General features: G+C 41.6%; 192 protein-coding genes, 26 tRNA genes and 1 riboswitch (2 of these 219 only partly in view). Of the genes, 120 read left to right on the top strand and 98 right to left on the bottom strand.

Going from position 1 to position 230686, the window contains the following annotated elements; translation table 11 throughout:
* Both IT970_RS10235 and IT970_RS10230 read left to right on the top strand, forming a co-directional pair.
* Positions 1–494 carry the final stretch of an aspartate-semialdehyde dehydrogenase gene (locus tag IT970_RS10235; RefSeq protein ID WP_075593707.1) on the top strand. Its footprint begins 523 nt before the window's first position, so 494 of the gene's 1017 nt are visible here — the last part of the coding sequence; its start codon lies off the left edge, out of view; the stop codon is at positions 492–494.
* A gap of 320 nt (positions 495–814) precedes the next feature.
* A complete protein-coding gene (locus IT970_RS10230) occupies positions 815–4975 on the top strand; it encodes a FimV/HubP family polar landmark protein (RefSeq protein WP_196857298.1) in 4161 nt (1386 codons plus the stop codon).
* A gap of 60 nt (positions 4976–5035) precedes the next feature.
* Here the strand turns inward: IT970_RS10230 and IT970_RS10225 are convergent, their stop codons facing one another.
* Positions 5036–6673 (bottom strand): M28 family metallopeptidase, encoded by a 1638-nt coding sequence (locus IT970_RS10225; protein ID WP_074989690.1) that lies wholly within the window; start codon positions 6671–6673, stop codon positions 5036–5038.
* Positions 6674–6799: 126 nt separating this feature from the next.
* Positions 6800–7879 carry an MBL fold metallo-hydrolase gene (locus tag IT970_RS10220; protein ID WP_074989708.1) on the bottom strand — a complete coding sequence of 360 codons (1080 nt, stop codon included), beginning with the start codon at positions 7877–7879 and terminating at the stop codon, positions 6800–6802.
* Between the two features lie 114 nt (positions 7880–7993).
* Between IT970_RS10220 and IT970_RS10215 the strand changes: the two genes are divergently transcribed.
* Both IT970_RS10215 and IT970_RS10210 read left to right on the top strand, forming a co-directional pair.
* Positions 7994–8587 carry a TetR/AcrR family transcriptional regulator gene (locus tag IT970_RS10215; RefSeq protein ID WP_074989689.1) on the top strand — a complete coding sequence of 198 codons (594 nt, stop codon included), beginning with the start codon at positions 7994–7996 and terminating at the stop codon, positions 8585–8587.
* Positions 8588–8595: 8 nt separating this feature from the next.
* On the top strand, positions 8596–9102 hold the full coding sequence (locus IT970_RS10210) for a YdcF family protein (RefSeq protein WP_065978082.1): 507 nt from the start codon (positions 8596–8598) through the stop codon (positions 9100–9102).
* Positions 9103–9141: 39 nt separating this feature from the next.
* Here IT970_RS10210 and lipA read toward each other — a convergent pair whose 3' ends face one another.
* The 13 genes from lipA to leuS all read right to left on the bottom strand — a co-directional run bounded on the left by lipA (position 9142) and on the right by leuS (position 21856).
* Positions 9142–10107, bottom strand: a complete 966-nt coding sequence (lipA, locus tag IT970_RS10205; protein WP_036967331.1) for a lipoyl synthase — start codon at positions 10105–10107, stop codon at positions 9142–9144.
* Entirely contained in the window at positions 10104–10757 is a 654-nt protein-coding gene (gene lipB / locus IT970_RS10200; RefSeq protein WP_036967333.1) for a lipoyl(octanoyl) transferase LipB, read from the bottom strand. Before lipB ends, lipA begins: the two co-directional genes overlap by 4 nt.
* A 19-nt stretch (positions 10758–10776) precedes the next feature.
* The gene (ybeD, locus tag IT970_RS10195; RefSeq protein WP_036967336.1) at positions 10777–11055 is read right to left on the bottom strand and encodes a DUF493 family protein YbeD; all 279 of its coding nucleotides are present in this window, start codon (positions 11053–11055) and stop codon (positions 10777–10779) included.
* Positions 11056–11236: 181 nt separating this feature from the next.
* Positions 11237–12397, bottom strand: a complete 1161-nt coding sequence (locus IT970_RS10190; protein WP_036967339.1) for a serine hydrolase — start codon at positions 12395–12397, stop codon at positions 11237–11239.
* A gap of 54 nt (positions 12398–12451) precedes the next feature.
* Positions 12452–13222 carry a septal ring lytic transglycosylase RlpA family protein gene (locus IT970_RS10185; RefSeq protein WP_036967342.1) on the bottom strand — a complete coding sequence of 257 codons (771 nt, stop codon included), beginning with the start codon at positions 13220–13222 and terminating at the stop codon, positions 12452–12454.
* Positions 13222–14328, bottom strand: a complete 1107-nt coding sequence (rodA, locus tag IT970_RS10180) for a rod shape-determining protein RodA (RefSeq protein ID WP_036967346.1) — start codon at positions 14326–14328, stop codon at positions 13222–13224. Before rodA ends, IT970_RS10185 begins: the two co-directional genes overlap by 1 nt.
* Positions 14325–16205: a penicillin-binding protein 2 gene (gene mrdA / locus IT970_RS10175; RefSeq protein WP_036967349.1), complete on the bottom strand. Its 1881-nt coding sequence runs from the start codon at positions 16203–16205 to the stop codon at positions 14325–14327. Before mrdA ends, rodA begins: the two co-directional genes overlap by 4 nt.
* Before the next feature lie 8 nt (positions 16206–16213).
* A complete protein-coding gene (gene rlmH / locus IT970_RS10170; RefSeq protein WP_036967350.1) occupies positions 16214–16684 on the bottom strand; it encodes a 23S rRNA (pseudouridine(1915)-N(3))-methyltransferase RlmH in 471 nt (156 codons plus the stop codon).
* A 28-nt stretch (positions 16685–16712) separates the two neighbouring features.
* Entirely contained in the window at positions 16713–17030 is a 318-nt protein-coding gene (gene rsfS / locus IT970_RS10165; protein WP_036967352.1) for a ribosome silencing factor, read from the bottom strand.
* Between the two features lie 56 nt (positions 17031–17086).
* Positions 17087–17722 (bottom strand): nicotinate-nucleotide adenylyltransferase, encoded by a 636-nt coding sequence (gene nadD / locus IT970_RS10160; protein WP_196857297.1) that lies wholly within the window; start codon positions 17720–17722, stop codon positions 17087–17089.
* Between the two features lie 12 nt (positions 17723–17734).
* On the bottom strand, positions 17735–18775 hold the full coding sequence (holA, locus tag IT970_RS10155) for a DNA polymerase III subunit delta (RefSeq protein WP_065978079.1): 1041 nt from the start codon (positions 18773–18775) through the stop codon (positions 17735–17737).
* Positions 18775–19266: an LPS-assembly lipoprotein LptE gene (locus IT970_RS10150; protein ID WP_065978078.1), complete on the bottom strand. Its 492-nt coding sequence runs from the start codon at positions 19264–19266 to the stop codon at positions 18775–18777. Before IT970_RS10150 ends, holA begins: the two co-directional genes overlap by 1 nt.
* A gap of 1 nt (position 19267) precedes the next feature.
* Entirely contained in the window at positions 19268–21856 is a 2589-nt protein-coding gene (gene leuS, locus IT970_RS10145; RefSeq protein WP_075593703.1) for a leucine--tRNA ligase, read from the bottom strand.
* A 176-nt stretch (positions 21857–22032) separates the two neighbouring features.
* Between leuS and IT970_RS10140 the strand changes: the two genes are divergently transcribed.
* The 3 genes from IT970_RS10140 to IT970_RS10130 all read left to right on the top strand — a co-directional run bounded on the left by IT970_RS10140 (position 22033) and on the right by IT970_RS10130 (position 25436).
* Entirely contained in the window at positions 22033–22491 is a 459-nt protein-coding gene (locus IT970_RS10140) for a zinc ribbon-containing protein (RefSeq protein WP_074989684.1), read from the top strand.
* 69 nt (positions 22492–22560) lie between these two features.
* Entirely contained in the window at positions 22561–24963 is a 2403-nt protein-coding gene (locus IT970_RS10135) for a Lon protease family protein (protein ID WP_065978076.1), read from the top strand.
* Entirely contained in the window at positions 24960–25436 is a 477-nt protein-coding gene (locus IT970_RS10130) for an FKBP-type peptidyl-prolyl cis-trans isomerase (RefSeq protein ID WP_196857296.1), read from the top strand. The genes IT970_RS10135 and IT970_RS10130 overlap by 4 nt, the downstream gene beginning before the upstream one ends.
* Before the next feature lie 136 nt (positions 25437–25572).
* Here the strand turns inward: IT970_RS10130 and lnt are convergent, their stop codons facing one another.
* Genes lnt through miaB form a run of 5 tightly spaced genes read right to left on the bottom strand, consistent with a single transcriptional unit; the run spans position 25573 to position 31014 of the window.
* Entirely contained in the window at positions 25573–27126 is a 1554-nt protein-coding gene (gene lnt, locus IT970_RS10125) for an apolipoprotein N-acyltransferase (RefSeq protein ID WP_196857295.1), read from the bottom strand.
* Positions 27107–27991 carry a CNNM family magnesium/cobalt transport protein CorC gene (gene corC, locus IT970_RS10120; RefSeq protein ID WP_036967376.1) on the bottom strand — a complete coding sequence of 295 codons (885 nt, stop codon included), beginning with the start codon at positions 27989–27991 and terminating at the stop codon, positions 27107–27109. The genes lnt and corC overlap by 20 nt, the downstream gene beginning before the upstream one ends.
* 22 nt (positions 27992–28013) lie before the next feature.
* Complete coding sequence (ybeY, locus tag IT970_RS10115; protein WP_036967379.1) at positions 28014–28469, bottom strand: rRNA maturation RNase YbeY; 456 nt, start codon at positions 28467–28469, stop codon at positions 28014–28016.
* Positions 28466–29518, bottom strand: coding sequence for a PhoH family protein (locus tag IT970_RS10110; protein WP_074989681.1), 1053 nt, complete (start codon positions 29516–29518; stop codon positions 28466–28468). The genes ybeY and IT970_RS10110 overlap by 4 nt, the downstream gene beginning before the upstream one ends.
* 50 nt (positions 29519–29568) lie before the next feature.
* Positions 29569–31014, bottom strand: a complete 1446-nt coding sequence (miaB, locus tag IT970_RS10105; protein ID WP_036967384.1) for a tRNA (N6-isopentenyl adenosine(37)-C2)-methylthiotransferase MiaB — start codon at positions 31012–31014, stop codon at positions 29569–29571.
* A gap of 258 nt (positions 31015–31272) precedes the next feature.
* Here miaB and IT970_RS10100 point away from each other — a divergent pair, with 258 nt between their 5' ends.
* Positions 31273–32442: an FAD-dependent oxidoreductase gene (locus tag IT970_RS10100; protein ID WP_196857294.1), complete on the top strand. Its 1170-nt coding sequence runs from the start codon at positions 31273–31275 to the stop codon at positions 32440–32442.
* Between the two features lie 288 nt (positions 32443–32730).
* Here the strand turns inward: IT970_RS10100 and IT970_RS10095 are convergent.
* The 16 genes from IT970_RS10095 to lolB all read right to left on the bottom strand — a co-directional run bounded on the left by IT970_RS10095 (position 32731) and on the right by lolB (position 39361).
* A tRNA-Gln gene (locus IT970_RS10095) sits at positions 32731–32805 on the bottom strand.
* 38 nt (positions 32806–32843) lie between these two features.
* A tRNA-Leu gene (locus IT970_RS10090) sits at positions 32844–32928 on the bottom strand.
* 65 nt (positions 32929–32993) lie between these two features.
* Positions 32994–33068: transfer RNA gene (locus IT970_RS10085), tRNA-Gln, on the bottom strand.
* Positions 33069–33108: 40 nt separating this feature from the next.
* Positions 33109–33193: transfer RNA gene (locus IT970_RS10080), tRNA-Leu, on the bottom strand.
* 65 nt (positions 33194–33258) lie between these two features.
* Positions 33259–33333 (bottom strand) — tRNA-Gln (locus IT970_RS10075).
* A 40-nt stretch (positions 33334–33373) separates the two neighbouring features.
* Positions 33374–33458 (bottom strand) — tRNA-Leu (locus IT970_RS10070).
* A gap of 86 nt (positions 33459–33544) precedes the next feature.
* Positions 33545–33621 (bottom strand) — tRNA-Met (locus IT970_RS10065).
* Positions 33622–33625: 4 nt separating this feature from the next.
* A tRNA-Gln gene (locus tag IT970_RS10060) sits at positions 33626–33700 on the bottom strand.
* Positions 33701–33735: 35 nt separating this feature from the next.
* Positions 33736–33820 (bottom strand) — tRNA-Leu (locus tag IT970_RS10055).
* A gap of 59 nt (positions 33821–33879) precedes the next feature.
* Positions 33880–33956, bottom strand: a tRNA-Met gene (locus tag IT970_RS10050).
* Positions 33957–34409: 453 nt separating this feature from the next.
* The gene (gene ychF / locus IT970_RS10045; protein WP_036967393.1) at positions 34410–35501 is read right to left on the bottom strand and encodes a redox-regulated ATPase YchF; all 1092 of its coding nucleotides are present in this window, start codon (positions 35499–35501) and stop codon (positions 34410–34412) included.
* Between the two features lie 34 nt (positions 35502–35535).
* Positions 35536–36120 (bottom strand): aminoacyl-tRNA hydrolase, encoded by a 585-nt coding sequence (pth, locus tag IT970_RS10040; RefSeq protein ID WP_036967395.1) that lies wholly within the window; start codon positions 36118–36120, stop codon positions 35536–35538.
* Between the two features lie 19 nt (positions 36121–36139).
* Positions 36140–36748: a 50S ribosomal protein L25/general stress protein Ctc gene (locus IT970_RS10035; RefSeq protein ID WP_036967397.1), complete on the bottom strand. Its 609-nt coding sequence runs from the start codon at positions 36746–36748 to the stop codon at positions 36140–36142.
* Positions 36749–36898: 150 nt separating this feature from the next.
* A complete protein-coding gene (locus IT970_RS10030; RefSeq protein ID WP_036967404.1) occupies positions 36899–37846 on the bottom strand; it encodes a ribose-phosphate pyrophosphokinase in 948 nt (315 codons plus the stop codon).
* A gap of 85 nt (positions 37847–37931) precedes the next feature.
* Entirely contained in the window at positions 37932–38798 is an 867-nt protein-coding gene (ispE, locus tag IT970_RS10025; RefSeq protein WP_036967407.1) for a 4-(cytidine 5'-diphospho)-2-C-methyl-D-erythritol kinase, read from the bottom strand.
* Between the two features lie 2 nt (positions 38799–38800).
* On the bottom strand, positions 38801–39361 hold the full coding sequence (gene lolB, locus IT970_RS10020; protein WP_231387273.1) for a lipoprotein insertase outer membrane protein LolB: 561 nt from the start codon (positions 39359–39361) through the stop codon (positions 38801–38803).
* Between the two features lie 110 nt (positions 39362–39471).
* Between lolB and hemA the strand changes: the two genes are divergently transcribed.
* The 14 genes from hemA (at position 39472) to IT970_RS09950 (ending at position 54943) form a co-directional block, all read left to right on the top strand.
* Complete coding sequence (hemA, locus tag IT970_RS10015) at positions 39472–40728, top strand: glutamyl-tRNA reductase (protein ID WP_196857292.1); 1257 nt, start codon at positions 39472–39474, stop codon at positions 40726–40728.
* Positions 40729–40735: 7 nt separating this feature from the next.
* Positions 40736–41821, top strand: a complete 1086-nt coding sequence (gene prfA, locus IT970_RS10010; protein WP_182395087.1) for a peptide chain release factor 1 — start codon at positions 40736–40738, stop codon at positions 41819–41821.
* 2 nt (positions 41822–41823) lie between these two features.
* Positions 41824–42666, top strand: a complete 843-nt coding sequence (gene prmC / locus IT970_RS10005; protein ID WP_196857291.1) for a peptide chain release factor N(5)-glutamine methyltransferase — start codon at positions 41824–41826, stop codon at positions 42664–42666.
* A gap of 45 nt (positions 42667–42711) precedes the next feature.
* Positions 42712–44250, top strand: coding sequence for a DUF3369 domain-containing protein (locus tag IT970_RS10000; protein ID WP_180310936.1), 1539 nt, complete (start codon positions 42712–42714; stop codon positions 44248–44250).
* A 21-nt stretch (positions 44251–44271) separates the two neighbouring features.
* Entirely contained in the window at positions 44272–44646 is a 375-nt protein-coding gene (locus IT970_RS09995; RefSeq protein ID WP_074989267.1) for a SirB2 family protein, read from the top strand.
* A gap of 128 nt (positions 44647–44774) precedes the next feature.
* Positions 44775–45602, top strand: coding sequence for a tetratricopeptide repeat protein (locus IT970_RS09990; RefSeq protein WP_196857290.1), 828 nt, complete (start codon positions 44775–44777; stop codon positions 45600–45602).
* A 15-nt stretch (positions 45603–45617) separates the two neighbouring features.
* Positions 45618–46871 (top strand): DUF819 family protein, encoded by a 1254-nt coding sequence (locus tag IT970_RS09985; RefSeq protein WP_036967429.1) that lies wholly within the window; start codon positions 45618–45620, stop codon positions 46869–46871.
* A gap of 10 nt (positions 46872–46881) precedes the next feature.
* Positions 46882–47736, top strand: a complete 855-nt coding sequence (gene kdsA / locus IT970_RS09980) for a 3-deoxy-8-phosphooctulonate synthase (protein WP_036967432.1) — start codon at positions 46882–46884, stop codon at positions 47734–47736.
* A 113-nt stretch (positions 47737–47849) separates the two neighbouring features.
* On the top strand, positions 47850–48746 hold the full coding sequence (locus IT970_RS09975) for a transcriptional regulator GcvA (protein WP_036967434.1): 897 nt from the start codon (positions 47850–47852) through the stop codon (positions 48744–48746).
* Position 48747: 1 nt separating this feature from the next.
* Positions 48748–49392, top strand: coding sequence for an alpha/beta family hydrolase (locus tag IT970_RS09970; protein WP_196857289.1), 645 nt, complete (start codon positions 48748–48750; stop codon positions 49390–49392).
* Positions 49389–49757, top strand: coding sequence for a DUF423 domain-containing protein (locus tag IT970_RS09965; protein ID WP_065979333.1), 369 nt, complete (start codon positions 49389–49391; stop codon positions 49755–49757). The genes IT970_RS09970 and IT970_RS09965 overlap by 4 nt, the downstream gene beginning before the upstream one ends.
* A 9-nt stretch (positions 49758–49766) precedes the next feature.
* Complete coding sequence (gene rlmM, locus IT970_RS09960) at positions 49767–50852, top strand: 23S rRNA (cytidine(2498)-2'-O)-methyltransferase RlmM (RefSeq protein WP_196857288.1); 1086 nt, start codon at positions 49767–49769, stop codon at positions 50850–50852.
* Between the two features lie 15 nt (positions 50853–50867).
* On the top strand, positions 50868–54446 hold the full coding sequence (locus IT970_RS09955; RefSeq protein WP_196857287.1) for a PKD domain-containing protein: 3579 nt from the start codon (positions 50868–50870) through the stop codon (positions 54444–54446).
* Positions 54443–54943, top strand: coding sequence for a hypothetical protein (locus IT970_RS09950; protein ID WP_036967447.1), 501 nt, complete (start codon positions 54443–54445; stop codon positions 54941–54943). The genes IT970_RS09955 and IT970_RS09950 overlap by 4 nt, the downstream gene beginning before the upstream one ends.
* Positions 54944–54973: 30 nt before the next feature.
* Here the strand turns inward: IT970_RS09950 and cysZ are convergent, their stop codons facing one another.
* Positions 54974–55684: a sulfate transporter CysZ gene (cysZ, locus tag IT970_RS09945; RefSeq protein WP_174403856.1), complete on the bottom strand. Its 711-nt coding sequence runs from the start codon at positions 55682–55684 to the stop codon at positions 54974–54976.
* 254 nt (positions 55685–55938) lie between these two features.
* Here cysZ and IT970_RS09940 point away from each other — a divergent pair, with 254 nt between their 5' ends.
* From IT970_RS09940 to speB, 4 genes are all read left to right on the top strand, one after another.
* Positions 55939–56400, top strand: coding sequence for a GNAT family N-acetyltransferase (locus IT970_RS09940; RefSeq protein ID WP_036967450.1), 462 nt, complete (start codon positions 55939–55941; stop codon positions 56398–56400).
* Between the two features lie 71 nt (positions 56401–56471).
* Positions 56472–56933: a hypothetical protein gene (locus IT970_RS09935; RefSeq protein WP_075593693.1), complete on the top strand. Its 462-nt coding sequence runs from the start codon at positions 56472–56474 to the stop codon at positions 56931–56933.
* A gap of 195 nt (positions 56934–57128) precedes the next feature.
* Positions 57129–59042 (top strand): biosynthetic arginine decarboxylase, encoded by a 1914-nt coding sequence (gene speA / locus IT970_RS09930; RefSeq protein WP_065979330.1) that lies wholly within the window; start codon positions 57129–57131, stop codon positions 59040–59042.
* A 3-nt stretch (positions 59043–59045) separates the two neighbouring features.
* Positions 59046–59969, top strand: coding sequence for an agmatinase (speB, locus tag IT970_RS09925; RefSeq protein ID WP_036967455.1), 924 nt, complete (start codon positions 59046–59048; stop codon positions 59967–59969).
* Positions 59970–60026: 57 nt separating this feature from the next.
* Here speB and IT970_RS09920 read toward each other — a convergent pair whose 3' ends face one another.
* Both IT970_RS09920 and gloB read right to left on the bottom strand, forming a co-directional pair.
* Positions 60027–61610 (bottom strand): LysM peptidoglycan-binding domain-containing protein, encoded by a 1584-nt coding sequence (locus tag IT970_RS09920; RefSeq protein WP_196857286.1) that lies wholly within the window; start codon positions 61608–61610, stop codon positions 60027–60029.
* Positions 61611–61754: 144 nt separating this feature from the next.
* Entirely contained in the window at positions 61755–62528 is a 774-nt protein-coding gene (gene gloB / locus IT970_RS09915) for a hydroxyacylglutathione hydrolase (protein WP_074989270.1), read from the bottom strand.
* Positions 62529–62581: 53 nt separating this feature from the next.
* Between gloB and IT970_RS09910 the strand changes: the two genes are divergently transcribed.
* Positions 62582–63340, top strand: a complete 759-nt coding sequence (locus IT970_RS09910; RefSeq protein WP_036967464.1) for a class I SAM-dependent methyltransferase — start codon at positions 62582–62584, stop codon at positions 63338–63340.
* On the opposite strand, the gene IT970_RS09905 is transcribed toward IT970_RS09910, so the two are convergent.
* Entirely contained in the window at positions 63311–64174 is an 864-nt protein-coding gene (locus IT970_RS09905) for an MBL fold metallo-hydrolase (protein WP_118844426.1), read from the bottom strand. The genes IT970_RS09910 and IT970_RS09905 overlap by 30 nt on opposite strands.
* 74 nt (positions 64175–64248) lie before the next feature.
* Positions 64249–64719: a ribonuclease HI gene (gene rnhA / locus IT970_RS09900; protein ID WP_118844425.1), complete on the bottom strand. Its 471-nt coding sequence runs from the start codon at positions 64717–64719 to the stop codon at positions 64249–64251.
* 68 nt (positions 64720–64787) lie between these two features.
* On the opposite strand from rnhA, the gene dnaQ reads away from it, so the two are divergent.
* From dnaQ to IT970_RS09850, 10 genes are all read left to right on the top strand, one after another.
* Positions 64788–65498: a DNA polymerase III subunit epsilon gene (gene dnaQ, locus IT970_RS09895; RefSeq protein WP_036967470.1), complete on the top strand. Its 711-nt coding sequence runs from the start codon at positions 64788–64790 to the stop codon at positions 65496–65498.
* Between the two features lie 9 nt (positions 65499–65507).
* Entirely contained in the window at positions 65508–66881 is a 1374-nt protein-coding gene (locus IT970_RS09890) for a TIGR03503 family protein (protein ID WP_196857285.1), read from the top strand.
* Between the two features lie 98 nt (positions 66882–66979).
* Positions 66980–67056: transfer RNA gene (locus IT970_RS09885), tRNA-Asp, on the top strand.
* 27 nt (positions 67057–67083) lie between these two features.
* Positions 67084–67160, top strand: a tRNA-Asp gene (locus IT970_RS09880).
* Between the two features lie 40 nt (positions 67161–67200).
* A tRNA-Asp gene (locus IT970_RS09875) sits at positions 67201–67277 on the top strand.
* A 31-nt stretch (positions 67278–67308) separates the two neighbouring features.
* Positions 67309–67385, top strand: a tRNA-Asp gene (locus tag IT970_RS09870).
* Positions 67386–67422: 37 nt separating this feature from the next.
* Positions 67423–67499: transfer RNA gene (locus IT970_RS09865), tRNA-Asp, on the top strand.
* Positions 67500–67530: 31 nt separating this feature from the next.
* Positions 67531–67607 (top strand) — tRNA-Asp (locus IT970_RS09860).
* A gap of 50 nt (positions 67608–67657) precedes the next feature.
* Positions 67658–67734: transfer RNA gene (locus IT970_RS09855), tRNA-Asp, on the top strand.
* Between the two features lie 269 nt (positions 67735–68003).
* Positions 68004–68726: a helix-turn-helix domain-containing protein gene (locus IT970_RS09850; protein WP_196857284.1), complete on the top strand. Its 723-nt coding sequence runs from the start codon at positions 68004–68006 to the stop codon at positions 68724–68726.
* Positions 68727–68749: 23 nt separating this feature from the next.
* Here the strand turns inward: IT970_RS09850 and IT970_RS09845 are convergent, their stop codons facing one another.
* Entirely contained in the window at positions 68750–69214 is a 465-nt protein-coding gene (locus IT970_RS09845) for a sel1 repeat family protein (RefSeq protein WP_036967474.1), read from the bottom strand.
* A 121-nt stretch (positions 69215–69335) separates the two neighbouring features.
* Between IT970_RS09845 and IT970_RS09840 the strand changes: the two genes are divergently transcribed.
* The gene (locus tag IT970_RS09840; protein ID WP_065978728.1) at positions 69336–70628 is read left to right on the top strand and encodes an NCS2 family permease; all 1293 of its coding nucleotides are present in this window, start codon (positions 69336–69338) and stop codon (positions 70626–70628) included.
* Positions 70629–70654: 26 nt separating this feature from the next.
* Here the strand turns inward: IT970_RS09840 and IT970_RS09835 are convergent, their stop codons facing one another.
* On the bottom strand, positions 70655–71413 hold the full coding sequence (locus IT970_RS09835; RefSeq protein ID WP_196857283.1) for a hypothetical protein: 759 nt from the start codon (positions 71411–71413) through the stop codon (positions 70655–70657).
* A 306-nt stretch (positions 71414–71719) separates the two neighbouring features.
* Between IT970_RS09835 and cysB the strand changes: the two genes are divergently transcribed.
* On the top strand, positions 71720–72697 hold the full coding sequence (gene cysB / locus IT970_RS09830; RefSeq protein ID WP_036967477.1) for an HTH-type transcriptional regulator CysB: 978 nt from the start codon (positions 71720–71722) through the stop codon (positions 72695–72697).
* Between the two features lie 80 nt (positions 72698–72777).
* On the opposite strand, the gene IT970_RS09825 is transcribed toward cysB, so the two are convergent.
* The 3 genes from IT970_RS09825 to pabB form a co-directional block, all read right to left on the bottom strand.
* Positions 72778–74154 carry an L-serine ammonia-lyase gene (locus IT970_RS09825; protein ID WP_036967478.1) on the bottom strand — a complete coding sequence of 459 codons (1377 nt, stop codon included), beginning with the start codon at positions 74152–74154 and terminating at the stop codon, positions 72778–72780.
* Between the two features lie 103 nt (positions 74155–74257).
* On the bottom strand, positions 74258–74836 hold the full coding sequence (locus IT970_RS09820) for an NUDIX hydrolase (protein ID WP_074989271.1): 579 nt from the start codon (positions 74834–74836) through the stop codon (positions 74258–74260).
* Between the two features lie 5 nt (positions 74837–74841).
* Complete coding sequence (gene pabB, locus IT970_RS09815) at positions 74842–76188, bottom strand: aminodeoxychorismate synthase component I (RefSeq protein ID WP_182395071.1); 1347 nt, start codon at positions 76186–76188, stop codon at positions 74842–74844.
* Between the two features lie 181 nt (positions 76189–76369).
* On the opposite strand from pabB, the gene IT970_RS09810 reads away from it, so the two are divergent.
* The 7 genes from IT970_RS09810 (at position 76370) to IT970_RS09780 (ending at position 89523) form a co-directional block, all read left to right on the top strand.
* Complete coding sequence (locus IT970_RS09810; RefSeq protein WP_036967485.1) at positions 76370–77896, top strand: fumarate hydratase; 1527 nt, start codon at positions 76370–76372, stop codon at positions 77894–77896.
* Between the two features lie 401 nt (positions 77897–78297).
* Positions 78298–79338, top strand: coding sequence for a Leu/Phe/Val dehydrogenase (locus IT970_RS09805; RefSeq protein ID WP_036969160.1), 1041 nt, complete (start codon positions 78298–78300; stop codon positions 79336–79338).
* 264 nt (positions 79339–79602) lie between these two features.
* Entirely contained in the window at positions 79603–80259 is a 657-nt protein-coding gene (locus tag IT970_RS09800) for a CatA-like O-acetyltransferase (RefSeq protein ID WP_036967488.1), read from the top strand.
* A gap of 125 nt (positions 80260–80384) precedes the next feature.
* A complete protein-coding gene (locus IT970_RS09795) occupies positions 80385–83288 on the top strand; it encodes a ligand-binding sensor domain-containing protein (RefSeq protein WP_196857282.1) in 2904 nt (967 codons plus the stop codon).
* Positions 83289–83377: 89 nt separating this feature from the next.
* A complete protein-coding gene (locus tag IT970_RS09790; protein ID WP_075593149.1) occupies positions 83378–85312 on the top strand; it encodes a hypothetical protein in 1935 nt (644 codons plus the stop codon).
* 96 nt (positions 85313–85408) lie between these two features.
* The gene (locus tag IT970_RS09785; protein ID WP_075593148.1) at positions 85409–86233 is read left to right on the top strand and encodes a M90 family metallopeptidase; all 825 of its coding nucleotides are present in this window, start codon (positions 85409–85411) and stop codon (positions 86231–86233) included.
* A 104-nt stretch (positions 86234–86337) separates the two neighbouring features.
* Positions 86338–89523, top strand: coding sequence for an amidohydrolase family protein (locus IT970_RS09780; RefSeq protein ID WP_196857281.1), 3186 nt, complete (start codon positions 86338–86340; stop codon positions 89521–89523).
* Between the two features lie 46 nt (positions 89524–89569).
* Here the strand turns inward: IT970_RS09780 and IT970_RS09775 are convergent, their stop codons facing one another.
* Positions 89570–90112, bottom strand: a complete 543-nt coding sequence (locus IT970_RS09775) for a TetR/AcrR family transcriptional regulator (RefSeq protein WP_036967499.1) — start codon at positions 90110–90112, stop codon at positions 89570–89572.
* A gap of 96 nt (positions 90113–90208) precedes the next feature.
* On the opposite strand from IT970_RS09775, the gene IT970_RS09770 reads away from it, so the two are divergent.
* The gene (locus IT970_RS09770; protein WP_196857280.1) at positions 90209–90685 is read left to right on the top strand and encodes an HPP family protein; all 477 of its coding nucleotides are present in this window, start codon (positions 90209–90211) and stop codon (positions 90683–90685) included.
* 28 nt (positions 90686–90713) lie between these two features.
* Here the strand turns inward: IT970_RS09770 and IT970_RS09765 are convergent, their stop codons facing one another.
* Entirely contained in the window at positions 90714–91091 is a 378-nt protein-coding gene (locus tag IT970_RS09765; RefSeq protein WP_196857279.1) for a hypothetical protein, read from the bottom strand.
* Positions 91092–91241: 150 nt separating this feature from the next.
* Here IT970_RS09765 and IT970_RS09760 point away from each other — a divergent pair, with 150 nt between their 5' ends.
* Entirely contained in the window at positions 91242–91994 is a 753-nt protein-coding gene (locus IT970_RS09760; RefSeq protein WP_036967510.1) for a Nif3-like dinuclear metal center hexameric protein, read from the top strand.
* Positions 91995–92012: 18 nt separating this feature from the next.
* On the opposite strand, the gene IT970_RS09755 is transcribed toward IT970_RS09760, so the two are convergent.
* From IT970_RS09755 to IT970_RS09745, 3 genes are all read right to left on the bottom strand, one after another.
* A complete protein-coding gene (locus IT970_RS09755) occupies positions 92013–92777 on the bottom strand; it encodes a YdcF family protein (protein ID WP_196857278.1) in 765 nt (254 codons plus the stop codon).
* 52 nt (positions 92778–92829) lie between these two features.
* Positions 92830–93717, bottom strand: coding sequence for a LysR substrate-binding domain-containing protein (locus IT970_RS09750; RefSeq protein ID WP_036967517.1), 888 nt, complete (start codon positions 93715–93717; stop codon positions 92830–92832).
* Positions 93718–94515: 798 nt separating this feature from the next.
* Positions 94516–96888: a bifunctional diguanylate cyclase/phosphodiesterase gene (locus IT970_RS09745; RefSeq protein WP_180310925.1), complete on the bottom strand. Its 2373-nt coding sequence runs from the start codon at positions 96886–96888 to the stop codon at positions 94516–94518.
* A 191-nt stretch (positions 96889–97079) separates the two neighbouring features.
* Here IT970_RS09745 and pyrC point away from each other — a divergent pair, with 191 nt between their 5' ends.
* The 10 genes from pyrC (at position 97080) to IT970_RS09695 (ending at position 106223) form a co-directional block, all read left to right on the top strand.
* The gene (gene pyrC / locus IT970_RS09740) at positions 97080–98126 is read left to right on the top strand and encodes a dihydroorotase (protein WP_075593165.1); all 1047 of its coding nucleotides are present in this window, start codon (positions 97080–97082) and stop codon (positions 98124–98126) included.
* A 329-nt stretch (positions 98127–98455) separates the two neighbouring features.
* A complete protein-coding gene (locus tag IT970_RS09735) occupies positions 98456–98665 on the top strand; it encodes a cold-shock protein (protein ID WP_036967526.1) in 210 nt (69 codons plus the stop codon).
* Positions 98666–99100: 435 nt separating this feature from the next.
* Entirely contained in the window at positions 99101–99715 is a 615-nt protein-coding gene (locus IT970_RS09730; protein ID WP_036967529.1) for a response regulator transcription factor, read from the top strand.
* 474 nt (positions 99716–100189) lie between these two features.
* Positions 100190–100960 carry a DUF3450 domain-containing protein gene (locus IT970_RS09725; protein WP_036967533.1) on the top strand — a complete coding sequence of 257 codons (771 nt, stop codon included), beginning with the start codon at positions 100190–100192 and terminating at the stop codon, positions 100958–100960.
* A 6-nt stretch (positions 100961–100966) separates the two neighbouring features.
* Positions 100967–102331: a MotA/TolQ/ExbB proton channel family protein gene (locus tag IT970_RS09720; RefSeq protein WP_036967535.1), complete on the top strand. Its 1365-nt coding sequence runs from the start codon at positions 100967–100969 to the stop codon at positions 102329–102331.
* Entirely contained in the window at positions 102331–102855 is a 525-nt protein-coding gene (locus IT970_RS09715; RefSeq protein WP_036967538.1) for a MotA/TolQ/ExbB proton channel family protein, read from the top strand. The genes IT970_RS09720 and IT970_RS09715 overlap by 1 nt, the downstream gene beginning before the upstream one ends.
* 14 nt (positions 102856–102869) lie before the next feature.
* On the top strand, positions 102870–103274 hold the full coding sequence (locus IT970_RS09710) for an ExbD/TolR family protein (protein WP_036967540.1): 405 nt from the start codon (positions 102870–102872) through the stop codon (positions 103272–103274).
* A complete protein-coding gene (locus tag IT970_RS09705) occupies positions 103274–103891 on the top strand; it encodes an energy transducer TonB (RefSeq protein ID WP_036967542.1) in 618 nt (205 codons plus the stop codon). Before IT970_RS09710 ends, IT970_RS09705 begins: the two co-directional genes overlap by 1 nt.
* 11 nt (positions 103892–103902) lie before the next feature.
* A complete protein-coding gene (locus IT970_RS09700) occupies positions 103903–105162 on the top strand; it encodes a tetratricopeptide repeat protein (protein WP_036967545.1) in 1260 nt (419 codons plus the stop codon).
* Positions 105163–105218: 56 nt separating this feature from the next.
* On the top strand, positions 105219–106223 hold the full coding sequence (locus tag IT970_RS09695) for a hypothetical protein (protein ID WP_118844417.1): 1005 nt from the start codon (positions 105219–105221) through the stop codon (positions 106221–106223).
* Between the two features lie 26 nt (positions 106224–106249).
* On the opposite strand, the gene IT970_RS09690 is transcribed toward IT970_RS09695, so the two are convergent.
* Both IT970_RS09690 and IT970_RS09685 read right to left on the bottom strand, forming a co-directional pair.
* A complete protein-coding gene (locus tag IT970_RS09690) occupies positions 106250–106585 on the bottom strand; it encodes a TraR/DksA family transcriptional regulator (RefSeq protein ID WP_036967551.1) in 336 nt (111 codons plus the stop codon).
* A 51-nt stretch (positions 106586–106636) separates the two neighbouring features.
* Positions 106637–107614, bottom strand: coding sequence for a tRNA-dihydrouridine synthase (locus IT970_RS09685; RefSeq protein ID WP_065978731.1), 978 nt, complete (start codon positions 107612–107614; stop codon positions 106637–106639).
* Between the two features lie 172 nt (positions 107615–107786).
* Here IT970_RS09685 and IT970_RS09680 point away from each other — a divergent pair, with 172 nt between their 5' ends.
* From IT970_RS09680 to adk, 10 genes are all read left to right on the top strand, one after another.
* Positions 107787–108374 (top strand): HvfA family oxazolone/thioamide-modified RiPP metallophore, encoded by a 588-nt coding sequence (locus tag IT970_RS09680; protein ID WP_118844416.1) that lies wholly within the window; start codon positions 107787–107789, stop codon positions 108372–108374.
* Between the two features lie 54 nt (positions 108375–108428).
* Complete coding sequence (locus IT970_RS09675; protein WP_196857277.1) at positions 108429–109292, top strand: HvfB family MNIO-type RiPP peptide maturase; 864 nt, start codon at positions 108429–108431, stop codon at positions 109290–109292.
* Positions 109285–110043 carry an HvfC family RiPP maturation protein gene (locus tag IT970_RS09670; RefSeq protein WP_259369851.1) on the top strand — a complete coding sequence of 253 codons (759 nt, stop codon included), beginning with the start codon at positions 109285–109287 and terminating at the stop codon, positions 110041–110043. The genes IT970_RS09675 and IT970_RS09670 overlap by 8 nt, the downstream gene beginning before the upstream one ends.
* A gap of 86 nt (positions 110044–110129) precedes the next feature.
* Positions 110130–110252: a hypothetical protein gene (locus IT970_RS16095; protein WP_256213662.1), complete on the top strand. Its 123-nt coding sequence runs from the start codon at positions 110130–110132 to the stop codon at positions 110250–110252.
* 139 nt (positions 110253–110391) lie between these two features.
* Positions 110392–110937 carry an adenine phosphoribosyltransferase gene (gene apt / locus IT970_RS09665; protein WP_036967559.1) on the top strand — a complete coding sequence of 182 codons (546 nt, stop codon included), beginning with the start codon at positions 110392–110394 and terminating at the stop codon, positions 110935–110937.
* Positions 110938–110940: 3 nt separating this feature from the next.
* Positions 110941–113328 (top strand): DNA polymerase III subunit gamma/tau, encoded by a 2388-nt coding sequence (gene dnaX, locus IT970_RS09660; RefSeq protein ID WP_075593167.1) that lies wholly within the window; start codon positions 110941–110943, stop codon positions 113326–113328.
* Between the two features lie 59 nt (positions 113329–113387).
* Entirely contained in the window at positions 113388–113714 is a 327-nt protein-coding gene (locus IT970_RS09655) for a YbaB/EbfC family nucleoid-associated protein (RefSeq protein WP_036967566.1), read from the top strand.
* Positions 113715–113724: 10 nt separating this feature from the next.
* On the top strand, positions 113725–114333 hold the full coding sequence (recR, locus tag IT970_RS09650) for a recombination mediator RecR (protein ID WP_036967569.1): 609 nt from the start codon (positions 113725–113727) through the stop codon (positions 114331–114333).
* Between the two features lie 159 nt (positions 114334–114492).
* Positions 114493–116406 carry a molecular chaperone HtpG gene (gene htpG, locus IT970_RS09645; RefSeq protein WP_036967589.1) on the top strand — a complete coding sequence of 638 codons (1914 nt, stop codon included), beginning with the start codon at positions 114493–114495 and terminating at the stop codon, positions 116404–116406.
* A 180-nt stretch (positions 116407–116586) separates the two neighbouring features.
* Positions 116587–117231, top strand: a complete 645-nt coding sequence (adk, locus tag IT970_RS09640; RefSeq protein ID WP_036967590.1) for an adenylate kinase — start codon at positions 116587–116589, stop codon at positions 117229–117231.
* Between the two features lie 64 nt (positions 117232–117295).
* Here adk and tpx read toward each other — a convergent pair whose 3' ends face one another.
* On the bottom strand, positions 117296–117877 hold the full coding sequence (gene tpx, locus IT970_RS09635; protein ID WP_065978729.1) for a thiol peroxidase: 582 nt from the start codon (positions 117875–117877) through the stop codon (positions 117296–117298).
* 207 nt (positions 117878–118084) lie between these two features.
* Here tpx and IT970_RS09630 point away from each other — a divergent pair, with 207 nt between their 5' ends.
* Together IT970_RS09630 and IT970_RS09625 are read left to right on the top strand one after the other, a co-directional pair.
* Positions 118085–119089, top strand: a complete 1005-nt coding sequence (locus IT970_RS09630) for a response regulator (RefSeq protein ID WP_036967595.1) — start codon at positions 118085–118087, stop codon at positions 119087–119089.
* Positions 119090–119092: 3 nt separating this feature from the next.
* Positions 119093–120058 (top strand): sensor domain-containing diguanylate cyclase, encoded by a 966-nt coding sequence (locus IT970_RS09625; protein WP_036967597.1) that lies wholly within the window; start codon positions 119093–119095, stop codon positions 120056–120058.
* A gap of 203 nt (positions 120059–120261) precedes the next feature.
* On the opposite strand, the gene IT970_RS09620 is transcribed toward IT970_RS09625, so the two are convergent.
* The 5 genes from IT970_RS09620 to IT970_RS09600 all read right to left on the bottom strand — a co-directional run bounded on the left by IT970_RS09620 (position 120262) and on the right by IT970_RS09600 (position 126740).
* Positions 120262–121143: a universal stress protein gene (locus IT970_RS09620; protein ID WP_118844414.1), complete on the bottom strand. Its 882-nt coding sequence runs from the start codon at positions 121141–121143 to the stop codon at positions 120262–120264.
* Positions 121144–121148: 5 nt separating this feature from the next.
* Positions 121149–122663, bottom strand: a complete 1515-nt coding sequence (locus tag IT970_RS09615; RefSeq protein WP_036967604.1) for a SpoVR family protein — start codon at positions 122661–122663, stop codon at positions 121149–121151.
* Between the two features lie 20 nt (positions 122664–122683).
* Positions 122684–123970, bottom strand: coding sequence for a YeaH/YhbH family protein (locus tag IT970_RS09610; RefSeq protein ID WP_036967607.1), 1287 nt, complete (start codon positions 123968–123970; stop codon positions 122684–122686).
* Between the two features lie 26 nt (positions 123971–123996).
* Entirely contained in the window at positions 123997–125919 is a 1923-nt protein-coding gene (locus IT970_RS09605; RefSeq protein WP_036967610.1) for a PrkA family serine protein kinase, read from the bottom strand.
* Between the two features lie 239 nt (positions 125920–126158).
* Entirely contained in the window at positions 126159–126740 is a 582-nt protein-coding gene (locus IT970_RS09600) for a superoxide dismutase (protein ID WP_036967613.1), read from the bottom strand.
* Positions 126741–127002: 262 nt separating this feature from the next.
* Here IT970_RS09600 and IT970_RS09595 point away from each other — a divergent pair, with 262 nt between their 5' ends.
* On the top strand, positions 127003–127341 hold the full coding sequence (locus IT970_RS09595) for a Grx4 family monothiol glutaredoxin (protein WP_036967616.1): 339 nt from the start codon (positions 127003–127005) through the stop codon (positions 127339–127341).
* A gap of 40 nt (positions 127342–127381) precedes the next feature.
* Here the strand turns inward: IT970_RS09595 and IT970_RS09590 are convergent, their stop codons facing one another.
* From IT970_RS09590 to IT970_RS09565, 6 genes are all read right to left on the bottom strand, one after another.
* Positions 127382–128665 carry a sensor histidine kinase gene (locus IT970_RS09590; RefSeq protein ID WP_118844413.1) on the bottom strand — a complete coding sequence of 428 codons (1284 nt, stop codon included), beginning with the start codon at positions 128663–128665 and terminating at the stop codon, positions 127382–127384.
* Positions 128665–129993 (bottom strand): sigma-54-dependent transcriptional regulator, encoded by a 1329-nt coding sequence (locus IT970_RS09585; RefSeq protein WP_036967620.1) that lies wholly within the window; start codon positions 129991–129993, stop codon positions 128665–128667. The genes IT970_RS09590 and IT970_RS09585 overlap by 1 nt, the downstream gene beginning before the upstream one ends.
* Positions 129994–130110: 117 nt before the next feature.
* Positions 130111–131316, bottom strand: coding sequence for an ABC transporter permease (locus IT970_RS09580; RefSeq protein ID WP_036967624.1), 1206 nt, complete (start codon positions 131314–131316; stop codon positions 130111–130113).
* Positions 131317–131327: 11 nt separating this feature from the next.
* Positions 131328–132641 carry an ABC transporter permease gene (locus IT970_RS09575; protein WP_118844412.1) on the bottom strand — a complete coding sequence of 438 codons (1314 nt, stop codon included), beginning with the start codon at positions 132639–132641 and terminating at the stop codon, positions 131328–131330.
* A 2-nt stretch (positions 132642–132643) separates the two neighbouring features.
* On the bottom strand, positions 132644–133351 hold the full coding sequence (locus tag IT970_RS09570) for an ABC transporter ATP-binding protein (RefSeq protein WP_036967628.1): 708 nt from the start codon (positions 133349–133351) through the stop codon (positions 132644–132646).
* A gap of 21 nt (positions 133352–133372) precedes the next feature.
* Positions 133373–134626 carry an efflux RND transporter periplasmic adaptor subunit gene (locus tag IT970_RS09565; RefSeq protein ID WP_118844411.1) on the bottom strand — a complete coding sequence of 418 codons (1254 nt, stop codon included), beginning with the start codon at positions 134624–134626 and terminating at the stop codon, positions 133373–133375.
* 697 nt (positions 134627–135323) lie between these two features.
* On the opposite strand from IT970_RS09565, the gene gltB reads away from it, so the two are divergent.
* The 3 genes from gltB (at position 135324) to IT970_RS09550 (ending at position 143540) form a co-directional block, all read left to right on the top strand.
* On the top strand, positions 135324–139781 hold the full coding sequence (gltB, locus tag IT970_RS09560; protein WP_036967633.1) for a glutamate synthase large subunit: 4458 nt from the start codon (positions 135324–135326) through the stop codon (positions 139779–139781).
* 9 nt (positions 139782–139790) lie between these two features.
* Positions 139791–141206 (top strand): FAD-dependent oxidoreductase, encoded by a 1416-nt coding sequence (locus IT970_RS09555; RefSeq protein ID WP_118844410.1) that lies wholly within the window; start codon positions 139791–139793, stop codon positions 141204–141206.
* A gap of 216 nt (positions 141207–141422) precedes the next feature.
* The gene (locus tag IT970_RS09550) at positions 141423–143540 is read left to right on the top strand and encodes a S8 family serine peptidase (RefSeq protein ID WP_196857276.1); all 2118 of its coding nucleotides are present in this window, start codon (positions 141423–141425) and stop codon (positions 143538–143540) included.
* A gap of 224 nt (positions 143541–143764) precedes the next feature.
* On the opposite strand, the gene IT970_RS09545 is transcribed toward IT970_RS09550, so the two are convergent.
* The 4 genes from IT970_RS09545 to nadK all read right to left on the bottom strand — a co-directional run bounded on the left by IT970_RS09545 (position 143765) and on the right by nadK (position 147527).
* On the bottom strand, positions 143765–144163 hold the full coding sequence (locus IT970_RS09545) for a hypothetical protein (protein WP_036967641.1): 399 nt from the start codon (positions 144161–144163) through the stop codon (positions 143765–143767).
* A 78-nt stretch (positions 144164–144241) separates the two neighbouring features.
* Entirely contained in the window at positions 144242–145915 is a 1674-nt protein-coding gene (gene recN / locus IT970_RS09540) for a DNA repair protein RecN (protein WP_065978704.1), read from the bottom strand.
* 68 nt (positions 145916–145983) lie between these two features.
* Positions 145984–146547, bottom strand: a complete 564-nt coding sequence (locus IT970_RS09535; RefSeq protein WP_036967646.1) for a hypothetical protein — start codon at positions 146545–146547, stop codon at positions 145984–145986.
* Positions 146548–146642: 95 nt separating this feature from the next.
* Entirely contained in the window at positions 146643–147527 is an 885-nt protein-coding gene (gene nadK / locus IT970_RS09530) for an NAD(+) kinase (RefSeq protein ID WP_036967648.1), read from the bottom strand.
* A gap of 121 nt (positions 147528–147648) precedes the next feature.
* On the opposite strand from nadK, the gene IT970_RS09525 reads away from it, so the two are divergent.
* Entirely contained in the window at positions 147649–148593 is a 945-nt protein-coding gene (locus IT970_RS09525; protein WP_036967651.1) for an HrcA family transcriptional regulator, read from the top strand.
* Positions 148594–148651: 58 nt separating this feature from the next.
* Positions 148652–149260, top strand: coding sequence for a nucleotide exchange factor GrpE (grpE, locus tag IT970_RS09520; RefSeq protein ID WP_036967654.1), 609 nt, complete (start codon positions 148652–148654; stop codon positions 149258–149260).
* Positions 149261–149284: 24 nt separating this feature from the next.
* On the opposite strand, the gene IT970_RS09515 is transcribed toward grpE, so the two are convergent.
* Positions 149285–150484 carry a multidrug effflux MFS transporter gene (locus IT970_RS09515; RefSeq protein WP_065978702.1) on the bottom strand — a complete coding sequence of 400 codons (1200 nt, stop codon included), beginning with the start codon at positions 150482–150484 and terminating at the stop codon, positions 149285–149287.
* A 195-nt stretch (positions 150485–150679) separates the two neighbouring features.
* Here IT970_RS09515 and IT970_RS09510 point away from each other — a divergent pair, with 195 nt between their 5' ends.
* Both IT970_RS09510 and IT970_RS09505 read left to right on the top strand, forming a co-directional pair.
* The gene (locus IT970_RS09510) at positions 150680–151477 is read left to right on the top strand and encodes a M48 family metallopeptidase (protein ID WP_065978701.1); all 798 of its coding nucleotides are present in this window, start codon (positions 150680–150682) and stop codon (positions 151475–151477) included.
* Positions 151478–151572: 95 nt separating this feature from the next.
* On the top strand, positions 151573–153480 hold the full coding sequence (locus tag IT970_RS09505) for a hypothetical protein (protein WP_196857275.1): 1908 nt from the start codon (positions 151573–151575) through the stop codon (positions 153478–153480).
* Between the two features lie 78 nt (positions 153481–153558).
* On the opposite strand, the gene IT970_RS09500 is transcribed toward IT970_RS09505, so the two are convergent.
* Both IT970_RS09500 and IT970_RS09495 read right to left on the bottom strand, forming a co-directional pair.
* A complete protein-coding gene (locus tag IT970_RS09500) occupies positions 153559–154341 on the bottom strand; it encodes a nucleoside-binding protein (RefSeq protein ID WP_065978699.1) in 783 nt (260 codons plus the stop codon).
* A gap of 126 nt (positions 154342–154467) precedes the next feature.
* Positions 154468–155781, bottom strand: coding sequence for a Na+/H+ antiporter NhaC family protein (locus tag IT970_RS09495; protein ID WP_036967666.1), 1314 nt, complete (start codon positions 155779–155781; stop codon positions 154468–154470).
* A 290-nt stretch (positions 155782–156071) separates the two neighbouring features.
* Here IT970_RS09495 and dapB point away from each other — a divergent pair, with 290 nt between their 5' ends.
* From dapB to IT970_RS09470, 5 genes are all read left to right on the top strand, one after another.
* Positions 156072–156869 (top strand): 4-hydroxy-tetrahydrodipicolinate reductase, encoded by a 798-nt coding sequence (gene dapB / locus IT970_RS09490; RefSeq protein WP_196857274.1) that lies wholly within the window; start codon positions 156072–156074, stop codon positions 156867–156869.
* 207 nt (positions 156870–157076) lie between these two features.
* Positions 157077–158213, top strand: a complete 1137-nt coding sequence (gene carA / locus IT970_RS09485) for a glutamine-hydrolyzing carbamoyl-phosphate synthase small subunit (RefSeq protein ID WP_196857273.1) — start codon at positions 157077–157079, stop codon at positions 158211–158213.
* A gap of 16 nt (positions 158214–158229) precedes the next feature.
* Complete coding sequence (carB, locus tag IT970_RS09480) at positions 158230–161448, top strand: carbamoyl-phosphate synthase large subunit (RefSeq protein ID WP_036967675.1); 3219 nt, start codon at positions 158230–158232, stop codon at positions 161446–161448.
* A gap of 51 nt (positions 161449–161499) precedes the next feature.
* Positions 161500–161976: a transcription elongation factor GreA gene (greA, locus tag IT970_RS09475; protein ID WP_036967677.1), complete on the top strand. Its 477-nt coding sequence runs from the start codon at positions 161500–161502 to the stop codon at positions 161974–161976.
* Between the two features lie 118 nt (positions 161977–162094).
* Complete coding sequence (locus IT970_RS09470; RefSeq protein ID WP_065978695.1) at positions 162095–163138, top strand: S66 family peptidase; 1044 nt, start codon at positions 162095–162097, stop codon at positions 163136–163138.
* 44 nt (positions 163139–163182) lie between these two features.
* Here IT970_RS09470 and IT970_RS09465 read toward each other — a convergent pair whose 3' ends face one another.
* Positions 163183–163839, bottom strand: a complete 657-nt coding sequence (locus tag IT970_RS09465) for a nitroreductase family protein (protein ID WP_074989299.1) — start codon at positions 163837–163839, stop codon at positions 163183–163185.
* Positions 163840–163942: 103 nt separating this feature from the next.
* Here IT970_RS09465 and IT970_RS09460 point away from each other — a divergent pair, with 103 nt between their 5' ends.
* On the top strand, positions 163943–164881 hold the full coding sequence (locus tag IT970_RS09460) for a LysR family transcriptional regulator (RefSeq protein ID WP_036967684.1): 939 nt from the start codon (positions 163943–163945) through the stop codon (positions 164879–164881).
* Between the two features lie 166 nt (positions 164882–165047).
* Here the strand turns inward: IT970_RS09460 and IT970_RS09455 are convergent, their stop codons facing one another.
* The 6 genes from IT970_RS09455 to IT970_RS09430 form a co-directional block, all read right to left on the bottom strand.
* Positions 165048–166490, bottom strand: coding sequence for a serine hydrolase domain-containing protein (locus tag IT970_RS09455; RefSeq protein ID WP_196857272.1), 1443 nt, complete (start codon positions 166488–166490; stop codon positions 165048–165050).
* A 28-nt stretch (positions 166491–166518) separates the two neighbouring features.
* Positions 166519–167487 (bottom strand): alpha/beta hydrolase, encoded by a 969-nt coding sequence (locus IT970_RS09450; protein ID WP_051501751.1) that lies wholly within the window; start codon positions 167485–167487, stop codon positions 166519–166521.
* A gap of 113 nt (positions 167488–167600) precedes the next feature.
* On the bottom strand, positions 167601–168464 hold the full coding sequence (locus tag IT970_RS09445; RefSeq protein WP_196857271.1) for a D-Ala-D-Ala carboxypeptidase family metallohydrolase: 864 nt from the start codon (positions 168462–168464) through the stop codon (positions 167601–167603).
* An 8-nt stretch (positions 168465–168472) separates the two neighbouring features.
* The gene (locus IT970_RS09440; RefSeq protein WP_036967694.1) at positions 168473–170092 is read right to left on the bottom strand and encodes a L,D-transpeptidase family protein; all 1620 of its coding nucleotides are present in this window, start codon (positions 170090–170092) and stop codon (positions 168473–168475) included.
* Positions 170093–170412: 320 nt separating this feature from the next.
* Positions 170413–173565, bottom strand: a complete 3153-nt coding sequence (locus tag IT970_RS09435) for an efflux RND transporter permease subunit (RefSeq protein WP_196857270.1) — start codon at positions 173563–173565, stop codon at positions 170413–170415.
* A 3-nt stretch (positions 173566–173568) separates the two neighbouring features.
* Entirely contained in the window at positions 173569–174741 is a 1173-nt protein-coding gene (locus tag IT970_RS09430) for an efflux RND transporter periplasmic adaptor subunit (RefSeq protein WP_196857269.1), read from the bottom strand.
* A gap of 162 nt (positions 174742–174903) precedes the next feature.
* On the opposite strand from IT970_RS09430, the gene IT970_RS09425 reads away from it, so the two are divergent.
* Both IT970_RS09425 and IT970_RS09420 read left to right on the top strand, forming a co-directional pair.
* Entirely contained in the window at positions 174904–175152 is a 249-nt protein-coding gene (locus IT970_RS09425; RefSeq protein WP_180311637.1) for a YkgJ family cysteine cluster protein, read from the top strand.
* Between the two features lie 107 nt (positions 175153–175259).
* The gene (locus tag IT970_RS09420) at positions 175260–175511 is read left to right on the top strand and encodes a hypothetical protein (protein ID WP_065978689.1); all 252 of its coding nucleotides are present in this window, start codon (positions 175260–175262) and stop codon (positions 175509–175511) included.
* Positions 175512–175562: 51 nt separating this feature from the next.
* Here IT970_RS09420 and IT970_RS09415 read toward each other — a convergent pair whose 3' ends face one another.
* The 5 genes from IT970_RS09415 to IT970_RS09395 form a co-directional block, all read right to left on the bottom strand.
* The gene (locus tag IT970_RS09415) at positions 175563–177401 is read right to left on the bottom strand and encodes a TonB-dependent receptor plug domain-containing protein (RefSeq protein WP_196857268.1); all 1839 of its coding nucleotides are present in this window, start codon (positions 177399–177401) and stop codon (positions 175563–175565) included.
* Positions 177402–177582: 181 nt separating this feature from the next.
* Positions 177583–178134, bottom strand: coding sequence for a DUF4136 domain-containing protein (locus IT970_RS09410; RefSeq protein WP_036967710.1), 552 nt, complete (start codon positions 178132–178134; stop codon positions 177583–177585).
* A gap of 164 nt (positions 178135–178298) precedes the next feature.
* Positions 178299–181085 carry an ATPase gene (locus tag IT970_RS09405; protein WP_196857267.1) on the bottom strand — a complete coding sequence of 929 codons (2787 nt, stop codon included), beginning with the start codon at positions 181083–181085 and terminating at the stop codon, positions 178299–178301.
* Positions 181085–181630, bottom strand: a complete 546-nt coding sequence (locus IT970_RS09400) for a condensin complex protein MksE (RefSeq protein ID WP_062564547.1) — start codon at positions 181628–181630, stop codon at positions 181085–181087. The genes IT970_RS09405 and IT970_RS09400 overlap by 1 nt, the downstream gene beginning before the upstream one ends.
* Positions 181631–181632: 2 nt before the next feature.
* Positions 181633–182907: a hypothetical protein gene (locus IT970_RS09395; protein WP_036967717.1), complete on the bottom strand. Its 1275-nt coding sequence runs from the start codon at positions 182905–182907 to the stop codon at positions 181633–181635.
* A gap of 148 nt (positions 182908–183055) precedes the next feature.
* Between IT970_RS09395 and nhaD the strand changes: the two genes are divergently transcribed.
* Both nhaD and lysC read left to right on the top strand, forming a co-directional pair.
* Positions 183056–184303 (top strand): sodium:proton antiporter NhaD, encoded by a 1248-nt coding sequence (gene nhaD / locus IT970_RS09390; RefSeq protein WP_074989311.1) that lies wholly within the window; start codon positions 183056–183058, stop codon positions 184301–184303.
* Positions 184304–184388: 85 nt separating this feature from the next.
* Positions 184389–184561, top strand: a riboswitch (Lysine riboswitch).
* Between the two features lie 81 nt (positions 184562–184642).
* Positions 184643–186022 (top strand): lysine-sensitive aspartokinase 3, encoded by a 1380-nt coding sequence (lysC, locus tag IT970_RS09385; protein WP_196857266.1) that lies wholly within the window; start codon positions 184643–184645, stop codon positions 186020–186022.
* Here the strand turns inward: lysC and IT970_RS09380 are convergent.
* Complete coding sequence (locus IT970_RS09380) at positions 185999–186739, bottom strand: 4'-phosphopantetheinyl transferase family protein (RefSeq protein WP_196857265.1); 741 nt, start codon at positions 186737–186739, stop codon at positions 185999–186001. The two genes, lysC and IT970_RS09380, sit on opposite strands and share 24 nt — an antisense overlap.
* Before the next feature lie 148 nt (positions 186740–186887).
* Here IT970_RS09380 and IT970_RS09375 point away from each other — a divergent pair, with 148 nt between their 5' ends.
* Positions 186888–188213: a sodium-dependent transporter gene (locus IT970_RS09375; protein WP_196857264.1), complete on the top strand. Its 1326-nt coding sequence runs from the start codon at positions 186888–186890 to the stop codon at positions 188211–188213.
* 168 nt (positions 188214–188381) lie between these two features.
* Here the strand turns inward: IT970_RS09375 and IT970_RS09370 are convergent, their stop codons facing one another.
* On the bottom strand, positions 188382–189365 hold the full coding sequence (locus IT970_RS09370; RefSeq protein ID WP_180311636.1) for a 2-hydroxyacid dehydrogenase: 984 nt from the start codon (positions 189363–189365) through the stop codon (positions 188382–188384).
* Positions 189331–189846 (bottom strand): glutathione peroxidase, encoded by a 516-nt coding sequence (locus IT970_RS09365; protein ID WP_065978532.1) that lies wholly within the window; start codon positions 189844–189846, stop codon positions 189331–189333. The genes IT970_RS09370 and IT970_RS09365 overlap by 35 nt, the downstream gene beginning before the upstream one ends.
* A gap of 119 nt (positions 189847–189965) precedes the next feature.
* On the opposite strand from IT970_RS09365, the gene IT970_RS09360 reads away from it, so the two are divergent.
* Complete coding sequence (locus IT970_RS09360; protein ID WP_036967732.1) at positions 189966–190847, top strand: NAD(P)-dependent oxidoreductase; 882 nt, start codon at positions 189966–189968, stop codon at positions 190845–190847.
* A gap of 65 nt (positions 190848–190912) precedes the next feature.
* Here IT970_RS09360 and IT970_RS09355 read toward each other — a convergent pair whose 3' ends face one another.
* Both IT970_RS09355 and sbcB read right to left on the bottom strand, forming a co-directional pair.
* Entirely contained in the window at positions 190913–191716 is an 804-nt protein-coding gene (locus IT970_RS09355) for a hypothetical protein (RefSeq protein WP_196857263.1), read from the bottom strand.
* Between the two features lie 104 nt (positions 191717–191820).
* The gene (gene sbcB / locus IT970_RS09350; RefSeq protein WP_196857262.1) at positions 191821–193266 is read right to left on the bottom strand and encodes an exodeoxyribonuclease I; all 1446 of its coding nucleotides are present in this window, start codon (positions 193264–193266) and stop codon (positions 191821–191823) included.
* A gap of 266 nt (positions 193267–193532) precedes the next feature.
* Here sbcB and IT970_RS09345 point away from each other — a divergent pair, with 266 nt between their 5' ends.
* From IT970_RS09345 to IT970_RS09335, 3 genes are all read left to right on the top strand, one after another.
* A complete protein-coding gene (locus IT970_RS09345; protein ID WP_036967738.1) occupies positions 193533–193712 on the top strand; it encodes a hypothetical protein in 180 nt (59 codons plus the stop codon).
* Positions 193713–193797: 85 nt separating this feature from the next.
* A complete protein-coding gene (locus IT970_RS09340; protein WP_196857261.1) occupies positions 193798–194370 on the top strand; it encodes a hypothetical protein in 573 nt (190 codons plus the stop codon).
* 122 nt (positions 194371–194492) lie between these two features.
* Positions 194493–194876, top strand: coding sequence for a hypothetical protein (locus tag IT970_RS09335; RefSeq protein WP_231387272.1), 384 nt, complete (start codon positions 194493–194495; stop codon positions 194874–194876).
* An 11-nt stretch (positions 194877–194887) separates the two neighbouring features.
* Here the strand turns inward: IT970_RS09335 and IT970_RS09330 are convergent, their stop codons facing one another.
* Positions 194888–195307 carry a hypothetical protein gene (locus IT970_RS09330; protein WP_065978526.1) on the bottom strand — a complete coding sequence of 140 codons (420 nt, stop codon included), beginning with the start codon at positions 195305–195307 and terminating at the stop codon, positions 194888–194890.
* Positions 195308–195392: 85 nt separating this feature from the next.
* Complete coding sequence (locus IT970_RS09325; protein ID WP_065978525.1) at positions 195393–196337, bottom strand: sodium-dependent bicarbonate transport family permease; 945 nt, start codon at positions 196335–196337, stop codon at positions 195393–195395.
* A gap of 107 nt (positions 196338–196444) precedes the next feature.
* Here IT970_RS09325 and IT970_RS09320 point away from each other — a divergent pair, with 107 nt between their 5' ends.
* Entirely contained in the window at positions 196445–197404 is a 960-nt protein-coding gene (locus IT970_RS09320) for a LysR family transcriptional regulator (RefSeq protein ID WP_036967747.1), read from the top strand.
* Between the two features lie 111 nt (positions 197405–197515).
* Here the strand turns inward: IT970_RS09320 and IT970_RS09315 are convergent, their stop codons facing one another.
* Both IT970_RS09315 and IT970_RS09310 read right to left on the bottom strand, forming a co-directional pair.
* Positions 197516–198409, bottom strand: a complete 894-nt coding sequence (locus IT970_RS09315) for a TIGR01777 family oxidoreductase (protein ID WP_036967749.1) — start codon at positions 198407–198409, stop codon at positions 197516–197518.
* Between the two features lie 87 nt (positions 198410–198496).
* Entirely contained in the window at positions 198497–199795 is a 1299-nt protein-coding gene (locus IT970_RS09310) for a diguanylate cyclase domain-containing protein (protein ID WP_196857259.1), read from the bottom strand.
* Positions 199796–200075: 280 nt separating this feature from the next.
* Here IT970_RS09310 and IT970_RS09305 point away from each other — a divergent pair, with 280 nt between their 5' ends.
* The 4 genes from IT970_RS09305 to IT970_RS09295 all read left to right on the top strand — a co-directional run bounded on the left by IT970_RS09305 (position 200076) and on the right by IT970_RS09295 (position 204341).
* The gene (locus IT970_RS09305) at positions 200076–201407 is read left to right on the top strand and encodes an ABC1 kinase family protein (protein ID WP_196857258.1); all 1332 of its coding nucleotides are present in this window, start codon (positions 200076–200078) and stop codon (positions 201405–201407) included.
* A 344-nt stretch (positions 201408–201751) separates the two neighbouring features.
* Positions 201752–201994, top strand: a complete 243-nt coding sequence (locus IT970_RS16135; RefSeq protein ID WP_442960259.1) for a phage integrase central domain-containing protein — start codon at positions 201752–201754, stop codon at positions 201992–201994.
* 107 nt (positions 201995–202101) lie between these two features.
* On the top strand, positions 202102–203142 hold the full coding sequence (locus IT970_RS09300; protein WP_196857257.1) for a nucleoid-associated protein: 1041 nt from the start codon (positions 202102–202104) through the stop codon (positions 203140–203142).
* On the top strand, positions 203142–204341 hold the full coding sequence (locus tag IT970_RS09295; RefSeq protein ID WP_196857256.1) for a hypothetical protein: 1200 nt from the start codon (positions 203142–203144) through the stop codon (positions 204339–204341). Before IT970_RS09300 ends, IT970_RS09295 begins: the two co-directional genes overlap by 1 nt.
* Before the next feature lie 227 nt (positions 204342–204568).
* On the opposite strand, the gene IT970_RS09290 is transcribed toward IT970_RS09295, so the two are convergent.
* The 3 genes from IT970_RS09290 to IT970_RS09280 form a co-directional block, all read right to left on the bottom strand.
* Entirely contained in the window at positions 204569–205159 is a 591-nt protein-coding gene (locus IT970_RS09290) for a hypothetical protein (protein ID WP_196857255.1), read from the bottom strand.
* A gap of 179 nt (positions 205160–205338) precedes the next feature.
* Positions 205339–205415, bottom strand: a tRNA-Pro gene (locus IT970_RS09285).
* A gap of 102 nt (positions 205416–205517) precedes the next feature.
* Positions 205518–206135, bottom strand: coding sequence for an arylesterase (locus IT970_RS09280; RefSeq protein ID WP_196857254.1), 618 nt, complete (start codon positions 206133–206135; stop codon positions 205518–205520).
* Here IT970_RS09280 and IT970_RS09275 point away from each other — a divergent pair, their 5' ends adjacent.
* The 21 genes from IT970_RS09275 to IT970_RS09175 all read left to right on the top strand — a co-directional run bounded on the left by IT970_RS09275 (position 206136) and on the right by IT970_RS09175 (position 219882).
* Complete coding sequence (locus IT970_RS09275) at positions 206136–206855, top strand: ABC transporter ATP-binding protein (protein ID WP_196857253.1); 720 nt, start codon at positions 206136–206138, stop codon at positions 206853–206855.
* Positions 206845–209346 carry an ABC transporter permease gene (locus IT970_RS09270; protein WP_196857252.1) on the top strand — a complete coding sequence of 834 codons (2502 nt, stop codon included), beginning with the start codon at positions 206845–206847 and terminating at the stop codon, positions 209344–209346. The genes IT970_RS09275 and IT970_RS09270 overlap by 11 nt, the downstream gene beginning before the upstream one ends.
* A 126-nt stretch (positions 209347–209472) precedes the next feature.
* Entirely contained in the window at positions 209473–209997 is a 525-nt protein-coding gene (gene ruvC / locus IT970_RS09265) for a crossover junction endodeoxyribonuclease RuvC (RefSeq protein WP_036967765.1), read from the top strand.
* A 1-nt stretch (position 209998) separates the two neighbouring features.
* The gene (gene ruvA, locus IT970_RS09260) at positions 209999–210619 is read left to right on the top strand and encodes a Holliday junction branch migration protein RuvA (RefSeq protein WP_036967766.1); all 621 of its coding nucleotides are present in this window, start codon (positions 209999–210001) and stop codon (positions 210617–210619) included.
* Between the two features lie 7 nt (positions 210620–210626).
* The gene (gene ruvB / locus IT970_RS09255) at positions 210627–211631 is read left to right on the top strand and encodes a Holliday junction branch migration DNA helicase RuvB (RefSeq protein ID WP_036967767.1); all 1005 of its coding nucleotides are present in this window, start codon (positions 210627–210629) and stop codon (positions 211629–211631) included.
* Between the two features lie 281 nt (positions 211632–211912).
* Entirely contained in the window at positions 211913–212155 is a 243-nt protein-coding gene (locus IT970_RS09250) for a hypothetical protein (protein WP_036967770.1), read from the top strand.
* A gap of 478 nt (positions 212156–212633) precedes the next feature.
* Positions 212634–213338 carry a protein TolQ gene (tolQ, locus tag IT970_RS09245; RefSeq protein ID WP_036967773.1) on the top strand — a complete coding sequence of 235 codons (705 nt, stop codon included), beginning with the start codon at positions 212634–212636 and terminating at the stop codon, positions 213336–213338.
* On the top strand, positions 213325–213759 hold the full coding sequence (gene tolR, locus IT970_RS09240) for a protein TolR (RefSeq protein ID WP_036967776.1): 435 nt from the start codon (positions 213325–213327) through the stop codon (positions 213757–213759). Before tolQ ends, tolR begins: the two co-directional genes overlap by 14 nt.
* A 2-nt stretch (positions 213760–213761) precedes the next feature.
* Positions 213762–214700 carry a cell envelope integrity protein TolA gene (gene tolA / locus IT970_RS09235; RefSeq protein WP_036967778.1) on the top strand — a complete coding sequence of 313 codons (939 nt, stop codon included), beginning with the start codon at positions 213762–213764 and terminating at the stop codon, positions 214698–214700.
* A gap of 9 nt (positions 214701–214709) precedes the next feature.
* On the top strand, positions 214710–216068 hold the full coding sequence (gene tolB / locus IT970_RS09230) for a Tol-Pal system beta propeller repeat protein TolB (protein WP_036967780.1): 1359 nt from the start codon (positions 214710–214712) through the stop codon (positions 216066–216068).
* Positions 216069–216102: 34 nt separating this feature from the next.
* Positions 216103–216645, top strand: coding sequence for a peptidoglycan-associated lipoprotein Pal (gene pal / locus IT970_RS09225; protein WP_036967784.1), 543 nt, complete (start codon positions 216103–216105; stop codon positions 216643–216645).
* 12 nt (positions 216646–216657) lie between these two features.
* Positions 216658–217416 carry a tol-pal system protein YbgF gene (ybgF, locus tag IT970_RS09220; protein ID WP_036967786.1) on the top strand — a complete coding sequence of 253 codons (759 nt, stop codon included), beginning with the start codon at positions 216658–216660 and terminating at the stop codon, positions 217414–217416.
* 168 nt (positions 217417–217584) lie between these two features.
* Positions 217585–217660, top strand: a tRNA-Lys gene (locus tag IT970_RS09215).
* 64 nt (positions 217661–217724) lie between these two features.
* Positions 217725–217800 (top strand) — tRNA-Lys (locus IT970_RS09210).
* Between the two features lie 61 nt (positions 217801–217861).
* Positions 217862–217937 (top strand) — tRNA-Lys (locus IT970_RS09205).
* A gap of 62 nt (positions 217938–217999) precedes the next feature.
* Positions 218000–218075: transfer RNA gene (locus IT970_RS09200), tRNA-Lys, on the top strand.
* Between the two features lie 64 nt (positions 218076–218139).
* Positions 218140–218215 (top strand) — tRNA-Lys (locus IT970_RS09195).
* A gap of 53 nt (positions 218216–218268) precedes the next feature.
* Positions 218269–218344, top strand: a tRNA-Lys gene (locus tag IT970_RS09190).
* A gap of 53 nt (positions 218345–218397) precedes the next feature.
* A tRNA-Lys gene (locus IT970_RS09185) sits at positions 218398–218473 on the top strand.
* Positions 218474–218603: 130 nt separating this feature from the next.
* Complete coding sequence (nadA, locus tag IT970_RS09180) at positions 218604–219644, top strand: quinolinate synthase NadA (protein ID WP_036967789.1); 1041 nt, start codon at positions 218604–218606, stop codon at positions 219642–219644.
* Positions 219645–219794: 150 nt separating this feature from the next.
* A tRNA-Ser gene (locus tag IT970_RS09175) sits at positions 219795–219882 on the top strand.
* Between the two features lie 94 nt (positions 219883–219976).
* Here IT970_RS09175 and IT970_RS09170 read toward each other — a convergent pair.
* Together IT970_RS09170 and IT970_RS09165 are read right to left on the bottom strand one after the other, a co-directional pair.
* Positions 219977–226144, bottom strand: a complete 6168-nt coding sequence (locus IT970_RS09170) for a pectate lyase family protein (protein ID WP_196857251.1) — start codon at positions 226142–226144, stop codon at positions 219977–219979.
* An 80-nt stretch (positions 226145–226224) separates the two neighbouring features.
* Positions 226225–229182 carry a TonB-dependent receptor gene (locus IT970_RS09165; protein WP_196857250.1) on the bottom strand — a complete coding sequence of 986 codons (2958 nt, stop codon included), beginning with the start codon at positions 229180–229182 and terminating at the stop codon, positions 226225–226227.
* Between the two features lie 174 nt (positions 229183–229356).
* On the opposite strand from IT970_RS09165, the gene IT970_RS09160 reads away from it, so the two are divergent.
* Positions 229357–230686, top strand: the 5' portion of a protein-coding gene (locus tag IT970_RS09160) for a pectate lyase family protein (protein ID WP_196857249.1). 83 nt of this gene lie beyond the right edge of the window; 1330 of the gene's 1413 nt are visible here — the first part of the coding sequence; it begins with the start codon at positions 229357–229359; the stop codon falls past the right edge of the window.

The raw sequence follows: 230686 nt of genomic DNA, 5'->3' as shown, positions 1-230686 counted from the left end.
AAACCGCTAACCTAATGAATGCGCGTCCAATGGATAATGCTGTTTTTTCTAAGCAGATTGCCTTTAATGTCATCCCACAAATCGATACTTTTGAAGACAACGGTTATACCCGTGAAGAAATGAAAATGGTGAACGAGACACAAAAAATCTTAGGTGACACGAGTGTCGTGGTAAACCCAACGTGTGTTCGTGTTCCGGTTTTCTTTGGTCACAGTGAAGCGATTAATATTGAGACACGTATGCCAGTTGATCTTGAGCATGTAAAACAGTTACTGAATGATGCACCCGGTGTAGAACTGATTGATGACTTGGGTGATTACCCAACAGCGGTATCTGATGCAAGTGGTAATGACACTGTGTATGTTGGTCGTTTACGTGCAGACATTTCTCATCCACACGGCTTAAACATGTGGGTAGTGAGTGACAACACGCGTAAAGGGGCTGCAACGAACAGTGTGCAAATCGCTGAAGAGCTAATTGCAAACTACCTTTAAATCTGATGATTTTGACTGAGTCATTCAGTAAAGAGAGCGGCTAATTGCCGCTTTTTTTATGTTTTCAGTGCCAAATTATTGCCGCATACGCTGTAAAAGCGTATAAACTTAACATAACAATAAAAAAGTCTCTCAGCCGCTAATATTTAAGCTATTTACTATCAACGTGTTGCAATAGATATTGCTCACCAACTGGTTTATAGTTTGCAGCTGGAATAGAGCTTGCAAGAAAGCATAATTAAGAATCAATTCTGCAAGAATTACTTGATGTTTAAGCAACCAACGTTGCTGCGTTAACATTTAAAACATAAAGGATCAGCATGCGCGGTTTAGCAACACTCTTCATATTAGCGTCTGCCTTGGTGGTAACACCGACTTACTCTGATGAAGGCTCCACTCTTAAAGGCCCTAAAGGCGTCGATTATGGTGCGCAGGGGCGATCAATTGGTCCGATAAAACCGACTGATACTCTGTGGCGTATTGCCGCTAAAATTCGACCTGATAACTCTGTAAGCATTTATCAGGTTATGCAAGCATTGTACGACAAAAACCCGTCATCGTTTTTAGATCAAAACCTGAATCACATGCGTGATGGCGCGTATCTTAAAATTCCGACTATTGCAGAAATGCGTGCTGTTAACCCGACCCTAGCGAAAGCCCGATCTGAGCAAGACGATGAGCTGTGGGAGAAAAAGAAAAATGGCACATTAACAGTCGCCGAAATAAACGAATCGCAAAAAAAGGTGACGCAAGCTCGTAAAGTCGATTTAGACGAAGCAAAGCAAGAGCTTAAACAAGAAATAAACACAATCAAAACTGAGCAAGGCACGCAGCTTGTTGAATTGCAAAAGCAATTTAAAACATCGGTCGATAATGTTGAAGAAATTCTTGCCGAAAATAATAAGTTAAAACAACAGCTAACAGGTATTTCGAAAGAGCTAGAAACGGTTCGTGACCAACTCGGACAAGACAGTGAAATTCAAAAGCAACTTAAAGAGTTAATTGCCAAACAGAATGAGATTATAGAGCAGCAAAAAGCAAAAAAGATTGAAGAGGACAGTGGGCTTAACGTGTCGTCAATTTTAAGCAACCCATTTGTTCTCGGTGCTTTAATGTTCATTCCTGCGTTACTTATTATTGCGGCTGTTGTGTTGTTTTTGAAAAAAAGAAATAACAACGCGCCAGAAGCCAGCGATGACGATGAGTTTCTACCACAAAGCCCAACTTACACTGAAAATGATGAGTTAGACCCTCTAGTCGATAATGATCCGCTTATTCCTGACCCCGTTGAAGATAACGATGATCTGAGTGTTCGCTTAGATGATGACTTAGACCAAGATATGCTGCCAGATGATGACATTATCTTTGATGACAGTATTGATGATAGTTTTGACGACGATGACAGTGTTTTAAATCAAGATGAACTCGAAGGGCTTTTAAGTGACGATATTGTGTTTAATGATGAGTCAGAAGGCAGTGAAGATGATGATTTAGACGCATTTTTACAGCAAGATTTTGATCAATCTGATGACGACAGCTTAGGCGATGAAATTGATTTAGAAGGTGAGCAATCACAAGTCGACTCTTCAGGCGATATTTTAAGTGCGGATGATATTGATGATCTATTCGCTAGCGACAACACCGATGATTCGCAAGACAGCAACAAAAACGATGATATGGCGGCATTAAGTGAAGAGCTTGCCGAAGACGATTTTGATATTGACAGCCTAATTGACGAGCAAAACAATACTACCAGCTCAGAGCAAAATGAAGATGTTAATTTAGATGACATTGACGACTTACTCGATGAAGCGGACGAGACCCCTGTAGGCACTATTGATGCTGAATTAATCGATGAAGATGACTTTGATATCGATAGCTTAATTGATGACGTGCAAACGGATGAACAGCCAGCACACTCATCGAACACACTGGAAGATGAATCGGTCGATGCTGACGATATTGATGCTTTATTAGATGAAGCGAGTGATGATGATGCGCTAGATGTTGATGACATTGACTCACTACTTGATGACGTTGCAATGGATGAAGCTGCAACCGAACAAGCACTCAGTGAAGAGCCTGAAGTTGAAGAGCAGCCTCAAGTTGACGAGCTAGTTGATGAAGATGCATTGGTTGGTGAAGATGAACTAGACGATGCACTCGATGTTGACGACATTGACTCATTACTTGATGACGTTGCAATGGATGAAGCCGCAATAGAACAAACTCTCAGTGAAGAGCCTAAAGAGGATGACCAGCCTCAAGTTGACGAGCTAGTTGATGAAAACGCGCTAGTTGACGAAGATGAACTAGACGATGCACTCGCTGTTGACGACATTGACTCACTCCTTGATGACGTTGCAATGGATGAAGCTGCAACAGATGAAGCCTCAACTGATGAAGTTACGACTGAACAAACACTCAGTGAAGAGCCTGAAGTTGATGACCAGCCTCAAGCTGACGAACAGGTTGATGAAGATGCGTTGGTTGATGAAAACGCGCTAGTTGACGAAGATGAACTAGACGATGCGCTAGATGTTGATGACATTGACTCACTCCTTGATGACGTTGCAATGGATGAAGCTGCAACAGATGAAGCCTCAGCTGATGAAGCTGCAACCGAACAAGCACTCAGTGAAGAGCCTGAAGAGGATGACCAGCCTCAAGTTGACGAGCTAGTTGATGAAGATGCGTTGGTTGATGAAAATGAGCCTGTTGACGAAGACGTGCTAGACGATGCACTTGATGTTGACGACATTGACTCACTACTTGATGACGTTGCAATGGATGAAGCTGCAATTGAAGACGCACAGAGTGAAGAGCCATTAGTTGATGAAGAACCTGAGTTCGATGAACAGGTTGATGAAAATGAGCTTGATGACGCGCTTGATATTGACGACATTGATTCATTACTTGATGAAGTCGAAACCGATCAAGATGAAGCCGATGAAGAGACAGGCGTCGATACACTTGATGATGAAGATGAGTTAGATGATTCGCTGATTACTGAAGACGATGATCTCGATGATATTGATGAACTCATTCAAGAAGCAAATGAGCTTAAGCAAGAGACAGAAGCGCAAATCTCTGACCTATCGAACGAAGAAGACAGCAACGCGCAGCATAACGAAAATCTACAAGACTCATTAGCTGATCTTGCTGATGCTGATCAAGCTATTGATGATATGAATGTGGAATCAGTGGCATCTGAATTAGTTGATAGCACAGAAGAAGTAGACATTGATGAAGCTCTGCATCAGGAATTTAATGAAGACAGTGATGAGCTGTTAGACGAAGATGACCGCTTAGATGAATATGATGATCCGGCATTAAAAAGTGTTGATGAACTGCTCAACGAAATCGGTGAAGACGAAGACTATGTTGCCCCACCAGATTGGTCTATTGATGAACCCGAGCAGGACTTTGAAGAGGTCGAAATTGATTTAGGTGACGACCCGCTTGCCGAGGACGAGTTAACCGATGAATTTGATTTAGACATTGAAGACGAACCTTTAACGCAAGATACGGTGACACCAAGCCAAGAACTGGAGGAATACCCAGAACTTGAGTTAGATGAAGCAGGTTTTGAGTTAGATGATAATGACACAGAGCTCAAAAACGAAGATACGATAAAGCCGAGCCAAGCAGAGCAAGATCTAGCTAACTCACTCGCAGGTGGCAATGAACTTGACCAGCTTGAAGATGATTTTGATGATGATCTTTTGCTCGATAATGAATTCACTGAAGCTGATGCATTTGAGCCTGAAAGCGACTCTGCTGAACTTGAAAATAAAGTAACAGTAGATGACCCGCTACCAGAGCTTGATGATTTACAAGAGTTTGAGTTAGAAGAGGCTGAACTAGAAAGTGTTGCAGATAATGCGCAAACACTGGCTGATATTGAATCTACGCTTGCGGATAGTGACGGTATCGGTGAGCTTTCAGATGATGAAATCGATGATGATTTTATGGCAGATCTGACGCAAACAGATTTTGATGCATTGCTTAATGAGCTCGCCGAACCGGATGAAACAGACATAACGGATGCCAGTGAGTTCGACGTTGATTTCAATGCACTGTTAAATGAAGACCTGCAAGTTGAAGCCGCAGACGAAAGTGACTTTTCAACTGATATTGAACCCTCAGATGAACAAGCCTCTAAGCAAACAGACGATGAGTTTGTTGATATAGATTCATTGCTTGAACAGAGTGATGATGAAGCGCTTGATTTTGAACCATATGACGATGTTGATATGGATGTGGGTCTTAGCGATTTTAATGACTTGCTTGCAGGTGATAACCCTACAGATGTTGATGCTGAAAGTGGGGGTTACTCTGCCAAGCTTGATTTAGCGCGAGCGTATATCGAAATAGATGATTTTGATTCTGCGTTAGAGGCAATTGAAGATGTGATTGCCAATGGCCCAGAAGAAGTGCAAGAAGAGGCGCTATCTTTAAAAGCTAAAATTAAGTCATAAAGTATCAAAGTAAATAAACCGAGCTTAGTCGCTCGGTTTTTTTGTATTTAATATAGGGTATTACCTATCTTGTAAACGACGAGCCTTGAAATCAGACTCGGCTTTCCATTTTGGCCAATCACCGTTATTAGCAAGCTTGGCTGCAATATCAACAATCAGTTCAATGTCTTGTTTCACACCGCCCATTGACCATTGCGGCGAATAGTCGTCAGCTTCTTTATGGTATTTATGAGCAATATAGTCGGGGTCTGTATCGCCTAAGCTCATAAATAACAAGCTTGGCACGCCTTGTTTAGCCAATGAAAAATGATCTGAGCGGAAGAACAAGCCATTCTGTGGTCTTGGATCCATCTTTACGTGACGTCCTTGTGACTGTGCTGCCTCAGCTAGGTAGTCTTCCATTTCAGACATGCCTTTGCCGTATTGTAAAATGTAGTCAACGCCATCAAGTACGTTCATACCATCGATATTAAGCAGTGCCACCATTTGTTTGGTGGGGGCAATTTCGCCGGTAGCGAATTGCTCTGAACCAATTAGCCCCGTTTCTTCTGCGGTGAAATTTGCGAAGATTATTGAGCGTTTGAATGGCTTTTTCTTATGCATTTCACTCAAAATGCGGGCAATTTCAATAGTGGCTGCGGTGCCTGAAGCGTTATCGACAGCACCATTATAAATCTTCAGCCCCTCTTCGGTTTGCTTCGTACCAAAATGATCCCAGTGAGCGCCAATAACGATGTATTCATCAGGTGTTTCACTGCCTTTAAGTGTTGCTACAACATTATGCGATTGTGCTTGGGAGATATCACTTTTCAATGTCAGCTCCGCTTTCACTTTTAAATCAAGCGGCTTAAAATCAGCTTTTAATGCGTTGGCTTTTTCGGTTTGATAATCAAAGCCTGCTTGAGCAAAAATTTCATTTGCGGCCTGCTCATCAATCCATCCCATGACAGGAATGTCTGATGCATTATTGTCTTGGTCGATAAGTGTGTATTTACTGCCTGTGTTCGAGCTTTCAACAACTCCCCAAGGGTAAGCGGCTGGTGCTGTTTCGTGCACGATAAATACGGCTTTTGCACCTTGGCGTGCACCTTCTTCGTATTTGTAAGTCCAACGACCATAATAGGTCATGGCATTGCCTGTAAATAGCGTGTCGTCTTGAGTCGCAAATCCTGGGTCATTGACAAGTACAATAACTGTTTTGTCTTTTACATCAATGTCAGCAAAGTCATCCCAGTTATACTCTGGGGCATTAATACCATAGCCAACAAACACCACGTCAGAGCCAGCAATGTTGATCTCTGGATTAATTTGTTGCGTGCGTGCGGTAAAATCACTGCCAGCATTAAAGCTTAACTCGCCAACCTTTAGCGTCATATTCTGATCAGGCGTGAGTTTTGCCATTGTCACTGGCTGTAAAAAATTGCCATTAAAACTGCCCGTTAAGCCTAGCTTTTTGTATTCGTCAGCTAAGTAGTTAATGGTCAGAGTTTCGCCTTCTGTGAGTGGACCACGGCCTAAAAACTCATCAGAGGCAAGCGTTTTAATGTGTGAACGTACTTTGTCAATGTTGACGGTTTCAAGCGTGGATGTGCTTAGTTTATCAGTGCTTGCTTCATCAGCGCTTGGGGTTGGTTGCTCAGAGCAACCGAATAAACCTACGGCAAGCGCTAAACTTGCGTATTTAAGGTAAGTTGTCATAGTTTTTCTGGTTGATTGTACAGAGTTTCACTATATGGGACGAGAAGAGGGCTGTCCAGAAAGACGCTACAAACAACTGATTATGCAGGATGAATAGATAATCATTCAATTTTCAGCCATGAAAAATTACCACCAGGTTTTGTTTATCGCAGGATCGTGAATACTGAATACCTCGCCAACTAGTGGGGTGCTTAGCGAGACATGATCTTGTACAGCCTTTTTAGTCACGCGGTTGAGTGGTTCATACCAGGCGTGAAATGCTAAATCGAATGTGCCATTATGCACTGGGACCATGATATTTCCGTGTAAATCTAAATGCGCTTGAACAGATTGCTCTGGTGTCATGTGAATATTCGACCACTCTTGGTCGTAAGCCCCAGTTTCAATAAAGGTAATATCAAATGGCCCATAGCGTTTGCCAATTTCTTTAAAGCCCGCGAAATAACCAGAGTCACCACTAAAATAAAAGCGTTTGTCTTTTACTTTTATAGCCCATGAGCCCCACAGTGTTTTGTTTCTATCCGTTAAGCCTCTGCCTGAAAAGTGCTGTGTGGGTGTAAAAACGATTTGGCTGTTTGTAGTCGTATGGTCTTGCCACCAATCAAAGCTAAGCACTTTTTGCTTTTTTACCCCCCATTTTATGAGATCATTTTCTACACCGAGCGGAACATAAAAAGAGTCGGTTTTGTCGGCCAGTTGCTTGATAGCTGCTTTATCTAAATGATCATAATGGTTGTGCGAGATAAAAACCTTCGCAATGTGAGGTAACTGTTTAATGCGTATTGGCGTAGGTTGAAAACGCTTTGGTCCCATAAACGAAAATGGCGAAGCTCGCTCGGAAAATACAGGATCAAACAGCCAAAATTCACCATACACTTTAGCTAAAATTGATGAGTGGCCCAGTTTCACAAAATGGACGCTGTCATTCGATAAAGACGCAAGCTGCTGTGTTGATAAAGCATACATAGGCAGTTCGTGTTTGGGTTCTGCATCAATTTTCTTTTCTGTCATGAAACGTATGAAGATTCCCAGCGTTTTTCTAAAACCAGGCTGCTCAACCTTTGCATTATTATAGAAGGTGCCATCTACTAATTGAGCTGAGTGACTGTCATCACTTACGCCTTCAGCGGCAATTTGATTATTCATAATTAACACGCCGACCATGAAGCATACTGTGGCGATTACGAGCCATCTTAGAAATTTCATATCGTTACCATAAGTAAACTGAGTGGTGTAGTTTTTCATTGTTTGCTTTAAAAGTAAACTATCTAGTGCATTTTTTATTTTTGCGTTACACTATTGATGTCATGGGGGAAGTACATGAAATTATCACAAAGAAAACGACTCGATATTTTGAATGCAGCTGAAACGTTGTTTTTTCAACAAGGTTTTGAACAGACGAGTATGGATCAGGTTGCAAGCTTAGCGGGCGCTTCTAAACGCACTGTTTATAATCATTTTGAAAATAAAGGTGTGCTGTTTCAGGCTATTCTGGTGTTTATGTTTGAAAAAGTGCGTCAAGAAAAAGCCGTTATTTTTGATAAGCAACACCCGATTGCAGAGCAGTTAACACAAATTGCTGTGCAAGAGGTGGCTTTGCTTACCTCGGAAGAGTTTTTAAAAATAGCGAAAGTGGCTTTTATGCAAATGCTACAACAGCCCGATTTAGCTAAGTCGCTCGCCAACAACAGTATGGGTTGCATGCAAGATTTAGTGGCTTTTTTAGAGGCGGCCAGTGACGCGCATGTGTTACATATTGACGATGCTGAATTTGCGGCTAAACAGTTTGTGTATCAATTAAAATCGCTGATCTTTTATCCTCTTTTGTATGGATTTGAGCGCCAAAATGGCGACACAGAAGAGAAAGTGATTAGCGAAACCGTGAAAATGTTTTTAGCGCGTTATCAACGATAGTATTTCTGATGAAAACGGCAATTGTAGTATTAGGCGCTCCAAATGAACCTGACGGCAGATTATCTGTTATTGCGAAAGCACGCTGTGATAAAGCCTACGCCGTTTTTCGCGATCATCAACATGCAAGTCTATTGTGTACAGGTGGCTTTGGCAGCTTTAATAAAAGTGCGTATCCGCATGGCGAATTAACCAAGCGGTATTTAGTTAAACAAGGTATTCCAGTATCTCGCTTTTTGGCGCATGCCCCAAGCCGTTTTACCTTTGAAGATGCGACACTTGCACAGCCTATTTTAGACCGTGCAGAGATTAAAAAAGTACTATTAGTCAGCTCTGAGTTTCATATTGAACGTGTTCATTATGTTTTTCGACACATTATGCCTTTGATGGAATTTGAGTGTGTGCCTGCAGTCACGCCTTTACCAGCTGAGGAGCTTGCTTTGTTACGTGCTCATGAACAGCAGGCAATGTTAAGAGAAGAGCAAAATATTTTAAGCTACAAAAAAGCCGCGCTATAAAATTTTATAGCGCGGCTTTTAAATGTTTAATAAGAAGTGTTATTTAACTTCTTTACCTGCTGCCTGTTGATCAGCATGGTAGCTTGAGCGAACAAACGGGCCACATGCAGCATGTGTGAAGCCAATTTCGTCAGCATAAGCTTTTAAGCCATCAAACTCGGCTGGTGGCACGTAGCGTTTAACCGGTAAGTGGTGCTTTGAAGGCTGTAAGTATTGGCCTACCGTGAGCATATCTACGTTATGTTCACGTAAATCGCGTAATACTTCTTCAATCTCACTGATTTCTTCGCCTAGACCGACCATTAGGCCAGACTTTGTTTTCACTTCTGGGTGCGCTTCTTTAAAGCGACGAAGTAGCTCTAATGACCATTTATAATCAGCCCCCGGACGCGCTAGTTTGTATAATCGTGGTGCCGTTTCTAAGTTGTGGTTGAACACATCTGGCGGCGTTTCAATTAAGATATCAAGCGCTCTGTCCATACGGCCACGAAAATCAGGTACTAGAATTTCAATGGTGATATTTGGGTTATGCTTACGAATTTCACGAATACAGTCAGCAAAGTGTTGTGCACCGCCATCACGTAGGTCATCACGGTCAACAGACGTAATAACAACATAGCTTAACTTCATATCTTTAATCGTTAGAGCTAGTTTTTCTGGTTCTGCTGCATCAGGCTTTAATGGACGCCCATGCGCAACATCACAAAACGGGCAGCGACGCGTACAAATTGCACCAAGAATCATAAAGGTTGCTGTACCGTGATTAAAGCATTCTGATAGGTTAGGGCACGATGCTTCTTCACACACAGAGTGTAAGCCGTGTTTACGCATGGCACTTTTAATACCATCAATACGCTCTGTTGATTTTGGTAAACGAATTTTAAGCCATTCTGGCTTACGTAACATTTCGTTTTTTTCTGTTGGTAAAACTTTCACTGGGATCAGCGCCATTTTCTCAGCATCACGCAGTTTTACGCCTGGTTCCATTTTGACTGGTTTATTCATTCGTTTTCAAACCCTTCAGTGTGCTTAACCACAGTAGCATTAAGCTTTTTAATCATGTGTTTAATAAGCCCTGAACCTGCTTGCTCTAGGTTCTGTGGGCCATTGAGATCGGTTGTCTGCACCATGTTCATACCAGCATAACCGCATGGATTGATACGTAAAAATGGGCTTAGGTCCATATTTACATTCAGTGCTAAACCATGGAAAGAGCAGCCGCGACGAACGCGTAAGCCTAACGATGCAACTTTACTGTCGTTAACATAAACGCCAGGTGCATCCGCCTTTGCATAGGCTTCAATATCATAATCTTTAAGTGTATCGATAATACACTCTTCCAACCAAGTGACGAGTTCACGAACGCCAATATTTAAACGGCGAAGGTTAAACAGCACGTACATCATTTGTTGACCCGGTCCGTGATAGGTCACTTGACCACCTCGGTCTACTTGAATCACTTCAATATCACCGGTGTTTAAAAGGTGCTCTGCCTTACCTGCCTGACCCTGTGTAAAAACAGGTTCGTGTTCCACAAGCCAAATTTCATCAGCTGTGTGCTCATCGCGGGTATCGGTAAATGATTGCATTTTTTGCCAAATTGGCATGTAACGCTGTCGCCCTAATTGGCGAACGATTAATTCTCTCTCGCTCACGACTTACTCCGTAATCAGTCTATAGCATATGACGTACGTCATCGATGTTGCTGATCACGTTATAGATTTCTTCGATGTGCTCTTTGCTTGTTACCGTAGCAACAAGTGTGACTGACTCATAATTCCCTTTACTGCTTGGTTTGATCTTAGGTGCGTAATCGCCCGGTGCAATGGGTTGCAGCTTTTCTAGGATCTGATCTGTCAGATTTACATTAGCTAAGCCCATGATTTTAAATGTGAATGGGCAAGGGAAATCTAAATACTCGTCAAACTTAGTATCTTTTACAGGTTGAACCACGACGGTGACTCCTCAAACAATGGTCTGCTTAATAGACGTTTTCTTTGCCATTTCTTGGCGTTAAGCAAACTGGATTACGACGCACTCGACCCAGCGCGACTGATATGGGGCGCATTCTATCATTTTTCAGGCAAAAAAAAACGCCTTGCAGTGCAAGGCGTTTATAATCTTTTTTACGGGTTTACATTATTTGTAAACGTAAGTAATCGTAAATTTTGCTAAAGAAGCTACCTTCTTCCACTTCTTCTAAGGTAACAAGTGGATATTGCGCAATTTCTTCACCTTCAAGCTGTAAGAAAAGTGTGCCTACTTTAGTGCCTTTCGCCAGTGGGGCTTCTAAGGTTTTATCCAGCTCAAAGTTCGCTTTTAAGTTTTTACGTTGACCGCGTGGGATAGTAATGGGTGTATCTTCTAAAATACCTAACGATACGTTTTCTTTATTACCCATCCAAATACGTTGCTCTGCAAAACTGTCACCTGCTTTATAGGGTGTGATTGTTTCGAAGAAACGGAAACCGTAGTTAAGTAGTTTTTTACTTTCTACCTTACGTGCACGCTCGCTTTCAGTTCCCATTACAACTGCAATTAAACGCATATCATCTTTGGTTGCTGAGGTAACTAAGCTATAACCCGCTTCTGAGGTATGGCCTGTTTTAATTCCGTCTACGTTTAAGCTCTCATCCCATAACAATGAGTTACGGTTGTATTGTTTAATGCCGTTATAAGTGAATGATTTTTTAGCATAAACTTCATATTCATCAGGTACGTCACGGATAAGTGCAGCGCCTAATGTTGCCATATCACGTGGCGTGGTAAAGTGCTCGTTGGTATCTAAACCATGGCTATTAACAAAGTGACTGTTGCTCATACCTAGTTTTTCAGCATGGGCATTCATTAAATCAGCGAATGCACTTTCGCTGCCTGCAATGTGCTCTGCCATTGCTACGCACGCATCATTTCCTGATTGGATTATGATACCGTGGTTAAGATCATCAACACTGATTTGTTTACCCACTTCGATAAACATTTTTGATGACTCTGGAAAGTTCTTTGCCCATGCTTTTTCGCTCACTGTTACCATATCGGTCGGTGAGATATTACCTGCTTTAATTTCTGTACCAATGACATAACTGGTCATCATTTTGGTCAGACTTGCTGGTGCTAGTTTTGTATCAGCTTCGCCTTCGGCAATTACTTTTCCTGTGGTGAAATCAACCAAAAAGTAACCTTTAGCATTAACTTGAGGTGGGGCGGGGATGATTTGGGCTGTTGCAGAAAATACGCTAGCAGTGCAAACAAGGCCACAAACGCCACTTAAGATTTTATATTTTATAGATTTCATCGTACTCATTAATGGTTGAAGTTAAACATGTCGCGTTAACCTATTCTAAAGGTCTTACTCACTGTAAAGCAAGAACGCGTTCTGAAATTGGTTTTGTTTTAATTTATCTAAAACGGATTGTGCTTCTGCAGCATCTTTAATTGGCCCTAGACGCAGACGATAGATCCCGTCTTTTTCAACAATGTTTGTTGGCACATGGTATTGCTGGCGAAGTTGAAACGCGAGCGCTTCGACATTAGAAAGAGTACTTCCCGCTGCAACCTGTATGTAACTTAAACGAGGGGCAGAATTTGCAAGTGTAATGGCTTCAACCTTAACACGGGCTGTACCTTGACGATAGTAGCCAAGCTTATATGCTGCAGAATAAGATAAATCGATCAGTCTATCGTCATGAAAAGGGCCGCGATCATTAACACGCACAATCACTGATTTGCCATTATCTAAATTCGTGACGCGAGCAAAACTTGGCAGCGGCAGTGTTTTGTGAGCTGCAGTCATGGCAAACATATCGTATATTTCGCCGTTCGAAGTGTGGTAGTTGTGAAATTTTCGACCATACCAAGAAGCGATGCCTTCTTCTGAGTAGCCCGTTTCATCTAGCATGGGCGTGTAGCGCTTTCCTCTCACCTCGTAGGGGCGGCTTGCACTGGCGCTTTTGATAACAGCAGTGACCACAGCATCTTGCATTTCAAGTTCTGTCGGTGTTCGCAGTGGCGCTGCATCATGCTGCATTGCATAGCGTCCTTGTTGTGACGACGGTGAGCTACATGCGCTGAGGACAACACAGATAAGCGCGATTAAAAGGGCATTTATTAAGTGGGTCATTATTTTAACAGCATCCTTTTATCGGTGGCGATAGACATAATAATGCCAAATCCAGCCATCAGGGTCACCATAGAAGTCCCCCCGTAACTAATTAAGGGTAAGGGGACACCAACGACAGGTAATAGGCCAGAAACCATTCCTATATTCACAAACACATAGACAAAGAAAGTCAGGGTTAAGGCTCCAGCGAGTAGTTTACCAAATGCGTCTTGTGCATTTACGGCAATGTACAAGCCACGACCAATAATAAATAAATACATGCACAGCAGTAAGCAAACACCAAATAGACCAAATTCTTCACTGAGTACCGAAAAGATAAAGTCAGTATGGCGTTCGGGTAAAAACTCAAGTTGCGATTGGGTCCCTTGCAACCAGCCTTTACCTTCAATTCCCCCGGAACCAATGGCTATTTTTGATTGAATAATGTGATAACCCGAGCCTAAAGGGTCACTTTCAGGGTCTAAAAAGGTGAGTACTCGCTGACGTTGATAGTCATGCATTCCGTAATGCCAAAATGGCCATGCAGCGAGTGCAACAACGGCTGAGAAAAAGCCAATTAAGCGCCAGCTTAAGCCTGATAAAAACAACACAAATATACCTGAACTGGCAATTAAGATTGACGTTCCTAGGTCTGGTTGTTCTTTAATTAAAATGGTCGGCACCATCACAATTACAAAACCAATGATTAAATGAATCGCGCGTGGTGGCAGGTGATTACGGCCAATGTACCAGGCAACCATCATTGGCACGGCTATCTTCATTAATTCGGAAGGCTGGAAACGCGTGATACCTAAATTAAGCCAACGTTGCGCTCCTTTGGAGCTGACACCAAAGAATAACACGCCAACGAGCATTAATAAGCCCAAGCAATACAGAGGAATGACCATGCTTTTTAAGGTATTCGGTGAAAACTGCGCCAGAATAAACATGCCCAGTACAGCACCAAACATACGTGTAGCATGGCGGATCATCATCGCAGAATCTTGACCACTGGCACTGTATACAATAGCAAGGCTTGCAACCATCATGAGCATGAGCGCAATCAGCAAAGGTACATCAAGATGAAGGCGCTGCCAAATCGAGCGTTTTTTATTTAATGGGATCATGGCGCATCACTTTGAGCAAGTTTTATAGGGTTAGCAGAAAAGTAGTAATCCATTAATTGGCGCGCAATTGGCGCACCAACAGTACTTCCCCCACCGGTATTTTCGACGACCACCGACACCACAATTTGTGGGTCATTATAAGGGGCAAAGCCAACATATATTGCGTTATCTCGTTGGCGTTCTTTGAGTGATTCTGCATCATATCGCTCGCCTTGAGCAATACTGACTACCTGCGCCGTTCCGGTTTTACCGGCTGGGTCATAAGTTGCACCTTTAAACGCTTTGTGTGCTGTACCGGTTACTTTATGCACTGTGTTGTGCATTGCATCGAGGGCTATTTGCCAATGATGTGGGTTTTTAAGTTGTACAGGGGGCTTTTCATCATTATTGATTTGCGTTACTTCGTTTTCTTTTTTGGCTACTTGCACAAGGTGAGGTGGATGATCAATGCCTTTATTCACCAAAATGTTAGTTGCATTGGCTATTTGCATCGGGGTCGCGGTCCAATAACCTTGTCCGATACCCACCGAGATTGTATCGCCTCGCCACCATGATTCTCTGAAACGGGCTTCTTTCCATTCTTTAGATGGCATAATTGCCGTTGTTTCTTCATGAATATCAATACCAGAGAGCTCGCCAAAGCCAAATTGAGTCATAAAGTCACTGATTTTAGTGATGCCTAGTCGGTAGGCAACATCGTAAAAGTAGGTATCACATGACTCCTCAATCGCTTTGTAAACATCGACATGACCATGGCCCCAACGTCTCCAGTCACGCCATTTGTGTTCAACATTCGGAATTTGGAAAAAGCCCGGATCCCACATCTGTGTTTGTTCTGTTACCAAACCTTCTTCGAGGGCTAAAATGGCCATATGGGGCTTAACCGTCGATGCTGGAGCATAGCGACCCTGCGTAGTACGGTTAATAAGTGGGCGGTCTGGATTTAATAATTCTTTGTAGTTTTTACTGCTAATGCCATGCACAAATAAGTTTGGGTCATAACTTGGGTTTGAATACATTGCCAGCACGCCCCCGTCTTTTGCATCAAGCACGACCACTGCGCCACGCATGTCTTTTAAGGCATGCTGGGCTATTTGTTGCAAGCCAATGTCCAAGGTTAACACTAAGTCGTGGCCCGGCTCTGGCGGAGTCAGACTGAGAGTACGGATAACGCGACCACGGTTGTTTACTTCAACGCGTTGTGAGCCAACAACACCGTGTAGTAACTCTTCATAGTATTTTTCGATACCAAGCTTACCAATGTCATGAGTGGCGCGGTAATTCGTTGCTTGGTCTTCGGCTTCAAGTTTAGTGAGTTCTTTTTTGTTTAGCTTGGCAACATAACCTAAGGCATGAGTGAGTGTATCGCCATACGGGTAATAGCGGGCTAAACGCGCTTCAATACTGAACCCTGGAAATTTATGTTGGTTTACTGAAAACGTGGCTACTTCGGTTTCGTTTAACCGTGCTTTAAGCACTTGGCTTTTAAAGCGGCGATTATGTTTTATATCGTCTAAAAAGTCGGCTTTTTGTTGTTCGCTTATCGTAATTAGTTGCTCAACAGCAGCCAATGCTTTGTCAAGATCATCAACTTCTTCAGGAATGACTTCAAGGTTGTAAACGGGCTTGTTCTCGGCAAGTAACACCCCATTTCTGTCGTAAATCAGGCCTCTATTAGGCGCAATTGGTATTACTTTTATGCGGTTGTCGTTTGAACGTGTTTGATAGTCTTGGTGATCAATAACCTGAATGTTATATAAATTTGATAACAAGACACCAATAAGCAGGGTAACAAACACAAAACCCACAAATGCTCGACGGGCAAATAAATTTGCTTCAGCCGAGTGGTCTCGAATGGTGGGTCTGTGTTTTCGCATGGGCTTTACTACTCGCGATGATAAGGGTGGTTGTTATTTAAGCTCCAGCCACGATAAAGGCTTTCAGCAACAATAATACGCACCAACGGATGCGGTAGCGTTAGGTTCGATAAAGACCATTTTTGCTCTGAGGCTGCGATACACTCAGGTGCAAGCCCTTCAGGACCGCCAATCAGTAGGCTGACATCTCGGCCATCAAGCTGCCATTTTTCCATACTTTTAGCGAGCTGATGCGTATCCATCGGCTTACCGGTTACTTCAAGTGTAACAATGCGGTTTCCTTTGGGGATAGCCGCCAATGTCTTTTCACCTTCAAGTTGTAAAATACGTTTGATATCCGCATTTTTACCACGCTTTCCTGCTGGGATTTCAATGAGTTCTAACGGCATATCACGCGGAAACCGGCGTTGATATTCCGTAAACCCTGTTTCTACCCATGCTGGCATTTTCGTGCCAACGGCAATCAATTGTATCTTCAAAATGCTTTACCTATGTCCTTGCTAAGGGTTAGCCCCAAAGTTTTTCTAGATCATAGAAGTCGCGAGTTTGGTCTTGCATTACATGCACAACCACATCACCCAGGTCTACCAGTACCCATTCACCTTCATTTTGGCCTTCGTAGCCGAGTGGCTCTTCACCAGCATGGCGTGCTTCTTTTGCGACATGATCAGCAATAGACTGAACGTGGCGTTTAGAATTACCTGAACACACCACCATGTAGTCAGTAATGTCAGATTTTCCACGAACATCAAGTTGTACCACGTCACGGGCTTTCATATCGTCGACTTTATCAAGGGCAAATGCGAGTAGTTGTTTAGAATCCAAAGTGTTTTCTCAAAAGTAAATAATCGTAATGTGTTATTTTATCACGCAGATAGTATTTATTCATCTGTTTGGTAAAGATGATGCTGCGCAATGTATTGACTGACGCTAGCGGGTAAAAGTTCCGCGGCCTGTTCATTTAAATATAATTGTTTTCGAATCTGACTCGATGCAGCATCAACTTGTAAGCCATTTAAAAAGAATAACTTGCCAGCAGGTGATTGTTTTAGTTGCGCGAGTTTGTCAGTCAACGCATCGGCTTTGTAAGCGGCCAGTTCACCCTCAACATGGCATATTTGGCCAGGGCGCTGATACACCACAATATGGCACAGTGTGACTATTTCTTGCCATTGATACCATTTATCTAAGTTATTAAACGAATCCATGCCGATTAAAAACAGAATAGGGGCGCTCGGGTGTTCGCTGCGAAGCTCTTTTAAGCTCAGTAATGAATACGATGCACCGCTGCGGTTAAGCTCTCTGTAGTCGATAGCAAATTGCGGGTTAGACGCTATCGCAAGCTTGAGCATATTAATCCGATGCTCGTCGCTTATCCCCGGTTTTGCTTTATGAGCGGGGATAGCGCAAGGCATAAAATAGAGGGCATTCAATTGGCACTGTTTAACACACTGTTCAGCCATATTTAAATGACCTAAGTGAATGGGATCAAACGTGCCACCGAAAATAGCAATCATCAGTTACGACTCTCAGTCAGAATGTGGATGACAAGGTAAGGGGATTGATAACGGCTGACAAAACACTAAACAAATATGAGTCAACGCTTGATAAGGGGCAATTAAGTTACCTTGTTTGTAAGCGGCATCAAATTGAGCGAGTTGTTTAATTATTTGCTCAAGTACTTTGCTGTTTAAACGATTCAGCGCGTGTTGGATTGTCGCTTGTTGATTCTTCCAAATATTAAACTGCTTGTATAAGTCAGTCATATTGGCGCCCGTTAGTCTGGCATGCTGCATAGCAAGTAGGTTGCTGGCTTCTTTATTAATAGCCCAAAAAATACTCATGGCTTCGGTATTATCCGCAGCGAGTTTGGTCATGACTTTGACTGCTTGCTCAGCGTGACCTTTGAGTAATGCATCGCTCAAATCGAAAATATCAAACTTTGATTGATTGAGCAGCCCTTGCATAACGGCTTGTTGGTCAACTAAGTCACTGCCATAAAGCAGTGAGAGCTTTTCAAGCTCTTGATGACACGCAAGTAGGTTGCCTTCAGTTGCTTCTATGAGGCTTTGCTTAGCATTGTTATGCAGGTTTAAATTTAAACGATAACATTGCTCATCTAACCAGCGGGTTAGGTGATTGCCTGTTAGCGGATAACAAGGCACAAAGATGCCTTGTTTATCGAGTGCTTTAAACCAAGCGCTACGCTGGATATCTTGGCTGGCTTTGGCGCCTTTTAACACTAAAATAGTGTCATCATTGACCAGCTCAGTAAGCTGTTTAAATATTTGACTGCCCGTGGTGCCCGGTTTTTGCTCGTTTAAATCAAATTCAATCAGGGTGCGTGCACTGAACAGTGACATACTTTGATATTGAGCAATAATCTCTTGCCAATCAAAGCCCTGCATCAATGTGAATTTGATGACTTCGTCAAAACCGTGCTGTTTAGCTGCTTGACGTATCTGTGATACGCATTCCGCTATTTGGTAGGGCTCCTCACCAAACACCATGTAGAAAGGGGCGAGGCCTTTTTTTAGTTGGCTGGTGAGTTGATTCGCATAACAACGCATTACAGTTGCGATAACTCTCTAACAATACGGCGGCTTGCTTGCTTTCTGATTTCACTCAGCAGCAGCTCAAGTTCTTTGGCTTTTGCAAGTGCGTTATCAGGATCGTCTTGGTAGTTACGATACAGCTCAAAACGTTGGTTAACCGCTTCTTGGCCCGGGCGTTTAAGGGTGTAACTGACACTATAAGCAAGCTCATATTCTGCGACCTGACCGTTATCAAATAACGACAATATTTGTCGCTCTAAGCGGTCTTTGTGAATAGTGAGTTCAGGCGTTGAACTGTCGCCGTGGTCAAATTCTACTTTACTGGCTATTAGCTCTTTTTCGACTAACTCGAACAGGGTTGATTTTTCGTCATCACCAACCAGCGAGATCACCTTTAAGTCATCCGGTAAGTTAGAGGCTTTCTTTAAATGAAAGCCACAGCTTGTTACCAGTAAACAGACTAGCACTAAAGCTAGTCTGTTTTTCAGTGCATGAAGCGCTGCCATCTTAGTTAGCAACCACATTCAGAAGCTTGCCTGGTACGTAAATTACTTTACGGATTGTCACGCCGTCTGTGAATTTAGTCACATTATCTTCGGCGAAGGCGAGGGCTTCAACTTGCTCTTTAGTGGCATCTGCTGGCACTGTTAACTTAGCACGAAGCTTGCCGTTAACTTGTACGATGATTAGCTTTTCATCTTCAACAAGTGCCGACTCATCCACGGTTGGCCAAGAAGCATCTAAGATGTCACCTTCTTTGCCAAGGTCTTGCCATAGTTGATGACACATGTGCGGCGTAATAGGTGCAAGCATGATAAGCAATGCTTCAAGCGCTTCGTTTGCTATCGCGACATCTTGTTTATCAGCAAGTGGCGCTTTTAATAACTTGTTTGAAAGTTCCATAATGGCAGCAATTGCTGTGTTGAACGTTTGACGGCGCTCAACATCATCGGTCACTTTTGCAATGGCTTTATGAAGCTCACGACGAAGTACTTTTTGATCGTTGCTTAAAGCTGCTTTATCAAGTGCTTGATAACCTACGGTTTCAACATCGACTGCGTATTTCCAAACACGTTTTAAGAAACGCATTGCGCCTTCTACACCTGAATCAGACCATTCAAGAGTTTGCTCTGGAGGTGCTGTGAACATCATGAATAAACGCACCGTATCGGCACCGTATTCGGCAATAACTTGTTGTGGGTCGATACCGTTGTTTTTCGATTTCGACATTTTACTCATGCCTGCAGAGAATACCGGCTCACCATCTACTTTATGCCATGCTTTTGTCACACGACCTTTTTCGTCAGTTTCAGTTTGTACGTCGGTTGGTGATATCCACACATCACCGCCTTTCTCATCTTTACGATAGAACGTTTCTGCTAATACCATGCCTTGGCACAGTAAACGCTCGAATGGCTCGTCAGAGTTAACTAAGCCAAAATCACGTAATAGTTTGTGGAAAAAGCGAGAGTAAAGTAAGTGTAAAATCGCATGCTCAATACCACCGATGTATTGGTTTACAGGTAACCAGTAGTTTGCAGCGCCAGGCTCAATCATTCCTTCGTCAAAACGAGGGCTACAGTAACGTGCGTAGTACCACGATGATTCCATAAAGGTATCGAATGTATCAGTTTCGTGAAATGCAGGTACGCCATTTACGGTTGTTTTAGCCCATTCAGGATCCGCTTTGATTGGCGATGTAACACCATTCATAACCACATCTTCAGGTAAGCGTACTGGTAACATGTCTTCAGTAGCGGCAATCTCTTGGCCATTTTCGTCGCTTAACATAGGGATTGGAGAACCCCAATAACGCTGACGGCTCACGCCCCAATCACGTAAACGGAAGTTTACTTTACGCTCACCAACGCCCAGTGCTTCTAACTTGTCTGCTACCGCATTAAATGCTGCATCAAACTCTAGACCATCAAACTCACCTGAGTTTACTAATACGCCTTTTTCTGTGAAAGCTTGATTTGCAAGGTCAACCGTATCTTCGCTGCCAGCTGCAGGTGCAATAACTTGCGTAATTTCTAGGCCGTAAGTACTTGCAAACTCGTAGTCACGTTGGTCATGTGCAGGCACCGCCATTACCGCACCTGAACCGTAGTCCATGAGTACAAAGTTAGCGACCCAAATAGGGACTTGCTTGCCTGTTAATGGATGGATTGCGTAAAAGCCTGTTGCAATGCCTTTTTTGTCCATGGTTGCCATGTCGGCTTCAGCGACTTTGGTGTTTTTACACTCATCAACAAACATCGCAACAGCATCGCTATTTTTAGCCGCTTCTTGTGCAATTGGGTGACCGGCTGCAACAGCAACGTAAGTCACACCCATAAAGGTATCTGGGCGTGTTGTGTAAACACGGAATGTGTCATCGTTGTCGGCACGTTTGAATTCAATTTCTAAGCCTTCAGAACGACCAATCCAATTGCGTTGCATGGTTTTAACTTGCTCAGGCCAGTGATCAAGTTTATCTAAATCATCTAAAAGCTCTTGAGCATAATCAGTGATTTTGATGAACCATTGTGGAATTTCTTTTTGCTCAACAATCGCACCTGAACGCCAGCCACGACCATCGATTACTTGCTCGTTGGCAAGCACTGTTTGGTCAACTGGATCCCAGTTTACTGTTGACATCTTTTTGTATACTAAGCCTTTTTCATACAGCTTAGTGAAGAACCATTGTTCCCATTTGTAGTACTCTGGGTGGCACGTCGCGATTTCGCGATCCCAGTCATAACCAAAGCCTAATTGCTTTAATTGGTTACGCATGTAGTCAATGTTTTCGTATGTCCATTTAGCCGGTGCCGTATTATTTTTAATTGCGGCATTTTCAGCTGGAAGACCAAACGCATCCCAACCCATAGGTTGCATTACGTTTTTACCTTGCAAGCGTTGGAAACGTGATACTACGTCACCAATAGTGTAGTTACGAACGTGACCCATATGCAGTCGGCCGCTTGGGTATGGGAACATTGATAAGCAGTAATACTTTTCTTTGCTCTCATCTTCAGTGACTTTAAATACTTGGTTTTCATCCCAGTAGGCTTGTACTTTTGACTCTATGTCTTGCGGGTTATATTGCTCTTGCATCTACGATTCCAGACTTCTTGCAAATTGATAAAAAATTGTCGCTAAGGATAACCCAAAATACAGGCTAATCACAGCGGCAAATAAGGGCTTTTCCGAAATTATCACTTTCAGGGCAGGTTAACCTATACTCAACTATAGTAAGTATTGATTTTTCATCACTTTTGAAGGAGTAAACGATGGCAGATTATAAAACATGGCTCAGCGATTTAAGTGCATGGCTTAAAGATGTAAAAGACCACGAGTTGAAGGAGGCAATGGAGAAGTTTGTTGAATCTGAGCAGGCACTTAAAGATCTAGGAAAAGAAAAACTTGAGCTGTATCGCGACTACCTTAAACGCGATATTGATCACATCAAAGAAAACGATAAACATTATGACTCCTTAGCGTGGCTTGAACTAAAAGAGTCGCTTTGGTACGAGTTATCGCACATCGAAGACAAAACCCAGTTAGAATGGCAGGCCCTAAATCAAGATTTTAAGCACAATGGTGTCTATCATCAGGGAGAATGGATAGCCATGGGCACATTAGTATGTAAAAATTGCCAACATAGTTACGATGTTTACCATGCTACTCAAATTACCCCTTGTACTGAATGCGGTGGTATTTACTTTAGCCGTAAGGCATTACAACCTTAATCTGTAACGCAAGCAAAAGCTGGGCGTTACCCATAATGCCCAGCTAATCCTGGGAAATAAGAAGTTAGAATGACAAAAAAACTAATCCCATTGCCAGTCTCTACCTTAGCGCCAGAAATTGCCGCCAGTCATGTTGCTACCTGCATGAATAATCCATACCCAGAGGCTTTAACGTTTATTGGCCAACAACGTGCTCAAAGTGCGCTCGATTTTTCATTAGGTATGGAGCTACCTGGTTACAATGTTTATGTTATGGGTGAGGCTGCACTGGGTCGTTTTACCTTAGTGAAAGACAAGTTAACAGCCCATTCAAAAGGCCGCCCAACGCCTAATGAGTGGCTGTATGTCAATAATTACGACGACCACCGCGAGCCTATCGCGCTGTTTATGCAAGCTGGGCAAAGCAAGCAGCTTGCAGATGATATTGATTCATTTATTGATGAAGTGCTTGATACATTCCCTGCTGCATTCGATAACCCAGGTTATCAGCGTAAGAAGAAATCAATAGACCGTGAATTCACCGATACTTACGATGCAGCTATAACCGCAGTAGAAATTGCCGCGCTTGAGCAAAGTGTAGCGCTTATCGAAGAAAATGGCGTGGTGGGTTTTGCACCATTGGTTAATGGTAAGCAATTAAGCGACAGTGAGTTTGCGGCACTCGAAGAGCCATTGCGTATTGAATTTTATGACGTGATTGAAAAGCTCGAAGATGCGTTAATCGAAGCGCTGATTGAGTTACCGCGTTGGAAACGTGAATCATCTGAAAAACTGCGTAATCTTAAAAAATCAACGGCTGAGTTAGCGACCAAGCCACTTATTAAAGCGCTTGAGCACAAATATGCAACGCATATTGGCGTGCTGCGTTATTTAAAAGACATACGTGAAGAAATCATTGATGCGGTGCTGGAGTGGCTCGACGATGATGACAACGACGAAAACAAAGAAGACTTTGACCGCAAGGGCATGCTAACCGACTTTTTCGCACCCAATATTTTAGTCGAATTTAAAGAAGGGGATGCAGCGCCTGTTGTTTACGAGCCTAACCCAACGTTTGGCAATATTTTTGGCAAAATTGAATACGCGACATCGCAGGGCTCGCTCATAACCAGTTATCGCTCAATTCAGCCGGGTGCACTGCACCGTGCTAATGGCGGCTACTTGATTATGGACGCTGAAAAAGTAATGGCGAATCCACAAGTGTGGGATGGCCTAAAACTGTCTTTAAAAACGCATCAAATTAAGAACGACTTACCGTATCAAGACAGTTCAGTGGGGAGCAGTTTTACTTTACGTCCGCAGCTTATTCCGCTGGATGTAAAAATTGTGCTGCTGGGTTCACGTGATTTGTATTACACCATTGGTGAGTACGATGAAGAGTTTGCTGAGCTGTTTCGTGTGCTTGCTGACTTTGATTATTACTTACCAAGCAGCGATAAGTTGCAGTACCAGTTTATTACCAAAGTGACTGAATACTGTGAGAAAACCTTAAATTGCACTGCAAACGAAGCGGCAATGGCACGTTTACTCAAGTTTAGTTATCGCCAAGCTGAGCATCAAAATAAGCTGTCTGCACGTTTTGCAGATGTCCTTGAGTTGGTAGCCGAAGCCAGTTTTTATGCCAAGCAAGATGGACATACACTGATTGATGCGCACCACATTGATGAAGCCATTCTTGGTAAACAGTACCGTACTGGGCAAATTTCAGAAACCATGCTTAGCGATATTAAAGAGGGGCAGATCCTCATTGCTACCGAAGGTCAGGCTGTGGGTAAAGTAAACGGCTTAACGGTGCTGCATATCGGTGATACATCGTTTGGTACGCCTGCACGTATTACTGCCACGGTTTATGCCGGTGCCGATGGGGTCATTGACGTTGAGCGTGAGGCCGAGCTGGGTAAAGCAATTCACTCAAAAGGGGTGATGCTACTAACCGGCTACTTAGGTAACAAATATGCGCAGCAATTTAGTTTAACGCTCAGTGCTAATATCGCGATTGAACAGAGTTACGGTTATATCGACGGTGATAGTGCGTCACTGGCCGAGCTCTGTGCGCTTATCTCGGCAATAACCAACTTACCTATTAGCCAGTCAATTGCGCTTACAGGCTCAATTAACCAACATGGTGACGTGCAATCTATTGGTGGTGTTAACGAGAAAATCGAAGGCTTCTTTAAACTCTGTAAAATGCGTGGCTTAACGGGCGAGCAAGGCGTGATCATTCCTAAGTCAAACCAAGTAAACCTGGTGCTTGATGATGAAGTGCTCGACGCCGTTGAAAAAGGCCGCTTTAATATTTATGCCGTTGAAACAGTAGACCAGGCGTTAAGTCTATTAATGGACAAAGACGCGGGTGAAATGACGGAGCAGGGCTATCAAGACGGCTCTATTAATGCCTTGGCATTAGCCCGACTTGCAAACATTGCCGATATTGTTAATGGCGATAATGATGATGAAAAGGAAGCGGAATGATTAACTTAATTCTTTTATTGGTCATAGGTGTATTTTGTTTTTTGATTTTTAAAAATAGCAAAAAAGCGAAATTACAAGCACTTGAAAATGAAACTTTGGCCGCTGATTTTTTAGCGACAAATGGTAAAGCTGATGATGTCCATGAAACAACATCTGGGCTGCAATACAAAATTGAGCACAGCGCGGGTAATGAAGCTAAGCCACATACTAGCAGTAAGGTGAAAGTGCATTACCATGGTACGCTCATGGATGGCAGTGTATTTGACAGTTCAGTCGTACGCAATTCGCCAATTAGCTTTGGTTTAAACCAAGTGATTGCCGGCTGGACTGAAGGCTTACAGCTAATGAGCGAAGGCGATAAGTTCACCTTTTATATCCCGCCACAGCTTGCCTATGGGCGTAAACGTGTTGGTAGCATTCCGGCAGGCTCGTTACTAATATTTGAGGTTGAACTTCTTAAGATTGAATCGTAAGCGCCAGCCAAACGACAAAAAAGAAAGGGCTTCATAAATGGAGCCCTTTTTTTGATTTAATTCCGCGGGATTAATGAGGCTATACCCATTAGGTATAGCCTCAAAATAGCACTCCAATTAAACGCAGTCGTATTCTTTACGCGTTTGCTTTGGTTTTTCTTATTAACACTATGACAGTTAGTAATAAAACAGCCAGCCATACCGGCCAATTACCTAAACGACTGTATAGCGTGTCACCTTGAATTAAGGTGATATTCGCTTCAAGCACATCGGCTTTAAACTGTGGCATGCTCAATTGCGATTTTGCGATAGGGTCGTACACAGCGCTAATACCGGTATTCGTTACGCGAATAAGCGGGCGCTGAAGCTCAAGAGCGCGCATACGGGCTATTTGCATATGCTGATGCGGGCCATGAGAATCTCCAAACCAGGCATCATTACTAACAGTAAACAAAATATCAGAATCACTTCTATAGTTTCCACGCACTAAATCGGCAAAGGCAATTTCGTAGCAAATAGCAGGCAAAATATTTAAACCATTGGCGCGCAAGTTATCTTGTACTTCATCACCACGGGTGAACGATGACATTGGTAAGTCAAATAGGGGAGCAATAGGGCGCAGTAAATCTTGAAATGGCACAAACTCACCAATGGGTAACAATTGATGCTTTTGATAGCGGTTATGCCCTAAATACTGATAGTGACCTTCATTGTCACTGGGCTCTTTTTTACCAAGTACAATGAGGGTGTTAAAAATATTGCGGGTGTCGTACTGGTAATCAACAATGCCAGTGATAAGTGCGGTGTTATTAAATGTTGCGGCACTATCAAGGCCAGATAAATATTGCGTCGCAAGGGCTTCTAGCTCAGGCACGGCGGCTTCAGGCCAAACGATCAAATCAGCATTCCAATGCAGGCGTGTCATGTCTTGGTATTTGCTCATGGTATTCCAAAACTCAGACGGCTCAAACCGTAAATGTTGCTTGATGTTACCTTGTACCAGCACGGTTTTAATCGTTTTATCTTGGTATTTAACTGGGCTGTTACCTGCAATAAAATATAAGCCAATGAGCACGGCGACAGAGACTATCAAAGGTTTAATGTCTTTACTTATTAAGCGATATAGCGCAAAGGCGATTAATACACATATCAGCGTGATACCAAACTCACCAATCACAGGGGCTAAAAAGTTTAGTGGGCTGTCTGTTTGTGTATAGCCAAAACTAAGCCATGGAAACCCAGTCAGTAGCGTGCCACGCAGATACTCAGTGACCGCAATACTTGCCAGTAATAAGCACACAAAACTATAAGGCCCTGAAGCCAGTCGAGTACTAAGCCAAGCAGCTAAAGCTGGATAAAGTGCAAGGTAGGCGCATAAAACAACCATTAAACCAAGAGAGGCAATTAATGGCATTCCACCAAAGGTGGCTATTGAAACATGCACCCAGCTGATACCGGCACCAAACCACCCTAAACCAAAGATGAAGCCATATTTTGCGCTGCGCTTTGCTGCGTTTTTACCGTTTGCAAGAGGGTTGATGCAATAAAGCAGTGCACCAAGAGAAAGAAAGGCAATGTGCCACAGATTAAAGGGGGCGTAACTTAAGGTTAAAAAGAGGCCCGCAATAAGTGCGAGCCAGGCTTTTTTATCTTTTGCAAGAACGCAGAGGTTAGTTAGCAGTTTCTTCACTGTCGTTATCATCAGCCTTAGGAATGGTGACTTGCAATTGTAAGATGCGACGATTGTCAGAATTGGTGACTTTAAATTGTAAGCCTTCAATGTCTATCGTCTCACCACGGCTTGGCATATGACCAAACGCATGTAAAACCGTACCACCAATTGTATCGGCGTCAGAGGTGCTGTAACCCGTTTTAAAATATTCGTTAAAGTCATCAACAGGTGTTAGAGCTTGAACTGCGTAAACATGTTTCGCAACTTGTCGAATATCTTGTTGTTCCTCTTCTTCATCGTGTTCGTCTTCTATTTCACCCACAATGATTTCGAGAATATCTTCGATGGTTACTAATCCTGACACACCCCCGTATTCATCAATAACGATGGCCATGTGATAACGTTGTTGACGAAACTCATTTAACAGCGTATCAACTCGTTTGCTTTCAGGAACCACCATAGCAGGACGTAAATAGTCACGTAGTGATGGCAATAGTTCATCTTTATTTAGAATTAAAGGCAATAAATCCTTTGCGAGTAATATACCTTCGATGTGATCTTTATCTTCACAAACCACGGGGAAACGAGAATGTGTAGAGTCAACCATCATCGGGAGTAGCTCTTCTAATGGTGCGTCAATTTCAAGCGTCACCATTTGAGAACGTGGTATCATGATGTCTCGAACTTTTAGTTCTGACACACCTAATACCCCTTCAATCATTTCTTTTGTTTCAGGGTCGATAAGGTCGCGTTCTTGCGCATCGGCAATTACTTCTACCAGCTCTTCTCTATTCTGGGGTTCCCCTTGTAACATCTGGGCTATGCGGCCCAGCCACGTTTTACCAGAAGAACCCTGGCTAGTTTGCGAGTTGTCGTCGCTCATTGCGTCTAATTGCTCCGTAAATTTAAATATCGTCTCGATATGGGTCAGCAATGTTCAGATCGGCAAGTAATTGCTTCTCTATGCTTTCCATTTCGAGTGCATCTTCGTCCTTTATATGGTCAAATCCAAGTAAATGCAAGCATCCATGGATCACCATATGGGCAAAATGGTCGTGAAAGGTTTTTTCTTGCTCAATTGACTCAGCTAAAACGATAGCTGGACATATGATTAAATCACCCACTAAAGGTAACTCAATACCAGGGGGAGCTTCAAATGGAAACGATAAGACATTAGTCGGTTTATCTTTACCACGGTAGTCATTATTGAGTTGTTGGCTTTGTGCCTCATCACTGATCACAATTGTCAGTTCAGCATCTTCACGGTAGTGACTGAGGGCTTTATCAGCCCACAGTTGAAATTGTTCAAAGCTTGGTAAGTTGTCAAACTCACACGCTATTTGTAAATCTAATTCGGTCACGAGTTTGCTTCTTGTTGGTTTGCTTGCGCTTCTTTTGCGCGTTGTTTTTCAGCCCGTTTTAAACGTTCAGCTTCATCGTTGCGCTCATAGGCTTCAACAATACGCGCCACAACAGGGTGGCGTACCACATCATGTGATTGGAAAAAGTTAAAGCTAATTTCATCGACACCGTTAAGTACCTCAATCGCATGGCGAAGGCCTGAGCGCGCACCACGCGGTAAATCTACTTGGGTGATATCGCCTGTAATAACGGCCTTAGAATTAAAACCAATACGGGTTAAGAACATTTTCATTTGCTCTGCGGTGGTATTTTGGCTTTCATCTAGGATGATAAATGCGTCATTCAATGTACGGCCACGCATGTACGCTAATGGTGCTACTTCGATAATATTTTTTTCGATCAGTTTTTCAACGCGCTCGAAGCCGAGCATTTCAAATAATGCATCATAAAGAGGGCGTAAATAAGGGTCGATTTTTTGGCTCAAGTCGCCAGGTAAGAAACCCAGTTTTTCACCTGCTTCAACGGCAGGGCGAGTAAGCAGAATACGGCGAATTTCTTGACGCTCAAGTGCATCAACAGCAGCAGCAACGGCAAGGTAGGTTTTACCTGTGCCTGCAGGGCCAATACCAAAGGTAATATCGTGATGCAGAATATTAGCCACATACACGCCTTGGTTATCGTTACGCGGTTTAATAACGCCACGGCGAGTTTTTATCACCATGTCTTTACCATAAACGCCCGGGTTGTCATCTTGATCAAGGGCGTTTGATTCGCTAATCGCTAAGTGCACAGCGTCGGGTTCAATTTCGCCAATTTCACCACGAACTGGTTGAGTATCAACATAAAGGTTTTTTAAGATTTCGACACTGGCTGCTGCACAGTGAAGTTTACCAGTGACTCTAAAAAAATTATCGCGATGGGCAATTTCAACACCTAGTCGGCGTTCAATTTGTTTGATGTTTTCGTCAAACGGACCACATAAAGATGAAAGGCGTTTGTTGTCGGCGGGTTCTAAATAAATCTCTAAAGTTTTTAATTGATTACTCAAAATTGCTTCCTATTGATGGGTGCTGGCAAGGGCCAGCACCAAAATTCACCCTAAGGGACGAAAGTTGCAACGCCAATTTCGTTAGGGGCTTGTGCAGCGTCTGCTTCGGCTGCTTTACTAAGAATAGACGATGGCGCAATATCACGGCGCAGGTTCATTTCTGATTCTGTACGAATTAATTCACCGCGTAAAGAGTTTGGCAACGCTTCAGTAATACGTACATCAACGAATTGACCGATCACTGAATGTGGGCCTTCAAAGTTAACCACACGGTTGTTTTCAGTACGGCCACGTAACTCCATAGGGTTCTTCTTAGAAGGACCTTCAACTAAGATTCGCTGTTCAGTGCCAAACATTTGGCGACTGATTTGCTGTGCCATTTGCGTAATACGGTTTTGTAAAAGGTATAAACGCTCTTTTTTCTCTTGCTCTGATACGTCGTCCGGTAAATCAGCTGCTGGTGTACCAGGGCGTGCACTGTAGATAAAGCTGAAGCTCATATCAAAACCAATATCATTGATAAGGTTCATTGTTGCTTCAAAGTCTGCTTTGCTTTCGCCAGGGAAACCAATGATAAAATCAGAAGACATACTTAAGTTAGGGCGAATTTTACGTAATTTACGAATCGTTGATTTGTACTCTAGAGCTGTATGACCACGTTTCATTAAATTAAGAATACGGTCAGAGCCACTTTGCACTGGTAAATGTAAGTGGTCGACAAGCTCTGGTACATCGGCATATGCATCGATGATGTCAGGAGTAAACTCTACTGGGTGCGAAGTGGTGTAACGAATGCGGTCAATACCATCAATCGCGGCAACATAACGCAGTAGGTCAGAGAAGTAACAAATTTCGCCATCATGCGTTTCACCGCGGTAAGCGTTTACGTTTTGACCTAGTAAGTTTACTTCACGTACGCCTTGCTCAGCGAGCTGGGCGACTTCGAGTAGTACGTCATCAAGTGGACGGCTTACTTCTTCACCGCGCGTGTATGGCACAACACAGAAAGTACAGTATTTAGAACAGCCTTCCATAATCGATACGAACGCACTTGGGCCTTCTGCTTTTGGCTCAGGTAAACGGTCGAACTTTTCGATTTCAGGGAATGATACGTCAACAACAGATGTACTGTCGCCACTTTGCACTTGCTTAATCATCTCTGGTAAACGGTGTAACGTTTGCGGGCCAAAAATTACATCGACAAACGGCGCACGTTGACGAATTGAGTCACCTTCTTGTGACGCTACACAGCCACCTACACCAATGATAAGGTCAGGTTTATCGTCTTTTAATAGCTTCCAACGGCCTAGCTGGTGGAATACTTTTTCTTGCGCCTTTTCACGAATTGAACAGGTGTTGAGTAAGATCACATCTGCATCTTCAGCTTCATCAGTTAACTGATAGCCGTTAGTCGCATCCAGTAGATCCGCCATTTTCTGAGAGTCGTACTCGTTCATCTGACAACCCCAGGTTTTAATATGCAGCTTTTTACTCATTGAAATATAGCCTCGTTTTCAATTCGGTAGTGACACAAAAATGTGTTAGAAACAGGATTAAGCGGCGTTAATGCCGACTTAAAGGACGCGTATTTTAGCTGGATACCCGCACAGATCCAAGTATAGTTTTTATCTTTGTGGTGTGAAATCAAACAAGTCACTGTTTTAAAATTCTTAACGCGTAAATGCACTGACACAGTTTAGTGAATTACGTTACAATTTATGCCGTATTCAAATAGCCAAATGAGCGACTATTAAATGAAGAAAAATAAGGTAATTGTTGTTGGTGGTGGCATGGTAGGTGCTGCCACAGCTGTTAAACTGGCACAGCAGGGCAGGGACGTCACTATTATTGAAAAGCACCTTATCGATGCTGATGACATTCTCAGTTCAGATAAGGTGGATATTCGCATTTCGGCTATTAATCGTTTTTCAGAAAACTTACTTGATGAGCTGGGGGCAATGCCGTTATTGCGCCAAAATCGTATCGCTCCATACCAACAGCTTGAGGCGTATCAGCAACAAGGTGAAAACTTATTGTTTGATTGCCATGATATTGGTGAAACACATCTGGGTCATTTAATCGAAAATAGCCTAATTCAAGCGAGTCTTTGGCAGCAATTTTCTCAATATGGCATCGAGGTCATTGAGCAGACAACACCGGTTACAGAGATAAGCCAAGAGAGTGATTCAATCACGCTTCATTACGGTGACACCCAATATACGGCTGATTTAGTGGTTGCTGCAGATGGCGGACAATCACAATTACGTAGCAAAGCTGGCTTAGGTGTAACAGGGTGGCAATATGGTCAACACTGTATGGGTGTGTTAATTAAACTGGATACGCCGCAACAAGTTAAAACGTGGCAACAATTTACACCAACGGGCCCAGTAGCGTTTTTGCCTATGCAAGCCCCGTATGCAAATTTAATTTGTTACCACAACGCGTCGGTTTTAAACCGTTGGAATAAACTCCCCACAGAACAACTAAAAGCCCAACTCATTGCGCATTTTCCTGAGTTGCCGGGTGAATTTGAGTTACTTGAGCATGCTGTTTTTCCATTGGCTCGTCAGCACGCAAATGATTATTCGCAAGGGCGTTTAGTATTAGTGGGCGACTCAGCACACACTATTAATCCCTTGGCAGGCCAAGGGGTTAATTTAGGTTTTCAAGATGTGGTTGCACTGGCTGAGGTTCTTGCTGGCCACGATGATGTTGGTCAGCATGCGGTATTAAAGCAGTATGAGAAGAAACGTCGTCGCGCTAATTTACTTATGATGAGTATGATGGATGCCTGTTACTTCGGATTCTCAAATGAACTACAGCCACTCAGTTGGGCACGTAGTAAGTTTTTAAAACTAGCGAACAATATTGGCCCGGCTAAGAACTGGGTATTAAAATATGCCATTAGTGGGACACTCAGTTAAACAAAATAATACACATAAACGATAAAGAAACGGGTTAATGAAAATTAGCCTGTTTTTTTGCGCTAAATAAAAATGAATTAAATTTTGGAGAAATTAGAAATTAGAAATTAGAAATTAGAAATTAGAAATTAGAAATTAGAAATTAGAAATTAGAAATTAGAAATTAGAAATTAGAAATTAGAAATTAGAAATTAGAAATTAGAAATTAGAAATTAGAAATTAGAAATTAGAAATTAGAAATTAGAAATTAGAAATTAGAAATTAGAAATTAGAAATTAGAAAGGAAGTTGGCTGGGATACCAGGATTTGAACCTGGGAATGGCAGGATCAAAACCTGCTGCCTTACCGCTTGGCGATATCCCAACGCTAAACTTGAAGAGTTTTAGTTCTACTTAAGAACATGGTGCGGAAGGAGAGACTTGAACTCTCACAACCGAAGTTACTGGAACCTAAATCCAGCGCGTCTACCAATTCCGCCACTCCCGCATCATTAAGTTGTATTTTTATACTCTATACAGAGTTTTTCTTATTCACTCTCTTGGTAGAGAAAGTGGCTGGGATACCAGGATTTGAACCTGGGAATGGCAGGATCAAAACCTGCTGCCTTACCGCTTGGCGATATCCCAACAAAGAAAAAGTTGATAGTTTTGGTTCTTATCAAGAACATGGTGCGGAAGGAGAGACTTGAACTCTCACAACCGAAGTTACTGGAACCTAAATCCAGCGCGTCTACCAATTCCGCCACTCCCGCATCATTAAGTTGCATTTTTATACTCTATACAGAGTTTTTCTTATTCACTCTCTTGGTAGAGAAAGTGGCTGGGATACCAGGATTTGAACCTGGGAATGGCAGGATCAAAACCTGCTGCCTTACCGCTTGGCGATATCCCAACAAAGAAAAAGTTGATAGTTTTGGTTCTTATCAAGAACATGGTGCGGAAGGAGAGACTTGAACTCTCACAACCGAAGTTACTGGAACCTAAATCCAGCGCGTCTACCAATTCCGCCACTCCCGCATTTTGTGTTTAAAAACACTGGTAGTTATTTTTAACTCTTCATTGAGTGCAGTTTAAACTCCTGCAGAGCCATTCTAAAAGAAGAATGGTGGCTAAGACGGGATTTGAACCTGTGACCCCATCATTATGAGTGATGTGCTCTAACCAACTGAGCTACTTAGCCATTGTGGCTGGGATACCAGGATTTGAACCTGGGAATGGCAGGATCAAAACCTGCTGCCTTACCGCTTGGCGATATCCCAACAAAAATTTGATAATTTTAGTTCTTATCAGAACATGGTGCGGAAGGAGAGACTTGAACTCTCACAACCGAAGTTACTGGAACCTAAATCCAGCGCGTCTACCAATTCCGCCACTCCCGCATTTTGTGTTTAAAAAACACTGGTAGTTATTTTTAACTCTTCATTGAGCAACAAAAGAATGGTGGCTAAGACGGGATTTGAACCTGTGACCCCATCATTATGAGTGATGTGCTCTAACCAACTGAGCTACTTAGCCATCTTTTTTGTTAGCACTTCATCGCTGAGTGCGGGGCGTATTATGCTGATATGACCTAAATCCGTCAACACCTTTTTTGCAAAAAAACGCTTAACAGGGTTTGTTTGCATTAAAATTAAGCTAAGCGGCTAAATTTTATTTAAATTGCTGTTTTTTTGACAGACAAAGACAACACTAAAAGTATATTACGTATTGTTGCTAATAAAAGCCCACTTTTAATCTGTTTGATTTTCATACAAAAATTAAGTGTGTAAATTTAAAAACTATTTTGTTGAGAGTTTTTATAACACATAAACGTATTTACAGTGATAGGAGTAGAATACTATACACAGAGCAAATAGATAAAATGGCTCTGTTTACAGCGCTAAAAATAGCCTGCGCGTCGTGGTGTCAATTCAGAAAACAAAAAAGGCTCGTGATAACGAGCCTTTTAAATAGAGTGTGCTACACAACTTATACGTTAAATAAGAAGTTCATAACATCACCGTCTTTCACGATGTACTCTTTACCTTCTTGACGCATTTTACCTGCTTCTTTCGCACCGCTTTCACCTTTGAACTCAATATAATCATCAAAAGCGATAGTTTGTGCACGGATAAAGCCACGTTCGAAATCAGTATGAATTTTACCTGCCGCTTGTGGTGCTGTTGCGCCGACAGGAATTGTCCATGCACGTACTTCTTTTACGCCTGCTGTGAAGTAGGTTTGTAATTTAAGTAATTCGTACCCGCCACGGATCACTAAGTTAAGGCCCGGCTCTTCAAGACCTAAGTCAGCCATAAACTCAAGCTTGTCTTCTTCTTCAAGCTCAGATAGCTCTGATTCGATAGCCGCACAGACAGGAATAACAACCGCATCTTCTGCAGCTGCGATTTCACGCACTTTGTCTAGGTATGGATTATTTTCAAAACCATCTTCTGCCACGTTTGCGATGTACATTGTTGGTTTAATTGTTAAGAAGTTTAAAGGCTTAATAGCTGCTTTTTCTTCTTTTGTTAGTTCTAAAGAACGTAACGTTAAACCTTCATCAAGGTGTGCTTTTACTTTTTCGAGAACAGCGTTTTGTTCTTTTGCATCTTTATCGCCACCTTTGGCTTTTTTCGCATTACGGAAACTTGCTTTATCAGCGCTGTCCATATCAGCCAGTACTAATTCGGTGTTAATGACATCAATATCGTCAGCAGGGTCGATAGTGCCGGCAACGTGAACGATGTTTTCGTCTTCAAAACAGCGCACTACATGACCGATTGCATCAGTTTCACGAATATTCGCAAGGAACTGGTTACCTAAACCTTCACCTTTTGAAGCGCCTTTTACAAGGCCTGCAATATCAACGAATTCCATCGTTGTTGGTAAAATGCGTTGCGGATTTACGATTTCGGCTAATGCATTTAAGCGTGCATCAGGCACCGGTACCACACCTGTGTTCGGCTCGATGGTACAGAAAGGGAAGTTAGCGGCTTCAATTCCCGCTTTAGTTAGTGCATTAAATAATGTTGATTTACCAACGTTTGGCAAGCCAACGATGCCACATTTAAAACCCATAGTAAGATACCTTGTGTAATTTCATTAAAACGGATTAAGGTTTAAATGAATGTAGTCTGTTTTGTGCTTTTAACACACCATCTTTTGCAAGAATTTCCATACAACGAACTGCCTCATCAATAGCGGCATCCATTTTTTCTTGATCTTCTTTAGCGGCTTTACCAAGTACCCAGCCTGTCACCATTTCTCGGTGACCCGGATGACCAATACCGATACGAAGGCGCATGAAATCTTTTTGGTTTGCCATTTTCGCAATAATATCTTTTAAACCATTGTGACCACCGTGGCCGCCACCTTTTTTTAGTTTAGCAATGCCGGGATCAAGATCCATTTCGTCGTGCGCTACGAGAATGTTCTCAACAGGGATTTTAAAGAAATTAGCGAGACTACTCACCGCCTTACCACTTAAATTCATGTAAGTAGTTGGGATCAGTAATTTAAATTCTTGGCCTTGAATGATCACTTTGCCAGTGAGGCCGTGATATTTAGGATCGTGTTTGAGTGTGCAGTTATAGCGTGCTGCGAGTTCTTCAATGAACCAAGCACCTGCATTATGGCGTGTATTTGCGTATTCGGGGCCTGGATTAGCCAGGCCCACAAGCATTTGAATAGAATTCAAGGTGTGTACACCTTAAAAATTATTCTGCAGCGTCTTCTGAAGCTTCTTCAGCAGGAGCAGCTTTGTTAGCTTTTACAGTAACAATTGACTGATCGTGGTCTGCACCTTTAGCTAGCTCAACAGATGAAACACCTGCAGGTAGTTTAAGGTCTGAAAGGTGGATTGAATCACCTGCAACTAAATCAGCAACGTTAACTTCAACGAACTCAGGAAGTGACTTAGGAAGACACGTGATTTCGATTTCAGTTAATTGGTGAACAACAGTGTTACCTGCTTTAGTTACTTTCTCTTCACCGATGAAGTGTACTGGCACTTTAGTGTGAAGTTTGTGAGAAGCATCTACACGTTGGAAGTCTAAGTGAGTGATCTTAGGCTTGAACGGGTGACGTTGAATATCTTTAAGGATAGCTTCAACTGACTCACCGCCAATGTTTAAAGTAAGGATGTGCGTGTAGAAACCTTCGTCTTCTTGCGCTTTAATCATATCTTTGTGTGCAAGAACGATTGATGCAGCTTCTTTGTCAGCACCGTAAAGGATTGCAGGAACTTTATCTTCACGGCGTAGGCGGCGGCTCGCACCAGTACCTGTTTCTGTACGTAATTCTGCATTGTATGTATAAGTTGACATAATGTCTCCAAAAATTAAAAGTCTTAGGGCCTTTGCGACCAAGGTCCCCAGCCAAAAGGCGCGCTATCATACCACCACTTTGAGGGAAAATAAATAACGACCACAAAAAAAGCACCTAGACGGTGCTTTTTGGCTATCACTGCGTGTTTATTAGTGTTCAAACATCGCTGAGATAGATTCTTCGTTGCTGATACGACGAATTGTTTCAGCAAGCATATCTGCAAGCGTAAGCACTTTGATTTTATCCAGTGCTTTAAGCTCATCAGACAGTGGAATTGAGTCAGTAACAATCACTTCGTCGATGACCGATTCACGGATGTTTTCAGCTGCGTTGCCAGAAAGTACAGGGTGAGTTGCGTATGCAAATACACGCTTAGCACCATGTTCTTTAAGTGCAGCTGCCGCTTTACACAGTGTCCCGCCTGTGTCGATCATGTCATCTACGATGATACAGTCGCGACCTTCAACGTCACCAATAATGTGCATTACTTGTGAAACGTTAGCTTGTGGACGACGCTTGTCGATGATAGCAAGGTCTGTATCGTTTAATAGCTTCGCGATTGCGCGAGCACGAACAACACCACCGATATCGGGTGAAACAACAACAACGTCATCGAAGTCGCGTTCTTTCATGTCTTCTAATAGCACTGGGCTACCGAATACATTATCAACCGGCACATCGAAGAAACCTTGAATTTGTTCAGCGTGTAAATCAACCGTTAGAACACGGTCAACACCTACACTTGATAGGAAATCTGCAACGACTTTAGCTGTGATTGGCACACGAGCAGAACGTACGCGACGATCTTGACGTGAGTAACCAAAGTATGGGATTACTGCAGTAATACGTCCAGCAGACGCACGACGTAGGGCATCAACCATAACGATAAGTTCCATTAGGTTATCGTTAGTAGGGTTACAGGTTGATTGAACGATGAAAACGTCAGAGCCACGAACATTTTCATTAATTTGAACACTGATCTCACCGTCACTAAAACGGCCAACAACAGCATCGCCTAATTCAATATACAAACGTTTTGCAACTTTTTGAGCTAGCTCAGGTGTTGCGTTACCAGCGAAGAGCTTCATGTCAGGCACGGTAGGGTTCCTCAGGCACTGAATTTTGGGACTAACAGGCTTTGGTAGGCACCAAAGCAGGTTAACTTTTACATTTACTTGTACGTTACTTCATTTCAAAGTGAGCATTTAATGCTGTATGAGCAGGAGAAAGTGTAGCACTAGTTGCTACAAAACCTGTCCACTTTTCTGGCAACTGAGCTAAAACTTGTTCTGCCTCGGCCTGAGTTGAAAACTCAGCAAAGCAGCAAGCGCCCGTGCCAGTCATCTTTGACGGAGCGTATTTTAGCAACCACTGGAGGGCTTTTTCAACCTCGGGGCAGAGCTTTTTGACCAAAGGCTCGCAATCATTGCGTAAATTTTCTGTTTGCCAATCAGCTTTTAGCTTGGCTGTGTCGCGTTTTAAATCAGGGTGAGTAAAGATTTCTGCCGTACTCACATGCTCGCCAGGATGCACAACACAGAACCAACCTGGGGTTAATTCAACATTATGTAATTGCTCGCCAATGCCATGCGCAATTGCGGTATGACCATTAATAAACACGGGCACATCAGCGCCAAGTGTGACTCCTAGCTGTGCTAATTCAGCCAATGACAGATTACAGTTCCATAATCTATTGAGTGCCAGTAAGGTGGTTGCCGCATCTGATGAGCCACCACCAACACCGCCGCCCATAGGCAAGCGTTTAACTAAATGAATGTTTACACCTTGCTGGCACTGACAATGTTGTTGCAATAAAAATGCGGCTTTATATATGAGGTTGTCGTGAGTAGGAATGCCTTGTGTGTCACCCGTGACGGTAATTTTACGGTCATCAGTGAGTGAAAACGTTAAATCGTCACCAAAATTTAAAAACGTGAACAGGGTTTCGAGTTCGTGATAGCCATCCTCACGACGACCATTAATATGTAAAAACAGATTTAGTTTTGCGGGTGCTATTAAGGTGAGCGGAGCGTGCGAAGTTTCTGTCATGATTAATTAAACTGCCAATCATTAAGTTGAATTTTAATACGAATTTGCGGGTTTTTAAGGCTCAGCTTTGTTGGAAGCCAATAGCCATCTTGTTTTATATAGTGAGAATAGGTGATTTGCCATTGCTGGCCGTTTTCAGCGTGCCAAATTAGACTTGTTAAGCGATTGAGTTCGTCAAATTGGGTGTGTTCGTTGTTAGCGGTCCCTTTGAGCCATGTCGCCGCGTTATCGAGCGGAATAGTGAAACCCGTCAGCCGGTAAAGTAATAAGGAGGCATCGCGGTCTGTGTAAACATCACCGTCGTATTCAATTTCAGCGCCATATGTATTTTGTTTTAACGACAAAATACGGGTACCGATAAAACTGGTTAAGATCATGTTGCTGTGTAACTCGTCGTGTTGCCAATTGACGTTAGCTGATTGACGTTGCTCTGAACTAATAAAGGCAATTTTTCCTTGTACTTGCCACTTGGCATGGTGATCAAGGCGGGTTTTCCAATCAGGGTAAACGTAGTCAATCGTTGATGTTTTTTGGGCGCAACCACTGATAAATAAAAAAAACATGAATAAAATCAAATATTGTTTAATCAAATGTCGTTCCTTACTTTCCATATTCCGCTGATTTTTGGTAAAATTAATGCCTTTACAGCTGGGCTTAGCAATATTTGGTACATATGACCATCGTAGCACTTGGTATAAATCACAAAACCGCATCCGTAGAATTACGCGAAAAAGTCGCGTTTTCGCCTGAGCAAATGTCTGAGGCGTTACAACAATTAAGTGGCCATGCGCATTTTAATGAAGCGGTTATTGTTTCGACCTGCAACCGAACCGAAATCTATTGTAGCCTTGCTGAGCGTAATTCCCAAACACTGTTGCACTGGTTAGCCAGTTTCCATGGTTTGGATGAACAAGAACTGAGCAGTAACACCTATTATCATGAGGGCGAGCAGGCTATTAATCATTTAATGCGTGTGTCGTGCGGCCTTGATTCCTTGGTATTGGGTGAGCCACAAATTTTGGGGCAAATAAAGCAAGCCTACCATAATGCAAAAACGCATGATGCCATTGGTGTGACATTTGACCGCTTGTTTCAAAAAACGTTCTCGGTAGCAAAGCAAGTTCGCACAGAGACAGACATTGGTGCCAGTGCGGTATCCGTGGCTTATGCTGCTGTTAATTTAGCCAAGCATATTTATGGTAAGTTAGATAAAACCAACGTATTGCTGATTGGGGCAGGTGAGACCATTGAACTGGTGGCTAAACATTTATACCAAAATGATCCGCAAAAAATCACGGTGGCAAACCGCACCATCGAGCGTGCAAAAAGTTTAGCTGTCGAAGTTGACGCTGATGTTATCGCTTTGGCGCAACTACCTGAGCGTCTCCACGGTGCCGATATTGTTATTAGTTCTACCGCGAGTACTTTGCCAATTATTGGTAAAGGGGTGGTTGAGCAGGCTTTAAAAAAACGTCGTCACAAGCCCATGCTGTTTATTGATATTGCTGTCCCTCGGGATATTGAGAGCCAAGTAGGCGAATTAGATGCGGCCTATTTGTATTCAGTAGATGACTTACAAGCGATAGTGAGCGAGAATATCGCCGCGCGCGAACAAGCGGCGCAGCAAGCGCAAATAATTATTGATGCGCGCACCAATGAATTTGTCATGTGGCTGCGCTCTCTCGATTCGGTCGATATTATTCGTCTGTATCGAAATGATGTACAAGATATTAAATCAGAACTTGTCGAAAAAGCACTTGGCCAGCTGCAAGCAGGCAAAGACGCAGAAAAAGTGATACTCGAGTTGGCAAACAAACTGACCAACCGCTTGATGCACGCACCTACCCGTGCTATTCAAGATGCGGCTAAAAATGGTGAAGCCGCTGAGTTAAGTCAATTAAAGAAAATGTTAGGTATTGATCAGGAATAGCCGTTAAATGAAAGAGTCTGTTTATAGAAAGTTAGAAACCTTAGTCGAGCGTTATGAGGAAGTGCAAGCGCTGCTAAGCGACCCCTCTGTGATCAGCGATCAAAATCGCTTTCGTGCCTTATCTAAAGAATATTCAGAATTAGAAGAAATTGTTAAAGCGTTTTTAGCGTACCAGCAAGCACAAGATGATGTCGCTGCAGCAGAAGAAATGCTAAAAGACTCTGATCCTGAGATGCGCGAAATGGCGCAAGAAGAATATAAAGAAGCAAAAGCACAAATTATTGCATTAGAAGATGAAATTCAGATCTTAATGCTACCAAAAGATCCGAAAGACAATAACAACGTCTTTTTAGAAGTGCGCGCAGGCACGGGGGGCGATGAAGCCGCTATTTTTGCGGGCGATTTATTCCGCATGTACAGCCGCTACGCAGAAACTAAAAAGTGGAAAGTCGAAATAGTGAGCACCAACGAAGGTGAGCACGGTGGCTATAAAGAAGTCATCGCACATATTTCGGGTGAAGGCGTGTACGGCCAGCTTAAGTTTGAATCAGGGGCGCACCGTGTTCAACGTGTACCAGAAACTGAGTCGCAAGGCCGTGTTCATACCTCGGCGTGTACCGTTGCGGTTATGGCAGAAGTGCCTGAGGCAGACGCTATCGAAATTAACCCTGCAGATATTAAAGTCGATACATTCCGTGCGTCGGGTGCCGGTGGTCAGCACGTAAATAAAACTGACTCAGCAATTCGTATTACCCACCTTCCAACGGGTGTGGTCGTTGAATGTCAGGATGAGCGTTCACAACATAAAAACCGTGCGAAAGCGATGTCGGTACTTGGTGCACGTTTACAACAAGCTGAAGATGAAAAACGCCAAGCGGCTGAAGCATCAGAGCGTCGTAATCTAGTGGGCAGTGGTGACCGTTCAGAGCGTATTCGTACTTATAATTACCCGCAAGGTCGTATTACTGATCACCGTATTAATTTAACACTGTATCGTTTAAATGAAGTTGTTGCAGGTGATTTAGGCTGTGTTATCGAGCCCCTAATGCAAGAACACCAAGCTGATTTACTTGCTGCGATGGGCGATGAATAATCGTGCCACAAAGCATAGAACAAGCACTGATTGCTGCGACGGCGTTATTAACGCCTAGCAGCGACAGCGCGAAACTAGACGCGCAAGCCCTTCTACTTTCTATTCTCGACAAACCCCGTAGTTACTTATTTAGTTGGCCTGAAAAACACCTAACGGAACAGCAAGAAGCTGAGTTTAATCGTGCATGCCAGCGTCGCTTGCAAGGTGAACCTGTCGCGCATATCACCGGCATTAGAGAATTCTGGAGTTTGCCACTAAAGGTGAATGCTACTACTTTGATACCTCGTCCTGATACGGAAACGCTGGTTGAGTATGCGCTGGGGCTTGAATTACCCCATGCTGCAAACGTGCTCGATTTAGGAACCGGGACGGGGGCAATTGCACTTGCACTCGCCAGTGAAATGCCTAATTGGCAAGTATTAGGGGTTGATAGAGTACCCGAAGCCGTTGCGCTTGCTAACGAGAATCAACAACGACTTAATATTAACAACGCCACTTTTGCTTTAAGTAATTGGTTTAGCGCTGTAAACCATAAAAAGTTTGATCTGATTGTTAGTAACCCACCGTACATTGAATACGATGATGAACATTTGAGCCAAGGTGACGTGCGTTTTGAGCCCTTGTCAGCCTTGGTGGCTGATGATGATGGCATGGCTGATATTAAGCAAATAATTACAATGGCACGTGACTATTTAGCAACAAATGGCTATCTTTTAATTGAACATGGCTACCAACAAAGTGTTAAAGTTCAAGAATTTTTTGCACAAATGTCGTATAGCCATATACTTACAGTTAAAGATCTTGGCGGTAATGACCGTGTAACGTTAGCACAATGGCCTAAATAAAATAACAGAACAATGTGCGCATATAGCCTTTGAGGGTCCCAAACAATGGATGATTTTTTGTTTTCGGATGAAGCACTTGATGATGTATCAGAAGTGGTTCAGGGTAGTTGGAAAGTCATCGTCGTTGATGACGAACCAGAAGTACATGCCGTAACAAAGCTTGCGCTCAGTGACTTTGAATTCCAAGACAAACGTCTTGAATTTATTAGTGCTTACTCAGGTGAAGAGGCAAAGCAATTAATAGAGCAGCACCCAGATGCAGCCATCGTGTTACTCGATGTAGTAATGGAAACCGATGATGCTGGCCTGCGGGTTGCAAAATATATTCGTGAAACTGCAAAGAACAATCATATTCGTATTATTCTTCGTACGGGCCAACCCGGTCAGGCACCGGAAAGACAAGTAATCGTTAATTATGATATTAACGATTACAAATCTAAGACAGAGCTGACAGCACAAAAGCTCTTTACAGTGGTGATGTCGAGTTTGCGTTCGTATCGCGATATCTTATCTATAGAGCAATCACGCCAAGGCCTTGAAAAAATTATAAAAGCATCGCGTGATATTTTTTCTACTCATTCATTAGAGCACTTTATTGAAGGGGTGATGCAACAACTCACCTCATTGCTCGGTACAGTAGAGCAAGCCGTGTATGCTACGAGTCTGGTGGCAAGTAACCCGCTCGATAACCAGAAAAAGCTCGTTGTATTCTCAGGCAAAGGTGAGTTTGAACGCAGCGAAGGCAAAGCGATTGAAGAGGTGCTCAATGAAGAGCAGCTACAAGCTTGTCAGGAAGCGCTAAGAGAAAAAACCATCGTTTACCGTGAAAACTACCTATTTGCGTATTGCAGCAGTGAATACAATCATAATTCTATGCTGTTTATTTCGGGTATTCCAAAGCACTTATCCGATACACAGCGCCACCTCATCGAGATATTTTCACAAAACGTGCAACTTGCTTATGAAAACGTTCAGCTTCAGGCTGAAATAGAAGCAACTCAACAAGAACTGGTGTTTAGATTAAGTGAAGCGCTTGAACAACGCTCTACCGAAACAGGAAACCATGTAAAACGTGTGTCGCACATTTGCTACGAATTGGCTGTGGGCTATGGATTACCAAAGCGCGAAGCTGAATTAATTCGACATGCAGCTCCTCTTCATGATGTTGGAAAGGTTGGGATACCCGACGCTATTCTCAATAAACCAGGGCCACTCAGCGATGAAGAGTGGGCAATCATGAAACAGCATGCAGAAAAGGGGCACCGAATATTAAAAGACTCGTCACGTGATATTGTTAACACAGGGGCTGTTATTGCGTTATCTCACCATGAGCGTTGGGATGGCACAGGCTATCCTGCAGGCTTAAAAGGGGACGATATCCCGATTGCTGGGCGCATTGTTGCACTGGCCGACGTGTTTGATGCACTACGACACAAGCGTTGTTACAAAGAGCCTTGGTCTCTTGAAGATGTTGTAAAAGAGATAAACGCTCAGCAAGGAAAACAGTTTGATCCAAAGTTAATAGATGTGTTTAATCAACGCATTAAAGAAATAGAAGACGTACTTGTACGCTACCCAGATTAATGACAATTAGAATTGAGGCATATGGATTATTTAGCAGTTAAACACACTCACATGTTACTCGCTGTGTTGAGTATCATTTTATTTTACGTTCGCTCTTTTTCGCGATTAAAAACAGCCACATTAGCAAAGAATAAAATCGTTTTTATTGGCAGTCATAGTATCGACACGTTGTTGTTGGTTTCTGCTGTTGCATTGATTGTAATGGCTGGGTTTAACCCGCTAGAGCAGTCGTGGTTGCTTGAAAAAATTATTTTAGTGATTGCCTATATCGCTTTAGGAATTGTTGCAGCCAGACAAAGCTCACAATCGGCACGTGTCATTTTACTTGTTGTGACAACCTTCATTTTACTTGCGATTGGTTATCTCGCCTCTGCAAAGAACGCTTTTATCCTGTAAACATTGAAACGCGGTATATCGACTGTTAACTGTTATACCGCTGCTCGCTTTCTCTTTTCAAGATTGGCAACTGACGCTAAAAGTAGGTAAACTAGCCTCTCGTTTTCGAAAGAGATGTTGCAGTATAAATGACCACCCCTTGGTTTGAAGATCACAATGAATCCTATCAAGATGAGGCCTTTGACGCATTTTCTTCAAACGTGCTTTATCGTTGTATCGATGCTGAATTAACGTGGGACACACAGGTAGATTTAACTGCTTGTTATGACACATTAAATGAGTTTGAAGATACCGTATCAGCACTTTGTACTGAATTTAAAGAGTCACACGAGCGTCTAGATAAACTTCTTGATACCTTTTATCAGCAATGGTTGTTCAGTGCCTCAAGCCTAAAAGTGCCTGAGTACACGTTAAACAGCTTTAGCTACACCATTACGATGCGTAGTGGTACACAAACCACACTGGCGATATTACTTTGTCACTTATTACAGCACGCTGAATTTGATGCCACAGTGACTTTAAGTCAAGGTGAAGTTCATATTCATGTCGCAATAAGCGAAGAAGAGGGCTATTTAATTGAGCCAAGTACGGGTCAGCAAAGTTGGTATATTACCCCCGAAAATGCCTGTGAAGAGAATGGTGATGAACAAGAACCACTTGAGCTAATTTTTGAAGAAGAGCTTTATAAGCTGTATTTAGCACAGCAAAAGTGGTCGTTTATCAGCGAGAGCAAGTTTGGTCATGCCCTTCATTGCGTTGACATGTTAATGGAACTACTCGGTGATGACCCCTATGAACGCCGTGACCGAGGGTACCTGCTTAATCAATTAGATTGCCCTAAAATGGCCCGTGACGATTTGCAGTATTTTATTAATGAATGCCCAGACGATCCGGCCATAGAGATCATTCAGCATCAAATTGCTGAAATCGAAGATAACAATAATACACACCACTAAATTAAAGGAACATTTATGACTGACGCCCACAGTGCGCTTATTACCAATGACGCAGTCGTACTTGGTTTGCTTGCCGTTATTTTGGGGTTTATCTTTAAAACCTCACACAGTAATAATGCGGCATGCCGAAAATTTTATAAATATGTACCCGCACTCCTGCTGTGCTACTTTTTACCCTCGTTATTAAATACTTTTGGGATTGTTGATGGTCACTCGTCGAATGTTTATTTTGTAGCATCTCGCTACTTATTACCGGCTTGTTTAATTCTGTTAACCATTAGCATTGATTTAAAAGCCATTTTAAACCTTGGTCCGAAAGCGTTAATCATGTTCTTAACCGGTACCATGGGGATTGTGATTGGGGGTCCGTTAGCGATTTTAGTGATGAGCGCGGTCTATCCTGAAGCCGTTGGTGGTCATGGCCCCGATGCGGTTTGGCGCGGTATGACAACTATCGCAGGTAGCTGGATAGGCGGGGGCGCTAATCAGGCCTCAATGAAAGAAATGTTTGAAGTTGGTGGGGATATTTTCTCGGCAATGGTAACGGTTGATGTCATTGTGGCTAACTTATGGATGGCTGTACTGTTACTGATGGCTGCTAATCACAAAGCAATTGATGCCAAAACGGGGGCAGACACCCGTGCAATTGAAGAGCTTAAAGAGCGTGTTGAAGCCTATCATGCTGAACATGCACGTATGCCAACACTTAATGATTACATGACCATTATTGCGATTGCCTTTGGTATAACGGGCTTGGCGCATTTTTGTGCGGACTTTTTAGGGCCGTATTTTGGCGCTAACTTCCCATGGGCACAAGAATATAGTTTAAACAGTAAGTTCTTTTGGCTAATTGTAATTTCGACGACAATCGGGATTAGTTTATCGTTTACTAAAGTACGTCATATCGAAGCATTTGGTGCATCAAAAGTGGCTTCAAGCTTCTTATATATTTTGGTGGCATCAATTGGTCTTCACATGAATATTACGGCTATTTTTGATTCGCCAATGTACTTTGTTTTGGGTGTGATCTGGATGTTGACACACGCAAGCTTAATGCTGATTGTAGCGAAATTAATTAAAGCGCCTTTATTTTATATGGCTGTTGGGTCTCAAGCGAATGTAGGCGGGGCAGCATCAGCGCCCGTAGTTGCCTCAGCGTTTCATCCATCACTTGCCCCTGTTGGTGTTTTACTGGCAGTTTTAGGCTATGGTGTCGGAACCTATATGGCATATATTTGTGGATTAATGCTGCAAGCTGTTGCACCTTAAGGAATAAAAAATGAACAACCAGTTAATTAAAATCAACGAGATTGAATTAGCGAACGACAAACCCTTTGTGTTGTTTGGTGGTATGAACGTGCTTGAGTCTCGCGACCTAGCAATGCGCATTGCTGAGCACTACGTCGAAGTAACCTCGAAGCTAAATATCCCGTATGTTTTTAAAGCGTCATTTGATAAAGCAAATCGCTCATCAATTAACTCTTATCGTGGCCCGGGGATGGAAGAAGGGTTAAGAATCTTCGAAGAAATTAAAACAACGTTTAACGTGCCACTCATCACCGACGTGCATGAGCCACATCAAGCTGCGCCAGTGGCAGAGGTAGTTGATGTTATTCAATTACCTGCTTTCTTAGCACGCCAAACTGATTTAGTTGTCGCGATGGCGAAAACAGGCGCAATTATTAACGTGAAAAAACCACAGTTTTTAGCACCGCACGAAATGCGTCATATCATTAAGAAATTTAATGAAGCAGGCAACAATAATGTGGCGCTGTGTGAACGTGGTACAAGTTTTGGTTACAATAACCTTGTTGTTGATATGCTTGGTATGGATGACATGAAGCCAATGGCTCCGGTTATTTTTGATGCAACGCATGCGTTACAACGCCCGGGTGGCCGTGCTGATTCGGCTGATGGTCGTCGTGCGCAAGCGGCAGAGCTTGCTCGCAGTGGTATGGCATTAGGTATTGCGGGTCTGTTTATTGAGGCGCATCCTAACCCTAACGAAGCAAAATGTGATGGCCCTTGCGCCCTTGCATTAAGTAAGCTTGAAGGGTATTTAACACAAATGAAAGCGGTTGATGATTTAATTAAAAGCTTTGCACCGTTAGACACCAGCGCAAGCGATTTATAGAATACTCAGTATTAATGAGTATTTAATGACGAAAAAGGCGACCAAGGTCGCCTTTTTTTATTTGTATCGCTATAATCGACGCATAAGAAAAACTAATTCTAAGCTTGGTGTTTATGTCTCGTCGTGTCCCTCCCTTAAATGCACTAAAAGCGTTCGAAGCTGCAGCGCGTCACTTGAGTTTTACCAAAGCAGCTGAAGAGCTGTATGTGACACAAGCCGCGGTCAGCCACCAAATTAAAACGCTGGAAGAGCATTTAGGCCTTAAATTATTTCTTCGTAAAAATCGTTCGCTATTATTAACGGAAGAAGGGCAAGGGTACTTTCTCGATATTAAAGAGATATTTACTCAGCTGATTGATGCCACTGAAAAGTTACTAGCACGCGGGGCAAAAGGGTCTTTAACGGTTAGTTTAACGCCCAGTTTTGCTATTCAATGGTTGGTGCCAAGGCTTAGTTTATTTAATGAGTTACACCCTGAAATCGATGTGCGAATAAAAGCACAAGACCAAGACGAAAATTCATTGTCTGATGATGTAGACATTGCCATTTACTATGGTCGTGGTCATTGGAGTGGCGTACAAACTTACAAGTTACACACAGAATACCTTGTGCCGTTATGCAGTCCCATGCTGCTAACAGGGCCTAAGCCTTTAAATCAGCCGAGTGATTTGGCTAACCATACTCTGTTGCATGACACAACGCGTAAAAATTGGAAAACGTGGATGAAAACAGCCGGAGTGCGTAATGTCCAAGTAAACCAAGGTCCTATTTTTAGTCACTCATCAATGGTGCTCCAAGCGGCAGTGCATGGTCAAGGCGTGGCAATTGGGAATAGTGTCTTAGCAAAACCCGATATTGATGCCGGGCGTTTAGTGATTCCGTTTAATCACTCATTAGAAAGTAAAAATGCCTATTATTTAGTGATACGCGAATCGCAAACAGAACTGGGAAAAATAGTTTCTTTCAAAGACTGGATGCTGAGCTTAGTTGAACAAGAACAAGAGTATTAACATGTTACAGTGGTTTAAAAGTGCAACGGGTGATGCTCGTGCACAGTTTATATTTGCTCATGGCGCAGGGGCGGGAAGTGACTCAGCGTTCATGCAAAATATGGCAACGTTAATTAGCCAGCATCAGATTGATGTGGCGTTATTTGACTTTCAGTATATGCAAATCGCAAAACAGACCAATAAACGCAGGCCCCCAGATCGTGCCCCTAAGCTGCTGGCTTATTTTGCTGAAGTGTTAGCGCATCGTCAGCCAGATTTACCTGTATTTATTGGCGGAAAGTCGATGGGCGGTAGAATGGCTTCTATGCTTTGCACACAAGAGGACGCTATAGAGATTGCTGGTGTTGTTGCGTTTGGCTACCCGTTTCACCCTCCCGGAAAACCCGACAAGCTTCGTATCGATCACTTCATCGATATGCCATGCCCCTTTTTAGTACTTCAAGGTGAACGCGATACTTTTGGTAATCAGCAAGAATTAGCCGAGCTTGAAATGAATAATCCGCCAGAAATTAGCTGGCTAAAAGACGGTGATCATTCATTAAAACCGCGTAAGAAAAGTGGTTTAACTGAAGACGATAACTTACAACACGCTGCGAACCTTGCGGCCCAATTTATACTTAAGTTGATTGATGGAGATTCACAATGATCAAATTTTATTTAATCGCGGGGAGTCTGTTTTGCATGCTGTCGGTTGTGCTAGGCGCGTTTGCTGCGCATGGTTTAAAAAGCCGCGTATCCGACTATGCATTAGGTATTTTTAAAACAGCTGCAGAATATCAAATGGTGCACGGTTTGGGCTTAATCGCCATCGCGATTTTAATTAAGTGGGGAATGAACTTAAGTTGGGCTGGTGGCTTTTTTATCGCCGGTATTTTGTTATTTAGTGGCAGCCTATATTTACTCGCATTAACAGGTGCGAAATGGCTTGGTCCAATCACACCCCTAGGCGGTGTGTGCTTTATTATTGGTTGGACTATTTTATTAGTTCAAGCCGCACGGTATAAATTTTAAGGGTTATCTATGTCGAGTGTTGTTATTTATTGTCGCAGTGGTTTTGAAAGCGACGCTGCCGCTGAAATCACTTTTCAGGCTGCGGAACAAGGGTTTGCGGGCTATGTAAAAACGAAGCCGAACACTGGAATTGTCGTCTATGAATGTTTTGATCCGAGCCATGGCGATGAAATCATAAAAAAAATAGATTTCAAAAACATGGTCTTTGCCCGCCAATGGTTTACCGGTACTTTAGTCGATAACATGCCGCTTGAAGACAGGGTCAGTGCGATTGTGAATGCAACCGTTGATTTTCCATCCTGTGGGGACTTACGAGTTGAAACCCCAGATACCAATGAAGGTAAAGAGTTGTCTAAATTTTGTAAAAAGATTTCGACACCGCTAAAAAAAGCCCTCGAAAAACGCGCGACGGTTACGCGTGAACTTGCTGATAAAAAGCCTGTGCTGCATGTACTCTTTTTAAGTAATGACACTGCGTATGTAGGGTATTCGTATACTTTTAATAACTCGCCATTTTTTATGGGTATCCCACGCCTGCGTATGCCAAATGACGCACCAAGCCGTTCAACTCTTAAACTTGATGAAGCGTTTAATGTGTTTATTCCGCCTCATGAAGCCGAAGACCGTTTGCAGCCAGGAATGCGAGGCGTTGATTTAGGGGCGTGTCCGGGTGGTTGGACATACCAATTGGTTCGTCGTGGTATGTTTGTTAGTGCCATAGATAACGGCCCAATGAACGATGTTCTAATGGAAACTGGACAAGTAAAACATTTCCGTGTTGATGGCTTTAAATACCGTCCTGAAAAGCGAAATATTCATTGGTTAGTATGTGATATGGTGGAAAAGCCAGCAAAAGTTACTAATCTTATGATTGATTGGGCCGTGAATGCATACGCAAAAGAGCTTATTTTTAATCTTAAACTGCCAATGAAAAAACGCTTCGACAGTGTTTATGAATGTTTAAAGATGATTAAGGAAGAGCTTGAAAAATACGGTGTTAGTTATGAGCTTCAGGCAAAACATTTATACCATGACCGTGAAGAGGTTACGGTTCATTTAAATGTCACAAAGGTGCCGCAAAGCCTATACAGTTAAATAGAGGATAGCAAAATGGGGAATAGAATAGTAACGGTTTGGTTGTGTATTTTATTCCCTATTTTCTTAACCGCGTGTGGGGGCGGAGGCGGCAGCGATGAGCCTGCATCTGCCAGCAACCAAGCGCCACAAGTCACGGTGTCGGGCAACAGCCAAGTCAATGAACTTTCTACACTGACGGTTGCGGCATCAGCAAGTGATTCAGATGGCTCTATTAGCCGCTTTACATGGCAGCAAACAAGCGGTCCTACAGTCAGTATAACCAGCAGTAATGAGCAACTCGCTGTTGCTATTCCCGCCGTAAACGAAAATACCCCCATCAGTTTTTCAGTCACCGTGACTGATAATCAAGGTGCGACAGCCAGCGCCTCGTATACAGCGACCATTGTTAATGTTAACCAAGCACCGAGTATCGTTGTACAGGGCCCACAAACCTCTCCCTCTAGCAATATAATAACACTCAGTGCAAATGCCACCGATGTTGACGGAGAAGTCCTGAGTTATAACTGGCGTCAAACAGCTGGGCCAAGTGTGGTATTTAGTAATGGCAGTAGTGAAATCAGTTTTACGACCCCTTCAGTGAGCAGTAATACAGAATTGGCATTTACTGTGCGCGTGACAGATAACTTTGGTGAGCAAACAAGCACAGATTTTAGTGTTGTGGTCAGTGCCAATATTGCTCCTTCAGTATCAATTTCTGGGCAGCAAACAATCCGAGAAGGGGTGGAGGGCACATTAAGTGCGGTTGCCGTTGATAGCGATGGCAGCATTACAAATTACAGTTGGAGCCAAGTATCAGGCCCTACAACTTCATTTACTGCCAGTGGGAGCGAATTGATGTTTACAGCCCCTGAAGTCGATGCAGATAGCCGTGTGCGTTTTCAAGTCACGGTTACAGATAACGACGGGGCTACACGCTTGGCCGAATATGATGTCGTGATTGAAAATTTTGTAAATTTAGCCCCTGTGATTACGGCTGACCCTATTGCCAATATTACCGAGCTCACTGAGGCGTCAATCAGTGTTATTGTGACCGACACTGATGGCACAGTCAGTGAAATTGCGTGGCAGCAACAAAGTGGACCCACACTAAACTTTGTTCAAAATGGCCAAGCAATTAGTTTTACTGCCCCCGAAGTGTCTGTGAATAGTGAGGTCGTATTGTTAGTCACGGCAACCGATGACATGGGGGCGATATCATCGTTAACGCTGACGTTTACGATTGTACATGTTAACAAAGCGCCCACTATTGACGCTATTGCCTTTACTACGGAGTTTAATCAACCGAGGGATTTCACGGTTAACGTAAGTGACGCTGACGATGATGAGTTATCGGTTACTTTTGCCAGTGACATTGGGGGAGCAACCATCACTACGCTCAATGCGACACGTTTTAATTACCAATATCAGCCAGCAGAAAATAGTATTGCTCAAGCCCCCTTCAAAGTGACCGTATCAGATGGTGTTGACAGTAACGAGGCGACAGTCAGCGTTACAATCACAGACACAACAGCAGCCACTGTCGTGAATGTGAGCCCACAGGATAACAGTCAGGCAGTGAGTGCAAACGCGCGTATCTCATTTTCGTTATCTGACGTGATGAAGACCACAAGCTTATCGTTTAATGAAAATGAAGGGGTGTGTACTGGCTCAGTGCAATTATCAGCAGATAACTTTAACAGTTGTTTAGCGCTTAGCTCACTGGTCTTATCAGGCCCAGAAGCGAATACCAGTGAATACTTTAACGGTGCTGAATTTACGGCTGCTTTGAGTGAGTCAACACAATATCAATTAAGGCTGACCAGTGACTTAGTTAATTTTGCCGATACGCCCGTGTCTGCGCAGATTATTACAACATTTACGACGGGCAGCGAAGATTTAAAAATCACCGAGGTGGTGGCGATTCGATTTACGAACGACACCCCATGGTTTGAACTTTACAATGGCACTAACAGTGATGTGAATTTGGTTGATTACAGCGTCAGGGTTAAGAGTCGTGATAGCGCGGATAATAGCGTTGCGGCTTCTACGATTTTTACTCTACCTAATCAAATTCTTGCTGCCGGTGAGTATGTGATTATTCACAGCCGCTTTGGGGATTCATTATTTTATGATGCTGCTGATCAGAATAAATACATTGCCTTTATTGGAGACATTGGTTCCACCGTTCGCCCTTATTGGTTTTTGAATGGGTTTATTGAATTACTGACGAGCGATCAAGCTCAAACTATTGACTTTGTTCGCTTTGGAAATGATACAACGGAACCGACATCGGTGGGTCAATGGCAAACGGGAGCGGCACCCACAATCTTGAACTTTACGGGCTCAAGTATCAAGCGTGACCAGAGCAGCACAGATACGAATAGTGCCACCGACTGGACATACAGCACCTTTACCACTCCTGGGGGGGTCAATGATATCACGTGTTCGTTAGATGAAGACGAAGACGGTATTCCTGATTGCTCAGAGCAACCAGGCTCAACATTTGCTGGATTACCACTTTATGATTGGGGAGCCAGAGCAAATCAAAAAGATATCTTTATTGAAGTAGATTACATGGACAGCAGTGATGCAGGCATTACACCTCACAGGACGGCGCTTGAAAAAGTGGCATCGTCATTCGCTGCAGAAAACATCGTGGTGCATTTTGATGTGGGTGATTTGTTTCACCAAGCTGAGGGGGTATCACCTGCTGATCATGATTTAGGTGGCGGTGACCGTGTTATCTTTAGGCAATATACACCGTACAGCTTTAACCAAGGCGTTGAGAGTTTATTTCATTATAAAATGGCTAATTTCGATATGCGTCGTAAACCGATTTTTCATTACATGTTAATGGCGAATAGCCGCAATGTTGATGGCAGTGCAGGGTCATCTGGCGTTGCCGAAATTAACGGTAACGATTTAATGATAAGCCTTGGTAACTGGGGCTTGTCGTTGGACAATCAAATCTCAACCAATTTAGCCTATAACTACCAGGCTGCGACAATCATGCATGAACTGGGTCATAATTTAGGGCTTGATCATGGCGGTAATAATGCCGTGAACTATAAGCCGAACCATCTAAGTATTATGAATTATCTTTATCAATTACGCGGTTTAGCGACAATAGGAAATAATGAAGGTGACCGTTATTATTCAAGTCGTTATAGAAACAACCCAAATTGTGGTGTGCAAACAGCCGACCTTATCAATGGCCCACAAGGGTCGCCTGATAACTTTGTGATGTCGTTTTCTCATGGTTTGGGAAATGCACTCGACGAAGCAAATATTAATGAAGCAAATGGCTTGGGCTACCCAGGTTCCACTGCGATAGACTATAACTGTAATTTAGATCTTACTGAAACCTTAAGCCAAGACACCAATGGTGATAGTAACATTGCAACGTTGAGTGATGTCGATGAGTGGAGTCTTATTGAGCTGCGCTTTTATACCTTTTTCTCGGGTAACCGTTTAGGAATTAATACTGTTCAAAATGATCAATCAGAAGTGTCTCAAGTGCCTGTTCAACACATCATTGAAGAGCAAGCTCCTTCACGTTATTTATTAGAAGAGATCAAAGCAGTAAGAACATCACAAGGTGAAAACCCATGAAGTCCTTCGTTTATATAAGTGTGATGTTCGCGCTCTGTGGCTGCAAGCCTGCTGCAGATTCTGCATGGCAAATGTCATCAAGACTTAGCTTTGATGGTTACCCGATTAATTGGCAAGCAGAATCAATAAAAGGGTGTGAACAATGTGAGTTTAAAAAAGAGCGTCTGTTGGAGCCCGATGGTGTCAGTGATGTTATTACTGTTTTTCAGCAAGGGCAGTGGCGTGCAGAACACCGACAATCTCATCAAGCTCGTATTGTCTTTGAAAATGGCGCGCATTTTTTACTTGTTAAAACACGGGAAGATGGCTTATTAGAATTAGAAAACAAGCACGCTGAACTTAAAATAATTACCAAGCTTGCACAACCGTTCACAGTCAATATCGGCGAAAATACGTATGATGCGGTTATTAGTAAATTTGAAGAACCGCGTTCTGATTTAGGTCTTTCAGACCCTTTACCGGTGAAACTCGATTACACGGTACTAAAAAGCCAATAGAGTCACTATTGGCTTAATGGCTTTTAAGATTTAACGGCGGTATTTACTGCGGTAATTATCAACCCATAAACGGGTGCCTCCGCAGACTGCAACAGGCATCACAATTAAATTAACAAAGGGGATTGCTGTAAGCACCATAACGGCAAGGCCAAAACCATAAGAGAGAGTTTGTTTTTCTTTTAAATCATCTTTCATATCATTAAAGCTGACTTTGTGATTGTCAAATGCGTAATCCTCATATTGAACGGCATACATCCAACACGTAAACAACACCCATAAGAGCTGACCAATAACAGGTAGAATCCATAGCAAGATAAAAAAGCCAATTGCTCTTGGTAAGTAATAGCAGAGTTTTGTCCATTCACGCCCAAGCATGCGTGGCACATCTTTCATGGTATCAAGTAGCCCATCATCATTGACTTTTTGACCCGTCAAAAATAGCTCGACTTTTTCACTCAGCAAGCCATTAAAGGGGGCAGCAATAAAATTGGTGATGACGGTGAACAACATACTGTAGCTAAATAAAATCACTAATACGGCAATAGGCCACATTAACCATTCAAGCCAGCTAAGCCACTCTGGTAACAGCGAGTTTAAATAGGCAAAGCCATCGGTAAGCCAGCCGTATAAAAAGAACAGTGAGCTGCCAAAAAGTACGATGTTGATTAATAAAGGAATAAGTACAAAACGTTTTAACCCTTTTTGGCTAATTAATTTAAAGCCAGAAAAGAAGTATTCCATACCTTGAGTAAACTGCACGCGATAACCTCTCATTATTACTTCGTGTTTGCAGTATATGATTTTCACTGTATTTGAACAGCCTTTTTCCGTAACAAAGTGTTTTTTCAGTTACATAGCAAGGAACTACACGGTAGTATGGTAGTCATACGTACCGATAAGAACGAATAATGAAAACAGCACTAGAGGATCAGACGATGATCCGATATTATTGTTAACAGAATTAACAAAAATGACATATTCAAGATGGGAGTTTTATGCAGTTAGTCGATTTAAATCCACATGATCCTGAAGTAGTACACGTGTTTTCTGATATAGACCGACTTATAAACTCTTTATATCCAGTTGCAACCGCACAATCATTAAGCGTCGAAGAATTAGCAGAACCTAACGTGTATGCAATTGGCTTAAAAAACGAGGATGGTATTGTTGCCTGCGGTGCTATTGTGATGCAAGAAGGGAATCCGCCTTATGGCGAAATTCGCCGTTTGTATGTAAAACCAAGCTATCGAGGTAAAGGGTTATCACGTCGTATTATGCAAATTTTACTGCATCATGCGGGAGAGCAACAAATTCCCCTTATTCGCTTGGAAACAGGCCCTAAGCAAACAGAATCAATTAGTTTGTATGAGAACTTGGGGTTTCATCGTTGTGGGCCGTTTGGTAATTACACTGAAAACCCACAAAGTTTATTTATGGAATTAGGGCTTAATCAATAACGAGTTAACCTAATCACATTATTTATGGGGTTATTGTTATAGTTAAATTATGTGCGCGTCTGTTTGGCTTTTTGTCGCTTATTGTACTCAGTGCATGTGGCGATACTAAACAGTCAGACACGGTGCGTGTATCCCCCGAGCAACGTAATAAACACAGCCCTTCTGACCTTGTTGTTGGCAGTAATACCTTTTATTTCAATTCATGCCATTCGGTAACTGGTGTTTTTAATGACAAGGGTGAAATTACCTCGCGAATTATATTGAAAATACCGCCTCGCTTTTTGAGTACTTGCTCCAGTTCAACTGAAAACCCGCGCCAATTAGAGTTTGATGGCACCTACCTGATTGTTAAACTCTGTCGTGTTGCCTTTGGTGCCGGAGGATGTGGGGTTGAAAAATACAGAAGTAAAGACTTTGAACATTGGCAAGAGTATATCGGTATCACGTGGCGTAATGGTGAGCAATATGAAGCGTGGCGACAGTTAGGGTCTTCCTCTGCAAAGGCTGACGAAATTATTCACGTTAAGCGCTGAGAACGCCACGCACTAAACACGTTATTAAATACGCTGATTCTTCAGCCAATGTAATCTACAACTTAATCAGTTTCTCACATCAAAAATCACTCGTTACGAGTAAAAATACTTGTTGGACTTAAGTCACTATTTTTCTTTTAATGCGCGGCAATACCCTTGCCGATTTTGGCACCATTAAATAAAAGAGAAAGATAGATGAAAGAGACAACATCACTAGAACAAGCTCGCACGAGCTACAATGTTCGTCATTGGAGCCAAGGATTCTTTGGTATAAATGATCAAGGTGATGTGTATGTTGCGCCAAAGGCCCATGCCCCAGAGCAAACCATTGCACTTATCGATATAGCACAGCAACTACAAGACAAAGGTTTAAGTTTGCCGGCGCTTGTGCGTTTTCCTCAAATTTTACATCACCGTGTACACAGCCTGTGTCAGGCATTCAATACGGCGATTGAAAACTATGGTTATCCGAGAGATTACCTGCTTGTTTACCCAATTAAAGTGAATCAACAACGCGAAGTGGTTGAGGAAATTGTGGCAAGCCAAGCCGATGTTGAGAAAAAACAATTAGGTTTAGAAGCGGGCAGTAAACCCGAACTACTGACCGTTTTAGCGATGGCAGAAAAAACCAGTGCAGTGATTGTATGTAATGGCTACAAAGATCAAGAGTATATTCGTCTGGCACTTATCGGCGAAAAGCTGGGTCATAAGGTTTACATCGTACTGGAAAAGCTATCTGAATTAGACATGGTGCTCAGCCAAGCAAAAGAGCTAAACGTGAAGCCTCGTATTGGTATTCGTGTTCGTTTAGCGTCACAAGGTAAAGGCAAGTGGCAAGCGAGTGGCGGCGAAAAATCAAAGTTTGGTTTATCGGCATCGCAAGTACTGAGCGTGGTAAATCGCTTAAAAGCGTCTGAACAATTAGATTTAATTCAGCTTGTGCATTTTCACTTAGGGTCGCAAATGGCCAATATTCGTGACGTACGTTTAGGCGTGAGCGAAGCGGCACGCTTTTACTGTGAGTTGCGCAAGTTAGGTGCGCAAATAGAGTGCTTAGATGTGGGTGGTGGCTTAGCAGTTGATTACGATGGCACACGCAGTCAATCACATAACTCGATGAACTACAGTCTTAGCGAATATGCGAATAACATTGTTTACACCATTGGTGATACCTGTAAGCAGTATGAGCAACCAATGCCGCGTATTATTTCTGAATCTGGCCGTGCGCTGACTGCGCATCATGCGGTATTGATTTCGAATGTGATTGGTACTGAAAGCTACGAGCCTGAAGATATTCTTGCGCCTGCGGCCGATGCACCTCTTTTATTAAACAATATGTGGACATCGTGGCAACAGCTAAGTGGTGATAACGACGACCGTGCGTTGATTGAAATCTACCATGATAGTCAAAGTGATTTAGCCGAAGCGCATAATCAGTTTGCACTGGGTTTACTTGATTTAACAGAGCGTGCATGGGCGGAACAAGTTAACCTTCGTGTCTGTTATGAACTTAACAAACACATGGATAATAAAAACCGCTTTCATCGTCCAATTATCGATGAATTGAACGCGCGTTTAGCAGACAAGTTTTTTGTGAACTTTTCATTGTTTCAATCTCTACCCGATGCATGGGGTATTGACCAAGTGTTCCCTGTTTTGCCATTGAGTGGTTTAACAGAAGCACCACAAAAACGTGCTGTACTACTTGATATTACGTGCGATTCAGATGGTGCCATGGAGCACTATGTGGATGGCCAAGGCATTGAAAGTACGCTACCTGTGCCTGCATATAGCGAAGAAAAACCATATTTAATGGGCTTTTTCTTAGTGGGTGCTTATCAAGAAATTTTAGGCGATATGCACAATTTATTTGGTGACACACACAGCGCAATTGTGAAAATGGATGAGCAAGGTCAGGCTGAGATCACTGAAATTAACGAAGGTGATTCGGTGGCTGACATGATGCGTTATGTGCATTTAGATGTAGAGAGCTTCCAGCAGTCTTATGCTCAGCTGGTGGCTACAAAACTGCCAGAAACTGAACAGCAAAGCGTGTTAGACGAGCTGCAAGCTGGCTTAAACGGTTACACTTATTTAGAAGAGTTATAAGCAATGTCGACATTGTTTGACCATACAGATCATTCGTTATATTCAAACGGCATGACGTTTTTACGCCAGCCAATGGTGCAAAACATCACTGCAATTGATGCGGATGTCGTGGTATTAGGTTTACCTTTTGACTTAGCAACATCGGGGCGTCCAGGTGCACGACTAGGTCCAGACGCTATACGCCGCGCCTCTGTACACCTTGCATGGGAAGAAACCAAATACCCTTGGACATTCCCATTGTTTGAGCGCTTAAAGTTAGCGGATGCAGGGGATTTTACCTACCCCGTAGGCGACCCTGAGTATTTCACTGCGCAGCTTGAATTAGCGGCTGAGCAAATTTTACGTCAAGGTAAAACGTTACTAGGTTTAGGTGGCGACCATTTTGTGACGTTGCCATTGCTGCGCGCACATGCCAAACAGCATGGTAAAATGGCTTTGGTGCATTTTGATGCGCACACAGACACTTACAGTAATGGTTCACGCTATGACCACGGTACTATGTTTTATCATGCGCCGATGGAAGGGCTGATTGACGTTGACCACAGCATTCAAATTGGTATTCGCACTGATTTTGATCAGAGCAAACATGAATTTGCGGTCATTGATGCTATGGCAGCAAATGACCTGTCGGCAGATGTGATTGCAGAGCAAATTAAAGCGCGAGTAGGGGACTTACCTGTTTACCTGACTTTTGATATTGATTGCCTTGACCCCGCATTTGCACCGGGGACTGGTACACCAGTATGTGGCGGTTTAACCAGTGATAAAGTGTTAAAAATATTAAGAGCGCTTAAAGGCATTAATATGGTGGGTATGGACGTGGTTGAGGTTTCACCCTCGTATGATCAAAGTGAGCTTACAGCCATTGCGGCGGCCACGATTGCTAATGAATTACTGCATTTGTGGGCCTTAAAACACAAATACTAAATGTGAGATGCAAAGAGCGCCCTTAGGCGCTCTTTTTTATTGGCAGTAAGTTTAAACTTAGGCGCTGCGAACATCGACCCTTAATTTTAACCTTTGGCCTGGTTGAATGTATTTTTGCCCAGCCAACGAGTTCCACTTTATAATATCATCCACAGAGACATTAAACTTAGCAGCGATACGTGCTAATGAATCGCCACGGCGAACTTTATAGGTAATGGTGCGCTCGGTCGTTTTAGTCGCTGCAAGCTGTGTTTTTTCATCTTTATACACCGTTAGTGTTTGACCAACACGTAACACTGCATTTTTCTTAAGATTATTCCACTTAGCAAGTTCAGCAATTGTGACATCGTTTTCGCGGCTTATGTCCCACAACGTGTCACCACTGGCTACTTTATGGCTCAGTTTTTTTCGCGTTGCTTTATTTGCAGCCATGCGAACAGAGTCTGGCAGGTGTTGGCTGTTAATTTCGCCATCACTTAAAGGCACTAATAATTGTTGCCCAACACGTATTGTGTTTGATGACAATTTATTGAGTGTTTTAATCGCTCCCGCACTGGTTGAAAACTTTTTCGCAATAACCGATAAGCTATCGCCGCGCGCCACAACATACTGTTGCCAGCGTAAACGATCTTTTTGCTCTGTTTTTGCCAATTTCTCAGAGAAGGTGTCTATTTTATCTGATGGTAATAATAAGAAATGCGGCCCATTCGGATCGGTTGCCCAGCGGTTAAAACCGGGGTTCAAACGGTATAACTCCGTTAAGCTAATACCTGCCATATCTGCAGCGAGGGCTAAATCAATTTGACTTCCTACGTTAACGACATCGATAACTTGTGCATTAATAATCGGTTGCCACTTAATACCAAATTCATCGCTACGTTTAACAAGATCAGAAAGTGCGAGCAGCTTTGGTACGTAAGAGGTGGTTTCTTTGGGTAAATCTAACGACCAGAAATCGGTCGGTAAATGCTTCTTACGGTTCTTTTTAATCGCTCTTAGTAAACGACCTTCACCTGAATTATAGGCTGCAATTGCATTTAACCAGTCACCTTCTAAGGTCTTGTGCAAATAGGATAAGTAATCTAAAGCAGCCCGCGTTGATTGCACGATGTCGCGACGACCGTCATACCACCAGTTTTGTTTTAAATCGAAACGCTCGCCTGTTTGTGGCATAAATTGCCATATGCCTGATGCACTGCGATGTGAATAACCAAAGGGATCAAATGCACTCTCAACAATTGGCAGCAGTGCAATTTCGATAGGCATTTCACGTTTTTCGACTTCTTCAACAATAAAGTAAAGATAAGGCTCGGCACGTTTGGCGATACGATCTAGGTATGCTTGATGGCGTGCATAATAGTTACGCTCGGCGACAACAGGGCGATTTTGCGGTACATCAATAGACAGCTGGTAGCGAATACGCTCCCATACATCATCAAATACTGGGGGGGGCTCATCAGTATCAGCTAATTGCTGATACTGTGCGTTGAGCATCAATGCATCATTGATGTCACTGGGGCTTGCACCTGCAAGCTGTTGCTCAACACGGTTGTCATTATCTGACCCAGCAGTGTCAGTTGCTGTTAATTGACAGCCACTCAAAACCAGCGCAAGCGTTAAAACTAAAGGAGACTTATACATATATACCCATACATCAGGTAAAAAAACTCGGCGAATATTACCTGCTCAGAGAACATATTGCCACTTTATGACCAATTTATGTCAGCTTATTTTTACAACGTACTGATCTAAAAATACAAAATTGTAACCAAGATAATACACGTTTTAAAAATTATCTTTCCACGCCCTGAGACTAGCAAAACGTTGCCAAGGTTCATTTAAGTTAAAATTAACTTTTAGCGTGTCGGGTAACTGGTCAGTTATGTGGGGCAAATGACTGCGTAAAAATGGATTTAGCTGTTTTTCAGTGGCGATGGTGGTGGGCAGACTGATGTCATCATTCGCTCTTAATGCGTCTATTTTATCACTGTACGTCAATAATGCTTCATTTGTTGGCTCAACCGCCTTAGCGAACGCTAAGTTGGCTTGCGTATATTCGTGGGTACAGTAGATTTTACAGTCATTAGGCAGCGATTTAAGTTTACATAACGAATGCCACATTTGTTCTGCACTGCCTTCAAATAAGCGGCCACAACCAGCACTAAAGAGTGTATCGCCCGTAAAGCTCAATTCATCATTAACATAACAAATGTGATCCAAAGTGTGGCCAGGTGTAGCAAGCACTGTAAATGTGCGATCATAAACCGTGACTTTGTCTGCTTCTGAAAGCGGATGATTAATTCCTTTAAACGGACTGTGTCTTGGCCCGTAAACGGGAATGTCACGGTTGGTTTTGAGCAATGGCTCAACACCATCAGTGTGATCATAATGGTGGTGTGTAATTAAGATACCTGCCAAGGTGAGGTTATGCTCATCAAGATACCGATTGACAGGGTCTGCTTGGCCTGGATCAACGACCCAAGCGCTTTGTTGGTCATTATTTACAATGCACCAGATATAATTATCAGAAAAGGCTTTAATTGCTTTAACTTGCACCATGTTTAATTGCTCTATAAAGTGACAGTTAAGATACAGTATAACGAGCTCAGAAAATGAAACCAGCCCTTAGTTTTCAAGAAGGTCCTAAGCCGTACTCGTGGCAGCAGTTCCCTCATGGGGACTATTTGCGTGCTGAAATTGAAAGAAAGTTAACACCTTGGTTGCCACGCATGTTTGGTTACCACATGCTTAAATTAGGTAATTTAAGTGGCGAGCTTGCTACGAGTGAGAGCCCCATTAAGCATCAGGTTTGTGTTGCTGAGCCGGGCTTATTTACCGGTGTTATTGCCGATGTTGATGAACTGCCTTTTTATGAGCACAGTGTCGATGCGTGTATTTTATCTCATTGCTTAGAGTACCATTCTGACCCGCATCATATATTGCGAGAAGCACACCGTACGCTGATCCCAGGTGGATACATTGTAATAAGCGGTTTTAATCCATTTAGTTTATGTGGCTTGGCTCAATTGTTGCCGTTTAGCCGTCAAAAGCTGCCTTGGACGGGGCGCTTTTTTACCCCTTCACGCGTCAAAGACTGGCTGAATTTATTAGGGTTCGAAATTATTTCTGATGAGCGATTTATCCATTCGTCGCTTGCACGAGGTAATCGATTATCGCGATTTGCGGCATGGCGTCGCTTTGGTAAACATTACTTAAAGCCCATGGGCAGTGTCTATTTACTCGTGGCACGCAAGCGAGTAGCACCACTGACGCCAATTAAACCTAAATGGCACGCAAGACCTCAATTTTCACCTGTAAAAGGCGCAGGTCTTCGCCAAACATCAAAGCAGCACTGTGAGCGGGATAGCTAAATAGTGCTGTTTGTCATCGCTTTTAAGCGGGTACTGGCCAGCGCGAATATTTAATTGAATCGACGGATGCAACAATTTTGGCACTGCTAACGTTGCATCTCGGCTTTCACGTATTGCAATAAAACTCTGTTTATCACCTTTTAAATGCTCGTTTTGCTCTCGCTGTTCTTTAACCGTTGTTTTATACGCGAGTGCTCGGCCGTCGGGTTGATAGTCGTGACACATCCAAAGCAGGGTATCATCCGGCAGTGATAAAATACGTTGTAAAGAATCATATAGCTCAGCCGCACTGCCGCCTGGAAAATCACAACGTGCTGTGCCGCTGTCTGGCATAAAGAAAGTGTCGCCAACAAATACATTGCCATTTATGTGATAACACACGCTATCAGGGGTGTGACCGGGGGTGGCAATCACATCGACTGTAAATTCCCCTAACTGAAACTGTGCTTTATCAGCGAATAGTTGCTCAAAGGGTTCGCCATTACATGGCATATCAATATTATAAAGCTTACTGAAATGTGCTTGTACGTGAACAATACCTTCACCGGTGCCCAGTTTACATGGGTGAGCGTGTTGCAGTTGCTGTTTAATATAGCTTGATGCGGTAATGTGATCTGCATGAGCATGTGTTTCGAGCAACCACTGTAATGAAAGTTTATGCTGCTTTATGTAGGCGATAATTTCATTGGCAGTGCTAAAACTTAATTCACCACTTGGCATATCAAAATCAGCTGGTGCATCAATAAGTAGGCAGTGTTTGCTGTGTTCACACCATACTAGATAGCACAAAGTTGCGCTTTGTTGATGAAAAAAAGAATGAATGCGCAGAGCCATAATGAGTCCTTAATTATTGTTATAGCTAAATCCTATAACATATAACAAAAACTTTAAATGCTCTGCGTTAATTTTTAACTTGCTTCGTCGTAACCGGTGTCTTCAAGTAGGGCATTGCCACCTGCTGCTTCACGGGCAAGGTCATCAACGAGTTCATTGTATTTATTCCCGCTGTGACCTTTTACCCAACGCCACTCAATGGTGTGTCGTTGGCAAGCTGCATCAAGGCGTTTCCACAAGTCGACATTTTTGACGGGTTTTTTGGCTGCGGTTTTCCAGCCTCGTTTTTTCCAGTTTTCAACCCATGACTCAATACCTTGTTTGACATATTGGCTGTCGGTGGTAAGGATAATATGGCAGGGGCGGGTTAATGTTTCGAGTGCAACAATGGCTGCGAGCATTTCCATCCGATTATTTGTAGTAAGGGTATATCCTTGGCTTAATTGCTTCTCATGACCGTTATACCGCATTACTGCGCCATAACCTCCTGGCCCCGGATTACCTAAACATGACCCATCGGTGTAAATCTCTACGGTTTTTTGCACTGTTTTACCTTGATATTATGTACAATAAAGTGATTATAGAAAGATACCAGAGTCAGGCTTAAGACGATATGGCACATAGACAAATAGTTTTAGATACAGAAACCACGGGTATTGACCCAAAGCAAGGCCATCGGATTATTGAAATCGGGTGTGTAGAGCTTGTAAATCGCCGCCTTACTGGCAACAATTTTCACGTGTATATTAATCCACAGCGTGACATTGAAGAAGAAGCCATCGATGTTCACGGTATTACTAATGAGTTTTTACGTGATAAACCGTTGTATCACCAAATAGCGCATGAATTTCTTGAGTACATAAAAGGCGCAGAACTTGTCATCCACAACGCGGCGTTCGATATCGGCCATATGGATAATGAGTTTGCGCTGTTGAATCAGGGCTATCCGAATACTGAAGATGTCTGTCAAGTTCTTGATACCTTGAAGATGGCGCGTGATTTGCATCCTGGTCAAAAGAATAACCTTGATGCGTTATGTCGTCGTTATGATATTGATAACTCAAAGCGAACCTTACACGGCGCATTACTGGATTCCGAGATTTTAGCCGACGTTTACCTCGCCATGACAGGTGGGCAAGTTAAGCTAAATTTAAATCAGAATAAAGATGAAGGTTCAGAGCAACAAATGGGTGGTATTCGACGCGTGAGCGCTGATAGAGCGCCACTGGTTGTATTAAAGGCCACAGAGCAAGAGCATGCCGCTCATGAAGAGCGTTTAGACTTGGTCGCAAAAGGCGGTCAATGCTTATGGCGTGCAGAATAAGGTAATAAAATGAGAAAACAGCTTCTAGCAGGATTAGTGTGTGTATTGCCCTTGATGGGACTTGCCACTGAGCAAGATAAAATAACCCCGTTACAGCGTGACGGGATTCAAAATGAAATTCCTCTACTAGATAACCGTTTTCGCATTGATCACAAAGTTGATAAAATTACGTTATTATTTTTCCGTAAACGCGGTGCACCCGCCGTGGTGCTTGTACGCCCAGATGGCAGCAAGTACTACGCGACTGACTCGGTGAAGAACGCCAATTTAGACTGGCATGATGAACTAAGCTACGATTTGATCACCATCACAGACCCGATGCCTGGCCCTTGGCAAGTCGTTGGCAGTATTTTGCCAGACAGTCGAGTAATGGTATTAGGCGAAATTGAATTACGTGTAGACCCTCTCCCTCCCATGTTGTTTCGTGGCGAAACCATTAAATTAACAGGCCGAGTACTCAATGATGGTAAGCCAATTGAGGTGGGGCAATTTCGAGATGTCATAAGTCTACATGTTAATTTTGTAAGTACCAATAACAGTGACTTCGCTAATTTTGGAGCGGGCACACAAAGTGTTACCGATTTTAAAGATGATGGTCGTGGATTTGATGAGCGCCCCCTTGATGGTGTGTTTACCGGGGAGTTTAAATTAGTCTTCCCAGCAGGGGAGTGGCAACCAGAGTTATATATAGAAACACCTATATTAAAACGCACTGTAGTACAAAAGCCGATTGTTGTTCATGAGCCTCCTTTTAGCTATGACATGGCATTAGCAAAGCAAGATACCGATGAGCATACCTTAACGATTACTTTAAACCCTGAAATCGTCAAACCAGAAACAGTGCTTATTCAAGGTAAAATCTATTACCCCAATAATGAAGAGCAAATGTTTTCAATTGATGCTGATAAATCTCAAACCAGAGAATTAGCAATCAAAAATTATGATTGGGGTCGATACAGTGTCGAGCTATCGGTGTTTGGTAGCAATATAAATGACCGTGAATTTATGGCGACGCTGCCGACGTATAAATTTGAAATTGAACGACCCATTGAGGTTGTACCTGAAATTGTTCGTCCAGAAGTCGATTTAGCAGCGCAAGCTGAGCAGCAAAGAATCCTAGAAGAAGAAAAAAAAGCATCCACTGTGCTAATGGTGACACTTATTGTTGTTGGAAATTTAATCGTTCTTCTATTAGGGTGGTTAGCCATTCGTATTTTTGTGCAAAAGAAACCACTTAAATTCAAATTATCGTTACCGTTTTTAAAGAAAAAAAGCTCATCTGAAAATGTTGAGCAAGCAACGAATGAAAATGAAGTTGGCAAAAATGGTTCAAAAAATGACAAATCAGGTGAAATTTTAAACCTTTCGATGTCAGATGACTAAAAAACCTGTAAAAATACAAAAAAGCCCTTGACGAACCAGAGGGTGATTCGTATTATTCACGCCGCTGTCAGGGGAGACTCAGTCAGCAACGAAATTGTGGAGTGGTAGTTCAGTTGGTTAGAATACCGGCCTGTCACGCCGGGGGTCGCGGGTTCGAGTCCCGTCCACTCCGCCAATTTTCGACAATTTGTAAGTACGCGCTGGAGTGGTAGTTCAGTTGGTTAGAATACCGGCCTGTCACGCCGGGGGTCGCGGGTTCGAGTCCCGTCCACTCCGCCAATACTTACACAACTAATGGTTGTAAAACATTTTCCTTTGCGGAGTGGTAGTTCAGTTGGTTAGAATACCGGCCTGTCACGCCGGGGGTCGCGGGTTCGAGTCCCGTCCACTCCGCCAATAGGAAAAAATAAATAGCATCAGATACTGCGGAGTGGTAGTTCAGTTGGTTAGAATACCGGCCTGTCACGCCGGGGGTCGCGGGTTCGAGTCCCGTCCACTCCGCCACTATTTAACAGCTATTTAATTACAAAATTTGTATCGCGGAGTGGTAGTTCAGTTGGTTAGAATACCGGCCTGTCACGCCGGGGGTCGCGGGTTCGAGTCCCGTCCACTCCGCCAACAAATTAAGTAATAACAATGATATCTCTGCGGAGTGGTAGTTCAGTTGGTTAGAATACCGGCCTGTCACGCCGGGGGTCGCGGGTTCGAGTCCCGTCCACTCCGCCACTTGATATCATGAACAAATTTAGTGCATTACCCCATGCACATACCACTGCGGAGTGGTAGTTCAGTTGGTTAGAATACCGGCCTGTCACGCCGGGGGTCGCGGGTTCGAGTCCCGTCCACTCCGCCATTTGTTTTCCTCAAACAAATGATTGATTTTAAAAAACACCCCTTTATTCTGATAATCTCGTATCTCGTATCTCGTATCTCGTATCTCGTATCTCGTATCTCGTATCTCGTATCTCGTATCTCGTATCTCGTATCTCGTATCTCGTATCTCGTATCTCGTATCTTTCCAATTAACTTGCTAATATTCTTCACTATTCATATTTATTCAGCTTCTTATTTCTGCATGAATAGCAAAGAATGACCGCTCCACAATAGAAAAGGACATGCGTTATGAGTACATTCGGTTCACAACTAAAACACTATCGTAGTGAGCTTAAACTAAGTCAACCAGAATTTGCTGAGCAAGTAGGGATAGAGCAAAGCTACTTATCAAAACTTGAGAACGATAAGTCAGTGCCTTCTAATGACACATTTCGCTCTATATTAGCCGCACTCAATTTAACCATTTGTGATTTTATGCAGCCATTAAAACACTCAGTAGATAAAGCTCGGCTGATTAATGTGCCTGATATTGAAGCTTGGTATAAGCAACAAACTAACAAACAATTTATTAAACAGCGTTCACTGATTTATAGCGCCATACTGATAAGTGCTTTAGGTTGTGCGCTATTTTATTTAGGCCATCAAGAAAAGTTATTTAACACAGAATTTTATGAGTACAAATCATACGGTGTAGTGAAAGATAATGAGCCGGATGGTATTTTTTATGATTGGCGAACACTACTCGTAGATAAAAGCGGGGAAAATATAGATGCAAAACATCGCGAAATGACTAACAGACGTGATTTTAAATTTATTATTTCACCTGACTATAAAGGCACTTCGTTCGTCGAGTCAGGCGAACAGGGCAGGCGTTTATTTAGTGTAACTTCAAAAACACCTATTATTAAGTCGCATAAAGGCCATGTATGGCTTGAGTTTGTTGGTATTTTATTGGTTGTGATAGGCGCAGGGCTTATCACCTTTGAGAGCAAACTGACAAAACACTCGTAATTAGCAGTGAATCCTGACGCTTGTTAATTGGCGTCAGGGTTGTGTGGAATAAGGTGCGAAAATTGTTGCTGGTGGATTTGTTCATATAGCGTTGCTGCATAGCTTTGTGCGTCTTGCAGACGGCGAGTACTAATGTGCTTTCTTAAATCATTTAGGGCAGCGGTTGCAGGCTCGTAACCTTGGCTGCTGGCGAGACTCAACCAGACTGAACCATGGAAAACACTGTGCGGCACGCCTTGGCCTTTTATAAAAAACAGCCCCATGTAAAATTGTGCTCTATGATTACCTGCCATTGCAGCTAAACGCATCCACTTAGCGGCAAGTGGCGCTTGTTCGTTTTTAAGATAATACAACGCTTTGTTTAGTGTTTTTTCAACTGATTGCGTACTTTTTTGTGGCTCATCCCCTGTATCAGGCTGCGTTATAAAGGCAAGTACGTTGTCAAGTTGTTGCTCTAAATCTAAGCCTACTGGCGATTTATCAGACATAGTTTAGTTATTTTCTTGAAATAAAAGACCTTATTAGTTTAGAACATTGCAAGGTAAATTGTCCTCTAATTATGAGAAAATATGATAAAATTAGCCAATTAATCTTAACTTAAAGTTCAACATGTTCGAAAGACTTTTCAAAATACGTGAAAACAACACGTCAGTCCGCCGTGAAACCATTGCGGGTATCACAACATTTATCACTATGGTTTATATTGTTTTCGTTAATCCAGCCATGCTAGCAGAAGCAGGTATGGACCAAGGTGCTGCGTTTGTAGCAACCTGTATTGCGGCGGCGATTGGGTGCTTTATTATGGGGTTGTGGGCAAATTACCCATTAGCGTTGGCTCCAGGCATGGGCTTAAATGCATTTTTCACCTATGGTGTCGTACTTGGTATGGGTTACAGTTGGCAAGCAGCGCTTGGTGCGGTGTTTATGTCGGGATGTATTTTTTTATGCTTGAGCTTATTTAAAGTCAGAGAATGGATTATCGACGCGATTCCCTTGGTTTTAAAGCGTGCTATCGCAACGGGTATTGGCGCTTTTTTAGCGCTAATCGCATTAAAAAATGCAGGGATAATCGTCGCAAGTCCTGCCACACTGGTGCAATTAGGTGATATTACTGCGCCTGGCCCTTTATTGGCTATCTTAAGCTTCTTTGTGATTGCTGCGCTATTGTATCGTGATATGAAAAGTGGGGTGCTGATCAGTATCTTGTTAGTGACGGGCATCGCATTAGGTTTAGATCTTGTTGAATACAAAGGCATTGTTTCTATGCCACCTTCAATTGCGCCTACGTTTATGCAATTAGATTTTGCAGCCGCACTAGAAATTTCGATGTTGACGGTTATTTTTGCGTTTCTCTTTGTAGATCTATTTGATACGTCAGGCACGCTTGTCGCTGTAACACAAAAAGCGGGCCTTGCTGATGAACAAGGCAAAATGCCACGTTTAGGCCGAGCGCTGAGTGCGGACAGTACTGCCACGATTGCAGGCTCTATGCTGGGAACGTCGACAACCACATCATACATTGAGTCAGTGGCCGGTGTATCTGTAGGTGGGCGTACAGGTTTAACGGCGGTAGTCGTCGGAATTTGCTTTTTGCTTATGATGTTCTTTGCACCGCTTGCCAGTATGATCCCAGCCTACGCAACAGCGGGCGCGATATTGTACGTGGCCGTCTTAATGATGCAAAATTTAAAGCTGGTTAATTGGGATGACATGACAGATGCAATTCCTGTAAGCGTAGTGCTATTAATGACCCCGCTAACGTTTTCAATTGCGCATGGTATTGCACTAGGTTTTATTGCGTATACTGCGGTTAAATTAGTGTGTGGTAAAAAAGATGAAATCAGTGTGAGTGTATGGGTACTAACTGCACTATTTATTATTAAATTCGCGTTTTTATCGTAATGAATGCAGACCAAAGAAAAAGTGGATTACCACTTTTTCTTTGGGGCAAATAACACATCTAAATCGTCTTGCTCTTGCTCTGCTTTTTTCTTTCTTGATGTTGCGTTCGACGCCTTTAGCTCCGTGCTGATAGCTTCTAAGTAATTTTCGATTTCCTGCTTTTTAGTGTTTATGTAGTCATCGCTATAGCTTACAGAAGCAAGTGTGGCTAACGCTTTTTCAAAGTACTGACGTGCTGAGCCAACCATGTTTGCTGCACGCGCTGAAATACCGCGCTTAATTTGGCTTTCAACATTGATTCTTAATTGCAACTTTTCTAAACGCTTATCCTCGGCCACAAATACCTGACTATCTACTTTGCCTTTACCATGTTCAGAGCGCAGTAATGCACGTAACTTTTTGATACTTTGGATCAGCGAAATTAATTGTTTGTCATTATCGGGTAATACAAGTGCATCAGAATTATTAGAGTCAATTGGCAAGGTCAAGCGCTGCTTAGCTTCGTTTAAGCGACTTTTTAGTTCTTTTGAGTTAGGTGATAGCTGCACCATGCTCACTAATGCATCATAAACACGGCGCTGAATAATACGTAAAATATTTTCAGACATTGGAATGTTTGTACTATTGAGCAGTACTTCTTCTGCTTCTTCGATGATTTTTTTCTGTTTTGTTAGTTCTTTGCGACGCTCTGACTCTTGTTTTTCTTTATGTTGTTGCACCGCGCTTACCCACAGTGCAATGACAATCAAGGCAACAATGAGCATAATGATGATAGAAACAATCATAGCTAAATCTCAGTTTTCACTATCTAATTTTTTTATCTTACATTAAAAATATTACATCTGGATAGTTTTGCGCATACTTATGTGCAATAAACTATCAATCAACCATTCTTTTTTATTAGGGTCGTGTTAAGCAAGCATGTTTATTGAGTATTTTATGAATAAACATCGCTACCGAGTCACAGTTGAATGTGGTAGCCTTAGAAAGAATCGCGATAAAAGTAAAAAATGACAGTGCGATGAAATATCACTTGGCATTGCGCTTAGCAGCCTTTATAAATAAAGAATAACAACGTTTACAATGCAGCCATGAAACTACAACAACTCAGATATATAGTCGAAGTCCAAAATCATAAACTCAATGTCTCTGCGACAGCTGAAAGTTTATTTACATCTCAACCAGGGATCTCAAAACAAGTTCGTATGCTAGAAGACGAATTGGGTGTTCAGATCTTTGGCCGTAGTGGTAAGCATTTGACACATGTAACCAGTGCTGGCAATGAAATCATTAATATTTCACGAGAAATCTTGTCGAAAGTTGAAGGTATCAAAGCCGTCGCAAATGAACATACTTTGCCAGATCAAGGTAAATTGAACATTGCAACCACGCACACACAAGCCCGTTATGCGCTGCCAAATGTCATTCAGGGGTTCATGAAAAAATACCCCGCGGTGTCACTGCATATGCATCAAGGCACGCCGCAGCAAATTTCTGATGCGGCAGCACGTGGTGATGCTGACTTCGCTATCGCGACCGAAGCATTACACTTATATTCTGACCTTGTCATGCTGCCTTGTTATCACTGGAATCGCAGTATTGTGGTTGCAAAAACACACCCGTTGGCGAAAAAAGCAGATAACCTGACTGTTGCCGATGTCGCGAAGTATCCGTTAATTACCTATGTGTTTGGCTTCACAGGTCGCTCTGAACTTGATAAAGCCTTTAGTGCACATGGGCTCGAACCGCATATTGTGTTTACAGCCACGGATGCCGATGTTATTAAAACCTATGTGCGTCTTGGCCTTGGGGTTGGCGTGGTAGCGTCGATGGCAATTGATCAAGTGACAGACAACGATTTAGTGTGTATTGACGCAAGTCATTTATTTGAAGCGAGTACCACTAAGATTGGCTTTAGAAAAGGCAGCTTTTTGCGTAGTTACATGTACGACTTCATTGAGCGCTTTGCCCCTCATTTAACAAAAGAATTGGTTGAACGCGCCAGTTTACTGCGTAATCAAGAAGACGTAGATAAGCTGTTTGAAAATATTGAATTGCCAATCAAGTAGTGAAGTTATTAAATTAAAAGCCGCTTCATAAAAGCGGCTTTTTTGATAATGGGCATGTGTCATACCATATATGGTATTAATTAACACTCAATGATATTAACCGCTAAACCGCCGCGTGCGGTTTCTTTGTATTTAGTTTTCATATCATTACCTGTGTCGAGCATGGTTTTGATGACTTTATCGAGCGTTACTTTTTGTTCACCAGAACCGCGCATAGCTAAACGAGAGGCGTTAATCGCTTTAATCGCCCCCATAGCATTGCGTTCAATACACGGAACTTGTACAAGACCGCCTACGGGGTCACAAGTTAAACCTAGGTTGTGCTCCATGCCAATTTCAGCGGCATTTTCTACTTGTACTACGTTACCACCCATTATTTCGGTCAGGGCGCCGGCAGCCATAGAGCAAGCAACCCCGACTTCACCTTGACAGCCAACCTCTGCGCCAGAAATTGACGCATTCTTTTTATATAAAATACCAATTGCAGCCGCTGTTAATAAATAACGTGTCGCAATATCACGGTCTACTTCTTTGATGAAGGTGTTGTAATACATTAGAACCGCAGGAAGAATACCGGCAGCACCATTTGTTGGCGCAGTGACCACACGGCCACCCGCTGCGTTTTCTTCGTTTACTGCAAGCGCAAATAAATCAACCCAGTCCATAGCACGCAGCGGATCATTGTTTACTTCAATGTTTAGTTTAAGGTGTAAGCTGGGGGCACGACGTTTAACTTTTAAGCCTCCAGGGAGGATACCTTCGGTACGCATACCACGCTCTATACAGGCTTTCATTACTTGCCAGATATTAAAAAGGGTGTCTTTTATCTCATTTTCGCTGCGCAACGTTTTCTCATTATGCATCATTAATGTCGATACACTAAAACCTGATTCGCGACATAACTCTAGCAATTCTTTGGCTGTATTAAAGGGGTAGGGTGCTGGATTTTCTTCACGAACATCAAGGGCTTTTTGTTTTTCATTTTCAAACTCTTCATCTGTAACAATAAAGCCACCACCAATAGAGTAGTACACTTTACTAAAGAGCTTTTCGCCATTTTGACTTGCTATGATTTCCATCGCATTTGAATGCTTAGGCAAGGTTTTTCTACGATGAAAAACAATCGCACCTTGTTTAGGGAATTTCGCTTTGTGGCTCTGATTTAAGTAGATAACTTGTTCTTTTTCGATTTTAGCTAATATGTCATCAACTAAGTCAGCATCGATTGTTTCAGGGTCGTAACCTGCTAAGCCTAAAATAACGGCTTTGCCAGAACCGTGGCCGATACCTGTTTGGCCAAGCGAGCCAAATAGCTCAACTTTTACATCGGTTACCTGAGACAATAAGTTCTTTTCTTCTAGCTCATTTACAAATAAACGTGAAGCGCGCATTGGACCAACAGTGTGAGATGATGATGGGCCAATACCAATACTAAACATATCGAATGCACTGATCATAATTTGCTACTCATTTTTTATTAAATACGGCGTATTTTCTGCCTTTGAACGGTGTCACATAATAACGTGTATGTGAGCGTGTGTAACCCTAAAAGCATGAAAATTAAACTGGTAGGGCGAGTTGTTTTATAAAGTTATTAATAATACTGGCTGTTGCTCCCCATAGAAGACCATGCGGTGTCATTAAGCCTTTTAAAACGAATGTTTTACCGTTTCGTTGAAAGCTTAGCGGTTGCCAGTTTCTGTGATCGCTTAAATGTGAAATAGGCAGTAAAAAGCTCACTTCGACTTCGCTGGGATCTGCCTGCCAACCGGTTCCTGCAGCAAGGCTGCATACATAGGGGGCAATCGTAAACCCTGTTAATGTTGAGTACTGATGAAGTTGCCCATGCACTGTAACATTATGTGCAGCAATATTAAGCTCCTCATGAAGTTCCCGCAGTGCCGTGTGCATTAATGACTCATCCTGCATCTCGAACTTACCACCCGGTAAACAGATCTCCCCTGGATGGTGAAGTAAATGACGAGGACGCTTACACAATATTAAATGTGCGTCGTTTTCAACATCGATGAGCGGTAACATCACCGCACTGGCACGCTTATCCGCATTAATGTGAATTTGCTGTGCAGGCTCAGTGGCCATACTTAAGCTGAAGCGGGTGATTAATTGCTGGCTATTCAAGGTTATTACTTTAGTAAAGGCAATATTTTATTTACTTTATCGTATGTTTCTTGGTACTCCAAGTCGACCTGTGAATCTGCGACAATACCGCCTCCGGCCCAGCAGTATATCGTGCCCTGATGGCACACTAAGGTACGTATGGTGATACTCGTGTCCATATTACCGCAGGCACTTAAGTAACCAATTGAACCACAGTATACGCTTCGGCGATGTGGCTCGAGCTCTTCTATTATTTCCATGGCACGAATTTTAGGTGCGCCTGTGATAGAGCCCCCAGGAAATGCAGCGTGTATTTGATCTACAGCATCTTTACCGTGCGCTAATTCGGCTCGAACAGTGCTGACTAAGTGGTGCACCGCTGGGAAGCTTTCAATGGCAAATAAGGCGGGAACAGTAACCGAGCCCGGTTTTGCCACTTTGCCTAAGTCGTTACGTAATAAATCAACAATCATGACATTTTCGGCACGGTCTTTTTCTGACTGTTGTAGGCGCAGTGCTTGTGCCTCATCATCGGCGTGTTTGGCTAAACGTGGTAGTGTGCCTTTAATTGGCTTGGTTTCAATTTTTCCTTGGTTTATGGCAATAAAACGCTCTGGAGAAATCGATAAAATGGCGCCGTCTGGGTGGTTTATATAACTCGAAAAAGGTGCTTTGTTGGCGTCTCTTAAGGTGCGATATGCATGCCATGTTGAGCCTGAAAACTCAGCGCTAAAACGCTGTGCTAGATTAATTTGATAACAGTCGCCACTTTTTAAGTAGGCTTGAATTTGTTCAAACTTTTCAGTGTAGCTGGCTTTTGTCATGTTCGACTGCCAATCACTATTGAGAGTGAACGGTACAGAATCTGTGGGTGTTTGAGATAAAAAGTGTTGATATTGAGCTAAACGATTATGGTGTCGCTGAGCAACATAAAACCAGCTTTGCTGCTGTTTATCGAAAATCAGTGCATCAGGATATAAACCCAGTGCCATTTGTGGCATCGCAATATCATTGTCGGCATGCGATGGCATGGTTTCTATTACACGACCAAAATCGTATCCAAAGTAGCCCAGCCAGCCCCCCGTAAAAGGAAGCCCGTTTGGATTGGCTGTATTATCAAAATCATTAAGTGCTGATTTCATTAGCGTGAAGCAATCACGGGATTGCGCTTCGCCATTTAAAAAGCATTGGTTGTTGCTAACTTCTAATGTGTTTAGTGGTTCAATGGCAATGATATCAAAACGACTGTTTACATGATTACTATTTGCTGAATCAAGTAAGACGGCATAGGGCAAATGAGCAAAATGAGTAAAGAGTGAGATACAATCATCGGTTAAATCTAATTTTATGCACAAATTTTCATCGTTTATCATTTACATTGCCTTGAATAACTAGCCCGAAACGGGCGAGGAGGTTATCATAAGTTAAATTTGATTGGCAGCGTTATGATTTCCTTTATAGTGATGCCATGACTAACCCGTAGAGTAAATCTTCGTCACCGGTTTACTCAGGATCACGTACTAAGCGACGTGATAAAAACTTAAGGAACCCGTAATGAGTACAATTCGTCAGCAAGACTTCATTGATAGCATTGAAGATGCATTGCAATACATTTCTTTTTATCACCCTCTCGATTTCGTCCAAGCCTTAGAAAAAGCGTACAATAAAGAGCAAAGTAAAGCGGCAAAAGACGCTATTGCGCAAATCTTAATTAACTCGCGCATGTCTGCTGAAGGTAAACGTCCACTGTGTCAAGATACCGGTATTATTACCTGTTTCGTTAAAGTGGGTATGGATGTTAAGTGGGATAAAACAGACATGACTGTTCAGCAAATGGTTGATGAAGGTACACGTCGCGCTTACTTAAACCCAGATAACCCATTACGCGCATCAATCGTTGCAGACCCTGCTGGTACGCGTAAAAACACCAAAGATAATACACCTTCTGTGGTTCATATCGACTTAGTGCCAGGTGGCGAAGTTGAAGTGATGGTTGCAGCTAAAGGTGGCGGCTCAGAAAACAAAACAAAAATGGTCATGCTGAACCCATCGGATGATGTTGCGGCGTGGGTTGAAAAAACACTCCCAACAATGGGGGCTGGTTGGTGTCCGCCGGGTATGCTAGGTATAGGCATTGGTGGTACCGCTGAAAAAGCAGCCGTGCTTGCTAAAGAATCTTTAATGGATCCGGTTGATATTCACGAGCTAATTGAACGCGGCGCTGAGACAACAGAAGAAAAAATGCGTATTGATATTTTTGAGCGCGCGAATAAGTTGGGCATTGGTGCTCAAGGTCTAGGCGGTTTAACAACCGTTGTTGATGTAAAAATTAAAACGGCACCGACGCACGCGGCATCTAAGCCTGTAGTAATGATCCCGAACTGTGCGGCAACGCGTCACGTTCACTTTACCTTAGATGGCTCAGGTCCAGCAGAGCTTAAAGCTCCTAAACTTGAAGATTGGCCAGAAGTGACGTTCGAAGTTGGCGAGGGCACACGCCGTGTTGACTTAAACACGCTAACTAAAGAAGACACACAAGAGTGGAAGATGGGTGAAACTGTGCTTCTCTCTGGCACTATTTTAACAGGCCGTGATGCGGCGCACAAACGCCTACAAGATATGATCCAATCAGGTGAAGGTTTACCTGAAGGTGTTGATTTCGATAATAAATTTATCTATTACGTCGGTCCTGTTGATGCGGTTCGTGATGAAGCTGTAGGCCCAGCAGGCCCAACAACGGCAACGCGTATGGATAAGTTCACTGACATGATGTTAGAAAACACGGGCATCATTGGTATGATTGGTAAAGCTGAGCGTGGTCCTGCAACGGTTGAATCAATTAAAAACAATAAGTCTGTGTACTTAATGGCGGTAGGCGGTGCTGCTTACTTAGTATCTAAAGCTATTAAGAAAGCGCGTGTAGTGGCGTTTGAAGATTTAGGTATGGAAGCAATCTACGAGTTTGAAGTTGAAGACATGCCTGTGACTGTTGCTGTTGACAGCGAAGGTGCCAATGCGCACACGCAAGGCCCAGCAATTTGGAAAGCCAAAATCGAAGAGCTTGATGGTAAATTAAAATAATCGTCATTAAATCGTTTATATGAAACGGCGCCCAAGCGCCGTTTTTTTCAGCTCTGACCAGTCTCTTTCTCATCCACACTTTTGACTTAAAGTGTGTGTTTTCAGGCTTTTGCTACTGAATTACTTTGTCACTTTTTCTTTACGCTATACTTGACCTTTACGTTCACGTAAAAAAGATTTAGTAGATTTACTTTTGTTTTGAATTAATCATGCTTTATGTGGATTTATGTAGGTATATATTTCCTGTTTTAACGTGTTTTTTGCGTTGTTATTTCAATCGCGTAACTTAGCTTAGTTTTATCATCTCATATAGTGGCATGGGAGCAAACGAAGTGATAAAGTCTCGGCAATTTCAGCGCTCACACCCCAAAAAGGGTAAGAAAATTTCGGAGTATTTAACTGTGGCTGTATTTAATAAAGTCGACTTTGATAACCACGAGCAAGTGGTGTTTTGTTCAGATAAAGAATCAGGCCTTAAGGCTATTATCGCGGTTCACAATACCAAGTTAGGTCCAGCTGTAGGTGGCTGTAGAATGTGGGACTATGCGACTGACGAAGACGCAGTAACCGATGCCCTTCGTTTATCGAAAGGTATGACATACAAAAATGCGGTTGCACGTTTACCATTCGGTGGTGGTAAGTCTGTTATTATCGGTAATGCAAAAGAAATTAAATCAGAGCAGCTTTTCCGTGCGTTTGGCCGTCAGCTAGAGCGTTTAAGTGGTAGTTATTATTCAGCAGAAGACGTAAACATCACGTGCGATGACGTTGCAATCATGAATAAAGAAACTAACTATGTGCTGGGTCTTGAAGGTAAAAGTGGTAATCCATCACCTTTCACTGCTTACGGTACATTTTTAGGTATTAAAGCCGCGTTACAGCATCAACGTGGTCATCAAGATTTATCGGGTATAAAGGTTGCTGTGCAAGGTTTAGGTGCCGTTGCATATGGTCTTTGTAAACACCTTCATGAAGCAGGCGCAACATTGTTTGTTACTGATATTAACGAACAAGCTGTATCACGTGTTGTTAATGACTTTAATGCGACAGCAGTGGGTATCGATGAAATTTATGACCTAGATGTTGATGTCTATGCACCTTGTGCGTTAGGTGCAACAGTAAACGACATGACAATTCCACGTTTAAAAGCAACGATTATTGCTGGTTGTGCTAACAATCAACTCGCAGAGTCTCGCCACGGTGAAATCATTCGTGAAAAAGGCATTCTTTACGCGCCAGACTATGTAATTAATGCTGGTGGTATCATTAATGTGTATTACGAAACAGCACCAGAAGGCTACAGTGCAGAGGCGTCAACGAAGCACGTTGAAGGTATTTTTGATACGCTAACAGAAATTTTTGCTCGCTCAGAGAAAGAGCAAAAATCAACGCATTTAATTGCTGATGAGCTTGCATTAGAAATCATCGAAAACGGCTTATAATTTAATTAATTTGCTGTTTAAAAAGGTGCGCATGGCGCGCCTTTTTTTGTGCCCAAATAGGCTTCAATACCCATTTGCAATATTATTCCAAATAAACCGCTTAATTAAGCTTACAGCTATAACATATTACGCCAAATACCTTTATAGGCGACAACATGCAAACAGCCCTAAAAAGCCAATAGACTATCGCGGATTTTAATCGCAATTACATGACTTAATGAATGTATCTGGCTACACTGTTTTTTTATTTCACAGGGCCACCCAATGCATTCTCTTCCAAATGACTGTCACGTAATTGATCTTGAGTCATGGCCTCGTAAGCAACATTTTGCTTTTTTCAAAGAATTTAGTCTCCCTTACTTTAATGTTTGTGTGTCGCTCGACATGGCTGCACTTTATGAGCAGTGTAAGTCAGCGCCGTATTCATTTTTTCATAGCTATATTTTTCTGACTTTAGAGGCTTGCCACGATTATGCGCCCATGCGCCAGCGTATTATAGATTCGTGTCCTATTCAGCTATCAACTGTACGTGCTAGTGTGGTTGAGTTAGCTGATGATGATACATTGCGTTTCAGTTACTTTGAAAAACATGATTCTATTCAACGCTTTTCTGAGCATGCATTGCAGGTAGCAAAAGAAAGTAAAGGGCAACCTTTCTTCTCAGAAGCGTTTGCAGCGACAGAAGGGCAACCCGATCTCATTCATATTTCTGTTTTACCTTGGCTAAATTTCACGGGGTTTTCACATGCCGTTAGTGAGGGGCACGGGTTAGGTATTCCTAAATTGGTGTTTGGTCAATACGATAAGCGAACCGGCAAGATCCCGCTATCCATTGATGTCCATCACGCTTTAATGGATGGTTTACATGTCGCTCGGTTTGTTCAAATCTTGCAAGAAAAAATTAATGATTACTGTAATTGATTGTTGCTAAATGTGATTAAAGTGAGTAAGAATTGCAACTAATGTAGTAGTAATGGAAGTGTTGGTTGACGATATGAGCACCACACAGCATCACTGAAAAGAACAATAATTAAAGGTTAAGCTTTATGGCGCGGGTAGTTAGTCTCATTTTACTGTGTGTATGTTTTAGCGCTTTTGCAGAATCAACTCGCCTTTCATTGAGTGACTATTTTACTGAGACATGGAATACACGCTCAGGTTTACCTCACAATAGTATTAACAGTGTTGCACAAACGAAAGATGGCTATATCTGGATAGCAACGTGGGAAGGGTTGGCGCGTTTTAATGGTCGAGAGTTTAAACTTTTTACACGAACCGAGATCCCAGGATTGCCTGATTCAGGTTTAAGAAGTCTGATAGCCATGGATAATGGCGATTTATACATTGTTGGAGCACGAGGCGGGATTGCCGTGCGCTCACAGGGCCAGTGGCGGTCGCTTCCAAGTTCATCGACCATGATTAATCATGCATTGATCTCAGAACAAGGCGAAATTTGGCTCGCTCTTGAGGGACAAGGTATTGTGTATCGTGCATCAGAAAAAGCAACAGAACACACATTGGTTGATAAACTGAGTGCATACAGACTAATAAAAGACAAACAGAATGTCATTTGGGCTGCAACCAGTGATGGCTTATACAAAATTGAAGGTAAAAAGGTCAGTAAAGTTGGTCAAGAAGCCGGTTTACCTGATGTCTCTGCTTTTACGCTGTTATTGACTCAGTCGGGTATCTTAATTGTCGGCACAGAAAAAGGGGCATGGCAAAAGCAACACGATAAATTTGTCTCTGTTGATGCAACGCTCAATCATGAATCCATATCGAGTTTGCTCGAAGATACCCAAGGAGACATTTGGTTCGGTACAATCAACAAAGGTGTTTTTAGATTGAGGCAATCAGGCCTTGAAAATCTCGATGCCGATGATGGCTTGCCGAATAACCGTATTCTGTCATTACTGCAGGACCGTGAAAAAAGCATTTGGGTTGGTACTAATGCAGGGCTATTCAGGCTGCGTGAAGCCCCGTTTACGAATTGGAGCCAAAGCCGTGGTCTTGCTTCAGATTATGTTCGCACCGTATTGTCTCATTCTGATGGTAGTTTGTGGGTAGGCAGTAGCAATGGTTTAAACCGAATTATAAATGGGGAAATAACCACCTTAAACCAAGCATATGAACGTGATCCCCTGTCAGTGCTAAGTTTAACTGAAGACAAAAATGGGGATGTATGGCTTGGCACGTACACTGGTGGCCTCATGAAAGTGGTGAATAACAAAATTTACCCAGTTAAGAATCGCACTAATGGGCTTCTTAATAATGAGGTACGGGCGGTATTATTCGATAGCTCACATAATTTATGGATCGGCACTGCCAGCGGCCTTACAAAGCTCACAGACGACGGACAAATTCATTCTTACACTACTGAAGAAGGCTTAGTAGGCAATTTTATTATGGCACTTGCTGAAGATAATCAAGGCCGGCTATGGGTTGGTACGGGTGTTGGAGTGTCTATTTTTGATCCCGCATTAAACACATTTTCTAACATAGAATTTCCTGAAAAATTTAGCACTGAATATGCGTTTGGTTTTTATCTTGATGGCGAAAAAATGTGGCTCGCAACGGATCGAGGCCTCATACGTTACGATTTGAAGACCGATGTTATGCATTTGTTTGGACGTGAACAGGGCTTACCCGTTGATAAATTATTTCAGGTTATTGAGCAAGGTGACTCGTTGTGGTTAACCAGTAATCGCGGTGTTATTCAGCTCAATAAAACCCAGCTTACTGAATTTTTAGATAACCCCACGGGTGCGGAGTCAGTTGTTGTTTCTATGCAGTTGTATGATGAAGGCGATGGCATGCTGAGCGCGCAAGCAAATGGCGGTTCTAACCCAGCAGCAGTGACGCATTCTGATGGTCAACTCTGGGTTGCAACGGCAAAAGGGGTTGCGATTGTAAAGCCTGAGCGATTAAAAGAAGCGAGTAAACGCCGTTTGTCAACGGTCATAGAAAGCTTTGAAGTTGATGGTAAGCCCGTTGCATTGCCCGCTAAAAGTGATGTACTAAGTTTACCAGCGGGTATTTCAAGGGTGTCATTTAATTATGCAGGCTTAAGTTTTATTATGCCGCAGCGTCTAAATTATCAAACTCACTTAAGTGGCTACAACGAAGAATGGGTTGATAGAGGCCGCTTAGCTATTACTGAGTATACAAACTTACCTCCGGGAGAATATACATTTAAGGTCCGTGCGGGCTATCCAAATAGTGAATGGCAAAACAATGAACAAACGTTACGATTCAGAATTGCGCCATATTTTTGGCAAAAGTCCAGCTTTAAATTAGTGCTTATTTTGGGCTTATTTTTAATAGCCTATGCAATATATAAATACCGTTTATATCATTATAAACGCATTGAAATAGAGCTGACGGAGAAGGTCGAGCAACAAATGCACGATTTAAAGAACCAAGCAGATGCATTCGCGCATCTCGCTAATCATGACCAATTAACTCAGCTACCCAATAGACGAGCATTCGATAGTTGGCTATTCGAGAACTTTAGTCAGTTCCAACATAATAAGCAAAGCTTAAGTGTTGCGATTATGGACATTGACCACTTTAAATTAATTAATGACAATTTTTCACATTTGATTGGTGATCAAGTGATTTGTGAAATTGCCCGTTTGTTACGTATCAACTTTCCCGATGAAGGTTATGCTGCGCGTTGGGGAGGCGAAGAGTTCACTTTACTATTTCCTCATAAAGGTGCTGATGAAGCCGCGCGTTTATGTGAAATTATTCGCTTAGAAATCGCGGATTATAATTTTTCTGAACTTGCGAAAGAACTGTCTGTCACTGTAAGTTTCGGTGTTGCAGATAATGCAAATGTTACCGACTATGATCGGCTACTTTCTCATGCCGATACCGCGCTCTACCACGCTAAAAATAATGGCAGGAACAAAGTGGTAATTTACAATAAAGAAACATCAATTTTGTAGATTGGTCACAAATGGCTTTTTTATTCATTTTAAGTTCATTATAATAGTAGACCCCATAAGGGAAACAAAAATAATTAAATGGAGTTTTTATGTTTAAAAAACATACTATTGCACTCGCAATTTCTGCGAGTTTTTTATTATCTGGTTGTTTAGAAGTTGAAGACAATAATAACGATGAACTAATCAGTGCAATTGAAGAACAAAATAAGGCCACTCAAGAAGCTGAAACAGCGACTTTAACAGGAACGGTTAAAAATTACGTCACTGACAGTTTAGCGGCTAACGCACAAATTCAAATTAAAATTGGCAATACTTGGTCTGAGGCAGTTTCGCTGAGTGATGGCATGTTTGAATTGAAAAATATTCCAAAACATTCTGATTACGTGTTACTTGTGACAAGTACTGATGGTTCGTTTCAACAGCGTGCATTTTATGGTAACTCAGGTGCTGGAGTCAGCCAGCTAGGCTCACTTTTAGTTACTACAACAGAGACCATTCAATTCACGGCATTGCTTGATGGTGAAAATACACCTATTAAAGACCTTCAGTTTACTTATACTACATCATTAGGCCTGACAGATAGCACGTGGCAATCTCGCAATGAGCACTTTTTCAGTGCGACCTATAACGAGCAAACTAATCTTTATTCAATTGAGAAACCCGTTGGTTTGGGAAATTCAATTGCTCTTCATATCGATATGGATGTTGATAACGATGCTATTAATGATTATGAGCTTGTACAAAATTATTACAATCAAAGTTCTGTCTCATTTAGCACATTGAATGATGATGCAACCATTTTGTTTAAAGATACAGATGCGACAAAAGAGTATCAATTACGTGTTAAAGTCATCGATGAAACTGGTCAAGTCTTTTCAAATATTGAATTAGTGGCATCAAGCAATGATTTTGAGTCTAATCCTTTGACCTTTGATGCGACAGAAAATGAGTATGTTTATGACTTTAAAGGCAGCTCATCACTTACTGTAAGAATGTCGGCTTTTACAGATGTAAATGGTCAGAATTATTTATCTGATTCATTTTCTGTTAGAGAAGAAAATGGTGAGTTGGTGGTCGGCAATATCTATAACCAAGGTAATTTCCAAGTCGAAGACGGTGTTGTGTCGGTGATTTTTAAGGCCAATAAAGGCACACAAACGACGCAAGTAGATTTGCTTAGCCAAACTGTTAATGCGTTGAATAATGGTTATTACTTGTTCTTCTCAAAACCAATAGAGCTTACACAAGATAGTTTTTCATTGGTGAGAAGCAATTCACTTACAGTGATCCGTGGTAATGAATCAACAACAGATTCAGTCCCTGCTGGCAGTACATTTTTTATTAGAAAGGATGTAGACATTACAACGACTTCATCATTGTCATTAAATGATACCTTTGTGGAAGTATTGCCTGAGCAAGCGCTTAGTGTTGGTCGTTATAAGTACCGTTTAAATTCAGTAATTGATAAAGAAACTGCTTTAACTGCTAATTATTCATTTGAAAATGAATTTACGGTTGCTGATAAAGCTGCGTTTTCAATCGAAGATGTTAAATTCGATAATAATAATGGTTTGAAAGCTGGCCAATTGATTCACGCTACTAACTCAGCGGGTGAGAGTGCAGCATCATCGAGTCGTGGTAATAACGTGAGATTGTATTTACCAACGTCTATTGCATCACTTGCCGAACTTGATATTACCTTAACGGGTTATACAAACAATGGCACTATGAATCCTGTTTACGAAGAGCTTACAATTGTCTCTGGTGAGTATATTTATAATGATAGTTTAAGAAACCTAGTTTCAATTGCATTAAATGAAACGGCCTATGGTGATTCGGGCAATGCAATTAAATATACTTCTTTACCAGATGGCTTAATGTATATGCATGGACTACCGTGGGATGTAACATACCTTGATGATAACGCGTCTGGTAACGTTAATACGATTACCTTCGACTATGAGTATCGAGTCAAAGGCAGTAAAGAAGTGGTAACTGGTTCGGCAACGGTTCCTGTCCTGTAACTTTTTACTGCAACTTAAATAAAAATGTGTGCAGACAATTGATCTTTTTTTGTTTGCACACATTAAAGTAACAAGATTATATTTTAGGCGATGATAATGCTTAACCTTGTTTTGTTACTTTTTTTGCTCATTTTTATTGTCGGTTACTGGCGCTGGGATGATATTCGAAATCATTTTTGGCATAAAAAGTACCTGACCTATTCCCTTACTTCAGAGCAGAAGTCATTGCTGTTGAAGTACATGCCTATTTATCAAAAAATGACGGACGCTGATCGTGAAAAATTAGAGCGTCATATTGTTTGGTTCTTAAATGAAAAGCGATTTATTGGGTGTGATGGCCTGCAGTTAAATGATGCAATGAAACTCATTGTTGCTGCAGATGCATGTGTTTTAGTGCTCAATAAGCCTTGGCCTTTATATCGTAATGTGAAAGACATTTTATTATATCCAAGTGCCTATTATGCACCACAAACATCACGCGATGGTGCAGGTCTTGTTAGTTATCATAATACCGTGAGACAAGGTGAGTCATGGCCTGGTGGCACCTTGGTCTTAAGCTGGCACGATGTGCTAGAAGGAAGCCGACTCCCTAGTGATGGCCACAATTTGGTATTCCATGAATTTGCTCATCAACTAGACCAAGAAACAGGAAAAACGACAGGCACGCCATTGCTTGCTAGTAATGCTGACTATCAACAATGGGCCAAAGTATTCAGTCGTGCTTTTAATCAGCTTAAAACACACATTGCTTACGGTATGCCCCATGTTATTCATAGTTATGGGGCGACCAATGAAGCCGAGTTTTTTGCCGTGATCACCGAAACTTTCCTTGAAAAGCCTGCTGCACTTAGGCAATTCGATCCTGAAATTTATCATTTATTGGTAGGCTATTATGAATTTGATCCCATTGCGTGGCATTAGTCGCCAATTTACGACTGTTTAACACGTAATGCTGGAATCTTGCTATGCTATTTGATGCAATCAATATGTGTGCAAATAACAAAACAATAACAAGTGAGAATTCCATGAAGAAAATGCTTCATACGGCTTTGGCTGTTTCGATTTCACTCGCCTTTACAGGGCAAGTAATAGCAACCGAGCAGTCAGGTGATGAAAAGTGGCGAGTTGATGCGCCAGCAGGTCAGTTTTTAGATGCCAAAATCAGTGTTGAACAAGGCACGTGGATGAATGTTGATATTAGTCCTGATGGTGAAACCTTGGTGTTTGATCTGTTGGGTGATATTTACACTATGCCAATCTCGGGCGGTACGGCAAAACAATTAACAAGTGATATTGCGTGGCAGATGCAACCGCGCTTTAGCCCTGATGGTAAATACATTGCGTTTACATCCGATCAAGGTGGTGGTGATAACATTTGGATTATGGATGTCAACGGTGAAAACCAAAAGGCCGTCACTGACGAAACGTTTCGTTTATTAAATAGCCCTGCATGGAGCCCCGATGGCGACTATTTAGTTGCGCGTAAGCACTTTACAGCAAGCCGCTCACTCGGTGCGGGTGAAGTTTGGCTATACCACAAAGCCGGTGGTAAGGGAGTGCAGTTAACGGCACGTGAAAACGATCAAAAAGATTTAGGTGAACCGATGTTTTCACCTGACGGTCGTTATGTGTATTTTTCACATGATGCTACACCAGGTAAAACATTCCATTACTCAAAAGATTCAGTTGCGGGTATCTACAAAATTAAACGCTATGACCGTGAAACCGGTGAAATTGAAACTATTATTGATGGAATGGGGGGCGCTATTCGTCCAACCCCCTCACCAGATGGTAAAAAGCTGGCTTATATCAAGCGTGATGATTTTCAAACAAGCTTATATTTATATGACCTTCACACTGGTGAGCATACAAAGTTATATGGTGAGCTTGAGCGAGATATGCAAGAAACATGGGCAATACACGGTGTTTACCCGACCATTGCTTGGACGCCAGATAATGCGCAATTAGTGTTTTGGGCTGGTGGCACAATTCATAAATTAGATGTTGATGATAAATCAGTATCACGTATCCCATTTAAGGTAGAAACCAATAAACAAATTCAAAAAGCAGTGCGGTTTACACACAATATCGATAGCGATAATTTTGCGGTAAAAATGCTGCGCAATGTGCAAATTTCACCAGACGGTGAAACAGCCATTTTTGAAGCTTTGGGTCATATTTATAAGCGTGATCTTGAGTCAGGTAAAGTGAAACGCTTAACTAAACAAGACGATCATTTTGAGTTATTTCCACAGTTTTCCCGCGATGGTAAAAAAGTAGTTTATACAACGTGGGATGACAATGAACAAGGCTCTGTGCGTGTCGTTTCTTCAAGAGGCGGACGAGGTAATAAGTTAACAGAAGAACCAGGTAAATATGTAGAACCTACCTTTAGCCCAGATGGTAAAACGGTTGTTTATCGTAAAGCATCGGGTGGCAGTATCCTCAATCCAACCTGGTCATTAGAGCCGGGCATTTATTCTGTTAGTGCCAAGGGCGGTGAATCCTCACTGATCACTAAGTCAGGTTACCAGCCGCAATTTGGCGCAATGAATGACCGTATTTATGTAATGAGCCCATGGCCTAAACCTACGCTTAGTGTGGTTGAGCTTGAGTCAAAAGAAGTACGTAAGCTGTATGAGTCTGAGCATGCAACGGAGTTCAGAGTGTCGCCAGATGGTAAATATTTGGCATTTGCTGAGCGTTTTAAAGTGTTTGTAACCCCTTTTGTTGAACGCGGTAAAACCATTAATATTGGCCCGAAAGATAGTCAATTCCCAATTGAACAATTATCAGTTCGTGCGGGCGAGAATATTAGCTGGAGTGGAACCAGTGATAAACTGTATTGGAGTCTTGGTCCTGAGCTTTATCATGCAAGTTTAGCGGGTTTATTTGACATAAATAAAAACGCAGGCACAGATTTTAAAGTGAAAAGTGGTGACAACATTGGCTTTACCAAAACAATGGCTGAGCCAAAGGGGATGTTTGCACTAACGGGCGCACGCATCATTACCATGAATGGTGAGCAAGTTATTGAAAATGGTGTGATTGTAACTGATGGAAAACACATTCAAGCAGTCGGAAGCAAAGACTCTGTAACTATTCCTAAAGGTGCAGAAGTTATTGATGTGACCGGCAAGACGATTATGCCAGGCATTGTTGATGCCCATGCTCATGGTGCGCAAGCCAGTGATGAAATAATCCCGCAACAAAACTGGAAAAACCTTGCTGGTTTATCGCTGGGTGTTACGACAATTCATGATCCATCGAACGACACCACCGAAATTTTTGCTGCGAGTGAAATGCAAAAAGCAGGCATGATAGTGGCACCACGCATTTTCTCTACCGGTACAATACTGTATGGTGCCAATATGCCGGGCTATACATCGCATATTGACTCGCTTGACGATGCTAAATTCCACCTTGAACGCTTGAAAAAAGTGGGGGCATTTAGTGTTAAGTCATACAACCAGCCTCGCCGTGAACAGCGTCAGCAAGTAATTGAAGCTGGGCGTGAACTTGAAATGATGGTTGTGCCAGAAGGGGGCTCATTATTGCAGCATAACTTGACCATGGTCGTTGATGGTCATACCGGTATTGAGCACTCAATTCCTGTTGCGAACATTTATGATGATATTCGCCAACTATGGTCGCAAAGTGATGTAGGTTATACACCTACGTTAGGTGTTGCTTATGGCGGTATTTGGGGTGAAAACTACTGGTATGATAAAACGGATGTGTGGAACCACCCACGCCTAAGTAAATTTGTGCCTAAAAACCAACTTTTACCACGCTCAATGCGTCGAGTAAAAGCACCCGATCATCATTACAACCACTTTAACAACGCACGCGTTGCTAAAGAGCTACAAGACTTAGGAGTATTGGTTAATTTGGGCGCTCATGGTCAACGTGAAGGCTTAGCTGCGCATTGGGAAATCTGGATGTTTGCTCAAGGCGGTATGACGCCGCTAGAAGCAATTCGTGCGGCGACACTCGATCCTGCTAAATACATCGGCTTAGATAAAAATATTGGTTCATTAGAGCCGGGTAAGTTAGCGGATCTTATCGTTATTGATGGTAACCCGTTGACGAATATTCGTGATACCGACAAAATCGACTATACCATGGTGAATGGTCGTTTATTTGACGCGGCAACGATGAATGAAGTCGGCGGAAAACAACGTGATAAATTATATTTTGAAAAGATATAAATAGCGTAAAGTGAAAAGCGGCCATTGAGCCGCTTTTTTATGGTTTTTAATTTAGCAGGCGAGGGAATTGCTTCATACCAGACACTTTTGCTTGGCAAATCATTCCCTCAGTGAGTGTCATTAAATAGTGGCAAAGAGAATCAATTTTCTCGGCTTTTACGTCTTTACATTCTGACAAACGCTGTTTGATGAGTGAAGAAACAGCGGCTTTATGTGCTTTACATGCAAGGTTGACTGGGCTTTGCGGCGCTGAGTATTCTGCCGCTGCGTTAATGAACATACAGCCATTAAAGTTTCCAAGCTCTGCAACCTTAGAATGAAACCAATCTTCGAAGCTTGTAAATAAACGTTCTTGAAAATCGTGTAATGTCGTTTGTTGGTTGGTGGCGTTCTCAAGCCATGTTATGAATGTAGTATGCCGTTCGTTTAGGCACGCTAAAATTAATTCATCTTTACCTGCAAAATGATGGTACATCGTTTTTTTAGCTACATTTGCTGCACTAATAATTTCATTAATCCCCACGCTGTGAATGCCTTTATCGTAAAACAATTCGAGTGCAGTCAATGTAATGTGTGTTCTTTTATCCATGCTTGCTCCTAGATAGAAATTCTAGCTTGACATAAGTAGACCGAGTTGTCTACTATTTGCAGGTAGACAACTCGGTCTACATTGAGCAATGGAGATATGATGGACAAAACAATTAACAAAGCGGTTATTGCAGGTGGATTTGCAGCGCTGGCTATTTTTGTACTTGCTTACTTACAGCAACGAGGGGATTTTGGCATATGGTTAATGGCTCCATTTGGAGCGACTGCCGTTTTAGTCTTTGGTGTACCTACAAGTCCACTTGCGCGGGCCAGAAATGTGATTGGTGGTCACCTTATAACGGCGTTTATAGGAGTCGTATTTGTAAATTTTGTTGGTGTCAGTCCTTTTGAGATTGCTATTGCCAGTGGGTTGGCTATTTCATTAATGATGCTAACACGCACAGTGCATCCTGCCGCTGGGGCAAATCCTATTTTAATAATGCAATCGTTGCAAAGCTGGGATTTTTTAGTAATGCCCGTATTAACAGGTACCGTATTTATTGTGCTTTGTGGTTTTGTTTCACAATACTTGATAAATATCTCGGTAACTGGGCATAAAAAAACCGCTAATTAGTAGCGGTTTTTTCCCAATGTGTAATTAGTTACACAACACCACGAGGTAAACGACAATCGTGGTCTTTTTCAGCTAGGTTAACAATCCACAGCTCTTCAGCTTTGAAACCATCATCATTCGCTTTCACTACGGTGAATGGTGACTTTTTAACTGACTTAGCAGGCGCAGCGATTTTAGTTTTGGTTTTTTTTGCCGGTGCTTTTGGTGCTTCTTCTGCTTTAGGCTCAGCTGTTTTACCAGAAGTGAGCTCTTCAGTCAGCGCTGCAACATCAGCAAGGCGCAAATTTTTGCCACCGTCGATGCTATACCAACCAGGTTTTGTTGTGATTTCAGGTTTTTTACCATTCGCTGCTTCATAAGCTGCTTCGAAGGCATTTAACACTTCTGTTTTGTCTAGTTTGCTCATCAGAGACCCTATACGTTGTAAACACAGATTAAGAATATATATTTATACCTATTTTCAGCTTACTTTTCAATTTTTTGCGATTTTCCTTCCATTTTTGACTTATAAACGCCAAAATTTGCACAAATTTAAGGGGTAGAGGACGATTTCTATATGCAACGTAAACAATTTACTCAGTTATTAAACGACATTCTAAAACCCGACTCAATCGCAGATTTTTGCCCGAATGGGCTTCAGGTTGAAGGTGCAAACGAGGTAAAAAAAATAGTGACAGGGGTCACGGCAAGCCAAGCATTGATTGATGCGGCTATTGAGCACGGCGCGGATACTATTTTGGTTCACCATGGATATTTTTGGAAAGGTGAGTCTCAGCCAATCACAGGTATGAAAAAACGGCGTGTAGCGGCGTTACTTGCTCATGATATCAACTTATTTGCTTATCATCTGCCATTAGATGTTCATCCTGTCATTGGCAACAATGCGCAACTTGCACACTTATTAGATATTGAGCTTAGCGCGGGCCTTGAAGCGGGACCAAACAGCGTCGCAGTAAAAGGATTTTTAAAAACACCTTTAACGGGCAAAGAGTTTGCAGACAAAATTAGCACAGTGCTACACCGTGAACCTTTAACGAGCTTAGTGCGCGATGACAAGATTGAAACCATTGCTTGGTGTACAGGGGGCGGGCAAGGTTATATTGACTTAGCTGCTGCTCAAGGTATTGATGCCTATTTGACAGGTGAAGCATCTGAGCAAACTATTCATAGCTCGCGAGAGCAAGGAATTGATTTTTTCGCTGCAGGTCACCATGCTACTGAGCGATACGGAATAAAAGCGCTTGGCGAGCTTTTAGTTGAGCAGCATGGTTTTGATGTTACTTTTATAGATATTGATAACCCTGTTTAATCTAACAGGGTTAAGTGATTACAACGCCTCTGGATCAATCCAGCGGCGTAATTTAATCCACAGACTGCCTACTTTTTCGTGGCTCACTCGTGTAACTGCAACGAGTACATCGGCACTGGGGATAAATTGTTTGTACATGGGAAATTGGCTGTAATCTTTATAATCTGTTGCTGCGGGTATTACCTCGATTCCTTGCGCGTTGAAGAGATCTTTTGCACGCGGCATATGGCTGGCAGATGTGACTAAAGCGCTCTTTTTGTCGACCAAATATATCGCCAGTCTTTTCGCTTCTTCTGCGGTGTCCATCGCAAGCGGGTTTTGCTTGATCCTTGATGCTGCGATACCTAATGTCTTGGCTGTTTCAAACATCAATTGGCTGTTTGTGGTATTGGCAAAGCCACCACCAGAGACAAATAAAATAGCATCCGGGTATTGATGCGCAAGTTTTACACCCTCTAATAAGCGGCTTATAGCACAATCGCCCAGTTGGTTATTAGCAACAAGTTGTGGATGCGGCATGATGGTACAACCTAAAACAACAATGTTATCAATCTGGGAGTGTTGGCGTTTATTAAATTGCCATTGTGGGTTATTACTTGAAGCAATCAGCGTTTGACCAACATAAGGGGTGCTTACAATTAGTAGGCTTAATACACTGATAACCCCTAAATAGAGCGCTTTTCGTCGTTGTGTTATCGCTAGAAATACCATTAGTAATGTTATTATGCCAAGCAACGGGAGTGGCATTAACAATGAGCCAATTATCTTCTTAATTTCAAACATAGTAAATACAAGTGATTGTAAGATATAACGATGTTAGATAGTTTATCTGTGTTTAGCGACCATTATTTAGTTTGCACGTATTCAAAAAATGACGATATACAGGATTATCTTTCATATTTTTTTTCATTGCTAAGTACATAGGACGTGTAAGACCTAGAGCACCTAATGGAATTGATTTTATCAAGCCTTGGCTTTCATAAGGTGTAACTAACCAGTCAGGTAGCGCAGCAACCCCCATTCCAGCACTAACAAGCTGAAAAATTAATAAGCCTTGGTCAACGGTTTTAAGTGTGCCGTCAAAGCGTGCATTTTGTATAAAATGCTTAAAAATGTCCTGACGTTCACGTGGAATAGGGTATGAAATGATTGTTTCGTTTTTCAGATCCAGGGCGGTCACATAGGCTTTTTTTGCAAGCTCATGATCAGGTGCCACGATTAATTTTAATTTAAAGTCGAATAGATGTGCATATTCGAGCTGATCTGGTTCACGAATATCTGATGTAAGCACAAGATCGAGTTCGTCATTCATTAAATCAGGAATAGCATCGTAGCTAAAACCGCGTTCATAATCGACTTTAATGTCTGGCCAAAAATTATTAAATTCTTTAATTGTCGGCAACAGCCAATGGAAACAGGCGTGACACTCAACACTTAATCTCAAGTTTGATATTGGTTGATTAAGACTCTCTTTTAATCGACATTTTGTGGCTTCTACCCGAGGAAGCACCTCGTTGGCTAATTCAAGTAAGAGCATGCCCTGCGGTGTGAAACGAACCGGTTGTGTTTTCCGTTCGAATAACTGGCAGTCGAGTTTATTTTCGAGATCTTTAATCTGATGTGATAACGCTGATTGCGTTAAGAAGAGTTCTCGGGCTGTATTAACTAAAGAACCGGTCTCTTTAAGTGTCGCAATTGTTTTAAGGTGCTTTATATCAATCATCTTTAAAAAATCTCATGAAAAATGTGAGTCAAACTCAGATTACAAACATACTACGCTTTCGTTTATATTTTTTCAACGTCTAGACGTCTAAAATAGCGTTGTTTTTTACTGCATGTTTACAATAACCTTTCTAAACAATAAATGACAGCGTTGTCAGTTTGTTTTTTTACACTTGCTGCGATATTTCCATGAATTTACCTCAAGTTTATAAGTGGCGAATTTAGCAGTCATAGGAAAAGCGACAAAAAAAGAGAAAACTCAATAAAGGTATCCCCAGTGCCGCCAGTGCCAAATTTAGCTTTTGAAGCCTAAAAATGTGAACTGGGTATAAGGTGAACTCAGGTATAAAGGTAAACTTAAGGTATAGAGTGAGAAAGGTTAATGTGCTGTGTAGAGGGGAGTGGCATGTATATATTGCTCAATAGAGGGCTCTGTGTTCAGTGTTAGCAAGTTATATAAACACCGATATAAAAAAGGTATACGTTGAGTCATCCCGTTGCTAGCAAGGCTTTTAATTTAGTGGCAATAAATGTGAGGTAAGAAAACCGCGTCGGTAGCAAGCACATTGTGTTATGTAGCTGTGTTATTTGTGTTTGGTAATCGCCTTTACATTGCTGTAACTCCTGCATCCATGGAGGCGTTAATCAGACATCCTTAACGCTGTGTATGTCAGGTTTAATGCCTGAAAATGATTGCGTATGGTTGCTAAAGGTTATTACAGCAAGCTTATCAATAAACAAATCCGTCTTTTTACAGTAAGGTCGTTTTTTTCATGGCTTATAAAGGCGAGTATGCTTTTTATAAGCCATGTAAAATAACGTTTTTAGCATCCTTTGCCGGCATTGGCCTTGCTTTTAAAAAGCCTTGACCAAATTTACACGGTGTTTGTTTTAAGATGGCTAGCTGTTGCTCAGTTTCAATTCCTTCTGCAACCACATCAAGCTGTAGTGATTGTGCTAAAGATAATATGGCATCTATTAATGGGTTATGTGATTTTGTAATATGATCAATAAAGCTCTTATCAATTTTTAAGATATGAATCGGTAATTGGTGTAAATAGCCTAGGGCAGAGTAACCTGTCCCAAAGTCATCTAAGCAAAGTTTTACTTCAAGGGGCGCTAACCCTTTTATTATTTTAGTTGCGAGTTCTAAATTACCTATTAGCCCTGATTCTGTAATTTCTAGACAGAGTGACCCTAACGGAAGTTTATACTTTTTATATAAAGCATGCATTTGGGCTACAAAATCAAGACTCGCAAAGTGTCTAGACGAGACATTAACAGTGACTCTGGTAAAGGGAAGTCCGTGTTGATACCAATGTGAAATTTGCTGAGCTGCTAAGTCGAGTAAATGCAGGTCTAAGTTGATGATTTGCCCTGTATCTTCTGCAACGGGGATAAAATCATTCGGTGCTACAAACCCTTTGGTTGGATGGTGCCAGCGTACCAGTGCTTCAAAGCCAATGACCTGTGCCTCTTGAATTGTAAAAATTGGTTGATAATACAGTTCAAATTCATTGTGTTCGATGCCATGCTGTAAATCATTTTCGATATCGGCATGGGTTTTTAGCTTTTTACGCATTGTGTTATTAAAAAACTTTACGTGTCCACGCCCTGAAGATTTAGCTTCGTACATGGCTGCATCAGCATGTTGCAATAATTTGTAAGCTTTGTCGTTTTCACTCTCACAAAATGCAACGCCAATACTGGTAGAAGCCTGTAATAAGTGGCCGTCAATATTGAGGGGATCAGCTAGTGCAGTTTGAATTCGCTCTAGGGCATCATTTATTTGCTGCTTATCGGTTATATTCTCCATAAAAATCGCAAATTCGTCTCCCCCTAAACGGGCAAAAGTATCTGTGTTACGAATGGTGCCTTGAATTAACTCACAAATTCTCACTAAAAAATGGTCACCCACTTCATGACCTAATGAGTCATTAATACTTTTAAACCGATCAAAATCTAAGTACAACAACGCATGTTGGGTCTCTTTATTCGCACGTGCTAAACGCAATATGCCGTGTTTTATGCGTTCAATTAATAATGAACGGTTTGCTAACCCTGTTAGTTCATCATGTAATGCACGGTGCTCTAATTCTTGACGTGATAATTGACGGTCAATAGCCATGCTAATTTGGCGACTTACATAGGTAAGAAGCGCGCGATCATGCTCACTGTAGTGATAACGATCACTGTAGCTTTGCACCGCAATGACCCCGCTAATTCTGTCATTTACTTTAAAGGGAACACCTAACCATGATTCTGCTTGGCGACCCACCATTTTAAAATGGCCTGCATCAATATGTTGCTGGAATTCTTCCTTATTGAATAATAGAGATTGCTCTGTTGTGAGCAGATAATAGGAAGCCGTGTCTTTTAATAGATCCTTAGAGATTTTTTTGTGTGCGTTAGAGCGCACTCCTTCTTCGATAATATAAACGATATCGAGCACATCACATTTTTTGTCATAAAGCCCGATGAAAAAGTTATCAGCCCTGAGTAGCGTGGTAATAATGGCATGAAGTGACTCAAAAAAGCTGTCGAGTTCGCTAGATTGATAGGTAAGATTGGCTATCTGTAGCATACAATTTTCAAGTTTTTGCGCATCGTTTAACTGATTAACAGTTTGCTTTAAGTTTTTAACGGTTCTGACTTGGTCGATTTTTGCACTGAGTAAATGGGCAACCGTTGATAAAATCTCAAGGTGAGCATCATTATAGTAATGTTTTTGCGGATGCTCGCAGTCAATGACCCCTAAGATTTTTTCTTTATAAACCAGCGGCACACATAATTCAGACAGGGCGGGGCGCGCATCTGCGATATAACGTTTTTCGTGTCTTACATCGCCTATCATTAAAGGTTTGCCAGTGGATGCAACATACCCGGTTATACCCTGATCAAAACTAATTTCTGTGCGGTCAATGTAATAAGAGTTATCACCGCTATTTGTTTTACCCATCGAAGCAACTTCTTTGAGGGTACGTGCTTCATCATCTGCTAAGTAAATGACACACTCAATGAACCCGAGTCTGTTTACAACATGTGATGTGACGTACTCAAGTAGCTCTTCTATGGTGTCTAACTGCATCAACGATGATGAAAACTGATTAATGATATGCAACTGATCTGTTTTGACTTCAAGTGCACTCGCGGTATCTAAATGTTTAGGCATAATAAAGAAAAATGAGCCAAATAATCTGTTAATTAATTACGTTAACCTACTATCAATATATCCACAAAGTTATTTTCAAAAAAAACTGAAACTGGTGTAAACTACGCACCTGAATATAAACGAAAGTAAGTCAATTAGTGATTTAACCTCGTTTAAGCTATCCCTCTAACTCTTAGCCGTGGAAACCAGCAATGTCAGATTTAAATACGATTCAAACCCTCACCATTACACGACCAGACGATTGGCATATTCATTTACGCGACGGTGATCAATTGGTCGATACTGTCCGTGATGCAAGCCGCTACATGGGTCGTGCGATTATTATGCCTAATCTTGTTCCACCGGCTACCTGTACCGATAGTGCATTGGCGTATTATGAGCGTATTAAAGCGGCTGGCCCACAGGGTGATTTTGAACCACTAATGGTGCTTTATCTCACTGATAAAACGAGCCCAGAAGAGATAAAAAAAGCAAAAGCAACAGGAAAAATTGTTGCTGCAAAGCTTTACCCTGCAGGTGCGACAACAAACTCTGACTCGGGTGTTACATCAATTAAGAATATTTACCCAGTTCTAGAAGCGATGCAAGACGTCGGTATGTTATTACTTGTTCATGGTGAAGTGACAGATTCATCGATAGATATATTTGACCGTGAAAAAGTGTTTTTAGAAACCATTCTTGCCGATGTTGTGAATGATTTCCCAAGCTTGAAAATTGTCCTTGAGCATATCACCACAAAAGATGCGGTAGAGTTTGTTAATAGCGCACCAGATAATGTTGCTGCAACAATTACAGCTCATCACCTTTTATACAATCGTAACCATATGTTGGCAGGCGGCATTCGTCCACATTATTACTGTTTACCTATACTGAAGCGCAATATCCATCAGCAAGCGCTGATTGCGGCGGCGACAAGTGGCAGTAAAAAGTTTTTCTTGGGAACCGACTCTGCACCGCATTATAAAGATAAGAAAGAGGCTGCTTGCGGTTGTGCGGGTGCTTATACCGCACATGCAGCGATTGAACTCTATGCAGAAGCGTTTGAGGAAGCGGGGGCTTTAGATAAGCTAGAAGGCTTTGCGAGTCATTATGGCCCTGACTTTTACGGTTTGCCGCGCAATTGCGATACCATCACGTTAGTGAAAGAAAGTTGGACAGTGCCTGCTACTTATAAATTAGGCGATTCGCAGGTAGTGCCTATTAAGGCCGAAGCGCAAATGGACTGGCAAGTAAAGTAAGATAAAATAAAGAAATAAAAGCCCATCAAAGTTGATGGGCTTTTTTCATTGTAATTTAATTGTTTAGAAATACGCCTGTCATATTTTTAAAACTGAAGGTTGACCTTAAAATAATTTTCGATTAATAGAGCTAAAAGACATTTATTGTGTTAGTCTTAAGTTGCTTTGAGTTTTTGCGTATTGAATTTACGGATAATGTGCGGCTTGTACGGTTACCGGTTGGTTATTAGTTCTTCCTGTACTTTACCCCAAGTTTATTGGGCATTCACTCAGGGAGGATAGAGCCATTATGGCTGAATTTTAATAATTGACTTACAGGAAAATTTGGTATGTCAAACACGGTTACTGGTAAAGTTAAGTTCTTCAACGAAGCTAAAGGCTTTGGTTTTATTGAACAAGAAAATGGTCCTGACGTATTCGTACATTTCAGTGCTATCACAGGTACAGGCTTCCGCACTCTTAGCGAAGGCCAACAAGTATCTTTCGGCATCAAACAAGGTCAAAAAGGCCCTGAAGCTGAGAACGTAGAAGTAGCATAATTTTTTATGTGAAACTTAGTACATTTTGGTGAAACAGTTTCTGTTTCACCAAAATTCATTCTTAATAAACACACTTCCTCTGCATAATTTAATCAATTACTTCTCATGTACCGAAATTATATTCCTCCAAAGGCATTAATTTAGGTTTTTTATATCAGCCATTCGGCTATAAGTTAAATAACTATTCCTTAAAAGCTACTCTCCATAACTAAAGTATTATATGCTTTGCGCAGGATCTATTTAATGTGACATTGATAGTTGTGTAATTTGGTAGTTTTTATCACTCAAGTTACGATTTCAAACTGGCGATAATAAGTTTGAAGATATTTTCAACAATCTGAAAATTTCCCGCTAAACTTAGTACAACTCGAACGTAGAAAAAATACTGAGTAATTCATACTTGTTTGATAAAATATAATGAAGGTTTGCTAATTGATGAGCATAGGAAACAATATTCTGCTGGTAGACGATCACCCGATGGTGGCAACAGCAATTAAAATGGTGCTAGCGAAGTCAACTCTCGTAAACGAAGTTCAAGCTGTTGCAAGTCAAAAGGAGGCGCTGCAGTTTTTAAAGAATAATAATGTTGCGCTAGCGATTCTAGATATTGAACTAGAAGACTCCGACGGCTTTAGTTTATACAAGCGAGCTGTCAGTGGCGGTTTTACTGGGAAAGTGTTGTTTTTGTCAGCTAAGCAAGACAAACACATTATTCGTACCGCTGCTAAATTAGGTGCACAAGGCTTCGTTAATAAAGCAGAAAGTTTAGAAGACATTTCGTCAGCTGTTGAAATGATTTTGCGAGGTTACACGTTTTTTCCACAAGACCACTTAGTGGCCTGTGAAAAAGACATTGATGAGCTGCTTACTGAGCGTGAACTTGCGGTAATGAATTATTTATTGCAAGGGCTATCCAATAAAGATATCGGTGAGAAGCTATTTATTAGCAATAAAACAGTGAGCACCTATAAAGCAAAGATTTTTGAAAAGCTTGAGGTAGACTCAATAATATCGTTGGCAAAGCTTGTAAAAGATCGCGCGGTATTCTAACCAATTTCTTGATGACACATAACACGCTCACTGTATTCATCCTTCCAGTCGGAAGGGTGAATTGCCTGCTTATTGAACATTAATCTCTTTTTAATGCATAAAAATTCTTCAAAACCGTTTTGTTCGAAAAAAAAGAGATTTTTTTTTTCACTTATCTTTACCTATTTAAACTTTTATTAAATGTTACATTTATGTTTAAGTTTGAATCTAATCTGAACGGAATGATTGCCAATCAAGGGTTATAGAACCTTAACGCGAACACCTCTGTTATATTTTTGTTAATTCATTGTTTTGGCTATTTTCATAGCAACGACGAGTGGCCAAATTTTTCCGATGAAACCCGAACATCAAGTTGACAGACTCTAATGCATTTAGCATTATTGGAGGGTTGATATCTATTAAAAGATATCAGGGTTGTCCTCTTCGGAGGATAATTAAATTATAAAAGTAACATTACTTAATTGGTTGGGAACTATGTCTGTTAAAATCAGAAAGAGTCTTGTAGCATCTGCGTTGGTTGGCGCTTTTGCATTTGCAAGCAGCAATGTGATTGCAGATCCTTTGAAAGATGTGCAAGATGCAGGTCAACAAATTCAAAAGGCTGCTGTTAAGTCTCAAACTAAAATTGACAATGTATATGGTCAAACTCAAGAGCTAATCGCTGAGTACCGTAGCGTTGTTGATGAAACTGAGCTAATGAAGGTTTATAACGATCACGTAGCACGTTTGGTCGCTGACCAAAACGCTTCTATCGAATCGTTTGACCGTCAAATCGCAACAATCGATAACACGAAACAAAACGTTGTGCCTTTGATGTATCGCATGATCGATACGCTTGAGCAATTCATCAAAGCGGACGTTCCGTTTAATCTTGAAAACCGTCTAGCACGTGTTGAAAGACTTCGTGACATCATGGCGTCAGCATCAGTTACTACATCTGAAAAATTCCGCCAAGTTCTTGAAGCTTACACTGTTGAAACTGCGTACAGCTCAGCTGTAACTGCTGCTCAAGGTACTCTTGAGATCGATGGTAAGAGCATCAACGTTGACTTCGGTCGTTTAGGTCGTATTACTTACGTAGCTCAGTCTTTTGACCTTAAGCATGCGTGGGTATGGGATAACAACACTAAACAGTGGAAAGAATTAGGTGAAGAATACCTAAAACCTGTTAAAGAAGTTATTCGTATGGCGCGTAAACAAGCGACATTAGAACTTGTTAAACTACCAATCTTTGGCGCGGAGTAATCAATAATGAAGAAACTATTTAAAGGTTTTGCTGTTGCAGCAGTACTATCTGTTTCTGCAGGTACCGCGCTTAATGCACATGCAAACACTGATGCTTTAGACAAAATTCTTGAGCAAGTTAAGCAAGAACGTATCTCTGAAGGTAAATTAAATAAGCAACGTGAACAAGAGTTCCTTTCAGCTCGCGCTGACAAGCAAGCGTTACTTAACAAAGCGAAAAGTGACCTAGCTGCTGAAAAAGCGCGTGGTGACCGTTTAGCTAAAGAATATGCTCAAAACGAAAATACTTTAGCTGAGAAAGAGCAAGCTCTTTTAAATGCACAAGGTACGTTAGGTGAGATGTTCGGTGTTGTACGTCGTGCAGCAGCTGATGCAATCGGTTCAATCGAAGCATCACTTGTTTCTGCTGAAAAGCCAGGACGTGCTGAAGTACTTCGCTCATTAGCTGCAGCGAAAGAGCTTCCAACAGTTCGCGAATTAGAAGAGCTTTGGATTTCACTTCAAACTGAAATGACTGAGTCTGCAAAAGTTTCAACATTTGAAACTGAAGTTGCTGGTCTTGACGGTTCATCTTCTGTGAAAAAAGTAACGCGTATCGGTAACTTTAACTTAGTAACTGATGATGGTTATTTAATTTACTCTCCAGAAACGAAAGCAATCCAACCTCTAGGTAAGCAACCTGATAGCTACATCCTAGCGGGTATTAGCGATTTAGAAAATACATCTGCTGACAACTATGCTGGCGTATACATCGACCCGACTCGTGGCGCGATCTTACGTATCAATACGCAGAAGAAATCGTTAATGGAATACTATGAGCAAGGTGCTGAAGTTGGTTATATCATCACAGTATTATTACTTGTTGGTCTACTAATCTTCGTAGTACGTTTCGTTGATCTTGCGCTTACTAGCACTAAGATTAAGAGCCAGCTTAAAAACCTTTCTACTCCGAATACAAACAACCCACTGGGTCGTATTCTTAAGGTTTATGCTGACAACAAGAATCAAGACGTTGAAAACCTTGAGCTTAAACTTGACGAAGCTATCCTACGTGAAACGCCTCGCATCGAAGCTGGTATCAACATCATCAAGATCTTGGCAGCAATCGCACCATTACTTGGTCTACTAGGTACGGTAATCGGTATGATTCTTACGTTCCAAACAATCACATTGTTCGGTACGGGCGATCCGAAGATCATGGCTGGTAATATCTCTCTAGCACTTGTAACTACAGCGTTAGGTCTAATTGCAGCTCTACCACTTATCCTACTTCACTCAATTGTTGCTGGTCGTAGTAAGTCGGTTTTACATGTCCTTGATGAGCAAAGCGCTGGTATCATCGCAGCTCACGCGGAGAAGGAGAAAGCCTAATGCTAGTCCTGATGGAGATCTGGGAATCTATCAGGGATTTTGTTGGCACAGGCGGCCAGGTTTTATACGTGGTCGCGATAGCACTCTTTCTTATGTGGGTTTTAATGATTGAGCGCTATTGGTTCCTACTAGCTGAGTTTCCTCGTATGACGAAGGATATTGTAGCTCAGTGGGATGCCCGCCAAGACACTACGTCTTGGTACGCACACAGAATCCGTGAAGCATGGATTTCTGAAGCGTCTGAAAAATTAGATCAGCGTATGTTGTTGATTAAGACATTGGTAGCTATTTGTCCTTTAATCGGTTTATTAGGTACTGTAACGGGTATGATCGCGGTTTTCGAAACCATGGCTACTCAAGGTACTGGTAACGCACGTTTAATGGCATCAGGTATTTCAATGGCAACAATCCCAACAATGGCTGGAATGGTTGCGGCACTATCTGGAGTGTTCTTCAGCTCACGCCTTGAAGCGAGAGCAAGAATGGCGAAAGCTAAACTTGTAGATAGCATGCCTCATCACTAGAGAGAGAATTAAATATGGCACGTAAACAACGTTTTCGTGAAGAAGAAGAAGCAGCGGTTGACATGACGCCAATGCTTGACATCGTATTTATCATGCTTATTTTCTTTATCGTAACTACATCGTTCGTTAAAGAGGCTGGTATCGAAGTCAATAAACCTAAGGCAGCCCAAGCTACGAAGCAAAAAAATGCAAATATTTTTGTTGCTATTCGTGCTGACGGTGCGATCTGGATTGATAAACAACAAGTAGACGTTGAACGTGTTTCAGCTAAACTTGAAAGTTTATTAGCAGAACAACCTACTGAAGTTGTAATTTTGCAAGCTGATAAAGAAGCAAAACACGGCGTAGTAGTTAAAGTTATGGACCAGATCAAAGCGACGGGTGATAACCTTAAAATTTCAATAGCTGGAGATCAGTAATGATTCGTTTTCTGTTTTCACTGATTGCAGGTGGGGCAGTTACTTTCGGCTTGTTCTACTTCATGGCGTACCTCATCTCCGGTGGAGCTGATCGTGCGACTGAACAAAAAGAACAGATTGTAGTCGAAATTATGACGAATCCGCCTGAATCTAAGGTGCAGGAGAGGAAGCGTGTTCCGCCTCCGCCTCCGCCACCGCCAAAGCAGCCGCCTAAGCCGCAGCCGCCTCAGCCGGAAAACAGCAACCCTAACACTGGTGGTTTGTCATTTAATATGCCAAGCATCGATGTGGGTGGCACAGCTGGAGGCCTAAGTGGTCCAGGTGCATTTGGACGTGATGGTGATGCGACACCTATCGTTCGTATTGAACCAAAATACCCTACGCAAGCAGCGCGTGACGGTAAAGAAGGTTGGGTTCAACTTTCATTTACTATCAATGAAGTAGGTGGTGTAGAAGATGTTGAAGTGATCGACGCTGATCCAAAACGTATCTTTGACCGCGAAGCTAAACGTGCACTTCGTAAGTGGAAATACCGTCCGAAAATCATCGATGGTAAACCACAAAAACAATTTGGTCTTCAAGTACAACTAGACTTTAAACTTAACCAAGGCAACTAAGGAGGCGAGTAATGAGAAATTTATCTAAAGTAACAGCACTTGCGCTTCTTATGACTCTTTCAGGTGTGGTTTTCACTGCACCTGCTTTAGCAGCGCCAGATTACGCGAAGATTGAAGCGCGTAAAAAAGCAAAAACTAAAGTAATGGGTGAGCGCGTTGGTAAGAAAGTTATTAAAGCATTCGACCTGTACAATGAAGAGAAGCTTGATGAAGCGATTGCATTACTTAAAGAAATTGATCCATCGGATGAGTTTGATAAGGCAACTGTTGATCGCTACCTAGGTCAAATGTACGCTCAAAAAGAGCAGTACAAACTGGCTATTAAGCATGTCGCAGCGGCGGTGAAACCTGATGTATTAAACTTTGCTGACCAATCGCAAGGCTTAAAACTGTTAGGTGACATGTACGCGGGTACTGAGCAATACGCAAAAGCAAAAGATGCGTATTACGCTTGGATGGACTTCACAGGTGAAGAAGACGACAAAGTTTACACTCGTATTGCGCAAGCAAACTATGAGTTAAAACAGTTTAACGACGTTCTTCCAGCTGCAAACAAAGCAATCAAATTGGCGGAGGAGCCTTCTAAAGCTTCTTACCAATTAAAGCTAGCTGCCTATTTTGAACTTAAACAGTACAAAAACATGGTAGAAGTAGCGGAAGAGATTGTTCGTGTTTGGCCTGAAGACAAAAAAGCCTGGGTTGGTTTAGGTAAATACTACCTTCAAACTGAAGACTTCAAGAAAGGTCTAGCGACCATGGAAGTTGCCTATAAAAATGGCTATTTTGAAAACGAAGTTGAATACAAAGTACTTTCTAACTTTTACTCGTTAAACGAAATTCCTTACAAAGCAGCTATTGTGCTTGAAAAGGCAATTAACGAAGAAAAAGTGGTTCGTAACAAGCAAAATATCAGTGCAGTGGCATCTAACTATCACCGCTCAAAAGATATTGAGAAAGCAGCTAAGTACTATGAAGAAGCGGCTAAATTTGATGACGATGCAGAGCTTTATCGCAAAGCAGGTTCATTACTTTTACAATCGCAAAATTATGGTGCAGCCGTTGTTCGTTTGAACAAGGCATTAGAGTTAGGTTCTGATAAAACGGGATCTATCTATACAGACTTAGCTGAAGCTTATTACTACCAAGAAAAGTATAAGCAAGCGTATGCTGCTATTACAAAAGCAATGGATGATCCGCGCACGCGCAAATTTGCGAAGAGCTGGTCGACCTACATCAAAGATAAAGCCGCTCGCAACGGTGTAAAAATCTAATTGATGTTGTTTTAAAATAAAAAGCCCCTCTGGGGCTTTTTTTATGGAATTTTATTATGATAAGACAGATCGTTTTGTTGTTATTAGTCAGTGTCATGTTATCTGCTTGCAGTGAGCAAAGTGATCGCTTTAGCACGTATACCGAAGGACAACAGCAAATTGGCAATATAAATAATCTTTTATCAACCCAGCTAGACAATGGTGGCAAAACATATTGGCCATTTTCTGAAGCGTACTTACAGGCTCGTCATCTTGCTTATCAAGGCTTAGCAAATGTTGAGTTGAGTTATTCACAGCAAGCGCAGTTAAATTATTTAATTATTGCGCAGCGATATCCAGAACGATTTTTTGTATGGCCCGTACAGCGTGATGTGATAAGTAATGCTATAAAGCAAGATGATTACACACCGGAAGCGCTCGGCAAGTGGATAGAGCGAGTAGAAACAAAACTCATAGAGGCTGAGCAAAGTAATTTAAGGCTTAATAAGCTTGAGCTAAAGTTGTTACGCAGTATGGTGGTATCTCACCTCGATAATAATAATGAAAATGTCGTGATGGCACTAACGAAGCTTAATCAATATTTAGCGCAATACAAGCCTCGAACAAAACTGGGGTTAGTTGGGCTTGCGAATGGTAAGGATTGGTATCAAAGTAAACTTAATTATTTTGCCAATACAACAAAGCCACCCTTGTCTTGGTTAAGTGAGATTCAGCACTTACTAAAAGAAAAGCCCACAGTCAATTTGTCATTACCTGTTTTTTCATCACATAACAAGCCACTCGTGTTGCAGTATTTGGAGGACGGCGATTTACATGCTGGGCTTGACTGGCAATTAGATTTCATTGATGCCAAACGAAGTAAACGTCAATTGAATCAAGATGAACAATACTTTTGGTCTGTAATGATGGAAACCGATTTAGGGATTCATTATCACACTTGGAATGAGCAACAAGCACGTGTAAATTTAATGAAGCGTTTAAGTGTTAATCAGCAGCAGGCTGATTGGCTAATCGAAGATATTGTACTTTATCCTGCAATGAGCTTTATTTTTGCGCGTTAACTAGGTTATCTATTCAACACTGCGCTTTAAGGAGCGCAGTGTCGGCAGCGTTGGCTTGCAGGGTCTGCAATTAAACGCTCATTATCAATTTTTTCCTCACAGTCACAGCAATAACCATATTGACCAATATCAATTTGGCACAGTGCTGCTTCGAGTTTTTCTAACCGAGATATCAATATTTGAAATTCGGGTCCGAGATTATTCGCTGTCATTTCTAACCAAACAGAAGGCGGGTTATCCTTAAGTTGCGAGAGTAGTAGCTGATGGTGACCTTGATTAGAACTAGCCAACATATCAAGTAAACGTTGTCTAACCTGCGCCAGTTCCGCAGATAGCTTTGTTTGGATTTCAGTATTGTTCATCGCGTTTGTTCCAAGTGGGCAATACTTTAATTATCCAACAAAAGCGATCCATTAGTTATGATTTGCATCAAAACTAGGCGCTTTGGCATACTTTCTTAGTACATTTGCAACGTCATCTTTCGCTTTTAAACGTCTAATTTCATCAAAAAGTGTATGTGCTTGTGGGTATTGGCGTTTCAGATAACCAAGCCACTGCTTGGTGCGAGAAGCAAAATATTTTTCACACTTACTCTCGTCTTGGTGCATTGATGAGTGAATAATGTGGTAAATAACATGTTCCCATTGCAGTGGAGTATATGTTTCATTGTTTACATGCGCTTTAATTTGCATTGCAAGATCTGGCATTGCCAAGGCGCCTCTGCCAAGCATTAAGTTTTGACATTGACTACGAATCTGGCACAGCATTGCGTCTTCGACTTGCCATATTTCACCATTAGCCACTACAGCAATATCTTTATTTTTAATTAATGGCGGGATTTTTTCCCAGTATGCAGGAGGGTTGTAGCCATCACGTTTTGTTCTTGCATGGATAGCGAGGCTAGATGCACCCGCGCTGACTACCGCATCAACGATTTCTTGGCTATTACTATCATCATCAAAACCCAGTCTAATTTTAGCGCTTACTTGATGTTTGCTATCTACAGCATCGCGAACCGTTTTAATGATGTCGTACATATGCTCCGGATCTTTCAATAGTACTGCGCCGCCTTTACTTTTATTGACCGTTTTTGCGGGGCAACCAAAATTTAGGTCAATACCGTGTGAACCTAAGCTAATCGCCTTTACAGCATTTTCAGCTAATGCATCTGCAACCTGACCAAGTAGCTGAATTCTCACTGGTGTTCCAGCACGGGTGTAGCCATCTGTTTTTAATTCAGGGCAGTAGCGATGAAATACACGTTCTGGAAGTGTTGCATCAACAACACGCACAAATTCAGTCACGCATAAATCAAACCCACCTATGTCAGTAAGAAGCTGTCTCATTTTAAAATCGACAACGCCTTCCATTGGTGCTAAAACTAGTTGCATAATACCATTAAACTTAATGAAAAATTGGACGCGTATTTTACCTGCAATTAGCAACTTGATAAATCGTAATTTGCTTTGTAGGGCGATTTACTAAAATAATTGCATAAATATGAAATTAATTTTTAATCGTCGGGTCTTGTCTAATATACCTTATAAAAAAGAGAGTCATCGTATGAACACAGTTAAGAAAAACTCAATTGCATTAACATTAGGCGCCGTTGTTGTGGGTGCATCAAGCTTTGTAGCCACAGATGTAAATGCAAACCCATTTGAGTTCCAACAAATGCAAGCGGGTTACCAGCTTGATGCTGCTGAAGGCAAATGTGGCGAAGGTAAATGCGGTGCCGAGAAAAAGGCAGAAAAAGAAGGCAAATGCGGCGAAGGTAAATGCGGTGCCGAGAAAAAGGCTGAAAAAGAAGGTAAGTGCGGCGAAGGTAAATGCGGCGCTGACAAAAAAGCAGCCAAAGAAGGTAAGTGTGGCGAAGGTAAGTGCGGCGCTGACAAAATGGCATCTAAAAAAACAGCCAAAGAAGGCAAGTGTGGCGAAGGTAAATGTGGCGCTGACAAAATGGCATCTAAAAAAGCAGCCAAAGAAGGCAAGTGCGGTGAAGGAAAATGCGGCGCTGACAAAATGACATCTAAAAAAGCAGCCAAAGAAGGCAAGTGTGGCGAAGGTAAATGTGGCGCTGACAAAAAGGAATCTAAAAAAGCTGCTAAAGAAGGTAAATGTGGTGAAGGTAAGTGTGGTTCAAACCACTAAGCTTTTACTTAGCGAGTAAAAGGGCCATTTAGGCCCTTTTTAGTAGGAGATGATATGTCATTTGAATCGACCTTGGATTTTGGCCAAATTGGTTTAGGACTTCGACGTGAAATGCTTGATGATATGCTCGCAGGTGTCCCAAAGCCAATTGATTTCTTAGAAGTGGCACCAGAAAACTGGTTGAAGCTAGGCGGTCGTTTTGCTAAACAGTTTAAGCAACTTACAGAGCAACATGCATTTATTTGTCATGGTTTATCGTTATCAATCGGCTCACCTGCAGCGCTGGATGTCGAGTTTGTAAAATCATTAAAAGCCTTTTTTAAAGAGCATAACATACGCTTGTTTAGTGAACATTTAAGCTATTGTTCGGGAGAGGGTCATATGTATGATTTAATGCCAATTCCTTTTACTGAAGAAGCTATTAAACATGTTGTTTCACGTATTAAACAGGTTAAAGATATTTTAGAGCAGACTATCGCTATCGAAAATGTGTCGTACTATGCGGCTCCAGGCCAAGAAATGACGGAGCTTGAATTCACAAAAGCGATACTTGAAGAAGCCGATTGCCAACTTTTACTCGATGTTAATAATATCTATGTAAACTCAATAAATCATGGCTACGATGCAACGCATTTTTTAATGGGCTTGCCTAGCCATCGAATAGCGTATGGACATGTTGCGGGGCATTATACTGAAGCTGAGGATTTATTAGTCGACACGCATGGCTCACCCGTTATAGACCCTGTTTGGCAGCTGCTAGAAAAGGCGTATGATGTGCACGGTGTGTTTCCAACACTGCTTGAGCGTGACTTTAATATACCGCCAATGAATGAGCTTCTTGCTGAGCTGGCAATTATTAATAACTTACAACGAGCAGCTTTAAAAACAAATCAACCAACGGTGAAACAAAGTGCCTAGTCATTTTATTGAAGTCCAACAGCAATTTATGGCGCATATCCGTGATCCTGCTCACAACGCAAAACCAGCTGATGTTGAAGAGCGACGAATGGCGATTTATCGTGACTTATTTTTCAATAATGTTGATGGTTTTGTAAGTTCAGCATTTCCTGTTTTAAAAAGTTTGTATAAAGAAGATGATTGGCAACAAAGAGTGCGGCAGTTTTTTAGTAAACATGATTGCAGTTCCCCGTTTTTTTTAGACATTGCAGGAGAGTTTTTACAGTTTCTTGCTGGCAGCTACACAAAGCAAAAAAACGATCCGCCATTTATGCTCGAATTAGCCCATTATGAATGGGTTGAACTCGATGTATCGGTGTCACATCAAGGTAGTCATGAAATAAATTTAGAAGCTAACCAAGTTGCGCGTGCAGGTTTATATTTAACCAGTTTGGCTCGTAATTTAAGTTATCTTTACCCAGTACATACAATCAGTCAGGATCATCAACCTACAGTGCCTGCCAGCGAACCCTATTATTTTGTTGTGTATCGCGATAACAACGATGAGGTACAATTTCTCTCAACAAATGCAATGACCGCTTTATTGTTAAGTATTATCGAATCACAACCCGGTATTGATTTAGCTGAGGTATGTCAGCAGGTTGCAAAACATGCTCCACAATTTACATTAGAACAGCTGTATCAAGGAGCATTAAGTACACTGAGTTCAATGGCTGAACGAGGCGTCATTGTCACTCAGCGAGCACCTTAAAAAACAGCATAAACGCTTTATTGATGTAAGCACTTCGACTATTATGTGCGCTTTGTTTTATCGTGCTTAATAGAAAGGTAGTAATTATGTCGAATGATAAAGACTTTAAAGATCCGTTCAACGCAACGTATTTTATTGCGTTCCTAGCAGTGTTTGCTGGTATTGGTTGCCTTAACGCTATCCTAGGCTGGATCACCGCTTTATCTTAATATGCGTATGCAAATTTAAGACATCAGGCTGCATTATGCAGCCTTTTTTGTGCTTATTTCAAAACTTGCTACCGACTTTTAAATAAGGCGATGTTATACTCGCAAGCTTTGTTATATTAACTATTGAGCAGTATAAATTATGACTCAAGCAACTTCAGCGCTCATTAAACAGAGCATTGCAACTATCGCTGATTACCCTAAGCCAGGTATTATGTTTCGTGACGTAACAACCTTAATGGCAAACGCAGACGCTTTTAAAGCAACAATTGATAGCTTTATTTCTGCGTACAAAGATCAAGGATTTACTAAAATCATTGGTACAGAATCACGTGGCTTTATTTTTGGTGCACCCCTATCTTATGCGCTGGGTATTCCGTTTATTCCTGTGCGTAAACCAGGCAAGCTTCCGCGTGAAGTCATTTCGCAAAATTACCAATTAGAGTATGGTGAAGATACACTTGAACTTCATACTGATGCTATCGTTGCAGGTGATAAAGTGTTATTAGTAGATGACCTACTCGCGACAGGCGGCACAATTGAAGCAACGGCTAAACTTGTTGCTAAATTAGGTGGTCATGCAACTGATGCTGCTTTCGTTGTTTCATTACCAGAGCTTGGTGGAGAGCAGCGTGTTGCACAAATGGGCATTAAAATTCTAAAGTTGGTTGAATTCGAAGGCGAATAATTAATGAGTTATCAGGTTCTAGCAAGGAAATGGCGACCACAAACCTTTCACGAGTTAGTGGGACAGTCTCATGTTAAGCAAGCGTTAGTGAATGCATTAACACAAAACAGACTTCATCATGCTTATCTCTTTACTGGAACCCGTGGGGTGGGTAAAACAACCATCGCACGTATATTTGCTAAAAGTCTAAACTGCGATAAAGGAATTTCTGCAGAACCTTGTGGTCAATGCTCAAGCTGTACCGACATTGAAGCGGGTCGCTATATTGATTTATTAGAAATCGATGCTGCATCGCGTACCAAGGTAGAAGACACCCGTGAAATCCTTGATAACGTGCAATATGCACCAACGCGAGGTCGTTATAAGGTTTACCTTATCGATGAAGTTCACATGCTTTCAAAGCACAGTTTCAATGCGCTACTTAAAACATTGGAAGAGCCGCCAGAGCATGTGAAATTTTTATTAGCCACGACCGATCCACAAAAACTGCCAGTGACAATTCTATCGCGCTGTTTACAGTTTAATTTAAACGCGTTATCACAATCAGAAATTCATGATCAACTTGCTCATGTTCTTAATCAAGAACAATTAAGCTTTGATGATAAATCGTTGTCTATCCTTGCTAAAGCCGCCGATGGCAGTATGCGAGACGCCTTAAGCTTAACCGATCAGGCTATTGCTCAGACAAACGGTAATATTAATCATCAAGCTGTTCAAACCATGCTTGGTTTGATGGATACACATTACAGTCAAACCATGTTAGCAGCCGTTTTATGCCAAGATGGTGATGCACTTCTGGCCGAAGTGAAAGCGGTTGTCAGTCGAAACCCAAATTTTGTCGCCTTATTGGATGATTTAATTGCACTTACTCACCTTATTCAGCTTGTGCAATTAGTCCCCAGTGCCGCTGCACTTGATGAGACTAACCGAGACTTTATTGAGCAGGTTGCACAAACAACCGATGCTCAACAAATGCAAGTGTATTACCAGTTGCTGTTAAATGGTAAAAAAGATTTGCAATGGGCACCGGATGCAAAACTAGGGTTTGAAATGATCATGTTGCGTTTGTTGGCATTCCAACCGACACAATTTGCGCAAAGCCAAACACCGACAAATAGTCAACAGCAGGTGAAACCAAGTGGTGCAGGTGCACTACGTGATATCTTAAAAAAATCATCAGCTCAGCGTGAACAAGCAGCATCCGAGCAAACGTCTACGGCAGTAAACCAAGCACCTTTGCAGCCACAGCCAATAAAAGCCGAGCCTACGGTTACACAAGCGGCAGCACCACAGATTGACCTAAAACCTGAACAAAAAGTCGATAATACAGCTGAGCAGTCACAACAACCTAGTCAATCTTTTGATACGTCAGGGAGTTCTGATAAACAGTCAGCGGCTTCTTTGTATCAACAAAATAGTACCGATACGCCTGATATGCCAGCGACAGAATACTATGATGATTACGATGCTCAAATGGACTCATCGCTTGCAGCGCAATATGATGATGTGATGAGTAGCGCTTATGATCAGGGTTTTATTGCTAACGAGCCAGATGTGCAACCACTGCCGCAGGCAGAGCAAACAGCGCCTGTGCAATTACAACAGCAGCAAAGCTTGGCTCAATCGGCAATTGCACGTATTTTAAAAGATCGTAATATTTCTGGTGCAGGGCGTTTAAGCGGTGCTGCAAGTCAAACTGACATAAAGCCAGAGCCCGCGGAATCGACAGTACATGAGCCAACGCAACATGGTTCAGCATCAACGAATTTTCAACCTCAGCAGCAAACAGTGGCTGCTGATGTAAAAAAGCCAAGCCCCCAGCCGACGGGGGAGAGCAGTCATAAAGTAAAAAAAGTCGACTTTAAAGCAAAGCATCAAACCATAACAGAAAATTTAGCCCCTGAGTTGCTTGAGCAGATTAATCCACAAAAAGCACCGGAGCCTGTAGCAGAAGAGCCTAGTATTCCTGTTCCTGATGATTTTGAAAGCCCGATCAGCAGTATTAAATTTGCACACGAACAAGATGAATGGGCTTATTTAATAAAACGTATGGGACTAGGTGGGCGTATGCGTCAATTTGCGCTACATTCTATTTTCACAAAGAATGATCGTCAGCTTCATATTGAAGTCGACTCTTCACAACGTCACCTCGACAGCGCCGTACTAAGACAAAAGCTCAACGCAGCGTTAAGCGAGATTTATGGCCATAATGTAGAGCTCAATATCGACTTTGCAGATGGGGTGATAGATTCGCCTTATTTGATTCAGCAAAAGATTGATGCAGGCCGTCATCAACAAGCAATAGATGTAATAAATAGCGATGAGAACATTGTGCAATTTCAACAATTATTTAGCGCAATAATCGACGAAAACAGTATTCAGGCATTGTAATTACACACAATAGCCCTTATCTTCATGCCAATTAAAGTAGTTTAGAAAGAGAGACAGTTATGTTTAAAGGTGGAATGGGTAACATGATGAAGCAAGCGCAGCAAATGCAAGAGCGCATGCAAAAAGCCCAAGAAGAAATCGCAAACCTAGAAGTTGTAGGTGAAGCAGGTGCAGGCCTAGTTAAAGTAACGATGCTAGGTAACCACAATGTACGTCGTGTAGAGCTTGACGAAAGCCTAATGGAAGACGACAAAGATATGATCGAAGATTTACTTGCAGCAGCATGTAATGACGCTGTACGCCGTGTTGCCGAAGAAACACAAGAGCGCATGAGCAAAGTAACTGGCGGTATGCAATTACCACCAGGTATGAAAATGCCATTCTAAGTGAACATTTATGCAACTATCGCCTAGTTTAACACAGTTAATTGAAGCACTGCGCTGCCAACCGGGTATTGGCCCGAAGTCAGCACAGCGTATTGCTTTTCATTTACTTGAACGCGACCGCCAAGGGGGTAAACAACTTGGCCACGCACTCACAAAAGCAATGGATGAAGTAGGGCACTGTCAGTCTTGTCGTACCTTCACAGAGCAGCCTGTGTGCGATATTTGTTCAAGTGTTAAACGCCAAGATAGTGGTTTATTGTGTGTGGTTGAATCGCCAACCGATGTACTTGCTATTGAACAAACCGGACAATATCAAGGGCTTTACTTCGTTTTAATGGGTCACTTGTCACCAATTGATGGCATAGGCCCCAAAGAAATCGGCCTTGATATCCTAGAAAGTAAACTGCAAAACGGCGGCATTAATGAGGTGATCCTCGCAACCAACCCAAGTGTTGAAGGTGAAACCACAGCCCATTATATTGCAGAGCTTTGTCACAAATACCAAGTGAATGCTTCACGCATTGCTCACGGTGTGCCAGTTGGTGGTGAGCTTGACTTGCTTGATGGCATGACCCTAATGCATGCCTTTAGCGGGCGACGCGCAGTAAATCAAAACTAATACCCAAAACGGTATCAAAAGCCTGCTTAATGCAGGCTTTTTTGTGTTTTATCTCCAATTTACCTGCAAATTTAATTTTTTGCCTTGAAGTTCCTAAAGCCTGCCCCATATATGAGTCATAGTGCAGATAAGACACTTTGTTAATTGGAGATTTACACAATGACTGCAGCACAAAAAGAAACATTAGGCTTTCAAACAGAAGTCAAACAACTATTAAACCTGATGATTCATTCTCTTTATTCTAATAAAGAGATTTTCCTACGTGAACTCGTATCAAACGCGTCAGATGCGGCAGATAAATTACGTTTCCTTGCGCTTTCAAATGGCGATTTATATGAAAACGATGCCGACTTAAAAGTACGTATCAGTGCCGATAAAGATGCAAACACAGTGACTATTACTGATAACGGTATCGGTATGAGCCGTGAAGATGTAATTAACTCATTAGGTACGATTGCAAAATCAGGCACGGCAGAGTTTTTTCAAAACTTAACGGGTGACCAAAGCAAAGATTCACAATTAATTGGTCAATTCGGTGTAGGCTTTTACTCAGCATTTATCGTTGCGGATAAAGTAACGGTACGCACCCGTAAAGCCGGTGAGAGCCAAGGTATTGAATGGCAATCAGCTGGTGAAGGCGAATACACGCTACAAGAAATTGATAAGCCAACCCGTGGTACTGAAATTATTCTTCATTTACGTGAAGACGAAAAAGAATTTGCTGATGAATATCGCTTACGCAGTATCGTTACTAAATACTCTGACCATATTTCAATTCCTGTTGAAATGTACAAAGCAGAAGTACCAGAATCTGAAGGTCCTGATGGCGAGAAAATCCCAGCACAACCAGGCGAATGGGAAGGTATTAACCGCGCAACGGCACTGTGGACTCGCGACAAGTCAGAAGTAACAGACGAAGAATACAAAGAATTCTATAAACATATTGGTCATGATTGGGAAGAGCCATTAAGCTGGGCGCATAACAAGGTTGAAGGTAAAACTGAATACACAAGCTTGTTATACATCCCGAAAAAAGCACCATTCGATTTATGGAATCGTGACCGTCAAACAGGTTTAAAACTGTATGTGCAACGCGTTTTCATTATGGATGATGCTGAGCAATTTATGCCAAGCTACCTGCGTTTTGTGAAAGGTCTACTTGATTCAAATGACTTACCACTTAACGTATCGCGTGAAATCTTACAAGATAACAAAGTGACACAAGCAATCCGTAAAGGGTGTACATCGCGTGTCCTTAAAATGCTTGAGCGCATGGCTAAAAACCGTGAAGAAGATTATCAAACGTTCTGGAACGAGTTTGGTCAAGTGTTAAAAGAAGGCCCAGCAGAAGACATGGCAAACAAAGAAGTTATTGCTAAGTTGCTGCGTTTCTCTTCAACACACACAGACGAAAGCACACAAAATGTATCGCTTGATCAATACATTGAGCGTATGAAGCCAGAACAAGATAAGATCTACTACGTGGTTGCTGATTCATTTGCTGCGGCAAAAAATTCACCGCACCTAGAAATCTTCCGTAAGAAAGGCATTGAAGTATTGCTACTAAGTGACCGTGTTGATGAGTGGATGATGAGCTACCTAACAGAGTTCAACGAAAAATCATTCCAGTCAATCACTCGTGGTGACTTAGACCTTGGCAACATGGATGATGAAGAAACCAAAAAAGCGCAAGAAGAGTCAGAAAAAGAAGTGGCAGGCTTAGTTGAACGTATTAAGACAGCCCTGGGTGATAGTGTTAAAGATGTACGCTTTACGCACCGTTTAACCGACTCGCCTGCCTGTGTTGTTGCTGATGAGCATGACATGAGCTCGCAAATGCAAAAACTAATGGAATCAGTAGGTCAAACAGTGCCTGAGCAAAAGCCAATTTTTGAGCTTAATCCAGAGCACCAACTTGTGAAGCATTTAAATGTTGAACAAGATGAAGACAAGTTTACTCAGTGGTCACATGTCCTACTTGACCAAGCATTACTGGCTGAGCGCGGTACCTTAAAAGACCCTGCTGGCTTTGTAACTCGCTTGAATAAACTAATGCTAGATTTAAGCAAGTAAGCGTTTTTACAGTTTGAATTAGAAAAGGAAGCCCAGCTTCCTTTTTTATTGCCGCTAATATAGGCAATTGGTATAAGTTACTTGAGGTATAGCCTCAGTTGTGGAAGAATTCAGGCTCTAAAAACAAAACTCCACTGATCGACCATAATTAAAGATTAGTATCACACAGAGGACAATGATATGCGCATTATTCTTTTGGGCGCGCCGGGTGCAGGTAAAGGTACTCAAGCTCAGTTTTTGATGGACAAATACGGTATTCCACAAATTTCTACGGGCGATATGCTGCGTGCAGCAATCAAAGAAGGTACACCGCTTGGTCTTGAAGCTAAAAAAGTAATGGATGCAGGTCAATTAGTATCTGATGAAATCATTATTGGTCTTGTTAAAGAGCGTATTGCAAAGCCTGATTGTGAAAAAGGTTTCTTGCTAGATGGTTTCCCACGTACTATTCCTCAAGCTGATGCAATGAAAGAAAATGGCGTGGTTGTTGACCATGTTATTGAATTTGATGTTGCTGACGAAATCATCGTTGAGCGCATGGGCGGTCGTCGTGTACACCCAGGTTCTGGCCGTGTATATCATGTTGTTTACAATCCACCAAAAGTAGATGGTAAAGACGATATCACAGGTGAAGACCTTATTATTCGTGATGACGATACTGAAGAAACAGTACGTAAACGTTTAGGTATTTACCACGACCAAACTAAACCACTTGTTGACTATTACCAAGCTGAAGCAAAAGCGGGTAACACTCAGTACCACAAACTGGATGGTACACAAGCTGTTGAAGCAGTAAGCCAACAACTTGGTGAACTACTTGGTTAATCTTAGGATTAACTAAGCAAAAAAACCGCCTGTTGGCGGTTTTTTGTTTTTAGTATCGCTGAGGTTATAGCTTTTTCAGTGCATCAATTGCGCTGTCGTAATCGGGCTCTTTAGAGAGGTTATCGACAAGTTGTTTGTAAACGATTTTGTGTTCCTTATCTAAAACGAACACTGCACGGGTTAATAACCCCATATCCTTAATGATCAAACCATAGTTTTGACCAAAGTCACGCCAAACAGAGTCAGACAATGCCGTGACCTTATCGATATTTTCGGCTTTACAAAAGCGTTTTTGCGCAAAGGGTAAATCAGCACTTAATGTTAGCATTGCAATGCTGGGAAACTCAGAAGCTACTTTTTCATTAAAATGTTTTGTTTGAATACTGCAAACGCCCGTATCAAGGCTTGGCACAACACTTAATAATACGGCTTGCCCTTGATAGTCGTTGAGAGTGACAGGGGTGAAATTACCATCTACGACCTTGAAGTTAGGGGCTTGCTGACCTACTTTAACACCTTGTCCAAGTAATGTGACGGGTTTCGATTGTGCAGAAACTTTGCCAGCATCTAAACTATTTTCTACTAAATCATTGGCATAACTGAATGTACAAACTGCTCCAAGAGCAAACATAAGAGGGCGTAACAACATTACTTCATTCCTTCAAATTAACGCATTTAACATCAGTGTATTATACTGAACCAATAGCTCCAAGGTTTACCACAATTTAAAATTGTAAATAACCTGTAGTTTGATTAACATGTGTGCGTAGTCCGATTTTTGTTTATAAAAATAATAATAAAGTTAGTGCATTTTGTATTAGCTAGTTCAAAAGTGCGTATTTAGAGAGAATATATGTCAACATCGGTATTAGTTTGTGATGATTCAAAATTAGCGCGTAGACAATTAGCGCGCTCTTTACCTGATGATTGGGATATAAAAGTCGAATTTGCTGAAAACGGCATTCACTGTATTGAACAAATTAAGCGTTTACAGCCCGAAATTTTATTTCTTGATTTAAATATGCCCGAAATGGATGGTTATGAAGTGTTGCAAGCCATTCAAGATCAAGGCTTACATGTATTAACCGTTGTCGTCTCGGGCGATATCCAGCCAAATGCGCATCAACGCGTGCTTGAACTTGGCGCAATCGATTTTATTCAGAAACCCTGCTCAGCAGAAAAGCTCGCGAACATTATTGAACATCATGGTATTAAAGACAAAGCCATGCGGGAGCGCTTAGCAAATAAGCTAGGTGAGCAAGTCGACCCCGATGTACGTGACATATACCAAGAACTCACCAATGTTGCTATGGGCCAAGCAGGGGACTTATTAGCACGTTTATTGAATGTGTTTGTAAAGCTTCCAATTCCGAACGTAAATGTACTTGAAGTCAATGAGCTTGATATGGCCTTGCGGTCGATTGATGCCAATGCCTCAACGTCAGGTGTGTGCCAAGGCTTTATTGGCGGTGGCGTGTCGGGTGAAGCGTTATTGCTGTTAAATGATTCGAGTTTTAAAGAAATTGCTTCGTTAATGAATTACGAAGGAGAGCTTAACAATAAAGTTGAGCTTGAACTGTTAATGGATGTCAGTAACATCTTAATAGGCGCTATTTTGAGTGGGCTGTCAAAGCAACTTGATATGCGTTTTAGTCAAGGTCATCCGGTGGTGTTAGGTCAGCATTGTGATGTGTCTGATTTGGTTAAAGCCAATAAATCACGTTGGCAACGAACTCTCGCCATTGAGATCAGTTACGGCATTGAAAATCACAACATTAATTGTGATCTTATGTTGCTGTTTACTGAGGACTCATTAAAAACTTTAAAATATAAAGTAGCTTATTTATTAGAAGACTAAACTATGCCTGCAGCCGATTTTAATATGAATGAACTCCATTGGTTAATGGATATGTTTAATACCGTTGATGTAGGCCTTGTGGTGCTTGATAGAGACTATAAAGTCTGCATTTGGAATGGTTTTATGGAAAACCATTCGGGTTTATTGCCAAGCGCAGTAAAAGACAAAGACTTATTTGATCTCTTTCCATCAATTGATGAAAAATGGTTTCGTAGTAAGTCTGAATCTGTGTTTATTCTTAATAATCGCTCGTTCACGATTTGGGAGCAGCAACCCTATATTTTCCGTTTTAAAAATTACCGTCCAATTACCGGTAAAGCGGATCATATGTATCAAAATGCTACCTTTATTCCGCTCACCACAACGACCGGCGAAGTATCACATATCTGTATTATTATTTACGATGTGACCGATGAAGCGGTGAATAAAAAAGAACTTGAAGACGTTAATGCGAAGCTCGAACAAATGAGTCGCACTGATGCATTGACACAGCTAACTAATCGCGGATTCTGGGAGCAAAAACTACGTAAAGAATACATGCGTATTTCCAGAAGCGGTGGCTGCAGTACGTTATTAATGTTTGATATCGACCATTTTAAAACCGTTAACGATGAGCATGGGCATCGTGCTGGTGATGAAGCACTGCGTCATATTGCTGATTTATTGAGAAAAACATTACGTGAAACTGATTTAGCAGGCCGTTATGGTGGTGAAGAATTTGCCGTAACTTTGCTTGATACGGATCATGAAGGTGCAATGATCTTTGCAGAGCGTTTACGTGCTCTTATTGAAAATTCGTCAATTTATTTTGGTGATAAACAAATTAAACTCACGGTGAGTATTGGCTTTGCGTGCTCTGATGAGAAAAAGTTTGAGCGTTATGAAAAGTGGATTGAAGCAGCTGATCAAGCCTTATACCACTCTAAACAAAATGGCCGTAATAAAGTGACGGCTTATTCAGACTTATGACACCAATTGCAAAACAAGACTTAATCTTTTTGAGGCATTAAACCTGTCGCTACCTGCGTTAAAAATGTCTGATTTACGACTGCATGGATGTATGCGCAATTGCCGAGAACATCTAAATAACGACATTTTTGCCGTGTTATCAACGCGGTTTTATTGCCTCAAAATAGACCACCTAATTAAGCTAATTGATATTAAGTCTGGCTTTAGTTATCGAAAGGAGGGATCACTAAAATATCCGTTTTTAGTAATTTCATAACCTTTTCTGCTGTATTACCAATAAGATGCCCTTTAATTCCTGTATTACCCACCGTACCCATTATTACAAGGTCTGCACTGAGTTTTGCGGCGATACTGGGGATCACTTGCTCGACGATACCTGCCTTAATTTCTAGCTTTTCTTTGAGGTTATATGACTCAATCAGTGCGCGTTGGGCACTGGGGAGTTTTTCATAAGCATTAATAACTTGCTCATCAGAAAAAACTAACCCCAAATCGCGTAAAAAGGGCGATACATGCACGGTATAACAAGCAAAAAAATCACTTTCATAATCAGCGGCATACGCTAGACCCATTTTTATCATTGCTTCGTTAAGACGATATTTAGTGGCTTTCTCACTGCCTAAGTCGAGCGCAGCGAGCACATTAGTATTGTTTTTCCACTTGTTATCAGCAGCTAAATAAAGCGGTAGGGGACTGAAGCGTATAAGCTGCCAATCAAGCTCACTAAACTGTGTTTCTGCATCAATATGACGCGTTTTAATCACAAGCTCGTACGCTGACGTATCAAGCTCATTAGCAAGCCACTGCTCAGGACTTTCATGCCAAAGCGTTTGGAATGTGTAGCTACCTTGCTCTAAATGGCTGTCAATTAAAGGTGATAGTGTGTCACGAATTTTACCTAATTCTTTATCCTGAATAGCAAGTGCTTCTTCGGGTGGAATCGAAAATAAAATACTGTTGGTATCTTCATAGCTAAATGCGACGATATCAATATGCCTAACCCCCTTCGCTTTTTGTTTGGCGTGAAGTATCGAGGTTTTGGCATCGGCGATAGCGTCGATGATGACCAGTATTTTTTTATCCATGTGATCTACTCTGTTGTGTGTCGTGCATCACTTTTTGGGCATTCACCAAGTAGTGAAATTTCACCGGTTGAAGATTCTTGTTCCAGTTTTACCTTAAACCCCCATAACCTGTAAAGGTGTTTCAGCACTTCATCTTTTGAGCCAGCTAACGGAATGTTTTTATGCGGTACATAGCGTAAGGTTAGAGAACGATCTCCTCTAATATCAACATTATAGATTTGTATATTGGGTTCATGATTACTTAAGTTATATTGTGCAGATAACGTTTCACGTACTTGTTGATAGCCCACTTCGTCATGTATCGCGCCGACATTAAGGGTTGGCTCTTTTTCATGATCAATAATAGTAAATAGCTTGAAGTCACGGATAATTTTAGGTGATAAAAACTGGCTAATAAAGCTCTCATCTTTAAAGTTTTGCATGGCAAAATGCAGGGTTTCTAGCCAATCGGCTCCAGCATATTCAGGGAACCACTTTTTATCTTCATCAGTGGGATTTTCACAAATTCGGCGAATATCAACCATCATATTAAAGCCCAATGCATAGGGATTAATACCAGAATAATAATTGCTGTTATAAGGCGGCTGATAAACCACATTGGTATGGCTTTGTAAAAACTCGAGCATAAAGGCATCGGTGAGTTTTCCCTCATCATACAAGTGGTTTAAAATCGTATAATGCCAAAACGTTGCCCAACCTTCATTCATCACCTGCGTTTGCTTTTGGGGGTAAAAGTATTGTGAAATTTTTCGCACAATACGGATTACTTCACGTTGCCATGATTCAAGTAGCGGGGCATTTTTCTCTATAAAATACAGAATATTTTCTTGTGGTTCCTCAGGAAATCGACGCTCGTGTTTTTTCGACTCTTGTTGAGATGTTGGAATAGTTCGCCATAATTCATTCACCTGCGATTGCAGATAATCTTCGCGTTCTTGTTGACGCTTTTGCTCTTCATACAGCGAAATTCTTTGCGGGCGCTTATACCGGTCAACCCCATAGTTCATTAAGGCATGACAAGAGTCGATAAGGTTTTCTACCTCATTAATACCGTACTTCTCTTCACAGCGCGCAATATAATTTTTCGCAAATAATAAGTAGTCGATAATAGAACCTGCATCGGTCCAGGTTTTAAATAAGTAATTACCTTTAAAAAATGAGTTGTGGCCATAGCACGCGTGCGCCATCACGAGAGCCTGCATTGGCAAGGTGTTTTCTTCCATTAGGTAAGCAATGCAGGGGTCTGAATTTATAACAATTTCGTACGCTAACCCCATTTGCCCGCGTTTATAATTTTGCTCTGTTTGAATAAACTTTTTACCGTATGACCAATGACTATAACCGATAGGCATGCCTACGCTTGAGTAAGCATCCATCATTTGTTCAGCAGTGATCACTTCTATTTGATTCGGGTAAGTATCGAGCTTATAGATCTTTGCGACTCGCTCAATTTCACTTTGGTACTGTGCTAATAAATCAAACGTCCAATCCGGTCCGTCACTAATACGTTTATCGGCCATATTTTACCTCACTCGCAAGGCTATGCGGCGCCTTGCTGCTGACGATTCTTTTTAAATAATTCACGGAAAATAGGGTAAATGTCCTCTACACCACGAATATGTTGCATGGCAAAGTTGTCGTGTGTTTGTGCTATAGATTGATACTCACGCCATAAACTTTGATGCGCACGCGCCGTAATTTCTATGTACGCATAGTAACGTACTGCTTTGAGTAATTTATTGCGGAGTATTTCACCGCAATGAGGAGAGTCATCGGCCCAGTTATCACCATCAGATGCTTGTGCAGCATAAATATTCCACTCATCTGCATGGTAACGTTCAGCGATAATTTCATTCATTAATTTCAGCGCACTCGACACAATAGTGCCACCGGTTTCTTGTGAGTAAAAGAACTCCTGCTCATCAACTTCTTTCGCTTGTGTATGGTGGCGAATGTACACGACTTCGATATCTTTGTAGCTGCGAGTCAAAAACTGATACAGCAAAATATAAAACCGTTTTGCCATATCTTTTGTTGCTTGATCCATCGAACCTGACACATCCATAAGGCAAAACATCACGGCTTTACTCGTCGGGTGGGGACGTTTTTCGTAATTGCGAAAACGTAAGTCGTAATTATCAATAAACGGCACGGCTTTTATGCGACTTTCAAGCTCTTCAATTTGACGCTCAAGCAGGGCAATGGCAGCTTTGTCGGGCTCTTCCTCTGCTTTCAAAAGCGCTAATTGTCCTTGAAGTTCGCTCAGATGTCGTTTTTTGCCCGCTGTCATTGCAACACGGCGAGCGAGCGAGCCTTGTAATGAGCGCACTATATCAATATTACTGGGCATACCATCGCTACAAAAACCAGCGCGATGCGTTTTCATTTGCACGAGTTTATCAAGTTGATTTTGCTGTAAGTTTGGCAGCTCTAAATCTTCAAATAATAAATCTAAATACTCGTCTTTAGAGATAGAAAAAACAAACTCATCTTGGCCTTCGCCCGAATCACTTGCGTCACCTTCGCCACTGCCACCCCCTTGACCGCCTCCTTGCGGGCGTTTAATTTTATCGCCTGTTGAGAATTGGTCATTTCCTGGATGTATTTGCTCCCGATCGCCCCCACGTCCTTGATGAAATACAGGCTCACTAATATCGCGCTGTGGAATAGAAATACTCTCGCCACTGCTCGTATCGGTTACGCTGCGTTTATTAATGGCATCAGATACGGCTTCTTTAATCTGTTTTTTATAACGCCTGATGAAACGCTGACGGTTCAACGTACTTTTGTTTTTTCCATTCAGGCGTCGGTCTATAAAATGCGCCATAACAACCCCCTTGAAACAAACGTTTTTTACTGCGATTTTCTAACGCGTAAATACCATTCAGAAAGTAAACGTACTTGTTTTTGGGTATAGCCTTTTTCAACCATACGGTTGACAAAGTCTTCGTGTTTTTTCTGATCTTCGGCAGAAGTTTTCGCATTGAAAGAAATAACTGGAAGCAGATCTTCGGTGTTCGAGAACATTTTTTTCTCAATCACTGTGCGAAGTTTTTCGTAACTGGTCCAAAGCGGGTTTTTGCCTTGGTTGTGCGCACGTGCGCGCAGTACGAAATTGACAATCTCGTTACGGAAATCTTTCGGGTTCGAAATACCTGCTGGCTTTTCAATTTTTTCGAGCTCTGCATTTAATGCTGCTCGATCAAAAAGTTGGCCTGTATCTGGGTCGCGATATTCTTGATCTTGAATCCAAAAATCAGCATAGGTTACGTAGCGATCAAAAATATTTTGTCCGTATTCAGAATAAGACTCTAAATAGGCAGTTTGTAGTTCTTTGCCAATAAACTCGACATACTGCGGGATTAGATAGCCCTTTAAGTGACTTAGGTAGCGTTCTTCCACATCGGCTGAGAACTGTTCGCGCTCAATTTGCTGCTCTAAAACATAAAACAAGTGAACAGGGTTTGCTGCGACTTCTGTGGTATCAAAGTTGAACACTCGCGATAAAATTTTAAAGGCAAAACGTGTAGAGAGCCCAGTCATACCTTCGTCAACACCCGCATAATCACGGTATTCTTGGTATGACTTCGCTTTCGGGTCGGTGTCTTTTAAGCTTTCACCGTCGTAGACACGCATTTTTGAATAGATGCTTGAATTTTCTGGCTCCTTAATACGTGAAAGAGTGGTAAATTGTGCCAATGTTTTTAATGTGCCTGGTGCGCATGGCGCATCGTGAAGTTCACTGTTTTCAAGAAGTTTGTTGTAGATTTTCACTTCTTCAGAAACGCGTAAGCAGTAAGGTACCTTAACAATATAAACACGGTCCAAAAATGCTTCGTTGTTTTTGTTATTTTTAAATGTTTGCCACTCAGATTCATTCGAGTGAGCTAAAATCATGCCGTTGAAGGGAAGGGCACTAATACCTTCGGTGCCATTATAGTTACCTTCTTGGGTGGCCGTGAGTAGCGGGTGGAGTACCTTAATAGGTGCTTTAAACATTTCCACAAATTCCATCAACCCTTGGTTCGCTAAACAAAGTGCACCTGAATACGCGTAAGCATCAGGGTCATTTTGTGCAAAATGCTCAAGCTGACGAATATCGACTTTACCGACTAAAGCAGAAATATCTTGATTGTTTTCATCGCCCGGCTCTGTTTTGGCGATCGCAATTTGATTCAAAATAGAAGGGTAGCGTTTTACCACTCTAAATTGGCTTATATCACCATTGAACTCACTTAAGCGCTTGGCTGCCCACGGCGACATCACTGTTTTTAAATAGCGAGGCTTAATGCCGTATTCTTTCTCGAGTAGTTCAGCATCTTCGTTTGGATCAAACAAAGCGAGAGGGTGATCATTGACAGGGGACCCTTTTATTGAATAAATAGGCACTTGTTGCATCAGGTATTTTAGTTTTTCGGCAATAGATGATTTACCCCCGCCCACAGGGCCAAGTAAATACAATACCTGCTTACATTCTTCTAAACCTTGCGCAGCATGCTTTAAGTAAGAAACGATTTGTTCAATGGCGTCTTCCATACCATAAAAATCGTGAAATGCTGGGTAGCGCGCAACGACACGATTGGAGAATAATCGGCTGAGCCGCGCATCGGTCGATGTGTCAATAATTTCAGGCTCACCAATGGCCATTAACAGGCGCTCAGGTGCGCTTGCGTAAGCTGATTTGTCCTTCTTACAGATCTCGAGAAATTCCTCAATACTGTATTCTTCTTCTTGCGCTGCTTCGTATCGTGATTGGTAATGCTCAAAAATACTCATAGAGACCTCCGAAAACCCGCTAAAATGACGTGTAATTAGATTAAGAAAAAAGCAAAGGTTAATTAAAGCTTAGTCACGATTTTGAATTTTTGCGCAAGAAAATTAAGAATTTAATTGAAAAAAGATCATCTTGGTACGCATTTATTATGGCGCTTGGGCTGCGGCTGAACAGTGATATAAAAAAGGCAATAAAAAAGACGCCGGAGCGTCTTTTTTTAATTACTGCAAGTTAAACAGAATTAAGCGAAGTTAGCGTTCGCGAAATCCCAGTTAACAAGTGCCCAGAAACCTTTTAGGTAATCAGGACGAACATTACGGTAATCGATGTAGTAAGCGTGTTCCCACAGATCCACAGTTAGGATTGGTGTAACACCTTCATCAGTTAATGGTGTAGCAGCATTTGATGTGTTAACGATATCAAGTGTGCCGTCAGCTAGTTTAACTAACCAAGTCCAGCTTGAACCAAAGTTGTTTACAGCTTTGTCGTTTAACGCGTCTTTGAATGCTTCGAAAGAACCCCATTTAGCGTTGATAGCGTCTGCAATAGCGCCAGTTGGTTCGCCACCACCGTTTGGAGATAGGCTGTTCCAGTAGAATGTGTGGTTCCAGATTTGCGCAGCATTGTTAAATACACCACCTTCTGAAGAACAAACGATTTCTTCTAGAGATTTGTTTTCGAATTCAGTGCCTGGGATCAGACCGTTTAATTTTACAACGTATGTGTTGTGGTGTTTACCGTGGTGAAACTCTAGAGTCTCTTTTGAAATATGTGGCTCTAATGCATCGATTGCGTATGGTAGTGACGGTAGTTCAAATGCCATTTTTTATCTCCATCTTCTTGGTTGATAGTCCACTCAGTTATAGGTAATAGCGAGGTAAACAGCGTACTCACCTATACCAAATGGTATTATAGTGTTACTATAATTGTTGAGTATTTTACTCAAGTTTTAGCAAACAGCAATGCTATTGCTAAAGACTCTTTAAAATTGTGACTGTGATAGTCCATTTTAAGTTATATATCTGAGGCCACAGTGAATATTTTTCAAGGCCAGTGTAGTAAGTCAATGTCTTTTGAGGTTGTAAATGGAAACCATCGATAAAATTAAACAGCAAATTTCTGAAAACCCAATCCTTTTATACATGAAAGGATCACCAAAATTACCTAACTGTGGTTTTTCTTCTCAAGCATCACAAGCTTTAATGGCGTGTGGTGAACCGTTTGCTTACGTTGACATTCTTCTTAATCCAGATATTCGTGCAGAGTTACCTGCTTACGCTAATTGGCCAACATTCCCACAACTTTGGGTTGAAGGTGAATTAATTGGTGGCTGTGACATTATCATCGAAATGTTTCAACGTGGTGAATTACAACCATTAATCACAGAAACAGCTGCAAAGTACAAAGAACAAGACGCTGAGTAATCTTACTTAGTTTGCCGAGAAAGCCGCATAAGCGGCTTTTTTATTGCGCTAAAATCACATGCACACTTAAGCCACCTTGCTCGCGGTTGTGAAGGCTAATTTGCCCGTGATGTGCTTCAACTATTTCTCGGCACAACGCTAGCCCTAAACCACTGCCTGTCGATTTAGTGGAGTAAAAGGGGATCAGTGCATTCGCCATTACAGTTTCGCTCATGCCTTTGCCTCTGTCGCTCACAGTAATGTGGGTGCTGGCCATTTCTTGTTGAATACTCAGACTGATGTCTTCAGGTTTAGTACCCGATTCGTACGCATTTTTTAATAAATTAATCAGCAGTTGCTCAAGCTGAGTATGATCGGCTTGTGTGTTTACGTTATCGCCAAGAGTAATATTGACTTGCCATTGGCTTTTTAATTGCTCGACGATCGATGGCCAGTTAATCGCTGATAACTGTGGGGTGGGTAATTTGGCAAATTTACCATAGCCTTGAACAAATTCATTAAGGTGTTTGATACGGTCTTCAATGGTGGTGAATACGCGTTTTAAACGTGGCTCGTCGACTTCTTTTGTTAATAATTGTGCGCTGTGGAGCATTGATGACATTGGGCCCAGCGAATTATTGAGTTCGTGGCTGATGATACGGATTACTTTTTTCCATACTTCAACCTCTTGGCGGCTGAGTTCCCGTGTGAGCTGTTTGAACACATACAGTTGGTGGTATTGATTATTAAGTAATAAGCGGCCCGTTGCCATATGCCAAGTTTGTGATTCTTGTTCCGTTTTATCGAGGGTAAATAAGCCATCAATCCCTTTGTTGATAGCACGTGTCAGTTGTTCAGAGCAGGTACTAATCACATTTTCTAGTTTAAGTCCTTCGATAGCTGATTTTGCTTCAAACAAGCTACGAGCACTGTGATTACTGTAAACAATAAAACCTTGATCGTTAATAAGTAGCACCGCTTGCTCCGAGCTTTGCAGTACTTTGTCGAGCATTAATTCACGCTGGTATATCCATTGCTTTTCTTGGCGAAGTTGCTTTGCTGTTTGGTTATAAAGTCGGCATAAGTCACCCAGTTCATCTTTGCTATCATAGGCCAAAAGGGTGGCCAGTTCACCGTCTTTAAAGTTAAGCAATCCAGATTCAAGAGACGCAATACCGTCAGCTAAAGGGCGGCTTAACTGGTACGCCAAAAGGCCAGCTAGCAAGGCGCAACCAATGACCGCAAGCAAAGTATATAATCCAGGAAGAGCAGCAAAATAGCTTACCAGTAATAGAGGGACTACCGCTGCAACAACACACAATAGAATAATCTTATTTCTTAACATTAGTAATCTATCTTAAATTTATCGAGTCTGCGATACAGCGCTTGTCGGCTAAGACCAAAATGTCGCGCAACTTTAGCAATCACCCCTTGGTGTTCGCGCATTGCCAGTTCAATATCGTGCTTTGTCGGTTCACTTTTTATTGATGTGGCTTTAGTGGTATCGACGTTTAAGCCAAAGTCGGCAAGTTCAATAGTGCCAGTTGGTTTTAATACGGCAGCCCGTTTACACGCATTTTCAAGTTCACGTACATTACCCGGCCACGGATGGGCAAGCAGGGCTTTCTCGGTGCTTAGAGACACACTGCGATGTGGTAAAAAGTGTGCCACTAGGGCAAGAATATCATCGGGTCTGTCAGCTAGGCTAGGCAGGTTTAACTCAATAACATTGAGACGATAATATAAGTCCTCCCGAAAATGACCCGCTTTAATCGCGTGCGTTAAATCTTCGTTTGTTGCTGATATAACCCGCACATTTACTTTTCGAGTTTGCGTTGATCCTAAACGCTCAAATTCACCAGTTTGCAGAATACGTAATAATTTCATTTGACCGGACAACGGTAGGTTGCCTATTTCGTCTAAAAATAATGTGCCCCCATCGGCGGCTTCAAAACGGCCAATGCGTTGCTTGGTGATACCTGTGTACGCGCCAGCTTCAGCGCCAAACAATTCAGCTTCAATGAGTTCATTTGGCAATGCACCGGCGTTAACAGTGATAAAAGGATGGTCTGCAAGCAGAGAGTTGGCTTGGATTATCTGTGCTATGCGCTCTTTGCCACTGCCATTTGGGCCAGTGATAAGCACTGATATGTCTGACTTTGCCACCTGAATAGCAAGATTAACAATATGCTCCATCGCTGTGCTTTTATAAATAAGGCCGACAAGGTTGGCAGTTTTAATGGAATCTTCGCGTTCTTGCTGGTGGCGTGCGAAAGTTTCATTTTGTTGTTTCGCTTTACCAAGTTCGAGTAAATTATTGATACAAGTAAGCAGTTTTGTATCGTCCCACGGCTTTGGTAAATAGTCTGCGGCACCCGCCTTTACAAGTTCAACAGCTGTTGCAAGCTCGGTCCATGCGGTGATTAAGATAATAGGCAGTAATGGGTTTATATCGCGTAAGTCATAAAACAGCGCCTTGCCTTCTTCACCCGAGGTGGTGTCGGCGGTAAAGTTCATATCTTGAATAACTAATGAAATACGCTGGTACTGTACTGCTTGGATTGCTTCAAATGGGGTGCTTGCAGTAACCACGGTATAATTGTGGATCTCTAATAATAATGACAAGGCGTCTAATATCGCGGGGTTGTCATCAACAATAAGTATTTTTTCCATATTATTATTTTTTTGCTGTTTTCCTAAATATGTTAAGTAAGTCCGGTGCAAGAGCCAACTTAAGTGTGTACTTATAAATGCTACACTGTAAATCCAGTGTAGCATAGCTTGGGAGAACTAAATGGTGCGTGTTGCAATGCTGGGTGAAATGTTCGCAGCTCGTTTGGCTGGCGCAAGAACCGCAAGCAAACTCATAATAAACACAGCGCTTGCAGTGGCAATTACATAACGCACATCTAACTGAGCAATCGAGAAATGTTGCATCAGTAATTGGCCTAAATACATCGCTGCTATCATGCCTATTACTAAACCTACACTGCAAATCATGGCATTTTCGACTAAAAAGTAGCTAATAATGGCGGACTTTCTTGCTCCAAGAGCACGGCGAGTCCCAATTTGTTTCGTGCGTTTACTAATATTAAAGAGTGTAAGACCAAAGATACCCAGCGCAGTGACCAACACTAAAATTGTGATTAAAACAATTAACATACGCATCATAAGCGTGTCTTCAGCCATGTACTGCTCTTTGTCTTCATCAAGGCCGCGAATGCGCGAGATAACGCGTTTGTTGTAGTTTTTAAGCATGGCTTCTTCAACACGGTTCATTACAGACTGGCGTTGCCCAGGCTCTGTTCTTACGACAAAGCGTGCATTGCTACCTGCTTTAATGAACGGAATTAATGCCACATTATCTGGGCGACTATCTTTAAGCCATGGGCCTTTCATTACATCGACAATACCAATAATTTTTAAAGGAATATCACCAAAGTAAATAGATTGACCTAAGCCATTACCATCAGGGAAAAGCTCATCAGATAGACTTTTACTCACCACGATGACCTTCGAAAGCTCATCGTAATTCTCTGTTACGATCACTTCGTCTTCGCTGTAATTACGCCCAGCAATTAAGTTAACACCGTACGTGTTAATGCCGTGCTCGTCGATAAACATATATGAGCTACGTGCTGATTTACTCTCTTGTGGTGCCGGTTTTAAACTAAAGTCAGATGATGAACCACTGCCCGAAAGAGGTGTGGTACTAGAGTAAGCAGCATCAACCACCCCTGGAATTTGACGTAACATAGCTTCATCAAGCTCGTATTGTTGGCTTGGCGAGGTGTCTTGGCCGAACATCATCACATTAAAAATAAAAATGTCTTGTTCTGGGTAGCCTGTTTCTTGGCTTAAATAGCTAATTCTATCTTGAATAATAAACGCGGCGTTACTGACGATTGCTGTGGTAATGGCAATTTGAATTAGTAACAGAATAGCCCCAACCTTTGAGCGGCATAAGGCATGAAATATAGGTTTAATTTCTAACATAACACAGTTCCTTATTGGCTCTTAAGGTATATAGCAGGGTTGGTTTTACACACCAGCCACGCAGGGTAAAGACCTGCGATTACACAGGTGCTAATTGCTATTACAGGGGCGCTAAGTAACATGGTTAAATCCATGGTGGCTAAGCTTTGATAGTAGCTGTAGCTTTGGCGCACACCTAAAAGTCCCACTTGGGCTAAAATAACCCCGAAAATACCACCTAAAAATCCGAGCATGGCCACTTCGACAATGTGTTGAAAGAAAATTTGGCGTTTGCTTGCGCCTAAAGCTCTGCGTACGCCAACCTCTGGCGCACGGCGAAGAAATTTAGCCAGTAATAAGCCTAGAATATTTGCCAAACATACCGCTAAAAACATAAAGCTTAGGCCAACGAGAATTTCGTTATCTTCACTTACCACATTGTTGTATTCCACCCATTCGTTTACATCACGCAATTTCGCTTCAAGCTTTTCGCGGTTAAAGCGACCACGCTTTTGCTGTTCTTGCATATAAGCCATTAAGAAATCTTCATACGCTTGCTTTTCTGCGGGTGTTTTTAGTTCGACCCAAAATTGCAGCCAAACTAATTCAGAATTAAGCTTGTCGTTAAACGTATTGGTTTTTTCGTGCTTCCAACCGTTTGTATTGCCCCAGTTTTCAAGCTCACGTGCTTTTAATAAGCTAAAAGGCAGGTAGAGTTGTTCGGTTTTATTAAATGCGCCGTTATTTAAATCGTAATATTTGGTCGTAATATTCCAGTCATCCATAACCCCAACCACTTCATAGCTTGCATCATCAAGGAAGATAATTTTGCCAACAGAGTTTTCTCCCGCAAATAGTTTGTCGTTGAGCTTTTTACTGATAACGACTACGGGTGCAGCAGTTGCTTCTTGTTGCTGACTCCACACGCCACCGTATAAAAATGATAAGTTAAACATGTCGAAGAAGTCGGGGGTTGTTAAACGCGCCTGACCAATAAATGGTTTTACGGTATCGGAGTCTAAATAAACAGAAAACCCAGTGCGCACCATCGTGACGCGCTTACCACCGGCTTCTGCCTTATTTAAATTAACCGCGTCTTGATAGGTTAATTGCATTGGTAAATTATCTTTTGTCCACCAAGTTGAACCCTCGTCCATTATTTGCAATTGCACACTGTATAGTTGGCTACTCTTTTGCGGGATCGGATCGGCAGACATCATGTGATACACCGACAAGCTCGTCATCGTTACACCAATGCCAATGGCAATCGCTAATACCATTAAAAAACTCACTAAGGGCGTGCGCTTAAAGCTTCGCCAACTTAAATCTAGATAATGAAGGAACATGACTATACTCCTGCCGCTTTGAGGTTTTGCGTGCCTTGGTAAAGCGTGAAATCGGCAAGTTGACCGTCCACCACTTGGATATTACGCGGGGCTCTTCGGGCAAGTTCAGGGTCGTGAGTAACCATGACAATGGTGGCGCCATCACGATTAATTTGTTCGAGCAATTCCATTACTTGGCGCGCCATTAAGCTGTCTAGGTTACCCGTTGGTTCATCGGCAAGTAAAAAACGGGGTTCACCCGCAAGTGCTCTGGCAATAGCCACGCGTTGCTGTTGCCCACCTGAAAGTTGTTGCGGTAAATGCTTAGCACGTGACGCTAAACCTACTTGCTCTAAACATTGTTCAATACGACGTTTACGCTCAGCAGCTTTAATTCCTCGATATCGCAGAGGTACTTCAATATTTTCGTATAGATTTAAATCGGGTATCAGATTAAACCCCTGGAAGATGAAGCCTATTTTTTGGTTCCGTAAATCAGCACGCTGATTATCGTTAAGACCACCTACATCAATACCATCTAAAAGATACTGGCCTTCTGAAAACGGTTCTAGCATACCGGCAATATTTAAAAAGGTCGTTTTGCCTGAACCACTCGGGCCAGTAACAGCAATAAATTCACCTTCTTCTACATGGAGATTGAAATCACGTAATGCATGAGTTTGTACCATGTCTGTTTGATACACTTTGCTGATGTTGTTCATTGTAAGCATAATAATTATTCCTTGTTGCTGTTAGCGTAATACGAGAGTCGGTGCTTGTTTATAACGGTCGTAGTTAGAGATGATTAGCTTATCGCCTGGTTTTACCCCTTCTAACAGTTCAACGGCATTGATACTGCTAGCACCTGTTTTTATATCGATTAAATAGGCCATGTCGCCGTCTACTTTATAGGCGCGGGTACCGCCTTGTTGTAAAAACGCACCACGTTTAACTTGTAAAACATTGTCGCGGTTCTCCAAAAGAATGCGTGCGGTTAAACGTTGGTTTTGGCGAATGCCGGTAATTTCTTTATCGAAGCGAACACGTGTTGTGACTTCACGGTTATTCACCTCCGGCGAGATTGCTGATAATGTCCCCATGACTTGGCGGGCACCGAGAGTTAACTCTACTTGCATGCCAAGGCCTAGCTCATTGGCATAGCTTTCAGGTACTTGCAACTGTGCTTCAAAATTACTTAAGTCAACCAGTGTCATTAATGGTTGGCTTTGTGTAACCGCTTCTTTAGGTTGCACGAGTAAATTACCGACAATGCCACTGACGCTGGCTTTAATTGTTAACTCATTAACTTGGCGTAATAAGTCATCCACAATGAGTTGTTGACGAGCAAGGTCTCGCTCTGCAGCTTTTAGCTCGAATGCCAGTGTGTCTTTAGCAAGGCTGACTTCTTGTTCTGCATGCTTGAAGGAGAGTTTCGCGCGGGCTAAATCGTCTACGGCTTTTTCTAAATCGATCTGACTTATAAGGTGCTTCTCGATAGATAATTGCGCACGGCGGTTTTCTCTATCAGCGGCATTTAGCTCTACCTGTGCCAAATCAAGTGCTTTTGTTAAGCTTAATTTTTGTCTACGTGCTTCAAGTTGCTTTCGTTGTAATTCACCATCTAAACGCGCCAACACAGATTGTTGTTGTTTTAATTCATTGGTAAGCTCTGGGCTTTTAACCACAGCAATAATTTCGTTTACTTCAACACTGTCGCCAGCCTTTACGTTAAGATCGACAAAGCCGCGCTCGGGGCTGTAAACTTTAGGTGCATTAGCCGCGACAATTTTCCCGCTTGCTGCCACATCTCTAATTAAGGTTTGCTGAGTCACTTCACTTATTTGTAAGCTGGCTTTATCAACAGACACACTCCCATCGTTGCTCGCAAAGAGTGCTTGAAAGCCAAGGGCACTCACAATAAGAACACTCACAGTGAACAACAGTGGTTTTTTAATGTTTCTTTTTTTAGCCACGGTTATATCTTGGGCACTGGTATCTTTAATCATCATACTTCCTTACGATTCTCAAAAAATATAATCATGAAGCCAATGGCAATCATGGTAAGTGGTGATGTCATAAACAAACTCATAGTGAACATGTTTCGATCCTCTAATTCGATAATGACCTATCTATACCAATAGTGTGCCAATATTTAACTTACTGATTTTTAATGTTTTTATTTTTATTTGAGGTTTTTATTCTGTCCGCGGACAGAAAAAGTGTCCGTAGCGGACACTTTTTAAAGTGCATTGGTTGACGCAGAGGTAAACACCTAAAGGTAAGTAAGACTAAGGTCGGCTGCTAAAAAAGTGCTATTTGTAACTAAGCTTAATGTATTGGTAAATATTTAAGCAGCTAACAGCTGAGAGAGCGCAAAATAACTGCATTACTATGCATGATTTGAATATCTATGCAAAATGAATTGTCAGTTTACGTTAACGTAAACTATCCGTTTTCAGGATGGTTTTTTACAAACTGTTAAAATTGACACCAGTGTCATAAAAAAATAATGGTTAAATAGCGTCTAAATGTAAAAAAATAGCATAGACTTTAAAGTGCGTCCTCAAGTGAGAAATATTCATAAATATGAATATGTATTCAAAACTCTATTGACTCATGGTTTATTTGGCGATAGTTTTGTTCGTCTGCTAGCACTGTCACAAAAGACTGAACCGCTAGTCGTTGTAGCAAGGGGAGGGGTCTATGTTATACGACTCAAAATTAGAAAAAGATAATTGTGGCTTTGGCTTAATCGCCCAGGTCAATGGTCAGGCGAGTCATCGCTTGATTCGAACCGCAATCACAGGCCTAGATCGCATGGAACACCGTGGTGGTATTTCTGCTGATGGTAAAACAGGTGATGGCTGTGGTTTATTAATGCAAAAACCCGATAGTTTCTTTCGTGCAATTGCCAGTGAACACGATTGGCATTTAGGGAAGAACTACGCAGTCGGCATGGTGTTTTTAAATGCCGATCCCGTGCTTGCACAGACTGCTAAAGATGTTTTGAGTGAAGAGCTCGAAAAAGAAACCTTAAATATTCAAGGATGGCGAGTCGTTCCGACAGACGCATCTTGTTTAGGGCCAATTGCAAAAAAACAACTACCTGGCTTTGAACAAATTTTTGTCAGCGCACCTGAGGGCTGGCGTCCAAAAGATTTAGAGCGTCGTTTGTATGTTGCGCGTCGCCGTGCAGAAAAGCGTCTAGAAAATGATGAGCATTTCTATATTGCGAGCTTGTCTGGCTTGGTAACGGTTTACAAAGGCTTGATGATGCCTGTGGATTTACCGAACTTTTACCTCGATTTAGCTGACATGCGCATGACGAGTGCGATTTGTGTATTTCATCAGCGTTTTTCTACCAATACACAACCTCGTTGGCCATTGGCGCAGCCGTTCCGCTATTTAGCGCATAACGGCGAAATTAATACCATCCAAGGTAACCGCCAGTGGGCACGTGCCCGTGCTTATAAATTTGCATCTCCACTGATCCCTGATTTGCAATCAGCAGCCCCATTTGTCAACGAAAGTGGCTCTGATTCATCAAGCTTAGATAACATGCTTGAATTGTTCTTAGCGGGTGGTATGGATTTATTCCGTGCGATGCGTATGCTTGTTCCGCCTGCATGGCAGAAAAACCGAGCCATGGATGACGATTTACGTGCTTTCTACGACTTTAACTCTATGCATATGGAACCATGGGATGGCCCTGCTGGTATTGTTATGTCTGATGGTCGTTTTGCGGCCTGTAACCTTGATCGAAATGGCCTTCGTCCAGCGCGTTATGTCATTACGCAAGATGGATTTATTACGCTTGCTTCTGAGGTGGGTATTTGGGATTACGCGCCAGACGAAGTGGTTGAAAAAGGACGAGTTGGTCCGGGTGAATTATTAGTAATTGATACTCACCAAGGTAAAATTTGGCACTCTGACGAAATTGACCAAGATCTTAAATCACGTCACCCGTATAAAGCGTGGCTAGAAGCTAACGTTAAGCGTTTGACTCCGTTCGAAAAACTGGCTGAAAAAGATGCAGGTAATCGCTCGTTTGATGACGAAACACTGCTGAAATATCAAAAAATGTTTGGCTTTACTAACGAAGAACTCGACAGTGTTGTTCGTGTCATGGGCGAAAACGGTCAAGAAGCAACGGGCTCAATGGGTGATGACACCCCATTTGCCGTGCTGTCTGAAGGGCACCGTTCATTATTTGATTACTTCCGTCAAAAGTTTGCACAAGTAACCAATCCACCGATTGATCCTCTGCGTGAGAATCATGTTATGTCACTTGCCACGTGTATTGGTAGTGAGCAAAACGTGTTCAATGAAACCACGGGTCATGCGAAACGTCTGCAATTTGAAACACCGATTTTGATGTACGCAGACATGAAACAGCTGTTAAGTGCTGACCAAGCGCATTACAGCTACTGCAAAATCGATATTACTTACACAGCCGAAGAAGGCCTTGAAAAAGCGATCACACGTATTTGTGACGAAGCGCAAGAAAAAGCCGCATCAGGGTGTGTGATGTTAGTCTTGAGTGACCGTAACTTTAGTGAAACGCACCTACCCATTCCTGCTGCAATGGCGGTAGGATCAATTCAAAAACGATTAGTTGATAATAACTTACGTTGTGAATCAAACATCATTATTGAATCAGGTAGCGTGCGAGATGCTCATCAATTTGCTGTGTTATTAGGCTTTGGTGCGACGGCGATTTACCCTTATTTGGCCTATGAATCGCTGGTTGCAATGAGCGATAAAAAGATTATTAACAAGAGCTATTGTGAAGTCACGTTGGCGTATCGTAATGCGATCAACAAAGGCCTTTACAAAATCATGTCGAAAATGGGGATCAGTACAGTTGCCTCATATCGTTGCTCGATGCTGTTTGAAGCGGTTGGTTTGTCAGAAGCGGTTATTGAAACCTGTTTCAATGGTGTAGCAAGCCGTATTAAAGGTGCGTGTTTTACTGACTTTGATGATGATCAACGTAAGCTTCATAAGCTCGCATTTAGTAAGCGCAAGTTATTAAGCCATGGTGGTTTATTAAAGTATGTTCACGGTGGTGAATATCATGCTTACAACCCTGATGTGATCCAAACTCTGCAAAAAGCAGTGCGCTCGGGTGAGTACAGTGATTACGTTGCCTACGCTGATTTAGTTAATAACCGCCCAATCACAAATTTACGTGACATGTTGGCGCTTAAAATTCCTGATGCCGGAATCAGTATCGATGATGTTGAACCAGCAACAGAGCTGTATAAGCGTTTTGACTCGGCGGCAATGAGTATTGGTGCACTATCACCTGAAGCACATGAAGCATTGGCTATTGCCATGAACCGCTTAGGTGGGTGTTCTAACTCAGGTGAAGGGGGTGAAGATAAACTTCGCTATGGCACCGAGAAAAATTCACGTATTAAACAGGTCGCCTCAGGCCGATTTGGTGTAACACCGCATTATTTACGCAGTGCTGATGTGATTCAAATTAAAGTAGCACAAGGTGCAAAGCCCGGTGAAGGAGGTCAGTTACCGGGTGAAAAAGTAACGCCTTATATCGCTAAACTGCGTTACTCAGTACCGGGTGTAACGTTGATTTCACCGCCACCGCATCATGATATTTACTCTATTGAAGATTTAGCCCAGCTAATTTTTGATTTGAAACAAGTGAATCCTGAAGCTCTAATTTCAGTGAAATTAGTGTCTGAACCCGGTGTCGGTACGATTGCAACGGGTGTAGCAAAAGCCTATGCAGACCTCATTACGATTGCGGGTTATGACGGTGGTACAGGTGCAAGCCCGCTTACTTCTGTTAAATATGCAGGCAGTCCTTGGGAGTTGGGCCTAGCTGAGACACAACAAGCTTTGGTTGAAAATGGCTTACGCCACCGTATTAGATTACAAACGGATGGTGGTTTGAAAACCGGTCTCGATATTATTAAAGCCGCTATTTTAGGTGCTGAAAGCTTTGGCTTTGGTACGGGTCCTATGGTGGCACTGGGTTGTAAATACTTGCGTATATGTCATTTAAATAACTGTGCGACTGGTGTAGCAACGCAGGACGATACACTTCGTCAGAAGCACTACCATGGCTTACCAGAAATGGCGATGAACTACTTTAAGTTTATTGCACAAGAAGCGCGTCTAATCATGGCAAGCTTAGGGGTAACCCATTTAACCGATTTAATTGGTCGCTTAGATTTACTTGAGGCGATTGAAGGTAAAACGCCGAAGCAAAAGAAAATTGATTTATCGTCAGTTGTGGCTGTGCCGAACAACCCAACCGGTGAAACCTTGTATTGCAGTGCGCCAAACAGCTCGCACTATTTAGGTCAGCTTAATGAAACCTTGCTTGATAAAGCCAAGCAAGCAATTGATGAAAAATCGGGTATTTCATTAGTGAGCCGCGTGTGTAATACAGACCGCTCTGTGGGGGCGATGCTATCAGGATACATTGCATCTAAGCACGGTAACCAAGGTATGGCTGCCGATCCTGTATCTATAGAGTTACACGGCACTGCAGGTCAGTCGTTTGGTGTATGGAATGCTGGAGGCCTAGAAATGACGTTGGTGGGTGACGCTAACGATTATGTTGGTAAAGGCATGGCAGGGGGCAAACTTGTCATTCGCCCACCAATGGGATCATCATTTGAAAGCCACAAAGCAACCATTGCAGGTAATACGTGCTTGTACGGTGCTACTGGCGGCAAATTGTTTGCAGCAGGATGTGCGGGTGAGCGTTTTGCTGTTCGTAACTCAGGTGTGCAAGCGGTTGTAGAAGGTGTGGGCGATAACGGCTGTGAATACATGACAGGCGGTGTTGTGTGTGTCCTTGGCAAAGTCGGTATTAACTTTGGTGCGGGGATGACGGGCGGTTTTGCTTATATTCTTGATGAAAGCAATGACTTTGAAAAACGCATTAACCCTGAGCTTGTTGAAATTGTTACGCTGGAAGATTTAGCGTCTCATCAAGAGCATCTTCGTGGTCTTATTGCAGAGCATTTAGAGCTAACGGGGTCTAACCGCGCTGAGCAGATTTTAGCGAACTTTGATTTATACATTCCGATGTTTAAATTGGTGAAGCCAAAATCAAGTGATGTAAAAAGTTTACTCGGACACCGAGCACGCAGTAGTGCAGAGCTTCGTGTTCAGGCTCAGTAAGGGGGTAGTATGAGCGAAAATGTATACCAGTTTATCGATGTACAACGTGTTGACCCGCGTAAAAAACCGATTTCGGCACGTAAACAATCATTCGTGGAAATTTACGAGCCGTTTTCTGAGACGCAAGTAAATTCACAAGCGGACCGTTGCTTAGATTGTGGTAACCCGTATTGTGAGTGGAAATGCCCAGTACATAACTATATACCGCAATGGTTAAAGCTAATTCGTACAGGCCGTATATTAGAAGCGGCTGAGCTGTCACATCGTACAAATAGTTTACCTGAGGTGTGCGGTCGAGTGTGTCCACAAGACCGCTTATGCGAAGGCTCATGTACACTTGACGAAGAGTTTGGTGCTGTAACAATTGGTAATATTGAAAAATATATTACAGACACTGCTTTTAAAATGGGCTGGAAACCAGATATGTCTTATGTGGTTTGGTCTGATAAAAAAGTGGCGATTATTGGTGCAGGTCCAGCCGGGTTAGGTTGTGCTGATATTCTAGTGCGTAATGGTGTTAAACCGGTGGTATTTGACCGTCACCCTGAGATAGGGGGGTTACTTACTTTCGGTATTCCTTCATTTAAGCTTGAAAAAGAAGTGATGCAGAAGCGTCGTGAAATTTTCACTGAAATGGGGGTTGAGTTTAAACTAAACACGGAAGTCGGTGTTGATATTACCCTAGATGAAATTCTTGCTGAATATGATGCAGTCTTTTTAGGCGTAGGGACCTATCAAAGTATGCGCGCAGGATTTGAAAATGAAGATGCCGATGGCGTACATGATGCTTTACCGTTCTTAATTGGTAACACAAATCGTGTTATGGGCTACGCTGAAGACAAGCAAGCTTATATTGATATGGCCAACGAAAAAGTGGTTGTATTGGGCGGTGGTGACACCGCAATGGACTGCGTAAGAACGTCAATTCGCCAAGGTGCAAGCAAAGTAACATGTGCTTATCGCCGTGATGAAGAAAACATGCCAGGCTCTAAACGTGAAGTTAAAAATGCCCGCGAAGAAGGGGTTGAGTTTACTTTTAACGTGCAACCTAAAGGCATTGTAGTTGACGAGCAAGGTAAAGTTGCAGGCGTAAAAATGGTCAAAACGCAACTGGGTGAACCAGATGAAAATGGCCGCCGTCGTGCTGAAGAAGTGGCTGGTTCAGAGCATGTGATAGAAGCCACTAAAGTGTTAATGGCATTTGGTTTTAAACCGCACAAAATGGATTGGCTTGAACCATATGGCGTTGAAATTAACCATTGGGGTGGTATTAATGCACCTGAACAAGGTGAATTTACCCATCAGACAACGAACCCTAAAATCTTCGCTGGTGGCGATATTGTTCGCGGCTCAGATTTGGTGGTAACGGCTATTTTTGAAGGTCGCAATGCGGCAGAAGGAATTATGGATTACCTAGAGGTGTAATAGCTATCTGCAATACTCCCCGTTCATAATTTTGTATAGACATTAAAGCAAGCCTGCGGGCTTGCTTTTTTTGTGCCTGTAAAATATTGATTGCGTACGCAGGGGCTATTCCTAAAGCCTTATGAGGGTTTTCCCCTATATCGGTGAGTGTCACTCGCTGCGAGTATATGTTCTGTAGTTACAAAAAAGTAACAAACTAATCCAGGAGATAAACCAATGCGAACTAAACTTTCTAGTATACTCATCGGTCTTGGCATGGTTGGCAGCTTTGCCACCCAAGCACAAGCCTTACTAGGCCCAGAATTAGCAGAAAAATTATCAACAACAAGCCTAACTCAAAGCCTTACTGAACCAAGTATCAAAGTCATTATAAGCTTTAAAGATAAACAGCAGGTTTATAATGTAATGCAGTCACTCGGTGTACCGTACTTAGCCTTAAAAGAATTACCCATGGTAGGCGCTACGCTGACTCCTTCACTCGTCACACAGTTACAAAATAACCCTGCCATCGAAAGTATTTATTATGATGCGCCACTGCGCTATTACAACTATAACTCGGGTGAGATCACTGGCGGTCATTTTGTACATGATAACTATTTATTTACAGGCAAAGGTGGCGTTGTGGCTGTACTCGATTCAGGAGTCGATGCGACACATCCCGATTTAGCTTACGGTGATAAAACCATTCAAAATGTAAAACTAATAAACGATCTTGATTTATACGGTTTGACCGCCGATATAGAAGGGTTACCAAACACCGATACATCATCAGGACATGGCACCCATGTTGCTGGCACTGTTGCGGGCAGTGGCGCTGCATCTGCGAATGATCCTACACGTGCTAATTTGCATGATGGCATTGCCCCAGATGCAAAGATTGTCGGTATTTCTGCTGGTGAAGCCATTTCAATTTTACATTCTTTAAAAGGCTTTGATTATGCATTAGCCAACCAGCACAAATACGATATTGATGTTATTACAAATAGTTGGGGAGGGGGAGCAGGAAGTAACTTCGACCCTAATAACCCTGTGAACAAAGCATCATTTGAGGCATACAAACGCGGCATGATTGTCACTTTTGCTGCGGGTAACGATGGCGACGGTGATGATACCCTCAATGTGTATGCCGTCGCTCCTTGGGTTATTGACGTCGCAGCAGGCACGCCGAATAGAATGCTGGCTGATTTTTCTAGCCGTGGTGTGCCAGGTGATGCGATTAAAACACCCGACATTACAGCACCTGGCTCAAGCATATATTCGACGCGAGCACTCAATACCCCTTTGCCCGCTTTAGGACCGGTCATCGATTTAGATAACCCTGATTATTATGTTTACTATGCGACGATGAGTGGCACGTCGATGGCAACCCCTTTTGTTGCAGGTGCTGCGACTGTGCTGCTTGAAGCAAACCCGCATTTATCGCCTGATCAAATTGACGAAATTTTAAAAGCCAGTGCCGATGACATGTTTGATGAAACAGGGCGACAGTACTTACCGCACGAAGTAGGGGCGGGTCATATTAATGTGAAAAAAGCAGTTGAGCTTGCATTACAAACTGAAGGTAATATGCGCCAGTTTTTAGCTGGAGACACTGAATTTTCGAGTCAAGGTGCTTGGCAGCAAGCAGACAACACTGCTGATAAAGTCTACTTTGCCGGCAAGTGGTCAGAAACAACGGATAGCAGTGCTTATAACGGCACACTGGCAAAAGCAAAAGGGCCTGGAAATATTGCTTATGTTGGCTTTAAAGGTGAGCGTGCGAAAATACACTTTGCGGCAACTAACCGAGGAGAGGTCAGTATATTAGTTGATGGGGTCGAGTATGAATCGTTGAGCGTCAGTGGTGAAAAAGGCGAAGCCATTACCGTGGCAATTAACCAATTAGACGACTCAGCACATACACTTGAAGTGCGCACTATATCAGGACAAGTCGCATTAGATCGATTCGAATTTGACGGTATTGTCACCCAGCCCGGTGTGTCATTTACTACACAGTTAATGCCAAGTATTGAGGGTACAATGGGACCATCAGTAAGTTTAGATCTTGCAGGGCTTGGTGTTGACCCAGCCTATAGCATTATTGAGCATTTAGTTTCAGTACCTGATAATGTTGTGGGCGTGACTGCGGTCTTAAGTTGGCAACCATTTGCAGACCTTGATTTTTCAATAGCAAACAGTCAGGGAGAAGACCTCGCAAGCTCTGCGACACTTGATAACCCCGAAACAGCACAGTTATCGGTTACAGAAGCTGGAGACTATATTTTCAAAGTAAAAGGGTATACCAGCGTCGTGACTAATTATCGTATCGACTGGCAGATAGTCACTCAAGACTAATATAAGCAGCGGGTAAACATTACGCTTACCCGCTAATTTCTTTAACTACGTTACCAATATTAACTACGTTACCAATATTAACTACGTTACCAATATTAACTACGTTACTAATATTATAATTGCTTATTCTTATTAACTGACCCTGTTTAAAGCTATGTGTAATGATGGCTAAAAATCAGTAGGTTTTTTTAAATGAGAGAAAAAGCCCGACAAGTTAAAACAGACTACCAGCAGCCTGATAGCGTGTTTTTTACTTTATTGCTGTGTTGTTTTAATAAAAAGTAAGCAAGGCTTACCACGATAAAATGACAAATCATTACAACAACAGACCAAACAGAAATTGTCTCTGATTGCTGGCTCACTATTACAAACAGTATGAGCATCATAGCTGCAGAAGCATATAAATATGTTTGTAAACGTTGTTTAAACCTTAGGTGCTTCCATCGGCTCCATAGCACCAAAAGCAGCGCCACGATAGGAAACGCAAATAAAGTGCATTGTAGTAGAGCGAACATATAATTTTGTGACACGACAGGTGTATATGACACAGAGGCGTGCAGTAAAGGTGAGCTTAAGCTCAATAATAACCCGCTTGCTAACCCAAACTTACGTTGTTTATTCATTGTATAATCCGGTCAAAGGCTATGCACAATAGCCTTAATTACTTACTAAAACGTTAATGTCATTAAGTGCGAGAGTGGTTATGCATGCGCACTAATCAGCTCTTTCGCATTTGCTCTGGCCATTTTGCTAATATTATCGCCAGCGAGTAGACGGGCAATTTCATCTATTCGTCCATCTTTACTGAGCTTATTCATTTGTGTGTAGGTTTCACCATTTGCAATTTCTTTCGCAACAAAAAATTGCTGATGCCCAGAGCTAGCAACCTGTGGCAAGTGCGTAACACAAATAACTTGGGTTGACTTGCCAAGCTGGCGCAATAACTTGCCAACCGCGGAGGCCGTTGGGCCAGAAATACCCACATCGACTTCGTCGAATATGAGTGTTGGCGTTGTCACGCGCTGGGCGATAATGACTTGTATCGCTAAACTGATACGCGAAAGCTCGCCACCCGATGCAACTTTCGATAAAGCTTGCATTGGTTGCCCAGGGTTGGTCGATACCAAAAACGCCACGGTATCAAACCCCATTGCACTGGGGGCTTTATCACTCGTTTGTTGAATATCAATCGCAAACTGGCCATTTTCCATTGATAAGTTAGCCATGCTATCGCTGATCAATGTGTTGAGTGTTTCGGCATAACGCTGGCGGCTATCACTTAAAACCTGTGCAGCGTCTTTATATTCATCAAGGGCTGTATTTATCTCGGTTTCTAGTGATGCTAAGCGGTCACTATTGTAGCTAATTGAAGCAAGCTCTTGCGCAATTGATTGGTGAAATTCTACCAGCTCTTCCGGTTTTATATGGTGCTTGCGTGCTAAATCCATTGCCCCAGTTAAACGAGTTTCTACTTCGTCGAGGCGAGCAGGATCTAAATCTGTTATATCTACGTAGCTGCGAATTTCACGGCTTGCTTCTTCAACTTGAACAGCGGCTTCACTTAAAAGCGCTGCAATGCTAGATAGGCTATCATCGTAGCCGGCAAGTTCAGCAAATTGCTGTGCACTGTGTTGCAGCATTGAGCATGCACTTTGCTCATCACTTTCGTATAAGTGCTGAAGTTCACGTTGGCACGACTCTAAAATAGTTTGGCTGTGGCTTAACTTATGGTGCTCAGCTTCTATTTCTTCAAACTCACCGGGTTGTAAGGCAAACTCGTCTAATTCAGCAACTTGGTATTCAAGTAGCTGTTTTTGAGCCGCTTGTTGCGCTTGTTGTTGTTCTAAGTGGTTAAACTCTTTTACTAGCGCCTGATAGGCTTTAAAGCGTTCTTTAACATTGGAAAGCAGGTTTGTATGGCCAGCATATGCATCCAGTAAATGCAGCTGATGCTCGGCTTTTAATAAATGCTGATGCGCGTGTTGACCATGAATAGAAATGAGGTATTGCCCAAGCTCTTTAAGCTGCGCAGCAGTGACAGGGCTGCCATTAATATAGCTTTTACTCCGGCCATTTTTACAAATAACACGGCGCAGTAAGCATTCACCTTCTGCATTAGACAGTAAGTGATGTTCTAAAAACTGTTGAGCAAGGGGTAATTGGGTAATATCGAATTGCGCGCAGATTTCTGCACGCTCAGTTCCTGGACGAACAGCACCCGCATCGGCGCGTTCGCCTAAACACAACGATAGGGCATCAATAGCAATTGATTTCCCTGCACCTGTTTCACCTGTAATGGCTGTCATGCCATTGTGCCACTCAGTACTCAAGTTACTTACAATGGCAAAGTTTTTAATTTCTAACCCGATTAACATACTGTTTATCCATCCAGCTAATTAACTGTTAATTTATACAGTGTTTTCGGGTTTTGCAAATTAAATTTTTATGCTTTTGTTAATTCTGATATCTGTTTTTCGTGATTTAATTCATCAGGCATTGATGGACTCTGGCTTTGCGCAGGGTCATCATGTTGATTAATAGGTGGCGCGTATTTAATAACTTCAATTAATGAGGGTAATACTTCTTGATAAAACGCTTTATTGTATTCAATGCCATTATAAGGAAGTTGTGCCATAAAGTATTGTAATCTATCGGCAAGTTGGTCATGTTCATGCGGGCTTTGTGCTTTGTTTGCTTCCATGATTATGGTGCTGATAAACAACTCACTAATAAACTCTAAATGCGTTAGATTTTCTTCGTTGTGAGCTTGAACGACAAAGTAATTACTGGTGATTTGGTTCAAACGTGCAACATTTTTAGGGCGAATGAGCTTTGCTTCACTAAATTCGATTAATTTAATTTTGAAGTCGTTATTGATCTCTTTTACACGTTGATGAAAGCGTTTTTTTTCGGCTTCTATCGCTTTGCGACGGTTGCTTTCGATGATCCAATAGCAGCCTAGTAGAGTGATCAACAATAAAAGAGCAAGAAAAACTATATAGCTCATTTTTGCTTAGGTTCCTTAAATGTGTACTACGGTAAAGTGAATTATTTTGCGCTAATAGATTTCACTTGGCAATTATTTAAGAAGAAAATTGCTGTTTAAAATAAGCGGCTACCCCAGTTAAGTTTTTTTCGCAGTACATTGTAATAAGAATATTCTTTTGGATGAATTAAGCGTAACCGTTTGTCAGCTTTTTTGATAACCACTTCATCGCCTGGTAAAACGGCCAAAACAACGTGGCTGTCACAGCTCACTTGTAAGCTGTCGGTATTTTCTAAGCTGAGTTTAAGGCGTACCTCGTTATCGGCATCAACGACTAAAGGGCGACTCGAAAGAGTATGAGGAAACATGGGTACTAACGAAATAGCATTCAGTTCTGGTGTCAAAATAGGCCCGCCACCAGAGAGAGAATAGGCCGTTGACCCCGTCGGTGTAGATACGATTAAACCATCAGAGCGTTGTGAAAATACAAAATCATTATTTATGAAGGCTTCGAACTCAATCATGTGAGCGACTTTATCGGCATGGAGTACCGCTTCATTAACCGCTGAATTTGCGCTTTTAAGTTCAGCATGTCGGTATACTTCTACTTCTAGCAGGAAGCGTTTTTCTTCAATGAATTGACCGCTTAGAACCTGCTCTAAACTTGCTTCAAAACCTTCTGGGTTTAAGTCGGTTAAAAATCCGAGGTTACCACGGTTTACGCCAATCACTGCAACGTCAAAACGCGCTAAAACACGTGCAGCACCTAACATGTTGCCATCGCCACCGACAACGATGGCTAAATCAGCACGCTCGCCTAACTCAACGAGTTTAACGAGGTTGTTTGCAGGCACATCTTCTAATTGCCGACCCGTTCGTTGCTCAACGAGCACCTCAAAACCTAACGCTCGTAAAAAGGTGTGTAATCGCTGTAGCGTTGTGGCCGCGGCGCTGTGGTTAGGTTTACCAATTAAACCTATGGTTTTAAACGGTGAGTCCATGGTACGTGCACTTAACTATTTCATAGGGATAGATTACATTAAAAATTAATGCTTTGAAAATAACTTGAAATAAACTTGCAGTGCCCAAATATCTTAGGGCAAGAGTCAAGATGTAAGAATTATGAAATTAAACCCCCGCGATCAACAAATTTTTTCAGCCGTAATGAGCCTATATTGTAATGGCGAGGGCCAACCAGTGGCTTCAACGCGCATAGCAAAGCAAAAGGGCATGGCTGTGTGCTCTGCCACAGTGCGAAATGCAATGGCAAGGCTTGAAAAAGAAGGGTTGCTTTATTCGCCACATACCTCGGCAGGCCGCGTGCCAACAAATGCTGGGTTTGACTATTGGTTAACCGAATTTTTCTCTTTGCCCGAAATTGCGACGTATTGGCAACCTCAACAAGCACAACTTGTTGAGCTGGCCCACGGCTTGAGCCAACGTTATAAAGTATGTTGTTGTGTTGGTTTACCGCAAGTGAGTTCGCAATTGGTTTTTAGGGTTGAAGTACTTGACTTTGATGGCAGTGATTGGCTTATTTTACTGATTGATAGAGCAGGGCAAAGTCACAATATTTGTATTAGTAAACCTGAGGACGCCAGTGATTCGGTTCGCTATCAGTTTGCAACGTGGCTTAATACGGTGTTCAGTCAACAAACTCTGATGGAAGGTCTTTACCGTATGCAGGCAATGGCGAATACTGCACCGCGCAACTGCCATGACTCGTTGACCCAATGGACTCGCCAATTGAGCCAGAAACTGGGGTCTGATAACAGTATTGTGGTAGGTGAAAACTATTTATATAAGCAAGTAGACTGTCAAACGAGCTTAAATATAGGCGTCTCATTTCTAAATTTTGTTGAAGACAAGCTCGCATTTAGAAACGGTTTGTCGGTATTAAACACAGAACAACTTCCATTTACCGATTGTGATGAGTTAATGGTGATCAGCCTTCCTTACTTTAATAACCTCGAATATCAGAGTCGTTTTTGTGTTATTTGTCCAAAATCAGCACAAATTGAAGCAATCATCCAAGAATTTGAGTTAATCGGGTCATCAACCTCTTGAATCTTTTTATTCAATCCCCATAATTACCGCAGTTGTAAAGAATTGGAGCATTTAAGCTATGTCTGAGCAGACAAAATCACCAGAGCAAGAAGTTGAACTAAACGAAGAATTTGAACAAATGCAAGCGGATGTTGACGCAGCCGTTGAAGCAGCAGAGCAAGTTGAAGGCGAAGAACTAAGCCCTGAAGCTGAAATTGCACTACTTTATAGTGAACTAGAAGCTGCAAAGCAAACTATAAATGATCAAAAAGACAGTGTTGTACGTGCCGCAGCAGATGTTGAAAACATGCGTCGCCGTGCCGCACAAGATGTTGAAAAAGCTCACAAGTTTGCACTTGAGAAGTTTGCTAACGAATTATTACCCGTGATTGATAATTTAGAGCGTGCGATTGAGTTTTCTGACAAAGAAAATGAGCAGCTTAAGCCTGTACTTGAAGGTATCGAGATGACGGTAAAAAGCTTCAACGATGCCGTGTCTAAGTTTGGTGTAGAAATTGTTAACCCACAAGGTGAGCAGTTTAATCCAGAATTCCATCAAGCGATGTCAATTCAACCAAGCAATGATGTAGCACCTAATACGGTACTTGCAGTTATGCAAAAAGGGTACACGTTAAACGGTCGTTTACTGCGTCCTGCTATGGTAATGGTATCGAAAGAAGCTGAATAAACGCTTTTTAGAGAAAAATGCCTGTCATAGACAGGCATTTTTTTTGTCTAATTTTCGATGCCAAAGCTGCACAAGTAGTATAAGGATAAGCGCACTGAACATCATGGCTGAAAATGGCACCGCACTTTGTGGGTGAATAAACGCGAGGATAGGTCCTACGAGTGCGCCACTGCCAAAACGTAACGTACCAATTACCGCCGTTGCAGTCCCTGACTTTTCCTCGAATTGCATTAAAATCAATGAGTCGGCATTACTTGCCACAATCCCCAAACTCATCATTAAAGGCGCTATGCTTGCGACGATAAAATACAGCGACAAATGCATTAAACTAAACAGCAGTAATGCTGAACCCGATGCAAAGCCAATACCTAAGCCTAAAAACAGTAATTTGCGCGATCCTAAGCGTGGTACAAGTCGGGTATTCATAAAGTTACCGAACATTAAGGCAAGTACGTTAAAGGCAAATAAAATACCGAAGAGTTGTTCATCTACTTTAAAAAAGTCCAAATAAACGTAAGGCACAGACGTTAAAAAGCAGAAAAATGCGAACGAGGCAAACATAGAGCTAGCGATGTCGGCACGTGCACTTTGACGTGAAAAGACGGTTTTATAGCTGTTAAAAAATAACGCTAAACCACGTTGCTGACTTTTGAAAATAGGGATATCAATTAAGTAAAGTTGCACAAGTGCTAAAATTGCAAAGCTATAGGCAGCTAACACTAAAAATATAACCTGCCATGTCGAAATGCCCATAATTAAAGAGCCAAGCGTGGGGGCGATAAGGGGCGCTACCATCATGATCATCGATACATACGACATCCCCTTTGCCGTATTCTCACGGTAAATATGACGAATAATACCCGGTACAACCACGGTTGCCGCGGCACCAGTGAAAGCCTGTACTGCCCTAAGTGACCAAAAAAGCTCTATGTTATGGCAAAATGCCAGTGCTAACGAACTTAAACCAAACAGCGCTAAGCCTACTTTAGCCAGTAATCGTCTACCAAGCTCATCGGCAATAGGGCCAAAAAATAGCATACCCAGTGCATAGCCAGCTAAATAGATACTCAATGAAATTTGTACATTTGGCATGGTTGTTTGTAAGTCATTGGCAATGACCAACATCGCAGGTAGATACAAATCAATTGCCAGCGGAGTAATGGCGACAATACTTGCCAGTAACGGCAATAAAATGCGTTTATTTAATGTGTCGGGGGAAGGCATTGGAAACTCATTTATCAATCAATAGACCCCTATTGTAGCAGCGAGTCGTTCGTTGGTGAACTTAGTTTGCCTGCTAACTAAAAGATTTAACTGAAAAATCACATTTGCACGGTGGGAAATGTATTTTCATATAAAATTAATGAATGCTTTGCTATATTAGCAACAATTGCACTAATAGTATTTGTAAGGATTCACATGAAAAAGTTAATGATGGTCGTGTTAGCCACCGCTGTTTTAGCAGGGTGTAAAACGTCTCCAACGGGACGTACACAGATCGCGCTCTACTCAGATCAACAAATGAGTCAAATGGGCCAAGCAAGTTTTGCTGAAATGAAGAAAACACAGCCGATTAACTCCGACCCAAAAGTTAATGCGTATGTAAAATGCATCGCAGACGATGTGATTTCTGTTTTGCCGCGTGAATATGCTCAACAAGCATGGGAAGTGGTGGTGTTCGAAGAAGATTCCGCGAATGCGTTTGCATTACCAGGCGGCTACATTGGCGTACATACCGGATTATTAAAAGTCGCGGTTAACAGGGATCAACTAGCGACCGTGTTAGGCCATGAAGTTGCACACGTTATTGCTGAGCACTCGAATGAACGTGTATCGCAAAACTCCTTGATTCAAACAGGTTTACAAGTCGGTGGTGCTGCGCTTGATATGGGTAATGTGCAATATCGCGGTGAAATTATGCAAGCACTTGGACTCGGCGCACAATTTGGTGTGGTGTTACCTTTTAGCCGCTCACATGAATCTGAAGCTGATATTGTAGGTTTAGACTTAATGGCAAAGGCCGGCTTTAACCCAGAGCAGTCAGTGTCATTATGGCAAAACATGAGTGCAGCTGGCAGCAGCGGCACACCTGAATTCATGTCGACTCACCCAGCACCGGGTAATCGAATTAAAGAGCTACAAAAACACATGCCAACGGCTTTAAAAGCACAACAAGCGGCAAAAGCGCAGGGCAGAAACCCACAGTGTAAACTGTAAATTAGGACTATTTTCTTAGCTTTATACTTTAAACATAAGCCTAATCAATATATGGTTAGTCTTATGTTTTCAAAATAAGTACAGAGCATTTAGGGATGAAAAAAAAAGCTTTATCAGTAATTGTTTTAGCTACCGTTGTAACAACGTTAATATTTTATGTAACCAATACTGAAACTTCACACACGAACGAATCAAAAAAAACCGTCAATACAACAAATGACATTAGCTCATTAGATAAAAATACCGAAGCGACACCAGAAAAAAAAACCTACAAAAAACGCCCTTTTCCAAATGAAGTTCCAGACGAACAACTGTGCAGAGATTTAAATCTTAAGCAAAGCAATTTACACTATGATTTTTCAGATGAGATAGAACTTAAAGCACTGCACGCTTTCAAAAATGGTTATTCAGCAAAGCAGGTTGCGGATGCAATTTGGTTTGTTAGCAGTTGGTCACAAGCGCAAGATTGGTATGAAAGGGCTATGTTGCATGAATCCGTTTCTGAATTGATACCAGTTATAAAATCATTGCCGAATAATGAACGGTTTCTTAGTCAATATAATTTTGTTAATGGACCAAATTCATCGGCGACGGAAGTTTTGGATTATAAGGATTCATTAGACAGACTTTGGGCAGACTTACCACTTGAGGAGCTTAATCGGAAGATTACATCGACTAATATTTCATCGGTCGAAACTTTCAATGAAATTGAACGGGTTTTTTCAAACTTCCCATACGAAATACTTAATAGTGAATCTATTTCCCCTTTAAATTCCATTTTAGGTTTTTTAGTTGCTAAGAAACGCATTCCTACTGCCATAATGCTTTTACAGCGCTATCCTGGACTTGAGTTTTCAACGGCTAACTTTACTAACGAAGCAGCAACTCAACTCCTTATGATAATCGGTAATGAAGGTTATGAGATTGAAGACTCTGAAAGTTATCAGCAACTCTTTGATTTGTTGGGCTTGAGTGGAAAAGGTATTTACTATCAGGAGATTAATCATCCTTTGTTTAGTAATGTCGAGGTCAAAAATGCAGTAGAAAAGTTAAATCATGAAGGTATCGGTGTTAACTTAATCCCAGTAGAGGATTTAGAAAAGCCAGAACCTATTTTTGTATTGAATATTGATAAGAATGAATTAACTGATGACGAAAAACGTAGTTTAGATAAATGTAATTTAACAAGGGAGTGGCTTGAAGGACGTCAACTCAATTATTTGCAGCTTGATACATTCGAATCAACGCCTTTTATTGAATTAATTAAATCGTCACCTGAATTTTATTTTTGTAAAAATCAACAGCACCCAGATGATTTTCCCCTCATTAAAAGTCAGTTTACTGAAATGAGAAAACAGATCACTCAAACAATAGCGAATCAGAATACTTCACTAGAAAAACTTGATTTAACAACGTTAGATGTACCAGACACGATGTTACCAGAAGTTAAATCTATTTTAGGAATCATTCTTGCTCGCGATTATTTACAAGCGACATCACTCAATGAGCAAGAAATTATGATGAGATTGAGTAATGTTGGCTTAAAGCCGTCAAGCAAGCATATTGCAAGTTTTTCGGGATTGGCTAGTTTGAAAGGTTTCACAATGTGGCTTGAAACGCTTTCTTTCGACGAACCAAAGGACGCTAAAGCCCTTTTAAATGAGTTTGCCAGTAAAGGTGCATATAAAGCATTTTCTGATCTTAATAGTATGGTAGGGGCTGAGTTTGATTTAGAGACTGAGCTGGATCCATTTTATTTTTTTATAAAAAACTATTCTTCTATGACATTACACTTTGGTGATATTAATGCTTATGAACAGAAAGATAATGCGGCTTTCATAAACTATTTTAAGGTGAGTGGGGTAAAAATTAAGCCTCAGCATCGGCGAGCTATATTTAAACGTAAAATATCTGAGGAAGATGCTTATAAAGCACTAATTAGTCATTTCCCAGAGTTAAAGGTCGAAAATGTAGATGAGTTCTTCTCTTTAAGTTGCTTATGAGTACTTTTAAGTAAAAGTATTGCTATAAATTCTAAAACTGCGAAATAAATAACTATTTCGCAGTTTTATTGATAACGTTTAGAACGTCCACTCAACATGAAGTTGTGGGACTGATTCAGTGGTATCTGTGCCTAGTTTGTTATGCCAGTATTGCCACTCAAGGCCAAGTAACAGGGTATTCTCTTTCATGCTGATTGCATGACCTAAATCCCATGTAATAATAGGCTGTGCTAAAATCCATGCTTTAACGTCTTGACCGAATTCGTTTTCACGCTCTGCAATGTACTCAACATGGCCTGTCACATTAAATTTTTGTGAGCCAATAGTGAATGGGTAGCCCCATGCTACATCAATCATCCAGCTGTTTGTTTCAGTAGGAGCACCACCACGAGCAACACCTTCACTGTCATCAATGTAGGCTGTAAACAACGTTGATAAAAAGCTAAAACCCGGCGCTTGCCAGCTTAGTTTTACACCGGGTAAATATTTTAGAACCTTTGAGTCTCCAGCAGCGTTAAAGCCCGCAGTTAAACCTACGTCAGCAATCGCACCATATGAAAAATCGTTGCCTGAGATTTTTGACAGGCTAAAGGTTGAATACCATTCACCATAAAAGTCTTTATCTTGATATCCATCTTGTAAATCATCATCACTGTAGTCAATAAAAAAGAAGTTATCGCCATAGTCATAACCAGATGCATGCTGTAATGACACAACCGTTGTGTTTGATTTAGCCAAAGAAAACGGATTTTTGTGCTCACCGTTATTGATGTGTAATTGCGTTGAGCTCCAATTAGCCGCATAGCTCGAAGTACTCGCTGCACATAGCGCAGCAATAGAAAGGATCTTTTTCAAGTTCATATCTCAATATTGATGTAGTCATAACAATTCACTTGATTAAGCGAATTAGTATATAAAGGGGGATACAAAGTGAGGATTATAGCAGATACGTCCTTAAAATGACGTATCTGCTCAAAAATATTTAACTTAGGCTTTATTACGGCGTAAGCATATTACCGCAATCGCAGTAAACGCGAGAATAAAACAATAATATGACGATGTAGATACTTGCCAAGGGCTGATTTTAAACGTTGCACCTAACAATAAGGCTTGTGCGCCGTAGGGCAAAGAGCCTTGTGTTACACAGGCAAAAATATCTAATAAACTGGCTGAGCGCTTGCCAGTGATTTCACCGTCATCGGCCAGTTTTTTCGCAATAGGGCCTGCAACAATAATAGACACCGTATTATTAGCAATACATACGTTACTCGTCATTACGAGTGCTGCAATACCTAATTGATCAGCAACTTTACGATGCCATTTAGCAATAATTTTCGTGATTGCCTGAATTTTGTTAGCAATGTAATCAAGGCCACCGTTTATACGAATAAATTCTGACAGGCCGCCAATAAACATAGATAACAAGAAAATTTCCTGCATATCGGTAAAGCCTTTGTAGATATCTTTTACAAAGCTTGCGCCTTCATAACTGCCTGTAAAGCCCATTAGTGCTGCGAAAATAATCCCGCTAAACAGCACCACAAATACATTAAATCCCATCACCGCTAGCACTAAAATAAAGGCATACGGAAGCACGAGTAATATATCGTAATCCTGTGTTTCAACCGCTTCAGCTGCCGGTGTTAAAAAGAACAATAATGCAATGGTGAGTGCAGCAGCAGGCAGAGCAATCTTTAGATTCTCGCGAAATTTATCTTTCATTTCACAACCTTGTGTACGGGTAGCCGCAATTGTTGTGTCAGAAATGATTGATAGGTTATCGCCAAACATTGCACCCGATACAATTGTACCGGCCATCAATGCCGGATCGATACCCGTTTTTTGCGCTACGGCGTAGGCAATAGGGCCAATCGCGCCGATGGTGCCCATTGATGTGCCCATGGCAGTTGAAACCACGGCAGCGATTAAAAATAAGCCCGGGAGTAATAAAGCTGGGGGAATAAGAGATAAACCGGCATTCACGACGGCATCAACACCCCCGGTTGCGCCTGCGACTGCAGAAAACGCACCTGCAAGAAGGTAAATCAAGCACATAGTAATGATATTGCTATGACCTGCACCTTTTATAAACGTTTCAACACTGTGGTTAATCGTGTTTCTATTTAAAATAAAGGCCAACATAATGGCAGGTAAAATAGCGACCGGTGCCGGTAGTTGATAAAAGGCGTAATCAACACCTTGAGATTGTAAGTATAAGCCTGCGCCTAAAAATAAGCCGACAAACACCAAAAGCGGCAGCAAAGAAAGTTTTGCTTTTGTTTTATTAAATGATGGCTGCATCATATTCCTCGTTAGATAACCAAAAACACAGCCAAAAACTTCTTTTAGCTGTATTTAGTTGTTGTTTTATGAAAGTAAAAACAACAACAGCGCCCGCAAGCCAAAGACCAAATCGGCGCAAAGGAAGAAGTTTAAATGTATAGATGGCTAAATGCAAAGGCTATCTGTTATTATTGTTGTTATTTTATAAATCCAAAAAATTAGCGCTGTATTTTTTATAAGCTAACCTGACTATTACATGAGTTTTCGATAAAATCTAGCCAGCTAATAAGAATAGATAAGGTAAAAGTATGAACCGTATAGGTGTATTTGGTGCCAATGGCCGCATGGGGCTTGCACTATTAGAGGCTGTTACAAAAAATGAGCACTCTGTGTTAACGGGGGCGTATGTCCGTGAAAATTCACCGCTTATTAATTTAGCTGTTAATCAATTAAACAGTGCCGCTGATGCGGATGTGCAATTTAGCAAAGAAACTGATGTAAAAGAGACTGACGTACTTATTGATTTTACTTTACCCGCGGGGATGCGTAATCACCTCAAAACAGCGGTAGAAAAAAATATAGCCATGGTGATCGGCACGACAGGCTTAACCCACGACGACCTTGAAGCGTTAAACGATGCAGCAAAGTATATCCCGATTGGTTTTGCTCGTAACTATAGCGTAGGCGTTAATTTACTGCTTAACTTAGTGCAGACTGCAGCTGTGAAATTTGGCGATGACATGGACATAGAGATTTTTGAAGCGCACCATCGTCATAAAATTGATGCGCCCTCGGGCACAGCTTTAGCTATTGGTGAGGCTATTGCAGAGGCAAAAGGCTGGCAACATGATGACGTTGCACGTTTCGATAGAAGCCACGATGAACAAGCAAAATCGCAAAATGAAATCGGTTATTCGGTCATGCGAGGCGGAGATATAGTAGGTGAACACACCGCATATTTCGCAACTTCTGGCGAAAGACTAGAATTAACTCATAAAGCAAGTTCTAGAATGACCTTTGCCTTAGGTGCTGTAAGAGCTGCGGGCTGGTTGAAAAATAAGCCGGCTGGACTTTATGACATGCAAGATGTGCTTGACTTGAAGTAGTTTAGTTTCTTTTTTGGCAGTTTCAGTGAAAATTAAGTTAATAACGCTTATTTTTACTATTTTATTAATTATGATTAGATCTGAAAAGCAAATTACTGTAAAATAGCGCCAATTTGCCAAAAATTCATAAATGCGTGTTTCCAATCGCTTTAAACGGGCAGTAGAGCAAATGACTTTACTCCCGTTTTTTACTGTTAGGAGGTTAACTTGACTAAATCCGCTCTGTTAGTCCTAGAAGACGGCACAGTGTTTCGCGGTACTGCAATCGGCGCTGACGGCATGTCAGTCGGTGAAGTAGTATTCAATACGTCTATGACTGGTTATCAAGAAATTTTGACTGACCCTTCATACGCGGAACAAATCGTAACTTTGACGTACCCACATATCGGTAATACGGGTACTAACAGCGAAGACGAAGAAGCGGGTCAAATCTGGGCTAAAGGCCTAGTGATCCGTGATTTGCCACTGCTAGCAAGTAATTTCCGTAACGAGCAATCGTTAAGTGATTACTTAAAAGAACGCAATATCCTAGGTATTGCTGGCATCGACACTCGTAAATTAACACGTATCTTACGTGATAAAGGCGCTCAAAATGGTTGTATCATTGCAGGCGACGAGTTAGATGAGAATAAAGCGCTCGAAGCTGCGCAAGCCTTCCCAGGCTTAAAAGGCATGGATTTAGCAAAAGTTGTCTCAACCAAGGAAAATTTTGAGTGGCGTGAATCAAGCTGGACATTAGGTGATGGCTTTAAAACGCTAGAAGCAGCAGACGAGAAATTTCACGTTGTTGCTTATGACTTCGGTGTTAAACGTAATATCTTACGCATGTTAGTTGACCGCGGTTGTAAATTAACCATTGTGCCGGCACAAACATCTGCTGAAGACGTACTCGCACTTAACCCAGACGGTATTTTCTTATCGAACGGCCCTGGTGACCCTGAGCCTTGTACCTACGCAATTGACGCAATTAAGACCTTTTTAGAAACAGATACGCCAATTTTTGGTATTTGCTTAGGTCACCAATTACTTGCGCTTGCCTCTGGTGCAAAAACAGTAAAAATGAAGTTCGGTCATCACGGTGGTAACCACCCAGTTAAAGACCTTGACCGCAATGTGGTTATGATCACTGCGCAAAACCATGGTTTCGCAGCGGATGAAGCGACATTACCAGCGAATTTACGTGCAACTCACGTTTCATTATTCGATGGTACGCTACAAGGTATTCACCGTACTGATAAGCCTGCATTTAGCTTCCAAGGTCACCCTGAAGCAAGCCCAGGTCCTCACGATGCAGCACCTTTATTCGACCACTTCATCGACTTGATGCAAGCTCGTTCTAACTAATTTAACCGGAGTAACAATGCCAAAACGTACCGACATAAAAAGCATTCTTATCTTAGGCGCGGGCCCGATCGTTATCGGTCAAGCTTGTGAATTTGACTACTCTGGTGCACAAGCGTGTAAAGCACTACGAGAAGAAGGCTATCGAGTTATTCTTGTAAACTCGAACCCTGCAACTATCATGACTGACCCTGAAATGGCTGATGCGACGTACATCGAACCAATTCACTGGGAAGTGGTAGAAAAAATTATTGAAAAAGAAAAGCCAGATGCTGTACTCCCAACAATGGGTGGTCAAACAGCATTAAACTGTGCGCTTGACCTAGACAAGCACGGTGTGTTGGCTAAACACGGTGTTGAGCTAATCGGTGCAACTGCGGATGCCATCGATAAAGCAGAAAACCGTGAGCGTTTTGACGCTGCAATGAAAAATATTGGCCTTGAGTGTCCGCGTGCTGAAATCGCTCACTCAATGGACGAAGCACACGATGTACTTACTCGTATCGGCTTCCCATGTATTATCCGTCCATCATTCACCATGGGTGGTACTGGTGGTGGTGTTGCATACAACCAAGAAGAATTTGATGAAATTTGTGAGCGTGGTTTAGATTTATCACCAACAAATGAGCTTCTAATTGATGAATCATTAATCGGTTGGAAAGAGTACGAAATGGAAGTTGTTCGTGACAAAAACGACAACTGTATCATCGTATGTTCTATCGAAAACTTTGACCCAATGGGCGTTCACACGGGTGACTCAATCACCGTTGCACCAGCACAAACGTTGACGGATAAAGAATACCAAATCATGCGTAATGCATCGATGGCGGTACTTCGCGAAATCGGCGTCGAAACAGGTGGTTCAAACGTACAGTTTGGTGTGAATCCAGTTGATGGCCGTATGGTTATCATTGAAATGAACCCTCGTGTATCTCGTTCATCGGCTCTAGCGTCTAAAGCAACGGGTTTCCCAATTGCCAAAATCGCTGCGAAACTAGCGGTAGGTTATACGCTTGACGAGCTTCAAAATGATATCACGGGTGGTAAAACACCTGCTTCATTCGAGCCTTCAATCGATTACGTTGTGACTAAGATCCCACGTTTTAACTTCGAAAAATTCGCAGGTTCAAACGACCGTCTTACTACACAGATGAAATCTGTGGGTGAGGTTATGGCTATTGGTCGTAACCAACAAGAATCACTACACAAAGCATTACGTGGTCTTGAAGTGGGTGCAACAGGCTTTAACCCAATTGTTGCGCTTGATGACCCGAAAGCGAAAGAGAAAATCATTCGTGAATTGCGTGAGCCAGGTGCCGAGCGTATTTGGTATGTTGCTGATGCAATGCGTCATGGTATGAGCGTTGAAGATGTATTCGAATTGACTAAAATCGATCCATGGTACTTAGTACAAATCGAAGATATCTTAAAAGACGAAGAAACAATCAGCGAAGTAGGTATGGCTGGTTTAAATGCCGAGTTCTTACGCAAGCTTAAACGCAAAGGTTTTGCTGATGCACGTATCGCTGAAATTGCGGGTGTATCTGAAGCTGAAATTCGCAAAAAACGTCACCAATTAAATATCGTGCCAGTTTATAAACGCGTTGATACGTGTGCGGCAGAATTTAGTTCAGACACAGCTTACATGTACTCAACGTATGACGAAGAGTGTGAAGCGAACCCGTCTGACAAAGATAAAATCATGGTAATTGGTGGTGGTCCTAACCGAATTGGTCAAGGTATCGAATTCGATTACTGCTGTGTTCACGCGGCATTAGCGCTACGTGAAGACGGTTACGAAACAATCATGGTTAACTGTAACCCTGAAACTGTTTCTACAGACTACGACACATCTGACCGTCTATTCTTCGAGCCAATTACGCTTGAAGATGTGTTAGAAATCGTTCGTGTTGAAAAACCAAAAGGCGTAATCGTTCAGTACGGTGGTCAAACTCCACTTAAACTGGCTCGTGCACTTGAAGCGAATGGCGTGCCAGTTATTGGTACTTCACCTGATGCAATCGACCGTGCTGAAGACCGTGAGCGTTTCCAACAACTTGTTGAGCGTTTAAACCTTCTTCAACCTGAAAATGCAACAGTAACGTCTCTAGAAGAAGCGATTGTTAAATCAGCTGAAATCGGTTTCCCTCTGGTTGTACGTCCTTCATATGTACTTGGTGGTCGTGCGATGGAAATCGTTTACGATGAAGATGACTTACGTCGTTACATGACTGAAGCGGTATCTGCATCAAATGAAGCCCCAGTATTGCTTGACCGTTTCTTAGATAACGCAATCGAAGTTGACGTTGATGCTATCTGTGACGGTGAGCAAGTGATTATCGGTGGTATCATGGAGCATATCGAGCAAGCAGGTGTTCACTCAGGTGACTCAGCATGTTCATTACCTGCTCATTCATTAACTGCTGAAGTACAAGACGTAATGCGCAAGCAAGTGACAGACATGGCACTTGAGCTTGGCGTAGTGGGTCTTATGAATACACAGTTTGCAGTGAAAGACGGCCAAGTTTACTTAATCGAAGTAAACCCTCGTGCAGCGCGTACAGTACCGTTTGTATCAAAAGCAACGGGTGTAGCACTTGCTAAAGTAGCAGCGCGTTGTATGGCAGGTCAGTCATTGGCAAGCCAAGGTATCACCAAAGAAGTGATTCCACCTTACTACAGCGTTAAAGAAGTTGTATTACCGTTTGCTAAGTTCCAAGGTGTTGACCCAATGCGTGGCCCAGAAATGCGCTCAACGGGTGAGGTAATGGGTGTTGGTGAAACATTCGCCGAAGCGTTCGCTAAAGCACAATTAGGTGCAAGCAACACTTTACCACGCGGTGGTCGCGCGTTACTATCGGTACGCAACAGTGACAAACCACGTATTGTTGAACTTGCTAAAACTATGACTGAACTTGGTTTTGAGCTAGATGCAACAGGTGGTACTGCCAAAGCACTTGAAGACGCTGGTATTGCAGTTCGTCGCGTAAACAAAGTATTCGAAGGTCGTCCTCATATTCTTGATAGAATTAAAAATGGTGAATACAGCTACATTGTAAACACTACTGAAGGTCGCCAAGCGATTGAAGATTCGAAGGTGTTACGTCGTGGTGCGTTACAGCACAAGACTAACTACACAACGACACTGAACGCGGCATTTGCTAACTGTACTGCAAACCAAGCAGACGACCGTAGCAAAGTGACGTCAGTTCAGGAACTACACCAGCGAATGAACTAAGGAAATGTGCCAAGGGCGAGTGATTCGCCCTTGGGATTAAGTGAGAATAATATGCAATCAATTCCGATGACGGTTCGTGGTGCAGCATTACTGCGCGAAGAACTTAACGAATTAAAAACAGTTACCCGTCCAAAAATCATTGCTGATATTGCTGACGCACGTGAGCATGGTGATTTGAAAGAAAACGCGGAATATCATGCTGCTCGTGAGCAACAAGGTTTTTGTGAAGGTCGTATTCAAGAAATTGAAGCGAAGCTTTCAAATGTACAAATCATCGATATAACTAAGATGCCTAAGACAGGTAAAGTTATTTTTGGTACAACGGTGACTATCGTTAATGTTGAAACCGACGCTGAGGTTAAATACCAAATCGTGGGTGATGATGAAGCAGATATCAAAAATAACCTGATCTCTGTAAACTCGCCAATCGCGCGTGGTTTAATTGGTAAAGAGGTTGATGACGCCGTTACCATTAAAACACCTAATGGTGAAGTTGAATACGAAATCATTGAAGTTGAGTATATTTAATAGCTTAACCAAGCATTGATGAAGCCGCGGTTTTATACCGCGGTTTTTTTATGCCTGTTTACAGCCACCCAATTATTCGTTACGTTGGCGTTCTATTAACGATTATATAGAGGTGACAATGGCAAAAATTCACTACCCTAAAGCGCTTTCAAAAGGCGATAAAATAGCCATTTGCGCTTTTTCATCAGGGGTTGATCAAGCATATCACGCACGTTTAGATCTTGTGTTGGCGGGCTTAAAAGCAAAAGGCTTTCAAGTTATAGAAGGGGCATGCTTACGCGAAGCCCATAGTCCTGCAAAACAGCGTGCAGATGAATTAATGCAGTTTTTAACAGATGACTCAATTGCCGCTATCATGCCGCCATGGGGCGGCGATCTCACCATGGAAATTTTATCTTTACTTGATTTTAATGCGATAAGCCAAGCACAACCGAAGTGGTTAGTGGGATTTTCAGATATCAGTACATTTGCATGTGCTTTAACGACACGATGTGGTTGGGCAACACTGCACGCAGCAAATTTAATGCAAATTCACCCAGACGATCCTGATGAATACTTAGCAAATATTTTCAAAGCACTACAATTAGGTGAAAAAGGTCAATTAAATCAAGTGGCCTCACCTTATTACCAGCAGTCTGTTATAGATTATTCGCACCAGCCGCAGGCACAGTTTGATTTAACTGCACCGAGCCAATGGCGTTGTATAAACTACAAAGACACACGTAAAATTGAAGTGTCAGGGCGCTTGATAGGCGGCTGTTTAGATACGTTAGGTTTACTATTACCTTCTAATTACTACGCATTACATGAATTTAAAAAACAGTATGCACCTGAAGGACTTATTTTATATTTAGAAAATGCAGAGCTCAGCCCGATGGCACTTGCACGCTGTTTGTTATCGTTAAAATTGAATGATGTTTTTACCGATGTAAATGCCGTTGTGTTTGGTCGCAGCCCTGCAATAAATAACGACTGCTACTTTGATGAATACCAAGCAATTGAGCTCGCATTTAAAGGCAACTTATTTCCGGTTATTGTCGATGCAGACATTGGACATGTTGCGCCAAATTTAGCGCTTATTAATGGTGGTTTTGCAACGATTACTGCTGACTTAAGTGAAGGTATGGCGCGTAATGTGAAGGTCAATACAACGTTAAATTAAATATTACGCCTACGAGAGTAGGCGTAATAGAGGGCATGTAGCGCTTAAATCACTGAAATAATAGTATCTTTATCTAAACGCGATTTTGGTAATGCAGCATTATAATCTTGCTCAGGTTCGTGATAGCCAATTGCCAAAGCAACTTCACAGACATACCCATCTAGCTCATCAGCGAAAAGCTCACCGAGTAAATCTTTATCAACCCCTTCCATCGGAGTAGAGTCAATGCCTAAACGAGCCACGGCATGCATGGTATTGCCTAACGCAATATACGTTTGTGACTTAGTCCACTGTGCATTATTGCCTTGTTCATCGGTATTTAAATCAACAAAAGCAAAGGCACCAAAAGCGCTTTCTTTGTTTTCTGCTTTTGTACGGCCATTAGCAATGTCTGCCTCTATGACTTTTTCATAATCTTCACGTTTGTAGCGAGGGTTATAAGCAAATAATATAGTGTGTGAGGCGGCCTTTGCATGTAATTGATTAAACTGAAACTTGTTTGCAAAGCTGTCGTGTAAACGCTGTTTTGCTTGGTCTGATTCAATTACTACGAATTTCCATGGTTGCGAGTTAATCGATGAAGGAGTTAAGCGCAGTGCTTCTAAAATAACGGCCAAATCATCTTGGCTAATGCGTTTAGTTGCATCGTAGCGCTTGCTTGTATAACGGCGTTGTAAGTCTGAAATAATAGGGTGTGTCATGTAATTGCTCCCGCATGTTTAACAATATGTCTGAGTGTACGCCTTGCATACTTAGCGATAAAGCGCATAATTCAATAAACATTATCAAAAAATTTTAGTTAATATGTTGGTTGAAGATCTAAAATTAATCCTCAAGGTCGCTGAATTCCGCAGCATTACTACCGCTGCTGCAAAACTAGATATGCGCTCAGCAACAGCGAGTGCAGCAATAAAGCGTGTTGAGGCAGCTCTCGGTACTGAGTTATTTGTGCGAACAACGCGTCACTTGCGTTTATCAGCAGCTGGTGAGCGCTTTTTGCCTCAATGTCAGCAGGCAATTGCCATGCTTGAGCAAGCAACTCTTGCATTAAAAGGCGAGCATGATGAAATTGAAGGGGAGCTTAGAGTGGCGTTATCATCTGATCTGGGCCGTAATATGATTATTCCTTGGCTTGATGAATTATTAGATGAGTACCCCAAACTCAGTTTGAGACCGCATATCAGTGATAGTAATGTTGATTTTTACCGTGATTCAGTCGATTTTGCACTGCGCTATGGCTCGCCATCAGATTCCAATCTTTATGGTTTCAAAATTTGTAATGTGCCACGTATATTATGTGCAACCCCAGACTATTTAGCCAAGCATGGTATGCCTAAGCACCCAAATGATTTAAAACAACATCAGGGGCTTTTTTATCAACTGCAAGATATCATTAATAATGTCTGGGATTTTACTGACGGCACAGAACGTTTTAAGGTAAAAATGCAAGGTCGCCGTGCCTCGAATGATGGTGATTTAGTCAGACGATGGTGTGTTGCAGGGAAAGGCCTTGCAGTTAAATCATGCATTGATATCAGTGATGATTTGCTTAATGAACGTGTAATACCTGTTATGCAAGATTATCCGCATTTGTGTGCAGAGCTGTGGCTTATCTGTCCAAGTCGGCAATCAATTACACCTGCTGTTCGTTTAGTTCGGGATATATGCCGCGAAAAAACCAAAGCTATACTCAATCAACTGATTGAAAAGGGTATTTTAGATAAGCGGGTACTCGATAACTAATTATTTTAAGTATAGAATAATGAGGCTTTTTCATCTTTATGGCTAAGCAACATTCTCAGAGCAGGGTGAAATTCCCCTCAGGCTTTATACTTTAAATTAAAGTGAGCCCGCGAGCGCTTTAGTCATGCTAAAAGTAAAAAGAGGCCACGTGGCGTGGCTTCTTTTGTTATTGCAGTTTTTCAATCGCGTCGTGTGCACTGTTACTTTCTGGGTCTAGCGTGAGCGCTTTTTTGTAACTTGCTAATGCTTTTTGTTTATTACCGGCTGCTAAATATGCTTCACCTAAACTATCAAACGTATTTGCGGAATCTGGATAAGATTGATTGTTGAGTTCAAACACCGTGATTGCGGCGTCTAGCTCACCCATCTGCATTAATTCATAGCCAAAGTAGTTTAGCGACCTTTCTCTTGGCGTATTACCATCACTCACCATTTGCTGATAGGTTTTCTTTAGCCCTTCAATACCTTCACGTTTAAATACGTTATAAAGTTTGCTATCTACATGCTCTGTCGCTTTTTCGTAGGGTTTGTCATAGTAGATTGCAAGTAAGCCATTAGTCATGGGGGTGAGTGGCGCACCACCGGTATTATTTAAAATGATAACCAGTAATTTGTCTTCGATGATCCTACTTATAAATGCATTAAAACCATTGATGCCACCGCCATGTTGAATACGTGTCAGGGGTTTTCCATAGGTGCTTTTATCAAGGTTAGTTACTTCCCAACCAAGCGCATAATTTCTTTGCTCAGACACGTGATACATCTGCTTTTTATATTCTTTGTTCAATAACTTATCTGAGTAAAGGGCTTGATCCCATTTTAGTAAATCTCGTGCTGTTGAATACATAGACCCAGCAGCATACGGGATAGACATATCTAAGTAGTCTGTATTGCTGTAGCCAGTTAGGCCATTGTCGTAACCCGATACGCGAAATTTAATTATTTTATTGTGAGAATCATAGCCAGTGTCGTTCATTCCGAGTGGATCTAAAATATTCTTCTGTAATACGTCTTTGTATTTTTGACCCGTTACCTTTTCAATTACTGCACCTAAAATAAAGTAGCCTGAGTTGCTATAACGAAATTCAGTGCCGGGTTCGAACAATAGATCATCACTGCACAATAAGCGGATAAATTCATCAACGCTGTAGTTGTTTTTACTATATTCGTCGCGAAATGTTTTTAATTGAGTGTAATTACTAAGCCCAGAAGTATGGTTGAGTATTTGTCGAAGAGTAATTTTTGCTGCGATATCTTGCCTGTAATCAGGAAGGTACGTTGCCAGAGGTTCATCAAGTTTGAGCTTACCTTGTTGCGCAAGTTGTAAAATGAGCATGGCAGTAAATTGTTTTGTAATCGAACCTATTCTAAATTTACTTTTCTCGCTGTGCTCAATATCCCATTCAAAGTTTGCGTAGCCATAACTTTTTTCAAACAGTACTTTTCCATCTTTAGCGACTAGTACATTGCCATTGAACTGCTTGTAGTCATGAAAACCTTGAATAAAGTGAGCCATCTCAGTTTGCATATCTTGGCTGCGGGCAAGGCTTGTAAAAATAATTATTGAAATGATAAAGAGCAGTTTTATGTAATTTATAAATGTTTTCATTGCTGTCCTTGTTTTGTTTTGTGTTGGGTTACATTAATCGATGTAAAACCTCATTTCGCATGGCTTGATTGATAAGGCTTACCATTCTGACGTGATTTAAATTACTGTAATGCACCACTGAAACACTCTCATTTTGTAGCGCTTGCCAATAATATGCAGGACTTACTGTATCCCCATTACTCACATAGAGTATTGTTCTAGTTCTATAAGCTGGCTTTTTGTTAGTTAGTAGGGCGTTCAAATCGAGTTGAGATTTATCGATACCGCTGTCACTAATTACATTTTCTGCAGCGTTTTTAAAGTCATCATCTCTGACAAATAGGCTTAAGGTAGGTTGATAACTTTTAGCTACGGACATCAATGCTGAATCAAAGTTTACCATTGGCGCAATCATAATTTGTTGATTGATATTGGATATATTTTCAGCGAGTTGTATCGCTGCAATACTGCCCATAGAATAACTTAGAATATCGATTTGTTTATATTGGCTGTTACTTAAATAGTGTATTAATACATCAAGACTGTTTAAACCAAATTTAAATTCTTGGTACTGATTGCTTGCAGGCATAACGATGACATCTTTGCCCGTAAAGTGGCTGAGCCAACGCGCTTGAATGCTATATATCATACTATTTACACCGTGACCTGGGAAAAGAACAATCACTGAATCGTGGACCTTTTTTGTTCCATTTATTGAGGTTAAGGTTGTGTTAAAAGTTTCAATTACATCTTTAGAATTTAACTCAAAATAAAGCCTAAACTCTTGACCTTTCCCAAAATACTTTTTTAAATCATTGTTAGAAAAAGTTCTAAACGTTAAACAATGCTGTTTAGTTTTACATATTTTGGTGGGGAAACCTTTGTAAGCATCACTCAACATCTGATTGTCAGGGCCATCGAATGATATTTCCTGCACAGGTTTAGTCACTTGATAAGCAATAAAAGTCTGGCAACCACTGAGTAAGAAAATAAAAAAAGTACAGAGAATAAAACGCATAAGTCCCTTTATGATTATTATAGTATTTCCATTAATAACAGTAACTTATCAATCGAACGCCGATAATGCAATAATGATACATTTCGATTTCGGGACTATCAGTAATTTGTCAGTTACCACCTTGCGGTAAAGCCACGGTTGTCTATGTGTACAAAACCACCATGATGAGCCGCAGGTTTATAGCGGCCAATACCGCCAGTGTAGCGGCTTTGCTTTTGAAATTTTTCGAACAGTTTATAAAGTACATCGACATCGGCAATGGTGAGCTTGCCATCACCGTTTAAATCGTCCATGCGGCCATCGCCGTTTTCATCTATGTATAAATCAAAGGCATCACCATATTGATGACGACTGTGTCGTCCATTACCAATAGAGCGGTTGTAATGAGGCGTACGGTAGCCACTGATAAAGGCAAATTTAGTTACTTTAATTCCTTCACGTTGCACAAATTTAAGTAAATCTTCGAGCATCATTAACCCGTCGTTATTAACATAAAGGTATTTTGGGAAACCACTCACTTGTTTACAAATCACATTTCTAACTTGCACATGAGGTGTTAATTGGCGTGTTAAATCCTGCTCTGTTATTTCAATAAGCCCTGATGGGGCATTGTACTGTGGGTTGTTTTTGTATGGAGCAGGGTACGTGCCAATTTGGTAATTATTCAGTACTTTGTTTTTGGCGTTAAACGGCTTTTTTACAATAACCATTAAGGTGCGTTCAGCGTGTGAATTTGCCAGTACTAAAGAATAAAACCCTGCTTTTTCAGGAGCATAAACGGCGAGGCTTGCTGGGCCTAACCGTTCTGTTTTTACATCTGACACATCGGTAGCAGAAAAGTCAGCCGTGTTATCAAGGGTGAGCACTTCATTCGCATCCATTACAATACTGTGCAGCGAGTTGTTGAGCTCAAGTGCACTGATAGGCAGCGTTATGCATGCAAACAACGTACTGATAACCACTAGGCTAAATTTCATAGATACCTCTAGATTGAATCATTTGAAAGTGGCTTAGTGAGTTTTTTTAGTAACACAGGATCGCGATTATACACATCAGAGTAAAAATGCAGTCCATCATCTGTATTTGCAGCCACGGTCCAATACATTAAAAAGACATCAAGCGGGTTTGACAGGGTTACTTTTTGTGTCTCTTTAGCTGAGATAGCGTCATCAATTTTACTGCGAGACCAACCATCCGAGGTTCCTAATATTTTTTCAGCGAGTGTGAGTGGCTCATCAACCCGCACACAACCATGACTGAATGCACGTTGGTCTTGCTGGAATAAACTTTTTGCAGGAGTGTCGTGCAAATAAATTGAGTATTTATTTGGGAACATGAATTTGATTTGTCCCAGTGAATTATTTTCTGAAGGTTGCTGTACAAACCAATACGGGAAGTTTTTGCGGCTCGCATTAGCCCAGTCAATGCTCTTGCTATCTACGGGGTTACGGCGGCTATCTACTACCACAAAGTCCTTTTCATTTAGATAGTTGGGGTTATCTTTCATTTTCTTAATAATCCCTCCAGAAATACTCCGTGGTACTGTCCAAGTCGGGTTCATTACTATGTAACTCATTTGCCCTTTGAATATGGGGGTTTTTGTGTAGTTTTGGCCTACAACTACATTGGTTTTCCATTGAAGTTTGTTATCTTCGAACAGATAAAGCATATACCCCGCAATATTAACGATTAAAAAACGCTCGGTAATGGTGTTGTCTACCCAGCGAATGCGCTCTAAATTAACCAAGATATCATTAACATATTCACTGTAATCTCTATTGAGCAGCTTTATGGTTTCATTTCCTATCACACCATCGTCAGCAACTTGATGTAAATATTGGAATTTTTTAACAGCTTCAACAAGTTCATTGTCGTAACTGGTTTCATCTGAAATACCAGAAGAGTAGTAGTTTAAGCGTTGTAGTTTTTGTTTTAATAGTGGCACAGCGGGGTCTGATTGACCGGGTTTTAATACCTTATTTTGTAATGTGATATTTGCAAGCTCACCTTTGGTGTCAAGTTCGCGATAAAAAACCAATGCATCTTTCAAGGTTTTATAGTGGGGCAGAGTGGGTTTTAAATCATTAAGGCCTTTTTCGAGGCTTTTTGATTTTACATGTTTAAGCAGCGCTTTTGCAGCGGCATCTGGGGTGACATCAGACTGCTCGTAATTCCATGTGTCGGATAGTAGTTTAGGGTTCACTTTACCGCGAATCAGGTGTTTTGCGTAAGTCATGATGGCATCGGTCATCAGCACATCGAATTGTGCTTCGACGGCTTGCGTGCCGCGCTTGTCAATTTCTTTTGCCAATGCCATCAGCGTGTCAAAGTGGTAATCGTTAGGGAAAAGTCCTTCAAGCTCAGCTTGTGCAATTAAATTAAGCGCTTGTTTTGTGTACGCAAAATCAGACCAAACACGTTCAAAGTTATTTGCTTTGTAGGTGGCAACAGTCATTTCAGGGGAGTGGATTAGTTCGCTTTCTACAGAATGAGATTCGCCAATTAAAATAGGTTCAAGCTGTTGTTGTAAATATGGGTTTTCAGCCAGCGCAGGAATACAAAAAGATAAACAACTAACCAAGGCAGTGTAGCGAATAAATTTCATAGCTATGTCCTTATAACGTGTTTGTAAGAGTGACACTAATTAGCATTAATACTTAATTATTCAGAGGGGTAAAACCTGATGCTGACAGCGTTAAAAATTTCTGATTTTGAACAACGAAATTTTGCAGTGCTCGCGACGAGGGTTTTCGCCTAAAAATAACTCTTAGAATATGCAAATTAGTATTCTTTGAATTTGTTTCTTTTTTACACACTTAAGCTTAGCAAAGTTATGAAAATTTTAGGAACATATTTGTTTATTTTTTAACAAAAAACGCTTGGTAAGAAAGCTTACCAAGCGCTTGGTTGGGATAAGGAGAGGGCTTAGTTACTCGATGTCTGTAGTGGGGCATCAGGCGTTGCTTTTTTGCCTCTTAGTTTAGCAATTAAACGCTTGAAGTCTTCTAATGCTACGTACTGACATGGAATTAAAATTAATGTAATCACGGTCGCAAATAACACACCAAACGCCAGCGATACAGCCATTGGGATAACTATTTTGGCTTGTAAACTGGTTTCCATAATTATTGGCAATACACCTATAAATGTAGTGATCGACGTTAATAAAATGGCTCTAAAGCGGCGTGCCCCTGCTTGCATTACTGCCTCTTTAATTGCGACTCCTTCTGCTCGGGCTTTATTAACAAAATCGACCATTACGAGTGAATCATTCACAACTACACCTGCAACCGCAATAATGCCGAACACCGACAGGCTGCTCATGGTCATCCCTAAAATCATGTGACCAAACATGGCACCAATCACACCAAATGGAATAACCGACATGATAATAAATGGCTGAGAATATGAGCGAAGTGGAATCGCTAATAATGCAAAAATAATCATCATCGACAGAGCAAAATCACGTACTTGCTCAGCCACACTGTCCATTTCTTCTTGAATACGTCCTGCTACATTACTTTCTACACCTGGGTAGTTTTTAAGTAGGCTGGGTAAATACTCATCACGAATTTCTTTTGCGATTGCAAATGGTTCTGCTTGCTCGGTATTAACCGCAGCCCACACATTAACAGTACGCTTTGCATTTTCTCGGCGAATACGGTTAACCCCATCTACGATATTTACTTTAGCAACTTCTGCCAGCGGCACTTCAACACCCGTTGGCGTAATGATACGTGCATCGGTAATGTCGCTCACAGCATTGCGTGATTCTCGTGGATAGCGAATCATGACTTTGATCTCTTCACCTTCGCGAAGAATACGTTGTGCCTCTAATCCGTAGTAACTAAAACTCACTTGTGAAGCAACATCAGACAGTGTAAGACCTAAGCTATACGCAAGAGGTTTCAGTTCTAGCTGTACTTCATCGGTCGCCGATTGTAGTGAGTCATTAACGTCACCAACACCTTCCATGCTGTTAAGTTTCTCTTTAAGTTTTGCTGCGACTTCTTTTAGTTTGTTAATGTCTTTGCCTTCTAAGCGAAAACTTACATCGCCATCATCACGGCCGCCATTCATTATGCTGTCTTGAATGTTAAGTGTTTTTACACCAGGCAGTGGCGGCATTTGTTCACGCCATAACGCACTTAACTGAAATGTATCGATAGGGCGTAAGTCAGGCTCAACTAAAATAGCCATAATATTGGCATTGGTGCGACCTCGTAAGCTGACTGATAAGTCACGGATCATCGATTGACCATACTGCTCTTGCAGTTGCTTATCGACATTTAATATGACGTTTTCAATTGTTTTTGCTGTCTCAAGCGTTGCTTGCTCAGATGACGATAAGTTCATTTCGACTGAGATGCGCGGGAAGTCATGCGGAATTTTAGGGTTCGCAACAAACTTCACTAAACCACCTGCAAACATACCACCGCTCACAATAAGGACACAAATAAAGCCAACAATAACGGTATATCGATAGTGGATACAGTGACCAATAAATGGCGTGTAATAATTATCGACAAAGTTTTTCAAACCGTTATCCATACCTAAACGCAAACGATGTAAAGGGTTTTTAGGGTTGGCAGGCTTATTTTTCATTGCCGCTAGGTGAGCTGGTAAAATAAGTTTCGATTCAATCAAAGAGAAAATTAAACATAAAATAATTACCCCACCAATGGCTTTAGAGAACGCAGAACCAGGTCCCGACGCCAGTGTTTGCGGTAAGAATGCAGCAATGGTTGTTAGTACACCAAATGTAGCAGGAATGGCAACGCGTTTTACACCACGCACAACGTTATCAAGGCTATGGCCGTGTTTTTCAATTTCAGCACTGGCCGACTCACCGACCACAATGGCATCATCAACGACGATCCCCAGAACTAATATGAAGGCAAACAAGGATGCAAGGTTAACGGTGATATCTAAAAAGCCCATTGGCATCATTAAAAAAGCACCTAGGAAAGACACAGGCAACCCCATCATGACCCAAAATGCTAATCGCAATGGCAAGAATAGGGCGAGTACCACCATCACCAAAATACCCCCCCAAATCATATTATCGATCATCATATTTAGACGACCTTCAAGGTAGTAAGTTAAATCGACAATAGGTGATAATTTTACACCCTCTGGTAAGAGTGGGGCTTTATCAGCAAGGTACTGTTTAAGAACCGCTGCAACTTTGGTGATATCTTGATCTTTAGAGGCATTAACTTCAAACGTTAATGAGTTTTTGCCATTGTATTTTGAGTATTGCAGACCCTCTTCAAAGCCATCGTTCACGGTGGCTACATCGCCAAGTAGCACTTGTGCGCCATCGGGTAGGTGCAATAACGGGAGGTTTTCAAACTCTTTACCACGGTAAGCTTGGTTTTCAACACGCATTGAAATATAACCATTTTCAGAGCGAATTTGACCCGCCGACATATTTGCCGAAAAGCTACGCACGGCAGTCGCAATATCCCGGAACGTTAAACCATACTCGCGAAGTTTATCAGGGCTTATTTCAATGCCAATTTCATAATTTAGGCCACTGTGAAATTCAACTAAGTTGATTTGTGGTAACGCTTGAAGTTCATCTTTTATGTCGTTACCCAGCTCTTTTAATTGGTAATTGCTCATATCGCCATAAAGCGCCAAGATCATGACTTCTTGCTCGTACTTATCACGGCGAACAATAGGCCGTTCCATCTCTGCAGGAAAGGTATTAATTGAGTCAACTTGCATCTTGATTTCGTCAAGCACTTCTTGCGGATCGTATTGTTCTTCAATTTCGATCCAGGCTTGTGAAAACCCGCGGTTCGAATAGGTAATTAAGCGTTTAATACCTTCGAGTCCTTCAAGTGACTCTTCGACTTTTATTGTGATGCCTTCTTCGACTTCTTGTGGAGCAGCACCCGGATAAACAGCTTGAATGCTGATCCAGTTACTTTCAAACTGTGGGAACATCTGTTTACGAACAGACATAGCTGTTAGTAAACCGCCCACTAAAATAAAGATCATGAGGAGATTTGCTGCAACAGGGTTGCGAGCAAACCACGCGATTAAACCTTTTTCTCTTTGCGTGGTCATGGCTTAGTCCTCTTTTAACGCGAGTTGCGTGGTTGGCGCGCTTAACTCAGCGTTATCTAACTTTACTGCCATCCCCTCAGTGGGGTACTCAAGGGCTGAGGTAATGAGTTTTTCGCCATTCGCAAGGCCGTTATCCGCGATCACCATACCATTTTGTTCACGCACGATATGAAGGGTTTTAAATGTCAGTGTTTCGCCTTCTTGTAAAACGGCAATTTTGTTGTCTTTTACTAAGTGGTGTGGCACAACAATGGCATTATCTAAAGCGCGACCTTGAATAGTCGCGTTGATGTATGAGCCAAAACGTAATGGATTTTTTTGCTGGTAGGGCGTAGCAACTTGGGCAACTAAATAATTCATTCGACTGCGTTGGTCTACCACACCTTCAGTGCGAACAATGGAAGCTTGCCACGTGGTTTGTTTACCAGCAAACTCGGCGCTAATAGAAACGTTTGCACCAATACCTTGATTATCCAGATACTGTAAGTCTTTATCGGCAACGGGTAAGCGGATTTCAGCAAGTGAGGTAGAACTTAAACTGCCAAAGCTGTTACCCGGGTTAACAACACTGCCTAAACTAATTAAGCGTTCTTCGATAATGGCATCGTAAGGGGCTTTAATATAAGTACGTTCTAAGTTGCGTTTAGCACGCTTAACGCTTGCTTGCGCTGCACGGTAATTAGCAAGTTTTTCAGCGAGTTGTGGTTTACGTAGGTAAAGTTCAGAGGGAATAACTTGATGAGAGTCGCCTTTGATACGATCCCACTCAGCTTGCGCAACAGAAACTTGTGCACGTTCAATCTCCAGAGCAGAACTTGCTTGTGCAAGCCCAGCTTCGGCTTCGATAAGTGCTGCTTCGTAATCATTTGGGTCAATTCGTGCTAGAATGTCGCCTTGCTTAACAAATCCGCCTTGTACAAACTGATCAGAAAGCGATACAACTTGGCCGCTAACTTGCGCTACAAGCTCGGTGTGATTCTTTGGCTTAACAATGCCGTACGATTTTACATCGAGAGTAATCGTATCGAAGCTCAATGGTTTAATCGATACAAGCGGACGCGTATCTTGTTCTGGTTTTTCGACAGGGGCTTGCTTCATTGAGGCAAACGCAAAAGCCATTCCTAAGCCGCCGACTAAAACGGCAATAGGAAGAATGATTTGTTTTTTACTAGCCACGGGATATTCCCTCACGGTTGACGGTAATGATTAAATTTAAAATTTGTTAGGCTAAGCATACGCAATAAAGTGTTTACAAGGCGTTTGAAGATGTAACAAACCATTACACATATTACAAAGACGCGATAAAGGTTCTTAAAGAGGTACGTGATGACAGATAAAATGGCATGTAGATTAGGCTGTGGCGCCTGTTGTATTGCACCTAGTATTAGCTCACCCATTCCAGGGATGCCAAACGGCAAAGCGGCCGGAGAGCGCTGTATTCAGCTTGATGAGAATAATTTGTGTAAATTATTTGGTGATGCCTCAAGGCCAAAGGTGTGTAGCGACTTTTCTGCCACGATAGATGTGTGTGGCACGACTAACGAACAAGCATTGTATTTAATTACCGAACTTGAACAGATGACATAAATTTGGCTGTTGTTGCTGAAAAGCTTTAAACAATATTTATCATAAAACATTTAGCAAGCTGGTTCTATTTTAGTTACGATACACTGATTTTGTAATTAAGGAAGAATATGAGACACACATCCAATGAAGCGTGGTTATTTTTGTTGTTAGTTGTATTAGCTATCGTCATGCCATTCATTATCGGTTTAGTGGTGGTAAAAACTTACCGAAGATTTAAACCCATAGAACAGGCTGATACGGATTCTGTATCGATTATGAGTTCGATTGAAAGCAAAGATAGTTTTTTTAAAATATTATTTGTGGGTTTTTTAGTTAGCTCTCCGATATTTTATGGCTTATATCATTCATTTTTAGCCTAAGAATGTTATTGAAAATGCCAGTCTTATTGACTGGCATTTTTGGTTTGTGAACTACCAGCTATACGTAGCGCTTAGTGTATATTGCTCGCCACGTCCTGGAGTGCCGGGGACTTCTTCGAATGATTCATCCCATATGTTGTCTGCTGCTAAAGTAATAAACACATTTTCAAGCTGAGCCGGAGTGAATTTTAGCGTCAGTTGCGTAAAGAAGGCTTCATCGCTTGAGCGTCTCAGGCGATTGCTGTGCTGTTTACGCCATTCATTATCAATACGCAGTTCAAGTACGTCCATTGGTTGCCAAACTGCACCGAGTGTTACACGGTGATCTGGATAGTTTAGGGCGTAAAAACTCGCATCAATATCCGCTGCGCCATAATCTTCGGACTTTTCTAAATAGGTGTAGCTGGCAATAAGCTCGGTGGTGTCAAACGACTTATTAGCTAGGAACTCAACCCCTAAAGTATCAATATCAACAGGGTTGGCAAAACGCGCTGAGGTTGCATCAAAGCGGTAGGTCCAGTCAGTGAGGTTTTTATCTTTACGATAAAATATCGCTGAATCTAAGCGCCATGTTTGCTCTTCAATTAGCAAGCCTAACTCGAGGTTGTCGGTCGTTTCGCGCTCAAGGTTGTAGTTACTTCTGAATAAACCACCTGTTTCGCTGCCACCAATCGCTGTATAACCTGGTACTTGAGTTGCCTCTGCGTATGACGCATACCACGTGTGTTCACTGCCATTTTGATTGACAACTTTAAGGCTCGCATCAGCAATGAAGGAGGTATCTGAACGATCACGATTTGTGTTATCAAATGCTACACCCGCACGTACGGTAAGCTGTTTGTCAGTAGCAAGTGCTGTTGTGTATTCTGGCAATACGCTTAACTTCGTGTAATTGCGTGAAGTAAAGTTGTTTTCAAGAGAAGTAGACTCAATAGAATCTGCAATAAATTGCCCTGAGTAGTTAATTGCATATGCCGTGTTGAGTGCGTGGCGGCCTGATAACCCCAGTGATTTTACCGTTGTTTCGTGAAATGCTTCAAAAATAGCGGGGTTTTCACGTGATAATACATAGTGATCGTTATGTTTACGATAATAACCAGTCACTTCAAATGTATTGCTCGCACCGTACAAGTGTTTGTGGTTTAACATTACCAAAGTGGTTTCAAGATCTTCGGTTTCATTAAAATTAAACGGCGTGTATAAGTTGGGCCAACCAAAAAACTTTGCTTGTTTACCGAATATTAAATCAGTTTGTGAAGTGTCACTTGCCAGTTGAATGCGTGCCGATGCGCGTTCAAAATCATGGTCACCATTCTTAATAGAACCATCACTTTTTGAATGCGAATACTCACCTTCTAAGCCTAAGCGCCAATCAGGCATGCTCTCAAGCTTTTGGCTGTGCGCTGCATGAATACTCTGTAAGTTAAAGCCATTGCTACCAACCCCTAACGAAGCACTCCCCGTGCTTGTAATAGGTCGCCAGCCAAATGAAACGGTCCCTACAGAGCTATTCATGCCATATAGAGCGTTATCAGCACCGGTTAGAACCGCTGGGCCTGCTAGCATCTGCGGTGCAATAGGAATTTCAGCAAAGTAATGCCCTGACTGTGGATCAAATAAGGTGCTGCTGCCAACACGAAAGCCGGTATTTTCAAAAATACCACCCCGTATCGTCACATCGGCTTGTGCCTCAGCCATATTACGTGATTGTAAGTCGACACGTGGGTCGTATTCTAAATTTGAAACGGGCGCATCAAAGGTGCCAACAGGTTCTTTATTGGCTGTTGCTGATACTTCAACGGTGATTTGTTCAATGTTGTTTGCTTCTTCTGCAAACAGTGAGCAAGTGACGAATAATGCAGGAAGTGTGAAGTGTACCGCTCGTACCATCTAAAACTCTCTTATGATTACTGTGTTGAGAGCAGTGGGGTTAATTACCGTATAAACATGGCAAACCACTGCAAAATTGCGGCTATTGTATCTGAATCACTGAGTTATACCACTCCAACCAGCATTGATTTAGGCATAAAAAAACCGCGAATTAATCGCGGTCTTTTATCGAAACATGTAATTATTGCTTCACTGACTGTGGCGGAAAGTTACTTAAAATATTCGCGACAGTTTCTTTGATCACTTCAGTACGTTTTTCTGGTGACTGGTTCTTTTGTAAACGACCTTCTTTAGCTCCACGCCAAACAAGTTGGTTAGAAGCGCGGTCGACAACATCTAAAATTAATGTGCCTACTTCGTACTCACGCGTTGTCGTTTGCGTGTTGTAGCCCATGCCCCAATAATTCCAGCGTGCGCCATAACCAACATTAAACGTATCTACATCGATTTTAGTATCAACAGATGCATGGTAGTTAATAAGTACATCAGCTTGTGCAACGTCAACCAGTTGCATACCACTTTTTTCAAGTTCAGCATTTACCGCTTCGCGGACACGCTTTTCCATTAATGGACTGATTTGGTAGTTTGCAACATTCTTTGTTAGGCTCGCGTTAGGAACCCACGAGAAAGTTTTATAGTTGCTAAAGTCAGCTGATTTATCGTAATCCCAATCAGGGGTTTTAGCACAAGCCGCTAAAAATAAAACAGCCGTTGCGATTAATAAGTTCTTCATACTGTTTGCTCCTTGGCAAAAATTTCCACTACTTGATTGATAACATAACACAAAAATAATTCAACTGAATGATTATTTAGTTACTATGGCACATTTCAAAAAAAGTAATGTAATAGAATGTAAATATAGTCATCCTTGACTGAATCATTTATTAATTTATGTGATTAGGCGCTGTGTTCGACCTCAATCCAGTCTTTTTCATCGACCCAGTTTTGTGCCCCATCTTTTACTGTCCGAATAGGTACGATGTAGTCACAACTCACTTGTGGCTTAACAGATGCAAAAATTGGCACAAAGCCAAAACTCAATGCGGTTTCTATTATTGCTTTTTGGTTTTGTGGGTCGATATCCGCCGCTTCATCAATATAAATAGGGATACGGTATAAGTTTTGTTCTTGATCACTTAACAGGTAGCGAATAAACAGCATGCCACATAATAACTTAATTGTTATACGTGTGCCGTTAGAGCCCGCGGAGTCAATTTTTTCAAAGTGCTCTGTTTCACCTGCACGGTTTACTACCTCAAAGCGAATATCAAATAAATCGGTCAGTGTTAATCCCGCTTTATCTGAAGCGAGCTTAATTAAATGATCTTTTGCTTCGTTTACTGCCGACTCACTGTACGGCTCTTGGCTTAATAAATCGAGAGTATCACCTTGCTCAAACTGGTTTGAGGTACTGATAATGGTGTCGATGCTATCAACCAACATTTTTCGCGGGATCACATTGATCTTAAAGGCTTGTAAGTTTGAAATACGATGCTGACTAATGCCTTTGTTAAAGCTGTTCATTTCGCGGCGAAGGCGATCTAGGTCTTCACGCAGGCCTTTAATGGTGGCTGCTACTTCGGTAAGCGCAACTCGGCCTTGGCGCTCAACCGCATCGCGTTCGTTATCAATATTGTGAAACGCGCTTATTAGTTTTTCGTACTTAGTGAACTCATCGTTTTCGTTATCGAACTTTGTAATTCCTGCATTGTAAATATGCATGTAGGTATTGCGCACGTTGATATCAAAGTTTCTCAGCTCTTGGCAATCTTTATTAAAATGATGAATTAGATCACTTAAGTTATCAAAATCAATGCTGATTTCGATCATGTACGGCGTTACTTTGCCCGAGTAAAAATCGAGAGTATGGTCAATTCGCTCCGACTTAACTTGGCGTAAGCGTTCAGCTTGGCGGGCGAGTAGATCTTTTTTCGATTTGATAATTGAACGACGATCACTAATTGACCCACTGTTTTTTTGGATATCTTGCAGGTAGTCGTCCACTTGTTCGCGTTCAGCATTTAGCTGCTCTTTAAGCAGGGTTTGCGCATCAACAGATTGTTGCATGATTTCAAATTGCTCAAAGCGTTTTAACGCCTCTTCAGAGGCCATTAGCTCATCATAAAGCGCGTCTTTCTCTTTTTGCTTTTGGGCGACATTGGCAGCAACTTCGCGCTGTTGTTTAAACTCTTTTAATGAGTTTTCAAGTGCGGCTAATTGTGCGGTTAATTGCTCTTTGTTTTCGCCAGTTTGCATTTGCACTGGGCTAAGCTTTTTGAGCTTAATCGTTGCACCCGGTAGGGTAAGAATACCGCCTTTTACGTTGGCTGATAATTGCTCTAAAAATTCCCCAAAGGCATCTTCGTCAGTAATCTCGACATCCCCATTGCTGGTGGTTGCAAACGAGAGAATATCGGGATTGAGAATACGCGAGATTTCTTCAACCTCTTTTAAAGACAAGTCTTCACGCATACGAGTAAAGAGGTTGAACTCTAAGTTTTTCAGCTGCAGCTTTAAGCTTTTAATTTGCTTTTGTGTTTCGCTGATGCGGTAATCAAGCGTGTGTAAGCTTTGCCCTTGTGCGCTGTTTAATGAATGCGACAGCGACTCATAGTCCTGCTTAAGCTGGGTAAGGCTTACTTTTAAAGTGGCTTTATTAACCAGTTCAAACTCAGATTTTAATGCTCGGTAGTCTAAAAACCATTGCTCAATTTGCGTTTGTTTGCGCTCAATATCGCGAGACTGTTGAATGTATAACTGTTGCTTTTGTTCAAATTCGTGTTTTTCGTGCTCAATATCTTCAAGGGCAATATTGAGCTCTGCTAGCTGCTCTTGTTGATAGCTTTCAAAGTCAATTAAAGCTTGGTCAATCTTAGGTGCGTACGCAGCCAGTTTACCTTTTAATACGGTTTGATTTTCAAGCATAGATTCAAGGGCTGCAATAGGCTCTTGCATTGATTCAAGGGCTTTTAACTCGCGTTTGGCACGGTTTACTTTGTCGAATGAGCGACGCCATACTTCATAAAAGTCTACCCGAGAGTTTGACATATGACGCTCAAACACACGCAGCATAAAGCGTTTAACATCACTGGCACCGAGCTTGTGCAAGTTAAGAATACGGCGGAAGATTTCTTTGTAAATTGCCGAGTCTTGTACGTTATTCAGCGGGATCATTTTTAAATTGATATCGCCATCAAACGGCGTCGCACCACCAGTTAAAAGGGCGTTGAGCTCTTGTGCTTTAAGTTCAATAGGATTGAATCCTTGCTCTTTTAAATGATTAAACAGCTTAGTGAACTTAACAATAGTTTTGCCTTGGGTGTAATGGTCAAGGTTTAGTTTGCCCTGATAGCAAAAAAACTGATGTGCGAACCCTGCAATTTTACCCAAACCAGCAACCCCAATGACCACTGGGCCGTTTGGTAAGTCGGCTTCAAGTAATATATATGATTGGTCGGATGAAAAATAAAACTTTCGGGTTTCATCTAAATCGTGACCATCCCACTCGGTAAGGCGTAAATCATTAATTAGCGGAAACTGCAGGGCATTAATAACAGAGCTTTTACCGGTATTGTTAGGGGCACAAATCGAGCTACTTTTATCAAGCGGGATCACGCATTTTGCATAGCCAGCGGTATTTAATAGCGCAAGCTTACTGAGTCCGTATAGGCTTTGGCTTTGCATTATTCGTCATCTCCTAGGTAGGTTTCTTCGTTTACTTCCATTAATGCATCGATATAACGATAAATAGGGGCTTGTAGCATAAAGCCGTTTTCAACTTCGCGGGCAAGTCCTAAGCGCACCATACGTAGATACACATCTTTACGTAAATCTGAGCCAGAGAAAATTTCAAGTTGATCAAACAAATGTTTATTAATTTGCACAAGGGTTTGCATGAGCTCTAAGTCATTAACTTCGTCGAACAAAGCGCGCATCGGGTCTTTACCTGTGTTGGCATAGTGTTCAATCAAAATGTAAATAGTCAGTGCAATAGCGCGCGAGATCTTGCCCATATTAGGTGTGCTTTCATCGCTGCCAAAGTAGTAATAGCCACGGCTATCGTGTTGTAAATCATGACCGAGTGCATTGAATAGGGCGCGATAAGCATCAATGTGTTGATCAAGCTCTTGCCACATTAAGGTGTCTTGCTCGCTAATGTGATAGCCTGAGGTGAGCTTTTTATTAATCGCTTGTAGATGTGTTAAATCATCTAAATTAATATCTGTCATAGTTATTGCTCTGTTGCTTGTTTGTCATCAGCAGGCGATGAATTAAACGGGTAGAGTGAAAAGTGCTGCTGGGCAATCTTTATTTTTACTTTTTCTTGGCTTTGGCTGATTTCAAGGTCGCCATCGCTAATGAGTTTTTGATATAAAAACAGCATTTCGTCAGCGTCAAGGTCGGGGTAGCTTTCATCTAAGAAACTAAGCAGCGGTTGTGACTTTTTGGTGGCCTTTTTGAAGCGCTTTTTAAACTGTGATTTTACATCGTTGTAATCGGGGATATTAGGGCTTTGGTACGCCGGCACATCTTGATGCTCTGGTAGCTCGTATTCATCGTGCTCAAAGTCAACTAAACCTGCCATATAGGCGATAATATGGCGTTGTTGACCAAGTGAAAAGCGTTGTGAATCAGAAACAAAATTAGGTTGCACGGCGCTCAGCATGTTATCAACGCCATTTTTACGCACAAGCCCAAGTACTTTCGCTGCTTGGCGGGTGATCAAGTTATTACGGCGCAGCTCTTCACGCAGTGGCATTAGCATATCAGCACTTTTACGCAGGCTTTCGCGACCCACTAAATGCATTTCTAAAATACGCGTTCGAAGTTGCTCAAGCATGCGTTTGTCTTGGTATGACTTTCCGAGCCGATCAATTTGTTCAATCTGAAGGCTTATTTGCGTTTCAATGGTGTTAAAACAAGCATGGAAATCGCCGCGTATATCAACCATTTCAAGCATTGGCTCTATGTATTCGTCAAATGCTTCTATAACAGCTTGATAGCGTTTTTGTAGCGATTGTACTGCGTTATTAGCTTTAGCTTGTTCAACAATATTTAAAATAGCGTTTTCGTTATGGCTAAACAGTTTCATTATTTTGCGAACCCGATCATCCATAATTCGGCTAAAGCGACGCAGCTCGTCGTAATCTTCAATTTCTCCGGCTTTTGCTAAGCGGTTGCCCAAGCGTGCTAAGTCATCAACTAATACGTTGATCTCTTGTGCTAAACCCAAATGTTCTTCTTGCAATAAAAAGGTTGCAAAGTCAGCAATTGCGCGGTTGATTTCTAATTGCGAAGATTTTGCCAGTGGAATAATAATATCTTGATTCAATAAACGATTTGTTTCTTTATAAATGCGTTCATTTGACCAGCTTGGCTGTTTTTGTTTTATCGCATTTTGCACGTCTTTTAAGCTGAAATCAGCCATCTTAAAACGTTTAAATAAGAGTTCTAACACCCCCCAATGCTCTGTAAGGGTATTTAATAACTTTTTAGCTGGGATCATACGGCTCCAGTAAATCAAAATTTTGGTGTTAGCGTTTAGTAGTAATTTATGTAATTGAGAATAGTTTTATGACTTAGATGCTGCTAGAATCCGCGCCGAAACACTCGACTTACAATTTTTACATTTTTATAAAGGTTGTTCAAACACCATGGTAACCCCACTTATCCTAACCCTGATAGCGGTGGCATTTTTGCTTATCGTTATAGAGGATATTATCCATGTAAACAAGGCCAAAACGACGCTTTTTTTTGGCACTTTATGCTGGATTATCTTGTTTATCTCTCCAATTCATGGGCAAAGCCCAGAAACTATACAACATCAACTTGATCACAATATTTTAGAAATTGCTACTTTGTGGTTATTCCTAATGGCTGCTATGACCTTTGTTGCTTATTTAAACTCGAAAGGGTTTATTCAAAATATTGTTCACAAAATTATGCCAAATCAAATCAGCGAACGAAAGCTGATGTTTTTGATTGGTGGTTTTGCGTTTTTGTTTTCTTCTATTTCCGACAATATCACAGCAACATTAATTTCGCTTGCAGTAGTGATGTCGCTAAAGCTTGATCCTAAAAAATTAATAAAATACGCGACCCTCATTGTATTCAGTGTGAACTCTGGTGGGGTATCACTTATTACGGGTGATGTAACGACCTTAATGATTTTCCTTGATGAGAAAGTCACCATCGGTAACTTGTTATTGCTTATTGTGCCTTCACTTGCAAGTGTGGCGCTATTGGCTGTTATGCTATCTACGGGGATGTCAGGGAATGTCGTATTCGAAAAACAAGCGGCCCGCCGCATAGAAAAGACCGACATCACCATTGCGGTGATCTTTTTCTCGACGATTATCGCAACCCTAACACTCAGTGTGCTTTATAGTGTGCCACCACTATTAACTTTTTTATTTGGTTTGTCGTTAATGTTTTTAGTGGCGCAATTTTTAATGCGCAAGAAAGACGTTAACAAAAAAATTATTGATTATATTCGTGAAATTGAATACGACACGCTCTTATTCTTCGTGGGTGTATTGCTACTCGTAGGTGCGCTTAAAGAAGTGGGTATGCTGTCTAAATTTACGCACTTATATGAGCTTATGGCGCCTGAGTATGCAAACTACTTAATGGGCTTGTTGTCGGCTGCGGTTGATAACGTGCCGCTAACGGCTGCATTACTGAAAGCCGATATTGTCATGAGCCCTCAGCAATGGTTATCGTTTACCTATGCAACAGGTGTGGGAGGCTCAATGCTTATTATCGGCTCTGCAGCGGGTATTATCGCAATGAGTAAAGTAAAAGCATTAACGTTTATGAGTTATTTAAAAATGTCGCTGTATTTATTAATAGCTTATACAACGGGTTATTATGGCTCATACCTAGCGGGAAGTTTTATTTAATACTTGACAGCTAGACGTCTAAACGATAAGTTTCAAAGCCTGCTTTTTATAGCAGGCTTTGTTATTTTAACCAGGTGTTAACTTAACATTCAGAAGAGGTGCGATACTTAGGTATTTAATGTGAGGTGACGATTGCCAATGACCATTAAAGAGGGAAGTACTCGCCGAGGAAAGTAATCGGTCGTCGCGGTTATTTTTCGGTTTATGGGGCTGAATCCTCAAAACTGTCACCAAACTAGGTGGAGAGCTTCTGGCAGTGGACTACTCTTTTTTATCAAAGCACCCCTTGCCGAGTTCTTCTTGAATTAATGTGGATTGTTACCCACAAAAGGAGACGACATGAATACCCAATTAGCCGCCAACTCGAAATCAGATTATGTAGTTGCAAAATTTGGTGGCACCAGTGTAGCTAACTTTGACGCCATGAGTCGTTGTGCAGAAATTGTCTGTGCAGATAATCAAGTACGCGTTGTTGCAGTGAGTGCAAGTGCGGGCGTAACCAATCATTTAGTTGCACTGTGTAAAGATGATTTAAGCGCAGCACAGCGCGATGAACACATCACAGGTGTTATTGCTATTCAAGAAAATATTTTAGCCGAGCTGTCGCTGGATGCCGATTTAGCTCATGGCTTTGATGAAACCTTAAAAGCATTTCAAACGCTTGCAGCAGCAGGGGCTAAATCGGCCGCTGAGCAAGATGAACTGCTGAGCTTTGGTGAGCGCTTGTCATCTTATTTATTTACTCAAGTACTGCGTGGTCAGGGCTTAGATGCTGTGCGATTTGATGTGCGTAAAGTCTTAAAAACAGATAGTCAATTTGCAAAAGCTACCCCAAACATTGCTGCAACAGCCGCGGCAGCGCAAAAACATTTAGTGCCCTTATTAGCAGAACAAGTTGTGGTAACCCAAGGCTTTATTGGCAGTGATGAGCATAACCAAACAACCACGTTAGGCCGTGGTGGTTCTGACTACAGCGCGGCATTGCTTGCAGAAGCAATTAACGCTAAAAGTGTGCATATTTGGACTGATGTAGTGGGTATTTTCAGTACAGATCCGCGTTTATGTGTAAAAGCCACGCCTATTGCTCGACTAAGCTTTGACGAAGCCGCTGAAATGGCAACCTTTGGGGCAAAAGTATTGCACCCCGCGACTATTTTACCGGCAAGTCGCAGCCATATTAGCGTGTTTGTTGGCTCAAGCCGTGAACCGCAATTAGGGGGCACATGGATTGAAAAAGAAAAGTCAGAGCAGCCTGGTATTCGAGCAGTCACACAGCGTAAAAACCAAATTCTTTTAACGGTTAAAAGCCCAGAAATGCTTTTAGCCAGTGGTTTCTTAGCGCGTGTTTTCACTATTTTAAGTGAGTTTAATATCTCGGTTGATTTAGTAACAACCTCTGAAATCAGTGTGGCAATTACCTTAGATAACGCACCTAACGCATCACGCCCAGAGCTTGATCAAGCCTGTTTAGATAAACTCTCTGAGTTTTGTCATGTATCGGTTGAGAATAACTTAACGTTGGTAGCATTAATTGGTTCAGAAATTCAATTACGTCAGCAAGAAACTAACTTAATGCAGGTATTGAGTGATTTTAATATTCGCTTAATCTGCCATGGTGCAAGTAAACATAACCTGTGCTTTTTAGTTGAGCAGAGTGAGTCTGACCTTGTTGTTCAAGCTATTCATAGTCGTTTATTAGAAAGCCAAAACGCGGCGTAAGTCGTCAAATGTCATAAAAGAGCACTGCCAGTCAGTGCTTTTTTGTGCCACCACGCTAATATCAAAATCATTTACGGTTCGGCTTGATGCGGTCAAGCTATGTTTTTCAATTTCCTCAAACACATTTTGGCTCAAGAGCTTAGCGATAGGCTGTGCAGTTGCTTTGGCCAACGCTTCTTTGAGTGTCCAAATTCTAAAAAAACACCCAGCTTGCTCGTTTATATCGCTAAAGGCGCTAATTAGGTTGACTTCTTCTTGGTGATAAAAGTGTTTGGCAAGTTTTACAAAGGGGCGTGTTTTTGTGCAGTGTTCAATATCGAAACCAAATTTATGTTGCTCAGGGTTGAGTGCTGCGCCGATAAAACCACGCGAATGCGATAAACAGGCCCAAATGGGCTCACCCTCAGGCGTGTGTAGTTTAAGCTTGCTGTCTGCGTCATCAAATTGGCTTGAAATGTCGCAAAGAGGTGTGTTTTTAAATGCTGGAACGCTGAGCTTTAATAAATACTTAAGTGTTAACCGTGTGGCAATGTACTCTTGTTTTGCTGCTTGTACTTTGCGCTTTGCAAGTACGCTTTGCTCAAACTGGCTGAGTAATTTACTAACCGGCAGGGCACTAATATCGATATGTGAAGCATCCACAAGTACGATCTGTTTATCAGCTGAACTTACTGCTGAATCAATTTTTAAAGTGTTAGAAAAATAGTGACTGCTCATGGTTTGCGGCTTTCGCATATACTCAGAATTAGATTTGTTTATTTTTACAGCAAATGCACGGTTGCAGGCACACACAAACGCAAATTGTTTACGCAGTTGACTGTAATTATGGTTTAATGAGGAAAAATAATAACAGAAATGTAGATGTATGGCACAAGTTCGTGACGGCTTCCAAAGTCGTATTGGTTTTGTTCTCGCCGCTTCTGGTGCGGCAGTAGGTTTAGGTAATATTTGGGGTTTCCCAACGCAAGCGGCAAACCATGGCGGCGGTGCATTTTTACTTGTTTATTTTATTGTTATTTTCTTATTAGCGCTTCCAGCCTTGTACACCGAACTGTATTTAGGTCATCAAGCGCAAGCAAATCCTGTTAAAGCGTTATCAAGTGCATGGCAAGATACCTCGCCAAAAGTCGGTGCCGCAGCGGGTTACATAGGCCTATTTGGCGCCATTGTGATGCTAAGTTTTTATTCGATTGTTGCAGGTTGGATGCTTGCATATGCGCTTGAACCAATCGCTAGCTTTTTTGGTTTAGCTAAGCTCAGTGACTTTTTACACAGTGATTCAATGGCGCGCAATTTTGTGTTTACGCCACTCATGCTTATCTTAACAGCCAGTATTATTTTAAAAGGGGTTAAATCGGGTATCGAGACCTGGTCACGCCGCTTAATGCCACTATTGTTAGTGTTGCTGGTGGCTTTAATTGCTTATATTGCCACCCTTGATGGCGCAATGGATGGCTTTGCTGCTTATTTAGTGCCTGATTTTAGTCAAATTTTCGATGCAAACTTAATTATTGCCGCGATGGGACAAGCGTTCTTTTCATTGTCGTTAGGTGTGGGGTGTATGATGGTATATGGCTCATATTTAAAGCCAGACGCCAACTTACCAAAACTAACAGGCACGGTTGCATTGCTTGATACGGGTGTGGCATTTTTAGCAGGGTTATTAATTATTCCTGCCATTTTTGTTGCTCAGCACAACGGCGTTGAGGTATTCAGTAATGGTAAGCTAGTCGGTGAGGGGCAATTAATTTTTGCAATATTACCTGAGCTTTTTAGCACTATGGGGCAAGTAGGCCTACTGGTTGGCTTGTTGTTTTTTGTGTTGATGTCGATTGCATCGGTGACCTCAACTATTTCATCAACTGAAATCCCTGTTGCATTTTTAGTGGAAAATCACAGCATTGAGCGTAAACCAGCCACGTTATTTGTGACCTTAGTTGTGTTTGTTGCTTCATCTTTGATCATTCTTAACTTTGATTGGTTATTTGGCTTAGTGATTATGGTATTAACACAATACCAATTACCGCTGATGGGGCTGTTTTATTTCATTACTGTAGGTTGGTTATGGAAACGTGGTAACAAATTACACCAAGTGGCGAGTGGCCCACATTATTGGTTCGCTCAGTACATTCGTTTTGTGTGTCCGTTACTGATGACCGCAGTGTTCGTGAATGTGGCGCTGTTGAAATAAAACGATCAGCTTTAATTCGAGAGTCACTTGTTTAAAAGGCGTAGGGCGCAAACCTTACGCCTTATTGTTTAAGTGCATAGAGTTATTTTAAGAGCATAGAGTTATTTTAAGAGCATAGAATTATTTTAAGAGCATAGAATTATTTTAAGCGCATAGAGTTAAGCGCATTTAAATAACTTCATTAGTCAGTGGCAAGCCTTGGCTTAACTCATTAGCACTTTGCAGTGTCGTGCAAGCTATTTCGTTAAGGGCTTCTTGAGTGAAAAAACCTTGGTGACCTGTAACAAGTACGTTTGGGAAACTGACTAAGCGAGAAAAAATGTCATCCTGCATAATTTCTTCACGGTGATCTTTAAAGAACAGTTCTGATTCTTGTTCGTAAACATCAAGCCCCAGATAGCCAATTTTTTTTGATTTTAGCGCATTGATACAAGCTTTACTGTCTAGTAGCGCACCGCGTGAGGTGTTGATTAGCATGACACCTTCTTTCATTTTCTCAAATGCAGCTTCATTAATTAAGTGATGGGTATGCTCATTTAGTGGACAGTGCAAAGAAATGACATCACTTTGCGTGAGTAGGGTATCTAAGTCACATAACGTAAATGGCCCTGCTTTTACTTTAGGATCACACACTAAAACGTTAGCGCCAAAACCATTTAAAATATTTACCAGTGCTAAGCCAATTTTACCACAGCCAATAATGCCAATGGTTTTTTTAAATAGGTTAAAGCCGAGTAAGCCATTTAAATCAAAGTTGCCTTCGCGAACGCGATTAAATGCTTTATGTGTTTTGCGATTAAGTGTCAACATGAGCGCAATACAATGCTCTGCAACTGCTTCTGGGCTGTAAGCGGGTACGCGGCAAACTTTTATTCCATGCTCTTTGGCGGCTTCAAGGTCAACATTATTAAAGCCAGCACAGCGTAATAAAATGGCTTTAACACCATCGTTCGCTAAAGCAGAAATGACGTGTTTATCAACGGTATCGTTAACAAACACGCATACAGCATCAAAACCTTTGCTTAATGGTGCGGTTGTTATATTCAGTGATTGCTCAATGAAGCTCAGAGAAACAGACTCACTGTAATTAGTTGAGTTATTGTCAAAAAAGGGTTTCTCATATTTTTGCGCACTGAATAAGGCCAGCTTTATCATTTAAATTACTCTCTATCACCATTTTGAGGGTTTCTGGTTTGGTACGCGGGGCGTACCGTGCAATGAGTTGACCTTCTGAGTTTATAAGAAATTTGGTGAAATTCCATTTAATTGCGCGGTTTTGCGCAATTCCACGTGTATGGCATTTTAAATAATTAAATAACGGATGCGCCTCAGGCCCATTAACGAGCACTTTATTAAAAAGAGGAAAGCTTACATTAAAGTGTTGCTGGTAATACGCTAATAATTCTCCACCTTCGAGTGGCTCATTATGACCAAATTGGTTACAGGCAAAACCCAGCACAGTAAAATTATGGTCTTTATATGTGTTGTAGAGTTTTTCGAGACTTGCCATTTGCATCGAAAAATTACATTTACTGGCAATGTTAACAATAAGAGTGGTTTTGCCTTGTAGCGACGCAAGGCTAAAATTTTCACCAGACGCAAGCTGGGCATTAAAACGATATATACTATCCATGTTTTACCTGTGTGTTTTTAACTTACTTAAAATTAATGAACGCTTTTTCATTCGCTTTTTAGTTATTCGATTGAGATAATGAAATTGTTACTAATTTATCACTCAAATAGGTCAGTTTTATGTCAATGAAAGTCGCCTTCATCGGATTAGGTGTCATGGGTTACCCTATGGCGGGTCATCTTGCTAACGCAGGTCATCACGTGACTGTTTATAACCGCACAACAGCAAAAGCACAAAAGTGGGTATCAGAATATCAAGGTCACTACAGCGAAACGCCAAAAGAAGCGGCAAAAGACGCTGACATTGTGTTTATGTGTGTTGGTAACGACGATGATTTACGCTCAGTGGTGTACGGCGAAAATGGTGTACTGGCTAGCATGCAAGCCGGTAGCTATTTAGTTGACCATACAACGACCTCAGCAGAAGTCGCTCGTGAAGTGGGTGCTAAAGCTAAGCAACAAGGTATTGCGTTTTTAGATGCCCCGGTGTCTGGTGGTCAGGCTGGTGCAGAGAATGGTGTTCTCACTGTGATGGTGGGTGGCGCAGAGGCTGACTTTGGCGTTGTGCAACCTGTCATGGCTGCTTTTAGTCGTTTTAGCCAACTATTAGGTGAAGTAGGTTCAGGGCAGCTTTGCAAAATGGTGAACCAAATTTGTATTGCCGGGGTAGTACAGGGCTTAGCAGAAGGACTTCACTTTGCTAAACAAGCTGGTCTTGATGGTGAAAAAGTAATTGAAACAATTTCTAAAGGTGCCGCAGGTTCATGGCAAATGGAAAACCGCTACAAAACAATGTGGGCAGGTGAGTACGAATTTGGCTTTGCAGTCGATTGGATGCGTAAAGATTTAGGCATTGCTCTTGATGAGGCAAAAGCGAACGGCGCAACGTTGCCTATGACGGCAACAGTTGACCAGTATTATGCCGATGTACAAGCCTTAGGCGGCGGCCGATACGATACCTCTAGTTTATTAGCACGTATTGAGGCGTTGCATAAAAAGTAATGGGGTATTGGTCATAAATAGTGCCTAGCATTGCTAGGCACATGTGAACTCTTATAAAAACTATTTTAATAGCAGCTAACTTGCGAGACTAATCTTTGCTCATTTTCAGCTCTCGTAAAGGCAATTTTACAATGAGTGCCTATATTAAGTGAGCCCCCATAGACAATATCTACAAAAGGTTGTGTATTACTGGTACTTAGGTTTGCATTGAAGAGTGTTGAACCATCTGAGTTCTTAACTGTTTTCGTTAAATCTGCGACTAAGCTATATTTGCCATTTTTTATCTCTATTAGTGCAAAAGGTTCGCCGCGACTGTCTTTTACTAAGACGATATTTTGGTCTCCACTATCAAACAAGGATGCAAATACATCTTTGAAATCTATAGTTCCGCTTGCAAAGTTTTTGAAGTCTTCACTGAAACTTATTCCATTATTTTGCACACTTGGCTCTGAGGTATTGCGGTTATTTCTGGTTACAACTGTGGAAGTAAATGCGCTATGTAATGCACTTGATTCAAAAGCTTTTTTAAAGCGAGTGAAGGCACTGAAAGTATCAGAAACACTTGTTGGTGCTGAGCAAGCATTACAATTAATTATAAAGTCATGGTGGAACTGTTTAAATATAACTGCCCTAGATTTAATGACATTTGTAGAAAATGAGATTGAATCATTATTTTCAGAATAAAGTGTTGTATCAATCTTCTCGTAATCTACTCCCATCTCATTACACTGACCCATATAGCTAGCATCAGGTTTATATATACAAGCGCGTATGTAAGTTTCGAAATCCATTTTGGATTCAAAAGAGTAGGCATGGCTTATGCCAATGAATAAAATGACAAATAGGGTAAAATGCATACTTTTTTTCATAAATATTCCTTTATTTATATAATGTTAGAGCATTGCTTTTTGTATAAACGGTTTAATCTTATAAGGTGCCATTTTCACAAAAAGCATGGTAATTGATGGTTGTATTACATACTTTGTGCGTAGTTATACAGTGCTTTTAAAATGTGCAGATTTTTTTCATTATCGTCGTGCTCATGAGCTAAATTTTCGAGCGTAATCATAAAATCGTGTGCGCTAATAGAAGGACTGTCATCGCCGTGCATTAATTTATTTTGGCAATACATACGCCACTGTGCAAGTTCGTCTTGGCTTAAGGTGTGTGGCCAGTTGCGAGCACGGTATCTAAACAACAAGGTGTTAAACTTTTTGTCTTCAAAATCTAACTGCATTGTGGCCAGTTGCTCGGGGCTTGCATCGCGAATAATGGCAAATTTGGCTTTATCTGCATGGCTCGTAAAGCCATCATATAGTTGATAGTCAGGGTTATGTGTTTCACCGTAGTCACGTTGTTCGTTAAATACTTCGGTTACTTTGTCGCGAAGTTCAGTATTGGCTTTTAATATAGCAAGGTTTTGCAAACACTTTTCGCGGTCTATCCCCAGGCGTGCGGCATTTTCTGGTAATAGTGTTTTAGCGGGCGCAAGAATAGGGCACTTATTTAAGTGAACTAGCTTTAAGCCGACAGGGGCTTCGTTTTCGCCAAGGTCTGTGTGTTTGGTGTAAAGGCGTGTCCGTAACTCTTCAACCGATAAATCTAATAACACCTGCGGATCATCTGTTAAATTAAAGCAGATGATGGCGTTTTTGTTGACTGGATGAAAACTCATTGGCGCTATCCAGCTAGTACAGCCTTGGCTTGCCGGTATGCGTGATGAAGTATGTACCAGCGGTGTCATGTTGAACACATCAACTAAATCAGCCAGCGCTTTTTTAGAGCGTAAACCAAAAAAGAATTGATACAGCTTGGGTTGTTTTTCTCTTATAAGCTTTGCAAGCGCAATGGTTGCAGTAACATCACTTAACGCGTCGTGAGCTGCGGCATGTTCTATGCCGTTAGCAACAGTTAAATGCTCAAGTTTAAAGCTGGGTGTGCCATCATCTTTTAATGGCCACTCAATACCTTCTGGTCGCAACGCATAACAAGCACGAACAAGGTCAATAATATCCCAACGGCTATTATTGTTTTTATACTCTCGCTCGTAAGGGTCATAAAAATTACGATATAGACTGTAACGTGTTACTTCATCGTCAAAGCGAATACTGTTATAGCCAGCTACACAGGTGTTAGGCTGACTAAACTCGGCATGAATTTTTGCCATAAATTCGGCTTCAGGCAGTCCTTTTTGCATGGCTATTTGTGGTGTAATGCCGGTTATTAAACACGCCTCTGGGTGCGGTAAATAGTCCGCCGCGGGCTTACAATATTCAATGAGCGGCTCACCAATAATATTTAAATCAAGATCGGTACGTATGCCAGCAAATTGACTCGGGCGGTCTTTTTGCGGGCTGGCGCCAAAGGTCTCGTAGTCATGCCAGTAAATTGTTGGTTGCTGTTGTTCTTGATATGCCATGCATTAAACCTTGCTAAGCGTATGTGCGCTTACCATTAAATTTATTAGTTAACAGAATTATGGCATAGAGCCTTATTAGTTTATAGAGCAAAGCGTAAAGGTGTTAGGGAATGTCTATTTTACCAACAAGGGTAGAACAAAAAATAGCCTATTGATTGTTTTTTATGCTTATATAGAGATTAAGAGTGTTGTGTTACTAAAATAGCAATATAAGTGGCGCAGTACTTGCTAAGAAACAGCATCTTTAACAATGAAGGAACAAAAAAATGACTTTATCAGCCCTATTACTATCTACTTTAGCATTCGACGCAGCACCAGCAACAAGTTTTGATACTACAAAGCTTCAGGGTTCTGGTGGTATCGTTATTTTGGTTCCACCAAAAAAAGAAAACTTACAAGGTTCGGGTGGAATCGTTATATTAGTACCAAAAAAGAAAGAAAACTAAGCACTTATAAGAGAAAGCCAGCTCAAATGCTGGTTTTTTTCTATCTATAGGATTATGATTGTGCGCATCTTTAATAGGATGTGTCATGCAATATCTAGTTGATTTATACAATGAATTACTTGTGGCTACAGCAGTGCACGAAGTTTTTTCAATTCAAGTGATCATTGCGCTTTGTTATACAGTAGCTCTAATAAATTCTTTTTACCGAGCTTATAAACATAAAGAGCATTTTAGCGATTTCCTCTCAATTGCGGTAGTCTCATCAAAATACTTAATTACTTCACTCCTTATGGAAAAGGTTTTACTTTTCATATCTGATGGTGGCAGTGGGGAGTTTGCTCAAAATATTTACCTCGCGTTAGCGGCGATAAATGTTTTAAGTATGATTGTTTTGTATAAATTACATACAACGTTTAGTTATGTATTTGGTGAATTATTTTTTTGTATAATGAAATTAACTTTACTACTCGCATTAGCTCACATCATCTTATGGTTCAAACTTGTCGTACTGTTTATCCAAGCCGAGCACGCCTATATTCATTACATTTACAGTTTTGTCGTCCTTTATATTAGTATTGCCTTAGCCGTGGTGATGCTTTTCCCCAGTTTGCTTAAAACGAAGTTAAAATTTTTGGTGAGTCCAAGTTGGCCACACTAGAGATTGGGCGCGAATCAGATATTTCTTATATATCAGCCTCGTACTATCATTTATAATGCTTTTTCCTGATGTATTACGAACCAAGTTTGGGTGTATAGTAACATTTAGTTTACCGAGGGAACGTGATGCTTGAACTAATTTACAGTGCAATTGCCGTTTTAGCTATCTTGCTTATAGCGAGTACATGGCTAATTGCGCGTAAAAACATATTTGAAGATCAAATAAGAAGCAAATCGGTTGAAGTCGTTTGGTGTACCATTCAGGCTGAAAATGAAACCGATATAAATAAAGCGCTCAAATTATTTAATAAAGCCGAAGCTTTAAAAAGTGAAATTGCGGCTTTACTAGGCGAGTCGCCAAATGTAGCCAACTTTAAATTTGCCGAACCAATCGATTTTACTGATGATGCGTTAAAAGGTTTATCGCTGGGCGAATTGCAGCGCTACTATGATAAACAAAATAATATTGCCGATATCTATAATGAGTTGTACAAAGGCAAGAATTAAAAAAAGCCAAGTTATTTAACTTGGCTTTGTATTTTTAACTCGTTTTCAATCTGTTCTACATGAATTTCTGCCAGCTCACCCAGTGTTTCTTGATTGTGATTTTCACCCTTAATTAAGCCAGCCATAGACATTTTTTTGATACTTTTGATAATGCCGTTCTTAATCGCTTTTAATTGGTCATTACTTAATTGCACCGTGTGTTGATTTTGACCATTAAGTAAATAGTCAAAACTCACGTGTGTTGCTTTACTCGTTTTATCAATTAATGAATAAGGGATGGTGGCACTGAAAATACAGTGCTCACTAAATCCGCTTTGTAATGATAAATGGTGCTCAAGTTCTGCATTATTTTGCACATTGTATTCAGCACATAAGCGCTTAAAAATGTTACTCACATGCTGTTGCTCTGTGCTGAGAGATTGATCAAACATATAGCAAGTCCTTGCACATTTTTTCTTTATATTAAACGACTTTAGTCCAAATCGCATTCATAAAGTGATGTTTAAATTCACTTTTTTATGAGATTAGTAATGCCATATGATGATACAAACCTATACCGACTAATACATTAAACGGAAAGGTTATCCCAAGCGAGCTTAACATAGCTAAGCCAATATCTGCATCGGGGATTGCTGCTTTAATCGCTGCAGGTGCTGCAATGTAAGATGCGCTAGCAACTAAGCTTCCTAAAATTACGATTGAGCCAAGCTCAAGCTGCAATGCGGTGCCAACCCCAACACCAATCGCACCTAATAAGTTGGGTGTAATAAGTGCAAACAACGCTAAGCGCCAATGATGCCATGGAATAGGGCGTAATGTTTGTGCTGCCATAAGACCCATTTCAAGTAAAAATAAGGCTAATACAACTTTAAAGCTATTGGTTAGTAAGCTCGTAACTTGGCTGCCTTGTTGTGTACCATACATCATGCCGATAATAACGCCACCCACAAGCAGAATAACACTTTTGTTTGTTAAGGTTTCATGCCACAGCGCCTTGAGCGATAAGTTACCTGCAGAAGCTTTATTTCCTAGTCGGCGATAAAGCAATAAGCCAACAATAATGGCCGGCAGCTCAAGCATAACGAGATACAGGGTTACTTCGGCACCTACCACAAGTGAATTTGATTCGGCGTACGCCAAAGCAACAGCAAATGTACCTGCGCTCACCGAGCCATAATGTGCTGCAATACTTGCACTGTTTGCGACCGATAAATTAAGTAAGCGTTTGAGTACGGGGTAAAGTAGAAGAGGGATACACGCTCCGAGTAACAATACCGATCCCATTTCAGGTAATAATTGCCAATGTATATTTCCGTGTAGCACCATGCCACCTTTTAAGCCAATTGTTAGCATTAACAATAGGCTGAGAGTTTCATAAGTTGCTTGCGGAATTTTTAGATCAGATCGTAATAAACCTGCGGCTAATCCTAAAACAAAAAACATGACAACAATATCAGGCACTTTTTTCTCCTCTTAGTTAAAAGCGCCGCTATTCTAAATAAAAAAACACATAGTAAATAATTAAATGAATGCTACCATCATATAGGTTTTTATCTATGGGGTGGGTTGTGGACTTACGACATATTTCTTTTCGGCTATTAGAAGTGTTTATGTGTGTAGTTAAAACACGTTCAATTAGTGAAACGGCAAGGCAATTACATTTAACGCAGCCAACAGTATCGCAGCAAATAAAGCGACTGCAAGAAACTGTAAACGAGCCTCTCATTGTGGTTAACCAGCAGCGTATTCATATTACCGAAGCGGGATTTGCTTTATTTCAAACTTGTCAGCAAGTGTTTGGTCATTTTGACGATTATCAAGATTATTTGGTTGAATTGAGAGGCGGTGAGCGGGGACGTTGCAAAATAGCGATTGTAAATACAGCGCAATACATCCTGCCAAAACTATTAGGTCCATACAGTAATTTACATCCGCATGTAGAGCTTCCGTTAGAAATAGGAAACAGGGCCGAAGTATTGGCTCGGTTTGAAAGAGGTGAAGATGATATTTATGTATTTAGTCATCCACCGTCGCTTGAGCACGCGAAAGCAGGGCGTTTTTTACAAAACCCCTTAGTGTTTATCGCGCCGATGAATCACCCACTGGCTAAATCTTCACACGTAACACTGCATGATTTAATGACTGAGCGCTTTTTATTGCGTGAGCCTGGTTCGGCGACACGCATGTTATTCGAAAGTGAGTTACAAAGCCGTGGCTTTGTACTTAGTGACACCGTGCAAATGGCAAGTAATGAGGCTATTAGGGTTGCCGTCGGTTCTGGAATGGGATTAGGTGTTGTGTCTCGTCATGTTTTGCCAGCACACGATAAAAGCTTTTGTATGCTTAATGTTGTTGATGTTCAGCTGGCAAGTCATTGGTATTTTGTTGTTCGGACAGATCGGCATTTATCTCATGCTGCACGTAATTTTTTAAGATTTGCAGAACTTAATTTAGAACAGTGCTTAGACAAAGAATGGGTTACAAATGAGCTTCATACGCTAAACCACAGTTTAACCATGAAGACGTAGCTACATGTATATTTTGGTACATCACTGGTTTGCCATGATAGTTAGAAAACCTTTACTGCATAACAGTATACAGTAAAGGTTTATACAAATTTAACTTTACTTATCAATGTTTTACAGTTTCAAACTTTCCAGCGCAGGTTTTAGCTCAGGGTAATGAAAGCGATAGTTATGCGCGAGTAATTTATTCGGCATGACGAACTGACCATGGATAAGTAAGTCTGACATTTCACCCATCATCAGCTTAAGTAACCAACTAGGCATTCTGAGCATGGCGGGGCGCGAAAGTACCGTCCCTAATGTTTGGCTAAACTCATTATTGTCAACTGGGTTTGGAGCAGTGGCATTAATTGGCCCATGCAAGTCGTCGTGGGTCAGTACAAATAATATCAGCTGAATCATATCGTCAATATGGATCCAAGACATACCTTGGTGACCATGCCCTAAAGGCCCACCAAAACCAAACTTGAATGCAGGTAACATTTTACTCAGTGCGCCACCTTGTTTGGCAAGAACAACACCCGTTCTCAGCAAGCAAACACGGGTTTTGCTTGATTGCGCTTTGGTGGCTGCATGCTCCCAATCTCGACAGAGAACATGGCTGAATTCTGGGTATATATCATTAAATTCCTCATCTATATGTTTGTCGCCTTGACGACCATAAAAACCAATTGCGCTACCAGAAATAAAGGTATGAGGAGGCGTTTCACACCGGCTAATCGCTTTAGATATTTGCAATGTTAGGTTTATTCGACTGTCGAGCAAACGGCGTTTTTGTGACTCGCTCCAACGTTTGTTAACAATAGGCTCGCCAGCCAAATTTATCACTGCATCTATATCTTCAAAATCAACCTCATCCAACGACTTTACAGCATGCACTTGATGAGTCAGTAATACATTGGCTTGAATAGGATTTCGGCTCAGTACTGTGACTTTGTGATGGTTTAAAAGAAATGGGCACAAATGCTTTCCAATGAGGCCTGTTCCACCTGTTAATAAAATATGCATAGGGCACCTTAATTAAATGAGTGTATGTTTTTTATACATAGCGACTGAGCTTTTTGCAAATTTGTACGTAATAAGCATTGAATAAGTTCAGTTATCTCCCTCAATTCCTTGAAAAATTTTATATGTGTGTAACTGGCTTTGCTTGGCTTCGTACATTGCCTGATCAGCAAATTTTAATAATTGTGTATGGTCAGTTGTGTGATCGGGTGAGACAGCAATACCAATACTTAAAGTGACTTTTAAGTTATGCTGCTCTACCTCAAAGGGGCTGTTGAACTTATCGAGCAAGTGCTTGATCATCGCATCAATATAACTTAGTTTTCTGAGGTGGTGAGCCACAATAATAAATTCATCACCGCCATAACGATATACATCATCATCAGCACGCACAGCGCCAGTTATTCTTTTAGCAGTTTCAACAAGCACTTTATCACCAATGACATGACCGTATTGATCGTTCAATTGTTTAAACTGATTAATATCGATAAATATAACAGCCATCTTATTGTTCTTTGAGCTTGCACTAATGGCGAATTTTAATTGACGGTCAAGCTCTGTTCGGTTCAACACACCTGTAAGGTGGTCATGACTTACCAAAAAACTTAACTTGTTGGTGCGCCTGTAAATAATGTTGCTCATACGATGAAAACGTCGAAGTAAATAGCCAATTTCATTGGTGTCACATTTTTCAATACGATCAGGTATTTCGCCTTTTTCTAGCTTTTCGGTATTTTTAAGTAATCTCTTTAGCGGTTTAAACAGCTTATTGTTAATGTAAAAAGCACAAAAAATGGATAGGAAAATAAATAACGGAATTTGCACAGATACGACTTGCGTAATAAGTAACCGGTTATTCTGGAAATCTGCGTTTCGCTCAGCCAACCTTGTACGCTCAACATTTTGAAATTGTTTTATTAACGCCTCAATTTGCTCCATTAACGCTTTACCTTCGTTGGTGTAAACAATGCTTTTTGCCTCTTCGGCTGCATGAGGCGTATTTTGTTTTATTAAATTAATCGTTAAGTTCAGTTCGGCGAATTTTTTCTCAATCAATGCATCGAGTTGTGCAAGGTTTTGTTGCTGTTTTTTGTCATTCAGAGTCAGCTTATTGAGTATTAGGAATTGTTCTTTCGTTTTTTCTAAACCACGGTAGTAGGGATCAAGATAATTGAGGTTCTCTGTTAAAAGATAACCTCTTTGGCCCGTTTCAGCATTAATAATATGGTTATAGAGTCGTTCAGATTGATCAATAATCTCATGAGTACGATTAAGTACATCAAATTTTAAACGGCCTTCTCTGTCGAGAATAAAGACAATAAAAGTGTTTATCAAAACGACAATAAACAAAGTGCTCAATAATAATATTAATTGTGTTCTAAGAGACATTGAGAGGCCAGAGCTGAGAAATGAGTGATTTATAATAATAAAGTATTGTCGATACTTAGAAATTTTCCAATTTTCGCCTCAATTTAGTGGCTTAAAATGACGTAGTTTGAGTGATAAATGACGAAATCACTTTTTATCTTCACTACAAGTTAATTGATTTTTATAGCGTGTATTGTGTCGCGTTTAAAATTACATACATTGTTAAAGCTCAATACAAAGGGGATCTAAAGTTCTTTTACTTACGTATTTAAAACATGATACATAAAATACGTGACACGCTATGACTATTAAACAAAGTGCAGTGCCTACATCAAGGTTTTCAAGGGCTGCAAGCCTTGGTGCTTTAGTCTCGAAAGTGGCGGGAAATATGCTGTTTTCAAGCGCAAAAGCATGGGTCGCTGGCAAGGAAACCTCTCGTCAAGAACTATTATTACAGCCTAAGAATATTCAGCGTCTTACCGAGCAGCTTGCCCATTTACGTGGTGCAGCAATGAAATTAGGCCAACTGTTGTCGATGGACAGTGGTGAGTTACTTACGCCCGAATTGTCGGCTATTCTCGCTCGGTTACGTGCTGAGGCGACACCTATGCCACACAAACAGCTCGTACAGGTGATGCGCAACCATTGGGGGGATGCGTGGCTAGAGCACTTATCGCACTTTGAATTACGGCCGTTCGCTGCTGCGTCGATAGGGCAAGTGCATATTTCCTACACTGAAATGGGGAAAAAACTGGCGGTGAAAGTTCAATACCCAGGCATTGCAAAAGGGATCGCCAGTGATGTTGATAACCTTGCTTATCTACTCAAAATAAGTGGCTTGCTCCCAAAAAATGTGGATCTGCAACCCCTTATTGATGAAGCTAAACAGCAATTGATAAATGAAGCAGACTACGAATTTGAAGCACGATACCTAACACGTTATCGCGCTTGCTTAGCCGATGATGAAAACTACGTTATTCCAAAAGTGGTTGATGAGCTCAGCTCAAAGCAGATACTAGTCATGCATTTTGTTGAAGGGCAAGAGATAGAGGCACTTGTAGATGCACATCAAGCGTTAAGAAACAAAGCGGTAGAACAGTTACTGCGTTTATTTTTAAATGAGCTATTTACCTTTAAGCTGATACAAACAGACCCTAACTTTGCCAACTATCAGTATCAAATGGACCAGCAGCGTTTAGTGTTATTAGACTTTGGCGCAACACGTGAATTACCTCAACATATAAGCAATGGTTATTTGCAATTATTATCAGCAGCCGCCAAAAATGACAGGGCAGAAGTTGCAGCAGCAGCCAAGCGTATCGGGTATTTTGGGCAAGAACTAGCGCAAGAATACATTGATAACGTTGTCGATATTTTTCTACTCGCGTGTGAGCCACTTAGCTGTCAAGGCGAGTACGATTTCGCTAAAAGCGATTTACCAAAACGCATCAAAGAACTCGGTCTTGAAATGAGCACTGCATCGCAATACTGGCATGCACCACCAGTTGACGCACTATTCGTACACAGGAAGTTAGCAGGGTTGTTTTTAATCGCTGCAAAGTTAGGCGCAAAAGTAGATGTGAACCAAATATTCACTGAGTTTAAACTGCAACGCAATAAAGAAAGCGATTAGAGATACAGTGGGGGGAGGAAAATGGTCGGCATAGCAGGATTTGATTGGGAATGTTCTCAAGTGTTATATCTGTATTATCGCTTAGGTGGCCGAGGTTCTAAAGAAGATTAGCCCTAAGCAGATCTTCTTTTCTAACAGTGAGTGAAGGCAGAAAGCTTGCTAATTAATGTTTCGCGTGGAATAGATGTATTTCTCGAGTTAAAGGAAAAGCCAAAAGTAGAAGTAAGAAAATGAAGCACCGAGAGTTAAGGAGTTAGCGAGCGAATTTCTAGGGCGCTATATCAAAGTGAATCGTAAAGACCCTAATGCAGTACCGTATGTTTGAATAAAACGTACTAACAGCTATTAGGAGCGTTAAATTAAAAGACATTACCCGCCGAGAAATACTAATCAAAGTTTTAGACCCAATCACAGATAGGGGATCAGGCACTCAAGCCAATAAAACCCTTTCAATATTAAAGCAGATGTTTGATTTTGCTGTTGAGCATGACTTAATGCAGGGAAACCCAATCATCGACCGCAAGGCACTATGGGTGTTTTATTACAAGAGCATATGTGGGCAATTATTGTTTTGGTGCTTGCTTTAGTTGGGCAAAGTAATTTACAGTTTAATTAATTCAGATTCATATAAAGCAAGGATTAGCTTTTCACTTCTCTTTTGAAAGTTCCTTGTCAAAAAATAAACAGGCGATGTATGGCGATTAAACACGTAATTATTCATGTCGTAAAGCGTGACAAAGATGGTGAACGACTTTCAAAGCAACTCAGGAATAATGAGAATAGCACGGAAGGAATGACAGCACAGCTAACGGACGGATTGTTGGAGCTTTTTTCGAATGCTCATCTCAATATCGGCGAATTTGGTGTAGATGGTGATAATGAAGTTGAACCTGCCTTTGAACAGAAATTAAAAAAGTACTACGACGATGAATGTAAATGTTCTGACTTTGTTGCTATGACAAAAGAATTGGCGAACAAATATGAAAGCGTCATCGTAGGTGATCAACTACAGTCTGTTAAAGGTGGTTATTTGGTTTTTTATCAGTATGAAAGAAACGATGATGATTGGTTGGCTGTTGCTATTTTGAATAAGACTGAAGGAATCGATGTAGCAGCTAATCTGGAAGTTGTAGCCAGTGAAATCTTAGATTTGAAAAAGCTTCATTTAGGTGCCGCTATAAACCTTACTCAATGGAAAAGTGAATTAAGTACTAGATATGTTCGCTTCCGGACTGGCTTAGCAGCTGAGGTGAGAGATTATTTTGAGAAGTTTATCGGGTGTCAAAGAGATAAACTAGCAGCAACTGTTGAAACTAAAAAGTTAAAAAGTGCTATACAAGATTTCGCAAAAAATAATTGTGGTATGGACGATGATGTTGTGTCGCAAAAAGTTGCACAAGCACATGATCACATTAAAGAGCAACAAAAGCTCGGGAATCAAGTCCAATTAAGTCATGTATCAAATCATGTCTTTCCAGATCGTGCAGATGAATTCACTAGGCATGCGAGAGAAATACATGATTTGCCTGAAGAGCTTGCTATTGACGCAAAGGTACTGAAAGGCTACAAAAAACTTTCTGGTAGAGGAAAGGGTATAGCGATTAGCTTTGATAGAGATATGCTGAACACCACTGTAAAATATGATGATGGAGAGCTTACCTTTTCAGAAATTCCTGACTCTTTGCGTGCTGCGATTGAAGAAGAGCTAAAAGACGATTTTGGTCAAGACAACTAATGAAACTCAACATTCTAAAAGCATATGCTGTCGTTTTTGCTGCACTTGATGTAGAAGAACCTCAAGGTGATGAATTTAAAGGGTGGCTCCGTCTTACACCTGAGCTAAAAGGTTACTTGGAGTTGCTTGCTGATGAGGGATTAACTTCAGGTTCGTACGACTTTAATAAAGATGGGAAGTACGCTTCTAGCGCAAACCTCAGCCAGCTTAAGCCTGCACACTTTGAAGACAATATACGCTTTAACGTTGAACTGACCGCAAAACAAATCAAGGCAGATTATGCAGTTTGCTCTGAATGGAATGAACTTCTTGCTAATGAGCTACGTGTAAAATCACCAGTTAAATATATTTTTTTCACTAACACTAATACGTTATTGACACCAGATAGTGGAGACGATAAGTATGTTAATTATCTGAATGTGCACAAGGTATATGAGTTTGTAAAAGAGTTGGCTGAATCTACGGAAGGTGGAGATAGTACCATTTTCTACGAGCGTCCTTTGAATTTCGAGTTTGTTTTGAAGGAGTCTGATTTAACGCACTCGATTGACCTAGATGCCCTTAAGAAGCTGCTGAATAAAGATTTACACAAAGAAGCAATCACTTGTTTAATGTGCAGGGAGTTAGTTTCGTTTCTTAAAGATAATACGTTGAGGAAGCGATTTAGCTATTTGATACAACATATGGACTCTTTGGTGTCTAATGTGCTGTTAAGCTACCAAAGCTATGTAGAAAATTACACTTTTGATAAAGTGCGTAAGGAATATTTGGAAAAGCGTACTGAGTATGTAAGCAAAATTCATGGGGTCTTTGACAATATAGCGACTAAACTTTTATCCCTACCGGCGGGTATTTGGTTTGCAACTACTCAAATAAAGGAAATTGAAATAGGTGGCTTAGAAACGATGACATTCGCAAAAAATGTCTCTGTTATCGTTACAGTGTCAGTATTAGCGGTATTACTAATTTTTAATTTGTTCGGTCAATTTTCAACAATTAGTACTATGAGTAAGGAATATCGCGGTGTATTCGATGCATTAGCTAAAACTTACGAAGATGAGGCTTCGGAGATAGGAAAAGCCAGAAGCGATATTGAAAGCGCGCAGACCCAGGTTGAAATCAAACTATACATTGCTATTGTGGCAACACTTTCTCTTGTTGGATTAACAATTTGGATGTTTTGTAAAGCTTATAACTAATGTACTAATTAATACAGCCTCAATTAACTTCATTTTAAAGTATGCATCATTGATTTGGGCAGTTAGGCTTGGATATGTTGAAAGTATTCAATTAGTAGTCAAAAGTTTTTAGATGATTCTAATAGTGTTAAAGATTAGACTCTCATTTTATTGGATGTATAAATTATTGTTGCTAGTGAAAAGGAATAAATTGAATTACACGATGTTAATTACCTAATGTTACACATTTATAATGTGTAATGGTGATTTTCAATACTGGATTGAATTCCAATAGGATGAAAAAGCTTTTTACCTTTAGGGTATATAGCGTATATTTCTCCAATATCTATCATAAAATCAATGTCTTGCTCTCTATTTGATAAAATTCTTCCTAGGTATAAATTTGCTATATATAGGCCTGCGAGAGCTTCTAACACGTTAGCTAAATTAGCTTTATTAAAATGCTCTCTGCGTTCATGTTTTACGCTATTATAGTCAGACCACCATTTAGGAGACTTGTCTTCGTTAAATCCTTCCCATGGTGTAAATTGCAACTCGAATTCGAAAGACTGTACTTTTTCAGTTATCAGTCCCTGTAGATTTTCAGCAATAAACTGACAATAAACCTTGATATTCGCTTTTTTAGAGGGGTCAATACCACATATTTCTTTGAGTACTACTTCTACTTCAGCACAGATAGTAAGATAGAGTTTAGCTAGCTCAATGGAGTATGTTTTAAAGTTATCACTGGTGAAGTGAATGTAACGCGAGATAGCATATACATCTGATTCCAGAGAGAGATAATAACGCCAATGTAGATTTTGTTTCATTGATTCCATTCAACTTAGCTTTTAGGCTAATTGCTTCCTTTTTCGATGACTGGTTACTTGTCTCTTTAATGTAATACCTTTTGAGATTTTTTAATTGTATCAAGATAGAAGAGAACATTTTATAAAAAGTTAAAATAAAATTATAGGAAAGTGAAATTAATTAACTTATTGAATAGAGTGTAGAAAAATGGTCGGCATAGCAGGATTTGAACCTGCGACCCCTGACACCCCATGACAGTGCGCTACCAAGCTGCGCTATATGCCGACATTTGAGGCAATAGTACGTCTTTTTTTATAAAAATCAATACACCTGTGGTCTGATTGCTTGTTTATTGTTCACTTTAAGCAATAAAACAGAGACTAGGTCTTAATCTAGCCAATCATTGATCGTTTTATACATGAAATCACGTATTAATGGTTGGGCATCAGCGTTTGGGTGTAAATTGTCGTTTTGCATGAGCTCCGGGCGACCTGCTATGTCTAACATAAAGAATGGCATAAGTTCGCTGTCGGTTTCATTGGCAATACTTTCAAAGCTGTCGGTAAATAACTTAGTGTAGCGGGGGCCATAATTTGGTGGAATCTGAACTTCCATCACGGCAGTTTTGGCACCTGCTTGTTGGCTTTTGTTAATTAAATCACGTAAGTTAGCGTGTAAACGTTTGATTGGAAAACCACGTAAACCGTCATTTCCACCAAGCTCAATAAGTACATGAGTGGGTTCAAATTCGGCTAGCAGGGTATCGAGTCGTCTAAGTGCTCCGCCAGTTGTTTCACCGCTAATGCTTGCATTAACTAAGTTAACAGATTGGCTTTTTTCATCGTACTTATCTTGTAACAATTTAACCCAACCTTGCTCTTGTTTGAGGCCGTAAGCGGCGCTTAAACTGTCACCTAAAATTAAAATTGTGTTGTCAGCTGCTGCCGTAAGTGGTTTGATTACTAACAGTAAAACGAATATAAAACGTAGGATTGGATGCATCATATGTCAGCGCTTTCTCAATTAAACATCATTCAAGTTAATGGACTTACTAAAACAGTCACCACAGTGGAGGGTGACCTAACCATCCTCAGTGACATCAGCTTTAATGTCAAGTCGGGCGATTCTGTTGCCGTTGTTGGCACATCGGGCTCGGGTAAGTCTACGTTACTGAGTTTATTAGCAGGTCTTGACCAGTCAACCAGTGGCAGCATTCATTTAGACGGCGCTGCATTGCACGATTTAGATGAAGAAGCCCGCGCGGCATTACGCGCTGATAAAGTGGGGTTTGTGTTTCAGTCTTTTATGCTTGTGCAAAGTTTAACCGCGCTTGAAAACGTGATGCTACCGGCAGAGCTTGCAGGTAGTAAAAATGCAAAACAACAAGCCCTAGAGTTACTCGAAAAAGTGGGTCTTAGCCACCGTGTGGGGCATTATCCTTCGCAACTTTCTGGTGGTGAGCAACAGCGTGTTGCAATTTCGCGTGCATTCATTGGTACGCCTAAAATTTTGTTCGCGGATGAGCCCTCAGCAAACCTTGATAGCAAAAATGGTAGATTGATCGAATCTTTGCTTTTTGAACTGAATAAAGAACACGGTACCACGCTTATTTTAGTAACTCATGACGAACAGCTTGCTGAAAAATGCCAACAAATTTTACACATTGAAGCAGGTCAATTAGTAACAGTAAAAGAGAGCGAAGAGGTGCAAGCGAATGTGGGCTAAGTTAGCACTTAAACTGTTTACACGTGAGTTTAAACGGGGTGAATTAACGGTGATCAGTGCGGCTATTGCTTTGGCTGTGCTCACCGTATTAACGCTTTCTATGGTAACAGACCGAATTGGTCAAAGTATTGCGCAAAAAAGTAGTGCCTTTATCGCTGCGGATCGTGTGTTGGCCAGTAATCATCAGTTACCAACAGAGTATTTGCAAAAAGCGCAGGAACAGAGCTTACGCACTGCAAAAATTACGTATTTCGATACCATGCTATTTGCAGGTGACGAAATGCAACTTGGCTCAGTAAAGGCGGTTTCTGATAGTTATCCATTAAAAGGCGAACTTAAAGTAAAAACACGCTTAACTTCAGATGCTATTGTTACTGACGAAGTGCCAAAAACGGGTGAAGTATGGCTTAGTGAGTCAGTGTTTTACGCGCTTAATATTCAGGTTGGTAGTCAAGTTGAGCTGGGCGCTGCAACGTTTACAGCAAGTCGAGTGGTTGCCGAAGAACCCGATGCTCCTTTTAATGTTTTTTCCAGTAGTCAACGCATTTTAATTAATGAACGTGACATAGACGCGACACAGGTGATCCAGCCGGGGAGTCGCGTGTTTTATCGTCAATTGTATGCTGGTGAGCAAAGTGACTTAGACACCTTTTATGCTTGGCTTAAACCCCAAATGAAAGAAAATCAACAGTGGTATGGTGTTAAAGACAGGCAATCACCTATTGCGAACAGCTTAAATAGAGCGGAGAGCTTTTTATTACTGGCAGGTTTGTTAGGTATCATTTTAGCGGCAGTGGCAATTGCGGTATCGGCAAAACGCTACTGTGAAAGGCAATATGACCCAGTCGCAATGATGAAAACTCTTGGTGGCAGTAGGGCAACTATCCGTAAAATTTACTTATTACATTTAAGTTTAGTTTGCACAATGTCGGTCATTTTGGGGTTAGTTATTGGTTATTCTTTACAAATGATAGCCAGTGATTACCTTGCTCAGTCAATGGGCACAGAGCTGCCAAGCGCATCGGCAAAACCTTGGCTTATCGCAGTCAGTACAGGCGTGATTTGTGCCGTTATGTTCTCGATTAAGCCGCTGCTGGATTTATTTGATATTCCCCCATTGCGTGTACTTCGTCGCAACTTGGGTGACCGTTTATTAGTGAGCAAAATTCACCTTGCAATGTCGGCGCTAACGGTGTTTTTGTTAATGTGGTTGTTCAGTAATAACATTAAAATTACGGCCATTTTATTTACCTCAACAGCGTTTTTAATCGTGGTGCTATTTGGTCTATCGAAGCTTATTTTTGGTGGGGGTCGTAAGCTAGGCTTAAGTCCTGGTAATAGCTGGTCTTTAGCGATTGCTTCAATTCAAAAGCGAGCGAACGTAAATGCGGTGCAGCTTATAAGCTTTGCGCTTGCTATTAAATTACTGTTGTTTTTAATCGTACTTAAAAACGACATTATTTCAGATTGGCAGTCACAATTGCCAGCCGATGCGCCAAACTCATTTTTAGTGAATATAACAGAAGCTGAGCTTGAACCTATCACGTCGTTTTTAGCAGAGCGTGACATGCCTACGTCAGATTTTTACCCGATTGTTCGTGGTCGTGTTAATGCCGTTAATGGTGAGCTGGTGGCTCGCGAGGTATCATTAGAAGACAATGAGAAAAAAGATGAAGAAGCACGTTCAGGTATTGGCCGCGAGTTAAATCTTACGTGGCGCGCTGAGCTACCCAAGCAAAATGAGTTAATTGACGGTACATGGTTTACCGAGAACTCAGTGGCAGAGGCGTCATTAGAAGAGTCAATGTTAGCGCGTTTAGATGTAGAGTTGGGCGATACACTCACCTTTTTAATTGGCGCTCAGTCATTCGATGCCAAAATTACCAGTGTACGTAAAGTAAATTGGAACACCTTAAAACCGAATTTCTTTATTATTTTGAGCCCTGATGTGCTGCAAAGTTTCCCTGCGACGTATATTTCATCGGTGCGTGTAAATAAAGATCAAAAGCGAGAGTTTAGTGAGTTATTACGTCAATACCCAACGGTGAATGCGATTGATGTTGAAAGCTTTATTAAGCAAATACGCTCAACAATAGAGCAAGTATCGTTAGCGATTGGCTTTGTACTCGCGATTGTTGTTGCGTGTGGTGCTTTAGTGCTTATTTCGCAAGTGCAAGCCAGCCTAGGTGAGCGTATGCAAGAAATTGTTATTTTGCGTACGCTAGGCGCTAAAGGGCGATTAATTAAAAACGCGACCTTGTATGAATTTTTATTATTAGGCTTTACGGCCGGTTTAGTCGCGGCTGTTGTCAGTGATGTTGCTTTGTTAATTGTACAAAAACAAATGTTCGAATTAGCAGGTAAGTTGCATCCACATATTTGGTTAATAGGCCCTGCAGCAGGTGGGTTATTTGTTGCGTGTTTAGGGTATTTAATGATAGCGCGCACTATGCGAAAAAATACTCAAGGTTTACTGCGGTCGCTAGGATAAAGACGATGTTTAAAAAATGCTCGCAATTGCGGGCATTTTTTATGAACTGTAATTAGTTACTGGTAATTTATACAGTGCTCTGGCATTATTAAATGCAGATGATGATTTTATAGATGGGTCAGTTAGTTGGCGATTATTTTAGGGATTGATCCTGGTTCACGATTAACAGGTTATGGGGTAATAGCCCACCAAGGTACTAAATTTACTTATTTAGGGAGTGGCTGTATAAAGCTTGCTGATCACGACTTTCCTATACGCTTAAAAATGATTTATCAAGGTGTTAGCCAGTTAATTGAACAGTTTTCGCCGGATAATTTTGCCATTGAAAAAGTGTTCATGGCACATAATCCTGACTCAGCACTCAAACTTGGTCAAGCCCGAGGGGCCGCCATAGTCGGTGCGTCAATGGCAGAGTTGCCCGTATTTGAGTACTCAGCCAGACAAATAAAACAGGCGGTCGTGGGGAATGGTGGTGCCGATAAATCGCAAGTACAGCATATGGTTAAAAATATTCTAAAACTGCCGGGAACCCCGCAAGCCGACGCTGCCGATGCGTTAGCAATTGCCATTTGCCATGCTCACTCAGAACAAAATTTAATTAAACTTGCGGGCAGCGCGAGCAAAACCGTAAGAGGACGATTAAGGAAGTAATATGATAGGTCGATTAAACGGGTTACTTGTTGAAAAGCAGCCACCAGAAATACTTATAGAGGTAAGTGGTGTCGGTTACGAAGTGCAAATGCCAATGACCTGTTTTTATGATTTACCCAATGTGGGTGAACAAGCGGTTATTTATACTCATTTTGTTGTTCGCGAAGACGCACAGTTATTATTTGGTTTTAATAATAAAACTGAACGTGCTTTATTTAGAGAGCTGTTAAAAGCAAATGGGGTAGGCCCTAAACTTGGCCTTGCCATTTTGTCGGGCATGTCGGCGCAGCAGTTTGTTAGTTGTGTTAACAATGAAGATGCGACAACCTTGGTTAAACTGCCTGGGGTGGGCAAAAAGACTGCAGAGCGCTTGGTACTTGAAATGAAAGACAGGCTAAAAAATTGGGGTAATGACTTATTCACACCATTTAGCGATAATGCCATTATTGAGCCTGCAAGTAATGATACGCTAGTAGCGAATAATGCTGCGGATGATGCTGTTTCAGCACTTGAATCTTTAGGCTATAAACTACCGCAAGCGCAAAAAGCGGTTAAAGCTGTAAATAAACCAGGTATGACAACAGAGGTTCTTATTAAAGAAGCTCTAAAGTCAATGTTGTGAGTACACCATGATTGAAGCAGATCGCTTAATTGATGCGAGTGAACAAAGTAATGAAGACAGTGTCGATCGTGCAATACGTCCAAAACTATTAAACGACTACACAGGCCAGCCGCATGTTAAGCAACAAATGGAAATTTTTATTGAAGCCGCTCGTCATCGTGGTGAAGCGTTAGACCATTTACTCATTTTTGGTCCGCCGGGTTTGGGTAAAACAACACTGGCTAATATTGTAGCGAATGAGCTTAATGTAAACATTAAAACGACTTCAGGGCCGGTTCTTGAAAAAGCGGGCGACTTAGCCGCGCTATTAACTAACCTTGAAGAAGGCGATGTACTGTTTATTGATGAAATTCACCGCTTAAGTCCACAAGTAGAAGAAATACTTTACCCCGCAATGGAAGATTATCAACTCGATATTATGATTGGTGAAGGTCCTGCGGCACGATCAATTAAGCTCGATTTACCGCCTTTCACATTAATAGGGGCTACAACGCGTGCTGGCTCGTTAACATCGCCATTACGAGATCGTTTTGGCATTGTGCAACGCTTAGAGTTTTATTCGGTTGAAGATTTATCAAAAATTGTTGCCCGCTCTGCTCGATATTTAGATTTAATCATGTGTGACGAAGGCGCCGTTGAAATTGCTAAACGCTCACGCGGTACACCACGAATAGCAAACAGACTTTTGCGCCGAGTACGAGATTACACGCAAGTTAAATCAGACGGTAAAGTAAATGCCGAAGTCGCTGAACAAGCACTTGATATGATCGATGTTGATAAAAGCGGTTTTGATTACATGGACCGAAAATACCTTCTTGCCATCATTGAAAAGTTTATGGGTGGCCCTGTTGGTCTCGATAACTTAGCGGCTGCCATTGGCGAAGAAAAAGAGACTATTGAAGATGTCATTGAGCCATTTTTAATTCAACAAGGATTTATTCAACGCACGCCCAGAGGGCGACTCGTTTCTGATATTGCCTACCTTCATTTTGGTCTTACCCCAGATAAATAACAAAACCCCGCTTAGCGGGGTTTTTAGTTTTTAGATATTAGAAAGTAGATACTAGAAAGTAGATATTAGAAGGTAGATATTAGAAGGTGGATCGAGCGGGGGTTACTGTAGCGATTAAATATAAAAAGCTTGCCTTAGGTTAATGTGGATTTATTTTGCACAAACCACAAACCACAAACCACAAACCACAAACCACAAACCACAAACCACAAACCACGATTGATGGTCTCATTTTAACATCTGTAATTCACATGCTGTTAAGTTATCTGTAGGTATTCTCATTGACGTTTGTGCAGGCAAAAAAAAGCCCGCATAAGCATGCGGGCAAACAACAAGTTGAAGGAAGTAATCCAGGGAACTACGGTTTTCTTAAAGAGGTTTTATCCTGTTTAAGTCAACCAAGTGCAATACGAAACTTCATATTGCAAAAAACGGAGCTTAATGAAAAAACTTTCAAAGGTTGCAGCTCGGTATGGGGAAATGATACGCAATGGTGGATTTTTCTTCAAACTAGAAAAATTTAATTTTCAGATAAAAAAAACTAATGTGAGTGATTTGTTGGTTTGTTTTCTTTTTGTTCACTTATTGAGTGTTTTTACTTTAAGTTTATGAATAAAATGATTTTTATAATATCAACAAACATTGTTCAGGATTAGTTTAAGTATTCTGTAGTAGATTTGCAAAACATGTTTTGGGTGTTTATGCGTAAAATATGAATAAACGCCGTGTTTTATGAGGTTTTGCTATATTTTTAGTTGCCTAATGGTGGTACTCATTTTTGCAGTGAAAACATAGCAAAAATAAGTTTTTAAAGGATTGTGAGCAAAAAATAGCTAAGCTGAGTGCTTTTCACCGTTATTTGCCGCTATTTCACAGCAAGAGCGTTGTCAGTTCATTATTGACTAGATACACTAGATGTAACTTTTGGCCAAGTTTGTGGTCAATAAATGCAAGTGTAAAAAATATAACAAATTATATAGAAATCTATTTTAGGAGTTTAACGTGGGATCAGGGCTTAACTTTTTAGATCTTATTCTAGAAGCCAGTGTACTTGTCCAATTAGTGATGTTGGCATTAGTGGGTATGTCGGTCATGTCATGGGCAATTATTTTTCAACGTAAAAAAGCGATTTCTGATGCATTAAATGGCGCAAAGCGTTTTGAGCAAAAGTTCTGGTCAGGTGTTGATCTTAGTAAATTATATAATGAAGTGTCTGCCCGCCCAGGCGGAGCTTCGGGCGTTGAAGCTCTTTTTGTTGCCGGTTTTAAAGAATTTGCACGCCACAAAAAAAATACGTTCCAAAGTGCCAGTATCGTTATGGAAGGCACGCATCGTTCAATGCGTGTTGCTTTGTCGCGTGAAGTTGAAAAATTAGAATCTAGTTTATCGTTTTTGGCGACCGTTGGTTCTATTAGTCCTTATATCGGCTTATTTGGTACTGTATGGGGTATCATGAATGCATTTATCGCACTAGGTGAAGTGAAACAAGCTACATTACAAATGGTTGCACCGGGCATTGCCGAAGCACTTATTGCAACTGCAATGGGCTTATTTGCGGCAATTCCAGCCGTTATTGCTTACAACCGTTTTGCAAATAAAGTAGAAAAGCTGGAAGGTAATTATATTAACTTCATGGAAGAGTTCGCCAATATTTTACACCGCCAAGCAGCTACGCAAATAGAGGCAAAAGCGAATGTATCAGCGTAAAAAACGTCGCCCAGTAGGGGAGATAAACGTAGTACCTTACATTGACGTTATGTTGGTACTACTTATTATATTTATGGCAACAGCCCCATTAATTACTCATGGGGTGAAAGTAGATTTGCCAAAAATGGAAGAATCTGATCTTGTCGATACAAAAGATACACCGCCTATCATTGCGTCAATTGACGCTGAAGGTAAGTATTATGTCAGTATCGGTACTGACCCAGAAGCACCGATGGAAGCATTAGACGTCGCTGCTGTGATTAAATTACAGTTGCAAAAAAATCCCGATACTCCGGTTATGATCAAAGGTTCAGGTCGTGTATCTTATCAAGAAGTATTGTTGTTAATGGATTTTCTTAAAAATGCAGGGGTGCCTTCAGTTGGCCTTATGACCGAATCGTTTGAGGGGAATAAAGGCTAGTTATGGGTGCATCAGTAATAAAATCAGTTCTTTTGCACTTGGCAATTGCAGGTTTATTAGTGGCGACAGCCAATTTTCATATGCCAGCACCAAAAGTAATGGAGGTGACTTTAAACCCTGCATTACCTGAGCCTGAAAAAGCGGTGTCAGCTGTCACGGTTGATCAGCAGAAGGTTGAGCAAAAGATTGCCGAGCTAAAAAAGCAAGAAGAAGCTAAAAAGCAAGCAGAAGCAAAACGTATTCGTGATTTAGAGCGTCGTGCTAATGACGCGCGTAAGCAACGTGAAGCTGAAGACCGCCGTCTGAAAAAATTAGAACAGCAGCGTCGTGCGAAAGAGAAAGAAAAAGCCGAAGCTGAAGCTCAAGCAAAGAAAGCGCGTGAAATTCAAGAGAAAGAACGTGCTAAAGCGCAGCAAGCTGAAAAGCAAAAGCAAGAAGCCGAAGCAGCAGCAAAAGCCGCGGCACAGAAGCGTAAAGCCGAAGAAGAAGCATTGAAAAAAGCGGAAGAAGAGCGCAAGCGCAAAGCTGCCGAAGCTGAAGCTGAACGTAAACGCAAAGAGGCTGAAGCAGAGCGTAAGCGTCAGCAGGCATTGCAAGAGCAAATGCTCCAAGAGCAACTGGCTGCAGAACAGGCTGCACGTGATAAAGTGCGTCAGCAGCAGGTTGTTGGCGAAGTTGAGAAATATAAAGCGTTAATTATGGCGCGTATTCAGCAAAACTTCTTAAAAGATGAGAAGATGAAAGGCAAAGAATGTCGCCTTAATATTCGCCTTGGCTTTAATGGTTTGGTGACCCAAGTTAAATCATTGGGTGGAGATACGTTAGTATGCGAAGCTGCGATGCGCGCAGTGCGTATGGCCGACACGCTACCTGTTTCACCAGATCGTGAAGTATTTGAGCAATTAAAAAATATTAATTTAACAATAGCGCCTCAATTTTAAAGGAATGATATGTTTAACCAGATAAAAACAGCATGTTTTATTGTATTACTGGGCTTTCATGGCATTGCCAGTGCTGCATTAGAAATCGTGATCACCGATGGTATCGATGGTGCGCGCCCAATTGCGGTTGTGCCTTTTAAATATCAAGGTGTGGGTCCTATCCCTGAAAAGTTAAGTTCAGTGATTGCTGCCGATTTAATGCGCAGCGGAAAATTTAAGCCGATCGACGTTAATACCATGCCTCAGCTTCCTGCTAAAGATTCAGATGTTGATTACGGCGCGTGGGTTAATAAAGGTGTCGAGGCTGTGTTAGTGGGTGAGGTAGAGCAACAACCTAATGGCCGTTACCGTGTTAAATATGAACTTATTGATGTGATTCGTGGCCAAATTACGGGCGGCGAAACACAATTAATGAGCAACGGTAAATTGGTTAAAAGCCAAGATCATATTTTAGATGCACGTGAAAGTGTTATTGGTGAAAATGGTTTTCGTCGATACGCACACCGTATCAGCGACGTGGTTTACGAAGCTCTTACGGGTGAAAAAGGCGCATTTTTAACAAAAATTGCCTATGTCATTGTGCGTGAAAATGACGCTAAACCTTATCAATTGGTGGTTGCTGATTATGATGGCTTTAATGAGCAAGTGTTGCTTCGCTCTAAAGAGCCGCTTATGTCACCAGCGTGGTCGCCAGATGGGACTAAGTTAGCGTATGTAACGTTTGAAAATCGCCAAAGCCAAATTTACATTCAAGACTTATATACAGGAAAACGCGAACTAATTACCAGTCACCCTGGTATTAATGGTGCGCCTCAGTTTTCTCCTGATGGTAAAAAACTACTTTTAGTGTTATCAAAAGACCGTAATGGCGCAACAGAAGTGTACTTATTAGACCTTGCAACACGCAAAGAAACTCGACTTACAAATCACCGTAGTATAGATACTGAACCATCATGGTTTCCAAATGGTCAAGATATCGTGTTTACCTCTGAAAGGGGTGGTAATGCTCAGATTTATAAGTTAAATTTGCAAACAGGTAGGTCAAAACGAATGACCTTTGATGGTGACATGAACTTAGCAGGTTCGGTTTCACCGGATGGAAAAGAATTAGTGATGGTGAACCGTACAAACGGTCAATACCATCTTGCTAAGAAAGAGCTAGCTACAGGTGCGTTCCAAGTATTAACGAGAACACGCCTAGATGAATCGCCGAGTATTGCACCCAATGGCTCGATGATTATCTACAGCACGCTTCATAATAATAAACAGGTGTTAGCGTTAGTTTCTATGGATGGTCGCTTTAAAGCACGCTTACCTGTGCTAGACGGACAAGTTAAGGCACCGGCTTGGTCGCCTTATTTACAGTAATTTTACTGGTTTACTCAATATAGGAATCAATTCAATGCAACTTAATAAAACTTTAAAAGGCCTGCTAATTGCTGTGCCAGTGATGACTTTAGCAGCATGTAGCTCTTCTTCAGGTGTTGACGAAGGTGCTGCAAACCAAACAAACCAAGGTGCGGTTGAGCAAGCAAACAACAATGATACAGTTGAAGTTGCAACGCTTACTCCAGAGCAACAAGCTGAAGAAGCACTTCGTGAAAAATACGAAGCGTTACGTCAAGAACAAATCATTTACTTTGGTTTTGATAACGCTAAAATCCAAAGCAAATACGCTGAGCTTCTACAAGCACACGCTGAGTTCTTAGTACAAAACCCTTCAGTTAAAGTACTAATCGAAGGTCACGCAGATGAGCGCGGTACGCCTGAATACAACATCGCATTAGGTGAGCACCGTGGTCAAGCAGTAGAAAAATATCTACAAAGCTTAGGTGTTTCTGCTAGCCAAATGTCGGTAGTGAGCTATGGTGAAGAGAAGCCAATGGTTAAATCTCGCACTGAAGAAGCGTTCGCTAAAAACCGTCGCGCAGTATTAGTTTACTAAGAAAGAGACATTATGAAGCCGAAAATTATTTTGGCAGCAATGATCTTAAGCGGGAGCACCCAGTTATGGGCTGCTCCCGCTCCTGTTTCAGAAGCTGCAAGCTCGCAATCGAGCATAGAGAAGCGTTTAATCGCATTAGAAAACATGATGAAGTCACGTAATTTATTGCAAGCTGAGCTTCAGCAGCAGTTGAATATATTACAAGACGAAGTGAGTCAGGTTCGTGGCATTACTGAAGAGCAAAGCTATAAGCTTGAAAAAGTACTTCAACGTCAACGTGAGCTTTATCAAGAAATTGAGAATCGCGTTAGTCAGGCCTATTCTCAGCCTGCGGCAGCAACTCAGCCAACGAACACTTACACAGATATAAATGCATCACAGACTATCAGCTCAGACTTATCTGAAAATGAAGCCTATGAGCGTGCTGTGGCGCTAATTATGAAAGATAAGCGTTATGAGCAAGCAATTCCTGAGTTCCAAACATTCTTAACGACTTATCCAAATTCAGTGTATGCGTCAAACGCGCATTATTGGTTAGGGCAGCTTTTAACAATTCAAAACGATCCCGCTGCTGCAACCAAACACTTTAAAGTGGTTGTGAATGAATTTCCGAATTCGAATAAACGCCCTGATGCTATGTTGAAGTTAGGCAACTTACTTGTTGATCAAGGTTTAGGTGAACAAGCCCTTAAAACCTTTAATGATTTAATTAATCAGTACCCAAGTACAACCGCTGCTAAATTAGCCACAGAACGTCTGTCGCAACTGTAGATTTGACCTGATTAGACTGCTTTTTGACTTAAGCGGTCTAAAATTAGGCAACTAGACATAAAAACTTAAAAAAAGAGATATTTTCTGTTGCACTCAGCATTTAAATAAGTATTATAAGCGCCCGCAGCAGGCGATTGGTAACAACAGCCAAAATGCGGCTAAAAGAGCGGGTCATTAGCTCAGTTGGTAGAGCAGTGGACTTTTAATCCATTGGTCGATGGTTCAAGTCCATCATGACCCACCATTATTTTTAATGGTATACTTTTAGATATCGGCGGATTTACGCAGCTTTAATAACGTAACAGAGCGGGTCATTAGCTCAGTTGGTAGAGCAGTGGACTTTTAATCCATTGGTCGATGGTTCAAGTCCATCATGACCCACCATTCTTTGAATGGTACAGTTACATATCGGCGGATTTACGCAGCTTTTAATAAGCAGCAGAGCGGGTCATTAGCTCAGTTGGTAGAGCAGTGGACTTTTAATCCATTGGTCGATGGTTCAAGTCCATCATGACCCACCATTCTTTTTGAATGGTACTGTTAATATCGGCGGATTTACGCAGCTTTTAATAAGCAATAGAGCGGGTCATTAGCTCAGTTGGTAGAGCAGTGGACTTTTAATCCATTGGTCGATGGTTCAAGTCCATCATGACCCACCATTCTTTTTAGAATGGTAATCTAAAATCGACGGATTTACGTATAGCTTTTAGTAAGCAATAGAGCGGGTCATTAGCTCAGTTGGTAGAGCAGTGGACTTTTAATCCATTGGTCGATGGTTCAAGTCCATCATGACCCACCATTCTTTTGAATGGTTATTTATATCGGCGGATTTACGCATCACATATCAAGAGCGGGTCATTAGCTCAGTTGGTAGAGCAGTGGACTTTTAATCCATTGGTCGATGGTTCAAGTCCATCATGACCCACCATTCTTTTTGAATGGTCATGTATATCGGCGGATTTACGCATCACATATCAGAGCGGGTCATTAGCTCAGTTGGTAGAGCAGTGGACTTTTAATCCATTGGTCGATGGTTCAAGTCCATCATGACCCACCACGCTTAATTTATCTTTTTTATCTAAGTTATCCCTTAATTATCTTTAACAGCACTCAGCAATACTGTTCTTTAGCGTTATATTCTCGTATAATTCGCGCCATGAATGCACTGTGGACTAAGTGGTCGAGAAATGAGTCTAGCTGAACAAATTATGCCTGAGGATTATATCTTTCCTCCAAAGCCAGCGCCGTTATCAAAAGATGAGCAAGCTGAGTACAAAGCACGTATTAAACAATTACTAATAGACAAGAATGCAGTTCTTGTTGCCCATTACTATACGGATCCTGAAATTCAAGCACTTGCTGAAGAAACAGGCGGCTGTGTGGCCGACTCGTTAGAGATGGCACGTTTTGGTGCTAAACACGATGCGGATATTATTGTTGTCGCCGGCGTGCGTTTTATGGGCGAAACAGCAAAAATCTTAACGCCAAACAAAACAGTCGTAATGCCAACTTTGGCTGCGACCTGTTCATTAGACGTAGGGTGCCCAATTGAAGAGTTTTCTGCGTTTTGTGATCAGCACCCAGATCGTAAAGTAGTGGTGTACGCTAACACCTCTACGGCGGTAAAAGCACGCGCCGATTGGATTGTTACCTCATCATGTGCGCTTGAAATCGTTGAGCACTTAGATGAGCAAGGCGAAAAAATCATTTGGGGTCCAGACAAGCACCTAGGTTCTTATATTCAAAAGAATACCGGTGCCGATATGATTATGTGGAATGGCGCGTGTATCGTTCATGACGAGTTTAAAACCAAAGCGTTAAAGGACATGAAAGCCCTACACCCAGATGCAGCGGTGTTAGTACACCCAGAGTCTCCTGCTGAGATTGTTGCCCTTGCTGATGCTGTTGGTTCAACAAGCCAACTAATTAAAGCTGCGCAAACCATGGACAACAAAAAGTTCATCGTGGCGACAGACCGCGGTATTTTTTATAAAATGCAGCAGTTATGCCCAGAGAAAGAATTCTTTGAAGCACCTACAGCCGGTGAAGGCGCAACATGTAAAAGCTGTGCACATTGCCCGTGGATGGCTATGAACGGCTTAAAAGCGATTGAAGAAGCCCTAACAGACCCACAAGGCAAAGAAGTGTTTGTTGATATGGACTTACGCGAAGGCGCGTTAAAATCGCTTAATCGCATGTTAGAGTTCTCTGCGACACTACAACGCTAAGAATTGTTGCGATAGAAATGAAAGGCAAGGTGTACATACCTTGCCTTTTTTGTTTGTTTACTAGCCACTTAAGTTCGCTATTTTAAAAACCCCTTGCGTATGTAGGGTTGTTTTCATACTATAACGCCGCGTTAATCAGTTAACGCTTTAGGTGACGTGTCCGAGTGGCTGAAGGAGCACGCCTGGAAAGTGTGTATACGGCAACGTATCGAGAGTTCGAATCTCTCCGTCACCGCCATTTCCTTTTTATATACTTGTCTATTTTTATCAAATTTTCTTTATAAAAAAATAAACCCCGCAATTGCGAGGTTTATAGCGTAATGCGAAATGCACTATTGAATGCTTATTTCATCCAATGTGATAGTCGCTTCACTTTCCGTTCTTATGGTGATGAATGAAGTGCTGGTTGCAACGAGTCCATCCACAGTATAAGTTTGGCCTGCTGTTAAGTCAGACAGCGGCACAGAATAAAACTTAGACGCAGTGCCATGAATTGAATTGCTACTACCCGAAGTATTGTTATCGACATAAATTTGAAAGTTTTTGGCTGTGTTTCCAGCTACCGCTGCAACTTTGAACGTTACTTGGTAGTTGTTTGATAAATCAAGCAAGCCTGTTGTTTCGGTGTCATTTCCTGTCGTACTGGTACTTGGGGTTGTGTTAGCAATGCTAATTCTAGCGCCAGTCATTGTTAACTGTCCGCCTGCGACGTCAACATTACCTGTTACACGGTAGAACAGCGCTTGTTCGTTACCCGCAGATCCTGAAATATCACGATAGCTGTTACTAAAAAACTCATCAGTATTAGCAGCAGAGAAGTTTTCAGTAAAGGGCAATCCAAGTGGTTCTTGAATAGGAGGCTCCGTTGGAGACTGAATATCAGGAATGTTTAAATCACTTTGATCCAGCTTACCAACACCTGCATGAGCAAGTACATGTGCTTTAACATCCATTACAGGCGTAAGCGTATATTCATAAGGTGCTTTATATGAGCTGGTTGGCGTCATGCCGTTTTCAGTCACTTCTGCTCGTACATCCCCATCTGCCGCATCACTCCATGTAATGCCTTCGCCTAGATAATTACCTGATGTGTCCCAATAACCAATCTGTGCTGAATAAAAAGAAACCACAGGGTTCTTGGTATTTTCAAAGTAATTATTCTCTATGTGTAGCTCAGCTCCCATGCGTGAATTAATTGCACTTGAAGTGATATTGTTATAGTAGTTATTGAAAATATGACCATTACCGAACCTAAATAAAGGGACCCGAGAGACAATATTTTCAAAGCGGTTGTGATGGAAGGTGATATGACGGTTTTTATTACTGCTGTCGTCATTGTCACTATGGCCATGTAATGAAGTTTTCCAACTATCATGTATATAGTTGTAAGAAATGGTAATGTTCTCAGCACCCGACTTAGAGTCAATTAAGCCATCATAATAGTCTTGATCCACGGAGAGCGAAGAATACAACTCATTATGGTCAATCCAAATGTTTGCTGTTGTTTCGTTTTCATCACCTTCAATTGAAATTCCGTCTTTACCACCAGTGAGTACTTCATGAATTTTTAAGTTTTGGATGATAATGTTGTTAGCGCGGCGAATAGCAATGCCAATCCCATTAAACTCACCTCTATCAGCCACACCGATAATTGAGACATTATTCATATCTTTAATTTCAATAGATTTATTATCACCGCCACTGTTAGCATCTGTGATTACACCATCAACATAGATAGTAATAGCGGATGCTGAAGACTTCGCTTGTGCTAGGGCTGCTTTTAATGAAGCCCCATTATCAACAGTAACAACAGTACCGCCTTCACCTCCGGTGATATTATAGTTATACCCTGCAAACCCTCGACTAGGATTGATTGGCGCAATGCTGACAGGCTCATCCGGTAGTTGAGGAATAGCAAGTGGTTTTGGACTCCATCCTTGACCGTCGTTATAATCTGCAAAAATGTTTTCGCGGTCTAGCAGCTCGCTGACTTCTGAATCTGAAAGAATATAGCCACCTTCGCGTTCAGATAAATCAAGTGGATTACCGTCTAAATCCATACTGCCATATTCGCGCCAACCACTGGTTGCTGTGGCAACGCTAGGGTTAGGAGCAGGTTGATTATTTACACCTTGAACAGCCCAGCCAATTTTAGCGATATGTGTATCAAACCTATTGTTTATTAAGGTTATATTATCAAAGTATGTATCGCTGCCTCCACTTCTTGCAATGTATGTTGAGTTATCTAAAACATCATTGCCAATGGGGCCAGGACCGTGTGTGAATCGACTATTCAAGAAAATAAAACCAGGGTCTGTTTCTACAGGTACACGCGCTTGTAAAACATAGCCACCCGCTGAGTCAGTTAAAGGATCACCGTCTTTTGAATCACCGATTGTACGGATCTCTGAACTCTCGAATAACGCCGTTGTTGGGTAACCCCAAATAAAATCAACATTCCCTGCAACAAGCGTGTTGTAGAACCATGAGTATCCTTTTAACAGGAGGGTATCTTGTTCACTTTTAAAGCGGGCATTGTTCGCAACTAGGCGGTACGGGCTATTGAAATAAATAGTTTCTGCTTGGTTTGAATCCACTTTATTACGAATATGCGTATTTTTAAGGGTGAGATTATTAAGGGTCAGCATGTCGACACCTTCTACTAAAAACACACTTCTACCTCCGTTAGGTGTTCCTGTGCTAATAGGTGCACTGCCACCCGTGCCGCCATTCATAGACTCGTAATTCTCATATTGAATAACGGTGTTTTCTTGGCTTTCACCTTGAATAGTGAGGTTGTTTTTATCGCGTAAAAATAACAGTTCGTTATAGATGCCGTCTTTTATGGAGACAGTGGTGTGCTCATCTTTGCCCAAGTACTGCATAGCAAAATTAAGTGCACCTTGCACAGTTCTAAAGTCTGCCGCACCTTCATCATCAACGAGCAGCTGATTACCTGCAGGCATGCTTACTTTAGTGACAAAGTCCCATTGACTGTTATCACCTAGGCCACTAAATTCTTGACCATTTAACATTGCACCAACCACGACATCATCACCAATTACAACACGGTATGTATGTCCATACTCAAGGGTATTATTGCGTGGTTTAATGGTGAGTGTGTTCCCATTTAGCTGCAGTGGATAGTAGTAAACAGAGCGAACTTTAGCTTGTCCAGCAAAACCAATGTGGTCAATGTTTTTACCAACGGTAAGGGTATCGACTAAACTGTTATCGCTGACTTTATAAATACGTACTTCACCTAAAGCGCCTAAACTTGGTTCATTATCAAATGTAAGGCTAAATTGCGTATCAATAAATTGATTGGCACTGTTTTTTTCAGGAAATAACTTTCCAGTTAAGTCGCCATAGTCAGTTGTTGGCATGACAAAACCTTCAGCCACACTCACCTCTATTGTTCGGGTTATGGTACTATCAGAACCAGAGACGAACGTAATCGTGGCATTACCGGCCGCCATTGGGGTGAGAGTAATTACACTCCCATTGATATCGACACTGACAATTTTGTCATCAGTTGAAGTCACTGTGAATTCATCAATTGTTACCCCATCATTTTTAATGGCGGTGACATTAATTGTTAATGGTTCAGCTGTCGTTGAGGTGTCCCAGTTAGGGTCCTTGTAATCCAGTGTGAGTTGAATGGGTTTGATAGTCGGATCGCCAACTTTTAAGTCATCCAATTCAAATGAACGGTTATTAGTAAATAAACCTATTAGCCCACGTGCGCTGTAATTTGTATCACTCACTGAGCCTAAGTTTTCACCATTTAAGTAAATGGTTAATTGATCATTGATTAATTCAAAACGGGTGGTGTACCAAACACCGTCTTCTGTGCCACCTTTTTCGCCGAGTAAAATAGGTGTACTTGCCTGAACAGGGCGTGCAATAGAGCCCTCGGTGCTGACAGCAACTTCTACTCGCGTGCTACTAGATGAGTTTTGCACATTTAAACCGCCACCATACCAGTTTCCTGTATCTTGATAACGGGCCATCATGTACAACTGTTTGTTTGCTGTTGTACTGTTTTGACGAGGACGAATTTTCGCTTCTACAAAATAATTACCTGTTTGTGGGATATTTTGCATTGCTTCGTCTGTGGCTAAAATAAGTTCACCGCCTGCGTTGCCTGCGGTGTATCGCATCATGTTATTCCCGTTGATATTTAAAATATCGAATTCACCCATGGCACCGTCTACGTTAGTAGGCGTTGCTAAAATTTTCCAGTTGCTCAAATCACCACTTTCAAAATCATCACAAAAATACAGTTCAGGTGCATCTGAACACTTAAAGATACTTGGGTCTTCAACGTACTCAATGCGTAAATTATTAATCACTACTTTACCGCCTGTCTCGGTACGCAATTGTAAAAAAGAGTTCTTGGTAGCGAGTTTTCCGGGTACGACTAAGGTTTCGCCAACAACTAAGTCATTGATTAACTTGTTGAAGAAACGAGATTCACCACCGTGCATCGATTTAGAGCTACTTGATGTATTGTTGTCGACATAGATTTGGAACTTGTTGTCACCTTCAGGATCGCTAGCACTGACAATATCCATGACGACTTGGTAAGGCCTTGATAAATCAAATACCCCCGTTGAGTTTGTATCATTTTCGCTGGTTTCCACGCCCGCAGTGGTATTACCCAAAGTGAATCGGCCCCCGTCCAGTTCTAAGCCGTTTTCCACGACGGTGACGGATCCTCCAGTTTTTGAAAACATCGGAACTTCATTACCTTGACTATCAACTATTTTTTGATAGTCGACAGAAAAAATATCACCAGTAACAGTCGTAAAATCGTTTGTGTAAGGCAGTTCAACAGTGGGGATCTCACCTGTTGCAGGTGGATCAATTGGCGGTTCAACAGGAGGCTCAACTTCTGGCACATCTGTCGCAACTGTTTCTATTTTTAGATTATCTATGACTAATAAAGCGGCTGAATCGGTTCTGATTTGAAAGTAAGAGTTTTTAATATCTGCGCTCAGGATACCGCGTGCATCTGGGTGCGTTAATTCAGTTCCTGTATTAACATCTTGCCCAGGTATATAAGTATAAGAGAAGCGTTGTCCGACAGGCAGGTTGGTTTCATCAATCGATTTTCCATAAAACTTTGATGCATCAGCATGCACAGAGTTACTTTGGCTTGTTGTATTGTTATCAACGTATAAAGAAAGAGAGCCTGCACCATTATGGCTAATAACGTCAAAGCTAATAGTGAAGCCTTCGCTTAAATTGTATATCCCCACACCCGTTGTATCGCTTGGCGATGATTCTTTACCAGGTAGGGTATTACCGATTGTGAAACGGTCACCTTCCAAAACAAGCTGACCCAATTCATTGATAATGGCACTGCCGCCAGATTTAAAATAAAGAGGCCCACTTCCTTGCTCATCAGAGAGACTTTTATAACTGGATGAGAAGAATGTATCAGTGTCGGTATCGAATTCTTCGTTTAACGCAAGACCGGTTTGTTCAGCAAGTTCACTAAGCTTTACCAACTCATTTTGGGCTTGCTGTTCATCAAATGCTAAAATATTGTCGTATGCATCATCGTTGTTATCACAGCTAAGTACTAATGTTGCAAGCTGTGCTGCATCATTTGTAGAGCACACACTAAAGGTATTATTGACAGTGTTGTGCGAGCGAGAAATTAAATAATGCTTAGTCGGTGTATCACCTTCACTGGTTGTTAATACTAAAACGCGATTACCAAACTGAAACTCATAGCTGCCAACAAGCGTTTCATTCCCATCGACAAGCTTAGTGAATGACCCCGTGCTTGCTCCTTCTTCACTGGGTGTAAACTGCCACATTTCAATACTCGCTTTTGCCCCTTTTACAACGGGGTTATAAATTGTTCCCGTGAAGTCGGCAGGAGTGAAGGCGAGAGGCTGTGTACTGTTATACTGCTCAAAAATAAAATCTACAAAATGCATAATGGCAGTATCAGCACTCACTAAGCTGGTATTTGCTCCCCCAGCGTTAGCAAGCCATTGATTTACCTTTTCGTCAAAATCGTCACTGGCAAAGAATTCTGCAGGTGTTTGTCCTTGGGCTAATTCCATTACGGCAGCCTGTGCTGCTGCGTCACTAATGGTAATACCGTTACTGGTGTCACCATCCACATCTAACGACTGCAATAAACGCAAACTATTGATTACAGCAGGATGAAATACGGTGTCTGTAGAGAATACGCTCAGTGGAGTGACAACATTGCTGGCCGCGACACTTGGAAATGTCAGCTCACCAATAGAAAATGTGATCGCTTCACCACGGAAATAATCAAATTGGCCATTACTGTCCGTTTTACCGTTTGTCACAGACGGGCTGTTATAGGTCAATCCGGCGACAGGGCTATCTATAAAAACCCCTTGAATAGGGGGGAGTGGCGCCTCTTTTACGTTGACAGAGCTTTCTTCGCCGCAGCCTGCAAGTACGGCTGCAAGCAATAAGCAAGATGGAATTTTAATTGTGCTATTCATACATCCCTCCAAGGATGAACGCGTTTAGCAACACAAACGCGTGTGTTCAGTGATTATTGTTGTTTTAAGTAGTTGAATTATTAGTAGAACTTATAATTCATTCCTAGTTGATATGTCCGACCATAATCTTCTCGTTGATACAAAATCTCGCCGCCAGACTGATCATTACCGGTGAAATAACGAAGGTCTGACTCGTCGGTGATATTGATTGCATCAAAGTAGAATGAAAGGTGTTCGTTGAAGTCGTAAGTCGCTTTTATGTCAAAGGTTAATATGTCATCTTGGTAGATATCAGCCCATGTTTTACATGCTTTAGCATCATTTTTGTCTGCTGAAATAGGGCAAGAGCCTACTTGCTCTAAAATATCGGAACGGTAATTACTGATTAGCCTAAGTGACGCTGTTTTATTCTCCCAACCCAGCGCAATATTAGCGGTAATATCTGCTTGGCCTGGTAACGGCATTTTTTCATAGCGTATGGTGTCATCGAGTTTTGACTCACTACTGACGACGGTCATATTACTTTGCCAAAATAAGCCGTTTTCAAAAAACTGGTTATAACTAAGCTCCATACCATACACGGTTGCTTTATCACCGTTTAAGGTGATATCAACTTGATTTATGACTAAGTCTTGTGGAATCGCGAAGTCAGAAACATGATCAACAGGTAATGTAAGAGGTAGCTCATCTAACCCCATTTGAATACCACTGACATCAACAATGAAGTTATCAATATTTTTATAGAAAACAGCTACTTCAACGAATAATTCTTTGGAAGGATACCAACCAAATGAGGCGTCAAAGTTGTCTGATGTCATTGCGACAAGATTTGGGTTACCAACTTGAAGTGCATTGTCGGGCCCCAAAATATAGTTTTGTAATTCTAATGCACTTTGCCCATCGGGTTCGCTATAACATGTATTGGTTGTGGGGTCGCATAAACTGATATCATCATCAAACCGTGCATATCCTCGTGCTTGTTTAAACGAAGGGCGAGTGTAGCTGGTCCATAAAGAGGTTCTAACTAACATCGTTTCATTTGGTTCATAACGAAGATGCATACTAGGGAAGTATTCACTGTAAGTTATTGATGATTCAGGTAACGGAACTGCAATATCTAAGGTATGCTCACCACCAAATGACCAATCGTCATTTTCAAGTGACATAAAACCAGTCGACGAAAACTCGGTATGCGCATAACGCACACCCGTTATTACGCTTACTTTTTCTGATAACTGCAGTTCTGCCATAACATAAGCGGCATACGTGTCCTCGGTGAGTATATAGTCTTCTTTAGTGCTGTCGATTGACACTTCGCCACCGGTGGCATTTTCGCGCGTAATTTTTGTTGAATCAACCATGTACTCAACATCCTGCGCGGACACTAAAGGGTAGGTGAATAAATCACCAGCGGGCACACTATAGTCATAATCGGTAATATTAGAGTTAGCAACAGCGATACAGGTTTCATTACCATCGCAATCATCAGCATTTATCGTGTAACTCCAACGATCTTTATCTCTATAGTGTTCACGTTCGTTATAGGTGCCCCCAAACTTTATAGAATTTAAAAACTGACTATCAAACTCCTTTTGAAAGTTAAGTTTAAAGCTTGTGATTTCGTCTGTGCGGGTGCTGTCTTCCATGAATAGGTTATCGTATTGCATATTAGAAAGATCGCTTAAATCACCGTCGGCCTCACCAGCAAAAACATCATTGTCTGGGTCAAGCTCAAAACCACCAAGAGCCGCAGCTTCAGAAGGCGTTAATACTTTCGCAGTAATAAAATCACGGCCAGCCTTGCCATAAACGATATTTTCTCGTTCGCGGAATTGCACACGACGATCACCCACTGATTCATCGTCTGTTTTAGAGTAAGCATATTCATAATCTACGCGCCACGACTCAGCAAAGTAGTTTTCACCACCAAAGCTATAGTTGGTGGTTACAGTTTCACCTTCTTGAATAAAATACTGGTTGTAAACATCAATATCTGAAAGTGCAAACTCCTTAGTTTGTGGGTTAACATAAATAACTTCGTCTTCTTGATCGCCATTATAAAAGTTATAAAATTCACGTTGAGCGATATCGTCGTCGGTGTATTTTGAATAATTACCACGAATATAGTAAAAGCTGTCTTCATTTGGTTTGAATTCGACATTCAGTGTGGCATTGGTACGTTTACGATCCGCTATTTCGCGACGGTTTTCGAGCTGTGCAGGGATTAAAATTTCTTCTGCATTTGCTAATTCTGTTTCAGAGAGACCAATACCCCCTTTTAAAAAGTTCATATCACGAGAGCTGTGATGACGTACTTCATCGACTTGTGTTTGTCTGTCTTCATAGCTGGCTGCAAAGCCAATACCAACTTTGTCATCAAATAACAACTGTGTACCATCAATACTAAACTTCGGTGAATGTGCCTCTCTCATTTCATTGTAAGAATCTTGAAGTTTTATTTTCAGTGTATTGTCACCACGGTCATAAGCCGAAATAGCTTTTACGTTTACTGCGCCACCGATTGAGTTTAAGTTCATATCAGGTGTGAGCGTTTTAAACACCTCAATTGCACCAAGAGAGTCACCCGTTATGCCATCAAGGCCGACTTTTCGGTCATCACCTGCACCAGAAAGTTCCGCGCCATTCATATTTACCGACACAAATTTGGGACCAAGACCACGTACAGCTACATATTTACCTTCGCCTTCGCTTCTTTCTAAGGTGACACCGGGAACACGACGTAGAGACTCAGCGACATTTTGGTCAACTAAGTTACCTAAATCATCTGTAGCAATCACAGAGCTAAATGCTTTGCTTTCACGTTCCATTGCTCGGGCTTTTAAATCAGCCTGATAAATGCCTGTTACAGCGATGATCTCCATGTCATCATCTTCATCTTGGGCTTTCTTTATCGCTGTTTTTTCATTACTACTAGACGCTGTTTGCGGTACGGGTTTGGTTGTCTGTGCGTCTTGTGCATAGACGGGCAGGGCAACCAAAAGTGCTGCTGCAATACCGCTGAGTTTTATCGTTTTCATTGTTGTTCCTTTTTAAAAGGCTTTTATTGTGTTCTATTTTCTTTTTAAAAATCCATTTGCCACCGGTGGCAAATGAAGATAACATAAAGTTAACACCGCATTAATTAAACTGTCAATTTTTTAATCAGCATAAAGGCTGGTTTTTTTCTATAAGGTACAAAAAGGTGGGTTTGAATGAAAAGTGAACAATACCGGTTTCGTCGAAATGTCCTATTGCTACTGTTTGGTGCATTGAGTGTGTCACTATTTAGTGCAAATAGTATGGGTCAGTCGTTAACGCCTAGGTCTATTGCCTTTGATGGTGCTGAAGGGTTTGGTAAATTCTCTCGAGGTGGCGCAGAGGGGAAATTGTATATTGTAACGAGCCTCGAAGACAAAGATGAGCCCGGAACCTTACGTTACGCAATTAATCAAAAGCATCCTCGCGTTATTACATTTGCTGTGTCTGGGGTGATTAAGCTGTCAAAAGAATTAAAAGTAAACCACGGTCGAATTACGCTAGCAGGGCAAACCTCTGCGGGAGGCATTACCATTTCAGGTGCGCCATTTACTGTCTCAAATGCAGAGGATGTGATTATTAGGTTTATTCGTTTTCGATTAGGGACATTTAAGGTGGTAGAAGACGCATTAACTGTGCGCAATTCTAACAATGTTATTATAGACCATTGTTCACTAAGCTGGTCTGTTGATGAAACGGGTAGCTTTTACAATAATCGTAATTTCACATTACAAAACTCTATTATTTCATATAGCTTAAACGACTCTATTCATCCTAAAGGAAAGCATGGTTATGGTGGTATTTGGGGAGGAGCTAATGCCTCTTTTATTAATAATATAATAGCAAATCATGCAAGTAGAACTCCCCGTATAAATGGACACAGACTAAAATCTCCTTACCCTTTCACAGATGAATTTATCGAAGTGAGTAATAATATTATTTTTAATTGGGGACACAATAATGTGTATGGCTCTGAGAATGGGCGATTTAATCTGATAGCGAATTATTACAAACCGGGTAAAGCGAGCAAGCGCATTCAATTTGCGGATATTTGGTTCTCCCCATTCATTAGCAAAAACCAAGCTTATATCGCTGGAAATATTCTAGAAGGGTACCCAGAGTTTGATGATAAAAACTGGTTAGCTGTCAATTATAGAAATAAAAAAGAAGGGAAACGTATCGCCAGCCAAGCAAACAGCCCTTGGTTGAGTGATAAAAAAATTATAGTTGAGAAAGAGTCTGATTTTAAAGCAAAGAATGCGAAGCAGGTGTTTTATGACATCGCACAAAATCAGTTAGCGGGAGCGAATAGAAATGCAAATGGCGTGTTCATAGACAGCATTGATCAGTTAGTTTATGACCAACTCAATGACAAGCGTCCCGTAACAGGGGATGGGTTAATTAATCATGAACTTGACGTTATTCCTAGCTGGCAAGCGTATGAAGCTCAATTTAAAGATGTTGCTGTTGTTCAAGATAAAAATAACGACGGTATTGCCGATAGCT

Origin of the sequence: Pseudoalteromonas sp. A41-2, assembly GCF_015767615.1 — a bacterium.
GTDB classification, from domain to species: domain Bacteria; phylum Pseudomonadota; class Gammaproteobacteria; order Enterobacterales; family Alteromonadaceae; genus Pseudoalteromonas; species Pseudoalteromonas lipolytica.
This window is presented reverse-complemented; position numbering and strand designations above follow the sequence as displayed.

Coding starts and splice junctions, on each gene's coding strand:
- pyrC (WP_075593165.1), top strand. CDS start 97,080: ATGTCAGATTTAAATACGATTCAAACCCTCACCATTACACGACCAGAC.
- IT970_RS09655 (WP_036967566.1), top strand. CDS start 113,388: ATGTTTAAAGGTGGAATGGGTAACATGATGAAGCAAGCGCAGCAAATG.
- IT970_RS16095 (WP_256213662.1), top strand. CDS start 110,130: ATGTCGAATGATAAAGACTTTAAAGATCCGTTCAACGCAACGTATTTT.
- IT970_RS09905 (WP_118844426.1), bottom strand. CDS start 64,174: ATGGCTCTGCGCATTCATTCTTTTTTTCATCAACAAAGCGCAACTTTG.
- IT970_RS09575 (WP_118844412.1), bottom strand. CDS start 132,641: ATGTTCCTTCATTATCTAGATTTAAGTTGGCGAAGCTTTAAGCGCACG.
- IT970_RS09580 (WP_036967624.1), bottom strand. CDS start 131,316: ATGTTAGAAATTAAACCTATATTTCATGCCTTATGCCGCTCAAAGGTT.
- lysC (WP_196857266.1), top strand. CDS start 184,643: ATGAATACCCAATTAGCCGCCAACTCGAAATCAGATTATGTAGTTGCA.
- IT970_RS10215 (WP_074989689.1), top strand. CDS start 7,994: ATGAAATTATCACAAAGAAAACGACTCGATATTTTGAATGCAGCTGAA.
- rlmM (WP_196857288.1), top strand. CDS start 49,767: ATGTCGAGTGTTGTTATTTATTGTCGCAGTGGTTTTGAAAGCGACGCT.
- leuS (WP_075593703.1), bottom strand. CDS start 21,856: ATGCAAGAGCAATATAACCCGCAAGACATAGAGTCAAAAGTACAAGCC.
- IT970_RS09625 (WP_036967597.1), top strand. CDS start 119,093: ATGCCTGCAGCCGATTTTAATATGAATGAACTCCATTGGTTAATGGAT.
- IT970_RS10035 (WP_036967397.1), bottom strand. CDS start 36,748: ATGTCAACTTATACATACAATGCAGAATTACGTACAGAAACAGGTACT.
- greA (WP_036967677.1), top strand. CDS start 161,500: ATGCAATCAATTCCGATGACGGTTCGTGGTGCAGCATTACTGCGCGAA.
- IT970_RS09800 (WP_036967488.1), top strand. CDS start 79,603: ATGCATTCTCTTCCAAATGACTGTCACGTAATTGATCTTGAGTCATGG.
- IT970_RS09610 (WP_036967607.1), bottom strand. CDS start 123,970: ATGGCGCATTTTATAGACCGACGCCTGAATGGAAAAAACAAAAGTACG.
- lolB (WP_231387273.1), bottom strand. CDS start 39,361: ATGTTTTTTTTATTTATCAGTGGTTGCGCCCAAAAAACATCAACGATT.
- IT970_RS09970 (WP_196857289.1), top strand. CDS start 48,748: ATGTTACAGTGGTTTAAAAGTGCAACGGGTGATGCTCGTGCACAGTTT.
- gloB (WP_074989270.1), bottom strand. CDS start 62,528: ATGGTGCAAGTTAAAGCAATTAAAGCCTTTTCTGATAATTATATCTGG.
- recN (WP_065978704.1), bottom strand. CDS start 145,915: ATGTTAATCGGGTTAGAAATTAAAAACTTTGCCATTGTAAGTAACTTG.
- lipA (WP_036967331.1), bottom strand. CDS start 10,107: ATGAATAAACCAGTCAAAATGGAACCAGGCGTAAAACTGCGTGATGCT.
- grpE (WP_036967654.1), top strand. CDS start 148,652: ATGTCTGAGCAGACAAAATCACCAGAGCAAGAAGTTGAACTAAACGAA.
- IT970_RS09910 (WP_036967464.1), top strand. CDS start 62,582: ATGAAACCAGCCCTTAGTTTTCAAGAAGGTCCTAAGCCGTACTCGTGG.
- tolA (WP_036967778.1), top strand. CDS start 213,762: ATGGGTGCATCAGTAATAAAATCAGTTCTTTTGCACTTGGCAATTGCA.
- IT970_RS10000 (WP_180310936.1), top strand. CDS start 42,712: ATGGATGATTTTTTGTTTTCGGATGAAGCACTTGATGATGTATCAGAA.
- IT970_RS09730 (WP_036967529.1), top strand. CDS start 99,101: ATGAGCATAGGAAACAATATTCTGCTGGTAGACGATCACCCGATGGTG.
- ruvA (WP_036967766.1), top strand. CDS start 209,999: ATGATAGGTCGATTAAACGGGTTACTTGTTGAAAAGCAGCCACCAGAA.
- IT970_RS09400 (WP_062564547.1), bottom strand. CDS start 181,630: ATGACAGATATTAATTTAGATGATTTAACACATCTACAAGCGATTAAT.
- IT970_RS09595 (WP_036967616.1), top strand. CDS start 127,003: ATGGAAACCATCGATAAAATTAAACAGCAAATTTCTGAAAACCCAATC.
- IT970_RS10210 (WP_065978082.1), top strand. CDS start 8,596: ATGAAAACGGCAATTGTAGTATTAGGCGCTCCAAATGAACCTGACGGC.
- IT970_RS09680 (WP_118844416.1), top strand. CDS start 107,787: ATGAACACAGTTAAGAAAAACTCAATTGCATTAACATTAGGCGCCGTT.
- dapB (WP_196857274.1), top strand. CDS start 156,072: ATGAACCGTATAGGTGTATTTGGTGCCAATGGCCGCATGGGGCTTGCA.
- adk (WP_036967590.1), top strand. CDS start 116,587: ATGCGCATTATTCTTTTGGGCGCGCCGGGTGCAGGTAAAGGTACTCAA.
- sbcB (WP_196857262.1), bottom strand. CDS start 193,266: ATGGCATATCAAGAACAACAGCAACCAACAATTTACTGGCATGACTAC.
- pabB (WP_182395071.1), bottom strand. CDS start 76,188: ATGATAAACGATGAAAATTTGTGCATAAAATTAGATTTAACCGATGAT.
- IT970_RS09695 (WP_118844417.1), top strand. CDS start 105,219: ATGATAAGACAGATCGTTTTGTTGTTATTAGTCAGTGTCATGTTATCT.
- apt (WP_036967559.1), top strand. CDS start 110,392: ATGACTCAAGCAACTTCAGCGCTCATTAAACAGAGCATTGCAACTATC.
- ychF (WP_036967393.1), bottom strand. CDS start 35,501: ATGGGTTTTAAATGTGGCATCGTTGGCTTGCCAAACGTTGGTAAATCA.
- IT970_RS09845 (WP_036967474.1), bottom strand. CDS start 69,214: ATGTCTGATAAATCGCCAGTAGGCTTAGATTTAGAGCAACAACTTGAC.
- IT970_RS09955 (WP_196857287.1), top strand. CDS start 50,868: ATGGGGAATAGAATAGTAACGGTTTGGTTGTGTATTTTATTCCCTATT.
- IT970_RS09950 (WP_036967447.1), top strand. CDS start 54,443: ATGAAGTCCTTCGTTTATATAAGTGTGATGTTCGCGCTCTGTGGCTGC.
- IT970_RS09365 (WP_065978532.1), bottom strand. CDS start 189,846: ATGGATAGTATATATCGTTTTAATGCCCAGCTTGCGTCTGGTGAAAAT.
- IT970_RS09725 (WP_036967533.1), top strand. CDS start 100,190: ATGTCTGTTAAAATCAGAAAGAGTCTTGTAGCATCTGCGTTGGTTGGC.
- IT970_RS09525 (WP_036967651.1), top strand. CDS start 147,649: ATGAAATTAAACCCCCGCGATCAACAAATTTTTTCAGCCGTAATGAGC.
- IT970_RS10230 (WP_196857298.1), top strand. CDS start 815: ATGCGCGGTTTAGCAACACTCTTCATATTAGCGTCTGCCTTGGTGGTA.
- IT970_RS09605 (WP_036967610.1), bottom strand. CDS start 125,919: ATGAGTATTTTTGAGCATTACCAATCACGATACGAAGCAGCGCAAGAA.
- IT970_RS09500 (WP_065978699.1), bottom strand. CDS start 154,341: ATGAACTTGAAAAAGATCCTTTCTATTGCTGCGCTATGTGCAGCGAGT.
- IT970_RS09890 (WP_196857285.1), top strand. CDS start 65,508: ATGAGAAAACAGCTTCTAGCAGGATTAGTGTGTGTATTGCCCTTGATG.
- nadD (WP_196857297.1), bottom strand. CDS start 17,722: ATGATTGCTATTTTCGGTGGCACGTTTGATCCCATTCACTTAGGTCAT.
- tolR (WP_036967776.1), top strand. CDS start 213,325: ATGTATCAGCGTAAAAAACGTCGCCCAGTAGGGGAGATAAACGTAGTA.
- IT970_RS09675 (WP_196857277.1), top strand. CDS start 108,429: ATGTCATTTGAATCGACCTTGGATTTTGGCCAAATTGGTTTAGGACTT.
- IT970_RS09565 (WP_118844411.1), bottom strand. CDS start 134,626: ATGATTAAAGATACCAGTGCCCAAGATATAACCGTGGCTAAAAAAAGA.
- IT970_RS10220 (WP_074989708.1), bottom strand. CDS start 7,879: ATGAAATTTCTAAGATGGCTCGTAATCGCCACAGTATGCTTCATGGTC.
- IT970_RS09455 (WP_196857272.1), bottom strand. CDS start 166,490: ATGAAAACATTTATAAATTACATAAAACTGCTCTTTATCATTTCAATA.
- kdsA (WP_036967432.1), top strand. CDS start 46,882: ATGAACAACCAGTTAATTAAAATCAACGAGATTGAATTAGCGAACGAC.
- IT970_RS09760 (WP_036967510.1), top strand. CDS start 91,242: ATGCAACGTAAACAATTTACTCAGTTATTAAACGACATTCTAAAACCC.
- IT970_RS09290 (WP_196857255.1), bottom strand. CDS start 205,159: ATGGAATCAATGAAACAAAATCTACATTGGCGTTATTATCTCTCTCTG.
- miaB (WP_036967384.1), bottom strand. CDS start 31,014: ATGAGTAAAAAGCTGCATATTAAAACCTGGGGTTGTCAGATGAACGAG.
- holA (WP_065978079.1), bottom strand. CDS start 18,775: ATGCGTTGTTATGCGAATCAACTCACCAGCCAACTAAAAAAAGGCCTC.
- IT970_RS09555 (WP_118844410.1), top strand. CDS start 139,791: ATGAGCGAAAATGTATACCAGTTTATCGATGTACAACGTGTTGACCCG.
- IT970_RS09395 (WP_036967717.1), bottom strand. CDS start 182,907: ATGATCCCAGCTAAAAAGTTATTAAATACCCTTACAGAGCATTGGGGG.
- IT970_RS09305 (WP_196857258.1), top strand. CDS start 200,076: ATGACTATTAAACAAAGTGCAGTGCCTACATCAAGGTTTTCAAGGGCT.
- IT970_RS09495 (WP_036967666.1), bottom strand. CDS start 155,781: ATGCAGCCATCATTTAATAAAACAAAAGCAAAACTTTCTTTGCTGCCG.
- cysB (WP_036967477.1), top strand. CDS start 71,720: ATGAAACTACAACAACTCAGATATATAGTCGAAGTCCAAAATCATAAA.
- IT970_RS09985 (WP_036967429.1), top strand. CDS start 45,618: ATGACTGACGCCCACAGTGCGCTTATTACCAATGACGCAGTCGTACTT.
- IT970_RS09795 (WP_196857282.1), top strand. CDS start 80,385: ATGGCGCGGGTAGTTAGTCTCATTTTACTGTGTGTATGTTTTAGCGCT.
- IT970_RS09850 (WP_196857284.1), top strand. CDS start 68,004: ATGAGTACATTCGGTTCACAACTAAAACACTATCGTAGTGAGCTTAAA.
- IT970_RS09450 (WP_051501751.1), bottom strand. CDS start 167,487: ATGCGTTTTATTCTCTGTACTTTTTTTATTTTCTTACTCAGTGGTTGC.
- IT970_RS09975 (WP_036967434.1), top strand. CDS start 47,850: ATGTCTCGTCGTGTCCCTCCCTTAAATGCACTAAAAGCGTTCGAAGCT.
- IT970_RS09510 (WP_065978701.1), top strand. CDS start 150,680: ATGAAAAAGTTAATGATGGTCGTGTTAGCCACCGCTGTTTTAGCAGGG.
- IT970_RS09415 (WP_196857268.1), bottom strand. CDS start 177,401: ATGGTACGAGCGGTACACTTCACACTTCCTGCATTATTCGTCACTTGC.
- IT970_RS09825 (WP_036967478.1), bottom strand. CDS start 74,154: ATGATCAGTGCATTCGATATGTTTAGTATTGGTATTGGCCCATCATCA.
- IT970_RS09275 (WP_196857253.1), top strand. CDS start 206,136: ATGTCAGCGCTTTCTCAATTAAACATCATTCAAGTTAATGGACTTACT.
- ruvB (WP_036967767.1), top strand. CDS start 210,627: ATGATTGAAGCAGATCGCTTAATTGATGCGAGTGAACAAAGTAATGAA.
- carB (WP_036967675.1), top strand. CDS start 158,230: ATGCCAAAACGTACCGACATAAAAAGCATTCTTATCTTAGGCGCGGGC.
- IT970_RS09965 (WP_065979333.1), top strand. CDS start 49,389: ATGATCAAATTTTATTTAATCGCGGGGAGTCTGTTTTGCATGCTGTCG.
- IT970_RS09380 (WP_196857265.1), bottom strand. CDS start 186,739: ATGAGCAGTCACTATTTTTCTAACACTTTAAAAATTGATTCAGCAGTA.
- IT970_RS09755 (WP_196857278.1), bottom strand. CDS start 92,777: ATGTTTGAAATTAAGAAGATAATTGGCTCATTGTTAATGCCACTCCCG.
- IT970_RS09590 (WP_118844413.1), bottom strand. CDS start 128,665: ATGTTAAGAAATAAGATTATTCTATTGTGTGTTGTTGCAGCGGTAGTC.
- IT970_RS09505 (WP_196857275.1), top strand. CDS start 151,573: ATGAAAAAAAAAGCTTTATCAGTAATTGTTTTAGCTACCGTTGTAACA.
- pal (WP_036967784.1), top strand. CDS start 216,103: ATGCAACTTAATAAAACTTTAAAAGGCCTGCTAATTGCTGTGCCAGTG.
- IT970_RS09425 (WP_180311637.1), top strand. CDS start 174,904: ATGGCATGTAGATTAGGCTGTGGCGCCTGTTGTATTGCACCTAGTATT.
- IT970_RS09405 (WP_196857267.1), bottom strand. CDS start 181,085: ATGCAAAGCCAAAGCCTATACGGACTCAGTAAGCTTGCGCTATTAAAT.
- IT970_RS09295 (WP_196857256.1), top strand. CDS start 203,142: ATGAAACTCAACATTCTAAAAGCATATGCTGTCGTTTTTGCTGCACTT.
- IT970_RS09570 (WP_036967628.1), bottom strand. CDS start 133,351: ATGCTTACAATGAACAACATCAGCAAAGTGTATCAAACAGACATGGTA.
- IT970_RS09715 (WP_036967538.1), top strand. CDS start 102,331: ATGCTAGTCCTGATGGAGATCTGGGAATCTATCAGGGATTTTGTTGGC.
- IT970_RS09790 (WP_075593149.1), top strand. CDS start 83,378: ATGTTTAAAAAACATACTATTGCACTCGCAATTTCTGCGAGTTTTTTA.
- IT970_RS09765 (WP_196857279.1), bottom strand. CDS start 91,091: ATGAGCAAACTAGACAAAACAGAAGTGTTAAATGCCTTCGAAGCAGCT.
- IT970_RS10130 (WP_196857296.1), top strand. CDS start 24,960: ATGATTAACTTAATTCTTTTATTGGTCATAGGTGTATTTTGTTTTTTG.
- IT970_RS09315 (WP_036967749.1), bottom strand. CDS start 198,409: ATGCATATTTTATTAACAGGTGGAACAGGCCTCATTGGAAAGCATTTG.
- IT970_RS09750 (WP_036967517.1), bottom strand. CDS start 93,717: ATGATTGATATAAAGCACCTTAAAACAATTGCGACACTTAAAGAGACC.
- nadA (WP_036967789.1), top strand. CDS start 218,604: ATGAGTCTAGCTGAACAAATTATGCCTGAGGATTATATCTTTCCTCCA.
- IT970_RS09535 (WP_036967646.1), bottom strand. CDS start 146,547: ATGAGCTATATAGTTTTTCTTGCTCTTTTATTGTTGATCACTCTACTA.
- IT970_RS09310 (WP_196857259.1), bottom strand. CDS start 199,795: ATGTCTCTTAGAACACAATTAATATTATTATTGAGCACTTTGTTTATT.
- IT970_RS09345 (WP_036967738.1), top strand. CDS start 193,533: ATGACTTTATCAGCCCTATTACTATCTACTTTAGCATTCGACGCAGCA.
- IT970_RS09745 (WP_180310925.1), bottom strand. CDS start 96,888: ATGCCTAAACATTTAGATACCGCGAGTGCACTTGAAGTCAAAACAGAT.
- IT970_RS09165 (WP_196857250.1), bottom strand. CDS start 229,182: ATGAAAACGATAAAACTCAGCGGTATTGCAGCAGCACTTTTGGTTGCC.
- IT970_RS09410 (WP_036967710.1), bottom strand. CDS start 178,134: ATGAAGAACTTATTAATCGCAACGGCTGTTTTATTTTTAGCGGCTTGT.
- IT970_RS10185 (WP_036967342.1), bottom strand. CDS start 13,222: ATGACCCACTTAATAAATGCCCTTTTAATCGCGCTTATCTGTGTTGTC.
- cysZ (WP_174403856.1), bottom strand. CDS start 55,684: ATGGAATACTTCTTTTCTGGCTTTAAATTAATTAGCCAAAAAGGGTTA.
- IT970_RS09270 (WP_196857252.1), top strand. CDS start 206,845: ATGTGGGCTAAGTTAGCACTTAAACTGTTTACACGTGAGTTTAAACGG.
- nhaD (WP_074989311.1), top strand. CDS start 183,056: ATGGTAACCCCACTTATCCTAACCCTGATAGCGGTGGCATTTTTGCTT.
- IT970_RS10100 (WP_196857294.1), top strand. CDS start 31,273: ATGAAGAAAAATAAGGTAATTGTTGTTGGTGGTGGCATGGTAGGTGCT.
- IT970_RS09785 (WP_075593148.1), top strand. CDS start 85,409: ATGCTTAACCTTGTTTTGTTACTTTTTTTGCTCATTTTTATTGTCGGT.
- tolB (WP_036967780.1), top strand. CDS start 214,710: ATGTTTAACCAGATAAAAACAGCATGTTTTATTGTATTACTGGGCTTT.
- IT970_RS09810 (WP_036967485.1), top strand. CDS start 76,370: ATGAGTACAATTCGTCAGCAAGACTTCATTGATAGCATTGAAGATGCA.
- nadK (WP_036967648.1), bottom strand. CDS start 147,527: ATGGACTCACCGTTTAAAACCATAGGTTTAATTGGTAAACCTAACCAC.
- IT970_RS09545 (WP_036967641.1), bottom strand. CDS start 144,163: ATGAATAAACAACGTAAGTTTGGGTTAGCAAGCGGGTTATTATTGAGC.
- speA (WP_065979330.1), top strand. CDS start 57,129: ATGAAAGAGACAACATCACTAGAACAAGCTCGCACGAGCTACAATGTT.
- rodA (WP_036967346.1), bottom strand. CDS start 14,328: ATGATCCCATTAAATAAAAAACGCTCGATTTGGCAGCGCCTTCATCTT.
- hemA (WP_196857292.1), top strand. CDS start 39,472: ATGACCATCGTAGCACTTGGTATAAATCACAAAACCGCATCCGTAGAA.
- IT970_RS09585 (WP_036967620.1), bottom strand. CDS start 129,993: ATGGAAAAAATACTTATTGTTGATGACAACCCCGCGATATTAGACGCC.
- IT970_RS09375 (WP_196857264.1), top strand. CDS start 186,888: ATGGCACAAGTTCGTGACGGCTTCCAAAGTCGTATTGGTTTTGTTCTC.
- IT970_RS09465 (WP_074989299.1), bottom strand. CDS start 163,839: ATGACACACCCTATTATTTCAGACTTACAACGCCGTTATACAAGCAAG.
- IT970_RS09460 (WP_036967684.1), top strand. CDS start 163,943: ATGTTGGTTGAAGATCTAAAATTAATCCTCAAGGTCGCTGAATTCCGC.
- IT970_RS09920 (WP_196857286.1), bottom strand. CDS start 61,610: ATGTATAAGTCTCCTTTAGTTTTAACGCTTGCGCTGGTTTTGAGTGGC.
- IT970_RS09775 (WP_036967499.1), bottom strand. CDS start 90,112: ATGGATAAAAGAACACACATTACATTGACTGCACTCGAATTGTTTTAC.
- IT970_RS09720 (WP_036967535.1), top strand. CDS start 100,967: ATGAAGAAACTATTTAAAGGTTTTGCTGTTGCAGCAGTACTATCTGTT.
- IT970_RS09445 (WP_196857271.1), bottom strand. CDS start 168,464: ATGAAATTTAGCCTAGTGGTTATCAGTACGTTGTTTGCATGCATAACG.
- IT970_RS09170 (WP_196857251.1), bottom strand. CDS start 226,144: ATGAATAGCACAATTAAAATTCCATCTTGCTTATTGCTTGCAGCCGTA.
- IT970_RS10190 (WP_036967339.1), bottom strand. CDS start 12,397: ATGAAATCTATAAAATATAAAATCTTAAGTGGCGTTTGTGGCCTTGTT.
- IT970_RS10135 (WP_065978076.1), top strand. CDS start 22,561: ATGACAAAAAAACTAATCCCATTGCCAGTCTCTACCTTAGCGCCAGAA.
- mrdA (WP_036967349.1), bottom strand. CDS start 16,205: ATGCGAAAACACAGACCCACCATTCGAGACCACTCGGCTGAAGCAAAT.
- IT970_RS09995 (WP_074989267.1), top strand. CDS start 44,272: ATGGATTATTTAGCAGTTAAACACACTCACATGTTACTCGCTGTGTTG.
- IT970_RS10150 (WP_065978078.1), bottom strand. CDS start 19,266: ATGGCAGCGCTTCATGCACTGAAAAACAGACTAGCTTTAGTGCTAGTC.
- htpG (WP_036967589.1), top strand. CDS start 114,493: ATGACTGCAGCACAAAAAGAAACATTAGGCTTTCAAACAGAAGTCAAA.
- IT970_RS09700 (WP_036967545.1), top strand. CDS start 103,903: ATGAGAAATTTATCTAAAGTAACAGCACTTGCGCTTCTTATGACTCTT.
- IT970_RS09990 (WP_196857290.1), top strand. CDS start 44,775: ATGACCACCCCTTGGTTTGAAGATCACAATGAATCCTATCAAGATGAG.
- IT970_RS09330 (WP_065978526.1), bottom strand. CDS start 195,307: ATGTTTGATCAATCTCTCAGCACAGAGCAACAGCATGTGAGTAACATT.
- IT970_RS10225 (WP_074989690.1), bottom strand. CDS start 6,673: ATGACAACTTACCTTAAATACGCAAGTTTAGCGCTTGCCGTAGGTTTA.
- IT970_RS09840 (WP_065978728.1), top strand. CDS start 69,336: ATGTTCGAAAGACTTTTCAAAATACGTGAAAACAACACGTCAGTCCGC.
- IT970_RS09340 (WP_196857261.1), top strand. CDS start 193,798: ATGCAATATCTAGTTGATTTATACAATGAATTACTTGTGGCTACAGCA.
- IT970_RS09690 (WP_036967551.1), bottom strand. CDS start 106,585: ATGAACAATACTGAAATCCAAACAAAGCTATCTGCGGAACTGGCGCAG.
- corC (WP_036967376.1), bottom strand. CDS start 27,991: ATGAGCGACGACAACTCGCAAACTAGCCAGGGTTCTTCTGGTAAAACG.
- IT970_RS09280 (WP_196857254.1), bottom strand. CDS start 206,135: ATGATGCATCCAATCCTACGTTTTATATTCGTTTTACTGTTAGTAATC.
- IT970_RS09685 (WP_065978731.1), bottom strand. CDS start 107,614: ATGCAACTAGTTTTAGCACCAATGGAAGGCGTTGTCGATTTTAAAATG.
- IT970_RS09360 (WP_036967732.1), top strand. CDS start 189,966: ATGTCAATGAAAGTCGCCTTCATCGGATTAGGTGTCATGGGTTACCCT.
- recR (WP_036967569.1), top strand. CDS start 113,725: ATGCAACTATCGCCTAGTTTAACACAGTTAATTGAAGCACTGCGCTGC.
- IT970_RS09940 (WP_036967450.1), top strand. CDS start 55,939: ATGCAGTTAGTCGATTTAAATCCACATGATCCTGAAGTAGTACACGTG.
- dnaX (WP_075593167.1), top strand. CDS start 110,941: ATGAGTTATCAGGTTCTAGCAAGGAAATGGCGACCACAAACCTTTCAC.
- IT970_RS09770 (WP_196857280.1), top strand. CDS start 90,209: ATGATGGACAAAACAATTAACAAAGCGGTTATTGCAGGTGGATTTGCA.
- IT970_RS09550 (WP_196857276.1), top strand. CDS start 141,423: ATGCGAACTAAACTTTCTAGTATACTCATCGGTCTTGGCATGGTTGGC.
- IT970_RS09600 (WP_036967613.1), bottom strand. CDS start 126,740: ATGGCATTTGAACTACCGTCACTACCATACGCAATCGATGCATTAGAG.
- IT970_RS09435 (WP_196857270.1), bottom strand. CDS start 173,565: ATGACCACGCAAAGAGAAAAAGGTTTAATCGCGTGGTTTGCTCGCAAC.
- IT970_RS09630 (WP_036967595.1), top strand. CDS start 118,085: ATGTCAACATCGGTATTAGTTTGTGATGATTCAAAATTAGCGCGTAGA.
- gltB (WP_036967633.1), top strand. CDS start 135,324: ATGTTATACGACTCAAAATTAGAAAAAGATAATTGTGGCTTTGGCTTA.
- IT970_RS10140 (WP_074989684.1), top strand. CDS start 22,033: ATGGCAGATTATAAAACATGGCTCAGCGATTTAAGTGCATGGCTTAAA.
- ispE (WP_036967407.1), bottom strand. CDS start 38,798: ATGACAGAAACTTCGCACGCTCCGCTCACCTTAATAGCACCCGCAAAA.
- IT970_RS09620 (WP_118844414.1), bottom strand. CDS start 121,143: ATGGATAAAAAAATACTGGTCATCATCGACGCTATCGCCGATGCCAAA.
- IT970_RS09835 (WP_196857283.1), bottom strand. CDS start 71,413: ATGATTGTTTCTATCATCATTATGCTCATTGTTGCCTTGATTGTCATT.
- IT970_RS09615 (WP_036967604.1), bottom strand. CDS start 122,663: ATGGCCGATAAACGTATTAGTGACGGACCGGATTGGACGTTTGATTTA.
- IT970_RS09780 (WP_196857281.1), top strand. CDS start 86,338: ATGAAGAAAATGCTTCATACGGCTTTGGCTGTTTCGATTTCACTCGCC.
- ybgF (WP_036967786.1), top strand. CDS start 216,658: ATGAAGCCGAAAATTATTTTGGCAGCAATGATCTTAAGCGGGAGCACC.
- IT970_RS09440 (WP_036967694.1), bottom strand. CDS start 170,092: ATGAAATTTATTCGCTACACTGCCTTGGTTAGTTGTTTATCTTTTTGT.
- IT970_RS09470 (WP_065978695.1), top strand. CDS start 162,095: ATGGCAAAAATTCACTACCCTAAAGCGCTTTCAAAAGGCGATAAAATA.
- IT970_RS09705 (WP_036967542.1), top strand. CDS start 103,274: ATGATTCGTTTTCTGTTTTCACTGATTGCAGGTGGGGCAGTTACTTTC.
- speB (WP_036967455.1), top strand. CDS start 59,046: ATGTCGACATTGTTTGACCATACAGATCATTCGTTATATTCAAACGGC.
- dnaQ (WP_036967470.1), top strand. CDS start 64,788: ATGGCACATAGACAAATAGTTTTAGATACAGAAACCACGGGTATTGAC.
- IT970_RS09300 (WP_196857257.1), top strand. CDS start 202,102: ATGGCGATTAAACACGTAATTATTCATGTCGTAAAGCGTGACAAAGAT.
- IT970_RS09355 (WP_196857263.1), bottom strand. CDS start 191,716: ATGAAAAAAAGTATGCATTTTACCCTATTTGTCATTTTATTCATTGGC.
- IT970_RS09735 (WP_036967526.1), top strand. CDS start 98,456: ATGTCAAACACGGTTACTGGTAAAGTTAAGTTCTTCAACGAAGCTAAA.
- IT970_RS09515 (WP_065978702.1), bottom strand. CDS start 150,484: ATGCCTTCCCCCGACACATTAAATAAACGCATTTTATTGCCGTTACTG.
- IT970_RS09420 (WP_065978689.1), top strand. CDS start 175,260: ATGAGACACACATCCAATGAAGCGTGGTTATTTTTGTTGTTAGTTGTA.
- IT970_RS09710 (WP_036967540.1), top strand. CDS start 102,870: ATGGCACGTAAACAACGTTTTCGTGAAGAAGAAGAAGCAGCGGTTGAC.
- prfA (WP_182395087.1), top strand. CDS start 40,736: ATGAAAGAGTCTGTTTATAGAAAGTTAGAAACCTTAGTCGAGCGTTAT.